Origin of the sequence: Brevibacillus parabrevis (assembly GCF_003710905.1) — a bacterium.
In the GTDB taxonomy this organism is placed as follows: Bacteria; Bacillota; Bacilli; order Brevibacillales; family Brevibacillaceae; genus Brevibacillus; species Brevibacillus parabrevis.
In genome coordinates this window covers 55643-286328 of record NZ_RHHV01000019.1, presented here as the reverse complement: position 1 = coordinate 286328, position 230686 = coordinate 55643, and the positions used below count along the sequence as shown (strand labels likewise).

Annotated in this window: 226 protein-coding genes, 4 pseudogenes and 2 riboswitches (1 of these 232 only partly in view); of the genes and pseudogenes, 155 read left to right on the top strand and 75 right to left on the bottom strand. The window is 51.4% G+C overall.

Features of this window, described 5'->3' with window-relative positions; translation table 11 throughout:
• The 15 genes from nikB (EDM60_RS24985) to EDM60_RS24915 all read left to right on the top strand — a co-directional run.
• Positions 1-571: the 3' portion of a nickel ABC transporter permease gene (gene nikB, locus EDM60_RS24985; RefSeq protein ID WP_122966356.1), read on the top strand. The gene continues 368 nt to the left of window position 1, outside the view; 571 of the gene's 939 nt are visible here — the last part of the coding sequence; its start codon lies beyond the left edge, outside the window; its stop codon occupies positions 569-571.
• Between the two features lie 88 nt (positions 572-659).
• Positions 660-1460: an ABC transporter permease gene (locus EDM60_RS24980; protein WP_371736949.1), complete on the top strand. Its 801-nt coding sequence runs from the start codon at positions 660-662 to the stop codon at positions 1458-1460.
• A 52-nt stretch (positions 1461-1512) separates the two neighbouring features.
• Entirely contained in the window at positions 1513-2502 is a 990-nt protein-coding gene (locus EDM60_RS24975; protein WP_122966354.1) for an ABC transporter ATP-binding protein, read from the top strand.
• Positions 2499-3467, top strand: coding sequence for an ABC transporter ATP-binding protein (locus tag EDM60_RS24970; RefSeq protein WP_122966353.1), 969 nt, complete (start codon positions 2499-2501; stop codon positions 3465-3467). The genes EDM60_RS24975 and EDM60_RS24970 overlap by 4 nt, the downstream gene beginning before the upstream one ends.
• 52 nt (positions 3468-3519) lie before the next feature.
• Complete coding sequence (locus EDM60_RS24965; protein ID WP_122966352.1) at positions 3520-4626, top strand: aminopeptidase; 1107 nt, start codon at positions 3520-3522, stop codon at positions 4624-4626.
• A 45-nt stretch (positions 4627-4671) separates the two neighbouring features.
• Positions 4672-5673, top strand: coding sequence for a dipeptidase (locus EDM60_RS24960; protein WP_122966351.1), 1002 nt, complete (start codon positions 4672-4674; stop codon positions 5671-5673).
• Between the two features lie 21 nt (positions 5674-5694).
• Positions 5695-7014 carry a helix-turn-helix domain-containing protein gene (locus EDM60_RS24955; RefSeq protein WP_122966350.1) on the top strand — a complete coding sequence of 440 codons (1320 nt, stop codon included), beginning with the start codon at positions 5695-5697 and terminating at the stop codon, positions 7012-7014.
• 166 nt (positions 7015-7180) lie between these two features.
• A complete protein-coding gene (locus EDM60_RS24950; protein ID WP_122966349.1) occupies positions 7181-8824 on the top strand; it encodes an ABC transporter substrate-binding protein in 1644 nt (547 codons plus the stop codon).
• 26 nt (positions 8825-8850) lie between these two features.
• Complete coding sequence (locus EDM60_RS24945; protein ID WP_229049819.1) at positions 8851-10491, top strand: ABC transporter substrate-binding protein; 1641 nt, start codon at positions 8851-8853, stop codon at positions 10489-10491.
• A 24-nt stretch (positions 10492-10515) separates the two neighbouring features.
• Positions 10516-11931 carry a serine hydrolase gene (locus tag EDM60_RS24940; RefSeq protein ID WP_122966373.1) on the top strand — a complete coding sequence of 472 codons (1416 nt, stop codon included), beginning with the start codon at positions 10516-10518 and terminating at the stop codon, positions 11929-11931.
• A gap of 3 nt (positions 11932-11934) precedes the next feature.
• Positions 11935-13398, top strand: a complete 1464-nt coding sequence (locus EDM60_RS24935; protein WP_122966348.1) for a serine hydrolase domain-containing protein — start codon at positions 11935-11937, stop codon at positions 13396-13398.
• Between the two features lie 7 nt (positions 13399-13405).
• Positions 13406-14515, top strand: coding sequence for a mandelate racemase/muconate lactonizing enzyme family protein (locus tag EDM60_RS24930; RefSeq protein WP_122966347.1), 1110 nt, complete (start codon positions 13406-13408; stop codon positions 14513-14515).
• A gap of 40 nt (positions 14516-14555) precedes the next feature.
• A complete protein-coding gene (locus EDM60_RS24925; RefSeq protein ID WP_122966346.1) occupies positions 14556-15029 on the top strand; it encodes a GNAT family N-acetyltransferase in 474 nt (157 codons plus the stop codon).
• A 17-nt stretch (positions 15030-15046) separates the two neighbouring features.
• A complete protein-coding gene (locus EDM60_RS24920; RefSeq protein WP_122966345.1) occupies positions 15047-16144 on the top strand; it encodes a C45 family autoproteolytic acyltransferase/hydrolase in 1098 nt (365 codons plus the stop codon).
• Positions 16145-16294: 150 nt separating this feature from the next.
• Entirely contained in the window at positions 16295-17101 is an 807-nt protein-coding gene (locus tag EDM60_RS24915; protein WP_122966344.1) for a leucine-rich repeat domain-containing protein, read from the top strand.
• Positions 17102-17171: 70 nt separating this feature from the next.
• Here the strand turns inward: EDM60_RS24915 and EDM60_RS24910 are convergent, their stop codons facing one another.
• Both EDM60_RS24910 and EDM60_RS24905 read right to left on the bottom strand, forming a co-directional pair.
• Positions 17172-18470 (bottom strand): MFS transporter, encoded by a 1299-nt coding sequence (locus EDM60_RS24910; RefSeq protein ID WP_122966343.1) that lies wholly within the window; start codon positions 18468-18470, stop codon positions 17172-17174.
• Complete coding sequence (locus EDM60_RS24905; RefSeq protein WP_122966342.1) at positions 18467-19090, bottom strand: TetR/AcrR family transcriptional regulator; 624 nt, start codon at positions 19088-19090, stop codon at positions 18467-18469. The genes EDM60_RS24910 and EDM60_RS24905 overlap by 4 nt, the downstream gene beginning before the upstream one ends.
• Positions 19091-19422: 332 nt before the next feature.
• On the opposite strand from EDM60_RS24905, the pseudogene EDM60_RS24900 reads away from it, so the two are divergent.
• The 5 genes and pseudogenes from EDM60_RS24900 to EDM60_RS24880 form a co-directional block, all read left to right on the top strand.
• Positions 19423-19614, top strand: a pseudogene (locus tag EDM60_RS24900) (response regulator transcription factor); the annotation flags it as partial.
• A gap of 14 nt (positions 19615-19628) precedes the next feature.
• Positions 19629-20744 (top strand): sensor histidine kinase, encoded by a 1116-nt coding sequence (locus EDM60_RS24895; protein WP_122966341.1) that lies wholly within the window; start codon positions 19629-19631, stop codon positions 20742-20744.
• Between the two features lie 115 nt (positions 20745-20859).
• Positions 20860-21798: an ABC transporter ATP-binding protein gene (locus EDM60_RS24890; protein WP_122966340.1), complete on the top strand. Its 939-nt coding sequence runs from the start codon at positions 20860-20862 to the stop codon at positions 21796-21798.
• Between the two features lie 17 nt (positions 21799-21815).
• Entirely contained in the window at positions 21816-22943 is a 1128-nt protein-coding gene (locus EDM60_RS24885) for an ABC transporter permease (protein WP_122966339.1), read from the top strand.
• Between the two features lies 1 nt (position 22944).
• Positions 22945-24093: an ABC transporter permease gene (locus EDM60_RS24880; RefSeq protein WP_122966338.1), complete on the top strand. Its 1149-nt coding sequence runs from the start codon at positions 22945-22947 to the stop codon at positions 24091-24093.
• Positions 24094-24158: 65 nt separating this feature from the next.
• Here the strand turns inward: EDM60_RS24880 and EDM60_RS24875 are convergent, their stop codons facing one another.
• Entirely contained in the window at positions 24159-25286 is a 1128-nt protein-coding gene (locus EDM60_RS24875; RefSeq protein ID WP_122966337.1) for an NAD(P)/FAD-dependent oxidoreductase, read from the bottom strand.
• Positions 25287-25476: 190 nt separating this feature from the next.
• On the opposite strand from EDM60_RS24875, the gene EDM60_RS24870 reads away from it, so the two are divergent.
• Together EDM60_RS24870 and EDM60_RS24865 are read left to right on the top strand one after the other, a co-directional pair.
• Complete coding sequence (locus tag EDM60_RS24870) at positions 25477-26118, top strand: prepilin peptidase (RefSeq protein ID WP_122966336.1); 642 nt, start codon at positions 25477-25479, stop codon at positions 26116-26118.
• A gap of 46 nt (positions 26119-26164) precedes the next feature.
• On the top strand, positions 26165-29317 hold the full coding sequence (locus EDM60_RS24865) for a hybrid sensor histidine kinase/response regulator (RefSeq protein WP_167470380.1): 3153 nt from the start codon (positions 26165-26167) through the stop codon (positions 29315-29317).
• Between the two features lie 161 nt (positions 29318-29478).
• On the opposite strand, the gene EDM60_RS24860 is transcribed toward EDM60_RS24865, so the two are convergent.
• From EDM60_RS24860 to psiE, 3 genes are all read right to left on the bottom strand, one after another.
• Entirely contained in the window at positions 29479-31233 is a 1755-nt protein-coding gene (locus tag EDM60_RS24860; RefSeq protein ID WP_122966334.1) for a DUF4179 domain-containing protein, read from the bottom strand.
• The gene (locus tag EDM60_RS24855; RefSeq protein ID WP_122966333.1) at positions 31230-31787 is read right to left on the bottom strand and encodes an RNA polymerase sigma factor; all 558 of its coding nucleotides are present in this window, start codon (positions 31785-31787) and stop codon (positions 31230-31232) included. Before EDM60_RS24855 ends, EDM60_RS24860 begins: the two co-directional genes overlap by 4 nt.
• Positions 31788-31973: 186 nt before the next feature.
• Positions 31974-32390, bottom strand: a complete 417-nt coding sequence (gene psiE / locus EDM60_RS24850; protein WP_122966332.1) for a phosphate-starvation-inducible protein PsiE — start codon at positions 32388-32390, stop codon at positions 31974-31976.
• A 221-nt stretch (positions 32391-32611) separates the two neighbouring features.
• Between psiE and EDM60_RS24845 the strand changes: the two genes are divergently transcribed.
• Positions 32612-33358 carry a metallophosphoesterase family protein gene (locus EDM60_RS24845; protein WP_122966331.1) on the top strand — a complete coding sequence of 249 codons (747 nt, stop codon included), beginning with the start codon at positions 32612-32614 and terminating at the stop codon, positions 33356-33358.
• Between the two features lie 376 nt (positions 33359-33734).
• Here EDM60_RS24845 and EDM60_RS24840 read toward each other — a convergent pair whose 3' ends face one another.
• Both EDM60_RS24840 and EDM60_RS24835 read right to left on the bottom strand, forming a co-directional pair.
• Positions 33735-35381, bottom strand: coding sequence for an MDR family MFS transporter (locus EDM60_RS24840; protein WP_122966330.1), 1647 nt, complete (start codon positions 35379-35381; stop codon positions 33735-33737).
• Positions 35378-35827 carry a MarR family winged helix-turn-helix transcriptional regulator gene (locus tag EDM60_RS24835; protein ID WP_122966329.1) on the bottom strand — a complete coding sequence of 150 codons (450 nt, stop codon included), beginning with the start codon at positions 35825-35827 and terminating at the stop codon, positions 35378-35380. The genes EDM60_RS24840 and EDM60_RS24835 overlap by 4 nt, the downstream gene beginning before the upstream one ends.
• Before the next feature lie 271 nt (positions 35828-36098).
• Here EDM60_RS24835 and EDM60_RS24830 point away from each other — a divergent pair, with 271 nt between their 5' ends.
• The 5 genes from EDM60_RS24830 (at position 36099) to EDM60_RS24810 (ending at position 42926) form a co-directional block, all read left to right on the top strand.
• A complete protein-coding gene (locus EDM60_RS24830) occupies positions 36099-37865 on the top strand; it encodes an amidohydrolase (protein ID WP_122966372.1) in 1767 nt (588 codons plus the stop codon).
• A gap of 175 nt (positions 37866-38040) precedes the next feature.
• Positions 38041-38718: an MBL fold metallo-hydrolase gene (locus tag EDM60_RS24825; protein ID WP_122966371.1), complete on the top strand. Its 678-nt coding sequence runs from the start codon at positions 38041-38043 to the stop codon at positions 38716-38718.
• A gap of 257 nt (positions 38719-38975) precedes the next feature.
• Positions 38976-39974 (top strand): ABC transporter substrate-binding protein, encoded by a 999-nt coding sequence (locus EDM60_RS24820; protein WP_371736948.1) that lies wholly within the window; start codon positions 38976-38978, stop codon positions 39972-39974.
• Between the two features lie 279 nt (positions 39975-40253).
• Positions 40254-41021 (top strand): ABC transporter ATP-binding protein, encoded by a 768-nt coding sequence (locus EDM60_RS24815; protein WP_122966328.1) that lies wholly within the window; start codon positions 40254-40256, stop codon positions 41019-41021.
• 12 nt (positions 41022-41033) lie between these two features.
• Complete coding sequence (locus EDM60_RS24810) at positions 41034-42926, top strand: ABC transporter permease (RefSeq protein ID WP_122966327.1); 1893 nt, start codon at positions 41034-41036, stop codon at positions 42924-42926.
• Between the two features lie 211 nt (positions 42927-43137).
• Here the strand turns inward: EDM60_RS24810 and EDM60_RS24805 are convergent, their stop codons facing one another.
• The gene (locus tag EDM60_RS24805) at positions 43138-43605 is read right to left on the bottom strand and encodes a hypothetical protein (RefSeq protein WP_122966326.1); all 468 of its coding nucleotides are present in this window, start codon (positions 43603-43605) and stop codon (positions 43138-43140) included.
• 87 nt (positions 43606-43692) lie between these two features.
• Here EDM60_RS24805 and EDM60_RS24800 point away from each other — a divergent pair, with 87 nt between their 5' ends.
• From EDM60_RS24800 to EDM60_RS24700, 21 genes are all read left to right on the top strand, one after another.
• Entirely contained in the window at positions 43693-44085 is a 393-nt protein-coding gene (locus tag EDM60_RS24800; RefSeq protein WP_122966325.1) for a hypothetical protein, read from the top strand.
• 261 nt (positions 44086-44346) lie between these two features.
• A complete protein-coding gene (locus EDM60_RS24795; protein ID WP_122966324.1) occupies positions 44347-45384 on the top strand; it encodes an ABC transporter substrate-binding protein in 1038 nt (345 codons plus the stop codon).
• Entirely contained in the window at positions 45381-47471 is a 2091-nt protein-coding gene (fhuB, locus tag EDM60_RS24790) for a Fe(3+)-hydroxamate ABC transporter permease FhuB (RefSeq protein ID WP_122966323.1), read from the top strand. Before EDM60_RS24795 ends, fhuB begins: the two co-directional genes overlap by 4 nt.
• A gap of 119 nt (positions 47472-47590) precedes the next feature.
• Positions 47591-49240, top strand: coding sequence for an AraC family transcriptional regulator (locus tag EDM60_RS24785; protein WP_122966322.1), 1650 nt, complete (start codon positions 47591-47593; stop codon positions 49238-49240).
• 104 nt (positions 49241-49344) lie between these two features.
• Positions 49345-50379 (top strand): ABC transporter substrate-binding protein, encoded by a 1035-nt coding sequence (locus tag EDM60_RS24780; protein WP_122966321.1) that lies wholly within the window; start codon positions 49345-49347, stop codon positions 50377-50379.
• A 183-nt stretch (positions 50380-50562) separates the two neighbouring features.
• Entirely contained in the window at positions 50563-51387 is an 825-nt protein-coding gene (locus EDM60_RS24775) for a hypothetical protein (protein WP_122966320.1), read from the top strand.
• A gap of 42 nt (positions 51388-51429) precedes the next feature.
• Positions 51430-52164, top strand: a complete 735-nt coding sequence (locus EDM60_RS24770; protein WP_122966319.1) for a hypothetical protein — start codon at positions 51430-51432, stop codon at positions 52162-52164.
• Positions 52165-52335: 171 nt separating this feature from the next.
• Positions 52336-53391, top strand: a complete 1056-nt coding sequence (desA, locus tag EDM60_RS24765; RefSeq protein ID WP_122966318.1) for a Delta(5) desaturase DesA — start codon at positions 52336-52338, stop codon at positions 53389-53391.
• A 65-nt stretch (positions 53392-53456) separates the two neighbouring features.
• Positions 53457-54587, top strand: a complete 1131-nt coding sequence (locus EDM60_RS24760; RefSeq protein WP_122966317.1) for a sensor histidine kinase — start codon at positions 53457-53459, stop codon at positions 54585-54587.
• Positions 54588-54589: 2 nt separating this feature from the next.
• Entirely contained in the window at positions 54590-55189 is a 600-nt protein-coding gene (locus EDM60_RS24755; protein ID WP_063230618.1) for a response regulator transcription factor, read from the top strand.
• A 206-nt stretch (positions 55190-55395) separates the two neighbouring features.
• Positions 55396-56385 (top strand): ROK family protein, encoded by a 990-nt coding sequence (locus tag EDM60_RS24750; protein ID WP_122966316.1) that lies wholly within the window; start codon positions 55396-55398, stop codon positions 56383-56385.
• 105 nt (positions 56386-56490) lie between these two features.
• The gene (locus EDM60_RS24745; protein WP_122966315.1) at positions 56491-57555 is read left to right on the top strand and encodes a Gfo/Idh/MocA family protein; all 1065 of its coding nucleotides are present in this window, start codon (positions 56491-56493) and stop codon (positions 57553-57555) included.
• An 84-nt stretch (positions 57556-57639) separates the two neighbouring features.
• Positions 57640-59226 carry a glutathione ABC transporter substrate-binding protein gene (locus EDM60_RS24740; RefSeq protein ID WP_122966314.1) on the top strand — a complete coding sequence of 529 codons (1587 nt, stop codon included), beginning with the start codon at positions 57640-57642 and terminating at the stop codon, positions 59224-59226.
• 144 nt (positions 59227-59370) lie between these two features.
• On the top strand, positions 59371-60294 hold the full coding sequence (nikB, locus tag EDM60_RS24735) for a nickel ABC transporter permease (RefSeq protein ID WP_122966313.1): 924 nt from the start codon (positions 59371-59373) through the stop codon (positions 60292-60294).
• Positions 60295-60312: 18 nt separating this feature from the next.
• A complete protein-coding gene (locus EDM60_RS24730) occupies positions 60313-61206 on the top strand; it encodes an ABC transporter permease subunit (RefSeq protein WP_063230612.1) in 894 nt (297 codons plus the stop codon).
• Between the two features lie 18 nt (positions 61207-61224).
• Positions 61225-62217: an ABC transporter ATP-binding protein gene (locus tag EDM60_RS24725; protein ID WP_122966312.1), complete on the top strand. Its 993-nt coding sequence runs from the start codon at positions 61225-61227 to the stop codon at positions 62215-62217.
• Positions 62210-63172 carry an ABC transporter ATP-binding protein gene (locus EDM60_RS24720; protein WP_122966311.1) on the top strand — a complete coding sequence of 321 codons (963 nt, stop codon included), beginning with the start codon at positions 62210-62212 and terminating at the stop codon, positions 63170-63172. The genes EDM60_RS24725 and EDM60_RS24720 overlap by 8 nt, the downstream gene beginning before the upstream one ends.
• A 27-nt stretch (positions 63173-63199) precedes the next feature.
• Positions 63200-64423 carry an ROK family transcriptional regulator gene (locus tag EDM60_RS24715; RefSeq protein ID WP_122966310.1) on the top strand — a complete coding sequence of 408 codons (1224 nt, stop codon included), beginning with the start codon at positions 63200-63202 and terminating at the stop codon, positions 64421-64423.
• 29 nt (positions 64424-64452) lie between these two features.
• The gene (locus EDM60_RS24710) at positions 64453-65379 is read left to right on the top strand and encodes a Gfo/Idh/MocA family protein (protein WP_122966309.1); all 927 of its coding nucleotides are present in this window, start codon (positions 64453-64455) and stop codon (positions 65377-65379) included.
• Positions 65376-66368 carry a Gfo/Idh/MocA family protein gene (locus EDM60_RS24705; RefSeq protein WP_122966308.1) on the top strand — a complete coding sequence of 331 codons (993 nt, stop codon included), beginning with the start codon at positions 65376-65378 and terminating at the stop codon, positions 66366-66368. Before EDM60_RS24710 ends, EDM60_RS24705 begins: the two co-directional genes overlap by 4 nt.
• A gap of 55 nt (positions 66369-66423) precedes the next feature.
• Positions 66424-67296, top strand: coding sequence for a sugar phosphate isomerase/epimerase family protein (locus EDM60_RS24700; protein WP_122966307.1), 873 nt, complete (start codon positions 66424-66426; stop codon positions 67294-67296).
• 55 nt (positions 67297-67351) lie between these two features.
• Here the strand turns inward: EDM60_RS24700 and EDM60_RS24695 are convergent, their stop codons facing one another.
• On the bottom strand, positions 67352-67711 hold the full coding sequence (locus EDM60_RS24695; RefSeq protein WP_122966369.1) for a DUF805 domain-containing protein: 360 nt from the start codon (positions 67709-67711) through the stop codon (positions 67352-67354).
• A gap of 257 nt (positions 67712-67968) precedes the next feature.
• Here EDM60_RS24695 and speD point away from each other — a divergent pair, with 257 nt between their 5' ends.
• From speD to EDM60_RS24675, 4 genes are all read left to right on the top strand, one after another.
• Entirely contained in the window at positions 67969-68781 is an 813-nt protein-coding gene (speD, locus tag EDM60_RS24690; RefSeq protein WP_122966306.1) for an adenosylmethionine decarboxylase, read from the top strand.
• A gap of 132 nt (positions 68782-68913) precedes the next feature.
• Positions 68914-70563, top strand: a complete 1650-nt coding sequence (locus EDM60_RS24685) for an AraC family transcriptional regulator (RefSeq protein WP_122966305.1) — start codon at positions 68914-68916, stop codon at positions 70561-70563.
• A gap of 94 nt (positions 70564-70657) precedes the next feature.
• On the top strand, positions 70658-71605 hold the full coding sequence (locus EDM60_RS24680) for an ABC transporter substrate-binding protein (protein ID WP_122966304.1): 948 nt from the start codon (positions 70658-70660) through the stop codon (positions 71603-71605).
• Positions 71602-72423 (top strand): alpha/beta hydrolase, encoded by an 822-nt coding sequence (locus tag EDM60_RS24675; protein WP_122966303.1) that lies wholly within the window; start codon positions 71602-71604, stop codon positions 72421-72423. The genes EDM60_RS24680 and EDM60_RS24675 overlap by 4 nt, the downstream gene beginning before the upstream one ends.
• Before the next feature lie 93 nt (positions 72424-72516).
• Here EDM60_RS24675 and EDM60_RS24670 read toward each other — a convergent pair whose 3' ends face one another.
• From EDM60_RS24670 to EDM60_RS24650, 5 genes are all read right to left on the bottom strand, one after another.
• Complete coding sequence (locus tag EDM60_RS24670; protein WP_122966302.1) at positions 72517-74265, bottom strand: hypothetical protein; 1749 nt, start codon at positions 74263-74265, stop codon at positions 72517-72519.
• A 223-nt stretch (positions 74266-74488) separates the two neighbouring features.
• Entirely contained in the window at positions 74489-75205 is a 717-nt protein-coding gene (locus EDM60_RS24665; protein ID WP_409362248.1) for an ankyrin repeat domain-containing protein, read from the bottom strand.
• 49 nt (positions 75206-75254) lie between these two features.
• On the bottom strand, positions 75255-76736 hold the full coding sequence (locus EDM60_RS24660) for an S-layer homology domain-containing protein (protein WP_122966301.1): 1482 nt from the start codon (positions 76734-76736) through the stop codon (positions 75255-75257).
• 147 nt (positions 76737-76883) lie between these two features.
• Positions 76884-77579 carry a response regulator transcription factor gene (locus EDM60_RS24655; RefSeq protein ID WP_122966300.1) on the bottom strand — a complete coding sequence of 232 codons (696 nt, stop codon included), beginning with the start codon at positions 77577-77579 and terminating at the stop codon, positions 76884-76886.
• Positions 77554-79056, bottom strand: coding sequence for a sensor histidine kinase (locus EDM60_RS24650; RefSeq protein WP_122966299.1), 1503 nt, complete (start codon positions 79054-79056; stop codon positions 77554-77556). The genes EDM60_RS24655 and EDM60_RS24650 overlap by 26 nt, the downstream gene beginning before the upstream one ends.
• 155 nt (positions 79057-79211) lie before the next feature.
• Between EDM60_RS24650 and EDM60_RS24645 the strand changes: the two genes are divergently transcribed.
• From EDM60_RS24645 to EDM60_RS24635, 3 genes are all read left to right on the top strand, one after another.
• On the top strand, positions 79212-80009 hold the full coding sequence (locus EDM60_RS24645) for a carbon-nitrogen hydrolase family protein (protein WP_122966298.1): 798 nt from the start codon (positions 79212-79214) through the stop codon (positions 80007-80009).
• A 192-nt stretch (positions 80010-80201) separates the two neighbouring features.
• Positions 80202-80450 carry a hypothetical protein gene (locus EDM60_RS24640; RefSeq protein WP_122966297.1) on the top strand — a complete coding sequence of 83 codons (249 nt, stop codon included), beginning with the start codon at positions 80202-80204 and terminating at the stop codon, positions 80448-80450.
• Positions 80451-80651: 201 nt separating this feature from the next.
• Positions 80652-82043 (top strand): L-cystine transporter, encoded by a 1392-nt coding sequence (locus EDM60_RS24635; protein ID WP_122966296.1) that lies wholly within the window; start codon positions 80652-80654, stop codon positions 82041-82043.
• A 66-nt stretch (positions 82044-82109) separates the two neighbouring features.
• On the opposite strand, the gene EDM60_RS24630 is transcribed toward EDM60_RS24635, so the two are convergent.
• Positions 82110-82697: a TetR/AcrR family transcriptional regulator gene (locus EDM60_RS24630; protein ID WP_122966295.1), complete on the bottom strand. Its 588-nt coding sequence runs from the start codon at positions 82695-82697 to the stop codon at positions 82110-82112.
• Between the two features lie 145 nt (positions 82698-82842).
• Here EDM60_RS24630 and EDM60_RS24625 point away from each other — a divergent pair.
• Positions 82843-82977: pseudogene (locus tag EDM60_RS24625) on the top strand (alpha/beta hydrolase); the annotation flags it as partial.
• Positions 82978-83125: 148 nt separating this feature from the next.
• Here EDM60_RS24625 and EDM60_RS24620 read toward each other — a convergent pair.
• On the bottom strand, positions 83126-84772 hold the full coding sequence (locus EDM60_RS24620; protein WP_122966294.1) for a peptide ABC transporter substrate-binding protein: 1647 nt from the start codon (positions 84770-84772) through the stop codon (positions 83126-83128).
• A 289-nt stretch (positions 84773-85061) separates the two neighbouring features.
• Between EDM60_RS24620 and EDM60_RS24615 the strand changes: the two genes are divergently transcribed.
• The 11 genes from EDM60_RS24615 to EDM60_RS29280 all read left to right on the top strand — a co-directional run bounded on the left by EDM60_RS24615 (position 85062) and on the right by EDM60_RS29280 (position 97641).
• Positions 85062-86366: a hypothetical protein gene (locus tag EDM60_RS24615; protein ID WP_122966293.1), complete on the top strand. Its 1305-nt coding sequence runs from the start codon at positions 85062-85064 to the stop codon at positions 86364-86366.
• Positions 86367-86605: 239 nt separating this feature from the next.
• Entirely contained in the window at positions 86606-88192 is a 1587-nt protein-coding gene (locus EDM60_RS24610; RefSeq protein WP_122966292.1) for a M4 family metallopeptidase, read from the top strand.
• A gap of 503 nt (positions 88193-88695) precedes the next feature.
• A complete protein-coding gene (locus EDM60_RS24605; protein WP_122966291.1) occupies positions 88696-90243 on the top strand; it encodes an AbgT family transporter in 1548 nt (515 codons plus the stop codon).
• A gap of 32 nt (positions 90244-90275) precedes the next feature.
• Entirely contained in the window at positions 90276-91535 is a 1260-nt protein-coding gene (locus EDM60_RS24600) for an amidohydrolase (protein ID WP_122966290.1), read from the top strand.
• A gap of 60 nt (positions 91536-91595) precedes the next feature.
• The gene (locus tag EDM60_RS24595; RefSeq protein WP_122966289.1) at positions 91596-92999 is read left to right on the top strand and encodes a M20 family metallopeptidase; all 1404 of its coding nucleotides are present in this window, start codon (positions 91596-91598) and stop codon (positions 92997-92999) included.
• 290 nt (positions 93000-93289) lie between these two features.
• On the top strand, positions 93290-93676 hold the full coding sequence (locus tag EDM60_RS24590) for a hypothetical protein (RefSeq protein WP_026558213.1): 387 nt from the start codon (positions 93290-93292) through the stop codon (positions 93674-93676).
• Positions 93677-93798: 122 nt separating this feature from the next.
• Positions 93799-94917, top strand: a complete 1119-nt coding sequence (locus tag EDM60_RS24585) for an ABC transporter permease (RefSeq protein WP_122966288.1) — start codon at positions 93799-93801, stop codon at positions 94915-94917.
• Between the two features lie 11 nt (positions 94918-94928).
• Positions 94929-96212: an ABC transporter permease gene (locus tag EDM60_RS24580; RefSeq protein ID WP_122966287.1), complete on the top strand. Its 1284-nt coding sequence runs from the start codon at positions 94929-94931 to the stop codon at positions 96210-96212.
• Positions 96213-96899, top strand: coding sequence for an ABC transporter ATP-binding protein (locus tag EDM60_RS24575; protein ID WP_122966286.1), 687 nt, complete (start codon positions 96213-96215; stop codon positions 96897-96899).
• 4 nt (positions 96900-96903) lie between these two features.
• A complete protein-coding gene (locus EDM60_RS24570) occupies positions 96904-97314 on the top strand; it encodes a hypothetical protein (RefSeq protein WP_122966285.1) in 411 nt (136 codons plus the stop codon).
• 168 nt (positions 97315-97482) lie between these two features.
• On the top strand, positions 97483-97641 hold the full coding sequence (locus EDM60_RS29280) for a hypothetical protein (protein WP_244226811.1): 159 nt from the start codon (positions 97483-97485) through the stop codon (positions 97639-97641).
• Positions 97642-97854: 213 nt separating this feature from the next.
• Here the strand turns inward: EDM60_RS29280 and EDM60_RS24560 are convergent, their stop codons facing one another.
• Positions 97855-98499: a YczE/YyaS/YitT family protein gene (locus EDM60_RS24560; RefSeq protein ID WP_122966283.1), complete on the bottom strand. Its 645-nt coding sequence runs from the start codon at positions 98497-98499 to the stop codon at positions 97855-97857.
• Between the two features lie 196 nt (positions 98500-98695).
• Between EDM60_RS24560 and EDM60_RS24555 the strand changes: the two genes are divergently transcribed.
• The 4 genes from EDM60_RS24555 to EDM60_RS24540 all read left to right on the top strand — a co-directional run bounded on the left by EDM60_RS24555 (position 98696) and on the right by EDM60_RS24540 (position 101276).
• Positions 98696-99673 (top strand): LacI family DNA-binding transcriptional regulator, encoded by a 978-nt coding sequence (locus EDM60_RS24555; RefSeq protein ID WP_122966282.1) that lies wholly within the window; start codon positions 98696-98698, stop codon positions 99671-99673.
• Positions 99674-99813: 140 nt separating this feature from the next.
• Positions 99814-100320 (top strand): GNAT family N-acetyltransferase, encoded by a 507-nt coding sequence (locus EDM60_RS24550; protein ID WP_122966281.1) that lies wholly within the window; start codon positions 99814-99816, stop codon positions 100318-100320.
• A 169-nt stretch (positions 100321-100489) separates the two neighbouring features.
• A complete protein-coding gene (locus tag EDM60_RS24545) occupies positions 100490-100948 on the top strand; it encodes a DUF6884 domain-containing protein (RefSeq protein ID WP_122966280.1) in 459 nt (152 codons plus the stop codon).
• Between the two features lie 4 nt (positions 100949-100952).
• Positions 100953-101276 (top strand): YciI family protein, encoded by a 324-nt coding sequence (locus tag EDM60_RS24540; RefSeq protein WP_122966279.1) that lies wholly within the window; start codon positions 100953-100955, stop codon positions 101274-101276.
• A gap of 66 nt (positions 101277-101342) precedes the next feature.
• Here EDM60_RS24540 and EDM60_RS24535 read toward each other — a convergent pair whose 3' ends face one another.
• Positions 101343-102701 (bottom strand): TrkH family potassium uptake protein, encoded by a 1359-nt coding sequence (locus tag EDM60_RS24535; RefSeq protein WP_122966278.1) that lies wholly within the window; start codon positions 102699-102701, stop codon positions 101343-101345.
• Between the two features lie 454 nt (positions 102702-103155).
• Between EDM60_RS24535 and EDM60_RS24530 the strand changes: the two genes are divergently transcribed.
• The gene (locus EDM60_RS24530) at positions 103156-104907 is read left to right on the top strand and encodes an ABC transporter ATP-binding protein (RefSeq protein WP_122966277.1); all 1752 of its coding nucleotides are present in this window, start codon (positions 103156-103158) and stop codon (positions 104905-104907) included.
• Positions 104908-104911: 4 nt separating this feature from the next.
• The gene (locus EDM60_RS24525) at positions 104912-106966 is read left to right on the top strand and encodes an ABC transporter ATP-binding protein (RefSeq protein ID WP_122966276.1); all 2055 of its coding nucleotides are present in this window, start codon (positions 104912-104914) and stop codon (positions 106964-106966) included.
• A gap of 101 nt (positions 106967-107067) precedes the next feature.
• Here the strand turns inward: EDM60_RS24525 and EDM60_RS24520 are convergent, their stop codons facing one another.
• Positions 107068-107898, bottom strand: a complete 831-nt coding sequence (locus EDM60_RS24520; protein WP_122966275.1) for an undecaprenyl-diphosphate phosphatase — start codon at positions 107896-107898, stop codon at positions 107068-107070.
• Positions 107899-108181: 283 nt separating this feature from the next.
• Between EDM60_RS24520 and EDM60_RS24515 the strand changes: the two genes are divergently transcribed.
• From EDM60_RS24515 to EDM60_RS29275, 3 genes are all read left to right on the top strand, one after another.
• A complete protein-coding gene (locus tag EDM60_RS24515) occupies positions 108182-108508 on the top strand; it encodes a DUF1904 family protein (protein WP_122966274.1) in 327 nt (108 codons plus the stop codon).
• A gap of 193 nt (positions 108509-108701) precedes the next feature.
• Positions 108702-109274 carry an RNA polymerase sigma factor gene (locus EDM60_RS24510; RefSeq protein ID WP_122966273.1) on the top strand — a complete coding sequence of 191 codons (573 nt, stop codon included), beginning with the start codon at positions 108702-108704 and terminating at the stop codon, positions 109272-109274.
• Positions 109252-110241, top strand: coding sequence for a DUF4367 domain-containing protein (locus tag EDM60_RS29275; protein ID WP_233454078.1), 990 nt, complete (start codon positions 109252-109254; stop codon positions 110239-110241). The genes EDM60_RS24510 and EDM60_RS29275 overlap by 23 nt, the downstream gene beginning before the upstream one ends.
• Before the next feature lie 26 nt (positions 110242-110267).
• Here the strand turns inward: EDM60_RS29275 and EDM60_RS24500 are convergent, their stop codons facing one another.
• Positions 110268-111197: a DMT family transporter gene (locus EDM60_RS24500; protein ID WP_122966272.1), complete on the bottom strand. Its 930-nt coding sequence runs from the start codon at positions 111195-111197 to the stop codon at positions 110268-110270.
• Positions 111198-111310: 113 nt separating this feature from the next.
• On the opposite strand from EDM60_RS24500, the gene EDM60_RS24495 reads away from it, so the two are divergent.
• On the top strand, positions 111311-112744 hold the full coding sequence (locus tag EDM60_RS24495; protein WP_122966271.1) for an aminotransferase-like domain-containing protein: 1434 nt from the start codon (positions 111311-111313) through the stop codon (positions 112742-112744).
• 69 nt (positions 112745-112813) lie between these two features.
• On the opposite strand, the gene rluF is transcribed toward EDM60_RS24495, so the two are convergent.
• Together rluF and EDM60_RS24485 are read right to left on the bottom strand one after the other, a co-directional pair.
• Positions 112814-113503, bottom strand: a complete 690-nt coding sequence (gene rluF, locus EDM60_RS24490; RefSeq protein WP_122966270.1) for a 23S rRNA pseudouridine(2604) synthase RluF — start codon at positions 113501-113503, stop codon at positions 112814-112816.
• Entirely contained in the window at positions 113493-114164 is a 672-nt protein-coding gene (locus tag EDM60_RS24485) for an MOSC domain-containing protein (protein ID WP_122966269.1), read from the bottom strand. The genes rluF and EDM60_RS24485 overlap by 11 nt, the downstream gene beginning before the upstream one ends.
• Before the next feature lie 144 nt (positions 114165-114308).
• On the opposite strand from EDM60_RS24485, the gene EDM60_RS24480 reads away from it, so the two are divergent.
• From EDM60_RS24480 to EDM60_RS24430, 11 genes are all read left to right on the top strand, one after another.
• A complete protein-coding gene (locus EDM60_RS24480; protein WP_122966268.1) occupies positions 114309-115757 on the top strand; it encodes a nicotinate phosphoribosyltransferase in 1449 nt (482 codons plus the stop codon).
• Positions 115758-115938: 181 nt separating this feature from the next.
• Positions 115939-117198: a Glu/Leu/Phe/Val family dehydrogenase gene (locus EDM60_RS24475; protein ID WP_122966267.1), complete on the top strand. Its 1260-nt coding sequence runs from the start codon at positions 115939-115941 to the stop codon at positions 117196-117198.
• 302 nt (positions 117199-117500) lie between these two features.
• Entirely contained in the window at positions 117501-118415 is a 915-nt protein-coding gene (gene metA, locus EDM60_RS24470; RefSeq protein WP_063230562.1) for a homoserine O-acetyltransferase MetA, read from the top strand.
• A gap of 134 nt (positions 118416-118549) precedes the next feature.
• On the top strand, positions 118550-119734 hold the full coding sequence (locus tag EDM60_RS24465; RefSeq protein ID WP_122966266.1) for an ROK family transcriptional regulator: 1185 nt from the start codon (positions 118550-118552) through the stop codon (positions 119732-119734).
• 93 nt (positions 119735-119827) lie between these two features.
• Positions 119828-120964 carry an Ig-like domain-containing protein gene (locus tag EDM60_RS24460; protein WP_233454079.1) on the top strand — a complete coding sequence of 379 codons (1137 nt, stop codon included), beginning with the start codon at positions 119828-119830 and terminating at the stop codon, positions 120962-120964.
• A 116-nt stretch (positions 120965-121080) separates the two neighbouring features.
• Complete coding sequence (locus tag EDM60_RS24455) at positions 121081-121965, top strand: LysR family transcriptional regulator (protein ID WP_122966265.1); 885 nt, start codon at positions 121081-121083, stop codon at positions 121963-121965.
• A 98-nt stretch (positions 121966-122063) separates the two neighbouring features.
• Entirely contained in the window at positions 122064-122453 is a 390-nt protein-coding gene (locus tag EDM60_RS24450; RefSeq protein ID WP_122966264.1) for a CidA/LrgA family protein, read from the top strand.
• Positions 122431-123129 carry an LrgB family protein gene (locus EDM60_RS24445; RefSeq protein ID WP_122966263.1) on the top strand — a complete coding sequence of 233 codons (699 nt, stop codon included), beginning with the start codon at positions 122431-122433 and terminating at the stop codon, positions 123127-123129. Before EDM60_RS24450 ends, EDM60_RS24445 begins: the two co-directional genes overlap by 23 nt.
• Before the next feature lie 100 nt (positions 123130-123229).
• Positions 123230-123670: a GNAT family acetyltransferase gene (locus EDM60_RS24440; RefSeq protein WP_122966262.1), complete on the top strand. Its 441-nt coding sequence runs from the start codon at positions 123230-123232 to the stop codon at positions 123668-123670.
• Positions 123671-123713: 43 nt separating this feature from the next.
• Complete coding sequence (locus EDM60_RS24435) at positions 123714-124625, top strand: DMT family transporter (protein WP_122966261.1); 912 nt, start codon at positions 123714-123716, stop codon at positions 124623-124625.
• Positions 124626-124686: 61 nt separating this feature from the next.
• Positions 124687-125517, top strand: a complete 831-nt coding sequence (locus EDM60_RS24430) for a protein-glutamine gamma-glutamyltransferase (RefSeq protein WP_122966260.1) — start codon at positions 124687-124689, stop codon at positions 125515-125517.
• A gap of 49 nt (positions 125518-125566) precedes the next feature.
• Here the strand turns inward: EDM60_RS24430 and solA are convergent, their stop codons facing one another.
• Positions 125567-126703 (bottom strand): N-methyl-L-tryptophan oxidase, encoded by a 1137-nt coding sequence (gene solA / locus EDM60_RS24425; RefSeq protein WP_122966259.1) that lies wholly within the window; start codon positions 126701-126703, stop codon positions 125567-125569.
• 238 nt (positions 126704-126941) lie between these two features.
• Here solA and EDM60_RS24420 point away from each other — a divergent pair, with 238 nt between their 5' ends.
• The 5 genes from EDM60_RS24420 to motB all read left to right on the top strand — a co-directional run bounded on the left by EDM60_RS24420 (position 126942) and on the right by motB (position 132044).
• Positions 126942-128669 carry a methyl-accepting chemotaxis protein gene (locus EDM60_RS24420; RefSeq protein ID WP_122966258.1) on the top strand — a complete coding sequence of 576 codons (1728 nt, stop codon included), beginning with the start codon at positions 126942-126944 and terminating at the stop codon, positions 128667-128669.
• A gap of 94 nt (positions 128670-128763) precedes the next feature.
• Complete coding sequence (locus EDM60_RS24415; RefSeq protein ID WP_122966257.1) at positions 128764-129366, top strand: flavin reductase family protein; 603 nt, start codon at positions 128764-128766, stop codon at positions 129364-129366.
• Between the two features lie 173 nt (positions 129367-129539).
• A complete protein-coding gene (locus tag EDM60_RS24410; RefSeq protein WP_063230543.1) occupies positions 129540-130271 on the top strand; it encodes a ZIP family metal transporter in 732 nt (243 codons plus the stop codon).
• Positions 130272-130426: 155 nt separating this feature from the next.
• A complete protein-coding gene (motA, locus tag EDM60_RS24405) occupies positions 130427-131242 on the top strand; it encodes a flagellar motor stator protein MotA (RefSeq protein WP_122966256.1) in 816 nt (271 codons plus the stop codon).
• On the top strand, positions 131235-132044 hold the full coding sequence (gene motB, locus EDM60_RS24400; protein WP_063230540.1) for a flagellar motor protein MotB: 810 nt from the start codon (positions 131235-131237) through the stop codon (positions 132042-132044). The genes motA and motB overlap by 8 nt, the downstream gene beginning before the upstream one ends.
• A gap of 28 nt (positions 132045-132072) precedes the next feature.
• On the opposite strand, the gene EDM60_RS24395 is transcribed toward motB, so the two are convergent.
• Positions 132073-132495: a winged helix-turn-helix transcriptional regulator gene (locus EDM60_RS24395; RefSeq protein ID WP_122966255.1), complete on the bottom strand. Its 423-nt coding sequence runs from the start codon at positions 132493-132495 to the stop codon at positions 132073-132075.
• 158 nt (positions 132496-132653) lie between these two features.
• On the opposite strand from EDM60_RS24395, the gene EDM60_RS24390 reads away from it, so the two are divergent.
• The 3 genes from EDM60_RS24390 to EDM60_RS24380 all read left to right on the top strand — a co-directional run bounded on the left by EDM60_RS24390 (position 132654) and on the right by EDM60_RS24380 (position 135283).
• Entirely contained in the window at positions 132654-133208 is a 555-nt protein-coding gene (locus EDM60_RS24390; protein WP_122966254.1) for a DJ-1/PfpI family protein, read from the top strand.
• A 184-nt stretch (positions 133209-133392) separates the two neighbouring features.
• Entirely contained in the window at positions 133393-134355 is a 963-nt protein-coding gene (locus EDM60_RS24385) for a hypothetical protein (RefSeq protein ID WP_122966253.1), read from the top strand.
• A gap of 118 nt (positions 134356-134473) precedes the next feature.
• Positions 134474-135283 (top strand): alpha/beta hydrolase family protein, encoded by an 810-nt coding sequence (locus EDM60_RS24380; protein ID WP_122966252.1) that lies wholly within the window; start codon positions 134474-134476, stop codon positions 135281-135283.
• 29 nt (positions 135284-135312) lie between these two features.
• On the opposite strand, the gene EDM60_RS24375 is transcribed toward EDM60_RS24380, so the two are convergent.
• Positions 135313-135774, bottom strand: a complete 462-nt coding sequence (locus EDM60_RS24375; protein ID WP_122966251.1) for a low molecular weight protein-tyrosine-phosphatase — start codon at positions 135772-135774, stop codon at positions 135313-135315.
• Positions 135775-135925: 151 nt separating this feature from the next.
• Positions 135926-136029, top strand: a riboswitch (guanidine-I (ykkC/yxkD leader).
• Between the two features lie 103 nt (positions 136030-136132).
• On the opposite strand from EDM60_RS24375, the gene EDM60_RS24370 reads away from it, so the two are divergent.
• The 3 genes from EDM60_RS24370 (at position 136133) to EDM60_RS24360 (ending at position 137894) form a co-directional block, all read left to right on the top strand.
• Complete coding sequence (locus EDM60_RS24370) at positions 136133-136486, top strand: DMT family transporter (RefSeq protein WP_122966250.1); 354 nt, start codon at positions 136133-136135, stop codon at positions 136484-136486.
• A complete protein-coding gene (locus tag EDM60_RS24365) occupies positions 136483-136797 on the top strand; it encodes a DMT family transporter (protein WP_122966249.1) in 315 nt (104 codons plus the stop codon). Before EDM60_RS24370 ends, EDM60_RS24365 begins: the two co-directional genes overlap by 4 nt.
• Before the next feature lie 119 nt (positions 136798-136916).
• Positions 136917-137894, top strand: a complete 978-nt coding sequence (locus tag EDM60_RS24360) for a cation diffusion facilitator family transporter (RefSeq protein ID WP_122966248.1) — start codon at positions 136917-136919, stop codon at positions 137892-137894.
• Between the two features lie 158 nt (positions 137895-138052).
• Here EDM60_RS24360 and EDM60_RS24355 read toward each other — a convergent pair whose 3' ends face one another.
• From EDM60_RS24355 to EDM60_RS24340, 4 genes are all read right to left on the bottom strand, one after another.
• Positions 138053-139393 (bottom strand): hemolysin family protein, encoded by a 1341-nt coding sequence (locus tag EDM60_RS24355; RefSeq protein WP_122966365.1) that lies wholly within the window; start codon positions 139391-139393, stop codon positions 138053-138055.
• Between the two features lie 224 nt (positions 139394-139617).
• Positions 139618-140733 carry a site-2 protease family protein gene (locus EDM60_RS24350; protein WP_122966247.1) on the bottom strand — a complete coding sequence of 372 codons (1116 nt, stop codon included), beginning with the start codon at positions 140731-140733 and terminating at the stop codon, positions 139618-139620.
• A gap of 66 nt (positions 140734-140799) precedes the next feature.
• Complete coding sequence (locus EDM60_RS24345; protein ID WP_063230523.1) at positions 140800-141099, bottom strand: iron-sulfur cluster biosynthesis family protein; 300 nt, start codon at positions 141097-141099, stop codon at positions 140800-140802.
• 110 nt (positions 141100-141209) lie between these two features.
• Entirely contained in the window at positions 141210-141563 is a 354-nt protein-coding gene (locus tag EDM60_RS24340; protein WP_122966246.1) for a DUF3905 domain-containing protein, read from the bottom strand.
• Positions 141564-141793: 230 nt separating this feature from the next.
• On the opposite strand from EDM60_RS24340, the gene EDM60_RS24335 reads away from it, so the two are divergent.
• Positions 141794-142630: a glycosyltransferase family A protein gene (locus EDM60_RS24335; protein ID WP_122966245.1), complete on the top strand. Its 837-nt coding sequence runs from the start codon at positions 141794-141796 to the stop codon at positions 142628-142630.
• Between the two features lie 28 nt (positions 142631-142658).
• On the opposite strand, the gene sspK is transcribed toward EDM60_RS24335, so the two are convergent.
• Positions 142659-142790, bottom strand: coding sequence for a small acid-soluble spore protein K (gene sspK / locus EDM60_RS24330; RefSeq protein ID WP_063230518.1), 132 nt, complete (start codon positions 142788-142790; stop codon positions 142659-142661).
• Positions 142791-142889: 99 nt separating this feature from the next.
• On the opposite strand from sspK, the gene EDM60_RS24325 reads away from it, so the two are divergent.
• The 3 genes from EDM60_RS24325 to EDM60_RS28855 are packed head-to-tail and all read left to right on the top strand — an operon-like array spanning position 142890 to position 143542.
• Positions 142890-143168, top strand: coding sequence for a YqkE family protein (locus EDM60_RS24325; RefSeq protein ID WP_122966244.1), 279 nt, complete (start codon positions 142890-142892; stop codon positions 143166-143168).
• On the top strand, positions 143168-143314 hold the full coding sequence (locus EDM60_RS28860; protein ID WP_167470376.1) for a hypothetical protein: 147 nt from the start codon (positions 143168-143170) through the stop codon (positions 143312-143314). The genes EDM60_RS24325 and EDM60_RS28860 overlap by 1 nt, the downstream gene beginning before the upstream one ends.
• Before the next feature lie 51 nt (positions 143315-143365).
• A complete protein-coding gene (locus tag EDM60_RS28855; RefSeq protein WP_167470375.1) occupies positions 143366-143542 on the top strand; it encodes a hypothetical protein in 177 nt (58 codons plus the stop codon).
• 49 nt (positions 143543-143591) lie between these two features.
• On the opposite strand, the gene EDM60_RS24320 is transcribed toward EDM60_RS28855, so the two are convergent.
• The 3 genes from EDM60_RS24320 to EDM60_RS24310 are packed head-to-tail and all read right to left on the bottom strand — an operon-like array spanning position 143592 to position 146816.
• The gene (locus EDM60_RS24320; RefSeq protein ID WP_122966243.1) at positions 143592-144782 is read right to left on the bottom strand and encodes an ABC transporter permease; all 1191 of its coding nucleotides are present in this window, start codon (positions 144780-144782) and stop codon (positions 143592-143594) included.
• On the bottom strand, positions 144779-145498 hold the full coding sequence (locus EDM60_RS24315; RefSeq protein WP_122966242.1) for an ABC transporter ATP-binding protein: 720 nt from the start codon (positions 145496-145498) through the stop codon (positions 144779-144781). Before EDM60_RS24315 ends, EDM60_RS24320 begins: the two co-directional genes overlap by 4 nt.
• A gap of 40 nt (positions 145499-145538) precedes the next feature.
• Positions 145539-146816, bottom strand: a complete 1278-nt coding sequence (locus EDM60_RS24310; RefSeq protein WP_122966241.1) for an efflux RND transporter periplasmic adaptor subunit — start codon at positions 146814-146816, stop codon at positions 145539-145541.
• Between the two features lie 201 nt (positions 146817-147017).
• On the opposite strand from EDM60_RS24310, the pseudogene EDM60_RS24305 reads away from it, so the two are divergent.
• From EDM60_RS24305 to EDM60_RS24275, 8 genes and pseudogenes are all read left to right on the top strand, one after another.
• Positions 147018-148367: pseudogene (locus tag EDM60_RS24305) on the top strand (glucose-6-phosphate isomerase); the annotation flags it as partial.
• A gap of 21 nt (positions 148368-148388) precedes the next feature.
• Positions 148389-148607, top strand: coding sequence for an excisionase family DNA-binding protein (locus EDM60_RS29535; protein ID WP_307723370.1), 219 nt, complete (start codon positions 148389-148391; stop codon positions 148605-148607).
• Positions 148608-148671: 64 nt separating this feature from the next.
• Positions 148672-148788, top strand: a riboswitch (TPP riboswitch).
• A 127-nt stretch (positions 148789-148915) separates the two neighbouring features.
• Positions 148916-150052 (top strand): glycine oxidase ThiO, encoded by a 1137-nt coding sequence (gene thiO, locus EDM60_RS24300; protein WP_122966240.1) that lies wholly within the window; start codon positions 148916-148918, stop codon positions 150050-150052.
• A 78-nt stretch (positions 150053-150130) separates the two neighbouring features.
• Entirely contained in the window at positions 150131-151075 is a 945-nt protein-coding gene (locus tag EDM60_RS24295) for an LSm family protein (RefSeq protein WP_122966239.1), read from the top strand.
• 144 nt (positions 151076-151219) lie between these two features.
• Positions 151220-151618 carry a YugN family protein gene (locus EDM60_RS24290; RefSeq protein ID WP_122966238.1) on the top strand — a complete coding sequence of 133 codons (399 nt, stop codon included), beginning with the start codon at positions 151220-151222 and terminating at the stop codon, positions 151616-151618.
• A 185-nt stretch (positions 151619-151803) separates the two neighbouring features.
• Entirely contained in the window at positions 151804-152601 is a 798-nt protein-coding gene (locus EDM60_RS24285; RefSeq protein WP_122966237.1) for an NAD kinase, read from the top strand.
• A gap of 20 nt (positions 152602-152621) precedes the next feature.
• Positions 152622-153344: an MOSC domain-containing protein gene (locus EDM60_RS24280; RefSeq protein ID WP_122966236.1), complete on the top strand. Its 723-nt coding sequence runs from the start codon at positions 152622-152624 to the stop codon at positions 153342-153344.
• Between the two features lie 21 nt (positions 153345-153365).
• Positions 153366-153854, top strand: a complete 489-nt coding sequence (locus tag EDM60_RS24275) for a YbaK/EbsC family protein (protein WP_122966235.1) — start codon at positions 153366-153368, stop codon at positions 153852-153854.
• Positions 153855-153921: 67 nt separating this feature from the next.
• On the opposite strand, the gene EDM60_RS24270 is transcribed toward EDM60_RS24275, so the two are convergent.
• The 6 genes from EDM60_RS24270 to EDM60_RS28850 all read right to left on the bottom strand — a co-directional run bounded on the left by EDM60_RS24270 (position 153922) and on the right by EDM60_RS28850 (position 159292).
• Entirely contained in the window at positions 153922-154437 is a 516-nt protein-coding gene (locus tag EDM60_RS24270; RefSeq protein ID WP_122966234.1) for a GNAT family N-acetyltransferase, read from the bottom strand.
• Between the two features lie 42 nt (positions 154438-154479).
• A complete protein-coding gene (locus EDM60_RS24265; RefSeq protein ID WP_122966233.1) occupies positions 154480-155214 on the bottom strand; it encodes an exonuclease domain-containing protein in 735 nt (244 codons plus the stop codon).
• A gap of 13 nt (positions 155215-155227) precedes the next feature.
• Positions 155228-156211, bottom strand: coding sequence for a DUF294 nucleotidyltransferase-like domain-containing protein (locus EDM60_RS24260; protein WP_409362249.1), 984 nt, complete (start codon positions 156209-156211; stop codon positions 155228-155230).
• A gap of 79 nt (positions 156212-156290) precedes the next feature.
• Entirely contained in the window at positions 156291-157625 is a 1335-nt protein-coding gene (locus EDM60_RS24255; protein WP_122966231.1) for an ammonium transporter, read from the bottom strand.
• A gap of 119 nt (positions 157626-157744) precedes the next feature.
• Entirely contained in the window at positions 157745-158989 is a 1245-nt protein-coding gene (locus tag EDM60_RS24250; RefSeq protein ID WP_122966230.1) for an MFS transporter, read from the bottom strand.
• A gap of 141 nt (positions 158990-159130) precedes the next feature.
• Positions 159131-159292 (bottom strand): hypothetical protein, encoded by a 162-nt coding sequence (locus tag EDM60_RS28850; RefSeq protein ID WP_167470374.1) that lies wholly within the window; start codon positions 159290-159292, stop codon positions 159131-159133.
• A gap of 157 nt (positions 159293-159449) precedes the next feature.
• Here EDM60_RS28850 and EDM60_RS24245 point away from each other — a divergent pair, with 157 nt between their 5' ends.
• Positions 159450-159788 carry a toprim domain-containing protein gene (locus tag EDM60_RS24245; RefSeq protein WP_122966229.1) on the top strand — a complete coding sequence of 113 codons (339 nt, stop codon included), beginning with the start codon at positions 159450-159452 and terminating at the stop codon, positions 159786-159788.
• 81 nt (positions 159789-159869) lie between these two features.
• Positions 159870-160076 (top strand): hypothetical protein, encoded by a 207-nt coding sequence (locus EDM60_RS24240; protein WP_122966228.1) that lies wholly within the window; start codon positions 159870-159872, stop codon positions 160074-160076.
• Between the two features lie 40 nt (positions 160077-160116).
• Here EDM60_RS24240 and EDM60_RS24235 read toward each other — a convergent pair whose 3' ends face one another.
• Entirely contained in the window at positions 160117-160896 is a 780-nt protein-coding gene (locus tag EDM60_RS24235; protein ID WP_063230485.1) for an undecaprenyl-diphosphate phosphatase, read from the bottom strand.
• Between the two features lie 202 nt (positions 160897-161098).
• On the opposite strand from EDM60_RS24235, the gene EDM60_RS24230 reads away from it, so the two are divergent.
• Together EDM60_RS24230 and EDM60_RS24225 are read left to right on the top strand one after the other, a co-directional pair.
• Complete coding sequence (locus EDM60_RS24230; RefSeq protein WP_122966227.1) at positions 161099-162016, top strand: CvfB family protein; 918 nt, start codon at positions 161099-161101, stop codon at positions 162014-162016.
• Positions 162017-162453: 437 nt separating this feature from the next.
• Positions 162454-163509, top strand: coding sequence for a tetraprenyl-beta-curcumene synthase family protein (locus EDM60_RS24225; protein WP_122966226.1), 1056 nt, complete (start codon positions 162454-162456; stop codon positions 163507-163509).
• A gap of 11 nt (positions 163510-163520) precedes the next feature.
• On the opposite strand, the gene EDM60_RS28845 is transcribed toward EDM60_RS24225, so the two are convergent.
• Positions 163521-163694, bottom strand: a complete 174-nt coding sequence (locus EDM60_RS28845; protein ID WP_005830013.1) for a DUF5325 family protein — start codon at positions 163692-163694, stop codon at positions 163521-163523.
• Between the two features lie 118 nt (positions 163695-163812).
• On the opposite strand from EDM60_RS28845, the gene EDM60_RS24220 reads away from it, so the two are divergent.
• Together EDM60_RS24220 and EDM60_RS24215 are read left to right on the top strand one after the other, a co-directional pair.
• On the top strand, positions 163813-164433 hold the full coding sequence (locus EDM60_RS24220) for a PilZ domain-containing protein (protein WP_063230480.1): 621 nt from the start codon (positions 163813-163815) through the stop codon (positions 164431-164433).
• 260 nt (positions 164434-164693) lie between these two features.
• A complete protein-coding gene (locus EDM60_RS24215; protein WP_122966225.1) occupies positions 164694-164903 on the top strand; it encodes a hypothetical protein in 210 nt (69 codons plus the stop codon).
• Between the two features lie 6 nt (positions 164904-164909).
• Here EDM60_RS24215 and EDM60_RS24210 read toward each other — a convergent pair whose 3' ends face one another.
• The 3 genes from EDM60_RS24210 to EDM60_RS24200 are packed head-to-tail and all read right to left on the bottom strand — an operon-like array spanning position 164910 to position 169092.
• Positions 164910-166160, bottom strand: coding sequence for an MFS transporter (locus tag EDM60_RS24210; RefSeq protein ID WP_122966224.1), 1251 nt, complete (start codon positions 166158-166160; stop codon positions 164910-164912).
• 59 nt (positions 166161-166219) lie between these two features.
• On the bottom strand, positions 166220-167365 hold the full coding sequence (locus EDM60_RS24205) for a winged helix-turn-helix domain-containing protein (RefSeq protein ID WP_122966223.1): 1146 nt from the start codon (positions 167363-167365) through the stop codon (positions 166220-166222).
• The gene (locus tag EDM60_RS24200; protein WP_122966222.1) at positions 167356-169092 is read right to left on the bottom strand and encodes a sigma-54 interaction domain-containing protein; all 1737 of its coding nucleotides are present in this window, start codon (positions 169090-169092) and stop codon (positions 167356-167358) included. The genes EDM60_RS24205 and EDM60_RS24200 overlap by 10 nt, the downstream gene beginning before the upstream one ends.
• 250 nt (positions 169093-169342) lie before the next feature.
• Here EDM60_RS24200 and EDM60_RS24195 point away from each other — a divergent pair, with 250 nt between their 5' ends.
• From EDM60_RS24195 to EDM60_RS24165, 7 genes are all read left to right on the top strand, one after another.
• Positions 169343-170263, top strand: coding sequence for a proline dehydrogenase family protein (locus EDM60_RS24195; protein ID WP_063230470.1), 921 nt, complete (start codon positions 169343-169345; stop codon positions 170261-170263).
• Positions 170264-170363: 100 nt separating this feature from the next.
• A complete protein-coding gene (locus EDM60_RS24190) occupies positions 170364-171293 on the top strand; it encodes a DNA-3-methyladenine glycosylase family protein (protein ID WP_122966221.1) in 930 nt (309 codons plus the stop codon).
• Between the two features lie 117 nt (positions 171294-171410).
• Complete coding sequence (gene brnQ, locus EDM60_RS24185; protein WP_122966220.1) at positions 171411-172766, top strand: branched-chain amino acid transport system II carrier protein; 1356 nt, start codon at positions 171411-171413, stop codon at positions 172764-172766.
• Between the two features lie 221 nt (positions 172767-172987).
• Positions 172988-173683: a response regulator transcription factor gene (locus tag EDM60_RS24180; protein WP_063230467.1), complete on the top strand. Its 696-nt coding sequence runs from the start codon at positions 172988-172990 to the stop codon at positions 173681-173683.
• Positions 173683-175143 (top strand): sensor histidine kinase, encoded by a 1461-nt coding sequence (locus EDM60_RS24175; RefSeq protein WP_122966219.1) that lies wholly within the window; start codon positions 173683-173685, stop codon positions 175141-175143. Before EDM60_RS24180 ends, EDM60_RS24175 begins: the two co-directional genes overlap by 1 nt.
• 145 nt (positions 175144-175288) lie before the next feature.
• Positions 175289-175663 carry a hypothetical protein gene (locus EDM60_RS24170; RefSeq protein ID WP_122966218.1) on the top strand — a complete coding sequence of 125 codons (375 nt, stop codon included), beginning with the start codon at positions 175289-175291 and terminating at the stop codon, positions 175661-175663.
• A 456-nt stretch (positions 175664-176119) separates the two neighbouring features.
• Positions 176120-177136 (top strand): S66 family peptidase, encoded by a 1017-nt coding sequence (locus tag EDM60_RS24165; protein WP_122966217.1) that lies wholly within the window; start codon positions 176120-176122, stop codon positions 177134-177136.
• Positions 177137-177191: 55 nt separating this feature from the next.
• On the opposite strand, the gene EDM60_RS24160 is transcribed toward EDM60_RS24165, so the two are convergent.
• The 3 genes from EDM60_RS24160 to EDM60_RS24150 all read right to left on the bottom strand — a co-directional run bounded on the left by EDM60_RS24160 (position 177192) and on the right by EDM60_RS24150 (position 179249).
• Positions 177192-178118 (bottom strand): DMT family transporter, encoded by a 927-nt coding sequence (locus EDM60_RS24160; RefSeq protein WP_122966216.1) that lies wholly within the window; start codon positions 178116-178118, stop codon positions 177192-177194.
• A gap of 163 nt (positions 178119-178281) precedes the next feature.
• Positions 178282-178794, bottom strand: a complete 513-nt coding sequence (locus tag EDM60_RS24155; RefSeq protein WP_122966215.1) for a GNAT family N-acetyltransferase — start codon at positions 178792-178794, stop codon at positions 178282-178284.
• Complete coding sequence (locus EDM60_RS24150) at positions 178791-179249, bottom strand: DinB family protein (protein WP_122966214.1); 459 nt, start codon at positions 179247-179249, stop codon at positions 178791-178793. Before EDM60_RS24150 ends, EDM60_RS24155 begins: the two co-directional genes overlap by 4 nt.
• 165 nt (positions 179250-179414) lie before the next feature.
• On the opposite strand from EDM60_RS24150, the gene EDM60_RS24145 reads away from it, so the two are divergent.
• Positions 179415-179825: an acyl-CoA thioesterase gene (locus tag EDM60_RS24145; protein WP_063230461.1), complete on the top strand. Its 411-nt coding sequence runs from the start codon at positions 179415-179417 to the stop codon at positions 179823-179825.
• 72 nt (positions 179826-179897) lie between these two features.
• Here EDM60_RS24145 and EDM60_RS24140 read toward each other — a convergent pair whose 3' ends face one another.
• Positions 179898-180050: a hypothetical protein gene (locus EDM60_RS24140; RefSeq protein WP_233454081.1), complete on the bottom strand. Its 153-nt coding sequence runs from the start codon at positions 180048-180050 to the stop codon at positions 179898-179900.
• A gap of 138 nt (positions 180051-180188) precedes the next feature.
• Here EDM60_RS24140 and EDM60_RS24135 point away from each other — a divergent pair, with 138 nt between their 5' ends.
• On the top strand, positions 180189-180902 hold the full coding sequence (locus tag EDM60_RS24135; protein WP_122966213.1) for an HAD family hydrolase: 714 nt from the start codon (positions 180189-180191) through the stop codon (positions 180900-180902).
• A 65-nt stretch (positions 180903-180967) separates the two neighbouring features.
• On the opposite strand, the gene EDM60_RS28840 is transcribed toward EDM60_RS24135, so the two are convergent.
• The 3 genes from EDM60_RS28840 to EDM60_RS24125 are packed head-to-tail and all read right to left on the bottom strand — an operon-like array spanning position 180968 to position 182734.
• Positions 180968-181138, bottom strand: a complete 171-nt coding sequence (locus EDM60_RS28840; RefSeq protein ID WP_167470373.1) for a hypothetical protein — start codon at positions 181136-181138, stop codon at positions 180968-180970.
• Complete coding sequence (locus tag EDM60_RS24130) at positions 181131-182051, bottom strand: ABC transporter ATP-binding protein (RefSeq protein ID WP_122966212.1); 921 nt, start codon at positions 182049-182051, stop codon at positions 181131-181133. Before EDM60_RS24130 ends, EDM60_RS28840 begins: the two co-directional genes overlap by 8 nt.
• Positions 182051-182734: an ABC transporter permease gene (locus tag EDM60_RS24125; protein WP_122966211.1), complete on the bottom strand. Its 684-nt coding sequence runs from the start codon at positions 182732-182734 to the stop codon at positions 182051-182053. Before EDM60_RS24125 ends, EDM60_RS24130 begins: the two co-directional genes overlap by 1 nt.
• A 136-nt stretch (positions 182735-182870) precedes the next feature.
• Here EDM60_RS24125 and EDM60_RS24120 point away from each other — a divergent pair, with 136 nt between their 5' ends.
• Positions 182871-183587, top strand: a complete 717-nt coding sequence (locus tag EDM60_RS24120) for a response regulator transcription factor (RefSeq protein ID WP_122966210.1) — start codon at positions 182871-182873, stop codon at positions 183585-183587.
• Positions 183584-185362: a sensor histidine kinase gene (locus EDM60_RS24115; RefSeq protein ID WP_122966209.1), complete on the top strand. Its 1779-nt coding sequence runs from the start codon at positions 183584-183586 to the stop codon at positions 185360-185362. The genes EDM60_RS24120 and EDM60_RS24115 overlap by 4 nt, the downstream gene beginning before the upstream one ends.
• Before the next feature lie 46 nt (positions 185363-185408).
• Here the strand turns inward: EDM60_RS24115 and EDM60_RS24110 are convergent, their stop codons facing one another.
• The 5 genes from EDM60_RS24110 to EDM60_RS24085 all read right to left on the bottom strand — a co-directional run bounded on the left by EDM60_RS24110 (position 185409) and on the right by EDM60_RS24085 (position 190206).
• Positions 185409-186290: a YitT family protein gene (locus EDM60_RS24110; RefSeq protein ID WP_122966208.1), complete on the bottom strand. Its 882-nt coding sequence runs from the start codon at positions 186288-186290 to the stop codon at positions 185409-185411.
• A 133-nt stretch (positions 186291-186423) separates the two neighbouring features.
• On the bottom strand, positions 186424-187212 hold the full coding sequence (locus EDM60_RS24105; protein ID WP_122966207.1) for an FkbM family methyltransferase: 789 nt from the start codon (positions 187210-187212) through the stop codon (positions 186424-186426).
• A gap of 248 nt (positions 187213-187460) precedes the next feature.
• Complete coding sequence (gene eutH, locus EDM60_RS24095; protein WP_063230453.1) at positions 187461-188741, bottom strand: ethanolamine utilization protein EutH; 1281 nt, start codon at positions 188739-188741, stop codon at positions 187461-187463.
• Positions 188742-189137: 396 nt separating this feature from the next.
• A complete protein-coding gene (locus EDM60_RS24090; RefSeq protein WP_063230452.1) occupies positions 189138-189338 on the bottom strand; it encodes a cold-shock protein in 201 nt (66 codons plus the stop codon).
• 268 nt (positions 189339-189606) lie between these two features.
• Positions 189607-190206 (bottom strand): nitroreductase family protein, encoded by a 600-nt coding sequence (locus EDM60_RS24085; RefSeq protein ID WP_122966205.1) that lies wholly within the window; start codon positions 190204-190206, stop codon positions 189607-189609.
• Positions 190207-190518: 312 nt separating this feature from the next.
• On the opposite strand from EDM60_RS24085, the gene EDM60_RS24080 reads away from it, so the two are divergent.
• Both EDM60_RS24080 and EDM60_RS24075 read left to right on the top strand, forming a co-directional pair.
• Entirely contained in the window at positions 190519-191178 is a 660-nt protein-coding gene (locus EDM60_RS24080; protein WP_122966204.1) for a futalosine hydrolase, read from the top strand.
• Complete coding sequence (locus EDM60_RS24075; protein WP_122966203.1) at positions 191179-192024, top strand: 1,4-dihydroxy-6-naphtoate synthase; 846 nt, start codon at positions 191179-191181, stop codon at positions 192022-192024.
• Between the two features lie 132 nt (positions 192025-192156).
• Here EDM60_RS24075 and EDM60_RS24070 read toward each other — a convergent pair whose 3' ends face one another.
• Positions 192157-192681, bottom strand: coding sequence for a superoxide dismutase family protein (locus EDM60_RS24070; RefSeq protein ID WP_122966202.1), 525 nt, complete (start codon positions 192679-192681; stop codon positions 192157-192159).
• 159 nt (positions 192682-192840) lie between these two features.
• On the opposite strand from EDM60_RS24070, the gene EDM60_RS24065 reads away from it, so the two are divergent.
• The 8 genes from EDM60_RS24065 (at position 192841) to EDM60_RS24030 (ending at position 200400) form a co-directional block, all read left to right on the top strand.
• The gene (locus EDM60_RS24065; protein WP_122966201.1) at positions 192841-193518 is read left to right on the top strand and encodes a response regulator transcription factor; all 678 of its coding nucleotides are present in this window, start codon (positions 192841-192843) and stop codon (positions 193516-193518) included.
• A complete protein-coding gene (locus tag EDM60_RS24060; protein ID WP_122966200.1) occupies positions 193515-194942 on the top strand; it encodes a HAMP domain-containing sensor histidine kinase in 1428 nt (475 codons plus the stop codon). The genes EDM60_RS24065 and EDM60_RS24060 overlap by 4 nt, the downstream gene beginning before the upstream one ends.
• 121 nt (positions 194943-195063) lie before the next feature.
• On the top strand, positions 195064-196173 hold the full coding sequence (locus EDM60_RS24055) for a Fe(3+) ABC transporter substrate-binding protein (protein ID WP_122966199.1): 1110 nt from the start codon (positions 195064-195066) through the stop codon (positions 196171-196173).
• A gap of 3 nt (positions 196174-196176) precedes the next feature.
• Entirely contained in the window at positions 196177-197832 is a 1656-nt protein-coding gene (locus tag EDM60_RS24050) for an ABC transporter permease (protein WP_122966198.1), read from the top strand.
• Positions 197829-198470: an ABC transporter ATP-binding protein gene (locus EDM60_RS24045; RefSeq protein ID WP_122966197.1), complete on the top strand. Its 642-nt coding sequence runs from the start codon at positions 197829-197831 to the stop codon at positions 198468-198470. Before EDM60_RS24050 ends, EDM60_RS24045 begins: the two co-directional genes overlap by 4 nt.
• A gap of 129 nt (positions 198471-198599) precedes the next feature.
• Complete coding sequence (locus EDM60_RS24040) at positions 198600-199322, top strand: DsbA family oxidoreductase (RefSeq protein WP_063230443.1); 723 nt, start codon at positions 198600-198602, stop codon at positions 199320-199322.
• Positions 199323-199340: 18 nt separating this feature from the next.
• Positions 199341-199826 carry an Rrf2 family transcriptional regulator gene (locus EDM60_RS24035; protein WP_122966196.1) on the top strand — a complete coding sequence of 162 codons (486 nt, stop codon included), beginning with the start codon at positions 199341-199343 and terminating at the stop codon, positions 199824-199826.
• A 94-nt stretch (positions 199827-199920) separates the two neighbouring features.
• The gene (locus EDM60_RS24030) at positions 199921-200400 is read left to right on the top strand and encodes an ankyrin repeat domain-containing protein (RefSeq protein WP_122966195.1); all 480 of its coding nucleotides are present in this window, start codon (positions 199921-199923) and stop codon (positions 200398-200400) included.
• A gap of 79 nt (positions 200401-200479) precedes the next feature.
• On the opposite strand, the gene EDM60_RS24025 is transcribed toward EDM60_RS24030, so the two are convergent.
• The 5 genes and pseudogenes from EDM60_RS24025 to EDM60_RS24005 form a co-directional block, all read right to left on the bottom strand.
• Positions 200480-200926: an NUDIX domain-containing protein gene (locus EDM60_RS24025; protein WP_122966194.1), complete on the bottom strand. Its 447-nt coding sequence runs from the start codon at positions 200924-200926 to the stop codon at positions 200480-200482.
• 79 nt (positions 200927-201005) lie between these two features.
• Positions 201006-201587 (bottom strand): GNAT family N-acetyltransferase, encoded by a 582-nt coding sequence (locus tag EDM60_RS24020; RefSeq protein ID WP_122966193.1) that lies wholly within the window; start codon positions 201585-201587, stop codon positions 201006-201008.
• A 193-nt stretch (positions 201588-201780) separates the two neighbouring features.
• On the bottom strand, positions 201781-202308 hold the full coding sequence (locus tag EDM60_RS24015) for a DinB family protein (protein ID WP_122966192.1): 528 nt from the start codon (positions 202306-202308) through the stop codon (positions 201781-201783).
• Positions 202309-202344: 36 nt separating this feature from the next.
• Positions 202345-203220: a radical SAM/SPASM domain-containing protein gene (locus EDM60_RS24010; protein WP_122966191.1), complete on the bottom strand. Its 876-nt coding sequence runs from the start codon at positions 203218-203220 to the stop codon at positions 202345-202347.
• A gap of 276 nt (positions 203221-203496) precedes the next feature.
• Positions 203497-204162, bottom strand: a pseudogene (locus EDM60_RS24005) (ABC transporter substrate-binding protein); the annotation flags it as partial.
• Positions 204163-204214: 52 nt separating this feature from the next.
• On the opposite strand from EDM60_RS24005, the gene EDM60_RS29270 reads away from it, so the two are divergent.
• Both EDM60_RS29270 and EDM60_RS23995 read left to right on the top strand, forming a co-directional pair.
• Positions 204215-204451: a hypothetical protein gene (locus tag EDM60_RS29270; RefSeq protein WP_229049829.1), complete on the top strand. Its 237-nt coding sequence runs from the start codon at positions 204215-204217 to the stop codon at positions 204449-204451.
• A 96-nt stretch (positions 204452-204547) separates the two neighbouring features.
• Positions 204548-205312, top strand: a complete 765-nt coding sequence (locus tag EDM60_RS23995) for a GNAT family N-acetyltransferase (RefSeq protein WP_122966190.1) — start codon at positions 204548-204550, stop codon at positions 205310-205312.
• A 129-nt stretch (positions 205313-205441) separates the two neighbouring features.
• Here EDM60_RS23995 and EDM60_RS23990 read toward each other — a convergent pair whose 3' ends face one another.
• Complete coding sequence (locus EDM60_RS23990; RefSeq protein WP_122966189.1) at positions 205442-205987, bottom strand: TetR/AcrR family transcriptional regulator; 546 nt, start codon at positions 205985-205987, stop codon at positions 205442-205444.
• A gap of 253 nt (positions 205988-206240) precedes the next feature.
• Between EDM60_RS23990 and EDM60_RS23985 the strand changes: the two genes are divergently transcribed.
• Complete coding sequence (locus EDM60_RS23985) at positions 206241-207140, top strand: alpha/beta hydrolase (protein ID WP_122966188.1); 900 nt, start codon at positions 206241-206243, stop codon at positions 207138-207140.
• A gap of 190 nt (positions 207141-207330) precedes the next feature.
• The gene (locus EDM60_RS23980; RefSeq protein ID WP_122966187.1) at positions 207331-209280 is read left to right on the top strand and encodes an AraC family transcriptional regulator; all 1950 of its coding nucleotides are present in this window, start codon (positions 207331-207333) and stop codon (positions 209278-209280) included.
• A gap of 68 nt (positions 209281-209348) precedes the next feature.
• On the opposite strand, the gene EDM60_RS23975 is transcribed toward EDM60_RS23980, so the two are convergent.
• From EDM60_RS23975 to EDM60_RS23965, 3 genes are all read right to left on the bottom strand, one after another.
• Positions 209349-209981 (bottom strand): restriction endonuclease, encoded by a 633-nt coding sequence (locus tag EDM60_RS23975; protein WP_174769203.1) that lies wholly within the window; start codon positions 209979-209981, stop codon positions 209349-209351.
• Positions 209982-210119: 138 nt separating this feature from the next.
• Positions 210120-212447 (bottom strand): ABC transporter permease, encoded by a 2328-nt coding sequence (locus EDM60_RS23970; protein ID WP_409362247.1) that lies wholly within the window; start codon positions 212445-212447, stop codon positions 210120-210122.
• On the bottom strand, positions 212447-213151 hold the full coding sequence (locus EDM60_RS23965; RefSeq protein WP_122966186.1) for an ABC transporter ATP-binding protein: 705 nt from the start codon (positions 213149-213151) through the stop codon (positions 212447-212449). The genes EDM60_RS23970 and EDM60_RS23965 overlap by 1 nt, the downstream gene beginning before the upstream one ends.
• 266 nt (positions 213152-213417) lie before the next feature.
• Here EDM60_RS23965 and EDM60_RS23960 point away from each other — a divergent pair, with 266 nt between their 5' ends.
• Complete coding sequence (locus EDM60_RS23960; protein ID WP_122966185.1) at positions 213418-213990, top strand: MOSC domain-containing protein; 573 nt, start codon at positions 213418-213420, stop codon at positions 213988-213990.
• Positions 213991-214163: 173 nt separating this feature from the next.
• Here EDM60_RS23960 and EDM60_RS23955 read toward each other — a convergent pair whose 3' ends face one another.
• The 5 genes from EDM60_RS23955 to EDM60_RS28425 all read right to left on the bottom strand — a co-directional run bounded on the left by EDM60_RS23955 (position 214164) and on the right by EDM60_RS28425 (position 216825).
• Positions 214164-214529: a DUF6713 family protein gene (locus EDM60_RS23955; protein ID WP_122966184.1), complete on the bottom strand. Its 366-nt coding sequence runs from the start codon at positions 214527-214529 to the stop codon at positions 214164-214166.
• A gap of 304 nt (positions 214530-214833) precedes the next feature.
• Positions 214834-215145: a hypothetical protein gene (locus EDM60_RS23950; protein WP_141254130.1), complete on the bottom strand. Its 312-nt coding sequence runs from the start codon at positions 215143-215145 to the stop codon at positions 214834-214836.
• Positions 215146-215158: 13 nt separating this feature from the next.
• Positions 215159-215494 (bottom strand): hypothetical protein, encoded by a 336-nt coding sequence (locus tag EDM60_RS23945; protein ID WP_122966182.1) that lies wholly within the window; start codon positions 215492-215494, stop codon positions 215159-215161.
• A 201-nt stretch (positions 215495-215695) separates the two neighbouring features.
• Positions 215696-216646 (bottom strand): phage/plasmid replication domain-containing protein, encoded by a 951-nt coding sequence (locus tag EDM60_RS23940; RefSeq protein ID WP_141254132.1) that lies wholly within the window; start codon positions 216644-216646, stop codon positions 215696-215698.
• The gene (locus EDM60_RS28425; RefSeq protein ID WP_141254134.1) at positions 216643-216825 is read right to left on the bottom strand and encodes a hypothetical protein; all 183 of its coding nucleotides are present in this window, start codon (positions 216823-216825) and stop codon (positions 216643-216645) included. The genes EDM60_RS23940 and EDM60_RS28425 overlap by 4 nt, the downstream gene beginning before the upstream one ends.
• 239 nt (positions 216826-217064) lie before the next feature.
• Here EDM60_RS28425 and EDM60_RS23935 point away from each other — a divergent pair, with 239 nt between their 5' ends.
• Entirely contained in the window at positions 217065-218603 is a 1539-nt protein-coding gene (locus EDM60_RS23935) for a recombinase family protein (RefSeq protein ID WP_122966180.1), read from the top strand.
• Positions 218604-219031: 428 nt separating this feature from the next.
• Here EDM60_RS23935 and EDM60_RS23930 read toward each other — a convergent pair whose 3' ends face one another.
• Complete coding sequence (locus EDM60_RS23930; protein WP_122966179.1) at positions 219032-219772, bottom strand: S24 family peptidase; 741 nt, start codon at positions 219770-219772, stop codon at positions 219032-219034.
• Positions 219773-220321: 549 nt separating this feature from the next.
• Here EDM60_RS23930 and EDM60_RS23925 point away from each other — a divergent pair.
• The 7 genes from EDM60_RS23925 to EDM60_RS23895 all read left to right on the top strand — a co-directional run bounded on the left by EDM60_RS23925 (position 220322) and on the right by EDM60_RS23895 (position 224332).
• Positions 220322-221389 (top strand): replication initiation factor, encoded by a 1068-nt coding sequence (locus tag EDM60_RS23925; RefSeq protein ID WP_122966178.1) that lies wholly within the window; start codon positions 220322-220324, stop codon positions 221387-221389.
• A 26-nt stretch (positions 221390-221415) separates the two neighbouring features.
• Positions 221416-221613: a helix-turn-helix domain-containing protein gene (locus tag EDM60_RS23920; RefSeq protein ID WP_122966177.1), complete on the top strand. Its 198-nt coding sequence runs from the start codon at positions 221416-221418 to the stop codon at positions 221611-221613.
• A 12-nt stretch (positions 221614-221625) separates the two neighbouring features.
• Positions 221626-222768 (top strand): site-specific integrase, encoded by a 1143-nt coding sequence (locus EDM60_RS23915; RefSeq protein WP_122966176.1) that lies wholly within the window; start codon positions 221626-221628, stop codon positions 222766-222768.
• Complete coding sequence (locus EDM60_RS23910; protein WP_122966175.1) at positions 222758-223033, top strand: hypothetical protein; 276 nt, start codon at positions 222758-222760, stop codon at positions 223031-223033. The genes EDM60_RS23915 and EDM60_RS23910 overlap by 11 nt, the downstream gene beginning before the upstream one ends.
• A 196-nt stretch (positions 223034-223229) precedes the next feature.
• Positions 223230-223631 (top strand): hypothetical protein, encoded by a 402-nt coding sequence (locus EDM60_RS23905; protein ID WP_122966174.1) that lies wholly within the window; start codon positions 223230-223232, stop codon positions 223629-223631.
• Between the two features lie 22 nt (positions 223632-223653).
• Entirely contained in the window at positions 223654-224022 is a 369-nt protein-coding gene (locus tag EDM60_RS23900) for a hypothetical protein (protein WP_122966173.1), read from the top strand.
• A 52-nt stretch (positions 224023-224074) separates the two neighbouring features.
• Positions 224075-224332 carry a hypothetical protein gene (locus tag EDM60_RS23895; RefSeq protein ID WP_122966172.1) on the top strand — a complete coding sequence of 86 codons (258 nt, stop codon included), beginning with the start codon at positions 224075-224077 and terminating at the stop codon, positions 224330-224332.
• Between the two features lie 67 nt (positions 224333-224399).
• Here the strand turns inward: EDM60_RS23895 and EDM60_RS23890 are convergent, their stop codons facing one another.
• Positions 224400-226145, bottom strand: coding sequence for a trypsin-like peptidase domain-containing protein (locus EDM60_RS23890; RefSeq protein ID WP_122966171.1), 1746 nt, complete (start codon positions 226143-226145; stop codon positions 224400-224402).
• Positions 226146-226622: 477 nt separating this feature from the next.
• A complete protein-coding gene (gene rlmD, locus EDM60_RS23885) occupies positions 226623-228005 on the bottom strand; it encodes a 23S rRNA (uracil(1939)-C(5))-methyltransferase RlmD (RefSeq protein ID WP_122966170.1) in 1383 nt (460 codons plus the stop codon).
• Positions 228006-228179: 174 nt separating this feature from the next.
• Here rlmD and EDM60_RS23880 point away from each other — a divergent pair, with 174 nt between their 5' ends.
• From EDM60_RS23880 to yhfH, 3 genes are all read left to right on the top strand, one after another.
• Complete coding sequence (locus EDM60_RS23880) at positions 228180-228521, top strand: hypothetical protein (protein ID WP_063228784.1); 342 nt, start codon at positions 228180-228182, stop codon at positions 228519-228521.
• A 519-nt stretch (positions 228522-229040) separates the two neighbouring features.
• Positions 229041-230288: a threonine ammonia-lyase IlvA gene (gene ilvA / locus EDM60_RS23875; RefSeq protein WP_122966169.1), complete on the top strand. Its 1248-nt coding sequence runs from the start codon at positions 229041-229043 to the stop codon at positions 230286-230288.
• A gap of 183 nt (positions 230289-230471) precedes the next feature.
• Positions 230472-230633 carry a protein YhfH gene (gene yhfH, locus EDM60_RS29500; protein WP_083955695.1) on the top strand — a complete coding sequence of 54 codons (162 nt, stop codon included), beginning with the start codon at positions 230472-230474 and terminating at the stop codon, positions 230631-230633.
• Positions 230634-230686 lie beyond the last annotated feature (53 nt).

Genomic DNA, 230686 nt, shown 5'->3' with positions numbered 1-230686 from the left:
TAAGGACACGTTTATCGACGGGATGATCATGATGTTTTCCACCTTGGGCATGGCGTTGCCCGGTTTTTGGCTGGGGTTGCTCGTCATCCTCGTCTTCTCGGTGCATTTGGGCTGGTTTCCGATTGCGGGCGGAACCGGATTGCTGGATATCGTGCTGCCTGCCCTCACGCTCGGCACCTTGATGGCGACAGCACTCAGCAGGCTTACTCGCGCGGGGATGGTAGAAATTTTGTCCAACGACTACATCCGAACCGCCCGGGCAAAAGGCATGGGGGAACGAATCATTTTGCTCCGCCACGCTTTTCGCAATGTGATGATCCCGATTGTCGCCGTCATTGGCCTGGAGTTTGCGGGCCTGTTGGGTGGAGCCGTCATCGTGGAGCAAGTTTTCAATTGGCCGGGAATCGGCACTCTGGCCATCCAGGCGATCAGCTCCCGGGACTTTCCGATGATCCAGGGAACGACATTGTTCATCGGAGCGATTTACGTCGTTGTCGTGATTGTAATTGACGTCTTGTACGCTCTGCTCGATCCCCGGATCAATTTTTCCGCCAAAAGGGAGGGTGCATGACATGAGCGAGATCAACAAGGCCGTAACCGTTCGCTCCATGTGGCGCAAAGAACGCCAGCTTCCCCGCTTCGAATTGCTCGGCAAAATCATGCAAAGAAAAAAGGCGAAATACAGCTTTTTGATGATGCTCGGCATTATCGTGATCGGGATTATCGGCCCGTGGATTGCCCCGCACGATCCGACCAAAACGTATTACGAAGCTTTCATGCAAGGCCCGTCGAAACAGTTTTGGCTCGGGACGGATGCGATCGGCAGAGACATCTTATCGCGGCTTTTGTACGGCACGCGGGTGACGCTGACGGCAGCAGTCATGGCGTCGGCGATGACCTTTGTGGTCGGGACGCTCATCGGAGTGACCAGCGCCTACATCGGAGGATTTTTTGACAATCTGATCATGCGAATCATGGACGTGCTGCTGGCTTTGCCGGGGATTGTGCTCGCTCTGGCAATCGTCGCAGCCTTGGGGCCAAGCCAGGAAAATGCCATGATTGCGATCGGAATCGCCTCCATTCCCGGGTTTTCGATTTTGGTCCGCGGAGCAGCGCTGTCCATCAAAGAGTCCGGGTACGTGGAAGCGAGCAGATCCATCGGCAGCTCGAACTGGTGGATCATCATCAACCAATTGATTCCGAATATCGCCAACGTGCTGATTGTGTATACGACCATGTTCATCGGCGGAGCGATTCTGTCCACATCTGCGCTCGGGTTTATCGGACTTGGGGCACAGCCACCTACCCCGGAGTGGGGAACGATGCTGAACGAAGGCAAAGATTACTTGCGGGAAGCCTGGTGGCTGGCGACTTTTCCGGGGATCGCGATTACCGTCGTTGTTTTTACCGTCTACATGCTCGGAGATGCTTTGCGCGACATTTTTGACCCGAAAGCATGAGTCGGAGCAATCAAGGCAGCGAGTGCTGTAGCTGGAAAGGAGTGCAGACAAAATGACCCATGTGCTGGAGGTATCCGGCCTGACAACTACTTTTACGAAAAATGAAAAGGCTTTCAAAGTCGTAGACGATCTTTCGCTGTACGTCAGAAAAGGCGAGGCTTTGGGCATCGTCGGAGAATCGGGGTGCGGCAAAAGCGTAGCGTCCCTGTCCCTGATGCGCCTTTTGGGCAAGAACGGCAAGACGGAAGGAAGCATTTTGCTGAACGGGCAAAAAATATTGTCGTGCAGCGAACACGAGATGCAAAACATTCGCGGCAAAGAAATGGCGATGATTTTCCAGGAGCCGATGACATCGCTGAACCCTGTCCTGACCATCGGCAGACAAATGAGCGAGGGGCTGGAAAAGCACGAGGGGATGAAGCGGGCCCAGTCCAAGGAAAAAGTGATCGAGCTGCTGACACAGGTAGGCATTGCGCGCGCCAATGAAATTTACCACGAATACCCGCATCGCTTGTCCGGCGGAATGCGGCAGCGCGTCATGATCGCGATGGCGATTGCTTGTAACCCCAAGCTGCTGATCGCGGATGAGCCGACGACAGCGTTGGATGTGACGATTCAGGCGCAAATTTTGCAGTTGATCCAAAACGTCCGTACCGAGCGGGGCACGTCCTTGATCATGATCACGCACGACTTGGGAGTGGTGGCAGAGACGTGTGACCGGGTGATGGTCATGTACGCGGGACAAGTCATCGAATCAGCTGACGTCCGTACGTTGCTGCGCAACCCGAAGCATCCGTACACGATCGGGCTGATCCAGTCGACCCCGCATCGGTCCAAAGGGCAAAAGCGCCTGTACAGCATCGCGGGCAGCGTGCCGACCCCGGAGGAGTACCCGCAAGGCTGCCGCTTCGCTCCCAGGTGCGACAAAGCCATGCCAGTTTGTCTGGAGCAAAATCCGCAACTTTTGGCTGTCGACCAAGCATCTGATTGTCGCTGCTGGCTGTATCAGGAGCATACCAAGGGAACGGCGGTGAATGCATGAAAACACCGCTGTTGGAAGTGAGAAATTTGCAAAAGCGGTTTCTCACCGGAAAAGGGTGGCTGCAACAGCCGACCTGCGTACACGCCGTAAACGGTGTGAACTTGACGGTGACGGAAGGGGAGACGCTGGGAATCGTCGGGGAATCGGGCTGCGGCAAATCGACGCTGGGCAGATGCATTTTGCGCTTGATTGAACCAACCGAAGGCGAAATCGTGTTTCAAGGCAGAGACATTCGCCCCTTCAAAAAAGCGGACATGCACCAGGTCAGACGCAATATGCAGATGGTGTTTCAAAATCCGTTTGATACGCTCAATCCCAAGCTGACGATCAAGAGCATCCTGACCGAGCCGCTGATCGCCCACGGCATTCCGAAAGAACTGCGACAAGCATTGATCGAAGACACGATGGAACTCGTCGGTTTGAGCAAAAAGCAGCTGGCGCGGTATGCGCATGAATTTTCCGGCGGACAGCGCCAGCGGATCGGAATTGCCCGCGCACTGATGCTCAGACCGAAGCTGATCATCGCCGACGAGCCGGTTTCCGCCCTCGATGTGTCGATTCAATCCCAGATTCTCAATTTGCTGCAAGACTTGCAGGAGCAGCTTTCACTCACTTATTTGTTCATCTCGCACGATTTGAGCGTGGTCGAGCATATCGCGGACAGAGTGGCCGTCATGTATTTGGGCGAGGTGATCGAACTGGCGAACAAGGAAGACCTGTTTGCCAAACCGTTGCATCCGTATGCGCAATCGCTGCTGTCGGCCGTTCCGGTATCTGATCCCGATGAAAAAAGGGAACGGATTCTCCTAAAGGGAGATTTGCCTTCGCCGTCCAACCCGCCGAGCGGCTGCAAGTTTCATCCGCGTTGCTGGGCGTGCATGGATATATGCAAGACGACCGCCCCTGCTTTACAAGAGGTAGAGGGGCGACTGGTTGCTTGTCATCTTTATGAAAGGAACGGGTGATGAGGCAGGCAAAAGAAAAAAATTTTACAGATGACGGAGGTGTCAGGAAACGATGCTGGACTCACGACTGACCAGACTGGCGAATGTGCTGGTCAACTACTCTACCCGCGTACAGCCGGAAGACCGCGTACTGATTGAAGCGATTGAAGTGGATATGTCCATGGTCAAAGAACTGGTGAAAGCGGTACAGCAAGCGGGCGGGCATCCTTTTGTAAACTTGCGGGATCGCACGGTGCAACGCCAACTTTTGCTAGGCGGGACTGCCGAGCAGTTCAGGGACGAGGCGGAAATTGATCGGTATCAGATGGAAAAGATAGACGCGGTGATCATCATCGAAGGCGGTCACAACATCAATGAGCTGGCGGATGTGCCTGAGGAACAGATGAAGCTGGCGGCGACTTTTGCCAGCCAAGTACGGCAAGTGCGGCTCCATAAAAAATGGGTGTATCTCCGCTATCCGCATCCTGCCATGGCGCAGTTGGCGAATACGAGCACGGAAGCTTTTGAACAGTTTTACTTCGACGTTTGCACGATGGACTACGCCCGGATGGCGAAGGCGATGCAGCCGCTAAAGGAATTGATGGAACAAACAGACCGTGTCAAAATAATAGGACCAGGCACGGAGCTTGCCTTTTCTATCAAAGGCATACCTGCTGTCCTGTGTGCTGGCGACAAAAACGTTCCGGACGGGGAAGTATTCACAGCCCCGGTTCGAGATTCGGTGAACGGCGTCATTACTTTCAATGCGCCTTCTCCTTATCAAGGCTTTACGTTTGAGCATGTTCGCCTGGAGTTTGCGCAAGGCAAGATCGTGCAAGCGACAGCCAATGATACGAAGCGGCTGACAGACATTTTGAATACGGATGAAGGCGCGAGATACATCGGAGAATTTGCGCTAGGGGTCAATCCTTACATCCGGGAGCCGATGCGCGACATCTTGTTTGATGAAAAAATAGACGGAAGCTTTCACTTTACCCCGGGCCAATGCTACGACGCTGCCTCCAACGGGAACAACTCGACGATTCATTGGGATATGGTTTCGATTCAGCGTCCCGAGTACGGTGGCGGCGAGATTTGGTTCGACGATCGGCTGATTCGCAAAGATGGACGGTTTGTCTTGGCTGAGCTGGAAGCGCTCAATCCTGAGGCATTGAAATAGTAGAGATATGAGAGAGCCTTTGGGAAAAGGAGAGAGACACGGCGTATGACACATGTGATCGATGCTCATTTTGATCTGCTGATGGATGTGGCGATTCAGCGTGAGCTAGGCAGAAAACAAGTCATTGCAGCGGATTATTGGCCGGATTTTATCGCAGGCGGGGTACAGACGGTTGTTTCCGCGATTTATATCGACAGCAAGTTTTTGCCTGAGCTGGGCTTGCGCAAAGCGCTTCAGCAAATCAGCGCCCTGCATGCAGAAGCGGACGAGTCTGCGGACAAAGTGATGGTATGCAAAAGCGTGGCGGATATCGAGACGGCGAAAAAAGCGGGGAAAGTCGGCTTCGTCCTCTCGCTGGAAGGGGCGGAGCCGCTGTACAATGATTTGAGTATGCTGCGCGTCTTTTACGAGCTGGGGGTCCGGTTTCTGGGACTCGTCTGGAGCAGGCGCAATTTCGTGGGCGACGGCAGTCATTTTACACCTGTGCGTGAAGGGCGAAAAGGCGGGATTACCGAGTTCGGCGTGCGGCTGATTGAAGCAGCGGAAGCGATGGGGATGATTATAGATGTGAGCCATCTGAACGACGAAGGCTTTTGGGATGTCGTGGAAATCGCGAAAAAGCCGATCATCGCTTCCCATTCCAACTGTCGGGCACTCGCCAGCTCCATGCGCAATCTGACCGATGAGCAAATCAAGGCGATTGCTGCCACGAACGGAGTCATCGGGATGAATGGGGTCAACATTTTTGTCGCGGATCGGGATGAACAGTCTGATCTCGAACATTTGCTGAACCACGTGGACCACATTACCAAGCTTGTCGGGGTCGAGCACGTCGGAATCGGCCTTGATATTATCGAGCCTTTTATGAAATACGAGTCGCCGGATGCACTCACTTCGCTGACGCGCAAAGATTTTGACGTCGTGAAAGGACATATCCAGGTGCCGGAAATCGTGCGCGGTCTTGCCAGCAGAGGGTATACGGACGAGGCAATCGAGCTGATCATGGCGAAAAACTTCCTCAGAGTCTATCGGGAAGTCTGGAAATAAGACAGAAAAGGGAATGGACTTATGCTCATTAAAATAGCGGCAATCTCTTCGGAAGAATTTCTGCCAAGAATCTTGAAAAACGTCAACGCAGACGCGAATATCCAGATGAAATCGTATACGTACCAGAATCCAAAAGAGAGTGCAGCTATACTCGATCTTGTTGACGATTGCGATGTGCTGCTGTTTGCCGGGCCGCTGCCGTATTTTTTCGCCAGAGACAAGATCGAGCAAAAAAAATGGCCAGCGGTGTACATTCCTTTTGATGAATACACGATCTCACTGTCGTTGTTTCATACCATGCTCAATGTCGAGGGGGGATTGGAGCATATTTCCATCGACATGCCCAAAGCTGCGTATATCGCAAAAGTGGCAGAAGAGCTGGACTTGCAGCCGACTTCCTGGCATGTGACGGATTACAGCGAGATTGTGGAAGACGGAGGCACGAAGTTCGACGTCGAGGAAGTGATCCGGTTTCACCGGGAGCATTGGGAGAAACAAGAGAGCAAGTTCGCGTTGACTGGCGTTGACTATGTGCACCTTCGGCTGCGCGAGCTGGGCATACCGTGTGCGCCGCTGATCGTTCCGGACAAGAACATCCGGGACGCGATCAATCAGGCCGTCGCATTCGGTCAGCTGAAAATCAGCAAAAACTCGCAAATTGCCGTCGGGATCGCGACTTTTCATCAGCAGGAGCGGGCAAGCTACGAGACGGAAAGCCAGATGCAGGACGCAGCGATCATTTTGCTGCAAGAGCTGCTCGAACTGGTCAAGGAGACAGATGCTTCGATCCAAAAGCTGGGGATGGATCAGTTCATCATATATGGCACGCGCGGCAGCATCGAGCAAATGATCGAGTACGGCAAGATCGTGCAAGTGTTGGAAAACGTCGAACAACTGAGCAAAGTAACAGTGACGATGGGCTTCGGGTTTGGCCTGACGGCGAAGGAAGCGGAGGCGAATGCGCGAATTGCGATTTACCACGCCCGGAAGCAGAATGAGAACAGCGCCTATTTGGTCACGGATGAAAAAGAAGTGATCGGCCCGGTCAACGCCCAGGCGAAGACGTTCCAGCTCAAAAGCGAGAACAAGACCATTTTGGAAATCGCCGAGAAAACAGGGTCGAGCGTGGCGACGATCAACAAGCTCGTCCAGTATGTCAGGCTGCGCCGCGACAATCGCTTTACAGCTACCGACCTGGCGGATTATTTGCAGATCAGCCGCCGCAGCTCGGAGCGCACCTTGAAAAAGCTGATCGACCACCAGGTAGTGGAAGTCATCGGCGAAGAACAGCCGTATCAACAAGGACGTCCTCGCGCTGTCTATCGGTTGAATTACCAGTAAGCGTACACCCGACAGGCTCCGGTTTTCCTATGCGAAATGTGCGAAAGCCGGAGCGATTGTCAGGCTGCTAGTTTCCTGTCCGCCAGCTCAACAGGGAAATCTCAGCGGCAATTAGCGACTATATAGCGACAATGAAAAATGACCAAGACCATAAAAGGGGGCACCCATGCTACAGAAGCTTTTGGATCGCCGCATGTCGTATTTGTTGCTTGTCTGTTTACTCGCTTTGTCGGCAGTCGGATGCAGTTCTGCCACAGCTCCAGTTGAACAAGGCAGTGCGGAACAGCCAAAACCGACCGCCAGCCTAACTCCGAAAACGGGCGGCACCATCACGATCGGTTATCAGGTGGAGCCAGACACGCTCGACCCGCAAAAGACCGCGCTCTCCGCAGGCAATTTTGTCGGCGGTTTGCTCGGCGGAGCCTTGATGGTGCTCGATCCGTACACGTTTGAACTGAAGCCGCATTTGGCCGAGTCGTATGCGATCTCGGAGGACGGGAAAACATGGACGTTCAAGCTGCGAAAAGGCGTGAAGTTTCACGACGGGACGCCGCTGACCGCTGCCATTTTCAAAGAAAGCATGGAACGGGCCATTGATCCAAAAACCGCGTCTCCGGTAACCGGACAGGAGCTGACCACGATTCGTTCAATTTCTGCTCCCGACGAGTCAACTTTGGTTCTGCAATTGGATCAGCCGACCTCGCCACTGCTTGGTTCCTTGTCGTACGCAGGCTATCAGCAGCCGATTTTGCCTGCGGCGCTGCAAAAATTCGGCAGCGACTTCGGACGAAATCCTGTAGGGGTTGGGCCGTGGAAGTTTGAGAGCTGGAAGACCGGAGAATCGATCACGCTTGTCCGCAACGATGACTACCAATGGGCAGCCCCGTTCGTCAAAAACCAGGGACCAGTTCGCCCTGACAAGCTCGTCATCAAATTTATCAAGGACAACCAGACGCTGATCGCTGCACTGGACAGCGGCACGATTGATATTGCCGGCGTTCCTGCCAAAGACGTGAAGAAGTACAAGGACGACAAAGACTTCACCGTGCTGGAAGGAATGCAGCCTGTGGAGAGCTTCATCGGCATGAACATGGAGAATGAGATTTTACGGGAATTGGAGGTGCGCAAAGCACTCAATCTGGCGATCAACAAGGAAGCGCTCGTCATTGCCGATTTGCAGGGAGAAGGCGTGCCTGTTTACGGGCCGATTCCGCCCACGATGTTTGGCTACGATCAGGCGGTGGAGCAGTACGGCTACAAGTACAACAAGAAAGAGGCGATCCGGCTTTTGGAGGAAGCGGGCTGGAAGCCGAACGGACAAGGTATCCGCGAAAAGAACGGCAAAACACTCAGCCTCACGATGATCGTCGATGATCCCAAGCCTGGTCATCAGCTCATCCAGAGCATGTTCAAAGAGATCGGAATAGAACTGAATATTCAAAATTACGAATCCGCGACAGCGCATGCCCAAGCGGTGAAAGGCTCTTTTGACTTGATGGCAACTGATCATGGCAGCATCGATCCGAACATTTTGGACTTGTTCATGAACTCGAACCAGATCGGCGGATTGAACTTTTTCCGCATCAAAAACAAGGAGCTGGACTATTTCCTGGAAAAAGGCTCCACGGCAACGGACGCGGGTGAGCGAAAGAAAGCGTACGCCGCCATTCAAAAACTGGTCGTTGATCAGGCGTACTGGATTCCGCTGTATTCGGCAAAAACGTTCCAGGTCGTAAGCAACCGCATTCAAGGCGTGGAAGCCAATCCGCTGGGAACGTTGACGATCCAGGATATGTGGGTAAACGAATAGCCATTGTTCATGAGGGAGGGATCATTGTGGGGAAAAGAAAAGCAGTTGCCAGGTGCATCGGGTGCCTGTTCACCTTTTGCATGCTAATCAGCTTTGTCATCGGTTGCAGCCAGTCAGCGACTCCGTCGAAGCCGCCGGAAGCAACCGGGCCAAAGGCGGAGGGCGCGCCGCAGGCAGGGGGAACGATCACGCTGGGGCTATCCGCAGAACCGGATACGCTCGACGTGCACAAAACAAACATGGACGTGAGCGGAGTCGTGTCGAGGCTGATTGGCGGTTCCCTGCTGTCGCTCGATCCGCAAACAAATGAAATCAAGCCGTATTTGGCGGAGTCGTACAACATCTCCGCCGATCAAAAAACATGGACATTCAAAATTCGTCCGGGGGTGAAATTCCACGATGGCACGGCGCTGACGGCTGCTTCTTTCAAAGAGACGTTCGAGCGGGCGATGGCGCCAGAGACCGCATCGCCAGGAGTGGGACCGCTGCTCAGTGTGATTGCCTCCATCACTACCCCGGATGAGCTGACACTCGTCATCCAGCTCAAAGAACCGTCTGCTCCGCTGCTGTCCTACTTCGTGCAAGCGAACGTGACGCAGCCGCTGTCCATGGAGGCGGTGCAAAAATACGGCAACGAGTATGGACGGCACCCGGTCGGGGTAGGGCCGTGGAAATTCGAGAGCTGGAAGACCGGGGAGTCGATCACGCTCGTGCGCAATGAAGCGTACCAGTGGGCAGAGCCTTTTGTCCAAACACAAGGGCCGCCGATGCCGGACAAAATCGTGTTCAAATTCATCAAAGACGCCCAGACGACGATTGCCGCGCTGGAAAGCGGCTCGATCGACATCGCTTCCATCTCGCCGCGGGAAGCAGCCGGGTACAAGCAAAGCGACAAATTCGCAGTGCTGGAAGCGACGAAGCTGGGGGTGAATTTTATTCAAATGAACCTGGAAAACCCGATTCTCGGCGACCTGCGTGTGCGTCAGGCGCTGAACATGGCCTTGAACAAAAAAGCGATCATCCAGGCTGACCTGCAAGGCGAGGGAGAGAGTGCTTTCGGGCCATTGCCGCGGAAAATGTTCGGCTACGATCCCGCTGTGGAAACATACGGCTACCCGTTCAACATCGAGGAAGCCAAAAAGCTGCTGGAAGAGGCTGGATGGAAGGAAAGCGGACAAGGCATCCGGGAAAAGGACGGGCAGCCTTTGAGCCTGCAATTGCTCACAGCAATGAGCTCGCAAAGCATTCCGCTGATGCAAAGCATGTTCAAGGAAATCGGCGTCGAGATCAAGGTGCAAAACGCGGAGCTGGGCAGCGTACTGGATTTGTCGGCAAAAGGGCAGTTTGACTTGAATGTGCTCGGCTACACCGACTTTGATCCCGACATTTTGTATTTGTTCATGCATTCCAGCCAGATCGGCGGATTGAATCACGCCCAGATCAAAAACGAGCAACTGGATACGCTGCTCGAACAGAGCCGCACTGTCGGCGATCAGGAGAAGCGGAAGCAAATTTTTGCCGAGATCCAAAAAATCGCGGTGGAACAAGCCTACTGGATTCCTTACTCGGAAGAAAAGACATTCCTTGCCGTAAACAAGCGGGTGCATGGCGTCAAGCTCGATTCGCTATACGGAATCATGCTGGGAGACAGTTGGGTGCAGCCGTAAACAGAAGGGAACGGGGTGGAGAAAATGGATTGGCAAGAGCAATTTGAACAGGCAGCGCAGCCGATTATCGACCAGTGCCAGGTACCGGGCGTGTGCGTGGGCTTGAACCAGGACGGGAAGAGCATGTATCGCCGCGGATTCGGTTATCGGGACAAAGAGCGCCACTGGGAGATTACGCCTGACACGGTAATGGGTGTCGCCTCGATTACCAAGTCGTTTACATGCGTGGCGATCATGCAGTTGCAAGAGGCTGGAAAACTGGAGGTGCACGATCCGGTTTTGGCCTACTTGCCGGAGCTTGTTACACCAGATCAGGCGTGCACCGAGCGGATGACGATTCATCATTTCATGACCCATACAGCCGGATTTCCGCTGCTGCCCACCGATTATTTGGCGATCAAGGGGCTGCCGGACGGCGACATTGCAGACGAGAATCATCCGATTCACAAGCAAATCAAAAAAGAACAGCAAAAATGGGTGAACACCCCCGAAGACTTCATGGAGGTCATGAGCCACATCGACTACCAGCTGTTGGGGCCGCCCGGAGCGCAATTCAGTTACTCCAACGACGCTTATACCCTTTTGGGCGCGATCATTGAGCGAGTCAGCGGGAAAACGTACGAGCAGTACATCATCGACCACATTTTGCTGCCTGCGGGCATGGCGAATAGCTCCTTTGCTTTGCAGGAGCTGTCCAAGTACAAAGAAGTGACGACGATTTACCGTTTGGCGGAAAAAGAGGGAGGGCCGGAAGTGTACCCTGATCCGCAGTGGGAGGAAGGGCCAGTCGTGCTCGCATCCGGCCATTTGAATACGACGGTCAACGACATGCTGCGCTACATGGACATATACCGGACTGGTGGATTGGTCGGCGAGGAGCGGATTCTGTCCAAAGCGAGCGTGGAGCAGATGACTTACCCGCATGTTCGCATGGGATACGGTCAGTATTACGGCTACGGCTTGTTCGTCACGCCGGACTACTACGGAACGACCAAGCTGGAGCACAGCGGCGGGTTGAAAGGAGTCGCATCGCAGATGGTCATCTTGCCAGAGCGCGGCATTACAGCGATTGCGATCGCCAATTTGGCGGAGACACCGATTGTCGAGCTGCTGAATTTTGCCATCAACACGCAGGAAGGTCGCCCTGCTGACGCACCGTCTGTTCCTTTTGGCGCGGAGCAACCAGTCGCTGCGGCTGATTTGCAGGCGTACACCGGGACGTATCGAGTCACAGTCGACCGCAAGCTGCCAGTGACGGTTGACAGCGATGTGCTGACGCTCGGTCTGGGTGGCAAGCAGCTTGCCTTGCGCCCAATCGGGGACGATTATTTCGTCATGAAACAAGATATCGAGGAGCAGGCGATCCGGTTCCACCGCGATCAGAGCGGCCAGGTAACGAGTCTGTCCGTAGGCGTCGTCCGCTTGCCGAAGGAGGTGTGAACCATGCATCAACCAGCTTGGGTAAGCGCATACGAGGCGCTTGCCGAACAGACGGTCCAAGAGAGCCAGGCTCCGGGGGTGATCATCGGCATCAATCAACACGGCGACAGTCTGTACCGAAAAGCATACGGCTATCGGGATGCGGAGCGCAAATGGGCGATAACGCCAGACACGGTCATGGGGCTGGCTTCGGTCACCAAGTCGTTTACGTGCATGGCGATCATGCAGCTGCAAGAAGCGGGCAAGCTGTCCGTTCACGACCCGGTTGTCGCTTATTTGCCCGAGTTTCGGACACCGGATCAGGCGTGTACCGAACGGATGACAATTCATCATTTCATGACGCATTCAGCGGGAATCCCGCCGCTGCCTGTCGATATGCTTGCCGTCAAAAACTCTTTGTTTGATACGATCCCGGAGGAAGACAACCCGATTCACCGTTTTATCAAAAAGGAGCAGCAAAAGCCGATCCGCACGCATGCCGATTTGCTGGAGGTGTTAGCCCACGTGCAATATGAGCTTTTGGGCGAGCCGGGCCAGCATTTCAGCTACTCGAATGAGTGCTATGCCCTGCTCGGGGCGATTGTCGAGCGAGTGAGCGGAAAACCGTATGACGTCTACGTCAAGGAGCACATCCTCGCACCTGCCGATATGCGAAGCAGTACCTTTTTGCTCGGCGATCTGCCGCGGTTCCCGGAGGTCACCACGATCTATCACAAAAGGGACAATCACGGGAAGCTGGAAGTGTACCCCGACTTTGATTGGGAAGAAGGGCCAGCGGTGATGGCTGCGGGACATTTGAACTCGACCGTCCGCGACATGTTGAATTACGCGGAAATTTTCCGCACGGGAGGATGCGTGGGCAAGGAACGGATTTTGTCGGCCGAAAGCGTAAGGCAAATGACGCTTCCGCATGTGGTCTGCAACTATAAAAAGCATTATGGCTACGGCTTGATGGTGGAGCCGAATTATTACGGGGGCACGCTGTTGAAGCACGGCGGGGCGATCAAAGGAGTGGCGGCGCATTTGGCGATTGTCCCGGAAAGAGGGCTGACAGCAGTCGTGTTGGCTAATCTAATCGGCACGCCTGTCGAAAAGCTGGCATTGACTGCGCTGAACCTGATCGAGGGAAGAGCAGCCGCAGAGCCTTTGACCAAGTACGAGGATTATTGTGTATCCCCGGAGCGTTTCCAGGCGTATGTCGGCGACTATGCTTCCGGCGAAGGGATGAACGTGAGTGTGACCGTCGAGGAGGGCGCGCTTGTGTTGACGAATCATACCGCTCTTTTCCCGAATGAAAAAGGCTTAAAGTACCCGCTGCTGCCGATTGCCGAGAATTATTTCCTGGCACAGATGGATGGCAGCGAGCTGACCGTTGGATTTGCGAACCAGGCAGATGGACAGGCAAAAGCCGTCTCCGTCGGTTACCGGCAAATCCCGAGAGTTTCCTTAACCAAGCCGGAGGTGTAAGAAGAACATGAAAATTACGTCTGTCCATATACATGCCATTACGTTGCCGCTGGTGCGCCCGTTTATTGTGGCGTACGCTTCTTACAACGAGATGCCTTCCATTATTGTAAAAGTAGAGACTGATCAAGGCTTGGTCGGCTATGGCGAATCGGTGCCGGATCAGCACGTGACGGGGGAGACATGGGAAAGCACGTACGCCATGCTCGTTCACAGCCTGGCTCCGGCGATCATCGGAGAAAATCCGTTTGCTCTGGAACGCATTCACCATTTGCTCGATCAATGCGTGTACAAAGCGCCAGCAGCGAAAGCAGCGATTGACCTGGCGTGCTATGACTTGATGGGAAAAGCGACAGGTCAGCCTGTTTATCAGTTGCTCGGGGGCAAGTACCACAGCGTGCTCACTCTTCCGTACGTGCTCAGCATTTTGCAGCCTGAAACGATGGCGGCAGAAGCGAAGCAGGCTGTGGCGGATGGCTTTGATTCGATCAAAATAAAAGTAGGCTCCGACTTGGCGACGGACATCGAGCGCATTCGTGCCGTTCGTGAAGCCGTCGGCCCTGATATAAGGCTGCGGGTAGACGCCAATCAGGGCTGGGAAAATCGGACGAATACATTGACGGCTCTCAAGCAAGTAGAAGATTGCCGGATTGACTGGATGGAGCAGCCTGTCGTCGCCCACGATCTGGACGCATTGGCCGACATTCGCAGACAGACATCCATCCCGATCATGGTCGACGAAGGATTGCTGGGAGCGAGCGAAATGCGCGAGGTGATCGCGAAAAAAGCAGCCGATAAAGTGAACATCAAGCTGATGAAGTGCGGCGGGATTTACCCTGCGGCCAAGCTGGTTCATCAGGCGGAGATGGCCGGGATGGAATGCCAAATCGGGTCGATGCCGGAATCGTCTATCGGGAGCGCGGCGGGGGCGCACTTGTCGATCGCGAAGAAAAATATTGTTTCCAACGAGCTGGCCGGACCGTTCATTTTTGCCAAAGACGTCGCTAACTTGACCTGCCAAGGAAATCAAATTTTGCTGTCCGACAAGCCAGGATTCGGGGTGGAGCTTGACGAAGCGGTATTGACACAATTGACAGTCCGCCAAGAAACGCTTTCCTAAAATCGCCCCTCATGTCCAGGGAAAAGGAGAGATCGGCGCTATGCATACAACAAGAGCGACAACGCTTGCGATTGTAGAGACACTGACAGAGCAGCAGCTGACCATGCTGAAGGAGCTGGAGCAGGAAGCGTTTGGCGTGCACGGAGCGATCGACGAATGGGTGCTGGTCCCACTGGCGAGACACGGCTGCCTCATTCTGTTTCAGGAAGAAGGAGATGCGAAGCCTGTCGGTGTCTGCGAGCTGATGCGTGATTTTCGCAACCCGGATCATGTTTACATGTACGGATATTTGATTCGCTCGGATAAAAAAGGCTTGGGGTACGGCTTTGCTTTCTTGGAGCAAATACTGGATCGGCTGCGCAAGGATGGATTTGCCAAAGTGTGCCTGACGGTCAGCCCGGACAACAAAGGCGCGGTTGCGCTGTATCAAAAGGCGGGTTTTCAAATTGTGGAGACACGCATTGCCGAATATGGCAGCGGAAACGATCGCTACTATATGGAAAAGAGCTTGTAAAAGGGGGAGCACTGTCCATGAACAGATTTCCTGTCTTTCGGATCAGCGGTACGCCGCGCGAGCGCGGGCGGCAATTCGGCCAACTGGCGAGTGAGCAAATCAGGAGCAACGTTCGGGCGTACGAGCGTGCTTTTCGCGAGGGAGCCGCGATCCAATGGAAAGACGCCACAGCGTATGCGGCGCAGTTCATCCCCTGGATCGAGCAGTACGATCAGGAAATCATGGAGGAGATCAGGGGCATCAGCGAAGGGGCCGAGCTTGATTTGCTCGACGTGCTGGCGTTGAACGTGCGCAGCGAGATCATAACGAATCTGGGAGATACCTCAACCTCACACAAGGCGGACGGTTGTACGTGCATCGCGGCTGTTGCGCCAGCTACGCAGAACCGGGAGACGCTGCTCGGACAAAACTGGGATTGGATCAATCTCGTGGGCGCCGGGCTTGTCGTGGTAGAGATCGAGCAGCCGCCGCGCCCAACCATTTTGATGATCACCGAAGCGGGAATAGTCGGGAAAATCGGCATGAACGCAGACGGGATCGGCGTGTGCCTGAATTTTTTGCGAGCGAATGAAAAAGCGCTCGGAGTGCCGATCCACATCGTTTTGCGGGGCATTTTAAACAGTCGCACGCTGCCGCAGGCCATTCGCCAAGTGACAAGGCTGCCGCGAGGGACAGCAGCCAACTATTTGATCGCCCATCGGGAGGGCGAGACGGTCGGAGTCGAGACTGCCCCGGTTCGTTACGAGGTGTTTTATCCGCCAGACGGCTATATCGTCCACACCAATCATTTTGTCGCAGCGCGCATGCAAGCAGAGGATTGCGTCCGCATGGGGGCGGCTGACACGTATTTGCGGTTGGGCCGCGCCTCCAAGCTGCTGGCAGCCAGACAAGGAAGCATAGATGCCGACTGCTTCAAACATATTTTTCAAGATCATGCCGGAACCCCCGAAGGAATATGCCGTCACGGGGAAGCAACAACAAGCGAGTCAGACGAGATGGTAGATTGCACGCTATTCTCGATTGTGATGAATTTGACGGCGGGCACGATGGAATTGACGCCGGGCAAGCCCTGCGAAAACGTGTACGAAACATATGGATTTAGCCAAAACGAATAGGATGAAGCCAGCTCCACAGTCGTCGCACAGAGCGTTTGTTGCGGCGGCTGTTTTTTTCTCAAAAAGGAGTGAAGAAAACGGGGATGGCAACGTCAGACCGAGATTGATCTGCAAGGATTTCAAGCTCTCGATCTGAAGCCGCTTGCCAAATTGCCGAAGCTGAAAAAGGCATCGTTCAGTGTTGTGGCGATTGCCGATGTCAGTCCACTCCAGCGTATTGAGGATTTGAGCATGCACTACGCGGAGGTAAAAAATATTGATTCACTCAAACAATTGAAGCAACTGCAAAAGCTGTTCATATACAGATATAGCGGAGCGACCGATGTCAGCCAACTGCTGGAACGCCTGCAAAACAGCACACGAATGAAGGAAATCCACGTAATTGACAACGAAGTGACGAACCTGCAGCCGCTTGGTCAGATGAAAAATCTGGAGGTGCTGCAACTCGTCATAGACAATCCGCTACATGATCAAACAGTAAAGCCGCTGGCAGGGCTGCGCAATTTGAAGGCGCTCATGCTATCCGCTCGTGAAAAGTCGCTCACCAGTCTGGAATTTTTGCGGCAGCAGAAAAAACTGGAGTACCTCATCGTCCGTCAGCAAAACATCAGCGACCTGGAGCCATTGAAAGGAGTAACCCAATTGCGCTATCTCGACGTGGGCGAGAATAACATTGCGGAGACGGCACCGCTGCAATCCATGACGAAGCTGATCTGGCTGAATCTGAAACAGAATCAGGTCAAAAACTTGGATGGACTGCTGCTCAATGTACAGAAAGGCGGCTTTGCCCCCAAAGGTTATATATGCTTGTCGATGAATCCACTGCTGGAAAAAGCCAGTGCCAAAACGAAGCAGGAGCTGGCCACTTTGGCCAAAAAAGGCATCCAGGTGGAGATAGACGAGAGCGATAGTCCACAATTCGACGAAGTTTTGCCAGAGGAATTGTATTTTTGGTAGTCAGCCGTAAAAAGAAACGAGCCGGAAACCGCCTCAAGTGGGGGTCCGGCTTTTTGCGTTCGATTGTCTGCTACGCTTTTTCTTCCACCGTTCCCAGCTTCAGCTCCCGGATTTTTTGCACCCGCCCGATCACGATAGCGAGTACAAAAACCATCACACCGGAAAGCATGAACAAAAAGCCGATCCCTCTGCCTGCTCCTGTTCCGATGAGCTGTCCAACCGTGTCAGCAAGTGCGCCATTTTGCGCGAGCAGGGGAGAGAAAAAATGGTCGGCGAGAAAGCCTGCCGAACCGAAAGCGAGCAGCAAGCCTACTTGGGATATGGCTGACACCATCGACCAGACGCGCCCTTGCTTCTCATTGTCGATATTCGTTCGGATCAACACTTCCAGACTGGTGTTGACGAAAGGCAGCGCGGCGAAAAAGAGGAAGCCGAACACGACGATCGGAACGACTGCCGGAAACGTACCCATCAGTGCATAAAACAGCCCGGCAAGCGCCAGTGAAAAGGAAAGAATCTTCGGCTTGTTGTTGCCAAGTCCTTTCACCCCGATGAACAGACTGCTGGCGAGCATCCCGGACGCCGCCAAGGAAAGCGAGATTCCCAGCACTTTGGAGTCGGTCAGCGTCAGCATCATCGGACTGAACAGCGATTGCAGAAGCCCGATGTAAAAGCAAACGACAGACATGAGCAGGACGAGCAAAAACACGCCTTTTTGCGAGAGCAGATATCGGAACGACTCGGACAGCTCGCCGAAAAAATCGCGGCTTTCATCCGCGGGCTGTGGTTTGCTGCCCTTGTTCATGACCAGCAGCACAGCCACAACCGCCAGCAAAAACGTAAGCATATCGATCAGCAGCACGATCTGGATGTCAAAGAAGCCAAGCAAAAAGCCTGCGAGGATCGGCGACAGGAGATACTGCGCAGAACCTGCAAGTTGAATCAGGCCGCTCGCCTGCGAGTATTGCTCTTCCGAAACCATGTCCGTCACCGCCGCTTTATAGGCGGGCGTCTGGAGCGCAGTCGAGATCGAACTGATGCCGACGCCTGCGTATATATGCCACAGCTCCATTTGTCCGGTCCAGATGACAAACCAGATGAACATAATGCCGATAATCGAGCCGATATCACCGATGATCATCATCCGGGTGCGATCGAAGCGGTCTGCCAGCCCCCCGCCAAAGGGCAAAAGCAGAAAGCTCGGCAAAAAGGAAAAGAGGATGACCAGCGAGAAGCTCGTGCTGGAATGGGTCGTCTGAAAGACGTAGACACCCAGGGCAAAAGCGGTCAGCCCGCTTCCGACCGCCGACAAAAACTGCCCGGACCAGACGACGAGAAATTGCCGAAATGCTTTGGTTTGGGCGCTCAAGTGGCACCTCCCAAAAAAGCAAACGCGCCCGGCTCGGCACCCAATGCTCGCTCAATGATCGTCTGCATGGCCCGGCTGCGCGCGAGCTGTTCTTCCCGATCCCAGCCGAAAATATTCGATTCCAGGAGAAACTGCGAGCCTGCGAGCAAAAACTGGATCGTTTCCAGAGGGGCTGCTACATCAAACACGGACTCCTTGTTGCCCTGTTCAATGACCTGCGCGAAGACAGGGGCGATTTTTTGCACGATCGCCACATTCAGCCGCTCGTGCAGTTCTCTGTTTTCCGGACGATGCAAGCTGTCCATCCATTCCTGTTCGTGCTGCGCGATCCGGCTTTGCCCCCGCAGCATCTGCCGCAGCTTTTCCAGGGCAGCCTGCTTTGGATCGTCTGCCAGTGTCTGATATGCGGCAGCGAGCCGATCGACCATTCCTTGGACGAAAGCTTCCAAAATCTCTTCTTTCGACTTGAAGTAGTAGTAGAACGTTCCTTTCGCTACGCCAGCTTTCAGGATGATGGCGTTCACGGTTGTATGGACATAGCCTTGCTGCCGAAAAAGCTCTCCGGCTGCTTCGAGTATCTCGGCGCGACGAGTAACGGGGTCTTTGACGATGCGTCTCATGATTTCCTCCTTTTGGAAAACGGACGGTGGTTGGTTGTAAATTACCATATGACTGACCGTCAGTCTATAAGCAATTGTTTTTTTCGTTCGAACCGTCATACATTTCCAATGCATGGCATCTGCATTTACTTTTTTTGTTATAATAGTTTTGCTAAAAATGCGGCTTCATCCAATCATACAGACGCCGGAATCGGCAGCCAGTGCGGTGAGGGGCTTGAAGGACAGGGGGCAGCCCACGATGAAGATCAAGGTGTTGATCGCGGACGACCACTCTTTTATACGAGAAGGCATGAAAATCATTTTGACGAGCTTTTCCGATTTTGAAGTGGTGGGAGCGGGAGCTGGGAGTCATCGAGCAGATTGCCAAGGGATTGTCGAACAAGGCAATCGCCAAAAAGCTGTTCATTTCGGAAGGGACAGTCGCGAATTACATTACTTCCATCCTGAGTAAAACAGGCCTGGAGCACAGGACACAGATCGCCATTTACTATCTGACAGGCGAGACGAGAATGTCTGGAGAATAGGAGAAGATTCATCGATGGATCGTTGGACGATTGGAAATAAGGCAACGGTGCTTGGCTATATCATGATCGCTTCGTTTCTCGCCCATCTTGCTTCCGAAGTGAACCCGTGGCTCATCCTGATCTATTTGCTGTACGTTGCGCTCAACATTTCCTTGCTGATTTTCAAAAAGCCGCAATTCAAGCGCTTGCTGTCCGCTTTGTCCCTGGTGCTCGTGGCGGCAGGTGCGGTTTTTTGGGAGCCTTTACTCTGGCTGCTTTTGCCGATGAACATATGTGAACTGCTTCCTTCGTCAACCATTGGCAAGGGATTGGGCATTGTCCTGATCGGAGCAGGCGGATTTTTGCTCCCGCTGGAACTGGTTCCTGTATACCTTTTAAGCGGCTTGCTCAGCTATTTGTTGTTCACATGCAGCAGCATGCTGTCGGAAAAAATTCGTTCCCTGGAGGGCGAGCGGGAGCGGCTGCGGGCGGATTTGCAGCGGCTGTCGCGTTCATTGAGCGAAAACAACGAATACATCAGGCAATCCGAATATACGATCAAGCTGGAGGAGCGTAATCGGCTTTCCCAGCAAATTCACGACGATGTCGGACATGCGGTGGCTGGCGCTTTGATCCAGATGGGGGCGGCGCGCATGATGCTTGCTACCGACCAGGAAAAGGCCAATGAGCTGTTGGGCAATGCGATTGCGATTTCCAAAGAAGGGCTGGAGCGCATCAGGCTGACGCTCAAGGAAGTGAAGCCGAGGCCGGAGGAGCTTGGGATCAATCGGCTCAGACTGTTCGTGGACGAACTGTCGGCAAAAGGAACGGTGGCAGCTACGCTCACGTTTGAAGGAGATATTGACGCTGTCACTCCGATTCAGTGGAAAATCATCCAGCAAAACGCGACCGAGGCTGTAACCAACTCGCTCAAATACGCCAAGGCGACAGCCATCTCCATCGAGGTGCGGGTGCTGAACAAGTTCATCAAGGCTGTTGTCGAGGACAACGGAGTCGGCACGGCAAAGGTCGTCAAGGGACTGGGCATCTTGGGGATGGAGGAGCGGGCGGCTTCTGCGGGAGGCACGGTCATCGTTGACGGGACGAAAGGCTTTCGCGTCACGACCCTTTTGCCGCACAGAAACGAATGATGTTTCTCATGAAAACAAGTGAAAAATCTCACGGCGAGGGGATGAACTTATGCACTGACATAGGGGCATCCTCTTTGATTACAATACAGGCATAACCACGAAGGGACTGAGTCGGATGAGCCATGTACTCGAAATCCGCAACTTGACCAAAAAATTCGGCGATTTTATCGCTGTGGACAATATGACATTGAACATCGGGGAAGGAGAGATTTTTGGCTTTTTGGGGGCGAATGGAGCGGGCAAAAGCACGACGATTAACATGATTGCGTCCTTGTTGCGGCCGACAAAAGGAGAAATCGTTCTGCTCGGCAAAAACATCGTGAAGGACAGCAAGTTCGCCAAAATGAATACGGGCATCGTCCCCCAGGAGTTGGCGATTTACGAAGACATGACCGCGTATGAAAACGTCAGCTTTTTTGCCGGCTTGTACGGTCTGCGGGGAGCGATGCTGCGGGAGCGGACGGAAGAAGCGCTCGCGTTCGTCGGATTGGGCGACAAGCACCAGAGCTTCCCGAAAAATTTTTCCGGCGGGATGAAGCGGCGGCTCAACATCGCTTGTGCCATCGCTCACCTTCCCAAGCTGATCATTATGGATGAGCCGACAGTCGGGATCGATCCGCAGTCGCGCAACTACATTTTACAGTCGGTTCGCAAGCTCAACGAGATGGGCTGCACGATCATTTACACGAGTCACTACATGGAAGAAGTCGAAGAGATTTGTACCCGCATTGCCATCGTGGATCACGGCAAAATCATTGCGGAAGGCACAAAAGAGCAACTGACATCGATCATTACAGACACGAAAGAAATCTGGATTGGCTTTCGCGCGGATGGAGCGATCTCCATCGAATCGCTGCAAGGAATCGCTGGGGTCACTGCCGTGCGCCAGGAAGAAAACACGCTCAAGATCGTGTCGAAGTCGGAAGTCAACAATTTGAACCGGATTATCCAGCAGTTGATTAAAGACCAGGTAGAGATTCGCTCTGTCGAAGAGCAAGCCCCTAATCTGGAATCGGTGTTTCTGACATTGACAGGCAGAAACTTGCGGGACTAGAGAAAGGGAGATGCCAGATGGCTATTTGGAGAATTGCGTTAAAAGAGATTCTTTCCAGCGTGAGAAATCGGCAAACGTTTCTCTTCATGCTCGCCCTGCCGATCATCCTGATGCTGATTTTGGGTGCGGGCTTGTCCAATGCTTTTTCGTCAAAGCATTCGGTCGGGGAGGTTCGCCTGCTGTACCAAGCGACTTTTTCGGAAAACGACATGTCTGCGTACTGGGACAGCTTTACGAAAGCGATCGGAAAAGAAGGAGTGGAAGTCGTCCCGATCAGGCCGGGGATGGATTGGCGCCAGGAAGTCAGCTCCGGGCGCTATACGGCTTATGCGACGATTGACAAGGAGGGCATTGCGTTTTTCGGCAGCAGCAAAAACACAGTGGAAAGCGGCATTTTGCAAGGGATGCTGGTCGCCTTTGCCGATCGTTATGCACTCGGCACGGCCGCCTTTCAGGCGAGTCCGGGTGTCGGCACAAACATTTTGAAACATGCAGCGGAAAGCAAAGATTTTATTCAGGAAACAACGCTGGCAGCAGTCAGAAAACCAGGCTCCATCGATTACTACGCCGTGTCGATGACAACGATGATCGCCCTGTTCTCGATCATTTCCGCCAACTATTTGTTCGGTGCGGAACGGGCGCGGAAGACGGCAATCCGCCTGATGGCAGCGCCGATCAGCAAGGGAGAAATTCTGGTTGGCAAAATGATCGGCAATGTGTTCATCAATACGCTCTGTGTGCTGGTCGTCGTGCTGTTTAGCAAATTTGTCTATCATGCTTACTGGGGCAATCATTTTTGGCTGGTTCTGCTTGCTTTGTTGACAGAGGTACTCTTGGCGGTGAGCCTGGGACTTGGCATCGGGTTTCTGCTGACCAAACAGGAAGGCTCGTACATGGTAGTGATGATTTTCTTGCAGTGCGCTTCGTTTTTTGGCGGCGCGTATTTTCCGATTGAGAACACGGAGGGCATCTTGACGCTTCTGACCAACTTGTCTCCCTTGCGTTGGATCAATACGGCTTTGTTGGAGCTGATCTACATGGACAATATCGCCGCCGTCTGGAAAGTGATCGGACTGAATCTTGGAATCGCAGCTGTGTTTCTGGTCTTGACGGTCATCTCCATTCGCAGACGGGAGGCATTTTAACATGGATGAAATGGTGTGGCTCATTCGCAAAACGCTGAAAGATACGTTCCGCAAGAAAAAGAACTGGTTCTTGTACTTTGGTCTGCCGATTGTCGGGATTTTGATCTCGCTGTTTTTTTACAGCAATGCAAGTACAGGAACGATCCGGGCCGGGGTAGTCAATCAAGATGGCAGTCAGGTGGTTACGAGCGGAGTCATCCGTTACTTGGAGGGGCTTGGTCAAGTTCAGGTAACTCCATTGGATGAGGAGACGCTGCGTGCACGCATCGCTTCGGGCGATCTGGACTGCGGCATCATTTTCGAGCAAGGCTTTGCGGATCGTGTGAAGACAGGCGAGCCAGGGCACATCCGCATCATGTCCGTCAAAGGCGAGTCAGTCACGGCATACATCAAAGCGATGCTGCAAAGCTATATTGGCAACGTAGCTGCGATCGGCAAGGAGACAAAAGGCGATGAAGCGGCTTTTGCCCGCATTTACGACAGCTACAGCCAACATCCTTTCAAGCTTAAAGCGACGGCGCAGCCTGACACCTCGAATGAGAAAATGATGTCGTACCAAACGATTGGCTACTTGATCACGTTCATGATGTTTTCTGCGGCCAACTTGTCCGAGATCATCCTCAAGGAAAAAGAGAACCGGACGTTCTTGCGCCTGCTTTCCTCGCCGATGTCAGCGAGAGCGTACGTGCTGTCCAATGTCGTCGTCAGTTTGCTGCTGATCTTTTTGCAGATTGTTGTCACGCTGGTGGCGATGAAGCTGATTTTTCATATCGATGCGGGGATGCCGACCTTCCCGTTGATTGTTGTCCTGCTGCTGTTTGCTCTCACGGCAATCGGACTTGCGCTGACGATTGTCGCATTTGCCAAAAGCACATCGGCAGCAGGAGCCATGCGCAATATGATCATTACCCCGAGCTGCCTGCTCGCAGGTTGTTATTTCCCGGTGAACATCATGCCTGAGACCGTGCGCAAAATATCGAGCTTTTTGCCGCAGCATTGGCTTTTGGACAGCATCGATCAGCTACAGCAAGGCCAGAGCTTGGGAAGCTTGTATGTGAATTTGCTCATTCTCGGAGGATTTGCCCTCGTGTTTGCCCTGATCGCGGTTTATCGGTTCGGGAAAAACAATGACAGCAGGCAGTTTGTATAAAGCTGAGCGGTATGAAATGAAGCGAGGTCTTATCCCTTTACAGGATAAGACCTCGTTGCTGTTAGCTAGGATTGTGCCGCAATGGCACCTGACACGTCGTAATGCTCTAACGGTATGTCCACTTCCAGATCGAGAGCGAGCTTCGCCATCTGATAGCCGATATAAGGACCCATCGTCAGGCCGGATGCGCCGAGGCCGTTGGCAACAAAAATGCCTTCCCAGCCGGGCAGCGGGCCGATGACAGGCAGAAACCCTGGCGTGAACGGACGGAATCCCACTCTCGCTTCGACGAATGTACTGTTGGCAAGCTCGGGAGCGATGTCCAGTGCTTTGGCAAAAACTTCGTGCAAGCCGCCTGGCGTAAGGCGTGTATCGAAGCTTGGCACATCGTTCTCGTGTGTGGCGCCGATCACCATTTTATGTTCATCGAATGCCAGCAAATATTGGTCGTTTGGAGGAATGACAACAGGCCAGTTGTCTGTCTGCCTGTCTGCGTATTCCAGATGAACAATTTGCCCTTTTTGGAAGGTGACCTGGAAGTTTACGCCCAGCGGCTGCAAAATGTGATTGGCCCACGCTCCGGCGCAGATCACGACAGAGTCGGCTGTGATGCTCTCCGTTCCAGCCTTTACCCCTGTGATCCGGTTCCCGTCGTAAACGAGTTCAGCGCTTTCGTACAAAAGGGACGCTCCGTGTTTTTGCGCGGCGCGCAGCAAAGCATCCCGCAAGGCGCGGCCATCCACGCGAGCGGCTCCTGTGACATGGACAGAAGCATAGCTTTCGTCCAGGGGCGGGAACAGCGCTTTTGTGTCGTCAGCTGAAAGCGTGGAGACATCCCCCAGCTCCGGTGCATCATCTTTGCGCGTGAGTGCCCGTTTTTCCAAAGTCAGCAGCTTGTCTTTGTCTGTATGGATGCTGAGTGCTCCCACCCGGGCATACCCGGTGTTCGTTTCTCCGCTTTGTTCCAGCTCGGCAATCAGCGAGGGATAGAAACGCGCCCCCTCCTTGGCCAACCTGTACCAGGCTTGATTGCGTCTTTGCGACAGCCACGGGCAAATGATCCCGGCTGCGGCATCGGTTGCCTGTCCTTTATCTTTTCGATCGACAATCATTACTTCTGCGCCTCTTTTTGCCAACTGATACGCCGTCGAAGCGCCAACAATTCCGGCACCTACAACAATGATTTTTCGCATGGTTCGCATCCTTTTTCATGAAGGGTGTACAGTGCATTTCCTTCCTTACTATAAACTACGGGAGAAAGAAAAGGTATCACCGCTATCAGCTTGCGCATGGAAGAGAGGGGAGCGAGCGGCTTTTTTTGTCTCAACTTGCAAAGCTAAAATGAGGGAAATAATTCCGGATTCCGTGGAGTGAGGTGATGAGATGTCTGCAATCTTGCTTGCGCTTGGCTTGGGCTGGAGCGGTCTGCTGATTGGTTCTGCTTGCATAGCGCTCGGGATGCGGGCGGTTGGCATGCGTGACCAAAAAGATCGCGAGCGATTCAAGAGAGGCGCTTGGTTTATGAAAGCAGTGACAGGGCTGTGTTTTCCCCTTACGTACTGGAAATACGGCTGGACAGCGGAATTGCTGCTGGGCCTATCGCTTGTTTCTTTCCTCGTGCTCGTCACGGTGGCAGACTTGGCTGACCGCCGCATTCCCAATAGCGTGCTGCTTCCTTTTTGCCTGTCCGTTCTTTTGCTGCGCGGCTTGTTTCCTTATCAGGGCAGCGATTTTAGCGCTCAGCTGATCGGAGCGGCAGGCGTGTTTCTGCTGTTGTTGCTGATCGCAGTCGTGACGGATGGCGCAATCGGAGGAGGAGACGTCAAGCTGTACGGGGCGATCGGCCTGTTTCTTCCGCCGGATTTGCTTGTGTGGGCGATGATCTACTCGTCTGTTTCGGGGGGATTGTACGGTTTGGCGCTGCTCATAGCCGGGCGGGCGAGCTGTCAGTCAAAGCTGCCTTTTGCACCGTGGATCGCTTTTGGGACGCTTGTCGCCTATTTTTCGGGGGAGCGGTTTGCGTAGGCGGATAAAGGGATAAACATGTTGATGTCGAAAATATGCAACTATGATGAAACGACATAGCCGAACCATACCTCATTACGCAGCAGCGCCTCTCTGGAAGTATGCAATCATCCTGACTTTTTTTCTTGCGCTGCTTTTGGGACTGCGCTGGATGTGGTACTCGCTCAATGCAGACCCAAAGCATCCTGATGTAGAGCAAGGTGTCCTGGACATGCGTGGATGGGACTTTGAGCGTTCTCCTTCCATTTCGTTAAAAGGGCAGTGGGAGTTTTACCCGAATGCTTTTCTGAGCCAAAAAGATTTGAAGCAAGTGCCGGAAAGGGAGCGGCAATACGTTCAAGTACCCGGTGACTGGAGCAGCGCTTTTCCGAATGCTGCTGATTCGTACGGCTATGGAACGTATCGGCTGCGGATTTTGGTCGATCAGCAGTTGGAGCAACCGTATACGTTCTGGATTCAGGAAATCGAGGCAGCTTCCCGTATTGAGATTAACGGAGAGCATATCGGTGGACTTGGCGTGCCTGCAACAACAGCAGAGACGACCAAGCCGTGGAAGGCTTCCTACACAGCCACGTATACGGCAGGAGACGCCAAGGTCATTGAACTGCTGATCCAGAGCGCCAATTTTCAGCGGCCGCACAACGGAGGAATCATCAAAGACATTTACTTCGGCTCGCAGGCGGCGGTTGATACGGAACGGTGGTATTCGATTGGCCTGCAAATGGCGACCTTTTTGATTTTGCTGCTGCACGGGTTGTACGCGGGTATCCTGTTTGTCTTCAAGCCGCGCCAAAAGGAATTTTTATTCTTCTTACTATTGTTGTTTTGCGTCGCGATCAAGACAGTGATTGACTACGACAACCTGATGCTGCTCTGGTTCCCGATTCCGTACGCGTGGGCGCTCAAAATCGAACTGCTGTCTTACATCTGGCAGCCTTTGCTCATGATCTTGCTGGTGAGAAGACTGTCCAATGCGGGAGGAGAGACAACCTCCAGGCTGTTCCGGGTTTACCTGTTCTTGCTCAGCCTGTACTCGCTGTTCCTTTTGCTGGCATCGTCCGAGTGGGTGTACCTTTCTTCCAAGCTGCTTTCCTTGTATTATTTAGGGCCGTTGCTGCTTTTTGCTTTTATCATTGTCCGCATGCTGATGCGCAGTCAGCAGGATGCGATGTTTTTGCTCATCGCCGCTGTCAGTGTGTATTCCAACGTGATTTGGGGCGTGTTGCAGCAGTATCAGCTGATCGACATGAAAAACGTCTATTATCCTGTTGACCTGATCGCCGCTCTCGTCAGCTTCTCGGCGTACTGGTTCAGAGGGTATTTCCGCCATGCCGAAGAGCGGGCGATGCTGACCGAGCAATTGAAGAAAGCCGACAAGCAAAAAGACCAGTTTCTCGCGCATACATCTCACGAGCTGCGAACGCCTTTGCACGGCATCATGAATATTGCGGAGACGGTCGTCATGAGCGAAAGACACGTCATGGGCAGCCGCAGCACACAAGACATGGAGCTGCTCATCACGATCAGCCGCAGAATGTCCCACCTGCTGGACGATTTGCTGGATGTTGTCCGCTTGCAGGACAAGCATATTGTGCTGGACAAAAAGCCGCTGCGCATTCAGGCGGTCACTTCCGGTGTGATCAGCATGCTTGCCTATATGGCCGAGGGCAGGCCAATCCAGTTGCAGATGGAAGTTCCCGATTCGACGCCGCCGATTCTCGCAGATGAAAAGCGTCTCGTGCAAATCTTGTTCAACCTGATTCACAACGCCTTGAAGTTTACGGAACAAGGAGCGATCACCGTTTTTGCCGAGGCAGTAGGCAATCAGGTGGAAATTCGCGTGTCGGACACGGGAATCGGAATGGATGAGGAGACGCAGGCGCGAATATTCAAGCCGTATGAGCAAGGTGGCCAAAGAGTGAACAACGGCGGAGGAATTGGCCTGGGGCTTGCCATTTGCGCACAGCTAGTAGAATTGCACGACAGCAAGCTGCATGTGCATTCCGAGCCGGGCAAAGGCTCGCATTTCAGCTTTCTACTTCCGGTGGTGGCAGAGCCGGAAAGCATGGCAAGCGTGGAGAACAACCGGGAGCGGGAGCGTTCGGGCGAAAAGGCGTACCAGGTGCCTGTATTAACCAAGTCCGTGCGCAACGAGTTTCACCCTTCCTGGTCTTCCCTGCACACGGCGGCCTGTTCATTTGCCGAACGAGGTGCCAACATTTTGGCTGTGGATGACGATCCGGTCAATCTCAAAGTGCTGGAGCGAATTTTGTCGCCGTATCAGATTACGACGTGCACGTCAGCGAGAGACGCGCTTGATCTGCTTTTCGCAAAGCAGTGGGACTTGATCATTATGGATGTCATGATGCCGCATATGTCAGGCTATGAGCTGACACAGAAAATCCGGGAGCACTTCACGCTGTCTGAACTGCCGATCTTGCTTTTGACCGCGCGAAGCCAGCCGGAAGACATATACACCGGATATTTGGCCGGGGCCAACGATTATATTTGCAAACCTGTCGACGGCATGGAGCTGAAATACCGGGTCTGGTCGCTGACGACGCTGAAACAAACTGTCGATGAGCGCTTGCGCATGGAGGCAGCGTATTTGCAGGCGCAAATCCACCCTCATTTTTTGTTTAACACACTCAGCTCCATTTTGGCTTTGAGTGACATCGATACAGAAAAGATGCGCAATCTCGGAGACGCGTTTACTTCGTTTTTGCGGATCAGCTTCGACTTCTTGAACACAGGCGAACGGGTGCCGCTCTCCCACGAGCTGGAACTGGTCGAGTCGTACTTGTACATCGAAAAGGAGCGGTTCGGCGAGCGCTTGTCCATCGAGTGGGAGGTCGACTCTGGCTGCGAAACCGTGCTCATCCCGCCGCTCACCATCCAGCCGTTGGTCGAAAACGCCGTCAACCACGGCCTTTTGAGCCAGATCGAGGGCGGAACCTTGCGGATACGGATCGTGCGGCAGGAAGACGCTACCCGGTTTGAAGTGCAGGACGACGGTGTCGGAATGAACAAGGAAATCGTGGAGCGAATCCTGGACCTCGCCACGAAGGAAAAAGGCGGAATCGGCGTGTCCAATACGCACCGCAGACTGACGCAAATGTACGGCAAAGGCTTGTCCATCCAGAGCAAGCCGGGGGAAGGGACGACGGTGTCGTTTGTGATCCGCGATCAAGTCAAATAGGCATAAAAAGAAGGCATTCTGCATCGCTTTTCATCGCAAATTTCTTTCAATCAAAAGACCGTAAGTGCCCGCAGCCACTTTCATGAACAACGCCGGGACACTTCCATAGAAAAAGGCTGACAGTCCGCTGAACTGCCAGCCTTTTTCGTATGAATGTTTACTTACTTGCCATTCAAAATCCGCACTTGCCATTCAGCATCGTCATGTTTGACCATGCGCTTCGTTGAAGTAATGATCAGCTCTTTCGGAAGTGGTTCGCTGTCCTTCACCAGCATCGTTCCAGCAAAATGCGCCAGGCCGTTTACGAGTTCGGATTTGTCGGTGTAGAAGTCTGTGTCATGCTCTTTTCCGGTTTCATCTGTGATTGTCCAATACGCAGGAGCTGTTAAGAGCGGCGCGGTATTTTTGCCTAGCGTGATGTCATAGGCGATATGGTGCCCTTCTATTTTCGTTGTAGTGCCATCCGGGTTTACCTTGTATGCGCCATCGTCGTATCCTTCCACATCAACGGCTCGATCAGGGTCCTTCACAAATTTTTTGAAGGTGAAGCGGTCTTCGTGATCCGCGGCGAGCACAGGCTGTTGTTCGAGTTGTCCCAGGTCGATTTTGACGCGAAAATCAGTCGGTTCCTCCGTGTAGACGGAGCCTAGCTTGAAAGACAGCTTCGTTTTGGGATCGATTGGCTGGAAGTAGTGGAAGTTTCGGTAACCCCCCTCAATCGACTGGAACGGGACGTCTGACATGGAACGAATGTCGTTTTGTGACTGGTTCACTCTCGCGGTAAACATCTGGGGATCGCGAGCGGCAATAACAGTGCCGCGATCATCCACAAGCTCGTAGCTGTAGCTGGCCGATTTGTCGGTGTTTGCGCTCCGGTCAATGACCAGCTCGATCCCTGTTGGGGCAAACGTCATCTCTTGCAACGTAAAAGTAATTCCTTGCGGCGTCGTGTAGCTTTTGTGAATCGCCTGTGAGCGCGTCGCCGCTTTTGCCTTTTGCATATTCACGGGAATGGACAGCTTCCAGTTTCCTTTTGTCACGTCCATTTGCTGGATGGAGAACTCGACAACAAGTTCGTCAGGAATCTTGCTTGCATCCGGGAAATACGTTTTCAGCTCGCGCTCCAGGAAAAGTTGTCCAGCCATGTTTCGCTGGCTTTTCCACTCGTCGTTCGGGTTTTCCCAGCGTCCTGCCTCAGCGAGATCAGCAGGCTGCAAAATGTTTCCTTGTTTGTCTTTCAACGTCACGACGGGTTTTTTTGCTCCTTGCTGATACATATCCTGCCAGAATACTTCCAGCGGTTTTCCCGCTTGATCGGTGATGGAGGCTGCCAGTTGAATGCGAAGCGGGTCTGCGATTACCTCTTGAACGGCAAAAGTGATTCCTTGATCAGTCACTTGTGCCTGCGGGAATTGCGTGAATCCGTTTTGGACTGCCTGGCGTATTCCGTCGTCGCCAAATTGACCCAGGATGGTTTTGGAGACAGCAAGCGCGGGAGCTTGATTGTTTAGCGGCTTGCTTGCAAAGGCAGCATTGACATAGCTGGAAAAAGTAGGAGAAACGAGCATTCCTCCTGAAACGACAAGCGCTAATGCCGCAGCGGCAATGGATACATTTTTCATGATAGTCATACTCCTTTTTTTCTGGCGAGCGGGTGTAGCTGCACGGGCATCGGCAGTGCGGCTTAAAATGCTCACAGGATGCGGCGAGAGTGACTGGATGACTTTTTGCTCCAGGTCCGCACTGATTGTTTCAGCCCATGGTTCATTCGCTTGGGCGAGACAGTCGATGTACGCTTCAAGCTGTTGCTGGCAGCGGGGGCAATGATCGAGATGCTGCTCCCACTTTTGTCTGTCTGTTTGCGCTAAACGGTCGTCCAGATAAGCTTCCAGTTCTTGCGGCGAAAGGCAATTCACAGCGGGGCACCCCCTTTTTTCTCCTGCTTTTCAAGCTGTTCCCGCAGCTTTTTGCGGGCGTAGGACAAGCGCATTCGTACGGCATCTGGCGATAACGACAGCTTGCTGCCGATTTCCTTGTAGCTGAGGTGCTGGAGATAGTGCAAATCAAGGATCGTCCTGTACGACTGATCCAGTCTCTTCAGTTGCTGCCATAAAGTGTGGCGTTCTTCTTTTGCCAAATACTCTTCCAGCGGGACAGGGCATTCGTCCTGTAGCTCCATGTTCATTTCCGTTACGGCAGGCGTGCGCTTTCGTTTGCGCAACTCGTCAATTCCCCGGTTGATGGCAATCCGGTACAACCAGGCCGGGAACGAGTGGCCCGGGCGATAGTCGGGCAAGCTGTAGTACGCCTTGATAAATACTTCCTGGACAATATCTTCAACTTCAAGGGAAGGGCTCAAGTTTCGCCGGAGTATCGATGCGATTTTTCCTTTGTATTTGTTGACGATCAGAGCATAAGCTTCTTTATTGCCTGCAAGAACCTCCGCAATGACCTCCCGATCGTCCTGCATGATGCAATCCTCCTTGCAAAAAGGTGCTGCGCAGCACTTGGCAAAACGTTCATGACCGTTTTGCTTGCTTACATTACTATAGACGATCAGCAGCAGTGCCCCCTCTCAAACTTTTTTTGAAAAAGAAAAAAGAGGATGCCTTTTCCGTGAAAAAGACATCCCCGATTTGCAGGCATGATGCGTTATTTACTTCCCTGGCCGCTCGACCGGAGTTTTGTTGATGATGTAATAGCTGACAATCAAAATCAGAATCACGCCGGAGTAAATCAGTGTGTTGAGCGGATTGTGGTGATCGACGATGATCAGGCGAACCATCGCCGTGATGCCGATGTACAAAAAGTAGCGCAGGGGAAAATGATAGTTTTCGCGAAAATACTTCACGATCATGGCGATAAATTCGAAGTAGAGAAAAAAGGCGATGATGGCTTCCAGAAATTCATTCAAGGTCGAATCGGCAGAAAGCATCATTTTGCCAAAGTGGATCAATTCCTTGACGAGCAGGACGCAGAGGATGACGGCCAAAACAATCAGAGAGATGTTCAAAATCAACTGAAGCAAAGACGGAATCGAGAATTGCTTGAGTACCGATTTGACATAGTTCATGACAGCAGCCTCCTGTTGCAAAAGGTTCGTCCGAGCCAGGTTCTTTAAATGTGTTATACTAATATTAGCTAATTTCGGAATTTAATCAATCTATTTAACGAAAGTGACATACTATTTACAGAAAGTTTGAATACCCGGCTGTTCTCTTCATTTTGCTGGAGCATCCAGGTGTGGAGCGGTATGATGGATGATAAGCACTATGTGAGAAGGAGCGATCTGTCTTGAAGCACAATCATTCCATAGCCGTTATCTCTGACATACATAGCAACGTTTATGCGCTCGAAGCTGTACTCCAGGACATCGATTCACGGGGGATTCAAGCTATCGTGAATCTGGGGGACACGCTGTTCGGCCCGATTGCTCCGGTCGAAACGGCACAGCTTTTGATGAACCGCCCTTCAATCGTTTCCATCATGGGCAATTGCGATCGGTATTTGTTGCAGGATCATTTCGAATCTCCCACCTATGAGTATGTGAAGCCGCTGCTTGGTCAGGAGGTGCTGGATTGGCTGCGGACCTTCCAAAAGTCATATGTGTACGAGGATGCACTGTTTTGCCACGGAACGCCTTTTGCCGACGATGCCTACTTGATGGAAAGGGTGGCGCCGTACGGGACTGACGACAAAAGCGTGACTGAGTTAATGATTGAGCTTGCTGCTGTGCCGCAAAAGATCATCGTTTGCGGGCATACGCATGTGCAGCGGTCCATGTGGCTGCCGGATGGAAAGTGGATCGTCAATCCGGGAAGCGTGGGGCTGCCAGCTTATTTTGAGGAGACGCCCTATCCCCACTCGATGGAATCGATGACGCCGCATGCCAAATACGCCGTTTTGCAGCAGCAGGATGAGGGGTGGAAGTTGGAGCAGGTGTTGCTTCCGTACGACTGTGAACAGGCGGCCCAAAAAGCGGAAGCGGCGGGCCGGATGGATTACGCTCATGCCATTCGTACCGGGCGAGCCGAGTTGTAAGGGAGCAAGCGGTGCGACGAGAGGTTGTTGCTTGTGGTTGAGGAGCGCGATGCAGCAAGCGGAGGGCTGGATGGATTACGCCCATGCCATTCGTACCGGGCGAGCCGAGTTGTAAGGGAGCAAGCGGTGCGACGAGGGGTTGGCTGCTTGTGGTTGAGGAGCGCGATGCAGCAAGCGGAGGGCTGGATGGATTACGCCCATGCCATTCGTACCGGGCGAGCCGAGTTGTAAGGGAGCAAGCGGTGCGACGAGGGGTTGGCTGCTTGTGGTTGAGGAGCGCGATGCAACGCAAAAAGACGCCAGCACGATACTGGCGTCTTTTTGGCGTCTCCGTTTCCGAAAAACGCGGCGAATGATCCATGTTTATGATCAATGATCAAGCTTTTCCAGGCTGAACGCCGTCCCACTCACTGCTGTTGTCAGCTGCGCGTTTTTCCGGTTGCTTCTGGCTTTGGCCGCGCAGCGGGATTTCTTTCAGGAACAGAGCGATCACGACAGCGAAGCCAGCCACGATTGCTCCTGTCAAAAAGGTCGTGGTAATGCCGTAGCTCATGGCATCGCGGATCATATCCAGCACGTGAACAAAGGCGGCTTGCGATTCCGGCGACAAGCTGTGCAGAGCTGCTTCGATCTTCGGCTGATCGAGCAGATTTTGCGGATTGCTAAACAGCGCCAGCTTCTCGGCCAAGGCCGGATCGTTCGGCATCGCGCCTGTTTGCCCCATTCCAGCGGAGAGCTGGGTCATTTTCGTGGTCATGCTGGCGCTCATGACGCTGCCCATGACTGCAATCCCGATCGTACCGCCGAGGTTGCGGAACAGTTGGGAAGTGGCGGTCGCGACCCCAAGCTCTTTCGGAGCGACGGCATTTTGCACCGTCAGGGAGAATACTGGCATGGCGATCCCCATGCCCAGTCCGAGAATGATCATGTACAGGACGAGCAAATAAATCGGGGTGCTTGGCACCATGAAGTACATCAGCACCATCCCGGCTGTCATGACGAGCAGTCCGCTGATCGCCATTTTTTTGTACTTGCCTGTCTTCGTCATCAATTGACCGGCGAGTGCCGAGGTCACGAGCATGGCAATCGACATCGGCATGGCGACGTAGCCGGCCATGGTTGGCGAGATGCCTTTTACCCCTTGGACGAAGAACGGCACGTAAATGATCGCACCCATCATCCCGGCGTTCAGGAAGAAGCCGACCAGGTTGGAAACGGTAAACACGCTGTTTTTAAACAAGCCAAGCGGCAGGACGGGCGTTTTTACTTTTGTCTCTGTCCACAGGAAGATGCCCAAAGAGACGACGGTGACAGCGAGCAGACTGATGATTTGCCAGGAGCCCCAGGCGTATTTGTTCGGGCCGTCTCCTGCCCAGGAAAAAGCAAGCAGCATCGGCACGATGGTCGTCGTCAAAAACAGGGAGCCGAAGTAGTCCACCGATTCACCCTGACGTTTTTCCACGCGCGGGAAGTGAAGCAGGATCAAAGTAAAAGCGATCACGCCAATCGGCAAGAAAATCCAGAACACCCAATGCCAGTCCAGATGATCGACGATATACCCGCCCAAGAGCGGGCCAGCCACACTGGAGACGCCGAACACAGCGCTCATGACCCCTGTCCATTTGGCTCTTTCCCGTGGTTCGTACAAATCGCCCATGGCGGTAAAAGCGGTCGACATAATAATCCCGGCACCAGCGCCTTGAATCGCCCGATAGGTGATCAATTGAAAAATCGTTCCCGAGAAGCCAGACAGCAAGGCCCCGATGCTAAACAGTCCAATCCCGGCCAATAAAAACGGCTTTCGTCCATAAATGTCCGACAGCTTTCCGACCAGTACGGAGGCGACTGTTGACGTCAGCAAGTAAATCGTGATCGCCCACGAGTAGTAATCCATCCCGCCCAGCTTGGCGATGATGCGCGGCATGGCGACACCGATAATCGTTTGGTTGATAGCTGAAAAAAACATGGCGGTAATGATCGCAATCATGATCGTAATTTTCTTCTTGTCCGTTAACTCACTCATGCTTGATTCTCCTCTCTTGCGCTTTCGATGTTATGCAAAACTTGGCGGTAGATACGGTTCAGATGCGCCAGATCTTCGTCTGACAATCCAGCAAACAAATCTGCCACTGTCCGCTTCAGCTCGATTTTGTACTGCTGCAAAACCTCGCTGCCTCGCTCGGTTATTTCCAGATAGACCACCCGACGGTCATGGCTGACACGACTTCGGCTGGCATAGCCACAGGCGATCAATTTATCGGAAAGACTGGTGACGGCTCCGGGAGTAATGCGCAGCTGCTCTGCCAGAGTGGAAGCTTTTTGCGGGCCGTTTTTGTCGAGCATGCGCAAAATCATGGCTTGGGAAGCGGATACGAGCGGGTCCAGGCGCTTGTGCCAATTGGCGGATACACTTCGCTGCACCTGGATGTAGAGCTGTTCGAAATCGGTAAGGGAAGACTGACTGGACATGTTTATCGCTCCTGCTTTCCATGGTTAATAGTATCGTTAGTTAATAATTAATCACATGAAACATTAATTAGTGTAAATGTTCCTTCGTGCGATGTCAAAGCAACCTTTTTCCAATTGGCGAGCGATTTCGATGAAAGTCGAGCAATTTCGGCAAAAATCGGGGAAAAATACGAGTTTTCACAAGGGATTTCATGGAATTTTCTGAGTTGCGATGCTACAATCAGGTTTGTCGTGTTTTTTACCAAAGATAAAGAGATAGGTGGGGATTGTGTTGTTTGCAAAAAAATGGACCAGCGCATTGCTGGCAACGGCATTGATGTTGCCACTGCCTGCTTTTGCTGCCCAAGGGACAAGCCAGGGAGCCGGACAAGCGGGTGCTCCTGTGCAAAAAGCGGCGGTACAGCCAGCGGATGTCGTCCTGTCGGGCGGTGCCGTATATACGGTAGACAGAAACAGAAACTGGGCAGAGGCTGTCGCCATTCGTGGAAACGAGATCGTCTATGTCGGCACGAACGAAGGCGCCAAGGCGTACATCGGAAAAACGACGAAAGTGACCGATTTGAAAGGGCAAATGGTGCTGCCAGGCTTCATCGATAGCCATACCCATGCGAGCAAGACAACAGGACTGATCTATTCCATCGACCTGTTTGACGCAGGCACGATGGAGGAATACACCCAAGTGATTTCCGAGTTTGCCAAAGCGCATCCGAAAGAAGTCGCTTTCCAGGGCCGTGGCTGGAGCAATCCGGTAGCACCTGGCATCGGGCCGCGCAAAGAAGTGCTGGATGCGATCGTCCCTGCGATTCCGATTGCCTTGACTTCCGATGACGGACACTCGTTGTGGGTCAATACGGCTGCGCTGAAGCTTGCTGGCATTACAAAAGAAACGAAAAATCCGGAAGGCGGCATCATCGAGCGCGACCCGAAAACGGGCGAGCCATCCGGGACACTGCGCGAAAAAGCAATGGATTTGGTCCTGTCCAAAATCGGCGGCTACACCGTGCAGCAGTACAAAGCAGGGATCGAGGAATATCAGCACAAAGCGGTTGAACGCGGAGTTACAACGGTTCGCGACCCGGACATGCTGCGCTATCCAAACGTGCTGGAAGCATACGAGGAACTGTCCCGCGAAAACAAGCTGACCATCCGTTTCCGCAATGCGATCACGGCTAACCCGGACAAAGGGCCGGAGCAGATTGCCGAGTTTGTCAAAATCCGTGAACGCAATCAAAACTCGTTGTTCCAGGTGAACGCGGTCAAAATCTTTATGGACGGCGTTGTCGAAGGTGCTACGGCCTATCTGGAAAAGCCGTATGAGCATAAACATACAAACGGCGAACTGATCTGGAAGCCGGACGTCTACAACAAAACGGCAGCGGCTGTCGACAAGGCAGGCTTCCAATTGCATGTGCACTCGATTGGTGATGCTTCCACACGGGTCGCGCTCGATGGCATGGAATATGCCGAAAAACAAAACGGCAAGCACGATGCTCGCCACTCTCTCGTTCATTTGCAGCTCGTCAACAGCGATGATATCGCCCGCTTTAAAAAGCTCGGTGCTGTCGGCATCGTTCAACCGTTCTGGTTCATGCAAGAGGAAGGCTACTACGATGAGATCGAAGTGCCATACCTCGGTCATGAGCGCGCAGAGCAAGAATACCCGATGAAAAGCTTCCTGAATCAAGGCGTGCATATCGCTTCTTCTTCCGACTATATCGTGACGCCGGAGTTCAACCCGCTTCACGGCATCCAGCAAGGCATCACCCGGATCGAAGACGGCGTGACAGACCCGGCGAAAATCGCCAACCCGAATGAACGCGCCACTTTGCCTGACATGATCGCCAGCTTTACGATTGACGGGGCTTACGCCAACCACGTAGACGACATTACAGGCTCGCTCGAAGTGGGCAAAAAAGCCGACCTCATCGTTCTGGACAAAAACTTGTTCGAAATTCCGGCCACTGAAATCAAGAATGCGAAGGTCATTTTGACGTTAGTAGAAGGAAAAGAAGTGTACAGCCAAAAGGCAGGGAAATAATAAGGAAAAGAAATGGCCGTCCATGAAGCGACGGTCATTTTTCTTTTAGTCAGTTGACGCCCGATGCAAGTAGCATGTCCGTCCCGACTCTCGCGGCCAAAAGGATTCTTGCTGGCGGTCAGGGAACATAAAAGAGGAGATTTTTCCATTTGACTAGATGCGGGAGGTGTTTGATGTGGCTGCACGCGAAGGAATACAAACAATCAAACTGGAGATGGATGCAGGAGGAAGCCCATTCGTCGTCCACACGGCTGTGTTGTGGGATGAGCAAGAAGTGGTGCTCATAGATACAGGGCTTGCAGGTCAGCTGCCGCTCATTCGGGACACGCTCGCCAAGGCAGATATCCCTCTGGAAAAGCTGACGAAGATCATCATTACCCACCAGGATCGCGACCATATCGGCAGTCTGTCCGAGCTTGTCTCATACGGCGAGGGAAGAATCCAGGTGCTTGCCCATGAAGTGGCGATTCCTTATCTGGCAGGGGAAACTGCTCTGTTGAAAAGCGGTGCTTTTGCTACTCCGGTAAAAGTGGATCAAGCTCTTCATGATGGAGATATTCTTCCGTATGCAGGCGGGATTCAAGTGATTTACACACCTGGCCACTCCCCGGACCACATTTCTTTGTACCACATCCCGAGCAAAACGCTGATTTCAGGCGATGCTTTGACAGCAGAGGATGGCGTCCTCCTGTCATTCAATCCGGATTTTACCCCGGACCGGGCAGCCGCGGTGCAATCAATCGCGAAGCTTGCCAAGCTGGATATCGGGAGCGTAATTGCCTATCATGGCGGCGTCTGTACGAAAGATATAAAAGGAAGGCTTGCCGAGCTGGCCGAAACGACTTCGGCATGAATGGAACTGGCAGGCCCCGTCCCTGCTTGTGACGGCTGGTTTTTGAAGGAGTTGTTTGTCGGTTCTGATTCTGATTCTATTGGAAAGCTGCTGAGCAAAGCTTAACAAACAACGCATGGGGCGAACCTGTGCGTTGTTGTTTTGTGTTGGGCGTACGCAACGATTGACAGTCAAAGTTACACTTGCTATGATTTTTGGTGATAATGAGAATCAATACCAGAATATCGAGCTTATTCTTACATAATGGAGGTTTCATCGTGAGAAAAAACAACATGGTCATTGCCGTCCTCTCCATGGTTTTCATGCTCTCGCTGCTGCTGACAGCATGCGGAGGAACTGGCAGCTCGAACAACAGCGGGGCTGCCAATCAACCCGCAGGAGAGCAAGCTGCGGACAAAGCGGCAGAGAAAAAAACGCGCAGCTTTGGTACATCCAAAGGAGCTATCCAGATTCCTGAAAAGCCGCAACGAATCGTAACGGACTACTATGCAGGCGAACTGCTGGCAGTAGGCGGAAACGTCATCGGAGCGGAAACGATGGCGTTCAAGAACCCGTTCATCATCGAGCAGTTGAAAAGTGCCCAGGATGTAGGCGAGCGGGTCAACCCGGAAAAAGCTTTGGAACTGCAACCTGACCTGATCGTCGTCATGTATGACGACAACTACGAAGCCCTGTCCAAAATCGCGCCGACCGTTTTTCTCCCTTACGGCACGACGACGAACATTTACGACACAGTGAAGCTGTTTGGCGACCTCGTGGGTGAAAAGGAAAAGGCAGAGGCGTTCATTGCCGACTTTGACAAAAAGGCTGCCGAAGGCCGTGAGAAGATCAAGGGCATCGTGGATGAGAACGCCACTGTCGGTCTGTACGAGCTGACCAACAAAGGCGACTTGTGGGTATTTGGCGACAACGCCGGACGTGGCGGACAAGCGGTCTATAACGCATTGAAGCTGAAAATGCCGCACCCGGACACCACTAAAAACCAGACTCTCCAGTTGTCCATGGAGACACTGCCAGAGTACGCGGCTGATTACATGTTCCTGACTTTCTACGACCCGGAGAAAAATAGCGAGGCGCTGAAAAACTTGCAAAACTCGGCTGTCTGGAAAGCCGTTCCGGCAGCGAAAAACAACCGGATTTTCTACAACGATTTCGATACTTTCTATCGCTACGACCCAATCGCGATCAAGGCGCAAATCGACCTGTTCGTCGACATGATCGTGAAAAGGGAGCAGGAGAACAAAAGCAAGAAATAAGAGCCAAAAAAGCCATTCCACTACGGATGGCTTTTTGTGCTTTCAAGCGTCCAGTGCAGCCGCTCGACAGGCACTCCAAAAGCGGTGGCGTTTTTCCCGCGCCATCTCCCGCGGCATTTTTGTCTGTGCAATCTTTCAGTTGCCTCCCCCCACCTTACAAAAACGAAAGCAAACTGTAAGGTAGTTCAATAGCTCTCAAACTGGAAACTGGTTACAGTTAATAGGGAAGAGCAACACGGAAGACCGCTTGGCGCGGAAAAACGAATGGAGGAACAACGCGTGAGTACAGCTGTATTGGAAGTCAAAGACGTTGAAAAAGTATACGGATCAAAAGGCGAGAGTCAATCGCATGCGCTAAAAGGAGTATCGCTGACGATAGAAAAGGGAGAATTTGTAGGAATCATGGGGCCGTCCGGATCGGGAAAAACGACGCTCTTGAACGTGATCTCCACGCTTGATCGGCCATCGTCAGGTTTTATCCAGATCGCCGGAACCAACATTACACAAATGAAACAAAACCAGCTTGCCGATTTTCGCTCGCAGAAGCTCGGGTTCATTTTTCAGGATTTTAACCTGCTGGAAAATTTGAGTGTATACGAAAATATTGCGTTGCCGCTATCGCTGCAAGGAGTGGCATCCAAAGAAATCCGCGCAAAAGTAGACAAAGTGGCTCAAACGTTGGGCATCAGCGAAATTTTGCAAAAGTACCCAGTACAAATCTCTGGAGGCCAAAAACAGCGTGCTGCCGCTGCTCGCGCGCTCGTGCATGAGCCTGCGATTTTGCTTGCCGACGAGCCGACAGGTGCCCTTGACTCCAAAAACGCCAAAAGCCTGCTGGAGACGATGACCGATCTGAATGAAAAACACCAAGTCTCGATCATGATGGTCACACACGATGCTTTCAGTGCCAGCTACTGCAAACGCATCCTCTTCATCCAGGATGGCAGCTTGTACACCGAGATTCATCGCACAGGGGACCGTCAGCAATTTTTCAAACAAATTTTGGATGTACTGGCCGAGCTGGGTGCATCTCATGATGTGCGCTAGGAGGGAACATCCATGTTGTTGAAGTTATCGTTATCCAGTATGCGGAAAATGATGAAAGACTACCTGGTGCTCCTGGTAGGTCTGGTCGTTTCCATCTCGATTTTTTACATGTTTCAGACGCTAGCCATGAACTCCGATTATGTGAAAGCGAACTCGATGATCCGCTCTATCGGCATCGTTTTCAATGTAGGGGCCTTTCTGTTGGCGTTCATTACGATCTTCTACATCTTTTACGCGAACTCGTTTTTGCTTGCGCTAAGGCGTAAAGAACTCGGGATGTACATGGTGCTCGGGGCGAAAAAAGCCAAGATCAGCCAGATGTTGTTTGGGGAAACATTGCTGATGGGCATAGTCTCCCTGCTGATCGGTAGCCTCGTCGGCATCGCGCTGTCCAGCGGAATCGGGCAATTGCTGATGAGCTTGCTCGATATTTCCACAGAAGGGTACTTTCCATTTTACGTACCGTCTTTGCTGATGACATGGGGCTTTTTCCTCGTGCTGTTTCTGCTCACCTCGACGATCAACGCCATTCGGCTGGCGCGGGCGACCGAGCTGGACTTGATTCGCGCCGATCAGCAAAACGACCAGGTCAAGGCAAAAGGCATCGGGACGATTGTAGTTGCGATCCTCGGCATTTTGCTGGTCACTTTCGGCTACTATTTGCTGACGCATCTCAGAGATTATGTCGCTCCAGGCTTCATTGTCGGGGCGGTCGTGACGACGATTGGAACTTATCTCGTCTTCATCTCGTTGCTTCCGGTATTCGTGCAAATTTTGAAAAACAACAAAAAGCTGAACGATCGTCAGCTGAATGCTTTCACGTTTGCCCAACTGCGTTTTCGCGTGAACAATTTGACGAAAATTTTGGGTACGGTCGCCATGCTGATCGCACTCGGGGTCGGAGCGATGGCGGGCGGTATGGCTTTCCAGCAAAACGTAGAGCTGGTTGCCAGCATCGGACGCGGCTACGACGTTACACTGCAAGACCCGGGCCATGAAGATTTTCAGGCGCTTGCTACCATGCAAGTCCTGGAGCAAAACGAGTACCGCTACAAAAAAGACGGAAAAACCATCTATTACCTCAAGGATGATTTGCTGGCGCACCCTCCGCTGATTTCTGCCAACACGATGGAGAGCTACTCGCCGGAAAATAGCTTGAAACGGGCAAGTCAGCCTTTGACGGAAAAAGCATATATCATGTACCGCGATGAGGACGACAAGCAACAGCCTAAAGAGCTTCCAGAAGAGTGGAGCCAGGCAATCTCGCGAGAATTTATGAGCAGCTACAAAATGGAAAGGTCGCACGCTGTGCAAGTTGTAGACCCTTCGATTTATAACCAAGTCAAGGGCAGCGAGCACAAAGTTGTTTTGGTGAAGCTGGACGAATTTGTCAAGTACAAAGAACAACTGAAGGCCATGGATGCCCGGCAAAAGGAACTGCTCAAGCCTGAGTATATGGACAAGGATGCAGACAACGACGAGGAATTTTCGCTTGAGACTAAATACAGCGTCTATGAGCAAGCGTATGCATTCACAAGCGGAACGCTGTTCATGGGCTTCTTCCTCGGCGTAGCCTTCTTGGCGATGATGGCAAGCTGCCTGATGTTCAAGATTTTGTCCGGGGCGACTCGTGACAAAGACCGCTACAGCATGCTGCGGAAGATCGGCGTTCGCAAGGAAATGCTCGTCGGCTCCATTTACAAAGAGCTGTTCATCGTGTTCATCTTCCCGGCTGTCATCGGTTTGTTGCATGTGCTGATCGGGATGGAGATGTTTTCGATCATTTTGCTTGAGCCGTATAAAAACATCTGGATTCCGACATCTATCTTCGTTGTGATCTACGCGTTGTACTATTTGATTACGGTTCGCCTTTACCGGGGAATTGTGTTGCCGAAAGAAGCGTAAAATCCGGAAAAATCCTCCCTCCTTGCTTGGAGACAGTAACAATGGACGTTACTTTTATTGCCTAGATACTTTCGTGATACACCAAAGAAGGTACTGCTCCCCATCTCATTTTGGGTGTCAGTACCTTCTTTGGTTAAATGACTTTTTTAGTGGTCTCAAGTTTAACGAAGCGCTTTATCATAGTCTACCTCTCCCTGACAAGGTAGGATTATTAAAACGCGTATGTAAACAACGTACCTGAGACATTTCCCACAACCCTCAATCGATAAGTATGACCTTGCCCAGCGTCATAATAGGTTTTAGTTGAAGTACCTGATTTGAACGTATTTGTTTCAACTTCGGCCCAACCATCTGCCCACGCCTGTTCTTCTTCAAGAACAATGTCATAGCTAGAGCCTAGACCTCTGGTTTTTGCGGTAGATGCGATCTTAAGTCCATACTTACCTGTGGGAATACTGAAACTTTTTTTAATTTGATAGTGCGTGGTCACATCGAAATCAGCACTAAATAATAGTTTTTCCTCCATCAGTGGGGTAATCGTTGACTCATGGACTTTAGCATTTCCTGACTCGGGTGTTTTGATAACATCCCCAGGCTTGGCTAAAGCCATAGGAGTTGCAAGTGTAAGTATAGCTAAAGATGTTAAAAGTAAAGTTTTTAGTTTAGGACTAAACTGCATAATATCAAAAACATCGTAATTTTATGAACTCATGCTACAATCTATTTACAACACATTTAAGGGTAAAAATGGAAGGTGGTTTTTGTGTTGAAACAAAAAATTCTTAAATATGTAACACTCATTGTTGCAATCATTTTCGCAGCATTTATTTATTTTCAATACTTTGGATGGCATGCTACAGCAGAAGGAACACTTGATAAGTACCTGGAAATGGTTCGAACAGGACAAGCAGAAAGTGCGTATGATTTAATTGATCAAAGCAATCCTGGACAATATCCTGACAGGGAGAAGTTTATCGATTCAGTAAAAAGCGGGGGCTTAATTGACTATCACATAAAGGAAGTAAATTATAAAAATAAGGATCTAGCAGAAATTCAATTCGTTATGAACTATAAAAATGTTGAGCAAAAGAAAACCATGAAAGTCAAAAAAATTAATGGCGAATGGAAGGTACTTATTAGAAAAGTTGTCGAAGAATAAAAGGTCTTACAAAGTAATCAGGATCAACTTACCTTCATGCAGGCATTAAAAAAGTGTCTTCAATTCTAAGAAAAAGGGCATTTGTCTCTTGACTGAGCAGGTGTCTTTTTTTCATGTAGTAAATGACTCAGGCTATTGATTTATTTGCATATTCTAATATTGACAAGGAAAATGATAATCATTATCATGCATAGTGGAAGACATGACCATCACCAGTAATCATCTTTAGAATGCTTGCAAAGAAAAAGGGGGAGTCATTACATGCGTTTCATGAAATTGCCGATCCTGCTCGTCTTTTTGTCGGCTATGCTTTTGCTGGCAGCGTGCGGGAACGGAGGAGCCGCTAACCAAAATACGCAATCCGGTTCCGGACAGGCACAGCCAAACGCGGCAACGCCGCAGCCGGAAGCAGACAAATCTGCCGAGCAAGTACGTACGGTAAAGCACTTGATGGGAGAAACAACAATCAAAGGTGTTCCTAAACGCGTTGTCGCACTGGAATGGAGCAGCGCTGAGCACGTGCTGGCTCTCGGCGTACAACCTGTAGGGATTGCAGATATTCCGAATATGAAAAAATGGGTGAAACTCCCTGTGGAAATTGCCCCAGAGGTAGTAGATGTCGGCAGCCGCGTCGCACCAAACCTGGAATCGATCATGCTGGCGAAGCCTGACCTGATCATCGGGATGAAACGAAATGTGGAAGCCAACTACGACGAATTGAGCAAAATCGCTCCGACGATCGCGTTTGATTCCAATCCGGCTGAAGGCCAGGGCGATCAGTATACCCGCATGATCGACACTTTCAAAGAAATCGCGGATATTTTGGGCAAAAACGCCGAAGCAGAAAAAGTATTGCAAGACCTCGACAAGACGTATGCCGAAGCAAAAGAGCGCATCGTCAAAGCAGGCATGGACAAAACGCCAATCGTACTGGCGATGGGCTACAGCAACCAGAATGCCGTAGAATTTCGTCTGTCCACAGACAACTCCACAGCGATTCAAATCTTGAACCGCGTCGGTCTGACTAACGCTTACAAGGCTAAGAAATTCGAAATGAACGGAATGACCACGACGGATGTCGAGGCTCTGCCTGCGCTCCAGGATGCGAACTTCCTGCACATCATTCAAGATGATGATAACGTCATCGAGAACCAGCTGAAAAACAATCCGGTCTGGAACGGTCTCAAATTTGTAAAAGAAAACCGCATTTACGCATTGGGCGGAGACATGTGGCCATACGGCGGTCCGTTGTCCGCACAGATCATGGCGAAAAAAGCTGCTGATTTGCTGGCGAAATGAGTCTCGCCAAGCGTGAAAGCTATGCCCAAAGCGGCGTCCATCAAGCCCCTTCTTCTTCAAGAGGAGGCTTGAGGCCGTTATGGATGCTGCTTGGCGGCCTCGTTCTGTTGGTGCTGCTCACGTTTGTCAGCCTGACGCAAGGCTTGGCGGATATTTCGGTGCGCACCGTCATTGAGGCGATCACTGCTCCCAAGGATATTGCGGACCATCAGATGATTCAGGGCGTACGACTGCCCAGAACGGTGATGGGGCTTTTGTCAGGCGCAGCTTTGGCGGTCGCCGGAGCGATGATGCAAACCGTGACGCGAAACCCGCTTGCTTCGGAAACGACTTTGGGCGTCAATGCGGGTGCCTACATGTTTGTCGTTTGCGGACTGGTTTTCTGGCCCGCGATTTTGCACCAGTATCCGTTGCCTTTTGCCATGGCAGGGGGAATACTGGCTGCCGCCGCTGTGTACTACATGGCGGGCGGGCGAAAAGGAACACCGATACGCGTGGCGTTATCCGGGATGATCGTGACTCTCGTGTTTTCATCGTTGACCAGCGCCATCATTTTATTTAATGAAGAAACGACACAAGGCATCTTCATCTGGGGATCAGGCTCTTTGAAGCAAAACGACTGGTCAGGGGTACAGTTCAGCTGGCCGCTGATTATGCTTGGAATTATGTTAAGCTGTCTGATGGCAAGACAACTCGACGTCCTCAGCTTCAACGAAGAAACGGCTCAATCGCTTGGGCAAAAAGTAGGCAAAACGCGTCTTTTTGCCATGCTCATCGCGATCTTGATTACGTGTGTCAGCGTCAGCGTGGTCGGGCCGATCGGCTTTATCGGTCTGGTAGCTCCGCATTTGGTGCGGCTTAGCGGACTGACACGGCACATTTGGCTGTTGCCGATCAGCGCGATTTGGGGGGCCGCGCTTCTCGTTGCTTCCGATACGATCTCGCGTACTTTTATCAACGCCTATGGGGAATTGCCAGCTGGCGCTGTGACGGCAGCGATTGGCGGGCCGTGGCTGATTTGGCTGGCTATGCGAGTATCTCGCAAGCTGAGCGGTAGCACTGGCTCCGGGGCGCAGACATCCATGAGCGTAGGTGGCTGGCAGCGCTCTGTTCCATATCCGCTAATTGTAATTTTGCTCTGTGTGCTGCTTGCTATCGTCTGGATGTCCGGTTTGGCGATCGGCAATCTGTATTTGCCGTGGTCCGAGATTATCGCCGTGTTCATGGGGCAAGGCAACGAGATGTACAGCCAGCTGTTGTTTGAGTTGAGAATGCCGCGGTTATTGACAGCGATGCTTGCGGGCGTAGCCTTGGCGATCAGCGGCAGTCTCATGCAGAGCGCTGTGCGCAACCCGCTGGCAGACCCGCAAATCGTCGGGGTGACGAGCGGTGCGGGCGTAGGGGCGATTTTGCTGCTACTTGTGTTCCCGCAGTTTTCTTCCTGGATGCCGCTTGGAGCCATGCTCGGCGGGATCGCCGCCGCTGCGATTGTGTACGCGGTATCGTGGCGCAGAGGGTTAAACCCGGTTATTCTTACATTGGTAGGTATCGCGGTAGCCGCTGCTGGCGCGGCCTTCATTAATATTTTGATTGTCAAAGCGCAGCTTTTGGCGGCTCCGGCGCTCGCCTGGATGGCAGGCAGTACATACGGCCGCGGCTGGACAGAAATCAGTCGGCTGCTCCCCGCAATCGTCATCCTGACGCCGCTCGCGTGGTGGCTGGGACGACGTGTCGATTTGCTCGCTTTTAACGACGAGAGTTCAGTCGGCTTGGGGCTGAAAGTGCGCCAGACGAGGCTGGCCGTAGCAACGATTGCGGTATTGCTCGCTTCTGCGGCAGTCGCCAGCGTGGGGGCCGTCGGCTTTATCGGCCTGCTCGCCCCTCATGCGGCGCGGCTTTTGGTTGGTGCCCACCATCGCAAAGCCGTCGTCGTTTCCGCATTATTGGGTGCGGTATTGCTGGCTGCATCTGATCTGTTGGGGAGAGTCGTGATGATCCCCAAAGACATCCCTTCCGGCATCGTCGTTGCGCTGCTGGGAGCGCCGTATTTGTTCATCTTGATGTTTCGTGCAGCAAAAATACGCTAATAGAAACCCAACATGATCCAACGGGAAAAAGTAGTACAGGCAAAAGATTTTCAATCATGCTTGTCTACTTTTTTCTTGTATAGGACCGATGTTGGGACGAAAGCAGGGATGTGAGTCTGATGAGGAATGGCCGGAATTGTCATGCATATGTATGGACAGCTTTTCGCAAGCATCGGTTGAAAAAAGGGTTTCGTCTGGAGCAGCTGCGAGTGAGTGATTACGTCCTGTGCTACGTGGCGGAGGGAAGCGGGGAAATTACCGTCAACGCGAAAAAGCATGTGCTGGAAGCAGGCAAGCTCATCATGCTGACTCCTGCGATGCACGTAGACGAGCTGGTTTTCCACGCAGGGCCGGTTCACATATACCGATTGCAGTACGCACGGACGGGAGCGCTGGGAGCTGTCACGAGCACTGGCAGGGATGAGGAAGTGGCGCTGCACACAGAGCAGCCGCATCCAGCCGAACAGTGGACAGGAGCGGAAGTATTCCCTGTCTCTTCGGCGGTGTCGTTCGCGGCGAAGCTGGAGGAGCTGTTCCGGCTGGGACAGGAAGCGGAAGAAGATTGCGTCTCGTATTTGCGTGCGCAGGCGCTGTTCTGCGATTTGCTTGCAACCGCCTGCGAGGAGCAAAAAGCTCGCCAGCAGGGAGGCGACACCTCTGTTGCCGCGACGATTGACTATATGAAAAAGCATTTTCGCGAAGCACTGGATCTTGGCGCTTTGCCAAAGCTGGCTGGTCTTACGCCAAGCTCGTACTGCCGCGCGTTCAAGCGGGCGGTGGGAATGACGCCCGGAGAGTATTTGACGCAGCTGAGAATGGACGAGGCGAAAGCGATGCTCTGCGAATCTTCCTCCGCCAATCGGGTCAAGGATGTAGCGCGCAGCGTCGGCTTCTCGGATGAGCTGTATTTCAGCCGCCTGTTCAAAAAGCGCGAAGGCTTGTCGCCGCAAATCTACATGAAGCAGGCAGGACAGCGAGTGGCTGTGGCAAGCAAGCTGTTTTTGCAGGATCATTTTCTGGCGATTGGCATCCAGCCGATTGCGGCTCCTTCTTTTCCGAATTATTTTTCGACGAGAACCGGATTCCCGATTTATTTGCAGCAGCGTCTGCGCGGCACGAAGGCGCTCAATGCCGAGCAGAGCATTACGCCGCAAGATATTTTGTCCTTGTCGCCGGATGTAATCGTGCAGATTGACACGGGCGCGGAGAAGGAGCAGCGGCAGTGGGCGAAGCTGGGCGAGGCAGTCATTTTCAACGGCTATTTGAAATGGTACGAGTACCAGCTTCAGCTTGCGACCGTCTTCAACAAGGAGAGCCAGGCCGAACGGGTGATCCACCATGTAGACAAAGTGGAAAAACAGGCAAAAGACGCGCTGCTCCCGGTTACGCGAAAAGGTCATTGGACGATCGTGAGAGTGCTGGAAGACGAGGTGCGGCTGTACGGAACGGAAGGCCATGCGTTGACTGACCTGTTTTACTACAAGCTCGGTTTCCAGCCCGATCCTCGCGTGACGCACGCTTCGTACAAACCCGATGCCCTGCTGACGCTGCTTGAGCTGGACCCGGAGAGAATCATCCTGTTCTGGAGCGAAAAAGAGCATGTGGAGCGTCTCTGGCACAATCCGTTGTGGAGAAGCTTGCGCGCCGTGCGCGAGAAACAGGTCTACTATCCGGAAACAAGAGATTGGGACCCGTGGGGACCGCTCGGCAGGGAGTACATGATCCACAATTGCATGTCGTATTTTTTGAAGGCAATCCCGTCCATATAAAACGGACAATGGCGTGCATGGAAAAGCGCGAGCAGTCTCTATATACTATCAATTGATAATTGTTATCAATCAAGTGAACGATAGAAGTGGGGGCATATCTCGTTATGAAAAGACAGACTAGCGCACGTTCCATGCGCCATATTATGACCAGCTTGTTCGCGTTTTGCATGTTGGTTGTTCTGGCAGGTTGCGGAGGCGGAGCCAACCAGGCGCAACAAACGCAAACCCAGCCAGCGGCGACGACAGAAACAAGCACAGCGCCAGCTCAAACCGCTCCGGCAGCAGATGCCAACGCTGAGCGCGAAGTCAAGCACGCCATGGGTACTACCAAAATCAAAGGGACACCGCAACGCGTTGTCATCCTGACCAACGAAGGTACAGAAGCTTTGCTGGCGCTGGGAGTGAAACCAGTTGCTGCTGTGCAATCGTGGGATGGCGAGCCTTGGTACGATCACATCAAGGATGAGATGGCAGGAGTAGAGGCTTTGGGCTTTGAAAATGAACCGAACCTCGAAGCCATCGTCGGACTGAACCCTGATCTGATCATCGGTAACAAAGTTCGTCACGAGAAAGTGTACGATCAACTGTCCAAAATTGCGCCAACCGTGTTCTCCGAAGAGCTGTCCGGCAGATGGAAAACCAACTTCAAGCTGTACGCAGAAGCGTTGAACAAGCAAGCAGAAGGCGAGAAAGTGCTCAAAGAGTTCGACGATCGCGTAGCAGCTGCGAAAGAGAAGCTCGGTTCCAAGATCGGAACGAAAGTATCTGTAGTGAAATACTCGAAAAAAGGCGTGCAAATTTATCAAAAAGATACGTTCAGCGGCGTTTTGCTCGACCAGTTGGGTGTAGCGCGTCCAGACTCGCAAAATGTAGACAACTTCGCGGAATTTGTTTCCGAAGAAGGCATGTCTGTAATGGACGGGGATGTCCTGTTCTACTGGGTATCGGAAGCGAAAGGCGACACAGCGATCACCGAAATGTCGAAAAAATGGATGGACAGCCCGGTATTCAAATCGTTGAACGTGGCGAAAAACAATCAAGTATTCCAAGTAAGCGAAACGATCTGGAACACAGCAGGCGGCGTCAAAGCAGCCAACTTGTTGCTCGACGACATCATGAAGCGCCTCGACGTAAAATAATAGCGGCTTAAAGCCAAAACAAAAACACAAGACCTCATCCGTCAGCTGGATGGGGTCTTGTTGTTATTTGGGAATGGCAGTCCCAGACGATAAATTTTGGAAAATGAGGCTTATAGTCTGATAGTCAGGAACAAATTATGCGCTAAAATATGGAAGGGAAAAACAAATCGGAGGAAACCTTCTATGGATAAAAAAGCGAAGCAAATTTTGCTGAAGACATTCTGGAGCAGCCAAGGCTGGAAAGACCGTCCTTATGTATACGAGGGGGAAGATTTTGTTTATGCAAAAAGCAAAGGGATGATGTTCGATCCGCTCACGATTCATCACGATGAGGCGGTGCGGCAAATCGTGGAATTGCACGAACAAGTGACGAAGGAGAAGGTGGCGAAAGCCTTTTTGCACAGCTTGTCCACCCGAAAAATTCACTTGCGCAGCGCACTCGCAAGCTGGGTATTGACCCGTCAGTTTGTGCAGCATTCGTTTGAAAGCAATGCAGGCCGCTACACCGCTCCAGCAAACGGGGTTGCCTACGCCATGTACGGAGATTGCTATGTATGCGACAGCTATCATATCGCAGGTCTGGAATCGTACACGGAGGAAGATATGAACGTGCTGAATTTTGAAAGACACAAGTGGGGCGGCGTTCGTTTGAATTACCTTCCGTATGTGTTGCAAGATTTGCAGCTCATGAGCAAGGAGCCGGAGCTGGAGCTGGAAGTCACAGTGGCAGACGTGGCGATCTGGCGCCAGGTGCTTGCCGCGATTGAAAGCTGCGAGCCTACAGATGCTGCACGTCAACTGGAGAAGCGGCTTGCCGGGCTTTTTCCGTCCAGCAAAAATGAGCGGGACGCATTCATGGAAATTCTCGCGTCGGCAGGCATTTTGGCGACGACCAAAGACAGGCCGGGCCGCGGCGGAAAAAACGACTTTTTCGCGGTAGTCAACTGGCGGGGCGAGGATGGCTATTCCAGGCAGGCAGTACAAGACCTTTTCGGTACGTGGATGTAGATAGAGACAAAAATGCCAAAGAGAGAAGTGGAGGAGAGAAACATGGAGAAAAATCAGCAGGAACAAAAAGTGATCATGTATCCGAAAGCGAGCGAGGTTTTTGTGGATGAGCGGCTCGCTTGCTATTTCCGGCCGTTGCTCACGTTTTCTCATCTGCACGAGGGAAGTGTCTACCAGCTTCATCTGCTCGGCACAGATGGCCTTTACTGCGAGAAAGAGTACAAACACGCCGAGAACAACTTTTTCGGCTTCCGTTACGTGGCGGGCAAGTACGAATTTCTCGGCAACCTGGACGTCTTCGGCGGAGGAAATGTGGAGGAAGTCCACGCCTATTTGCAGGCTGATTTTGCCCAAAACAAGCAGGAATATTTGAAGGATAAAGTAACGCTCAAGGCGTATAAGGAACGAATCATGGACGGGCTGGCCGAGCTGGCTGATTTTGACGTGGACTATTATGTCGAAGGCTTCTACAGCTATGAGTTTACGAAGTACCATTACGAGCTGACTGGCGAGTTTCGGCACATCACGGAGCTGACGGAGGACTGGGGGCACGACGATTCCGACGTCCTGATCGATCAGGAGACAGCCCGGGAGATGAGCGGAGAGTTTTTCATGAACTTGCAGTGGAATGTCACCCACGATTACGGGATCGAGGAGAGCATGGTATGCGGCGCGACAGAGCGCTTCCGCTTCATGTCGGTCATCGGCGGCGGAACGGTGTTTGCTTTGCTCAAGCCGGAAGAGCAGACGGTTTACTTGTTGGAGTATTTTTCGTGAGTGTTCACATATCCTAAAATTTCCAGTTGATTTGTTCAACCATGACATTTGTCATACCCTCGACTTGACGTTTATGACTACAGCGAACCGAGCGCATTTTCTACAATAAAGATAGAAAATTGCGTCTGGTCATCCAGTCATACGCGCTTCATATCGAGGAGGAACCAATTGATGCATCAATCGAACATCGCCCAGTTGAAAAAGAATGTGGCTCCCTTTGAAAAAACGGATACGAAATCGAGTATTCGCCAAATGATCAACACGATTGTTCCCTTGCTTTTTCTTTGGTACGGTGCCTATCTCAGCCTGTCCGTCTCGTACTGGCTGACGTTGCCGCTGGTCATCATCACAGCTGGTTTTGTCATTCGCACCTTCATCATTTTTCACGATTGCTGCCATCAGTCTTTTTTCAAAAGCCGGCGGGCCAATGACATTCTCGGCACGATTACGGGCGTGATTACTTGCGTGCCGTACGAACAGTGGAAGCAAAGCCATTCGATTCACCACGCCACGAGCAGCAACCTCGACAAGCGCGGTGTCGGCGACATCTGGATTTTGACCGTGGACGAATACCTCGCGGCTCCGCTCTGGCGCAAAATCGCTTACCGCATCTACCGCAATCCGCTCGTCATGTTCGGGATCGGCCCGTTCTTTGTCTTCGCGCTGCAATATCGCTTCAATCGCAAAGGGGCACGCCGCAAAGAGCGGCTGAACACGTACTTGACCAACGTGCTCTTGGTCGGCTTGTATGCGCTTCTCGCTTGGGCGATCGGTTGGCAAGCGTTTTTGCTCATACAGGTTCCTGTCTTTTTTATCTCGGGGTTGCTCGGAATCTGGCTGTTCTATGTGCAGCACCAGTTCGAGGATTCGTATTTTGAAAACGAAGAAGAGTGGAGCTACGTCAAAGCTGCTGTGGAAGGCAGCTCGTACTACAAACTGCCGCGCGTCTTGCAGTGGATCACGGGGAACATCGGCTTTCACCATGTGCATCACTTGAGTCCAAAGGTGCCAAACTACAATTTGGAAAAGGCACATAACGGGACGCCGCCGCTGCAAATGGCGACGACGATTACATTGTCTTCCAGCCTGAAATCGTTGAGCTTCCGCCTGTGGGACGAAGAGAGAAAGCAGTTTGTGAGCTTCAAGGAAATCAAGCAGATTCAAGCTTCGACCGGGGCGATTATGGACGCGTTGCACAGCCAAAAAACGAGTCTGGAAGGAAAATAAGCCTGCCCGAAACTCCTTCATTCCGATACACTGATAAGTAGTGGCGAAGAAAAAGGTGGGCATACATGCAAAAGTGGTATCACATTCTGCAAAAAAACACGGGCCTTAGCCCTTATGTGTGGGTTGTCTTCTACATCCTGCCGTTTTACTTCATTTTCCGCTCGTCGTCTACGTACGAGGTCGCAAGCGGAATCGTGATGATTCTTTTGTTTTTCGTCTGCTACGTCCTGTCGTTTCTCTCCAAAGGGTGGCTGATCTACTTTTGGACCAGTTTGCAGATCGTGATCTCGATCGCGATGACCGTCATGTTCGGCTACGTCTACTTCGCGCTGTTCCTGGCCTTTTTCATCGGGAACATCCAGAACAAGATCGGGTTCATCACGCTGTATACGATCCATCTGATCAGCACCTTTGCGACGATCAACATGGGCTTCCTTTCGAAAAATGCGCAGCTTTTCAACCAGCTTCCGTTTGTGCTCGTCAGCCTGATCGCTGTCATTTTGCTGCCAGTGACCACGTACAACTGGAACAAGCGGGAGAAGCTGCAAGGTGAGCTGAATCACGCCAACAAGCGGATTTCCGAACTGGTCAAGCTGGAGGAACGCCAGCGGATTGCCCGCGACTTGCACGATACGCTGGGACAAAAGCTGTCTTTGATCGGGCTGAAAAGCGATCTCGCCAGCAAGCTGATCTACAAAAATCCGGCTCGGGCACAGACTGAGCTGGAGGAAATCAGGCAGACGGCGCGAATTGCGTTGAAAGAAGTGCGGGAAATGGTTACGCAAATGCGCGGGACGCGGCTGACCGAGGAAATGTTTCGGATCAGGCAAATTCTCAAGGCGGCTGAAATCGAGTTTGCGCTGGAAGGCGACCCGGATTTGAACAATACGTCCTTGATGACGGAAACGGTGCTCAGCATGTGTTTGAAGGAAGCTGTGACAAATGTTATCAAGCACAGCAACGCCAGCCGGTGTTCCATCACCATCGAGCCGTCTCGTACGGATCTGATTGTGCGCGTGGCGGACAACGGCAGCGGGATGGTGGAGCAAGCGGCTTGCCGCGGAAATGGACTGCGCGGGATGCGTGAGCGGCTGGAATTTGTGAACGGCAGCATGGACATTTTATCATCGGAGGCCGGGACACAAGTCGTACTGCGGGTGCCCAACAGCTTCAAACAACCGGAAAAGGAGGCGTGAGCATGATTCGCATCGTCATTGCAGAGGATCAGCGCATGCTGCTTGGTGCTCTGGCTTCTCTGCTCGATCTGGAAGAGGATATGCAGGTCGTCGGCAGGGCGAGCAACGGTGAGGATGCCGTCAAGCTCGTCCACCTGCATAAGCCGGATATTTGCATCATGGATATCGAAATGCCTGTGAAAAGCGGTTTGGACGCTGCTGAGGAGCTGAAGGGCAGCGGCTGCAAAGTGATGATTTTGACGACCTTTGCCCGTCCGGGATACTTCGAGCGCGCCTTGAAGGCCGGAGCGAACGGCTATTTGCTCAAGGACAGCCCCAGCGAAGAGCTGGCAAGCTCGATCCGCAGCGTCATGGCGGGCAGACGAATTTATGCCCCGGAATTGGTCGATGAAGCGTATGGGCAGGAAAACCCGCTGACAGAGCGGGAAAAGGAAGTGCTTTTGCTGATTGCGGACGGCAAAAACACGAAGGAAATCGCCAGCCAGCTGTTCATTACGACGGGAACGGTGCGCAACTACATTTCCGTGATTCTCGACAAGCTCGGCGTGAGCAACCGGATTGAAGCGATCATGCACTTCAAGGAAAAAGGCTGGTTCAAGTAAACAGCAACGAAGGAAGCCCTTTCTGCGGTCTGGCAGGAAGGGTTTTTTTGCGCACAAAAAATATTTTAAAAAGTGCGAATCCTTTATTTTCTTTTTCGCTTGTGATACAACTAGAGGTGAGTAACTTTATAAAGCCAATGGAGAAAATAATAAAGTGCCAGCAATCATCTTGCAACAGACGCAGCAACAAAAAGGAGTGGACTCGCGTGGAACAGGACGAGTATGCGGTTGGGCTTGATTTGGGCGGGACGAAAATATTGGCGGGCTTGGTGCACAAGAGCGGGCAAATGATCAACAGCACAGTGCTGCCCACTTCCTCGCAAGACGGCGAGCGGGCCGTGATCGACAGAGTGTTGGCGGCGATTGAAGGCGTGCTTGGGACAGCGAATGCCGATCGGCAAAAGGTGCGCGGAGTCGGCGTAGCTTCCGCGGGAGTCATCGACAGCAAGGCTGCGGAGGTCATTTTCGCCGGCAATCTCGGTTGGGAGCACGTTCCGATCGGCAAGCTGATCGAAGACAAATTCGCTCTTCCGGCGCAGCTCATCAATGACGCCAACGCCGCGGCAGTAGCGGAGTGGATGTGGGGAGCGGGCCGGGGCGCGCAAAACATGATTTACGTCACAGTCAGCACAGGCGTTGGTGCAGGGATCATCAGTGACGGCCAACTGGTGCAGGGGAAAGACGGCAGCGCCGGGGAGTTCGGACACATCTCGATCGATTGGAACGGTCCGTTGTGCAGCTGCGGCAATCGGGGCTGTCTCGAACTGTATGCCTCCGGTACGGCGCTCGAACATCTGGTCAAACACCAACTGGAGCAGGAGCAACGCGAGTGGACAGGCGGTTCACTTGCGGCGGGCGCTTTTCCGACGGCAAAAGAAATCGGGGAAGCGGCGCTGGCGGGAGATCGCTACAGCGTGGAGATTATCGAGCGTGCCGGGTATTGTCTGGGGATCGGCACGACCAGTCTGATTCATTTGTTCAATCCGGAAGTGGTTGTTTTTGGCGGCGGCGTGATGAACGCTTCGGATATTTTGCTCCGGGAGGTCAAGCGCAGCGTCAGGGAGCGGAGCATCCAGTCCATGGCGCGGCAGGTGCGAATCGAGCGGCAGCAAGTCGGGATTCAGGCTGGAGCAATCGGGGCAGCAGGTCTGTTGTTTGCAGCGAAGCAGTCCGCGGGAAAACTTCCTGCTTACTAGCAGAATATGTATTGCCAAAATTAAGATTATTTCGTATCATTCAATTAATAACTCCACTGAAAAAATAAATTAGCAATTTGCTAACGCAAGGAGGCATACATCCGCATGGAAAAAGTAAAGGTTGCGGTGATCGGGGCAGGCTCCATTTCGGACATGCATTTGCAATCGTATCAGCAAAATGAATGCGTGCAGCTTCACGCTGTTGTCGACTTCAACGAAGCGCGCGCCAAGGAAAAAGCGGAAAAGTACCAGGCAGCGACTTACTACAGCAACATCGAGGCAGCGCTCGCCGATCCGCAAATCGACGCAGTAAGCATCTGCACCTGGAACAACACACACGCAGACCTCGCCATCTCTGCGCTGGACGCTGGCAAGCACGTACTGCTGGAAAAGCCGCTTAGCACCTCGGTAGAATCTGCTTTGCGAATTGAAGAAGCGGTCAAACGAAGCGGCAAGCTGCTCCAGGTGGGCTTCGTCAGAAGATACGATACGAACGCTCAACTGCTCAAACAGTTCATCGATGCAGGAGATTTGGGCGAGATTTATTACGCCAAAGCGTCTTGCCTGCGCCGATTGGGCAATCCCGGCGGCTGGTTCGCGGACAAGGAAAGATCGGGCGGCGGGCCGCTGATTGACCTCGGTGTCCACGTAATTGATCTGTGCTGGTACATGATGGGCTGTCCCAAAGTTGCGACGGTGAGCGGCAATACATACAACAAGCTCGGCAACCGGGCCAACGTCAAGCATTTGTCTTTTTACAAGGCGGCCGACTACGATCCCGGCAAAAACACGGTGGAAGACATGGCGAACGCCTTGATCCGCTTTGAAAACGGCGCGTCCCTGTTCGTCGATGTGAGCTACACGCTGCACGCCAAAAAAGAAGAGCTGTCCGTCAAGCTGTACGGCGACAAGGGCGGAGCAGAGGTAGAGCCGGAGCTGTCCATCATTGCGGAAAAACACAACACCATCCTCAATGTCACTCCGCAAATGGATAAGCTGTCTTTTGACTTCAAGCAAGGCTTTCAAAATGAAATCGATCATTTTATCGCATACATTTTGGGCGAAAAAGAGACGCTCAGCCCAGTCGCAGACGGCGTAGAGATGATGAAAATTCTCTGCGGCATTTACGAGTCGGCACAGACCGGCCGCGAAGTCGTTTTCACGCCGTAAATCGTGAAACCGCATCCATGCTGTACCCAATGACGGACATCCAGATTGCTACCATAAGGAGAACCTTGTAAGGGGGAAAAGGAAATGAAAAAAGCAGCGTATTTGCGAGCAGCATCTGTCTTACTTTTTTCAGTGGCATTACTTTTTGGATGTTCCAGTTCAGGAGGGGGAGGGACTCCGGCAGCATCGTCGCCCGACTCAGGGGCGAGTACGGGAGCACCGCAGAAAGATCAGATGGTGATCGCCGTAAACGAAAACTTCATCACGATGGACCCGCAAAACACCGGAGACGCCTTGTCCAGCGGTGTGCAGTCGGCCATGTTTGAAGGACTCCTGATTTACGACAAAGACTTGAAGCTTATACCGGGTTTGTCGACTGAATATTCGGTGAACGAAGATTCCACCGAGTATACGTTCAAGCTTCGTCAAAACGTCAAGTTCCATGACGGCACGCCGTTCAATGCGCAAGCTGTCAAAATCAACTTTGACCGCATGAGCAACCAAGACAACAACCTGCGGGCTTACCGCAACTACAAATACATCAAGAGCACAGAAGTGGTGGACGACTACACGGTAAAAGTGACGCTGAACCAGCCATTTTCCGCGATGATCAACAAGTTCACGACAGGGATCATCAGCCCGGCAGCGTTGGAGAAGTACGGCAAGGAAATTTCCAAAAATCCGGTCGGGACCGGCCCTTACAAATTTGTGGAATGGGTGCAGGGCGACCATCTGACCGTCGAACTGAACCAGGATCACTGGAACAAAGGTGCAGCCAAAGTAGGAAAAATCGTCTACAAGCCCGTACCGGAAAACGGCTCGCGCGTAGCGATGCTGAAAACGGGCGAAGCAGACGTCATCTATCCGTTGCCTGAACAGCAAGCGGAGACGCTGGGCGGAGCAGAGGGCGTCAAGGTAGAGCGCACGCCTTCCACGATCACCCGTTACGTTTCGATCAACATGCTGAAAAAGCCGTTCGATGATTTGCGTGTACGTCAAGCCATCAACTACGCCGTCGACAAGGACGCGTTCATCAAAGTCGTCAAAGCCGGGTATGGCACGCAGCTCGAATCGATCATGTCGCCGACGATTGCACATTACGCCAAGCAGGGTGTTTATGAGTACAACATCGAAAAGGCGAAGCAACTGCTCAAGGAAGCAGGCTACGAAAATGGCTTCACCACGGAAATCTGGGGCAACACGAACTCCGATACGATGAAAGGCATGCAATTCATTCAGCAACAGCTGCAAAAAATCGGCGTAACCGTCGAGGTGAAGTCGATGGAGGAAGCGACGCTCTCGGATGAAATCTACGGCATCAAGTCTCCGGAAGAGGCGAAGATGAACATGTGGTACGTAAGCTGGTCTTCCGCTGATCCGGACAACGCGATGCGCTCTCTGTTCAGCAGCGAAAACTTCCCGCCAGCAGGAGCGAACACCGCTTTTTACAAGAGTGACATCGTAGACAAGAGCATCAAGGAAGCGACCCAATCGTCTGACCAGAACAAGCAAAAAGAGCTGTACGGAGCCGTTCAGGAAAATGTATTCAAAGATGCGCCATGGATCTTCCTGGCTGTCGACGAGATTTTGTACGGCAAACGCGCCAACGTAAACGGCGTCTACATCACGCCAAGCGGCGGCATCTATGTGAGGGAAGCGGCATTCCAATAAGGTTTTTCTGGCAGCGTTGGGTCGCTGCTCACAGCCCAACGCTGCTTTCCTATTACGTCTTGGTTGCAAGAAAAGTCTTGGGGAGAAGGAAAGCATGACGCTGCATGCCGTGTGGCTTTCCCATCCATTAGGAGGAACCGCTCAATGTTCCGTTACATCGTAAAAAGGCTCATCGAGATCATCCCGATCATTTTCGTCGTGTCTCTCTTGATTTTCTTCTTCATCCATCTCGTTCCGGGCGACCCTGTGCGTCTGGCGGCTGGAAAAGACGCTACGCTGGAGGAGATCACCCGCGTCCGTCAGGAGCTTGGGCTGGACAAGCCGCTCCTTTCCCAGTACGCCACCTATATGCAGAACTTGCTCACGGGCAATCTGGGCCACTCCTTGAAAACAGGTCTGCCGATCAGCGACATGTTCGCCAACCGTTTTTCCATCACGATGAATTTGACATTTATGAGCCTGGGCTGGGCGCTCGTTCTGGGGCTGCTCATCGGAACCGTCTCCGCAGTCTTTCGCAACAAATGGCCGGACTACGTCGGAATGCTGACCGCGATTTCCGGCATTTCCTTGCCCGGCTTCTGGCTGGGGCTCATTCTCATACAAATTTTTTCCGTCACGCTCGGCTGGTTTCCGACCGGGGGAGTGGATGGCTGGAAAAGCTACGTTCTCCCTTCGCTGACGCTGGGGGCGGGAATCATGTCGATGCTGGCCCGGTTTACCCGCTCGTCTCTCCTTGAAACATTGAAAGAAGATTTTATCCGTACAGGTCGGGCGAAAGGCTTGAAGGAGTCGGTCGTCGTTCGCAAGCATGCGCTGAAAAACTCGATGATTCCCGTCGTGACGATTGCTGGCTTGCAATTCGGATTTTTGTTGGGCGGTTCGGTCGTGGTCGAGACGGTGTTCAGCATTCCGGGCATGGGGCGGCTACTGGTCGATTCCATCGCTTTTCGCGACTATCCGGTCGTGCAGGCTGTCATCTTGCTGTTCTCGCTGGAGTTTATCCTCGTGAACTTGCTGGTAGACATCCTGTACAAGGCGCTCAATCCGAAAATCCGTTATGAAAGCTAAGCGAAGGGAGCGAAGGAAATGGAGGTAGTAAATGAAGTCGGCCAGACGACTGTTGTCACGCTGGACAAGCAAAGCTCCAGGGCGCGCGAGTTTTGGAAAAAGTGGAAAAAGCAAAAGACGGCGTTCTGGGCCGGATTTTTTATCCTGTTTTTAGTGCTGGTCGCGATTTTCGGACCAGTGATCGCTCCTTACGATCCGTACGAGCCAAACTACGATGCAACGCTCCAGACGCCTTCCCTGGCGCACTGGGCGGGAACGGATGAGTACGGGCGCGATATTTTGAGCCGGATTATTGTCGGGGCGGGCCTTTCACTCGGCGTCAGCTTTACCTCTGTGTTTGTCGGGGCTGTCATCGGGACGATTTTGGGCTTGTGCAGCGGCTACTACGGCGGCTGGATCGATCGGCTGATCATGCGCGGCAGCGATGTCATGTTCGCTTTTCCTGACTTGCTCCTGGCTATTGCCATCGTCGCGATTCTCGGCCCCGGTTTGACAAACGTCGTGGTGGCCGTGGCTGTGTTCAGCATTCCGTCTTTTGCCCGGCTGATTCGCGGCAATACGCTGGCAGCCAAAGAAGCCGTCTTTGTGGAAGCGGCGCGCTCCATGGGGGCCAAAAGCAGCCGGATCATTTTCCGCCACATTTTTCCGGAGACGGTATCCAGCATGATCGTCTTCTTTTCGCTCAGGATCGGCACGTCTATCCTGGCTGCTTCCAGTCTCAGCTTTCTCGGTCTGGGCGCAAAGCCGGAAAGTCCCGACTGGGGAGCGATGCTCAGCATGGGCCGCGATTACCTCGCGACTTCTCCCCACGTGGTGATGATTCCCGGTCTGGCGATTTTCCTGTCTGTACTGGCTTTCAACCTGGTAGGGGATGGCCTGCGCGACATTCTGGACCCGAAAACGAAGAACTAAACGAGGGAGTTGGGGCAGATGAGTGAAAACATCATCGAGGTTAAGCATCTGCAAACACAGTTCACGAGGGATGACCGCAAGACGGTCGTACTCGACAACGTCAGCTTTCATATAAAAAAGGGCGAAGTGCTCGGTCTGGTCGGAGAATCGGGCTGCGGCAAAAGCGTGACTTCGCTTTCGATCATGCGTTTGTTCAAGGATACGACGGGCGAGATCACACAAGGCGAGATTGTTTATAACGGCACCAACCTGTTGTCCATGTCAGAGAACGACATGCGGCAGATTCGCGGAAAAGAAATCTCGATGATTTTTCAGGAGCCGATGACTTCGCTCAATCCGGTGATGAAAATCGGCGAGCAGCTGGCAGAAGCGATCCGGCTGCACCTCGGCTATTCGGATAAGCTGGCGCGGGAGCACGCGGTCAGCATGTTGACCAAAGTAGGGATTCCCCGCCCCCAAGAAATTTTGGCAGAGTATCCGCACCAGTTGTCAGGGGGGATGCGGCAGCGCATCATGATCGCGATGGCGATGTCCTGCCGCCCCAACCTGCTGATTGCCGACGAGCCGACGACGGCGCTCGACGTGACGATCCAGGCGCAGATTTTGGACGTCATGAAGCAGCTCCAGGCCGATGAGCATATGTCGATGCTGTTGATTACCCACGATCTGGGCGTGGTGGCGGAGATGTGCAATCGTGTCGTCGTCATGTACGCCGGGCGGGTAGTGGAGGAAGCGTCCGTTTACGACCTGTTTGACGAGCCGAAGCATCCATACACAAAAGGTTTGATTGGCTCTGTGCCGAAAATCGGACAAAAACGCGACAGGCTGGATTCCGTTCCAGGCAATGTACCGACTCCGAACAACATGCCCAAAGGCTGCAAATTTGCCCCGCGCTGCAAGGAGGCGATGTCGATCTGCTGGGAGCAGGAGCCTGCGATTGCCGGCGTGGGCGAGAACCGCTTTTGCCGCTGCTGGCTCTACGGCGAGGAAGGGAGGGGGGCGAATGCGTAAGCCACTGGTTGTGGTAGACGGGATCAAAAAGACGTTTCCGATTGACAGCGGCCTGTTCTCCAGCAAGAAAAGCGTGAAGGCGGTCAACCGCGTTTCTTTTGAAATCAAGGAGGGCGAGACGTTCAGTCTCGTCGGCGAAAGCGGCTGCGGCAAGTCGACGACAGGGCGGCTGGTTACGCGGCTGTTGACCCCGGATGAGGGCAAAATTTGGATCAATGGCGAAGAGATTTCGCAAATGAACGAGACGAAGCTGCGCGAGGTGCGCAAGCAAGTGCAGATGGTGTTTCAAGACCCGTATGCGTCACTGAACCCACGGATGAAAATCCGCGATGTCGTGGCGGAGCCGCTGATCATCCATTCGAAGCTGTCTGTCAAGGAACGGGAGCGGACTGTCGCCGAGATGCTAGAAGTCGTCGGTTTGAACAGCTACCACGCGGAAAAGTTCGCCCATGAGTTCAGCGGGGGGCAGCGCCAGCGCATCGGGATTGCCCGCGCCCTCATCCTGAAACCGAAGCTGATCGTGGCGGATGAGCCTGTATCCGCGCTGGACGTGTCCATTCAGTCGCAAATCCTCAATCTGCTGAAAGACTTGCAGGAAGAGTTCCAACTGACGTATTTGTTCATTTCGCACGACCTGAGTGTCGTGGAGCATATTAGCGACAAAATCGGCGTGATGTATTTGGGCAGCCTCGTGGAGTCCGCGCCCAAAGAAACGCTTTTTGCCAACCCGCAGCACCCGTACACGAAAGCGTTGCTGTCTTCCGTTCCGATCCCCGATCCGCGTGCCAAGCGGGAGCGCATCATTTTGCAAGGGGATGTGCCAAGCCCGGTCAATCCGCCGTCCGGCTGTCTGTTTCATACGCGCTGTCCATACGCGATGGAGATTTGCCGGACAACTCCGCCAGATTTGCGAAAGGCGGCCGAAGACGATCATCTGGTCGCGTGCCATCTGTGAGCGGCATGCGCGGCAGGGGAGATAGCGATGAATAAAAGGGATGGAGTCAAGCGAAGGACGGGCGACTTGAAGCTGATCCAGGAGTTGAATCGATCGATTATTTTGGACACCATCCGTCAATACGGCCCCATTTCCCGAAGTGAAATCGCGAAGCGGAACAAGCTAAGCCCGACAACGGTCACTTCGGCTGTCAGCGAGCTGATCCGCGACGCTTTGGTGAGCGAGGTTGGAGTCGGTGAATCGAACGGGGGAAGAAAGCCGATTTTGGTTCAGTTTTCGCCGGACAGCCGCTTTTTGATCGGAATCTCGATTTCCGGCTCCAAGCTGACGATTGCCCAGATGAATTTGGAGGCGCGGATCAGGAAAAAGGAAGCTTATCCGATCAAGCTGAATCAAGGCGACAGCGTGCTGGCATTTTTAATGGACGTCATAGAGCGGTTTTTGTCCCGGGCAGGCAGCCTGGACAACTGCATGGGCATCTCGATTGTGACGCAAGGAATCGTGGACTCGGCAAAGGGCGTGATTCGCTACAATCCAAAGCTGCGATTGCGGGACGCTCCTGTGAAGGAAATGGTTGAGCAGCGGTTCGGGGTAGACACGTGGGTGGACAATGATACGAATGCTTATTTGCTCGCGGAAAAGACTCTCGGACATTTCCGGCACTATCAAAACATGCTGTACGTGACGATTGGCGACGGGCTGGGCGCGAGCTTGTTGATGGACGGAGCGATTTATCGCGGCTACAAAGGCGGCGCCGGAGAGTTTGGGCATACGACGATTGATCGGGCAGGCATGCGCTGCGATTGCGGCAACATCGGTTGCCTGGAAAATTACGTCAGCTGGCCCGCGATCTACTCGAAGCTGCTTTCCGCTCTCGCCAAAGGGAAAGCGAGCAGCATCATGGCGCTGGCCCACGATGATCTCAACGAAATCAACGCGAAAATGTTCCGGCAAGCATTGGCTGAAAAAGACGCGCTCGCTGTCAGCATCCTGGAGGAAACCGCATCTTATTTGGCTGCTGGCATGGTGAACCTGATTCATTTGTTCAATCCGGAGGTCATCATTTTGGGCGGCGAGATCGCTTTTGAAAACGGGCTGTTGATCGAAAAGGTGCGCGAATACGTGTGCGAGTACGCCCACGGCATATTGACAGAAGAGTTGGAAATCCGGCCAAATTCGCTTGGAGAGGATGTCGAGGTCGTAGGGGCAGCCGCCATTTTGTTGCAGGATGTGTTCCAATTTTCGCTTTAGCGGATCAGGGGAAAAGGAGGTCTGGCGTCATGGTGAAGGTAGCAGTGGCCGGGGCCGATGACTCTGCGAAAGAGCGGCAGGCAAGCTGGTCGCAAATTCACGGAGTAGAGGTGGCTGGCCATGCGCAAAGCTTGCAGGAGCTGCGTTGTTTATTGGCGGAGGAAAAAGTGGAGCTTGTGGAATTTGCCGGAACAGTGGAAGGAACATGGGTCACGCATGCCGCTCGGTCAGGCGTAAACATACTCCTGGACGAGCACGCCGGGATGTCCGATCAGCAGCTTGTGGCGGCAGCAGACTTGTGCGAGCAAAATGGCTGCGTGATGTACTTGACGGACTCTTTGCGTTTTTCGCCGGAGTACGCGCAGGCGCGTGAACAGGTTGTAAGCGGGGCAATTGGCAAGCCAGGCGTATTGCGGCTGCGGCGAGGAACCCATGCAAGCGTGGATGGCTGCATCTTTTCCCGTTTGGGCATGCGCGAGTTTGACTGGCTGCGCTGGACGTTCGGCGAGGTGGAGCGCGTGCAGGCAAACAAGGTGGCGCGCGAGGTGGCAACAGGGCAGCTGCTCCAGTATGCGCTAATCATCCTGAGGATGCGTGATGGTGCGATCGCACAGGTGGAGCTGTCTCAGGCTGACTCGTCCGAGCACACGTTTTTCGAGCTGACGGGTGACGCAGGGATGCTGCTGCACGACAGCCGCGACAGTTTGCCGATCCGCTGGAGCAGGGGTGGCGCGGACGGACAGGCGGTTGCAGGTCAGACGGAACAAGGAAGTCACGCCGGGATTGATCCTTTACAGAAGCAGCGGGAGCAGCTCGTCCGACACCTTTTAGGCGAAGCGGCTGCTGGCATGACCGTACGCGATTGGTTGCTGGCAAAAGAAATCGCCCAGGCAGCCAGCGAGTCAGCGAAGGCCGGAAAGCCTGTCAGTCTGGCAAAAGGAGAGGTTGCCCAATGAAGGTAGGAATATTGAGCTTTGCTCATATGCACGCGCAAAGCTATGCCGCACACCTGCGAAATCATCCAGATGCGGAGCTGCACGCGATTTGGGACGACGATCCCGTTCGCGGTGAAGCGATGGCCGCTGCTTATGGAGCAAAATATTACCGCGATCTGGCCGCGTTTTTGCAGTCTCCGATCGAAGCAGTCGTAGTCTGCTCGGAAAACGCGAGACACAAAGCGCACGTGCTCGCCTGCGCCAAAGCCAAAAAGCATGTGTTATGCGAGAAGCCGATCGCAACGACCGTCCCGGATGCCGAGGAAATGATTCGGGTGTGCGCAGCGGAAGCGGTGATTCTGCAAGTGGCGTATCCGGTTCGCTTTGCGCCCGCGATCGAGCGTGTAAAAGAGCTGGTGCAATTGGGAGCGCTCGGGGAAATTCTCGCTATCAACAGCACGAATCACGGGCAGATGCCGGGCGGCTGGTTTGTGGAAGAAGAGCAGTCAGGCGGCGGGGCGGCAACCGACCATATCGTCCACCTGATGGATCTCGTACGCTGGATGCTTGCGGATGAGGTGAAAAGCGTCTACGCCGAGCTGGATACGCGGTTCCATCAGTTGGCGGTAGAAGACTGCGGCATGGTTTCACTGGTATTGGAATCCGGCGTGATCGTCGGGATCGATCCAAGCTGGTCGCGTCCCAAAACATTCCCCACGTGGGGCGATGTGACGATGCGGATCGTGGGCACGCAAGGAACGGTCGAAGTAGACGTCTTCCGTCAGCACTTGCTCCACTACAACGACCAGGCAGGAAAGCTGAATCAGCTTCCGTGGGCTGCGGATATGGACGCGCGGCTGATTGCCGATTTTGTACAAGCGGTCAAGGAAAAACGGGCGCCGTCCATTTCAGGGCTGGATGGGCTGCGGACTTTGGAAGTGGTCAAAGCCGCTTACGAATCCAACCGATTGCAGCAAACCGTTTTCATCGACCGAGCATTGCTTGCCTAGCTTACTTTTCAAAAATGAGAGCGCATACCAAAAACGATGATGAGGTGGAGAACAAATGAAAATCGGATTGAGCACGTACAGTTTGTTGACTGCGATTCGCGCTGGGGAAATGGATGTGCTGGATGTTGTGCAATGGATTGCCGACAACGGCGGCGAGCATATGGAGATCGTGCCGTACGGATTTACGCTGGTGGACAATTACGAGCTGGCGGATGCCGTACGAGACAAGGCGAAAGCACTGGGGATCGAGCTGTCCAACTATTCGATGCCAGCCAACTTCATTCACGACAGCCAGGAAGCGTTTGAAGCAGAGGTCGCGCGTTTGAAAACGCACGTAGATTTGCTGGATCGCATGGGGATTCGCCACATGCGCCACGATGTCTCCACGTTTACCGTACCTGTTGAGCAGACGACGATTGCTTATTTTGAAAGCCATCTGGACGCGATGGTTGAAGGCAGCCGGCAAATCGCTGATTATGCGGCGCAATTCGGAATTACGACGACGATTGAAAATCACGGGTGGCTCGTACAGGCAAGCGATCGCGTACAACGCGTCGTGCAGGCGGTCAACCGTCCGAATTTCAAGACGACACTCGATGTCGGCAACTTCATGTGCGCCGACGAAGCTTCATTGGTGGGCGTGAAGAAAAATCTTCCGTATGCGTCACTGGTGCATTTCAAAGACTTTTACTTCCGTCCGTACTACCAGGACCCGGGAGCAGGCAAGTGGTTCAAGACGGTCAACGGCAATTTCTTGCGCGGTGCCATCGTCGGTCAAGGGGATATCAATATTCGCGAGGTGGTCAAGCTGGTGAAGCAGTCTGGCTACGACGGTTACATCACAGTGGAGTTCGAGGGTATGGAGGATTGTCGCGAAGGCTCGCGGATTGGCATGGACAATCTGCGGCGGTTCTGGGAAGAAGCGTGATCAGCAGAGGAAAAAAGAAGGGCCTCTCCCGCAAGTTGAGGAGAGGCTTTTTGCATTAAACCAATGCTCTTCCTTCTGCTTTCGGGTTTGGACCGTAATTGTTGTCGGATTCACTGTCTTGGCAGAAGAATACGAGCAAAATAATGGCTCCGATAAGCGGAATCAACCCGAGCAGGAGCCACCAGCCACTTTTGCCAACATCGTGCAGGCGACGAACGCTTACTCCCAAACTAGGGAGCAAAACAGCCAGTGAGTACAGCGAAGACAAAGATTGCGGCAAGCCGACGAGGTATTCGATGAGCATGAGTACCAAAGAAATGATTACACTGAACAAGGTAAACATCCAATACTCTGTGCGTCTTGCGCGCCCACTGAAGCCTACATAATTCTTTAAAACTTTAAGATACCAATCCATGGCCTTTTTCTCCATTTCTTTGAAAATTTTTACACACATCATTATTTTAGCATCATTTTCCAAGCGAAAGATAGGGAGTTAGTCAAAATTTTTCCAATTGGTTCGATGGTATCAGGTGAGGTTAGGCAGAAAGTAACGTTCCTTATTTATGAACAGCATATCGTGCTGCATCCGATGATTTTTATGGGAAGGAATGGGCAAGCTGAAAAAAGGAAATCATGGCGGAAATTCGCTCATCGCAGGGGAGGACACGACACTTGGAACAAACGAACGATCAGCATATTACGCTGCACGGCTTCAACAATTTGACGAAATCGCTCAGCTTCAACATGTACGACATCTGCTACACGAAAACGAAGGCGGAGCGGGAAGCGTATATCGAGTACATAGATGAACAGTACAATGCCGAGCGACTGACCAGCATCTTGAAAAATGTTTCGGAAATCATTGGCGCGCACGTCTTGAACGTGGCGCAGCAAGATTATGTGCCGCAAGGGGCGAGCGTGACGTTTTTGGTTTCCGAAGGCCCTGTGGTGGAGGTGCCGACGGAATCGTACGAGGAATCGCCAGGCCCGTTGCCTGAGAACGTTGTGTTGCAGCTGGATAAAAGCCATATCACCGTCCATACTTATCCGGAATACCATCCAGATGAAGAAATCAGCACATTTCGCGCAGACATCGACGTCTCCACCTGTGGCGAGATTTCACCATTGAAGGCGCTCAATTACTTGATTCGTTCTTTTGATACGGATTTGATGACGATCGATTATCGGGTGCGCGGCTTTACTCGGGACATTCACGGCTACAAGCTGTTCATCGATCACGACATCAGCTCGATTCAAAATTATATTCCCGAGGAAATCAAAGAACTGTTCCACATGATCGATGTCAACGTTTATCAGGACAATATTTTCCATACAAAATGCAAACGCAGGCAGTTCGATCTCAACAACTACTTGTTCGGCTATACGAAAGACAAGCTGACGCCAGCAGAACAGCTGGAAATAACCGAGCGGCTGCAATTGGAGATGGACGAGATTTACTACGGAAAAAATATTATTCGCCACTAAGGCTGTATTTTTTAGCAAGTCTTTTGCAGGAAGCCCGCGCTGAGCAGTGAGGGCTTTTTTCTTGCATTGACGGTGATAATCATTATCAAACATAATGGGAGCATAAGAGCTAAAGGACGGTGGCAGCCAGCTATGCAGAGCAAGCGAAGCAACGGGAACAGCAGGGGCGAGTCATTTCAAGGCTTGTGGATGAAGCTGCGGCATTGTGAAGAGATCAGAATCAAACAGGATATCCCTCACGCGGGTCAAGAACTGGACAACAAGCACCGACTGATCGTCGTCCTGGACGGCAAAGGCTCGATGGAGACAGACGACGAATGTCAGCCCGTCAAGGAAGGAGACGTGTGGGTGCTTCTCCCGGGGCAGCGGTGTTCTTTCTATATAGAATCTTTCCGGCAGTTAAGCCTGCATGTGTTCGCTTTTGATGCGTATCGCGAGCAGGAGGGCGAAGACGATGAGACGATCACGCTGCGGCGTGCGATCTGGCCGTTGGCTGGTCGCATGGCATGCACAGCTCCGTCATCCATGTTCACCCGCTGTCGTGCGATGGAGGATGTGTGGCAGCAGGCGGACGAGCGGAGTCGCTTTCGGGCGCAGGCGTGGTTTCAGGAGCTTATGTACGAGCTGGCAGTCCATGCAGACAGCGCACCCGTAGAGGATTCGCTGGAGACATTGGAGCAGACGCGGCTGTATTTGGACAACCACTACCAGGAAAGCTGGACGATTGAGAAATTGGCCGCCATGGCTGGTTTAAGCCCTTACTATTACATGCATCTTTTTAAAAAGACTTACGGAAAAAGCGCGATGGATTACGTGAACCAGTTGCGGATCAACAAGGCAAAGCAGTTGATGGGCGAAGGCAGGGAGCGGGTACGGGAAATCGCCAGACAGGTCGGCTTCAGCGACGAGTATTATTTCAGCCGGAAATTCAAGCAGCAGCAAGGCGTGGCGCCCACTGTCTACATGAAAAGCAGGCGGCACAGAGTCGCGACGTACCATACGGCGATTACCGGACAGCTTTTGGCTTTGCAGACGATTCCCGGCGCCGCGCCGCTTGATCCCAAGTGGTCCGCGTACTATCGGCAAAAGTACGCCATCGATATCCCCGTTCATTTGCGCGATCCGTTTGTGGCAGAAAACTGGGCGGTCAATCGCGAGGCGATTCGCGACTTCAGCCCTGACCTGATCATTACGAGCGATTATCTCGATCAGACTGTGAAGCAAGAGCTGGGACATATGGCGAATGCCCTGTTTATCCCGTGGAAAGAAAAAGACTGGCGCGTGCACTTGCAAATGATCGGCGAGTATCTCGGCAGGGACAAGGAGGCCGAGCAGTGGCTTTTGGCTTACGACAAAAAATCGGCAGCCGCACGGGAGACGCTCCGGCGGGCGATTGGCGACGACTCCCTGCTTATGCTCTACGTGAACCAGTCTACGCTGTATGTATGCGGCAGCCAGCGCACCGGGTCGGTACTGTACAGCGATTTGCAGCTCCGGCCTGTTGCCCAAGTGGAGTCGCTTTTTGCCTACGAGCAAATCACCTTGGATGAATTATGTCACTATCATGCCGACCGCTTGATCGTGATCGTGAAAAAGGATCAGCCATCGCGGGATTTTTGGAGCGAGCTGCAAAAAACAGAGCAATGGTTTTCCTTGAAAGCCGTACAAAACAGGCACGTATACGAGGTGACGCCTGATCCGTGGCTGGAATATTCCGCGATCGGCCATGAACGGATCATGGAGGAGAGCTTGCGGCTGTTCGCGCAGTATCATCCAAATTAGATGGCAGGATTGTCTATGGTCGGGCGTGGAGCAAACCGTTTATAATCCTCCTAGTGAAAATCATTATCAACGATGAATTGCAGGGAGGATACAAATGAAACGGGCACTTATGCATACATTTATGCTCATCTTGCTCGCCACGACAGTTGTCGGATGCGGCCAGGCAGCAGCGCCAAAAGAGGAGCCTGTGCAAGCGGAAGCGAGCCAGACCAGAAAAGTCCAGGATGCAAAAGGGGAAGTGGAGATTCCGGCTCATCCCAAACGGATTGCGGATATTTCCGGCGCTTCCGAGGAATTGCTGATTTTGGGGCATACGCCTGTCGCTACTGCCAACACGGATTCATACGACCATGAGAAGCCGTCGCTCTATGTGCGGGACAAGCTGAAAGATTCCAAGATCGTCGGTTTTTACATGATGGACACGATCAATATCGAGGCAGTGATGTCGGCTGAGCCTGATTTGATCATCATGAATGCCAGACAGGAAAAAATTTACGAGCAGTTGAAAAAAATCGCGCCTGTCGTCGTGCTGAAAAACAGCCTGGAGCAGTGGCGGGAGCGGTTTACAGAAGTCGGCACGATTCTCGGACAAGAACAGGACGTCCAAAAATGGCTGGCTGACTACGATGCCAAAGCGAAAAAAATCGGCGAGCAAATCAAGGCGAAATCAGGTAATGAGTCGTTCTCCATCTTCCTGGCGCACAAAAAAGGGCCGTATTTGTTGGGGAGCGAAGGGGCAGGCTCGGTGCTTTACGATGATCTGGGACTGCCGAAGCCAGCGACGTCGCCTGACACGAAGGAAAAGACGATGGTGCTCCTGACGCTGGAAGGCATCACGACGATCAACCCGGACCGCATCGTGCTCCTGCACCCGGAAGGCGGCGAGCAAGCTTACAAAGATTCCGCTGTATGGCAAGGGCTGAAAGCATACAAAAACGGGAAAATTTACTACCTGCCAGCAAATCCGTACTACAACCAGGCTTACATGCCGATCGGCAAGGAGCTTCTGCTCGATACGCTTGAGCAGACGTTGAACCAATGAGTGAGCTGGAGTGGAAAACAGCGGGCATTCCCTGGACGAAGCAGTTGACGATGACAGCGACTGGCAGCGGGCAGGCATATCGCATCTATTTGGCAGTGCCGCCAGGAGAGGCGCCAGAAGCAGGGTTTCCGGTCATGTATGTGCTGGATGCCAATTCGGTGATCGGAACGGTAGTGGAGGCGGTTCGTCTGCAAGGCAGAAGCCGGAATGGCCAAGGCAGTCCAGCCGTCGTCGTAGGGCTCGGTTACGACGAGGAGATTCCTTTTGCCACTGCACGGTTTACCGATTACTCCTTGCCTATGCCGATTGACGAGCTTCCGCCTTTTTCCCGAGGGGGAGAGTGGCCGCGGCAGGGCGGAGCGGACGACTTTTTGCGCTTCGTATTGGAAGAGGTTCGGCCCGTGGTGGAGAGCATGGTCGCAATCAATCGCGAGCGCCAGGCCATATTCGGTCATTCGCTGGGAGGATTGTTCGCCCTGCATACTTTGTACACGCGCCCGGATGCATTTTTCGCCTACATAGCCGGAAGTCCATCGATTGATTGGTACAAGCGGCTGATTTTGGCGGAGGAGCAGGAGTTTGTCTCCCGTTTGCAGCGCGGCGGCCAGCCAAAACAATTGTTCATCGGAGTTGGCGAAGAGGAAGAGACTCACCCGACGCGAATCAACGAGCATGCGCGAGGTGTGGCCGAGCGACTGGGAGTGTTTGGCGATTGCGGGCTGAACGTGTCTTTTGAACAGTTTGCCCGGGAAAACCATATCTCTGTTTTGCCTGTACTGATCAGTCGTGCTGTGCGCTGGTTTTTGCAAAGCGTGTAACAAGCATGGGCAATAAGAAAAGATGAGCGTGACAACAGGTGCTGCACCGCCTGTATGTCTGCTCATCTTTTTTGTTTTGCTGCCCACTCCGTTTCAGGAGGTAGCCAACACTTGCTGGGCTTGCACGTATGCCGTGGAGCTTCGCACATGCTCCAGTTGGAAATGACCGAGATAATGCGCCCGGATCTCGTCCAGCGTCTTCTGGGCGGGCTGGATAAATTCCCGATCCCAGTCTTCGGGAGGGGATTCGAGCGATATGCCTTTTTCGTTGAGGATGTGGAACAAGTCTCTGTCTGCCTGAGTAGGAATCCACCACGTATAGACAGGATTGGTCTGGCCTTTGAGCAACGATTCCAGCATGAACTTCAAATACTCCGCTGTCGAAAGCTGGCCGTAGTTCACATCAAATTCCGGCCCGGGAGCCGGATATTGCTCTGGGTAACGGAACGGCCCGTAATGAATGGAGATGCCGAGAAAGCCGACAGGCGGAATGTTGTTCCCGTACCCGGTGAGCGAGAACGGCAAATCGGCTGCGAAATGCAGGCGCACGATGACGGAATTGATGAACTGCTGTTCAAAAAAGTCTTCTTTTTGCCAGATTCCCAAGTCGCGGGCAATCGTATCCCAGTAAATGATCGACGTGTTGTGCGCCAACCAGAACGAGGACGACATTTCCTCGAACGTCTTGAAAAAATCCTGATCGTGCTCGCTGAACGGGTCGATCAAGTCGTACCATTTGAAATAGCCGTGCTTTTGTCGCCAGCTTTGGGCAAGCAGCAAGAAGTCGATCAGCCGCTGGATGCGCGGCTCCGAGCTTTGCTGGTTGTTGGAAAAAAGATGTGTCGCTTCCAGCAGGTCAGCCGTAAAGTTGCCATTGACGAAGTCCCAGTAATTCACGTCTCCGGCCTGGGAGCGGTGCTCGTTGACCCGCTTCGTCTCCGTTTCCCAGTGGGCAAAAGTCGTGACGTCAATCCCGAAGTACAGCTCGAAAGGCAGCAGATCGCCAAGCAAATGGAAGCGGTAAGGGCTGGACTGCTGAAACCAGGTTTTGATGAAAGCGAGCCGGGAGGACGGGGGAACGACGATGGCTCTTTCCAGGTAGCTGGTTTTGGCGATGTCTGCCTGAAACTGCTCGATCGAGGTGGAACGGGCGACAAACGGCGAAGAGGAGGCGAGAAAATCGACGCCGTCTTCATCGTTGTCGTACTGCACAAGAATGTGCGTGAAGCTGCTCTTGGCTTGGGAAGACAAGACGAGCTGGCCCCAGTGATGAGCCGTGCCGTTGTCGATGGCTCCGATGATGACGACAGGCGTATCTTTTTGTCCGTTGAACGCGATGGAGCCGTAATCCTCGACGATGATTTTGTGCTGGCAGCGGACATTGATGGAGGCGCCAGCTTCGAAGCTGACGCAGACGCCTGCGGGAATCGTTACGTCTGTCGGACCAATCATGTACGGCCCGCCAGCGGCAGTAAATTCGCGATCATCTTCCATAGTTCCGCACAGGCGGACGTACTTGTCCACGTGAAGCTGGCAGGAATGCTGCGGGTCAGGGTCTGGCCCAATGGTCAGCTTAATGTAATAAAAGCCGTCTTCCGGAGGAAAAAAAGGCAGGATGAGGCTGCCTCCCGGCGTGTAGCGGACTTCGCACAGTTTCGTTCCGTGCATATCGTACACTTCAATACCGGAGGACGGGTGCGTCACATTGCTGATATGGATTTCGATGGCCTCTTTGGAAGTGAGGAAAAGCTTGTACATTTCGATGTGAGGATCGATGTCTGGTGACGCTTTGCGAATGGGCTTGTCTGTTTCCAGCATGGATACGTTTGCGAGAGTATTCATGTTACGCCGACTCCTATTCGAAAGATTCAATCATATGTAGGGAATGCAAGACCAGGGGCACTTGAATATTGGATATTATTAGTATAAGACGCGCGAGTGGGGAAAAAGTTTTGGGAGAAAGCAAGTCTTTTGGACTAGGGAAGCAGCAAGAAAAAAGGACGGGAGCGCCAGCGTGACTGACGTTCCTGTCCTTTTTGGCTGGATGAAGCGCAGAGGAGGTCGCTTACTTTCCGCCCGCTTTTGCGAGCATGTCGACCATCTCGCGGAAGCCGCGTTTTTTCGCGTGCGACAGAGGGGTGACCCCGTCGGAATCCGCCAGATTCACGTTCGCGCCGTGCTCGATCAAAAGCTGGACGATTTCCTGATGCTTTTTGCCGCCATCTCCGAGGATGACTGCTTCCAGCAAGGCTGTCCATCCGAGATTGTTGACGTGGTCGATGTTGACATCAGAGGTGGTTAAAAGCTCGCGGACGATTTCTACATGACCGCGATCAGCCGCAGGGATGAGGGCGGTGCCGCCAAAGCGGTTGGTGATCGTCGTATCGGCCCCTGCGGCAATGCTTGCCCGGACGAAGTCCAGCTTGCCTTCTGCCCCGGCGTACAGCAGCGGATTGTCGGAGCGGTCATCGCGAATGTTGATGTTGGCGCCATGTTCCACCAGCAGGTTGAATACTTCCAGTTGATCCGTGTGCACGGCGATCATGGCTGAAGTGCGGCCGCGCTCATCTGTTGCATTGATGTCAGCTCCGTCAGCAAGCAGCTTTTGGATCGTTTCCTTGTCTCCTTGCTTGACTGCTGCAAGCAGTGCCTGGTTTCGCTTGTCCATTTCTTCTTTCACCACCTGGGTCGCTTGCTGCTCGCCGCTCGCAAGCAGGGTGTCCATGTTGGCCGCACAGCCTGACAGGAACAGGGCGACAGTCAAAAAGCTTGCTTGCAGCATGGCGAACCCGCCCCTTTCTTTCGTTTTCATTGCCAGCATATCCAGCGGCTTATTCGACTGTCAGCTTGGCCTGGGATTTGCCAGCCCAATCGCCGACAGGTGTTACCGTATAGGTTGTGTCTGCTTTCAGTTTACCATCTTGCTGAAGGTCAAACACGCCTGTTGCCCCTTTGCGGCTGGAATATTTGTAGGTGGCGAGCAGCTTTTCGCCATCTGCCGAAGTCAGTTCTACACTGCGGCCGGAGAACAGCTCGTCTTTTGGATCGGCAGTCAAGGTAACGGAAATCGATGTGTCACTGAGCGCTTCTGCTTCGCTCAACGCAAGCGGAGCGACTTCCTGGGCGACAAAAGTCGGGTTGGCGATATTGGCCCAGTCAGATGTGACGGTGTACGTGACGCCCGGTTTCAATACTTGACCTTCCGGCAGACGGAATTTTGGCTCCTGGACTCCGTCAGTCGATTGTGTGAATGGCACGTATTTCGCGATAATCGGCTCGCCGCCAGCAGGGGTAATCGTCACTTGTCTTGCCTGCATGGACGAAATGACTTGATACGTTTTGCCGTCTGCGCTGTTGCTGTCGTCAAGCACAAAGGCGTTTGCGCCACGTCCTGCACTGTAAGCGGAGATGATGTATCCGTAGTCGACGACCCCGTTTGCTTTCAGTGCTTCGACTTCAAATGTGTCGTTTGTCACCTGTCTTGCCTGGGTCATGTCAAGCTTCGTTGCGTTGCCAGCAAAAGTTCCTGCCTTGTTCCCTTTGTAGGTCAACGTGTAAACTGTCCCAGGCTTTTGTACGGAAGTCGGCACGATATAGGTTGCGACAGAGCCAGTTTTCAGACGCGGCATGTTGGTCAAGGTCAGACCGTCGTTGAAAGCAAAGTCTTCCTTGGCTTTTGCGAATACTTCATCCTGCGCCGTCAGTGGCGCGTCAAAGGTGACGATCAGGGTGATGGCATTCAGCGCGCGTACGCTGGTCACTTTCGCATTGGCGGAAGGGATCGCTTTGTGAGCGGTTTGCAAAAGGAAGGCAACTTCGCCGCGGGTGACGCTTCCGTTGGTGGAGGAGAGGCGTTCTGCCCAATGTTGAACGGATTTCGTATCGCGTCCGAGCGCCTTGGAGACGATCTCGACCAGTTCGGCGCTTGTCACCGTTCCTTGTGGGTCAAAACGTCCGTCTTTCGCCTGCATGATTTCTTTGCCAACCAGTGCGGCAGCGTAGTTGTAATACCATGCGCCCGGGTTCACATCGGAAAAGCTGACGGTTTGCTCTGCCTTGCCTTGCAAGCCGAATGTGAGTGCGATCATTTTCGCCAGCTCGGCGCGGGTGACTTGCTGGTGGATGCCCATCGAGCGGTCTTGATAGCCTTGCATGACGCGAAGCTGGGTCATTTTGCTGACGGCTTGCTGGATTTCCCCGGCGCTGAGCGGAGCGGCTGCTGCCTGTGCATGCAAAGCGGCGAAGGGAAGGGATGTCGCTCCGAGAGTAGTAGCGAGCAGCACAGCTGCCAGTTTATTGGATACCTTTTTCATGTATAGTCCTCCTCGGTCAAGATCAGGTTAGGTGTTTCTGTTTGGCTTACCTGTATGATAGACGAGGGGTCTAAACTCCCGAGAAACGCGAGATTAACAGTTTCTAAAAAGGTTCTTAAAAAAAGATAAAAAAACCGCCTGAAATGCTCAGACGGTAAAACGGTACCCGGCACCCCAGACGGTTTCGATATATTGCGGATTGGACGGATCGACCTCGATTTTTTCCCGCAGCTTGCGAATATGCACGGTGACGGTTGCGATATCTCCGCTGGAATCCATCCCCCATATGCGTTCAAACAGCTCGTTTTTGCTGAACACCCGGTTCGGATGCGTAGTCAAAAATTCAAGCAAATTAAACTCTCGTGTAGTAAAAATGACTTCTTCGTTGCGCACGAACACCCGGCGCGAAGCTTTGTCGATGACCAGCCCGCGGATGTGAATCTCGGACTTGGCTGCAGGCTCCTTGTGGGATGTCAGCCGTTCGTAGCGCGTCAGGTGAGCTTTGGCGCGGGCCACCAGCTCGCTTGGACTGAATGGCTTGGTGATGTAATCGTCGGCTCCGAGGTTGAAAGCGCGGATTTTATCGATTTCTTCTTTTTTGGCAGAGACGATCAAAATCGGCACTTCTTTCGCCTGTCTGATTCGGCTGCACAGTTCGAAGCCGTCCATGCCGGGCAACTGCAAATCGACGATAATCAGGCTGTAGTCGTCGTGCAAGGCGAGCTGCAAGCCTTCGTTTCCGGTGTGGCACAAGTCGACCTGAAACCCGTTCAGTTCAAAATAATCGCGTTCCAACTGGGCGATTGTCGTCTCATCTTCAATGATGAGGATGCGCGTCGTCATATGTGTCGGCTCCTCCTTGCTGATTCATTCGCGGCAAGCTGAAAAACAGGCTCGTGCCGCTGCCTTGCTTGCTTTTCACCCAAATCTCGCCGCCGTGTCCTTCGATGATCTGGCGCGCGATGGAAAGACCGAGGCCGCTGCCGCCCGTCGAGGAATTGCGCGATTGCTCGGCTCGGTAAAACCGTTCGAAAAGGTGAGGAATGGCTTCTTCGGGAATGCCGATTCCGTTGTCTTTGATTTCAACGGTCGCCCACTTTGGGTCAGCCATTACCGAGACGAGAATGTGTTTATCCGGTTTGTCCATGAACTTCTGGGCGTTTTCGATGATGTTGAGCACGGTTCGCTTGATTTTTTCCAGATCGGCGATAACCGCGACGCTTTCCTGCGGGCGCTGTTCCCATTGCAGGCGGATGCCTTTCTCCTCCAGGTCGTAGTGCAGCTCGTCGATGCAGTCGTCCAGGAAGCTGGTAATATCAACAGGCTCAAACGTAAACGGCACCTGTTTCAGATCGAGCTTGGAGTAGAGGAACAGCTCGTCTACGAGCTTGTCGAGATCGACTGCTTTGGCGTAAATGATGTTGACGTACTTATCCATTTTTTCCGGCGTATCTGCGACGCCGTCCCGAATGCCCTCGATGTAGCCTTTGATGTTTGTAATCGGCGTTCGCAGGTCGTGCGAGATGTTGGAGATCAGCTCTTTGCGGCTCTCCTCATCCTGCAAGCGAAGCTGTACGGACTCTTGCAACCGTCTGCGCATGTTCTCGAACGCTTCGTTCAACTGACCGATTTCGTCCTTGCTGCTCTCCGGGAGGGCGAAGTCGAGATTGCCTTCCTTGATGTTCTCCGCAGAGTGGCGAAGTCTGTCCAGCGGCTTGACGACGCTGCGGGTAATCCAGCGGTACAGCAGCACGTTGGCGACGATGAGCACTCCGAGCAGCAGACAGACGAGAATCGGCAGCAGCCTGCGGGTTACTTCGCTGAACGGGCTGCGCTCGCGAATGACGAACACGCTGCCTTTTGCCCCGTCCGAGTAGAGAAAATCGAACTTGGCGTAGGCGTAAAAGCGCTCCCCGATGTTGAACGTGTTGCGAATCTGGCTGTTGTTCAGGTCGTAGGGAGGCAGGCTTTTTTCCAGCTCCGGCTGGTTGAACGTGAGCGATTCGAACACTTGGTTGCTCTCCCTGCGCACATACAGGCCAGCGCGTACCGTTTTGAGCTTGAAGTCGTAGTCTTGCAGCAACGACTTGTCGAGCAGCTTATCCGGCTCGTTTTTGGCGAAGTATTTCAGTTCGAGAAAAATCGACTCCTCTTGTTCGGTGAGCGGGTTGAGCTGATAGTGCACTTTATAAAAATCGCGAAAGCTGTGAATGTCGCCTGTCGCTGCAATCGTAAACAGGCTGGCTGCGAGAAAAAACATGAGCAAACTGATGACCAGCATCCCCGTGTAGGAGAGCAGCAGCTTGACGCGGATGGACATAAGACTCACCTCTCCTGGTGGCTGGGGTGTACAAAAGATGACAAGTCCATTATATACAAGGAAGACAGTCGGTAAAGCATTATTGCTTGGAACTGGGCGAATATCCGTTATACTAGCAGTAGAAGAACGGGATGAGACAGGGGGATACGATACCGATGAAAGTAGCCATAGCACAGCTTACCGCGACGATGGACAAAGCGGCCAATCTGCAAAAAGCACAAGAGTATATCGAGAAGGCCAAAAAAGCGGGGGCTGACTTTGTCATTTTGCCTGAGATGTACAGCGCTCCAGCGACGCCCAAGTCGGGTGTGACGCCAGCCGAGGTGGCGGAGAAGCTGGACGGACCGTTCGTTTCTGGACTTTCAGCAGCAGCGAGACAGCACGGGATTTACGTCGTGTGCGGTGTGTTCGAATCGATCGAGGGCGACGAAAATCGCGCTTACAACACGACAGTCTTCCTCAATCGCGAGGGCGAGCTGATTCACGCGTATCGCAAGACGCATCTGTACGACGCATTTTCCTATATCGAATCCGATTTTATCGCGCCGGGCGACAATCCGTATCAGGTGGTGGAGACGGAGTTTGGCAAAATCGGGCTGATGGTATGCTACGAGGTGCGCTTTCCGGAGATCGCCCGCCAGTTTGCCTTGCAGGGAGCCGATATTTTGTTTGTGCCGGCTGGCTGGGTAGCGGGTGCGATGAAGGAGGATCATTGGGAGACGCTGGTGCGTGCGCGGGCGATCGAAAACACGATGTTCATATGCGCAGCCGACCAGGTAGGCAACATCTTCGCGGGACGCAGCATGTTCGTCGATCCGATGGGAGTGGTCATCGCCAGCGCCGGAGAAGAAGAAACTTTGTTGATCACAGAATTGGATCTGGATCGGATTCAACGCGTGCGAGGGAAGCTGCCGAGTGTAGCAAACCGCCGCGCAGAGCTGTACACCAATTAAATACATGGGATTTCTGTAAAAGAACAGTCAGTCGCACCACAGGGCAACGTGGGGGCTGATTGTTTTTTTGTTTGGGAAAAGAAAAGTGGTCAGGCACATTTTCGTTTTTCCTTCATAGGATTATAGTAGATATTCTTCATTTTTAGAGCCCTTATGCAAGCGTTACCATCATGCGAAAGGAAGTGTGTGCGAATGTTCTGGTTCGTATGGGCTGTCGTCGGTGTCGTTGTCTGGTGGGCAATGAACAGTATCATGACAGGTAAAGCGGCAGGAACAAGCTGGTGGGCTTCGCTCATCGCTGCGCTTCTGGGCAGCTGGCTTGGGGATTTGGTGTTGGGAGATTGGCTGTGGCTGTGGGCTGGCTTCAACGTCATTGCCGGGGTCATCGGGGCGGTCGTCCTCACCTGGCTGTGGAACTTGCTCAGCAAACAGGCGAAGTAGCATAAAAGCAGGAAGGAATCGTCCCTGTGGCGGTTCCTTTTTTTCGTGGGCACAATCAAAATCAGCGGCACGAACGAAAGTGTACATTTGGGCAGTTTTTGCGAAAATCTTACTTGACCAGTAGGGATTGTTGGTAATATAACTATATCTAGGCCGATACTTATGACAGAGAGAGTATTTGATGCAACAGGAGGGGAAAACATGTCAACGATACTTACGATTGTCAACATTGTCCTTATGCTTTTATTCATTGGCGGTTTGTACGCTTTGCAAAAGAAACATATTTCTTTTTCCAAAAGGGTATTTGTCGGTCTGGGGCTCGGGATTGTCTTCGGTCTTGTGCTGCAATTTGCTTACGGAGTCAAATCGGACATTTTGAAAGACTCGATTGACTGGTTCAATATCGTAGGAAAAGGCTACGTGAAGCTGCTGCAAATGATCGTCATGCCGCTGGTGTTCATCTCGATCCTGGCTGCGTTTACGAAAATGAAATTGTCCAACAACATCGGCAAAATCAGCTCGCTGATCATCGGGCTGCTGGTAGGCACTACCGCGATTGCCGCAGCGATCGGGATTGCCTCCACTTTTGCCTTCAATCTGGACGGAGCGCAGTTCCAGCAAGGAGATGCGGAATCCGCCCGCATCGAGCAAGTAGAGCAACGCCTTGGCGACATCCAGAACATGACGTTGCCCGCGAAAATTTTGGAGCTGCTCCCGGCCAATCCGTTTCTGGACTTGACAGGTGACAGAGCGACTTCGACGATTGCCGTCGTTATTTTCGCCGCGATTATCGGCATCGCCTATTTGGGTGTGAAAAAGAAAAATCCGGAGCAGGCCGAACTGTTCTCCAAAATCGTCGATGCGATTCACGCGATCATCATGCGCGTCGTGACGCTGATTTTGCGCCTGACCCCATACGGTGTGCTGGCGATCATGACGCGGGTGACTGCGACGAGCGACTACAATGCCATCTGGCAGCTTGGAAAATTCGTCATCGCTTCGTACGCGGCGCTGATTCTCATGTTTATCGTGCACTTGCTGATGCTGGCGTTCGCCGGGCTGAATCCGGTCACTTACGTGAAAAAAGCGTTCCCTGTCCTGACCTTTGCCTTTACGTCCCGCACGAGTGCAGGGGCATTGCCGCTGAACGTGAAAACGCAAACGCAAGACCTGGGCGTACCTGAAGGAATCGCCAACTTTGCCGGCTCGTTCGGTCTGTCGATCGGGCAAAACGGCTGCGCAGGAACATACCCAGCCATGCTGGCGATCATGGTTGCGCCTATCGCGGGTATCGATCCGCTGACGCCTTCTTTCATCCTGACCTTGATCGTGGTCGTGGCTCTCAGCTCCTTCGGGGTTGCCGGAGTAGGGGGCGGAGCTACTTTTGCCGCACTGCTTGTTCTGTCTACGCTGAACCTGCCTGTAGCGATTGTGGGCTTGCTCATTTCTGTCGAGCCTTTGATCGACATGGGACGCACAGCGCTCAACGTGAGCGGAAGCATGACAGCAGGTCTTTTGACGAGCAGGGCGACCAAAGAGCTGGATACAAAAGTATACAACGGCACAGAGCAACAATCGTCTGTGACTGTATAAAAAAGAAACCCGGTTGCACTGCCTCTGCGGCAGATTGCATCCGGGTTTTTCTGAATGCACAATGTCTCATGAATGTGTCCCGACACTCGGATGACCGTTTTGCACCCATTCAAAAATGTACTGTTGCATGGTACTGGCCAATTGAATCGCGCCCATGTCTTTTTCATTTTGCAGCGTCCAGTTTAAAAGCACCATGGCATTTGCCACGTAGAGCTTGGCCAGATAGTCAACCGAGACAGTTGGTGAAGACAGTGCCTTGTCCAAGTAAGCATAGCAGGCGTTGTACAAGATCAGCTCAACTTCTTTGCTCAAATCAGCGGAGGGAACATGCACGTTTAACAGCGTGGCCATTTCCGTTTTATTCGCCGCGGTCAGATCGATGATCAGTTCAATCACTTTTGCCATGTTGCCATGCTGGATGGACACGAAGCGCTGCGCCATTTCTTTTTGAAAAAAGTCGGCCTGGTGCTTGACCATTTTTTCCAGCAGGTCGTACTTATCCGTGTAGTGGCTGTAAAAAGTGGACTGGCTGCTGAGGGAGCGGGTACAAATATCCTTGATCGTAATTTGACTGAAATCTTTTTCCTGCAGCAGACTGACGAGCGCTCTTGCCATGCTTTTTTTGGTTTTATAGACGCGAACATCTTCCTTCATCCAGTCAATCTCCTTTCAAAAGTCGCTTTTTGAACCATCAGGGGGCAGATCGTCCGATTTCGTACGAATGAAGTATTGTTGCTTATGGTTCGTTCAAGGCAATCCCGATACGCTGGGCTTTGTAACCGATCAGAGGAGGGATACCATGTTTAACATGTACTTGGACAACGAACAGTTCAATTTGCAAATCAATCGTTTTATCCAGGACTACTATGAGGAAGATGAACGGGCCAGCAGCGATTTGCAAACGATCGTGCCAAGACTGACAGATGCAGAAACGGGCGGCGAGCAGCATTGTCAGGCTGGTGCTTGTCACCTGGCATTTGATGAAATGAAAAAGTTTTTGTAAGGAAGAGTGCCGAAAAAAAGCAACAGGCTGTACCGTCTGCGAAGGACTGATACAGCCTGTTGCTCATGTTGCGTCATGCTTACTTAATGACGGATGTGTACTTGAAGTACGCCCCGCCGAGCGGGAAGATGATGAAATCTTTCACCTTGTCGTTCTTCACATACGGGCTTCCCCGGAAGTTGAGCGGAGCGAGCGGCATTTCGTCCATCAAAATCGTTTCGGCGTCCAGCAAAATTCGCTTGCGCTTGTCGAGGTCAGGCTCGTTGTAGCTCTTGTCGATCAGCTCCTTGAACTTGGCGTTTTCCCAGTCTGGATGGTTGTTGCCGCCTGTTTTGTCGCGGAACATCTCCAGGAAGTTGATCGGATCGTTGAAATCGGCGCCCCATTGGAAGCGGATCAGGTCGAAGTTGGCTTGCGAGCGCATGTCCCGGTATACTTTCAACTCTGCGTTGTACAGCTTGACGTTTACGCCGAGCACTTTTTTCCACTGGTCTTGCAAAGCTTCTGCCACTTTCTTGTTCGTGTCGGTAGTGTCGTACGTGTAAGTCACGGTCGGGAAGGCTGTCAGGCCAAGCTCTTTCATTCCTTCGGCCAGAAGCTGCTTCGCTTTTTCGTTGTCTTCTTTGAAGTAGCCGTCCGGTTTCAGGCCCATCGAGGTCGGCACCCATCCGTAGGCGGCAGGAACGCCGGTTTGCAGGATGTTGTCGATGATTTCCTGACGGTTGATGGCGTAAGCGAAGGCTTGTCTGATTTTTTTGTTGTTGAAAGGCGGCTTGGTCGTATTGAAGACGACAGACTGTGTGCCAGGGTTGTCAGCGACCATCAGCTTGCCCGCGTCCTTCAGGGAAGGGATCGCGTCTGTCGGCAGCGTGGAAGCAGGATAGCCGCCCCAGTCGATATCGCCATTTTCAAACATGGAGAAAGCTGTATTGTTGTCTTCGATCATGGAGATTTCCAGGCGATCCAGCTTCACGTTTGATTTGTCCCAGTAGTTCGGGTTTTTGGTGAAGACGATTTTGCTTTTGTGTTCCCATGTATCCATGATGAATGGGCCGTTGCCCACGATCGTCTTCGCTTCTGCCGCCCAGTTCGGGCTGCTCTCGACTGTTTTTTGATGGAGCGGGAAGAGCGTCGGGAAGAAGGTCAACTCACGGAAAAATGGAGTAGGCGATTTCAGGTTGAACTCAACGGTGTAATCGTCGATCGCTTTTACACCTACGTCGTCGGCTTTTCCTTTACCCGTATTGTATTCCTCTCCTCCTTTAATGTAGTAAAGCTGATAGGCGTACTCGGATGCCGTCTTGGGATCGAGATTGCGTTTGATCGCGTACACGAAATCGTGGGCAGTGACCGGATCGCCGTTGCTCCATTTGGCGTCCTTGCGAATCTTGAAGGTGTAGTTCATATAGTCCGGTGTATTGGTAAAGCTCTCCGCCGTAGCATTGGTCAGCTGTCCGTTCAGGTCGTAGCTGGTCAAGCCTTCAAAAGCGGCGTAAATCATGTCGAAAGAGTCGGCGTCGACGGCGATGCCAGGGTCCATGGAAGGCGGCTCGCTGTTGATGCTCCACCGCAGCACCATCGGCTCTGTCTTTGTAGCCTCAGTCGGTGTGGCGGAGGGTTGCGAGGTTTGGCCCGCAGGCTGGGAAGGCGTCGAAGAGTTGGAACAGCCTGTGATTACCCCGAAAAGCAAGGTAAGACAGGTTGCAAGCGCAATGCCCTTTTTCATGTAAATCCCCCTTGAAAATGATAGAAACATATATTCAGAATATTTGTTGGCGTTTTTTTTAGCAAAGGTAATTTTTATATTTCCCGGTAAAAAATTTTTTCGTTTAGCTGATTAACAAAGTATTTGCTGCTAATAGTAGAAGACACTCATGTTCGTGCAAGCAATGAGGCAGTTAACTAATTTAGCGGGCAGAATGATGACAGCAGTAGACAAAGCACACGGCAAATGATAAGAATGAGGTAATTAATCATTTTAGCAGCTATCAAACCAGGTAGGAGTAAACGCCCTTATGTATAAAATCGGTGTGGTGGGTCCGCCCCCTTCAGTAGAGCGGATACTGGCTGTTGCCAATGAGTTTGAGCATGAAATCGAGTTTGTTCCTTTTACCTATGAAGATGCGAGAGAAGTTAGCCAGATTGTGCAGGAGCATAATCCGGAGTTTAACGGATGGTTTTTCTCTGGCCCGATTCCTTTTACGATCGCCAAAAATGTGCTGAGCCCGGATGCGAATATCGTCTACTGCCCGCCAACCGGCTCCAATCTGTACCGTTGCTTCATTCAGATGTCGATCGACCATGACGAGGTTGTGAAGCGTGTCTCCGTCGATATGATCGATTCGGAAGGGACGTATTTGCGCGAGGCCATGTCGGAGCTGGATATTCCCGCGGAAGAAATGCACGTCATGACCTACGACGAGCATTACGACCCGGAGGCCATTACGCAGTTCCACCTCTCGCTGTGGCGGGAAGGGAAGACGCAGGGAGCTTTCACGACCTTGTTTTCCGTCGAACGGGCTTTGCGCGATGCAGGCATCCCGGTCTATCGCGTGTTGATGACGAAGATGGAAATTCGCCAGGCGATGAAGATCGTCATCGAAAAAGCGAAAAGTTCGTATTTCAAGCATACCCAAATCGGCGTGGAAATCATTGAGCTGGAGCAGTTTGACAAAATTGCCGAGCGGGCGAAGACGCGGTTCCATCTCCAGCATCTGGAGCTGAAAATCAGGGAAATCTTGCTGTTGCTTTGCGAACGGCTCGATGGCTCCCTGATGGCAAACGGCAACGGGCGCTATCAAATTTTCAGTTCGCGCGGCGCGATCCAGCGGGAAATTGAGATGCTTCGGCATACGGTAGAGCAGCTCTCGCTGGAAGCGGACGTGCCCGTGGCAGTCGGCGTAGGCTTCGGAGACACGGCCTTTTCAGCGGAGAACAATGCGCGAAAAGCGGTCCAGCATGCCAAAGAACGGCCGCAGTTTGGGATTGTGGTCGTGCAGGATAACGGCGTGATGATGGAATCGGTGGGCGAAGCGGAGGAGCTGGAGTACGCCTACCGTTCGAACGACCGCGAGCTTTTGGAAAAACTGAACAAGGCCAACGTCAGCGTCAAAACGTATTACAAGCTGAGGGCGCTTGTCCAGCGCATGGGCTGGAAATCATTCACGACAACAGACATCGCGGCGTATTTGTCCATGACGGTGCGAAATGCCCAGCGAATCATGGGCAGTCTGTGCGAAGTAGATCTCGCGGAATACAAAGGCGAGGAGCAACAGGCTATGCGCGGCAGGCCGAAGAAAATATATACGCTGAAAAAGTAGACAACACCCGACATTTCGGGTGTTTTTTTTTGTCGATGGGAAGCGACTTTCGTGTCATTTCGTGGCGAGAGTTCGGAGGGCAGCGTTTTTGGCTGCGAGGTTTCGTCAAATCATGTAGAAGCAAGTAAGAAGTTGTCGAGAAAAAAGAAAAGAGAAAAAAAGGGATTTTTTCCAGAAAAAGCAAATAAGATAAAATGTTTCATACATTCATAATATTTTGATTGGGGGAGTTTTTTAGAATGAAAAAGTCTTATGTTGCAACCAGCTTGACTCTTAGTATTGCCGTGGGCGTGTCTGGCTTCGCATCGGTTCCGGCGCTGGCCAAATCCAAAGACATCGACTACAGCAAGGAGTGGGAAACACCGCAGTACATCGGGGAGAAGTGGGAACCGGATGGAGAAAAAGGCGACGATATCGTCTGGTCCTACCTCGAAAATTACAAAGATCAATTCCAGATTCAAGGAGATGTCGCCGATCATTTTCAAATTGTGAATGAGGTTCGCAACAAGGAAACGGACACAAAGCACTACCGTTTGCAGGAGGTCTATAACGGGATTCCGATTTACGGTTTCCAGCAAACCGTTCACATAGACGCTGATGGCTCTGTCACGTCTTACCTGGGGCAGTTCATTCCCAATCTCGATAACAATGATGATCTGACAAAGAAACCGAAGCTTAACGCACAAAAAGCGTTGAAGAAAGCGATCAGTGATGTGGAAGACGAAGTGGGCGAAAAGCCGGACTTCGTAAATGATCCGGAGGCAGAGCTGTATATTTACGTACATGAAAACGAAGCTTACCTGGCGTATGCGGTTGAGCTGAGCTTCCTGGACCCGGAACCAGGTCGTTGGATGTATTTCATCGATGCGCATAGCGGAGACGTGATCAACAAGTACAATACGATCGACCACGCAACAGGAATCGGAACAGGCGTGCTCGGCGACAGCAAGCAGTTCGAGACTTCGCTGCAAAGCGGCAAATATGTGATGAAAGACACGACGCGCGGAAAAGGTATCGAGACGTATACTGCCAAAAACCGCTCCACGCTTCCTGGCACGCTTATGTCAGACAGCGACAACAATTGGACGGACGGAGCGGCAGTCGATGCGCACGCCTATGCGCAGCAAGTGTACGACTACTACAAAGACGTCCACAATCGCAACAGCTATGACAACAAAGGCGCCTTGATCCGCTCTACTGTCCACTACGGCAACAATTACAACAATGCATTCTGGAATGGCTCGCAAATGGTGTATGGAGATGGCGACGGCAGCACATTCATATCGTTGTCCGGAGGTCTGGATGTAGTCGCTCACGAATTGACCCACGCTGTAACCGAAAAGACAGCGGGGCTGGTGTACCAATACGAATCGGGAGCTTTGAACGAGTCCCTCTCCGATATTTTCGGTGCGATGATCGACGACGACGATTGGCTGATGGGAGAAGACATCTACACCCCAGGAACAAATGGAGATGCGCTGCGTTCCCTGGAAGACCCAACAGAGTATGGCGACCCGGATCACTACAGCAACCGCTATACCGGCTCCCAGGATAACGGCGGCGTTCACATCAACAGCGGAATCAACAACAAAGCTGCGTATTTGCTGGCAGAAGGGGGCACGCATCACGGGGTAACCGTGAACGGGATCGGTCGCCAAGACACAGCGAAAATCTACTACCACGCGCTGACTCATTACCTGACGCCGTACTCCAACTTCTCTGCGATGCGCCAAGCTGCTGTTCATTCGGCCACTGACTTGTTCGGTGCAAATTCTCCGCAAGTAGCTGCTGTGAATGCAGCGTATAGCGCGGTAGGCGTGAACTAAACAATAAAGCATGGCAAAGAGGCAACCACTCAACGGGTGGTTGCTTTTTTGTATGTAAAAAAGCAGACGAAATCATTTTCTTATGGCAAAAAACCAGTGGGAAGTGCCGTTGGAAGGAAAAATAACTTAGGTCTAAAGCACTGATGTAGTCAGGTCTGGAGTCCCGGATAAATCATGGAAGCTTTTCTATTTTTCAAGAAGTCAAACAACTCTATTGAAAAAAAGTTACTCAGGTTATATAATTCAATTAAACGAAATTGTCTTTTTGTATTCGTATATTGTGAATGGTGACTGAAACAAAGAACAGGAAAGGAGTATCGGCACGACGACAAGCTTTACTGCGTTTTTGAATGAATGGATTGCGTTGAGATTAAAATGAAAGGGCTTTCACTTTAATGCCAGCATCCAGACTGATCACTCATTCAGAACGTCGTTGTTTCGCCAACGAAACAAACGAGAATGATGGTTACCAACAGAAAGAAACGGCCTAGGGGGAATGCTCAATGAGTGCAAACAACGTACAAATCGATCGGAATGAGCAATATTCGCAAGGAATCGGCCTGGTGAAATGGGTAGAGCGAGTGGGAAACAAGCTGCCGAACCCGTTCATGCTGTTCCTTTATTTGATTGCTGCTTTGATGATCATCACTGCTGTTTTGTCTATTTTCCACGTCACAGCAATCGACCCGATCAAAAATGAGCAAGTCCAGGTAAAAAATCTGCTCAGCCAGGAAGGCTTGCAGTGGCTTTTGCCCAACATCATTAAAAACTTCTCCGGGTTCTTGCCGCTCGGTTCGATCTTGACGCTGATGCTTGGCGTAGGGCTGGCAGAGAAGGTCGGTCTGCTGGAAGCAGTCATTCGCAAAATGTCGCTGCGCGTCAGTGCGCGCTATGCCAGCTATCTCGTTGCTTTCATCGCGTTTTTCAGCCACGTGTCTTCTGACGCTGCGTTCGTGATTATGCCGCCGCTTGGCGCGTTGATCTTTTTGGCTGTCGGACGTCATCCGGTGGCAGGGTTGCTCGCCGCGATTGCAGGTGTTGGATCAGGCTTTTCCGCCAATATCCTGATCGTGACGACAGACGTGTTGTTGTCCGGGATCAGCTCGGAAATTTCCAAGTCGGTCGATCCGAACATCACTGTGAGCGTGCTCGACAACTGGTTCTTCATGTCCGCGTCCGTCCTGCTGCTTTCCGCGGCGATTGGTTTTATCACGGACAAATTTGTGGAGCCGCGTCTGGGTGTTTACAAAAGCGAAGGCAAAAACGAAAGAAAACTGGAAGATTTGTCCGATATCCAAAAGAAAGGCTTGCGTGCCGCTGGTATTGCAGCGCTGGCGTTCATTGCCGTCATGGTTGTGCTGGTCGTGCCGGAAAATGCGCTCTTGCGTGATCCGAAGCTGGGAACAGTCGTACCTTCTCCATTCATTTCAGGGATTGTTCCGATCATTTTGCTCTTTTTCTTCACCGTAGCGATTACGTACGGAATTAAAGTCGGAGTGATCAAAAAGCAAAATGACATCCCGGCTCTCTTGACTGACCCAATCAAAGGCATGGCAGGATTCATCATCATGATTTTCCCGCTGTCCCAATTCGTGGCGATGTTCAACTGGAGCAACATGGGCAGCTTCCTGGCGCTCTCGATTACCGATTTGCTGGAGCAAATGAACATGAGCGGAGCACCTGTGTTTATCGGCTTGATGTTTTTGTCCGCGTTTCTCTGCATGTTTATCGCCAGCGGTTCCGCCATCTGGTCGTTGCTTGCCCCGGTGTTTGTACCGATGTTCATGGCGCTTGGCTTCCATCCGGCATTCGCGCAGGTGGCGTTCCGGGTTGCCGACTCTTCGGTCATTCCGTTTGCGATCGTTTCACCGTTTATCCCGCTGTTCCTCGGCTTTTTGCAGGAATATAAAAAGGATGCGAAGCTGGGCACCTATTACGCCTTGATCATGCCGTATCCGATCGCGATCTTTATTTTGTGGACATTGCTCTTAGTTGTTTGGTATTTCTTGGGTCTGCCAATCGGTCCTGGAGTTTATCCGATCATGAAGTAGAGATGACTCCAGAATGAACAGGAGGAATTGATATGTTGGATCTGGTTTCCCTTCGAAGAGATTTTCATATGCATCCGGAAGTGGGCTTCACAGAGTTTCGCACCGCTTCCAAAGTGGTAGAGTTGTTGACTTCCATGGGTTATGACGTCATTTACGGACAAGACGCGATGGATGGCGATTCCCGCAGGGGATTGCCGTCCGAGGAAGTGCTGGAAGCCGCATACGAAAGAGCGTTGCGGGACGGCGCCAACCCGGAGATCGTTGCGAAAATGCGCGGCGGCTACACGGCGGTGATCGGCGTCAAAAAAGGCAGCAAGCCCGGACCTACGGTGGCTTTTCGCTTCGACATGGATGCTTTGCCAGTTTTGGAGAGTACCGATGCAGACCATTTTCCGCAAGCGCACGATTTCCGCTCCCGCTATGAAGGCAACATGCACGCATGTGCCCATGACGGGCATACGACGATTGGGCTTGGCGTAGCATCCGCGCTGGCAGCAGGGGATTTCGCCGGGACGTTGAAGCTGATTTTCCAACCTGCGGAGGAAGGCGTTCGTGGCGCGTACTCTATCGTGCAAAAAGGGATGCTGGACGACGTGGACTACATTTTCTGCCACCATCTGGGGGTTAACGTCCCGCTTGGCGAAGTGCATGGCGGCTCTTACGGGTTTTTGGCTACGACCAAAATGCTCGCTCATTTTTACGGCGTTTCTTCCCATGCGGGCGCATCGCCGGAGCAGGGGAAAAATGCGCTGCTCGGCGCGGCTACAGCTTTGCTCAACATTCATGCGATTCCGCGTTTTAGCACAGGGGCGACTCGCGTGAATGTGGGCGTGCTGGAAGGGGGAACAGCGGCAAATATCATTCCGGCTTACGCGAAGATGATTGTCGAAACCCGTTCGGTGTCAGAGGAGGTCAACGCCGAGGTGGAACAGCGCGTTCGCACGATTATCGCGCACAGTGCAGCCATGCATGAGCTGGAGCACAAAATCGAAGTAGTGGGGGGAGCGATCCCGATCAACTACGACGAGGAAATGGCTGTGTTGGCTTTGGAGGAAGCCAAGCAAGTCGAGGGCTTTACTTCTTTTAAAATGGGCGAGTACAACTCGATGGGCAGCGAGGACGCGAGCTTCATGATCAAGCGCGTTCAGGATCGCGGCGGAAAAGGAACGTACATGGCGATCGGAACCGACATTCCGGCTCCGCACCATCATCCGAAATTCGATATTCAGGAAGAAATTTTGCCGCGCAGCGTCGAGCTGCTGAATCGGATTGCAAGACGGCTTCTTACGTAAAAGAAACCCTCTATCGCTCTCATGCTTTGATCAACTACGACCTGGAGAGGATGTTTCTTGATGGATACCAAACGCATTGCAGAAATGATCGAAAGTAAACGGGATTCTTTTATCAAAGTGAGCGACCGCATCTGGGAGTTCGCGGAGACGCGCTTTCAGGAGTACCAATCGGCTGAGCTGTTGGCGCAGACGCTTGAGTCAGAAGGCTTCCAGGTGGAGCGCGGAGTAGGCGGGATTCAGACGGCCTTCATCGGCAGCTTCGGCAGCGGAACTCCGGTTGTGGCGATCCTGGGCGAGTTTGACGCGCTGTCGGGAATGAGCCAGAAAAAAGGCCAGGCCAAGGAAGAGCCGGAGGTGCCGGGGGCAAACGGACACGGCTGCGGACACAATCTGCTGGGAACCGCTTCGCTTGCGGCAGCAGTAGCCGTGAAGCAGTATATGGAAGAAAACAATTTGCCAGGTACGGTTCGTTACTACGGGTGCCCAGGGGAAGAGGGCGGATCCGGGAAGTCGTTCATGGCGAGAGCCGGGCTGTTTGACGACGTGGACTTCGCCCTTTGCTGGCATCCGATGGGCTACAACAGCATCATGGCAGTCGAGTCGCTGGCGAACTACCAGGTGTATTTCAAGTTCAAAGGCAAAAGCGCTCACGCGGCAGCGAGTCCGCATCTGGGCCGCAGCGCGCTGGACGCAGTCGAGCTGATGAACGTCGGCGTAAACTACTTGCGCGAACACATCATCACGGATGCGCGTGTGCACTATGCGATCACCAATTCTGGCGGGTTGTCGCCAAACGTCGTGCAGCCATACGCAGAGGTGCTCTACCTCGTTCGTGCGCCAAAAGTCGATCAGGTGCAAGAAATTTACGAGCGCGTGTGCAAAATCGCCAAAGGCGCGGCGATGATGACCGAAACGGAAGTCGAGATCGTGTTTGACAAGGCTTGCTCCAATCTGGTGCAAAACCGGACGCTGGAAGAGGTCATGTACAAAAACTACCAGGAGCTGGGTGTTCCCGTGCATGACGAGGCGGAGTTGCAACTGGCCAAAGCGATGCGTGCCACGCTGTCTGAACAGGAAAAGGCAACAGCGGAGAGACAGTCGCCGGGTACGCCTGACCCGGACATGGTGACATGGCTGAACCCGTACAACGGCGGGACGATTCCGCTGAACGGCTCGACAGACGTTGGCGATGTAAGCTGGATCACTCCGACCGCCCAGTGTACGACTGCTTGCTTTATCAACGGTTCGACTTTGCACTCGTGGCAATGGGTGGCGCTGGGAGCTACTTCGATGGCACACAAAGGCATGCTGCACGCCGGAAAGGTCATGGCTGCTACGGCGGTGGACATGCTGCAAAACCCTGAGCTGATCGCGAAGGCAAAAGCGGAGCTGAAGGAGCGTCTGGGCGGCAAAGAGTATGTGTGCCCGATTCCTGACGGGGTTATGCCTTCGGTGAAAAAGTAAAGGTTTTACGTGACAAGACCGACGATAGACCGCTTGAATGCGGCTGTCGTCGGTTTTTTTCATGGAACAAGGCAAGAAGATGGAAGCGTGCCTCATGCATGCGATTTACAAAAAAATACAAAAATTAATAAAGTATAAATTTCTATATTTTACATATTTCTACAAACAATGACAAAAATGATAAGTATAATAAAAGTCGATAAGGAAAAACCCACTAAATTTGTTGTTGTTTTCTCCTTATTACCCTTGGCCAAGGTATATAGACAAAGTAAGTTTGGGAGGAAAGGAACTTGGGAAAAAAATTTCTTGGTATTGCTGCAACACTCGCTTTGTTGACGGCAGCTAATTCTGCTTATGCGGAGACACAAACCGACACTCTTCAATATAAAGATTTGCGGGCTGATATCAAACTGGATGTCGATTGGAATCTTTTAGATGAAGATAAGGCAGAAGCCGAAACAGACTTCATTAATCCAAACAATAGTAACTATGTTGCAGTCAGACTTGAAATGTGGAAAGACGACTCTGGAGTTTCTGGCAGCAAATATGATCGAGATAAAAGCCTTGCTGAATGCCGCTATACTTATGCGGGAGCTGAGTATTTCAAAAGTAGACACTCGATTGACAGCTCTGATCGGAAAAAAGAACTTGTCGTTGATACTTTCTCCGATGACTAGGATCCCGTAACATTCAAACAGAAAATAAACCGGTTGAATAGCCGGTTTATTTTCTGTTTGGCTACGACGGTAGCTTGCCGCAAACCATATTCAATGCTGAAAAACTCAGGAGACGGTTATACATGACAATAAGCTCGATAAAAAATCAGTTTAAAGCCCATCCTGTCACAACCGCTTTGATTATCTTGGGTCTGACCATATCCATTGTACTCATTTCAATAGGTATATCGAGTGTGAGGAATACGCATTTACTCATCCAGCAACAGGTTCATTACGCACCCCAGAATGCTACTAAAATAGAATTGGAGCTTTCGGACAAACAAGATGTACACGCTTTGTTCAAGGTTTTTGACGGGATATCAGATCAAACTGGAGTTATTCTGGACCGAGCAAAAATGTTTCACAATGGTCTCATGGCTCCAGTAACGCCTGAATATTGGACAAAACAGGTTGTTCAGAGATTTCCATTAGAAACAGGAAGATATCTGAATATAACGGATATCATCCATGGAGAAAAAGTAGCCCTAGTTGGCAAAGCGAGAGGGAAAGGTGTACGCACCAAGAACGGAAAACCGTACATTTTGCTGGATAACGAAGAATACGAAGTGATCGGAATAATCGGCGTGAAAGGAAAAACAACAAAAGCGATTGATTACAAAATTGTTATTCCGGCCACGTCGCTTTCCTCAACGCTTTTGAGCAAATTGCAAAGCACGAAAACGATTCCTTTCTTGATCCACAATATTTATACAAATACATACGCAGACGAAAAACAGATTAAACAAAATGCCAAGCGTCTATTTCCGGAAGTGACATGTACAGCCTCCCCGTACGGAGAAACAGAGGGGATTATTGCACCCAACAGGGGAGGCGAAATCTACATATCCATAATGGTCTACGCTCTGGCGATCATCAACGCGATTAACCTTACAGCCTTTTGGATTCATGAAAGAAAGTACGAAATTGGTATCAGGAAAGCTTTTGGCTACAGCAATGCGGATATCGTCTCCATGCTTTTTTGGGAGATGTGCGTCATCAACCTGATAGCGGTTGTCATAGGTTTTTCTATTCAATGGATGATAAGAAGCTTGCTCTCCAAATGGCTCGATTATCCGGTTGAGATTACCTCCACCACTATCTTTGCCGCGATTTTGTTTGTTTTTGCAACAGCATTTTTCACTACTGCCATCCCTTCCGGCAAGGCGGTAAAAATACAGCCAGTTGAGGCTATCAGGGGATAAGGAGAAGAGAAATGGAGCACCTTTCCATTGCTATTTCATCCATGTGGAAAAGAAAGCTGTCTGTTTTTCTGATGATGACACAGCTTGTGCTTTCCTTTTGGGTGATGAACCATGCGTTTATTTCCATGGACGTCGTGCACTATCAAGAGAAAAAGCTATTTGCGGTAATGCAGATGGATAAAGATACAACGTTGCGGTTGTCTTTTGCGGATGTGGATGACACAGAATGGTTTGCAGAACGATTTAGTCACTTGGAGAATTTTATCAAACAAACGCCTGGAGTGCAGAGGTACGGCTCCTTTGATACGACCTCCATCACACCGGAAAATTTGCCGAACCAACGTGCTTTTCTTGAACAAAACAAAAAACAGTATGCCGGAACAAGGTTGGAGAATGCGATTGAAAATAGCAAGATCGTTTTTTTAGATAAAGGCATCTATTCATATGCAAAATTCAAGATCATTAACGGAAGGCCACTGGGTGAAGCGGATTTCACCAAAAAGGACGGTGACGTTATCCCGGTTTTGATCGGATATAACTACCGGGATGTCATCAATCTTGGTGATCGGTTTGAGACCATCATCCATGAAAAGAAAATCGTGTACGAAGTTGTTGGAGTTCTTGAGCAGAGGAGTGAATGGTTATCTGGAAATGATTACATTGCTGATCCGGTCGATAACCTGGACAACTTTTTTCTTGCTCCGTTTTTTCCGATTGTCAGGGAAAGCGAGCCGATGGATGTAGCGGTGAGAATGCATAACACCTTCATCCAACTGGATTCCGCAGAAATGTTCAATCAAGTCTCGGCGGCCATTTTAGAAAAGGGGAGAGAATTAGGCATAAATCCAACGCTGGCAACAGTTGGTGACGAGTTGCAGGCTTACAGGGAAAACAGGAAGCAAGTCAGCAATTTCTCCCTGTTCATGGGGATGTTCTTTTTAGTGATCTCCATCATTGGAATCGTTTCGGTGACGCTTTCGTCGATTCACGCCCGAAAGCATGAACTGGGAGTCAGGATGGTGGCAGGTGCAACCAAAAGGGATATTTCCATGATTATTCTCATGGAACTTGTATGGATAGTAACGGTTTCAGCAGTTTCCGGGGTTATGCTGAATTACGTGACGGAAGCTTTCGAAGATTCATCGGTAGCGAATATAAAGCTGGAGATGTTTGCTTTCCCTTTATACGGTAAAGTCATGCTTGTATCCATCCTGGTTATTCTTTCTTCCGTGTTCATCCCGTTGCTTCGGATAAAAAAACTCCAACTTCGAGAGTTAGTAGGGGGGAGAGACTGAATGGCATTCATCGAACTTGATAATGTTTCGAAAGTATTCGGGCAAGCAGAGTATGCAACTGTAGCCTTAAAACAAGTGACTATTCGCATGGATAAAGGCGAATTTGTCTCTATCATGGGTCCATCTGGCTCAGGTAAATCGACCCTTTTGAACATTATGGGTTGCATGGATATACCGAGTGAAGGAGAATACAGGCTAAATGGCACTTTGATCCAAAAATTAAACGATAGAGAATTAAGCCAGATCAGAAACAAAACGGTCAGCTTTGTCTTTCAAAACTTCGCCTTAATGCACAATTTTAGCGTATATGAAAATGTGGCACTGCCCTTGTTTAAACGAAAAATGAGCCTCAAGGAAAAGAAGGAAAAAGTAGACTATTATTTGCACAAACTCGGGATTGCTGACTTGAGCGATAAAAATGTATCCAAGCTGTCGGGAGGCCAAAAACAAAGAGTTGCCATTGCACGTGCTATGACTGCTGAAGCAGAGCTGATCCTGGCTGATGAACCAACAGGTGCGTTGGACCAAAAAAATGGAGCGCAGTTAATGGAGCTTCTTTGTCAAATGAATGAAGAAGGCAAAAGTATTGTTGTCATTACCCATGATGAAAAAATCGCCGGATATACAAAACGAATCATCAACATTGTAGATGGAGTCATTACAGAAGATCGAAAGAAGGAGAGATAACGGTATGAAAAGGAAATGGAGGATCGTTTTAATTGCCGTCTTTATCGCTTTGGCGGTGGGAATCAGCTACTACTCCTTTTTTTATCAAGAACATTTTATGCGGTCAGCAGAAGGTGTCTTTTTGTCCAATGAATATGAGGAAAAATATAAACAGGTGATTAGGGAAATTACCGTTAACAAAACTAAATACGATACACTGCTTGTCAAACATGAGATTAATTTGGATGGTGGAAGCCTTACTTTTGAACTGTTCGATCCAAACAACAGATTGGTTCAGTCTGGAGAGGTGACCAAAGACCAGATTTATGCTGAAAAACTCGAGGTAACGCCTATAAAGGGAAAATGGCGAGTGCAATATCATACCAACAAGGATACAAATGGAAAATATATAATATCATTGGAAAGTGCAGAGTAGCTTTTTCAGAATAAGCGTGTACAAACACGGAGACAGGAGGGACAACATGACTGGGAGAGCCTGCCCGGATGGTTTTGGGCGATCTATTACCTATTTTTCCTCATACCAGCAGGGACAGCCGTCTTTTGCCTCGCGCGCAAGAAAAACAAGCGGATGTCCGTTGCCGCGATGCTCTTGGCGTTGTTGCTTCCGGTCGTCAGTCTGTGGAAAAGCATCGGCAGGGCAGAAGAAATGGACGAGTTCGAGCATTTTGTCATGGAACTGCTGCAAGGCTCCCTCTGGGCTGTTTTCGTACTCGCTAGCTACGTGTTTTTATTTGCATGGTAGGGCATGTTTTTGAAGAAAAAAGCGTTCGGTGGGCAGGGATAGATTGATGACAAGCCTGATAGTACGAGGTCGTTGCCTGAGCAGTGCAAGTAGGTAGCGAGCGGCACAAATAAAAAATCACGCCGGCGCGATTGATAGTTTTGCGCAGGCGCGAGAAAGCCGTCATTTGGCTGACGGCTTTTTTGGATGTCTTTCTATCATTCACTTGTTCACTCACTCCATTCCTTGCTGCACTTGCCCTTCTTTCCCGCGATTGACGAAAGACAGAAGCTTGTTTCCGGCATTGATCGCTGCCTGGATGATGTAGCCGGTGGTAAACGACAGCACGATCGTTCCGTAATAAATCGGTCCATCCAGCAAAAAGCTGAGCGTCAAAAACAGGCAGGCGAGCGAGATTTCTGTCCGTCTGAACGTCCACTTCATTCGCTGCGAGACGACGAGCACGAAAGCTTCTTGCGGTGCGGTGCATACTTGTGTGCACACATACAGTCCGATGCCGCTGCCGATGCACAGGTTGCCCAGGATCAAGGTCAGAAGCGGCGGGAGCGAGCGGATGCCGTCCATCAGCGCATCGATCGAGCCGATCATGTCTACGAAGACAGAAATCAAAACCATGACGACGACGGCCCCGATCGTAATATAACGCCGATCCATAAAAAAGACGATGCATACAAACGTAAAGTTAATCACAAACATCCAGAAGCCAATCGACACTCCGAAGTTTTGGAACAGGGCAATAAACAGGGAATCATAAGGGCTGAGACCGAACGAAGTAATGGTCGTCATCATATTGATGCCGAGGGCAAGAATCAGCAAGCCTGCGACAAACAGCAGATACTCAAATTTGAAGCGAAACACGAGGGCATGGCTCCTTTCAAGATCGTTGGAAGTAGAATACGGTGTGGAACGCTTTTCAGAGCAAGCAAAAAATTTGCCCGGAAAAGTTGGCTGCACTTTCACAGCGATCCGGCAAGCTTTTCAACTGGTGCAAAGGAGGGGATTCTCGTTATGATGGAGAGAAGAACGGTTCGAATGAACAGAGGGGTAATTGGGAGTGGCTAACATTCGAGAAATAGCAAGGCTGGCGGGAGTATCGGTCTCCACGGTGTCGCGCGTCCTGAACAATCATCCGTACGTCAATGAACAAAAACGCGCGGAAATCATGCGGATTATCGCGGAATTGAATTATGTGCAAAACAGCAATGCCGTCCATTTGTCGACCGGAAAAACGAAAGTGATCGGCGTCACGCTGCCGCTCGTCAACAATCAATACTACAGCTCGATCATCGAAGGCATTGCCGCAGAGGCAGCCCGTCATCAGTACAATCTGATGGTTTGCCAAACAAACAATGTACCTGAACAGGAGCACAACATTTTACGCCTGTTGAAAAACAAGAAAATGGACGGGCTGATCATGTGCTCGCGGTCCACTTCTTGCGAGCTGCTTGACGAGTACGCCGAATACGGGCCGATCATCACGTGTGAAGCCAACCAGACAGCCAGCGTGTCCAGCGTCCACATCGACCACTATTTGACCTTCCAAATCGGCATGGAGTATTTGATCAGCAAAGGACATCGGAAAATCGGCTACTGCATCGGCAGAAAAAACAGCTTCAACAGCGCTCATCGCAAGCGCGCTTACCACGACATGCTTCGCTCAGTAGATGTGAAGCCATCGGCTGACTGGGCTTTTGAAGATTGTCTGATCGTGCAGGACGGAAAAGACGTCGCTCGCCATATCCAGCAAATGAAAGAGCCGCCGTCTGCCCTGCTGGTGTCTTGCAACCATATTGCCGCAGGGATTGTGAAAGAGGCTGGCAGTCTTGGGATCAGCATCCCGTCTGACCTCGCCATCGTAGGCTGCGACGACCAGCCTGTCGGCGAGCTGTTGGAAATCACGACGGTTTCCAGTCCGAGTACCTTGATGGGAAACTACGCTTTTGAAATGCTGTACGAAAGAATTTTGCATCCGTCGAGCAAAAAAGAGTCAAGAGAGCTGGCCCCGATTCTCGTGGAGAGAAGAACGACCTAATGCCCTCTCCTTTTAAAAAAACAGCACAGACGATCAACTTACACGAATTTACATTTCATTCACACGCTATCCATCCCTGCTTTATATCCGCTTGCTAGAGTGGAATAGACGAAGGCAACTGGACAGGGGGCGAAGAATGGATGGAAGTACGGATTGAATGCGCCAAAAAAGAAGATTTTGCCGAGATGATTACGCTGGCCGACCTGACATTGCCAGATCGCATGAATTTGCATGAGCTGAAAAAATATATGGAGCTGTTTCCCGAGCTGATCTTCAAAGCGACAAGCGGTGGCGAGCTGATCGGTTTCAGCTGTGCAGGCATCGACATGTACCAGACGACAGGCTGGCTGTTGTTCAGCAATGTTCGCAAAGATTTTCAAGGACAAGGCATCGGCAAACGTCTGATTGAAGCCAGATTGCAAGCATTGCGGCGCTTCCCGACGCTGCGGACGGTGCTGGTTACGGTGAGCGAGACGAACCATTCTTCCGTTCGCGCTTTGTCTGCCCACGGTTTTCGCCTGGCGCGCGCCGAACAAGATTACTATGGTCCGGGCAAGCATCGTCACGTACTGGAACTGCCTGTTTGGCCCATGGCGCATCCGGCAACGGAAAGCCCGCGCTGGGAAGATGACGTTCAAGCCATTTAAAAAAGTTCATAGACAGACGGCTTCGCCAGCATGTTTTGGCAAAGCTTTTTTTTATTTGGATACAATAGCCAACAGCCGCAGCATGGGCGGTTTCTTGCTATACTAAGTAAAGAAAGCACGCTGCACGGCGGACGAGCGCCAGGCGGGAGGAAAGGACAGAACATCAACAGTGAGACGGTTGTGCATCATCGCCTGTGGAGCGAAAAAAATCTGGGATGTGCTGCCCGAGGCGAAAGCGACAGAGGCGCAGCACGTCTACCAAAGCGCGTTTCACAAAGCAAGCCAGGCATACGCCCGGACGTTTTTTCAGGAATGGGCCATCCTGTCGGCCAAGCACGGTTTTTTATTGCCGAGCGATATCGTCCCGGAAAACTACGACCTGGCTTTCGGAACGAAGAGCGAGGAGATCGTGACGATTGACGAGCTGATCCGGCAAGCGCAGGACAAGCAGCTAGACGATGTGGACGAGGTCGTCATGCTCGGCGGGAAAAAGTTCACCGGGATTATGCATGCCGTGTTTGGCGAAGAGCGGAGCCATTTTCCGCTTGCGGATTGCAAAGGCATCGGCTTCATGCTGCAAAAGCTGAACAAGGCCGTAGCTGACAAAGAAGAAATAGGAAAGGGATGAGAGGATGGATTCACTGCAACAGTTTTTGTACAAGCTAAAGCTCGTGCCCCGGCTGCTGGAGCCTGCGAACTGGACGGACAGAGAGCATGAAATTGTCGGAGAGCATTTCCGCTATTTGCAACAGTTGCTCGCAGAAAATCGGCTGATCCTCGCCGGGCGCACGCAAAACATGGACGAGACGACATTTGGCATCGCGATTTTTCTGGCTGAATCGGAGGAAGCGGCTGCTTCTGTCATGGCAAACGATCCCGCTGTCAAACAGGAAGTGATGACAGCCGAGCTGTATCCGTATCGGGTTGCCCTGTACAACAGCCAGTGGGAAAAGTAGAAAAAAGCCGAAGAGCCTGTGCGCCAAAAAACGCGCCAGGCTCTTGCTGGTTGAAGCGAGAGTTGCTTACTGCCCGATGATGATCCGTTCTTTTGGATGGTGATAGCGTGCGATGCGGTCATCGCGCTTTAAGAACAGCAGCAGGTTGATAATGCCGACCCGCCCGATCATCATGATGATAATCAGAATCAGCTTGCCCGGCGCTCCCAGTTGGGTCGTGATTCCGGTAGACAGCCCGGTCGTACCAAACGCCGAGCAGACCTCGAACAAAATGTGCTGGAACGGCAAGTCTTCCAGCCAGACAAGCATGATGACGGCCATAAACACCAGGACGATGGCGATGAAAAAGACGACGAACGACCGCATGATGTCTTCATCGACCAGTTCCCGTCCGAATACTTTCACGTCCTTGTAGCCGCGCATGTTTGCGAAAACGGTTGCGATCAGCACGAAAAACGTCGTCGTCCGAATCCCGCCGCCCACGCTGCTCGGCGAGGCACCGATGAACATCATCGCAGACAGCATGATGAGCGTCGGCGTGGAAAACAGGCTGATTTCCGTAGTAGACAAGCCGCCGCTTCGCGAGGAAACCGAGTGGAACAAGGAGTAGAACAACGATTCATCCCACGATTTGTCGGCGAGAAAATGCTGCCGTTCAAAAACGTAGATGAGCACAGCGCCGATGACAATCAAGGAAAAGAAGGTCAGCGTAGTAATTTTCGTAAACAGGGAAAAGGTGAAGCGTGCTTTGGCACGGCGATAAGAAAAATACGTGCGCAGCTCGACGAGTACCGGGAAGCCGATCGCCCCGCAAATAATCAGCAGCATGACGATGGTCTGAACGATGTAGTCGTGCGTAAAGCCGAGCAGGGAATTGCCGTGCAGATCGAAGCCCGCGTTGGTAAAAGCGCTGACGGAGGCAAAGTAGCCGTGGTAAAACGCGTCGTACCAATCGGTGTAATAACCGGCGATCATAAAGTGGCTCCCCAAAAGGATCGTGCCGATCAACTCGATGATCAGTGCCATGACGAGAATGTTGCGCATCAGGTCGACAAGCCCGGACAACGTGGAGCGGTTGTGGTCCGTCGCGATCCAGATACGCTGCTCCAGACCGATTTGCTTGCCCAGCAGCATCCAGAAAAACGTGCCCAACGTCATGATCCCGATCCCGCCGACCTGAAACAGCAAGGTCAAAAACAAAATGCCCCACTGGTTGAACACCTCGTGAATCGTGATCACGGTCAACCCGGTCACGCTGATGGCGCTCGCAGCCGTAAACAGCGAATCGATGTACGAGAGCGAGATTCCGGGGTTATGGAAAAACGGCAAGCAGAGCAGCAACGACGAGACCAGAATCAGCGCGACATAGGAAAACACGATGATTTGTACGGAAGTCAAGCGACGTTTTTGATTGGAAGATAACAAAATAAATGGCCTCCTGAATAAACTTCATGAAGGTAATCATACCAAAAAAAGATTGCGAGCAAAAATGCCCGTTTTTGACATTTTCATGATTTTTGCGGAGGAGACGGTTTTATCCATCCAAAAATATTTGTTGACAATTCAGGCAAATCGGTGATAAAGTTCAGAATGTATTAATTGGAAATCGAAAAATGTTAAGAAAGGTGGGTCTGTCATGAAACGCAGTGTAATGAAGCAAATGAACAACTGCATACATGACGTAACCCCTCCTTTGATGCAAGCTATGTAGTTTTTCCCTAACTCCATCAAATGGCGCAGGTTACTGTCTTTGTAGCCTGCGCTTTTTTATTTGATTCTTTTTGGTCGGATAAAAAGGCATGTTGCCCCTTGTGGCGATATGCCTTTTTTCGCCTCCAAAAGGAGAAAACCCGGTTGAGACGAGAGGAGAGAGCGGCAGATGTTTTCGGTTTTAACAAAGCTGGACTGGTTTTTCAAGGAGCATTGGAAACGCTACACAACAGCGATTCTGCTGCTGATTTTGGGTGGCATCATGGAAATTATTCCGCCAAAAATTATCGGAGTGGCGATCGACGAAATGCAGCTGGGCACGTTGACGGGGGAGCGGCTGTGGAGCATCCTGCTGTTTTATATCGTTCTTGCTATCGTGACGTACCTCATCAACTTCGTGTGGATTTGCAAGCTGTTCGGCGGGGCTTTTCTGGCCGAGCGAACGCTTCGTTCCAAGCTGATGACCCATTTTTTGCGCATGACCCCGACTTTTTATCAGCGCAATCGCACAGGCGACCTGATGGCACGGGCGACGAACGATCTGAAGGCCGTCTCGATGACGACGGGCTTCGGCATTCTCACCTTGGTTGATTCGGCCAGCTTCACGGGTGTAATTATTTTGACGATGGGCATTTTTATTAGCTGGAAGCTGACGCTGGCTGCCATTTTGCCCTTGCCGATCATGGCGTATGCGATCAATCAGTACGGCAAAAAAATTCACGAGCGCTTTTCCAAGGCGCAAGACTCTTTTGGCGAGCTGAATGACCGGGTGCTGGAATCCGTCGCGGGCGTCAGGGTCGTTCGGGCCTATGTGCAGGAGACGGCGGATCAGGAGCGCTTTTCGAACAAAACGCGGGAAGTGTTTCAAAAAAATATGGAGGTCGCCAAAGTCGACTCGCTGATTGAGCCGACTGTGAAAATACTGGTTGGCATCAGCTACATGATCGGGCTGATCTACGGCGGCTATCTCGTTTTCCGGCAGGAGCTGACACTGGGAGAACTGGTTTCGTTCAACGTGTACCTGGGGATGCTGATTTGGCCGATGTTTGCGATTGGCGAGCTGATCAACGTCTTGCAGCGGGGAAGCGCCTCGCTGGATCGCGTGAACGAGACATTGGCGTACGAAGCCGATGTGACCGATCACGAACAGCCGGCAAGGCTTGCCAAACCGGAGGCGATTCGTTTTGAGCAAGTGAGCTTTCGCTATCCGGGAACGGTACAAGATCAGTTGAAGAACATTTCGTTTACTCTGAACCGTTCCCAGACACTCGGCATTGTCGGGCGAACCGGAAGCGGCAAATCGACGCTGCTTCGGCAACTGCTCCGGGAATTTCCGCTGGGGCAAGGCGCAATCACCATCAACCAAATTCCGCTGGCGCAGATTGAGCTGGACAATATCAAAAGCTGGATCGGCTACGTGCCGCAGGAGCAAATCTTGTTTTCCAGATCCGTGCGGGAAAATGTGATGTTCGGCAAGCAGGACGGCACCGAAGAGCAGCTGCAAGAAGCACTGAAGCTGGCAGCGTTCGCGAAAGACGTTCAGTTTTTGCCGGAGGGACTCGACACGCTGGTAGGCGAAAAAGGCGTGGCACTGTCCGGCGGTCAAAAGCAGCGGGTGTCCATCGCGCGAGCGTTGATGACCGACCCGGAGATTTTGATTCTCGATGATGCGATGTCAGCCGTAGACGGCAAGACAGAAGCCGAGATGATCGCCAACATTCGCCGCGAGAGGGCAGGCAAGACCACCTTGATTGCCACGCATCGCCTGTCCGCTGTTGCCCATGCCGACTGGATTCTCGTCATGGATGAGGGAAAAGTCGTCGAAGAAGGGACGCATGAGCAGCTTTTGGCCCGGGGCGGTTGGTATAAAGAGCAGTTTGAGAAGCAGCAAATCGAAGCGCAGTTGACAGAAGGCGGGTGAGTGGATGAGCACGGGAAAAAGGTTGTTGCACTATGCATTGCTGTTTAAAAAGACGATTTTGCTTGCACTTTTGATGCTGTCAGTTGCCGTAGGCGCAGAGCTGACTGGGCCGTTTTTGGCGAAAAAAATGATCGACACGCATATTTTGGGGATCGAGTTTCCTTGGTATGAGACAGAGCAGCGCTCCGATTCCGTTTTGTACCGGGAGAAATGGTATACACGGCAAGATCACCTGGCAGAAGGAGAGCGCACAGGGCAGGAAGTGCGGGTGTTGCAAGTAGGGCGAGACTATTACTTTCTCGAACAGCCGCTTGCCTTTGACGGCCAGCGCACGATAGCGGATGGAAAGCTGACGATTCAGAGCGGTTCCCGGCAAGCGGTCTATCCGGTGTTGCCGCTCAGCAATCAGGAGCTGTTCGGATTCTTTCGACCGGAGACGAGCGGTCTGCTCGTTTTGGCTGCTGCTTATCTCGGTTTGCTGGTGGTCGCGGGTCTGTTCCATTACGGGCAAAAAATCTTGCTGCAAAAATCGGCCAATCTGGTCATCCGCAAGCTGCGAGTTGATGTATTTGCCCATATCCAGCGGCTGCCGATTACGTATTTTGACAATTTGCCTGCGGGAAAAATCGTGGCGCGTGTGACGAATGACACGGAAGCGATTCGCGAGCTGTTTGCCAACGTGCTCGCGTCCTTTTTCACCAGCGGCATTTACTTGATCGGAATATTCGTGGCGCTGTTTTTGCTCGATGTCAGGCTCGCCCTCGTCTGTTTGCTGATTTTGCCGATTATGGCCGTATGGATTGTGTATTATCGCAAACGAGCCTCTGCCTTCAACCATGTGATCCGGGCGAGGATCAGCGACATTAACGGCATGATCAACGAAGCGATTCAAGGGATGCCGATCATTCAGGCGTTTCGCAGAGAAAAAAAGACGATGCAAGAATTTGGCGAATTGAACGAAGAGCTGTTTTCGTATCAAAACAAAATGTTGCGCCTCAACGCTACGGCTTCCTTTAACCTGGTGCAACTGGTGCGCAATGCGGCGTTTGTGCTGTTTATCTGGTACTTCGGCGGAGCGTCTCTTGGCGTGGGCACGCTGTTTTCGCTCGGCGTCCTCTACGCATTCGTCGATTACCTCAATCGCCTGTTCCAGCCGATTACTCAAATCGTGAATCAGCTGGCGAACTTCGAGCAATCGCTGGTTGCGGCACAGCGGGTTTTCGAGCTGCTGGATGAGAAAGGGATCGAGGTCGATACAGGCACAATCCCGTGCTATGAGGGCAGCGTCCGGTTCGACGACGTCTCCTTTGCCTACCAGGATGACCAGTACGTGCTGAAAAACATCTCGTTCGAGGCATGGCCGGGCGAAACGGTGGCACTGGTCGGCCACACAGGCTCGGGGAAAAGCTCGATCATCAACTTGCTGTTCCGCTTCTACGATGCCAGCCGCGGAACGATCTCGATCGACGGGCGCAACGTCCTCGATTTGCCCAAGCAGCAAATTCGCCAGCATATGGCGATCGTGTTGCAGGACCCGTTTTTGTTTACCGGGACAATCCGCTCCAACGTAAGTCTCGATGATCCGGACATTACTGCGGAAAAAGTGGAGAAAGCGCTCCGGGACGTCGGAGCAGATCAACTGCTGCGCACATTGCCGCGCGGTTTTGATGAGCCGGTCATTGAAAAAGGGAGCACGCTCTCGCTGGGGCAGCGTCAGCTGATTTCTTTTGCCAGAGCGTTGGCGTTCGACCCGGCGATTCTCGTCCTGGATGAAGCGACGGCGAGCATTGACACGGAGACAGAAGGCATCATTCAAAACGCCCTGGAAGTGCTGAAAAAAGGACGCACGACCTTTATCATCGCGCACCGATTGTCCACGATCAAAAACGCCGATCAGATTCTTGTGCTGGATCGGGGCAGAATTGTCGAGCGGGGCAGGCACGATGAATTGATGGAGAAACGCGGCAAGTATTATCAGATGTATCAATTGCAGCACGGTCAAAAGGAAACGCAGCCGCTGGTTGCCAACGCTGCGCGTTTGGACAGTTCGCCAGCTTGAGGAAAAGAAAAAGCTGCCTTGCCGGAAGCCCCCCTGTTGTGTCCAGCTTTCAGGGGGCGCTTCAACGGCCAAAGGCAGCTTTTTTATTTGGATGGCGACCTCTACATGATAAAGAAGTAGATGACAGCAGCCAGTGCGATGCGATACAGGGCAAACGGCACGAGTTTGATCCGGTTGATCAGCTTCAGGAAGAAGCGGATCGCAAGCAAGGCAAACAAGAAGGCGCTGATGAATCCGACGATGAAAAATGGCAAGGAGTCGGCAGTGATGTATTGCCAGTGCTTCAACAGCGACAAAAAGCTGGCGCCAGCCATGACGGGAACCGCCATGATGAAAGTAAAGTCGGATGCGGCTCTGTGGCTGAGACCGAGAAGCACGCCGCCGGAAATCGTCGATCCGGAGCGGGAGAAGCCGGGCCAGAGCGCGATGCATTGAAACAGTCCGATGAAGAACGCTTGCTTGTACGTCATTTGGTCAACAGTGGTTACTTTCGGACGTCCCGGTCTGAACCAGTCGGCTGCGATCATCAAGAGGGCACCTGCGACAAGCCCGATCAGCACGGTATTGATCGAAAAGAGGTATTCGTCGATATAGTCTTCAAAAATCAGTCCGAGTACAGCTGCCGGCAGCAGTCCCACAATGACTTGCGAGAGACGGAGCTTGTGCCCGGGGCCGTTGCCATCTGGCGACATTTTTTTCAATCCGAGCAAACTGAGAAAACGGTCTTTGAACACGATCACAGCCGCCAAAATCGAGCCGAGCTGGATGACGACTTTAAAGGTATTCGCTACTTCCGAAGAAAACAGTTCTTTGGAGTGAAGCAACGTATCGTCCACAATAATCATATGCCCGGTAGAAGACACGGGAGCAAATTCAGTCAAGCCTTCGACAAGCCCGAGCACGAAGGCTACGAAAATATTCCAAAAATCCATATGTACTGTACTCACCTTTCTGATTGGCGTGCTTTATGTTTATGCTCTTATAGACATGGTCAAGATGCCTATCTTATTGTGGCGATAATGTAACAGCGATGTCAATAGCAACATTCTTTGTGCAAAGAGCCTTGATTAACATTTTGGGACAAATCGTAAACGTTTCATTTCGTTTTTGAAAAGGTTTGTTGCCGCTTTGTAAAAACTCGGGACAGACTACTCATTTTCCTTGCCGAACGGTATGATAGAAGAAATCGCTTTTTGACCAACAGGAGGTTCAAGCATGCCACATCTCATCGTTCGCGGCATACAAGCCGAGCAAATGGCGACGATCAGCGAGCTGCTGACAGAGGAGCTTGCCGCTTTATGCCAATGCGGTACCGACAATTTTACAATCGAATGCTTGCAGACGACAGGCGTTTTTGGCGGGAAAGTAGTAGAGTCTTTTCCGTTTATCGAGATTGGCTGGTTTGAGCGCGGACAAGAAACGCGCGACCAGTTTGCTAGGATTGTGACCCGGCATGTTCTCTCGCTCGGCATTCCGGAAGTCGAGATGGCTTTTGTCCCTTATCAAAAAGAAAGCTACTATGCCAACGGCGAGCATTTTTAGGAAGCTGACAGCCGCTGTCGATTTCCCGGGAAAGAAATGACAGATTCGACAAGAGAAGAGCAAACACAGTTGCAAAAGGGCGCTTCATCCGAGAGTACGAGACGGATGAAGCGCCCTTTTTTTCTACTCTCAAAAAATTCATGTCACAAACAAGAGATCCCGATTGTTATTCATAGGGAAGGGAGGCAGGAGTGTGGAGAAAGCGCAAATCGAATATTTGCTCCAGGAGATCAAAGCGGGTGCGATGGAGCAATTCGAAGTTATTATCGATCATTATCAACAGCCGATCTTTGCCTACTGCTATCACATGCTAGGCCATCGGCAGGATGCGGAAGATGCTGTACAAGAAATTTTGTTTCGCGCCTATGAGCGGCTGGAGCAATACACTTACTCGCTGTCTTTTTCAGCGTGGATTTATAAAATCTCATTTAACCATTGCGCCAATGTCCTCAAGCGCAGAAAGCTGGCTCGCGTGCTGCCCTTTTTGTACAGCGGCGAGCAGCAGGGGCGAAATTTTGTCGAGGAAAAAATCGACCACGACTATTTGGGAGAGCCGTTGGAGCGTATTTGGTCGAAGCTGACGGCGGAAGAGCGGACACTTCTGTATTTGCGGGTGCTGGAGGAAAAAGATTACGAGGAAATAGCTGTCTTGCTGGACAAAAAGCCGGCAGCTTTGCGCAAGCAATTCGAACGTCTGCTGAAAAAATGCAAGCGCTATTTTCCGGCGATGGGAGGGGTGGCAAATGATGGGCGACAATCCGTATAAACAACTGCACGAGCTTTTAGCCGCCAAGCCAGTCCCGAAAGTCGATGTGAAACAGAAAGTGATGGCTGCCATCGCAGCGAAAAAAATCGAGGAGGACAAAAAGGTGAAGAAAAAAATCGGGGTGTTGCTGACGATTGGCTTGTTGGCGGGAGCCTCGTCTGTATGGGCGGGCATGGAAGTCATCCAGTTGAAGAACGAAAAAGGCGAAGTCGTGATGGAAATGGATACGGGGAAAGGAACAGAGATTACATCGAAGACAGAAGGACTTCCTGTGGAGATGCAAAATGAATTGGCACAAGCAGAAGCGGATGCCGAGCGCAGGAGCAACATCATCAACGAGATTCTTGACCAGCTCAAGCCGGGAACATCAGCCGCGATTTACTGGCTGCCGAAACAGGAGAAAAAGGACAAAAGCGTAGAAGAGATTTCCTTGCGCGATCCGAACGTAGATGTCTTTTACAAGGCGATCACCTACACATCGCTTGCGGAGCTGGAACAAAAACTCGCGGATAAACGGTTCGCACTCCCGACCGAGCTGAACGGCGCTTTCCGCTTCGAATCAGGGGAAATCGAGTACAAGCCGAGCGACAAGTACGATGTGGCGGCGATGAAGGCAGAAGCGATCAAGAACAAGAAAGAATACGTCGTCAAGGAAATTCCGACCTCTGACAAGTTTGACTATGTGCATGTCGCCTACAGAGGCGCAAAGGGCGGGATCACCGTCGAAGTCCGCCAGGCAGAGCTTGGAGCAAAGACTGGCTCCAATGCGACTGGGGTAGAAAAAGTGATGCTTGGCAAAAACGAAGCTGCTCTGATGACGTACAAAGAGGACAACCAGCCCGATTTTCACTGGATCGTATGGATAAAAAACGGGAGCGATCTGGAGTACAGCGTTCGCGCCAAGGCCACGACGGTTTCCAAGGAAGAGCTGATCAAGCTTGCCAAACAATTGAACGAGCATAAGTAAAAAAAAGCCCAACAAAGGCCGTGAAGCTACTTTGTTGGGCTTTCTGCGTGTTCCAGCGGCGCTTTTTTGCTGACAAGCTGCTTTAGCGCGTTCAAATTAATCATGACGATTCCGGCGATGATCGCCAAGCCTCCAGCCAGGGAAGACAGGTGAAGCGGCTCCTGGTAAAGAACGGCACCAAGCGTCAGTGCAATCAGCGGCGATATATACAGCCAAGTGGATGGGAAGAGCGGATTGGTTTTTGCCACGAGCCAGTAAAAGATCGAATGTCCCATCATCGAGCCGACGAAGATCAGGTAAAGCAGCGAGAACACAGCCTGGGACGAAAACAGAAACTCTGTGTGCACTTGCTCGGTAAAAGCAGAGATCACAAGCAGCAGAACACCTCCGTACATCATCTGGGCGGCATTTAACGTAATGGGCGAGACGTCCTTGAACTGTTGGGAGACGCGCCGGGAGTAGACCGCACCTGCGGAATAAAACAGCTGTCCAACCAGGACGGCGACGCAGCCCGCGATCCAGAGCACGCTGAAAGAAAAAGTCAGACCGGGCAACAGCAGCAGCGTGACCCCTGCCAAGCCTGCCAGACAGCCAGCCCAGGAGATGGCGGACAGCTTTTGACGCGAAAGCCGGGTTTGCAAAAGCATGACCAGCAATGGGGCGGTAGCGGATAAGACTGCCGCGATGCCAGAGCTTATATGCTGTTCTGCCCAGTATAAGGTGGCAAACGTGCCGAAGGTCAGGCACAATCCCGTGAGCAGCATTTCTTTTCGCAACAAAAGGGAGACGCGGGCCTGCTTTTTCCAGACCATGAAGGCAAACAAGATCAGTCCCGCGAGAAAAAAGCGGATGCCTGCCGAGAAAAAGGGTGGCGCTCCGGCATCTACCCCTACTTTGATGGCTAAAAATGTCGTCCCGAAGATCAAGCACATCACGATATAATTGACGAGTACCATATGGTGATTCCTCCTTTTCCCCATCATAAAGGGAGAGGAATAGAACAGATGAAATCGAATAGAACAGTTGAAGAAAAGTGACGTTACAATTGCAGGGGAGGGGGCTGGCTGGGATGAAAAGAGAAGGTTTGTCAAGCGTGCACGCCGACAAGCTGTTTGAACAAGTGTACGATTACGTGCTGGACGGAATCAGACGCAAAGACTGGAAGGAACACGAAAAGCTCCCTTCTGTGCGGGCATTGGCCCTGAAGCTGGATGTGCACCGCCTGACGGTTTTCAAGGCGTATCAGCTGCTCAAGCAAAAAGGCTATGTCTACGTCAAAGATAAATCCGGCTATTTCGTTCAGCCGGGCGGCATGCTGGCGACGGCCTCGCTGCATGACCCGATTGTGTCTGCTTATGTGCAGAGGAGCCACCTTTCGGAAATTCACCAGGTCCAGGCGACCTATCAGTTTTCCAAAGCGCTGATTGACCCGAATCTCCTGCCCAATCTGTACTTCTCGGAATACGTGAAAAAAGTGTTCGACCTGTATCCGAAAGTGCTCGGCACGTATTCCACTACCCAAGGAGACGAGGAACTGCGGGAGGCTTTGTGCCGCTATTACACAGAACGGTTTCGCTTTTACTTGACCCCGCAAGAGCTGATGGTCACGTCCGGGTCGCAGGAAGCGATTGATTTGATTGCGCGTGTGCTGGTCAAGCCAAGAGACGTAGTTTTGCTGGAGCGGCCCACGTACAGTCCGGCCATCGACGTCTTTTTGCGCCAGGGAGCGAACATTCTGGCGGTGGAGATCACTCAGCACGGCTACGATCTGGAGCAGGTCGAACAACTGATGCGGACGCACAAGCCGCGTCTGTTCTATCTCAATCCGACTTTCCACAATCCTACGGGGTTTACGGTTCCACTTGCACAGCGCAAGCGGCTGGTAGAGCTGGCGGAGATGTATCAGTGTCTCTTGATCGAGGATGATCCGTGCCGCGATCTTTACTTTGGGAAAGAGCCGCCTTTGCCGATGTTTGCCTACGACACGTCCGGGTATGTCATCTATTTGCGCAGCTTTAGCAAATATGTCGCTCCTGGACTCGGCATCGGGACGATCGCCTGCCGTCCTTCGCTGATGGCGTATTTGCTCAGCGCCAAAGCGTTGTCGGACAGCGGGACGCCGCTCTTGAACCAAAAAATATTTTTGCACTATTTCTTCTCGGAGCGGATGCAGCAGCATTTGCTGAAGCTGCGCACGGCATTGGCAGTGCGCAAAGACATTATGGAGGAGGAGCTGGCCGCAACAGACTGGGAATGGAGCAGTCCGACAGGCGGCTTCAACTTGTGGATCAGGCTGCCGGATTCCACGCCGATGGAAAAGCTGCTCGGCCAATGCATCGAGCAATCGATTACGTTTGTGCCCGGCATCATTTGCGATCCGCAAAGGGAGCTTGCCTCGTGGATTCGCCTCAGCTTTTCCTATCTGAATGAACAGCAGCTGCGCGAGGGGATCAGGCGGTTTGTCAGCGAGGTTCGTTCTCTGACGGCGCAGGCTGAGGAATAGAGCGTGAAAAAAACAGACCCCTGCAACGGAGTCTGTTTTTGGTTTTTTTCGCCGTTCGGCAAACAGCAATCAGGAAAGATTTTTGTTCAGTTCCTTCAGCTCTTCGCTGGTCAAGTTGCGCCATTGCCCGATCTTCAAATTGCCCAGTCTGATGTTCATGATGCGGACGCGTTGCAGCTGCCGCACCTGATAGCCGAATGCCTGGCACATGCGCCTGATTTGTCGGTTCAAGCCTTGGGTGAGAACGATATTGAAGACGCGCTCGTTTACTTTGGTGACTTTGCAAGGCTTGGTTACCGTGCCGAGTATGCGCACGCCGTTTGCCATTCCTTGCAAAAATGTGGCGGTCACAGGCTTGTCGACAGTGACGATGTATTCTTTTTCGTGGTTGTTTTCCGCACGCAAAATTTTGTTGACGATGTCGCCGTCATTGGTAAGCAGGATGAGTCCCTGCGAGTCTTTGTCCAGTCTGCCAATGGGAAAAATGCGCTCCGGGTGGTTGACGAAATCGACGATGTTTCCTTTGACGTGCAGCTCTGTAGTGCACGTGATGCCGACAGGCTTGTTCAGGGCGATATAGACGTGCTTTTTCTTCGCGCCGAGCGGATTGCCATCGATGCGCACATCGTCGCCAGGCGAGACGGTGCTCCCCAGCTCGGCAACGAGGCCGTTGATTGTCACTCGTTTGGCATCGATCAGCTTGTCGGCCTCCCGCCGCGAACAGATGCCCGTTTCACTGATGAACTTGTTAATTCGCATGGACAGTTCCTTTCGCTAATTGCTGTTGTTTTTCTATGAGCTTCTTTTTCCACGGCAAAGACAGCTCCTCGATTTCCAGCATGGTAGAAATCGTTTCTTCCGAGAGCGACTGGTTGTGGAAGTACAAATGGTGAATGGAGGCGACAGTCACTTGCTTGGGATGGGGAGTCAATAGAGTGATGGCTGAGTCCGGTTTGATCGTGCCTTCCTGCAAAACGCGGAAGAAGTAGCCCGTGTAGCCCGTCTCCACGACTGCCTTGAGCAAAAGATTGTTGTTGTTGCGCTTGTTGATGGTGGCACAAGGGTATCTGCCCTGCGACACTTGCAGGATGGTGTCTCCGATTTGATAAATATCTCCGATGCACACCTGTTCTTCTGTCATGTTGGACATAGTCAAATTCTCGCCGAAGGCCGATTGCGTCAAGCGTTGGCCGAATTTCTTTTCCCAATGGGCATAATGTTCAAAAGGATACGCGCACACGACGCGATCAGGCCCGCCGTGATAGGCGTGATTCGCTACGTCGTCTTCGTCGATTTTTGCAAAGCGGACAACCAGCTCGCTGGCTTCGTCTTTCCCGATTCCGGAGAGAAAGTCCTTGCCGTTGTAGCTCAAATTTTTCGGTAGCCCTTTACACAATGAAACGATTTTTTGGTCTGACATGCTCTTTTCCACTCCCGGTCGCACGTTTGGTTCTTTTCATTATTCCATACTATATCATATTTTTTCTAGGCTCCAAGGCAGATGGGCACCATGGGAAGGTTCTGGTATGATGTTGGAAAGGAATTGACAGGAGGCTTACGCGATATGCAATCATTTGGTGTGGCATTGCACACAGATAAATATCAGATCAACATGATGTACGCGCACTGGGTAAACGGAACGCACAATCAGAAGGTGGTCTTTGAAGCTTTTTTCCGCAAGCTGCCTTTTGGAAATGGCTACGCTGTTTCCGCTGGTCTGGAGCGAATCGTACACTATATAAAAAACTTGCGCTTTGAAGAAAGCGACCTGGACTATTTGCGTGAACAGGAAGAAAACTACAACCCGGCCTTTTTGGAGGAATTGCGCAACTTGCGTTTCCAAGGCTCGCTGTACTCCGTCAAAGAAGGGACGATGGTTTTCCCGAACGAGCCGCTGATCCGCGTGGAAGGACGCGTCATGGAGGCGCAGCTGGTTGAAACCGCCCTGTTGAACTACATGAACTACCAGACACTGATCGCGACGAAAGCTTCCCGGATCAAAAACGTGGCGGGCGACGACGTGCTGATGGAATTTGGTACGAGACGGGCACAGGAAGCAGACGCTGCCCTGTGGGGAACGAGAGCGGCGTATTTGGCCGGATTTGACGCTACCTCCAATATGCTCGCGGGAAAAATGTTCGGCATCCCGACAAAAGGAACACACGCTCACTCCTGGGTGCAAAGCTTCGAGGATGAAGAAGAAGCATTCCAGCGCTTTGCCGACGCTCTGCCGAACCAAGTGACGCTGTTGGTGGATACATACGATACGCTGAAAAGCGGCGTCCCGCACGCGATATCGGTCGGGAAAAAGCTGGCGCAGGAAGGCAAAAAGCTGACAGCCGTGCGTCTGGACAGCGGAGACCTCGCTTACCTGTCCACCAAGACGCGGGAAATGCTGGACAAAGCCGGGCTGACCGATGTAAAAATCGTCGCCTCCAACGATCTGGATGAACATACGATCATGAACCTGAAAGTGCAAGGAGCCAAAGTCGACAGCTGGGGCGTAGGTACACAGCTGATCACGGCGGCAGATCAGCCGACGCTCGGCGGTGTGTACAAGCTGGTGGCGCGCGAGGACGCCAATGGCGTGTTCCAGCCGACGATCAAGATTTCCGGCAATCCGGAGAAAGTGACGACCCCTGGCATCAAGGATATGTACAGACTGATCGACCCCGACACGGGCAAGGCGATTGCCGATTACGTGTGCTTCCCGGAGGAAACGACGATTGCGCAAGGCGCACCTGTCCAGTTGTTGAATCCAAGCCATCCGTATTTGAACAAGCAATTGACCCGTTACCGGGCAGAAGCTTTGCTCATCCCGGTGTTTGTCGCCGGGGAGCTGGTGTATCAACTGCCGACGCTTGCAGAAATCCGCGAGTACCATCGTGAACAGCTCAAGCTGTTCTGGCCGGAATATTTGCGGATGCTCAACCCGGAGCATTACCGTTTGCATATTAGCGAAGACATGTGGGAAACAAAAACGAGGTTGATGAAAGCGTATTTGAAAAAATAGGAGCAGCCGCCCGGTGCAGCAAAACATGCATCGGGCTTTTTTTATTTTTGACGAAAATAACACAATAATGTGAAAACACAAAAAAATAAATTGTCTGAATTTGGTCCTTTCGTATATAATGACTCCATTCATCCTTTAGCTCTGTGCCAGGGTGATGCACGATAGGTGGGGAGGATCAAGCATGCAAAAGACAGTAGAAAAAGAGAGTCTGAATCCATACGAGATTGTCCAGAAGCAAATCGATGCAGCCGCGGCGTTGCTTCGTTTGCCGCGCGAAGCCGTCGAAATCTTGAAAAGACCCAAGCGAGTGCTTGCCGTCCATTTTCCCGTCAAAATGGACGATGGCAGCGTCCGCGTTTTTGAAGGGTACCGTTCCCAGCACAACGATGCGGTGGGGCCAACCAAAGGGGGCATCCGTTTTCATCCTGACGTCACGATGGATGAAGTAAAAGCGCTCTCCATGTGGATGTCGTTCAAATGTGGAGTGGTCGGTCTGCCTTATGGAGGCGGAAAAGGCGGCGTCATCTGCGATCCGCACGAGCTGAGCCGAGGCGAGCTGGAGAGAGTGAGCCGCGGTTTCATGGAAGCAATCGCAGACATCGTCGGACCGGATACAGATATCCCTGCGCCGGATGTGTATACGACACCGCAAATCATGGGCTGGATGATGGATACATACAGCCGATTGAAGGGCGCCTATTCGCCGGGCGTCATTACAGGCAAGCCGCTTGCAGTGGGCGGGTCCAAAGGCAGAAACGAAGCGACGGCTCGCGGTTGCGTCTTCACGATTTTGGAGGCGTTGAAAGACTCTGGCCGCAAGCCGCAGGAGACGACCGTAGCCATTCAAGGGTACGGAAACGCAGGCAGGATCGCGGCAAGGCTGTTGACTGAGCTTGGCTTCCGAATCGTCGCCGTGAGCGATTCGCGCGGCGGCATCTACCACGAAAAAGGACTGGATATCCCGAAAGTCGGACAATGCAAAGATGCGTCCACGATTTTGGATTATCCGGGCGCTACCGTGATCAGCAATGAACAGCTGCTGGAGCTGGAAGTGGACATTTTGATCCCTGCCGCCCTGGAAAATGTGATTACAGCGGCAAATGCGAGTCAGATTCGGGCCAAGTGGATTGCAGAAGCAGCCAACGGCCCAACGACCCCTGATGCCGATGCGATTTTGCGCGAAAAAGGAGTCGTGGTCATTCCCGATATTTTGGCGAATGCAGGCGGTGTGACGGTTTCCTACTTCGAGTGGGTGCAAAACTTGATGAATTACTACTGGTCCGAGCAGGAAGTGAACGACAAGCTGCAAACGGCCATGGTCAACGCTTATCGCGCGGTGGCGGAGCTGGCGGACCAGTACAAAGTCGACCTGCGCACAGGAGCGTACATGATCTCGCTTTTGCGCATTACGGAAGCGATGGAGGCACGCGGCTGGATTTGACAAGTGGGCATACGGAACCGAAGCAGCCTCTCGCATGTTTTTTGGCGGGAGGTTTTTTCGTTCCATCCCGTTGCAGAAAAAGACCTGCTATTTTTCCTGGAATAAAGGTATAATGATTTGACGAAAAAGTTGCGCAATATTAAAACATATATAAGCTCGTTACATGTGCCGCTTTCCTGTGTTTCCCACGCGCGATTTTTCCATGTCGCTTCTGGTTCAAGCAGGAAGCCAAGTATTTTTGGCGAATTAGTCGGATTATTGTTTTTCTACCTGTTTTGCAAAGAATGGAAAGGGGGATCTTTATGCCAATCAAACTGCCCGACGAGCTTCCAGCGGTGGAAGTGCTGGCCCGCGAAAATATTTTTGTGATGAAGGAGAGCCGTGCGTTTACACAAGACATTCGGCCGCTGCGAATCGTCATCCTGAACCTGATGCCCGTGAAGGAAACAACGGAAACACAGTTGCTTCGCCTCCTGGGGAATACTCCCCTACAGGTGGAAATCGTTCTGCTGCACATGTCCAGCCATACATCCAAAAACACATCGGAAGAGCATCTGTCGATGTTTTATAAAACGTTTGAGGAGATCAAGGACCAATACTTTGACGGCATGGTGATTACAGGCGCGCCTGTCGAGCAGCTCGACTTTACGGAAGTGACGTATTGGGAGGAAATGAAGACCATCCTCGACTGGAAGCTGACAAACGTGACTTCGACCTTGCATATTTGTTGGGGAGCGCAGGCTGGACTTTATCACCACTTTGGCGTACCGAAGCATCCTTTGCCGGAAAAAATGTTCGGGATTTTCCCTCATACCTTGAACAAGAAAAATGTGAAGCTGTTCCGCGGCTTTGACAATTACTTTTACATTCCCCATTCGCGTCATACGGAAAACCGCCGGGAGGACATCGAGAAGGTGGCCGAGCTGGAGATTTTGTCCGAGTCCAGGGAAGCGGGAGTGTATGCTGTCGCGACGAAGGACGGCAAACAAATTTTCGTGACGGGTCATTCCGAGTACGATCCTACCACGTTGCAGGACGAGTACCAGCGGGATGTGAACAAGGGGCTGGACATCACTGTTCCGCGCAATTACTATCCCGGAGATGATCCGAGTCAGGAGCCGATCGTCACCTGGCGTGCCCATGCCAATCTGATGTTCTCCAACTGGCTGAACTATTACGTCTACCAGGAGACTCCGTACGACCTGAACAACAAGTGACACACGCACAACCATCCGAGAAATCGGGTGGTTTTTTATCAGTTGACGTAGTAGTGACTGACAGGTAGTGTGAGGGTAATAATCAAGGAAAAGCCAGCGGCATCTCATATACAAGCAAGGTGGGAGTTTCTGTGATGAAAAAAATCGTGAAACAGGACCAGGATGTTATCAAGCAGCACAACAAGCTGATGATTCTCGATATTATCAAAAAGCAGCGGCCGATCTCCCGGGCCGAGATCGCGAAAATTACGAGAATGAGCGCGACCTCGATCGGCCGTTTTGTCAGCGAGCTGTGCGAGGAGGGCGTAATTCGGGAGACGGAGCTGACATCGTCCGGCGTCGGCAGGAAGGCGATCATGCTCGACATTGAGCCAGGCGCGATCTATACGATTGGGGTCGACATCGAGAAAAAGCGGATCAGCTTCGGCATGATGGACTTCAGCGAGACGATCATCGCCCATCACCGCGTAGAACACAAGGCGTTGGCAGGGACGCCCGAAGAGACGGCAGCCCTGATTTGCCAGGAAATTCGCGGGATGATTGAGCAGCAAGGCGTACCAGCGGAAAAAGTAATCGGAGTAGGCATCGGCGTGCCTGGCGTGATCAACTACGAGCGGGGAGTCGTCGAGCTTTCCTCTACGTTGGGCTGGAAGGACGTAGCTTTTGCTGGCTTGATCGAAAAAGAGCTGGGCATCAAGACGGTAATTGACAATGACTTGAAGGTCAAAATCCTCGCCGAATATTTGTACGGATCGGCAAAAGGCTCGAACAAGACAGCCCTGATCGGCATCGGGACAGGCATCGGTTCTTCTTTGATCATCAACGGCGAAGTGTTTCGCGGCGGCTCGAACAGTGCGGGCGAACTGGGACATACAACGCTCGATCCGAACGGCAACTTGTGCGAGTGCGGCAAGCGAGGCTGCCTGCAAACGTATATCGATGAAAACGCGCTGATTCTCGAAGCGCGGCGGGTCAAGGAAGTGGCAGACGTCCGCGAGGTATTTGCCGCTGCGAGAGACGGGGAGCGCTGGGCGAAGGAGATCGTTTCCCGCACAGCGCTGTACATCGGGATCACGATCAACAATATCGTCTGCATGTACAATCCCGATACGGTCATTCTCAGCGGCGACCTGGTGGAAAATTACCGCGAGATTGTCGAGCTGGTCGAGGAGCATAGCGACCAAGTCATCTGGGAGCCATTTCGCGGGAAATTCCGGGTGATTCCATCCGAACTGAGAGGAACGGCGATCGTCATGGGAGCAGGTGCTCTGGCGATGCAGCACTTTGCGCCACTCGCAGGAACGTGGAGCGAAGACTAGAGCACATTTGGCAAAAAACATTTATCAACCCTCTCTAATATGCCGATATAGTAAATAGTGGAAAATAGATATAGAGAAGAAGGAGAGAAAACCGTGGCGAAGAAAAGCACGTACATGCGCGGCTGGCAAAAGGTTTTGCTGACGTTTGCCCTGACAGTCGGAACGATTCTTTCCGGCATCAGTCCTGTAACTGAGATGGCAAAAGCAGAGACAACAGCCAATCAGACCAAGAAACTGTCGAAGCTGACGATCAAGGACAAGACGGTCCGGTTGAAAAAAGACGGTATACAGCAGTTGAGCGTGATCGCGCAGTATGCGGACAAGACGACGGAAGATGTGACGCACAAAGCGGAGTGGTCCACGTCCAATAGCAGCATCGTGGCGGTAGAAGCGGGACTTTTGCGAGCGACAGGCAGCGGAACGGCAAAAGTAAAAGCCAGCTACGGCGGCAAATTCGTAACTGTGACGACAGAAGTAGAAGTGATCACGAAGCTCGTTGCCGACCAGAAAAAGCTTGTGTTAAAATCGGGAGCTGCCAAGCAAATCGCGGCAACCGCTACGTATTCGGACAAGTCGACAGCGAATATAACGACAGGGGCAGAATGGACGAGCGCCGATCCACAGATCGCGACAGTGGCCAACGGACTGGTGACGGCTATCTCCTCCGGCAAAACGAAAATCAAAGTAGTATACGGCGGCAAAAACGTGGTCATTCCGGTAGAGGTAGACATCGTTTCCACGCTGGAAGCCGATCAGAAAAAGCTGTATACACGCCCTGGCTTCTCGCAGGCGGTCAAACTCACGGCTGTAATGAGCAACAAAGAAAAGACAGACGTCACAAGCAAAGCGAAGTGGGCGTCTGACAACGTGAAGGTAGCAACGGTCGAAAACGGTGTGGTCACTGTTACCGGATCAGGCAAAGCCAAAATTACCGCTACTTACGGCGGGAAGACCATCGCGATTCCGGTCGAGGCTGCGGTTATCTCCCGACTGGAGCTTAGCGCAAAACAGCTTCAACTGAAAGTCAACGAATCCAAGGATGTGCAAGTGGCTGCCATCTACTCGGACAAGACGAAGGCCAATGTAACGGCTGAAGCGGAATGGATGAGCGCAGACAAGCGCGTGGTAACTGTGGCAGGAGGCAAGCTTACAGCTCTTGCAGCAGGCCGCACGACGATTGTCGCTACATACGGCGGCAAGATGCTGACGGTTCAGGTCACTGTAAAATAAAGCAGGCAAAGCAGCCAGGGCGCCAAGCGCGTCCTGGTTTTTTTTCATGGATTCGCCACCTGTGGTAAGCTGTACATAAACAAGGATCGAACGAACGGATCGCGTGGAGGCAGCGGATGGATATTCGACAACTGCAATACTTTGTGGAAGTAGCCAAACAAAGAAATTTTACAAAAGCAGCCAATGCCCTTCACGTCTCTCAGCCATCTATCAGCAAGATGATGAAGGCGCTGGAGGAGGAGCTTGGCGTCGTTTTGCTGGATCGCTCGGAGCGGAAAATGGAGCTGACCGAGGCGGGAGAGCTGGTGTACGGCTATGCGACAAAAGTGCTTCAACTGATGGAAGGAATGTCCTCGTCCATAGCCGAGATTCGCAATGTCGAGCGTGGGCGGGTAAAAATGGGCATGATGCCGACGGTAGGCTCCTTTTTGCTGCCAAATGTCATCGCCCTGTTCAAAAAACAATATCCGGGCATCGATATCGAAATGAAGGAGTACAGTGCGAAGCTGCTGGAAGTTCAGGTGGAGCAGGGAAGTGTCGATCTCGGACTGACCGTTTTGCCGACAGATGCGGAGAAATTTGCCGCTGTCCCATTAGTGTCCGAAGACGTCGTCGCGATTGCTCATCAAAAGCATTGGCTGGCGGGGATGGATGAGGTAAATTTGGCGCAGTTGAAAGACGAGGACTTTATTTTGTTCACCGAGGAGTACGCCATTCATGATGTGGTTCGCCAGGCGTGCATGAAGAGCGGCTTTGAACCGAAAGTGGCGTATATGAGTTCCCTGTGGGATTTTGTCGGGGAAATGGTAGCGACACAGCTGGGGATTTCCTTGCTGCCGCGTTCGATTGTGAGACGCCTGAACAATAGCCAGCTGCATACAGTGAACATCGCGTCGCCCGTGATTGATTGGCAATACGCCTTAATCTATCGGAAAGACAGCTATTTGTCCCATGCGACACGGGCTTTTATCGACTTCGTGAAGCAGCATTTATCACCATAACCAAATGGAATAGAAATCATGATATATATGTATTGTACGAATGGAATCGGGACGCTTTAGAATGAAGGTACCAACATGAAGGAACCGGAGTGGTCTCGATGAAAAAATGGTTCTTGCTCTTTGGGCAAGTTTTGCTGTTGTTTGGATTTACCTGGGTGGGAAAAGGAATCGCTTCGTTTTTGCCTATTCCTGTGCCCGGCAGCTTGATCGGGCTTTTGCTTTTGTTCATTTGTCTGCATAATGGCTGGGTGCGTCTGAAGTGGGTCGAGGCGGGAGCCACCCTTTTGTTTTCGCAAATGATCTTGTTTTTCGTTCCTTCGCTCGTCGGCATGATGCAGTATCCTTGGCTGCTCGGAGGAAAAGGATTGCTCGTGTTGATCGTCGTCGTCAGCGGATGCGCGCTGGTGATGGTTTCGACAGGCGTTGTTGCTGAGCGGTTGTTCAAACGTGGTGAGGTGAAGCAGCTTGATCCTGTTGAAAACGTGTAGCGTCCTGCTGACCATCCTGTTCTTTTACGCAGCGAAGCGGCTGAACAAAAAGCGGCCGAGCTTGCTGTTTTCACCAGCCGTGCTCGCTCCGGCGGCGATGATTGTGTTTCTGCTCGTGGCAGGCGTGCCTTACGTCGAGTACAGCCAGGCGACTTCCTGGATTAGCGAGATGATGGGCGTGGTGACAGTCGCTTTCGCAGTGCCGCTCTACCGGAACTGGGCGATTTTGATGGCTCACAGAAGAATGATCTTGCTGAGCTTGGCGACTGGCTCGCTGATTGCGATTCTCGCGGGCGTGTCTACCGCCATGCTGGTCGGATTGGGCCAATCGGCGGCGATCAGCGTCATTCCCCGCTCGATTACGTTGCCGATTGCGCTCAGTGTATCGGAAGCGATTGGCGGCATGCCGACGATGACAGCCGTGTTCGGGATGCTGACGAGCTTTGCCGGAGTGTTTCTGGCACCGTGGGTCATTAAAAGAATGAAGCTGCGCCATCCCGTCTCGATTGGCTTGATGTACGGCATGGGAGCGCACATGCTGGGGATGGTCAAAGCGTTCGAACGCGGCGACACGGAAGGCAGCAGCGCTACTTTGGCCGTCATAGCCGGGGCGATGATTACCGTCGTGTGGGCATTTACATTGATGCCTTTGATCATGTCGTGGTTTGCGGTATAACGGCATGGAGAATGAGGAGCTTCTTGGCAAGCTCCTTTTTCACGCGTATAATCGTATAAATATTAATATAAATTTATAAAAATACAAAAGGTGACGCGCTATGAAACTACAGTCATTTTCATTGGAGCAGTATGAAGAGGTCGTCGAGCTTTGGCAGCGGGCAGGGCTGGCGCTGTCCCGCTCGGATTCGCTGGAGGGATTGCGGCACAAGCTGGAGCGCGACCCGGAGCTGTTTCTGGTAGCCATCAACGAGGCAGGACAGCTCGCGGGGGCGGTAATGGGCAGCTACGACGGGCGGCGCGGCTGGGTCAATCACCTGGCAGTCGATCCGGCTTATCAGGGACAGGCACTGGGCAGCCGTCTCATGCAAGAGCTGGAACGGCGGCTGGCGAACGTAGGCTGTGAGAAAATCAACCTGTTGATCGAGCCGGAAAACAGCGGTGTGCAAGCTTTTTACAGACAGCTGGGCTTTACCGCTGACGAGCTGATTTTCATGGAAAAATGGATCGATGCCCCCAAATCTGACGAGAAAGGTGTATGATAGAGGGCGGGTTTAGACAGCTAGGCAGGAGGCAGCATGAATCATGAGACCTTTATACGTCGGATTGTTACTTTGTACCAGCTTCCTTTGGGGAGGCAATTTTGTCGTCGGTAAATTTTTGGTGGGACATGCGTCATCCTTGACCTTGACCAACTTGCGCTGGCTGATCGCCGTAGCCTGTTTGCTGCCAGTGGTCTGGATTCGCGAAAAGCGGATTCTGCCCTCGCGTCAGTCGCTTATCCCCTTGATTTTGATGGGCGTTACGGGTGTAGCTCTGTTCAACTTGTTCATGTTCTGGGCACTGGAGCGGACGGATGCGACCAACGTCGGGCTTTTGTCCACGCTCAATCCGGTTTCGATCGCCATTTTTTCTTTTTTGCTGGTGAAAGAAAAAATTCGTCTGTTGCAAATCGTCGCCATGCTGATTTCTTTCGCGGGGGTGCTCGTCGTCCTGTGCAAAGGCGACTTTGCCCATTTGTCGCAACTGCATTTCAACACAGGCGATTTGTGGATGCTCGCTGCCGTTGCGATGTGGGGGATTTACTCCGTCTGCGGACGCTGGGCGATGAAAACCGTTTCGCCGATGATGTCTACCCTGTATTCGGGGCTATTTGGCGTTATGCTGATGCTGCCCTTTAACGCAACGACATTCACTGTCGAGCGTACGGACTGGACCTTTTGGCTGTCGCTGTTTTACGTCGGGGTACTGGCGACAGTCGTCAGCATGGTCATGTGGAATGTCGGGGTGCAAAAAGTCGGGGCGACCTCGGCAGGCATGTTCCTCAACTTTAATCCGGTGTTCACCGCGATCCTCGCTTTTCTGTTGCTGGGCGAGACGATGAGCTTGCTCCAGCTTCTGGGCAGCGTCATTGTCATCGTCGGGTGCTACCTGTTTTCCAAGCTCAAGCATGTCCCGGCCAAAGCGGCAGGAGTGCTGGAGCAGGCAAGAGGCTGACACATGGACATGGGCGACTGCATACACATACGAAGGACAGTGTGTGTAGAGGAGGTTGCCCATGTTAATCATCAGCGGCAGACAGGCCAACCCTGCCGTTTTGGCAGACGAATGGGGATTGAACCGGGTACAGAGAGAAGTCGTGCAGCGGATGGCTGCGAGCGGGGAGGAATTTGTCTACCCGTCGCCGGAATTGCTTCAGTTCGAGCTGAAGATGAGAGATCATTTGGTGCGGTCAGCCATCGCGCTGTACGAGAGCGGAATTGCCTTTTCCACGTTTGAAAATTCACGGGCGAATCCCGTCTACTGGGATCGAACCGAGCTTGGCGGATTCCGTCTGCGGACGGGCGTCCCGCCATCGCAAGGGATTATCAACATTTTTCAGGAAGGGCGAAAATACGCGACAGAGTGCGCGACGGCGATGGTCATCATTTTGTATCACGCCGTGCTCCAGTCGATCCGGCGGGAAGACTTCGAGCGAATGTTTGCAGACATCCTGCTCTATGACTGGCGCTATGACCAGGATTTGGACTTGCGAACGACGAGGACGACCACCTTTTTGCCCGGCGATATTTTGTATTTTGCCAATCCCGACCACAATCCCGATAAGCCGCAGTGGCAGGGAGAAAACGCCGTTGATCTCGGCCGAGGGATGTACTATGGACACGGTGCGGGAATCCGCGACGCGGAATCGATGATCGAGTTTTTGAATGAACAGCGCAGGTATGGCGCTACCAGGTCGGCTTATTTGGTGCCGCAAGCGACGCGCCCGGGCTTTGCCTATTTGTTCCCGTATGACAACAAGCGCCCGCAGGTTCGCTTCGAACAGCAAGCCATGGAGATGAGCAGTCGGATCACAGCTCGCATCGGTTCGCTCTTTTGGGAATGGTGAACGAAAAAGCCTCCGGCCGCTAACATGGCGAGAGGCTTTTTGTTGATCGTCAGGAAGAAAAGCGGCTGAGCGAAAAGATGGACAGATCGAGCGTGGAAGTTCCGTCGAGGAGCAGCTGGCTCGTCGCCTCCCCTACAGCGCTGGCGAATTTGAATCCGTGACCGGAAAAGCCTGCGGCAAAGACGATGCCTGGATGCTCTGGATGACGATCGATGACAAAATGCTCGTCCGGCGTCATCGTGTAGATGCAGACCCTGCCTTGGCGCAGCGCCCCCGCCGCTTGCGGCATGTACGTCTCCAGAAACCCCCGGACATCCCCTTCATCAGACAAAAAGCTGCCGAATGTCCGCTCCAGTGTGTCAGGGTCGATAGCTTGTCCGCCGTCATGGCGGCCAATTTTGACGCCGCTGCCATCGATGCTGGGGAAGCCGTAGTAGATAGAATCACTGAGCTGAAAAACAAAGGCAGGAAAGCGATCGGAGCTGTACAAGCTCTCTTCCGCTCCGAACCAGGCCACGGTTTTGCGCGTGGGCACAAGCGGAACAGACAAGCCGAGCGAGTGCAGCAAGGGTGAGTTCCAGGCTCCGGCGGAAACGAGCAACTTTTTCCCGCGGTAGCTCTGCGAGTCTGTATGCACGATCACGTCTTCTTGATCCGTCTGCAAGCTGGTCACTTTGGTGTGGACAAGCAGTTCGGCGCCGGAAGCTACGGCGAGATCGCGGTAGGCGCGAATGCAATTTTCCGAGTACAAATATCCGGAAGCAGGTTCCAAACAGGCGTAAAAATCGTCAGGCAGGTTGATCCCGGCCCACCGTTCCCGGACTTCCCGGGCAGAGAGCACTTCGAGCGGCAAGGAGTAGCGCTCCGCACTTTCCCGCACTTCCTGTAAAAAAGCGCAGTCTTTCGCGCCAGCACTAAGCACACCTGTCTGGGAAAACAGCTTCATCCCGGAAGCTTCCTCAAGCTCTCTCCAAAGCTCCTGTGCCCGCAAGGCGAAAGGGACATACTGCTTGCCTTCTCCATAAGCGTGGCGAATGATGCGGGTATCTCCATGGTGGCTGCCCATCGTGTGCGGCGGGTCAAAAGCGTCAATCATCAGCGTGCTGACCCCGCGTTTGGCCAAATAGTACCCGGCCGCCATTCCCATTGAGCCAGCTCCGACGATAATCACCTCGTATGTTTGCATAAAGTTCTCCTCCTCTGTGAATCTGACCGACGAGCTTTTGCTTTTCATCCATTATAATATAGAGCTTGTGTTTTCATAGCGGCAATAAAAAGACGATTCAGACAATATTCTTTTCCAAATTTCGCGTTCCGTTTTTGTGTCAGAGCGGGTACAATTTGAACGGACATGTTTACCCCGAAATTCAAACGGGAATAGGGTCATAACGAGATCATACAACGTCAAGAAAAGTGGTGTTTTTATGAGATGGACGATCGGAAAAAAGCTCGGCAGCGCGTTTGCACTAATTCTCATTGTAATCGCATACATGGGAGCGATGAGTACATACAAGACGAGCCAAATGAACAGCAAAGTGGAAGAGATGAAAGCGGTCTGGCAGCCGGGCATGGAAGAGATTTTGAAAATCAATTCCACGCTGGAAACGATCTACGGCTTGGATCAGACGATTCTCAACGCGGAGACGATTGCAGAAAAAAACAAATACGCTGGGCAAATTGATGAACACTTCGTATACATCGACGGGCTTTTGACCAGTTACGAAAAAACGATTTACAACGAGGAAGACCGGAAAAATTTCGATGGTTTGAAAGAAACCATGAAGAAGTACGAGATTTTCAACAAGGAATACGTGGAGATCGGAAAGAAGATGGACGTCAAGCGCGGGGCGACGCCGGAGGAGCTGGCCGAGCTGGGCAATGTGCGCAAAAAGGCGAGCGAGCTGTTCGGCGAGCGCAAGAAGTACATCGATGCGATGATCGAGTTCAACAGAATGGGGACGGAGCGCGCGGGAAGAGAAAGCGCCGAACTGTACGAGGCGCTCAAACGGGATAATCTCATTACGCTTGCCATCTCGGTCGCAGGGTGTCTGCTTCTCGCCCTCTGGCTGACGCGAAGCATTCGTGGCCCGATTTTGCGTCTGGTTGCGGAAATGAAGGAAGTAGCAGGAGGAAATCTGCTGGTGAAGCCAATGGTTGTCAAAAGCCGCGACGAAATCCTCGATCTGGCCAATTCCTTCAACGAGATGACCGACAGCCTCAAAGGCGTAATCCGTCAGGTTAGCGTCACATCGGAGCAGGTAGCCGCATCGGCGGAGGAGCTGACGGCAAGCTCTGAGCAAACAAGCCGGGCGACAGAGCAGATTGCAGTGACGGTGCAGGAAGTCGCTGCCGGTACGGATCGCCAGGTGAAAAGCGTGGAGCAGGGAGCGCGGGCGATCGACGATATGTCCCGGGGCATTCGTCATATCGCGGGGAACGCCCAACAGGCATCCAACATGGTTATTCAGGTTGCGACAATGGCGGGAGAAGGAAATCAGTCCATTCAGGCCGCCGTCTTGCAAATGAACGCCATTCACGATTCGATTCGCGAATTGGCAGGTGTAGTCGATGGACTGGGCAGCCATTCGCAAGCCATCGGTCAAATTATCGAAGTGATTACAGGCATCGCGGAGCAAACCAACTTGCTTGCGCTCAATGCCGCTATCGAGGCTGCCAGGGCAGGAGAGCATGGGCGCGGCTTTGCGGTCGTTGCCGATGAAGTGCGGAAGCTGGCAGAGCAGTCGTCCCAATCGGCGCAGCAGATCGCGCAACTGATCAAAACGATCCAGACAGATACAAAGCTGGCAGTAGAATCGATGGAATCAGGAACGAAGGAAGTGCAGCAAGGGATTCTCGTCGTGCACCACGCAGGCGAGACTTTCGGGCAAATCCAGATGTCGATCACGTCTGTAGCGGATCAGATGCAGGATGTGTCCGCAGCAGCGCAGGAAGTATCCGCGCACTCCGAACAAGTCATCAAGGCAATCGAGCTGGTCAGCGAAGTGTCCGAGATTGCGGCAGACGGTACGCAAAACGTCTCGGCGGCTACAGAAGAGCAGCTCGCCGCGATGGAGGAAATTACGTCTTCCGCGACTGCGCTCTCGAACATGGCAGAAGAGTTGCAACATATGATCAGCCGATTCAAAGTATAAGAGACTTGCAAGCATACTTCGAGAACCATCGAAATGTTCTTCTACTAAAATGAATGCATAAAGCGTTTATTTTCGTATGAAGGAGGTTTCGTCGATGACGAGCCATGTTGCGATCCAGCCAAAAATTTTGTACTACGGTACACCTGTTGTTTTGTTAACTACCGAAAACGAGGACGGGACGACGAATATCAGTCCCATCTCCTCCTCGTGGGCGCTCGGCTATCATGTGATTCTCGGGCTTGGATACGGGTCGCAAGGACTGGAAAATTTGCGCCGCACGAAAGAGTGCGTGATCAATTTGCCGGAAGCGTCCATGTGGCGGCAAGTAGAAGCGTTAGCCCCGCTGACGGGCCGCAATCCGGTGCCAGCGTACAAACAGGAGCTGGGCTTTCGCCACGAAGCGGACAAGTTCCAGGCTGCCGACCTGTTCGCTCTGGAGTCGGAGCTTGTGCGGCCAAAGCGGGTCGGCAATTGCCCGCTCCAGCTGGAAGCAGTCGTGAAAAACATCCGCATTCCCGACTACGCCGACTTTTTTGCCATCGTGGAAACAGAGGTCAAGCGCGTGCATGCGGACAGACGAATTGTGCTCGGTACGAATCATATCGATCCTGCGGCGTGGAATCCGTTGATCTACAATTTCCGTCACTACTTCGGGCTGGGAGACGAGCTGGGCAAAACGTACCGCTCGGAAACATAAGGTTCTTTTTTGAGAAAAACGCCAGTGCTCCTGGCGTTTTTTTGCAGCGACAAAGTGAAATTTTTAACATGTTTCCCCTGATTTTATTATAAGCTAACAAAAGGGATACTCACGCCCCTTCGAAACGTGGACAAGAACAGATGACAAACAAACGACTCGTGGAGGAACCTTGCATGGAGCAGCTTTTAATGGGGAGCTTTCTGTCCGCGATGGCAACGGGAGTCGGGGCTTTGCCGATTCTCTTTTTCCGTACGGTCACACACCGTTGGCGGGATATTCTCCTGGCCTTTACCGCTGGCATCATGGTGGCGGCAGCGACGTTCAGCCTGATTCCCCAGGCGATGTCCAACGCCCCGTTCATTATCGTCTGTCTGGGCGTGCTTACCGGGACGCTTTTTCTTACTGTCCTGGAAAGCGTAATCCCGCATATTGATCTGGAGCATACGAGGGTCAACATTTCGATGGACTCCCAGGCGCTGCTGATTTTGATGGCGATTACTTTGCACAATATACCCGAGGGACTGTCCGTCGGGGTTAGTTATTCCAGCGAGCAGTCGGAGCTTGGCGGCTTGATCGCGTTTGCGATTGGCCTGCAAAACGCGCCCGAAGGCTTTTTGGTGGCGCTGTTTCTCATCAATCAAAAAGTGAGCCGGTTCAAAGCTTTTTTGCTTGCGACGATGACCGGAGCCGTCGAAATCGTTTCCGCGATTTGCGGCCATTATCTCACGGCGGTGGTCAAAGGGCTGGTGCCGTACGGGCTGGCTTTTGCCGCTGGCGCCATGCTGTTTATCGTGTACAAGGAGCTGATTCCGGAAAGCCACGGAGACGGCCATGCCCGTTCCGCGACTTTTTCGTTTATCGTAGGATTGCTGGTCATGATCGGCCTGGTGCAGCACTTCGGTTAAACGGGTCAAAGCCCACATCTACGATCATTTTGTCCTCTCTATTAGTTTCTTGCGAAAAGATGCGGATTTTATGTAACTACCCCTCACAAAAGTGGCGAAAAATACCGAAACCATAATATAGATAAATTTCGATTATGGTAATAGGGAGTGTCACGATGGAAAAGTCTACCTTGATAGGTATAGTCCTAGGTATTGTCGCAGTAGTGGTCGGGATGATCTTGAAGCACGCGAGTCCCTCGGCCCTGCTGAATCCAGCAGCGTTCATGATTATCATCGTAGGTACGATTGCCGCCCTTTTCAATGCATTTCCCATGTCGGAAATCAAAAGGATTCCTGCCCTTTTCAAGGTGATTTTTAGCGAGCAAAAACTCCCTGCCAAAAGGGAACTGATCGGTCAATTCATGAACTGGGCATCTATCGCCCGTCGTGAAGGCTTGCTTGCTCTGGAAAACACGTCTGATGAGATCGAAGACCCGTTCCTGCGCAATGGCATGAAGATGATCATCGACGGTGGCGAGCCGGATTTCGTCCGCGATGTTCTCAACGAGGAAATTCACGCGATTGAAGAACGCCACCAGGCTGGCGCCCTCGTCTTCAGCCAGGCGGGCAGCTACGCTCCGACCCTCGGGGTATTGGGAGCGGTAGTTGGTCTGATTGCGGCACTGGGTAACCTGAGCGATATCGACGCCCTCGGTATATCGATCGCGGCTGCGTTCGTAGCGACTCTGCTCGGTATTTTTACCGGTTACGTGCTGTGGCACCCATTCGCCACCAAGCTGAAAAGAAAATCCAAGCAAGAAATCGAAATCAAGAAAATCATGGTGGAAGGACTTCTGTCCATTCAGGCAGGTGTTTCTCCGGCTGCCATCGAGCAGAAGCTTCTGGTGTACATCCCGTACAACGAGCGCAGCGAGATGAAAGAAGAAATGAAGGAAGAGAAGAGGGAGGAAGGAGCTGCGGTAAATGGCTAAGCGACCAAAGAGACATGCTCAGCACGAAGAGCATATGGACGAGTCTTGGCTGATTCCGTACGCGGACTTGCTCACCCTCCTGCTCGCTTTGTTTATCGTATTGTTTGCCTCCAGCGAAATGGATGCCAAGAAGTTCGACCAGATGGTTCGCTCCTTTAACGTTGCGTTGAACGGCGGCGTGGGCGTTTTGGATCAGCCTAGCCCGATTCCACTCGACCCGAACATGATGCAGCAAACCGTACATAAAGGCGCACAGGAAGCGGAAAAGCAGAAGACGGAAGAAGAGAAAAAGCTGGAAGAAGCAGTCCGCAAAGAAACAGAGGACTTGAAAAAGCTGCAAACGCAGCTGGAAGGCTACATTCAGCAAAACAAACTCCAGGACAAGCTCCAGACGAAGCTGACCGAGGAAGGACTTCTCATCACGATCCTGGACAACGCCTTGTTTGATTCGGGAAGCGCTGTCCTGAAGCCGGAAGCGAGAACGCTTGCTACCGAAATGGCAGCGATGCTCGTTCCTCACCCGAAAAAAGTAACCGTGACCGGACATACGGACAACGTGCCGATTCATCGTGCGGAGTTCCCGTCCAACTGGGATCTTTCTGCCAAGCGTTCCGTCAACTTTTTGAAGGTGCTTCTGGAAAACCAAAACCTGAACCCGACGAAATTCAGCGCGACTGGCATGGGCGAATACCATCCGGTAGCTCCGAACACGACGGCGGAAGGCCGGGCAAAAAACAGACGGGTAGAGGTCGCCATTTTGCGAGATTTGGCTTCCCCGCCAAAAAACAGTGTCAATCCGTAAACAAAAAGGATAGCGCCTCAGTCGGGTGCTATCCTTCTTTATTTTGGGGCGATACCGGGCATTCGCAGGCAGGAGTGGTTTGCTCGCCCAATTCCAGTTTCAGCTGCTCCATCCGTTTTTCGCCCCACTCGTACATTAGCTCGATGATCGGCAACAGCGTCATTCCCAGCTCGGTCATGGAATACTCCACTCGTGGCGGAACTTCCGGATAAACCTCGCGATGGACGATCCCGTCCTCGATCAGCTCCTTGAGCTGGCTCGTCAGCATTTTATGCGTAATTTTCGGAAACAGGCGTTGCAGCTCGCTGAAGCGATGCGGGCCTTCTACGCCCAAGTGCCATAAAATGACGACTTTCCACTTCCCGCTGAACATGGACAGCGTCAGTTCCTTGGAGCAAGTGAAATCGCCGTTGCGGATTTTTTCCATCGTTTCTTTTCTCAGATCAAGCATGGTTTTTCTCCCTTTGCTACAGCATTGTCCATAAGTATCCTTTTGGTAACTACCGCACAAAAAAGTGCATTCTTATGTTGGCTGGCGCACGCCTGTATAATAAGCCTTGTTGATACGCAACAACCTCATTGCTTATAAATAAAGGAGTGGAAGCCGCCATGGCTAAAAAAGTATTGATTCTGACAGGCGACGCAGTGGAAGCGCTGGAAGCCTACTATCCGTATTATCGCTGCCTGGAGGAAGGCTTGGAAGTGACGATTGCCTCGCCAACTGATAAGAAGGTGCTTCATACCGTTGTGCACGATTTTGAAGACTGGCAAACTTTCACGGAAAAACGCGGCTACCAGATCGAAGCACATGCGTCGTTCGAAGAGATTGATCCGCAGGAGTACGCTGCCCTGATTATTCCCGGCGGACGCGCCCCTGAGCATATCCGGCTGCACAAAGATTTTGCCCGGATCGCCCGTCATTTCTTCCAACATGATAAACCAATTATGATTTTGTGTCATGCGAGTGTGGCACTTACGGTAATTGCAGACGAAATCAAAGGACGCGAGATGACCGCATATTTTGCCTGCCGTCCAGAGGTTGAAGCGGCTGGAGCGAAGTACATCGAGACGCGCCTCCACGTAGATCGCAACTTGATTTCCGGGCACGCCTGGAACGATCTGCCTGCTTTGATGAAAGAGTTTATCAAACAGGTCAACGCGTAACCATACAGCGAAGAGAAAAGCCGATTCCCGTTAGCTGACGGGTCTTGGCTTTTTCATTTTTAGTGAACACAAATATTTTCCAGGCAATTGCGTTACAAAACGGCAGTTGTTGCGTCCTAATAGGTGCAAGTCAATTTTTCGCCTGTACGATACAGGCATGGGATCAACTGGGAGGCGTTCAGAAATGTTGAAAAAAATCATCGTGTTAGGTTCGGCACTGGCAATCGGGGTTACGGCTTATTCCGTCGTGACGATTGTGCAGCAGCCATCCAGCGCCGCAGCAGTGGAAAAACCGGCAGTTGTTCAAAGTTCAGTGAGCGAGCAATTGAAAATGCTGGAGAGCGGGATTATTCCTACTTCTGCATACGATACGGCCCAGACTTGGGCAAAGGCTGTCAAACTGAGAAACGGTGCGCTGCAATACGCGCTCTTGACAGAGCAGGCGCGTTCTGGGCTGAAAGCTCCTCTGGAGAACGCCCATTGGGTGACAGGCGCATCCAGTCCGTGGGTGGAAGGCTTTACGGTCGCAAGCATAACGGATGATTCTGTTGGCAGCGGGCAAAATCAAAAGCTGAAATACCAGATCGATTTTGACCTGGTGACTTCCACAGGCAAATTCGGCACGGATCGGGCGATTCTCGTCGTGAGCCAGCAGGGTGACCAATGGTTTGTCGAGAGTGTTGCACCTGCATCGGACAAATCGGTAGGCATCTGGAATACGCCTGAGTCGTTGAACGATCAAAACATCGAGAAGACTTTCGAAGCGATGAAGGCTTACGACAGCAAGCTCGGCTACCGGATTTTGTTGCCGGAAAAAGTGATGAGCAAGCTGAAAATCGTGGAAGCGACATTGCCGAACGAAGAAGGCAACCCGTCTAGCGTGCAGTTTTACTACAAGGACACAGCAGCCAAAAAAGACGTTCCGTTGGCGACGGTTGTCCGCTTGACGAAGGAGCAGGCGAAGCTGCCTTATTATCAAGAGCATCCTTTCCTGACGAAAATCGGGGAGAACAAAGAGGGCGTTTTCTACTCGCTCTATCCAAGCGAGCATCAGTATGCTGGCAACGAAGAATCCGAGCAAGGACGGGAATGGATGCAGCTGCTTGAAGTGCTGCAAGCAAGAATCGGCAAAGCGCTTCAGCCATAAAAAGAGTCGCCTGTGCCAAAACGCAGGCGACTCTTGACATTTTCGCCAGGACAGGAGATAATATAGTCGATAACAAAGTAAACTACTCGGAATACTATAAATAAAAGAGGTGAGTTCTTTGGAACGGACATTACATATTCCAAGCGAGACAGTTATGTTGACGGCAACGTTGCATGAGCCAGAGCAGCAAAACGGCAGGACGGTTGCGAAATACCCATTGGTTGTCATCTGCCATGGCTTTATCGGCAGTCGAGTCGGCGTCAACCGCTTGTTTGTAAAAGCCGCCAGAGAGCTTGCCGCTCACGGGTTTGGCGTCTTGCGCTTTGATTATGGCGGATGCGGAGAAAGCGACGGGGATTACGGAGCAGGCGGGCTGGACGTTTTGCTCAAGCAGACACGCGATGTGCTCGATTACGCTGCTGCGCTGGAACGGGTAGACCAGGAACGGATTATTTTGCTCGGGCACAGCCTTGGCGGGGCTGTCTCGGCCTTGACGGCAAGTCAGGACAGACGGATTCATTCCATGGTGCTGTGGGCTGCGGTAGCCCAGCCGTTTGAAGACATCGTGCGGATCGTCGGGGAAAAAGAGTATCAGGAAGCACTCTCTTTGGGGAGCACCGACCATAATGGCTACTTGCTTTCCAGACGCTACTTCCAGTCGTTGAACGGTGCTCAGCCATTGCGCCACGTCAAGCAGTTTGAAGGAGATGTGCTGATCCTGCACGGCAATCGCGATGACGTCATTGCAGTCGATGCGATGTTTCATTACGAGCGGGAGCTGCACTTGCGCAGAAGGGGAACGTGCGAAAAAGAAGTGATTGTCGGCGGCGATCATACATTTTCTTCCGCAGACAGCTACAGCAAGTTGATCGGCAGCACGGTAAGCTGGCTGGGCAGGCTGTGGGAGGAAAAGACCGTAGCTGTGTAAAAAAAGAAGGGATGCCCCCAGACGGAGGGCTATCCCTTTTTGCTTTTGATCTCTGCCAAAAGGCCGCGGCAGCCAGCTTCCACCAAGTCGTATACGTAGGAGAAACGCCCGGTGTAGTAAGGGTCCTCCACGTTTTGCTCCTGTACGGATTGGGCGAAGTCCAGCAGGCGGTGCACATTTTTGCCTGACGGAGCCATTTGGGTGAGCGCCGCCAAATTTTCTTCGTCCATGCAGACGACATAGTCGTACTCGGAAAAATCGTGGTGCTTGATTTGCCGGGCGCGCAACGTGTCGTGAGCGATCCCTTTTTCGTCGAGAACCTGTTGGGTGCCTTTGTGCGGACGCTCTCCGGCATGCCAGCCGCCGATCCCGGCAGAGTCGATGCTGATTTCTGTGCTCAGCCCTTCCTGTTCGACAAGATGGCGAAAAACGGCTTCTGCCATCGGGGAGCGGCAAATATTTCCCAGGCACACAAACAATACATTCGTCATCGGCTTATTCTCCTTGCTTGTTTTCGTTTGGGACGAGCTTTTGCTTTACGTAAGTTAGAATAGCACAAGTAGCTGCCCTTGCGAAAATCTTGCAAAAATCGTTTGGCTTTTGCTACAATAGGAGCCAGTTGCCCATGAGTCAAATTGCATATGTTGAGTTTTCTAGGGTTCCGCGAGCCAGATAGTGGCCGGACTGGACCGAGAGAAAACCCACGGCGTTTGCCGTGTACACGGAGGGATAAAAGCCCGGGAGAATATCTGTAACGGTATTCGCCCGTGGCTTTTTTTGCATGTGGGAAAAAGCCCGGGTGAGCCTGCGAGTTGCACTTGGGGAACGATATAAAAAGGAGGGGTTACGATGCAAAAAAACTGGCTGCTGGTCGTGCTTGCCGCCGTGTTTGAGGTGATGTGGGTAGCAGGGCTGAAATACGCGGACCAATTGTGGGAGTGGGCACTGACGGCGATTGCCATTATGATCAGCTTCGCTGTGTTGATCTACTCAGGCAAAAGGCTGCCGACGAGCACGGTGTACGCTGTCTTTGTCGGGTTGGGCACGGCGGGCACAGTGATTGTTGAGATGGCTTTTTTCGGGGAGCCGTTCAGTTGGATGAAGGTCGGACTGATTGCTCTTTTGCTGGCGGGCATCATCGGCTTGAAGGTGGTCACGCATGAACATGGAGGAGATTCGCACAAGGAGGGGGAAGTTGCATGACATGGGTATCGTTGATTTTTGCCGGGTTGTTTGAAGTGGTAGGCGTCATGGGGATTTCGCAGGTGAACCAGCGGCCGTCGCTGCGTTCATGGGCTGTCCTGCTCGGCGGATTTTCGCTCAGCTTCATTTTGCTGTCGATCGCGATGAACGGGATTCCGATGGGCACCGCCTACGCCGTATGGACGGGAATCGGCACGGTAGGAAGCGCCTTGGTCGGAATGCTGTTTTACGGGGAGCCAAAAGATGCGCTGCGGCTTGTTTTCATTGGGCTGGTCATCGTGTCCGTGGCGGGGCTGAAATTGTTGGCGTAAAGGCTGCCAACGCGGTCGGCGGCGCTGCCTTTTTCCTTTTATTGAAAAAGGAACGACGTGCTTTCACGGGGAATAATAAACGAAGAAACAGGATTTTTCCCGAGGAGGATACGGGCAGGATGAGTTCTTTTTGGACAACGTTAAAAAAGGGAAACACATCTTCAGCGACAGCAGCTTTGGGCAATCTCGGCCTGGCGATTGTCAAGGGCTTTGCCGCAGCCTACAGCGGCAGCGGGGCGATGTTCGCTTCGGCTATGCACTCGATTGCGGACGCGGTCAACCAGGGCTTTGTGTTTTTCGGCAGCGTACTGGCGGAAAAGAAGCCGACGCCGCGCTTTCCGACCGGATTTGGTCGGGTCATCAACCTGTTTTGCATGATCGCAGTCATTGTCGTAACGATCATGGCGTACGAGACGGTCATGGAAGGCATTCATCTGCTCAAAGAGCCTGCGCACGCCAGCCACTTCTGGCTTAATTTTATCATCTTGTTTCTGGCGATTGTCGTAGATGGCTTGGTGTTGGTCAAGGCGATGAAAGAAATCGTGCACGAGACTCGCGTCGAGGCAAAAGGCTGGGGGATTGTGCCTGCTGCGTTTCGCCATGTGGGACGTGCGGCGCCGCCGACACGGCTTGTCTTTTACGAAGATATCGTAGCGACGACGGGAGCGCTCCTGGCTCTGATCGCGGTAGTGGTGACACAGTTTACGACGTTTGCCTTGCTCGACGGTATCGCTACGATCATGATCGGCATTTTGATGGTCGGAGTGGCGTTCAAGGTAGGATACGACAACATGGTCGGCTTGATTGGGGTCGCCGCTCCAAAAGAAGTCGAAGACCGGGTGGCAGCGATTATTTTTGCTGATCCGGATGTGACGGATATCAATCGCCTGCGAATTGTCCAGGAAGGCCGCTTTTACCACGTAGAATGCTATGTCGAGCTGCGAGCGGGTCTGACTCTTGCGGTAGCGGACGACATTAAATACCGCATTCGCGACAGTCTGCTGACTGATCCTGATATTAGTGACGTAACGATGGGCATACTGGAGGACAACGGCGTGCAAGACTGGAAGCAGTCGGATGGCTTGGAAACGACTTGACTCAGCCGAAACCAAAACGGAGATGCACATAACAATACAGCTGTGACCGTTTTGTTGACCGCAAACAGAATCATCCAATATCTAGAAAAACATCGAGGCGTTTTTCACACAAAAAAAGCCACTCACCCTAGTTGCTAAGGGGAGTGGCTTTTCGTTGATCAGGAAACGGTCAAAAGCTCTTCTTGCTGCGGCGATTCGTCGTTTTTAATCGGCGTAATCAACACGCGGGTGACACGGTGATTATCCATTTGCTTGACGGTGAACAAGTAGTTTTCCCACTCGACTGTAGCGCCTACCGCGATATCTTCTTCCAGCTGACTGTACAGCCAGCCGCCAATCGTGTCTACATCCTCGGATTCCAGCTCGAACGGGATATGATCGTTCAAATCGGCGAGCGTCAGCATGCCGGAAACGGAGAGGCCGTTATCCAGCTTTTCGATCTCCGGTCTTTCCTCGTCGAACTCGTCCTGGATATCTCCGACGATTTCTTCCAGAATGTCCTCCATCGTTACCAGACCAGCTGTACCGCCGTACTCGTCGATGACGATTGCGAGCTGCGAGCGCTTTTTCTGCATCAGGCGCAGGACTGTACTGATCTCCATGGTTTCCGGAACCGTCAGAACAGGGCGGAGCAACGAATCCAGCTTGACACGTCCGTCTTGCAGGGCCGCCAGGTAAAAATCGGTGGCGTGGACAAAACCGATGATGTTGTCTTTGTCCTCAGCCGCTACAGGGAAACGGGTGTGTCGCTGCGTGCGGATGATCTCCAAGTTTTCTTCAAATGTATTCGTGCTATATAAGCAAACCATGTCAATTCGCGGGATCATCGTTTCCCGGGCCAAGGTTTCGGAAAAGTCGAAAACGTGTTCCACCAGCGACAATTCAGTCTGGTCAATATGACCGCTTTGGTGGCTTTGGTTGACGAGGATGCGGATTTCTTCTTCGGTATGAGCTGCTTCATGTTCCGAGATCGCTTCGAATCCAAGTCGTTTCATCAGGGCGTTGGCGGTTCCGTTCAAAAACCAGATCGCCGGGTAAAGCATTTTATAGAAAAACATCAATGGCGCGGCAACCCACAGCGAAGTTTCTTCTGCTTTTTGAATAGCCAATGATTTCGGAGCCAGTTCACCCAAGACGATGTGCAGGAAGGTAATAATCGCGAACGCTATACCAAAAGATATCGCAGAAATCGCATAGGCAGGCAATCCTGTTGAACCAAGCAGCGGTTCGACGATCATATGGGCGATAGCCGGTTCCCCGACCCAACCCAGTCCGAGCGAGGCGAGAGTAATCCCGACCTGGCAGGCAGACAGATAGCCATCCAGTTTTTGCGTTACTTTTTGAGCGTATACAGCGCGTTTGTTTCCTTCATTCACTAATTGTGTCAAGCGCGTTTGCCGCACTTTGACGAGAGCGAACTCTGCGGCGACGAAGAAGCCGTTCAGAAAAACAAGAAATATCACAAGCAGCAGGTTGAGCACTATCGGGACGTTGTCCAAGTAAAAAGTCATCCTCTCTGGAATTTTATGAAAGTACACTCCTATTTTACTCTGTTTGGCGCCAACTCTCAAAAGCGATAAATCACCATGGCGGGCGTTTCTGACCTCTTGCTGGGGAAGAGCGACTCTCAGGTATGCGTAGCGCACGTTTTTGCGCCCACAGAAGGTCACAGAAGGTCAAACGTCCGGTCCAAACGAACCGGACGGTCGGAGCAAAGCCTGGATTAGCGGTGCAAAAGCTGCTGTCCGTAGACGAAGAACGCCGACAAAACAGCGGCCAGCCCGAGGTAAGCAGCCAGCACTTTCCACTTGGTCGAGGCCGGAGCGACATAATACGTTGTCAGCCGATGCATTTGCTCATCGACTTCCGCCAGCCGCTGGCGAGCTGCCTGCTCGGCTTCTTGCAGTGCCTGGGACGGAGCGGGACGCAGCGGGTCCGACTCGATGAACATGATCGGCTCGCGCTCCCATTGCTTGAACAGTTCCCATTTTCTGTTCATATACACTTTATCCAGCCGCTTCTGGTCGCGTGCCAGCCGCTTTTCGTCATGCAGGAACGGGACGAGGAAGCGTTTGTCCGGCTCAGCCTGATTCAGTGCGCTTACCTCTTCGTTCATGCTGACGCGCATGTCCCATGTCGTTTCCAGTTCAGGCCATTTGGCGATATCGTGCATGAACTTTTCGATTTGTTCCCGTTCGTATTGCAGCACCTGATGCTGGTAGTTTTCACGCAGGCGGTTCCACCAAGTAATCAGACCGAGGATGAAGATGAGTCCCATAATCGGGCCTGGATTGGTAAACAGCATGATCCCCAGACCGATCAGTCCAACGAACCAGATTTTTGTGGAAAGCACAGAGACAATCCGTCCGCCATCCAGCGGGGAGACGGGCAACAGATTGAACAGGTTGAGTACGGCACCGAGGTAGATAACCAATGCCCAGAACGGGTCCTGCGTCCACCAGTAAAGCGGCAGGGCAGGCAAAAAGGCAATCATCCCGGCAAGCGGTCCGCCATAAGCGAGATACGCTTCTGTTTTCGCATCGCGCGGCATGTCTTTCATCGATATAAAAGCACCCGCAAACGGGATGAAGACGGCTGGCGAAGTCGCAATGCCCTTGCGCTTGGCAGCGATGACATGCCCCATCTCATGGACGAAAATCAGGTAGACGATCGCCACGGCAAACTTCCAGCCGTAAATCATGGCGTACGCCCCGAGGCTGACGATCATCGACAAAAGGGTTGCGCCGAATTTGGAGAACTTCAAAATACCGATTAACCATTTGAAATTGGCCAGCAAAAAAGCGCCGACGGCCAAAAGAATCGAACCGCTCTTTTTCATGAAACGCTCCTCCCATACGTCATGGCAGTCTCTCTTTCATACGGATGACGCCCAGAAAAGTTTCTGCTAGTCCGCCAGACGCGGGTTGAAGAAGCGAAAGCCGTATTCGCCGTATGTAGGGTCAAAGTCAAGCTGACCGCCATCGAAGTACCAGAAATCGGCAGGGCGGATGACAAAGCGCAAGCCCTCCACTTCGAAAATGGCGTCGTCAGGCATGGCTTCATCTTTTTCAATCGCGTAGAAAAGCCCGCCCGTTCCAGGACCGCTTGTCCGCACGTACAGGCGAAGCGTGTCACCTGGACGAAATTCGGAATATCGTTGATAGGCGAGCGAAAATGCAGGCGCTATCGCAAGTGTGATGCTCATGGGCCAGCTCCTTTCTGTCTCTTCAAGCCCCATTGTAACATACAAACCAAAAACACCCATTCGGTCAGTGTGTCTTTTCCGAATGGGCGATTTTTTTCAAGACAGCTCAATCAATCCTTGCCTTTGCTGACATCTTTCGTCGGATGCATAAAGCGGGCATTGCCTATGGGCTTGTCTTCCAGCAGCTCCTTGTTTTCGTAGGAGTTCCAGCCGATATCGTTGGTTGGATGCACCCATTGGTCGCCCGCCATGATGGAAGGGTCCGTGTCCGTGCTCCAGTTGTTCAACGGGGATTCTTTGGACTCGTACAAGCTGTCTCCGATCACGACGCCAAATTCGTTGACAAAAGGTCGCTGGATGGAGCGGGACGATTTTTTGAAATCAGGGGCGCTGATCTGATGCGGCAAGGTTCCGTCGAGGGAAATATCCTTTGTTTTTTCACGATGCTTCTGGTCGTTGTCCATTCGTTGAACCTCCTTTATCCACTTATCCATACAGCCGAAAGGTTCGCCAAGAGAGGCAGCCATCATTTTTAGCATGCATCACACTTTCGTTGCTTATACGGTGGCGGTCGGGTCGTGAGCCAAGCCCAGCCCAAATGATGGTCTGCCGCATATGCTACAAAACAAAACGGTAACATCCACTTTCATGAAAAGCGGCTTGACGTTTTTCACAGAAAAAGGGGGGAGATTCGATGCTGACAAGTGTCGTCATTCCTGCCAAAGATGCAGACGATCAGCTCTTGTATACCCTGTTCGGCTTCAACCTGCAATTTTGCGCGTTTGAACAGTTTGAGGTGATCGTCCTTGACAACGCTTCAACGGACGAGACGGCGGAAAAACTGTCCCGATTTACCGCCCATTTTTCGTTGAACTATGTGCGGCTTCGCAAACAAAAGCCGCTCGCCTATTTGCTCAATTCGGGGATCAAGCTTGCGCGAGGCGAACTGATTGTGTTTCTGGCCAGCCACATGCTTGTTCCGCGTTCATTCATCGGCGTCCATCAGCAGGCGCATGAGAAAGCCAGTCAGCTTGTCTTGCTCGGACAGGATCGTAAGCGGATATATTCCGTGTATGAGCCAGGGTTTACAGAGATCCAGCACGCGGAGTGCCAGCTTTGGCTGGAGCAATACCCGCACATCAAACGGCCGCATACGCTTGTCAAACCGATCCCGCTGCTGGAAGAAAGCCAGATCGTAAACGAATTGCCTTTTCATATCGGCTTGCCTTGTCCGATGGCGCAGAAGCGGCTGGCAATCCGGGAAAAATACGGGCCGCACCTTACCCGTTATCGCTCGCCATGGGCGCTGTTTGATACCCACCACGTCTCGCTGCGCAAGGAACACTTGCTTCGGGCCGGGTTGTTCAAGGAGCTGCCGCGCATCGCCATGGAGCGGGATTTGGCCAAAAGGCTGGTCAAAAACGGTTGCCGCTTTCAACTGGATGACAAGCTGACCGTCCTGAGGCAAGAGTCGGTGCAAAAAAGAGCCAGTCCGAAGAGCATGTCTCCCAATAAAAACCGCCGGGCGTGATACCAAGCCCGGCGGTTAAACTTTTGGCCTAACGGTTTTCTTTTAACCTTTCTTGTGGTTCACTATTAATGGAACCGTTGGAACGGATGGCCTCGGATTGAGCTTTCGGGCCGCGGATTTCTGCGGTTTTTCCAAAGTCTTTTGCTTTGTTGCGCACCATGTTTCGTCCTCCTCTCAATGCGAAGCTTACAAGTAGTATGACCCAAAACGGGACGGAGAATGAGGGCGTTAGTTCGATAGGGAAAGGATGGCAGTTCAAATGGCAAAGAAAAAACAAAAACAGCAACCAAACCAGCGTCACACGCAGGAAGCAGCAACAGAAGCGAAGGCTTCGCTTGGCAGCTTGAAGGACATGCTGAACGCAGATGCGGTATCGAAGCTGAAGCAGCTGGAAAAAGACATGAAGTCAGAAAACGAGCGGAAGGCAAAGGAAGCTGAGGAACAAAAACGCCACGAACAGGAAGCACGCGAGCGCAACAAAAGCTTTGCCGAGCTGCTGGATGACTATGAGAAAAAAGGCGGAGGCAAGTTCAACTGATGCGCGACGACAAACAACCGGATCGTCCGGATACTTCGAAAAACGGCCTGATGAAAAAGCGGCAGCTTGCGCTTAAAGACGAGGCGCTCAAGCAGCGCGGTCGCCAGGTGCTCGGCCGGTTGGGGAAAAAGCAGCCCAAGGAGTGATTTTTTTCCCTCCATCCCCATATAGCTAGGAGAGGGGAAAGGAGGGAGATCATGGGGACAATCCTGCTCCTGATCAGTCTCCTCTGTGTAGCTGTAGGCACCTGGAAGCTGAGCGGTATCTACAAGGCAGACAAGACTGACAGCAAAACGCTCTGGTGGACAGTCGCGAGCGTCGGGATTGCGCTTTTTTTTCTTTTGAAGCTGATGACAGATACGTTTCCAACATAAACATGCACCTGTGGCGAAAGTTGCACAGGTGCATGTTTTTTGTATCGGTCTATTCGTAACGCAGCGCTTCGATCGGGTCGAGCTTGGCAGCTTTGTTGGCTGGATAAAGCCCGAAAAAGATGCCGATAGCGCTGGAGAAGCCAAACGCGATAAATACGCTGTTCCACGATAGCAGCGGTGGAAGGTTGGCAAAATGCGAGATCAAGGCGGCGATGCCAAGTCCGCACAGGACGCCGACCAATCCGCCGATCAGGCAGACGATGATGGATTCAATGAGAAACTGAATCAAAATATCGCTTCGCCGCGCCCCCAGCGCTTTGCGAATCCCGATTTCCCGCGTGCGCTCGGTGACGGAGACGAGCATGATGTTCATGACGCCGACCCCGCCGACTACGAGCGAGATCCCGGCGATGATGCTGAAAATCAAGGTGAGCGTGCCTGTCAGCTGATTGAACTGGTCAACCGATTCTTGCATGCTGCGAACCATGTAATGGTCGTTCTTTTGGTGTTTGCGCGTCAAATATTGCTTGGCCTGCTGCATGGCCGAGTTGACGGAAGCTTTGTCGACAGCCGTCCCCATAAACGAATGGATCGACGGTTCTTCCAACAGGGAGTTGTAATACTGGATGGGAACTACGGCGCCGAATGTTTCCTGGCCCATGTCAAACTTGAATTTTTCCTCTGAGTACGTGCCGATGACGACGAGGGAATTGTTTCCCCAGCGAACGCGCTGACCGATCGGATTCATTTGTCCGAACAGCTTCTCGCCAAGCTTGTCCTCCAGCACGACGACAGCGCGCTGTTCCTTGTCATCGGTATCGCTGAACAGGCGGCCTTTTGTTACTTTCATTCTTTTCTGGATGTTGAAATAATCCGCCGTGGTGGCGGTCAGGTTGGCCCGCTCTTCTTTTTTCGGCCCCTTCAACTCGATTGTCGTTCCGCTGTAAGGGACGATGTACTCGATTGCCGGACTGATTCTGCCCAGGACAGCAGCGTCATCGATAGTCAGGTCGTCGGATTCGATTTTTTCTTTTGTCTCCCAGTTAATGAAGACGTTGAAGGTGTTTTGCCCGAATTTTTCCATCTCGTCGTTGATTGCTTTTTGTCCGCCTTCTCCAAGCGCGGTAACAGCGATGACAGAAGTAATCCCGATGATGATGCCGAGCATGGTCAGGGCCGAGCGCATTTTGTTGGCCCAGATGCCCTCCAGTGCGGTGTAAAAGCTTTCCATAAAATTCACGTGACAATCACCTCGTCATTCGGGGTAGAGAAAACGCGTTCCTCTACCCGCTCATCGCGGATGATGATGCCGTCTTTGAACGTGACGATTCGCTCGGCATGCTGGGCGATGTCCATCTCGTGCGTGACGAGAATAATCGTGACGCCTTGAGCGTGCAGTTCCTGAAAAATCGACATGATCTCGACACCGGAGCGACTATCGAGGTTTCCTGTCGGTTCGTCTGCCAAAAGGATGGCGGGACGGTTGACCAGCGCTCTGGCGATGGCGACGCGCTGCTTTTGACCCCCGGACAGTTGAGTAGGCTTGTGGTGCATGCGTTCGCCCAGCCCTACTCGTTTCAGCGCTTCTGTAGCCCTGTTGCGCCTTTCCGAACGGCTGACGTTGGCGTACATCATCGGCAGCTCTACGTTGTGCAGGGAAGTGGAGCGGGCGAGCAGATTGAACGACTGAAACACAAAGCCGATTTTTTGATTGCGTACGTAGGCGAGCTGCTTGTCATTGAGGCTGCTTACCTCAATCCCGTCGAGAATGTAGCTTCCCGTGTCCGGGCGATCCAGACAGCCCAGCATGTTCATGAACGTCGATTTCCCTGATCCTGATGGTCCCATGATGGCGACGAACTCGCCTTGTTCCACCAGCAAGGATACACCTTTCAAAATAGGGAGGGTGCTATCGCCAGTCTTGTATGATTTCGTCAAGCCTTCTACCTGAAGCATTGTCGGCTGACCTCCTTTTTACGTGGAACACATCCAGTCGTTACATGCCCATTGGTGCGGGACCGCCGCTCATCGGCATGACAGGCGCTCCTTCACTCAGCGCTTCAACAGGTCCCAAAATGATTTGCTCGTCTCCGTTCAGACCTTGCTTGATGTGGGAGAACAGTTCATTTTCGGTGCCTGTGGCGACTTTCTGTTTCTTGGCGATTCCGTTCTCGGATATCCAGACGAAAGTGCTGCCGTCCGCTTCCTGCTGGATAGCTTCGATCGGAACTTGCAGAGCGTTATCGATTTTTTCCGCCAAGATGTTGATGTCCACGTGGAAGCCTGGCTTGAGCGCGCTCAAATCTCCTTGCGGCTTGAGGATGACTTTGACGCGGGTCTTTTCACTTTGGCCCGAACTGCTTTGGCTGGTGGTTGCGATCGGGGCGATTCGGGTGATCTGGGCATTCAGCATTTGTTTGCCCAGCGTAATGCCTTCGATGGTCGCCGTCTGTCCGAGTTTCAGCTTGCCGACATCCGATTCGTTGATGTCAGCCTGAATGAGCAGGTTGTCGAGATTAGCCAGTGTCAAAATTTCCGTGCCTTTGTTGACGTATTGGCCGTTGTCCGCCGCGACGCCAATAACGGTTCCGTTCGCAGGTGCGACGACAACGCTCTGGACGCGTTCTTTTTCCAGTTGAGTCCGTTCGACGGCCAGTTTGTTGATTTGTGCCTGCTGAGCGGCGATGTCTTCTTTGCGCGGCCCTTTTTGTTTCAGGGCGGACTGCTGTTTCGCCACATTGAGGGCGGACAGCGCGTTGTCCAAGATAGACTTCGCCTTGTCGACTTCCTGCTGAGTCGAAGCGCCTGAGGAGAACAATTGATTCATCCGGTCGTATTCTCGCTTGGCCGCATCGTACTCGCGCTGTGCCTGCGTGACCCGCTCGCGCTCCTGTGCTACTTCTTCCGGTTCTACGCCGATCTGGGCTTTGGCAAGATTGGCTTTTGCGACTTCCATCTGCGCTTCGAGATCAAGCAGTCTGCTGTCCACATCGGTCGTATCAATTTTGGCGATGATCTGGCCTTTTTTGACCTTGTCGCCTTCTTTGACGACGAACTCGCGCAACGTGCCGTTCACATTGGCGTACTGCTTCTGCTTGTCCTCCACGATGACGATTCCGGAGGTCAAGATTTTGCTTTCCAGAGCTGATTTGGTCGGTGTTCCGATGTTGACGGGCATGCCCATGGCTTGCTGAGAACCCATCATGTTGAGTCCAACGAACCCTGCCCCTAACAGGACGACAACGGAACCGATGATCCACCACCGTTTTTTCATTTTCATTTCCCCTTGTTGTTCTAAAAAGAAACCATTATTTCATTGCTCGAAGTAGTTTTACGGAAGGCATGGAAAAAGGTAACACTTTTGCCGAATCGTTCACGATTTGCTCACATTTTGCGATGTTTTGACGGAAAGTAACTTTCTCGCTTTTTGCGTGATAAGATAAGAAAATAGATGACGTTCCTTGGGAGGGGAGCCATGAACCAAGCGATTCGATTTGATTATTCCAATGCACGCGGCTTTGTGAGACAGCATGAATGGGAGCAGCTTGCGCCAGCAATCGGGCAGGCGCATGAAATGTTGCACAAAAGAACGGGTCCAGGCAGAGACTATCTTGGCTGGGTAGATTGGCCGAACAAATACGACCGCGTCGAGTATGAGCGGATTCGCCAGGCGGCGGCACGTATCCAGGCTGACTCAGATGTGCTTTTGGTAATTGGAATCGGGGGTTCATATTTAGGAGCGAAAGCTGTACTGGACGTATTGGGCCACAGCTTTTACAACTTGCTGCCGAAGTCGAAGCGGCGATCGCCGGAAATTTATTTTGTCGGCAACAATATCAGTCCGGTGTATATCTCTCATCTGATGGACGTGTTGGAAGGAAAAGACGTCTCCATCAACGTCATCTCCAAATCGGGCACGACGACAGAGCCTGCTATAGCTTTTCGGCTGTTGCGCAATTGGCTGGAAAACAAGTACGGCCGCGAGCAGGCGAAGAAGCGAATTTACATTACGACGGACAAAGCGCGGGGGGCCTTGAAAAAGCTTGCGGAAGATGAGGGCTACGAGAGCTTTGTCATTCCCGATGACATCGGCGGGCGTTTTTCTGTCCTGACAGCAGTCGGACTATTGCCGATCGCCGTGAGCGGCGCCGACATGGATGCCCTGATGAAAGGAGCGCAAGATGCGAGCGAGCGGTACATGGTCATGGATTTGGCCGAAAATCCGTGCTACCAGTATGCGGCGATTCGCAACGCCCTGTACCGCAAAGGCAAAACGGTGGAGCTTCTGGTCAGCTACGAGCCGCAGTTCCGGTTTTTCGCCGAATGGTGGAAACAGCTTTTCGGCGAGTCGGAAGGCAAGGATGGCAAAGGAATTTTTCCCGCCGCTGCCGAATTTTCCACAGACTTGCATTCCTTGGGGCAGTACATACAGGACGGCATGCGACACTTGTTCGAGACAGTGGTAACCGTAAACAAGCCAGCCATCGATGTCACGGTAGAAGAAGACCCGCTTGATGTGGACGGACTGAACTTTTTGTCCGGCAAGCGGATGGGATTTGTCAATAAAAAGGCTTTCGAAGGGACGGTGCTCGCCCACGTGGATGGCGGCGTGCCGAACCTGCTTGTCGAGATGCCAGAGGCGACGGCGTATCACCTCGGTGCCTTGATCTACTTTTTTGAAAAGGCGTGCGGAATCAGCGGCTATTTATTGGGCGTCAATCCGTTTGACCAGCCCGGGGTGGAGGCGTACAAGGCCAACATGTTCGCCCTTTTGGGCAAACCTGGATTCGAGCAGCAGAAAGCGGAATTGGAGGCAAGATTGCGCGATAACAAGACATATTTGACCGTGGAAGAGACAGCAGCGTACTTGGAGCTTCCGGAAACGTTTATTTTGGAAAAGATTCACCAGGGCAAGATTCGCGCTCTGCACGACGGCTACGAGTACGTCATCAACAAGGAACAGTTCAACCATCATATGGAAGAAATGCGCAAGCTCCGCGAGTTCGAGGAGGCAGCGCGGCATGAGACGGTTCCGGAGAGCTACGATGTAAAAGACGAGGATTGAGCGTATAGCATCTTGTCACTGGCGGCCAGGAGGACTATACTTGGTTGGTGAAATGAATATGTAAAGAAGCAACTTGGGGAGTCCTTCACGCGGGGCTGAGAGGATGGAAGCATACGACCGTCGACCCATTGCACCTGATCCGGATCATGCCGGCGCAGGGATACGGTTGCCGGCGAACAGCGCTTTTTTCTTTGGCTATACGGCGTATGAAGCCCACCTTTTCCTGCTTGGGAACGGGTGGGCTTTTTGTATGTTGCCCTGTTCAACTTGGATCAGGAGAGAGATCACAACAGCGAGGAGAGAAAAACGTGGGCGATTGTCTCATAGTGGGTGGAGGAGTTATCGGTTTAAGTCTGGCGTATGAATTGTCACGCAGAGGGATGGGCGTCACGTTGGTTGAGCAAGGAGAATGGGGCGGACAGGCGTCCTCGGCAGCAGCGGGCATGCTCGCGCCGTTGAAGGAGTTTACAGCGCCCGGTCCCATGCTCGATTTCGGCATGACGTCGCTGGCTTATTATCCGCAGTGGGCGCAAGAGTTGGAGGAGTTTACCGGGGGCGATGTACAGCTCAGCCTGGAGGGGCTGCTCACAGTCGCGCTCGACGATGGTGAGCAAGCACAGTTGGCAGAGAAATTTCGCTGGCAAAAGGACGCGGGGCATAGCGTGCACTTTTTGACGGAAAGGCAGCAATTGGCGGAGGTGGAGCCGCTGTTGACAGACAAAGCGCAGGCAGCGATTTACTCCCCGTACGAGGGGCACATCAACAATCGCATGTTGCTTCGCGCTTTGGTGACAGCGTGCAAGCTGCAAGGAGTTGTGCTGCATTCCGGCTGTGTCGTGAGCGGCATCGCGGTAAAAGGCGGGAAAGTAGTTGGCGTGGACAGCTCGCTCGGGCCGTTGCGCGCCGCGCATACGGTGATCACTTCGGGAGCGTGGGCAGGTGTCATGCTGGACTTGCTGGGTGTGTCGGTTCCGGTGCGTCCGGTTCGCGGTCAGATTGCCGCTGTTTCCTCTGTCGGCATTCCGCTGCGCACCGTCATTTTTGGCACGACGGGATATGTGACCCCGAAAAAAGACGGCAAAATCGTGCTTGGCGCAACAGAAGACGAGAGCGGCTTTCAGCGCGAAGTGACGATGGCGGGGTTAGCCAGCATCCTGAACGGGGTCATGCCGTACGTTCCGGCCTTGCATTCAGCCGCTTTTCTGGAGGCGTGGGGCGGATTGCGGCCAGCTACGGCGGATGGCAAGCCATTGCTTGGGCCTGTACCTGGATGGGAAGGGCTGTCGATTGCCGGAGGGCACTTCCGCAACGGCATTTTGCTCTCGCCCGCCACAGCGAAGTGGATGGCGGACTATCTGGAAAAAGGAGAGCGGGAGCAGCTCGCCCCGTTTTTGCCTGCGCGCTTCGTAACAGAAGAAAACGTCAGCGCACATAAAATGGGCTAGTCTTGCCTGCAAACCGGAACACCTCCCCATGGGCACATGTATATGGTAATAAAGAGCACCAGAAGGGGAGGAGTTTCCATGCAGGATGAAAAAAACCTGTACCAGGCTGACGTCCAGACGGTCAGTCTGATCAAGGATATGCGCGAAAATGTGCACAACATATGCAAAGAACACGTCGAGAAAAAAGTGCGCATTGAAGCGATAGACGGCCAGATTTTTGAAGGCGTGATCGTGGATTTTGACGATCAGAATGTATACGTTGAAGTGGACGACCCGGATGCGGAAGAAAACGACTATGAATATGAAATCGAAGAGGTAGCCAGCCGGAAATCGCCCGGCGACTGGGGAATGCATCAAGATTGGAATCCTTACGGAGGGTATCTCCCCTACGGCGGCTATCAGCCGTACGGCGATGTCAGTCCGTTTAGCAGCAGCAGCCAGCCAAATCGGCGACCTCCAGGGGGGCAAGTCAGTCCGTACGCCGATGACTGCTATCCTTACGCTCCGATGACTCCGTTTGGCAGTCCAGGTCAACCGTTTGGTCAGGTGAGTCCGTTTGGCAGCCCGGGTCAACCGTACGGTCAAATGGTTCCGTTTGGCAGTCCGGGTCAACCGTTTGGCCAAGTGAGTCCGTTCGGCAGCCCGAGTCAACCGTACGGCCAGATGAGACCATTTGGCAGTCCGAGCCAACCGTACGGCCAAGTGAGTCCGTTTGGCAGTCCGAGTCAGCCGTTTGGTCAAGTCAGCCCGTTCGGCAGCCCGAGTTTTCCGTACGGCCAGATGCAGCCGTTCCCGGACGGCAATCCATTTTTTAGTCCGTACGGCGGATTCAACCCGTACATGAGCCCTTATCCGCCTTTCCCGCCGCAGCCATGGTATCCGTTTCCGCCGCCACCACCGCCACCGCCAGTTCCTCCGGCTGCGGTTGTCGTGCCGAAAAGAAGGCGCCGTCGTCCTTGCCGCAGAGGCAAAAGAATCATTCCACTCGCTTTGTTTACATTGCTTACGATCGCCCTGCTCTAAAATCGGGAGCATGCAAGCCTCTTTGCCAGCGGATGATTGGCAGCGGGGCTTGTTGTGTGTTTGAAGAGCACGGCTGTGCGAGTACAACCTGCCCTTTTGTCGCACACTATCCATAAAATGTGACGAAGGCAGGAGGATTACCAGATGAAAAAAATACAGAGCAGTCTCCCCGGAACGAAGGCGACGTTCGGCTACTTTCGCGAGTCGCTTGAGCCGCATTTTACGCTGGCTAACTGGGACTATGAGCAAGGCTTTTTTGACCGGACGCTGGATGATCAAAACAGGGTCTACCTTCGCTTGCCTGTAAAAGTTTTGCAAGGGGAGCTGGACAGCCCGGATGCGTGGCTGGAGCTTGGCGAGCCGTTTGTTTTGCGTCATGTGTACAACACAGGAGTGGAAGAAGATATCGGCTACTACGCGCCTGTCGCTTCGGCAGTGATGAACCAGTTTCAGGAGCCGATCGACAAGGATGCCGACATTGACCCGAGATGGATTCGCAAGGCGGAGGCAATCGTGAAAGAGCTGGAAAATCGCCTTGGATGACGGGTGGGCCTTGCATGAGGCCCGCTTTTTCTTTTCCGGGGGAATTTCGCGCGGGATCGTTCCAGGAAGAACGCTGGTAAAATCCATTTCGGTTTCCATGCATCTCCTTTTTTCATGTGGTATAGTGAGATCAACAAACAAGCGTACTTGACCGCTTCGAAGGATAAAAGTGAGGGCAGACCAGCATGAAGATTGCGACTGTACTGCGAAATGACGATTATACACGGGAAGTAGAGAATTTGCTCAAGGAAAAGCTGAAGGAGGCTGGCAGCTCGTATACTTTTGTGAATGGAACCGATGAAGAGCCGGATATGGTGCTCTCGATTGGCGGAGATGGAACACTGCTGGAAGCCGTTCACCAATACGGGATGGAGCCGGCTTACGTCGGGATTCATACAGGCCACCTCGGATTTTATGCAGACTGGCGGCCGGAGGAGCTGGACGAATTTGTCGACAGGTTGCTGCACGCCCAGCCGGCGATTTCGGAGTATCCGACCGTCCAATGCCGGATTGAAACCGCTGATGGCAAGCAATACGATAAATGGGCGCTGAATGAAGTTGTCTTGCGCAATGCGTCTTTGTCGACGCTGGTTGCTTGCGTCTACATTAACGGCGATGAGCTGGAGACGTTTCGCGGAGACGGCTTGATCGTCTCTTCGCCGTCAGGCAGCACGGCATACAACAAGGCTGTAGACGGGGCGATTGTGCATCCGTCGATTGAGGCCATTCAGCTTTCGGAGATCGCCTCGATCAACAACCAGGCATACCGGACGATCAACAGCTCGCTTGTTTTGCCCAAGCATCATGAAGTAGAGCTGATTGTCATGAACCCGGAGATCATGATCGGGCTGGACCGCGAACAAGGCGTGTGGACAGGCGTTCGTTCCATTACTTGCCGCGTGGGCCAGGGCAAAGTGAAATTCGCGCGCTACAAGCGCCTGACCTTTTGGGGCAGGGTACGCAACTCGTTTATCAAAGGCTAGATAGAGAGGGAGAGGGTTGCATGAAAAAGGTAGGAGCATTGCAAAGCATCTATCGCCATCCTGTGAAGGCAATGCGCGGGGAACTACTTACATCAACCGAGATCGATGCTTTTGGGCTGTACGGGGATCGCGTGTATCGCTTTTGGGATGATACACGGCCCGGAAAATTTTTGGGCGCAGACAAAGTTCCAGCTCTTATTGGCTATTCTGCAACCATGGAGGCAAAACAGAGCGAGGAAGAGTATCCGCAGGTGCGAGTCGTAGCGAGCGACGGCAGCGTTCACGAGTGGGGGGAATCGCTTTTTTCCCATGTAGCGGACACCGCCAAGCGACCTGTTACGCCTTTGCGCAGCATTCCTTCGGAGGGCAAGCAGGACTGGGAAGAACATATTTTGCTGGTGACAGACGCTTCCTTGCGCGAGATTGCCCGCCAGATCGGCAGCGAATGGGTTGACCCGAGACGCTTTCGCGGCAATCTGATCGTTGTGCTGGATGACGACGAGCCGTTTGCAGAAGATAAATGGATAGGAAAAAAATTGAAAATCAACGATGTTACGCTGCAAGTAACGATGCATTGCGTGCGTTGTGTGTACGTAAACATTGACCCGGATACGCTGCAGAGGACCCCGGAAGTATTGAAGGCATGCGTGAAGCGCCACGACAATCACTTCGGAGTATACGCTTCCGTGGTGGAGACAGGCACGGTATCCTGCGGTGACGATGTGTACGTGCTGGAAGAGTAGTGTGCAAGGAGGAGAGCAGCTATGCAAGAGACAAGCCCCTTGGAGAGAGTTCGCGCATTTGTCAAACGGTACGATCCGCAGCTGGAGCCGATTGTGTATGAACAGCCTCTTCCTACATCGGAAGCGGCCGCAGCAGCGTTGGGCAGCGAGGTAGGACAAATCGCCAAGTCGATCCTGTTTCGCTCCGGCGACCAGTTTGCGCTTTTTGTCGCGGCAGGCGATGTCAAGATACACCCGAAGCAGGTGAAAGCTGCGCTCGGTTCGGGAAAAGCGAAAATGGCTTCCATGGAGGAAGTCGAAAAGGTGACGGGCTATCGTGTCGGGGCTGTCTGTCCCTTTGCGTTGGAGCAAGAAGTGCCTGTAATCGTGGACACTTCGCTGCGGCGCTTCCCTGTCGTCTATACCGCCGCTGGCATTGCCGAGTCGCTTTTGCCAGTCACGTATGAGGCGTTGCTAGCGATGACCAATGCCGTCGAAGTAGATGTGGCGCAGGCCCCGCAAGCTCCGTAGCCAGTAGCGTAGATAAGCGTGAAAAAAGGAAGCTCTCGCAAGCTTCCTTTTTCTTGTTTCGAGCCTGTTAACGACTGAGCGAGGAATGTTCTTGCCCAAGCAGCAGCTGGTAAAAATAAACGTCGTGCCACTCGCCGAATTTGAAGCCTACTTCTTGAAACCTTCCGGCAAGCGTGAAGCCGAATTTTTCATGCAGTTTGACGCTCGCTTCATTGCCGCCGACAATTCCGCTAATGACGGTATGGTAGCCCAGTTGTTCTGCCCGCTGCAAGATTTCGCTCAGCAGGGCCGTTCCGATGCCGCGTCCTCGCTGTTCTGCATCGATGTAGACGGACAGCTCGACCGTTTGGTTGTAAGCGGGTTTTTCGCGAAAAGTGGAAAGGCAGCAGTAGCCGACGACTTCTTGCTCCCATTCGGCGACGATCAAAGGATGGTTTTTGTTGTGCTTGTGAAACCAGACTTCGCGCTGGGCAATGGTCTGTGGCTCCAAGTCGAATGTCGCGACCAGGTGAGTGATCGCATGATTGTAGATGCGTAGCATGGAAGGCAAATCGCCCAAAACAGCGTCTCTGATGTGCAACATGGGAACCGTCTCCTTTGAGATCCAAACGATAAAAGTCACATTCTAGCGCAAAGCTTCATATACCTCCCGGAGACTCGTGTATCCGGCTTTTTGTGCTTTTGTCAAATACGTCGCCCAGAGCGTCCCGCAAGCTACGGCGTCACAATAGGCATGGTGCCTGCGGGAGATCGGGATGTCGTGCAGGGCGCAGAGGGCATCCAGCGATCCGTTGCCGATCGGGTTGCTCAACAGGCGAATGAGCAGCATCGTGTCCAGCATCCGGTGTGTCAACGGACGCCGACTCGTTTTCCACAGGGCCGACCGGAAAAATTCGCGTTCGTGGCGGGAGTGATGGGCGACGAGCGGACGATCTCCGACGAAGCGGAAAAACCGCGACAACGCCTCCAGAAGCTCCGGGGCGTCTGCGGTCATTTCGTCGGAGATTCCGGTCAGCGAGCTGACGTGTGGCGGGATCGTCCGCCCGGGATTGACGAGCGTGTAAAACGAATCTCCAAGCAGCAGCTTCTCGCCGCGCATGGCGACCGCGCCAATCGAGATGATCGCGTCTCCGTGGTCCGGGTAAAAGCCCGTCGTTTCCAGATCGACCACCACTACCTCCAAATCGGCAAGCGGTATGTTTTCGCTGGAATCGACACGCCTGGCTTCTTTGGAGATGGAGCGCAAGTACGCTTGATGCTGCTTGTCGTCCTCGCCAAGCCCCCACTTCCAGTCGCCCGGTACGCCTGTCATGCCGCGATTCATGTTCCACAGGCGGCCGATGAAATCCCATTTTGCCAAGCGCGTCTCCCCCCTATCCTTTGAAGCTGGACGGGAGTTTGGCCGTCATTTTTTGCAGGCGGATAGCCAGCTTCATCGCCTCGCGCATCGATACGGCTGAATCGGGGGAAAGCTTGCTCAGCTTGATGTAGCTGTTGCTCGTATACAGACCGTCCTCCCAATGGAGAAAGGCGATCAGGCGCAGTCCCTGGATCAGCCGAAAATGTGCCGCTACTTCGTCGCAAAAGCTTTTGCTCCACACGCCTTTTTCCGCCAGTTGGCCCAGCCTCTCCAGCGTCGAGCTGGCGAAGATGCCGTGCGCCAGGGCGAAATGCCGCACGCAGTTGACGATCGGCAAATAGATGCCGTATTTGATGTTGACGGCTCCGCGAAAACGGCCAGTGACTTCAGGCAGGACGCGCCCGAACAGACCAAGCGGCACCCGGTAGTGCAACGTGTTGCTGACCAGCCGATCCAACAAAAACGTATTGCCAGCCAAAAGCTGCCTGAATCGATCCAATACCGGGGTGAAAATAGCGGATTCCCCGTACAGCACGCGCACGTCGCTTGCCAGAAGCAGATAGCGAGCATTTTCCCAGACGGGATGCGAGATCCAGCGGTCCAACTGGTCGACCCATTGAGCGACACTGCCGCGCCATCTGGGGGAAAGGCATGTTACGTTGCCCTGGCAAGGCGGATAGCCCGCTTCCTCCAAACCGGAGACGACAGCGGCTGCCAGCAGTTGAAAATAGCCGTGAACGGCCTCAATCTCTTGTTCGTTGAGGTGATCAGGAAGATCGTAGACAAGCCCGTTGTCCTGATCGCTGATGATGGCTTGCTCGAACCGCCCGCCGCTGCCGAATTGCAAAAAGGCAAACGGCACAGGCGGGGTGCCAAGCCCCCTTTTCGCCAAGGAATCGACAGCGAGCAGAACGCCTTGGCGAATCAGGTTGTCGTGAATCAAATTGACGACAATGGAAAAGGGAGCCATCTCGCCAGCCCGGTTCAAGTCGCGCATAGGAGACGGGTCCAACAATTCATGCCGAATCAGCGCAAGCTCAGCAAATGAATTAACCTGTCTAATCCGCTCGATTTGCTCAGGTGAGAGTGTGAGAGGTGCTGCTTTGGTGGGATGCTGCCGGGCGCATGCGCTCAGGTTGCAGTAGTTCGGGATAACCATATCCCCCGTGTTCGCTAAGGTCAAGACCAACCACCTCTTCTTCTTCTGTGACTCGAAGCCCGATTGTCGCTTTCAAAACAGACAAAATCACATAAGCTACCACAAAGACGTAAGCCATGGAACCGGCGAGGCCGAGCGCCTGTACGCCCAATTGGTGCAAGCCTCCGCCGTAAAACAGTCCGGCACCGCCGACGCCGACTTTTTCAGCAAGCTCCGGCGTCGCAAACAAACCAGTGGACAAAGTTCCCCAAATTCCTGCCACACCGTGAACGGAGAAGGCAAAGACCGGATCGTCAACGCCCAGGCGATCAAACCAGATGGATGTATAAAATGTAAGAATACCTGACACAGCTCCGATGACAACAGCAGCCCAAGGATCGACGAAGGCGCAAGAAGCTGTAATGGCGACGAGAGCAGCCAGCACGCCGTTCAGCATGCTCGGGATGTCGGCTTTGCCCATGACGATCCACGAGATGGCGAGCGCGGCTACTGCACCTGCGGCGGTAGCGAGATTGGTAGTGACGGCGATGTAACCGAAAAATCCGGAAGTGCTGCCCAGCGTGGAGCCGGCATTGAAGCCGAACCAGCCGATCCACAGAAACAGGACGCCGAGCACGGAGTAAACCTGGTTATGGCCGGGGATCAGATTGGAGCTGCCGTCGCGATTGTACTTGCCGATGCGCGGCTTCAACAGCACGGTAGCGACGAGCGCGACGATGGCTCCTTGCAGATGGACAACCGTCGAGCCAGCGAAGTCTTGCATCCCGAGCTGTGCGAGCCAGCCTCCGCCCCATACCCAGTGACCGACGACCGGATAGATGAGGACGGTAAACAAGACGCTGAAAATAAAGTAAACGGACAGCTTGGCTCGTTCGGCGAAACCGCCCCAGGCGATTGCCAGCGAAACCGCGGCGAAGGCTAGTTGAAACAGAAAGAGAATGGAAATGGGAACCGAAGCGGCGGAAAAAGCGGAGAAGGCGTCTTTTTGCAAGCCGTCGAAGAAGAAGCCCGTTAGACCGATAAAAGAATTGCCGTCTCCAAAAGTCAGGCCAAAGCCGAATGCCCAAAAAGCAAGGGAGCAAATGCCGAAGGTGAGGACGGTTTTGCCTGCCACATGGCCTGCGTTTTTCATCCGGGTCGAGCCAGCCTCAAGCAGGGCGAAACCTACCTGCATGAGAATGACGAGGATGGCTGAGATCATGACCCATGTGGCATCAATGGCGGACGAGAGTTCAGTGAGAGTCGGTTCCATTCATTCCACTCCTTTTTTGTGTTAGATAATCTAACATCATTTTTATTTATGTCAGATTATATGACGTGAAAATTGGAAATGCAATTGTTTTTTCACAAAGAAAAACACCAATCGCGCATTCATAGCGAAGCGGATTGGTGTTGCTCACGGGATGTTCGTTTGATGATGGCAAAGCCTGCAGCAGACATGACGACGAGGAACAGGCTGCTCGCGAAAAACAGTTGCTCAACGGGCCAGCTGCCAAGCCATATGGCCCCAAGACTGCTGGACAGCATGGAGAAAAAGGTAAAGAAAAGCATGTTGATCGAGAAAATTTTCCCTGTACTCGCTCCGGCCTTGACCTGAATGGCCGTGACGGTCGGGATGCCGATAAACGGTCCGCCGACCCCGGCTACTGCGGCTCCGAGAAAAGCGACCCAGTGCATCGCCCCGCCAGCGGCGAGCAGCATGAACCCGCCAGCTTGCAACGTCCAGCCGATCATGATGACAAGCAGGTACTTCGTGTAGTACGCACGGGACATGTAGAGGCTGCCGAGCAGATTGCCCACCCCGTAAAAGCCCATCAGCATCGCGAGCGTACTGCCGTTGCCTTGTTGCATGCGCTCGGCCAGAAAAGGAAAGCCGACGCTGTAGCAAACTTGCCAGACGAGAAAGCCCATGTTGCTAAACAGCAAAATCAGGAACAACATCCGGCTTTTTTTTAACTCTCGCACGCCTGTGGCAATATCGCGCACATACTGTCCGGGAGTCATTTTGGCAGCCGGACCGTTCCGCGTATCGGTCAAAGAGACGCGAATCGCATACAAGAAAACGACAGACAGCAAGTAGCTCGTAGCGTTGACAAAAAACAGAGCGGAAAGCGGAACGATGGAAGCGATAAGTCCGATTGTCATCGGCGCTGCGATCCGAACGGTGCGAAAAGTCGTGTCCAGGATGGCATTCGCGCGTCCAAGCTGTTCGAGTGACACGACGGTTTTCAGCGCGACAGTGCGGGCTGGTTGAAACAGGCTGGAGAACAAGCCGAGTAAAAATTGCGCGACCAGAAAAAAGGAAAACTGCTCGATGCCCATGGCGGCCATGATGCCAACTCCGATCGCCACAAAAATACGGGCGACGTCGGCTCCGACCATCAGCAGGCGCGGATTGTACCGATCAGCCAGCACGCCGCCGATCAGGTAAAAAAGCAGTCCGGCCACCATTTCCGGTATGGCCAGCAAGCTGAGCGCCGTCCCTGACTTGGTCGCTTGCAGCAAGTACCAGAGCAAAGCAAAACTGTAGCATTGGTCGCCGATGTTCGCAGTCAATTGCGCCAGCCACAGCTTCAAAAAAGACGGATTCTTCCATAATGATGCCGATGGGTCCACAAGTAATCGCTCCGTAATCAGAAAGTTTTGATCTTAGCGTAGCAAGGCGGAGGAGGAAAGTAAAGGAGCCAGCGGGTGTGCTTTTTTTGGCAAACGTGGACGCATGGAAAAACGGCTTCTGTGGAAGAAGCCGTTACACCGTTACCCTTGTGTGGTGTTGTCTTCGCGATTGTGCTGATTGTGTTGCTGGGAAGAGCCTTGGTTGCTTTCGGTATGCGTATCATCCGCCACCGTGCTGCTGGTCAGTCCGCTGACAGCCAATCCTTTTTGGTTCAAGTTTTTCGCGCTTTTGAATTTGGACATCGCGTGTTCCCCCTTCATAACGTGGCTTCTTTATTTACGATGTCTAGCTTGCGGCATAACTACTCGCCCCACATTTTCCCGCAGGGCGACTGTCTTTCCTAAAGGCGCAAGGTATACTATAGAAAGAAAATGCTTGAGTGATAAAGGAGGGGATGGCATGGGGAAGTGTGTCATCATCGTGGAGGGGAAGACAGACAAGGAGCGATTGCTTCGCGTACTGGCCGAGCCTGTGACCATCTTTTGCACGTTTGGCTCCTACAGTCAGGAGAAAGGCGAACAGCTTCTGGCCCAGGCAGAATCGGCGGAAGAAGTGTATTTGTTTACAGATGAAGATGACAGCGGAAAAAAATTGCGGGCGAGCTTATCCGAAGACTTCCCGCACGCCGGACATCTGCACACTCCGAAAATGTACCGGGAAGTGGCAGACACGCCACTTCCTGTTCTGGCGGAAATATTGGAACGGGCCGGATTTGCCGTGATCGTGCCGGCTCCTTGATCTGGTACAGAGATCAGGGGATAAAACCTCCCTCGATCGGCTATAACAGTAGTAAATGGATTGGTGGAGGTGCAAAGACACTTGCGCGGCTTGATGACGTTTTTGAACAGGATGAACATCCTGGTATGGCTTGTGGGTATTTTTATCGCTCATGCGCTGCTTTATCTCGCCTTGGGAACAGCTACGTGGCTGGCAACTTCCCTTTTGGCGACCGCTTTTTACGGGATTATTCTTTTGGTAGGCAAACTGATCGCCAGTCGTTATCCTGACAAGGAAGAGAGCAGATAAAAAGCCGGCTATGGCGCAGCCGGCTTTTTTCCTTTTGGCTTCACCAGCCGAGATATTGCATCGCCAAAATCAGTGCCCCCAGTACCCAGACGTAAACGGCAAAGCCTTTCATCGAGCCTGTGCTGATGATTTTCAGCATCCAGCGAATGGCGACGTACCCGGCTAGTCCGGCGCAAATTGTTCCGACGAGCATCGGGATCAGGAGGGCGGTATGGAGTGGCGCCGCCGCCAGCTTGGCTGTTTGCAGCACACATGCCCCGAGGATGGCTGGCAAGGAAATCAAAAAGGAAAAGCGGGCAGCGTCAGCCCGATCAATCCCGCGCATGAGCGCTCCGGCTATCGTCAGTCCGGAACGGGAGATGGCGGGAAGAATCGCCGCTCCTTGCAGAGTGCCGATGATCAAGGCATCCGCATAGCTGATGTCGTCAAACTTTCGCTGACCGCGCCGCATGGACTCTACAGCCCAAAGAATCGCCCCTGTCGCGAGAAACTCCCAGCCGATGGTGATTCCGCTGCGGGAAATTTCTTCAAAATAGTCCTCGAACAACAGGCCAATCGCCGCAGTCGGGATCGTTCCGACCACGAGCAGCTTGGTCAGCTTGGACAACGGGTTCAAGACGATATAGCGGATTTGCGGCCAAAACACGATGACGACAGCGATCAGCGTGCCGAAATGGAGCATCGTGTCAAAAAGCAGCCCGACCTCCTGCATGCCAAACAGCTTTCGGAACAAGACGAGGTGGCCTGTGCTGGAGATCGGCAAAAATTCAGTCAAGCCTTGAACAATCCCGAGAAAAATATGTTCAAGAAGTACGAGCATGGATAGCGGTCACTCCTGTCTGTTGGCAAAATGAAACCGGGGTACAAGCCGGGTCTTACTGTCATATGTATGTTCGCGAAGACGAGACTTGCCTTTTTTTAGGCGGAAGCTTTGTTCTCGCGAGAAAAAAGTAGTGGTATTTTCCTGGCCGGGATGGGTATAGTTAGTGTGCATATAGGAAGAGAGTGAGGAAGAAAGAAGCATGTACAAAAAGACAAAACGCGAGCCGCAGAAGGTTGCTACTGCTGCTACTGGCAATTTGCAGGCGGGCATGACACTGGAAATGAAGGTGGCGCGAAAGACCGAGATCGGCTATTTCCTTCGCGCGGGCGACGACGAAGTTTTCCTGCACGAAAAGGAAGCGCACGAACGGTTGCATTTGGACGATGAGGTGGAAGTGTTTTTGTACCACGACCACGAGAATCGATTGGCCGCGACGATGGATATGCCGTATGTCGGCATGGGCGAGTATGGCTGGCTGGAAGTTGTGGACATTTCCCCGCGCATGGGAGTTTTCCTCGATAACGGGATCAAAAAAGATTTGCTTCTGTTCGTCGACGACCTGCCCAAGCTGAGCGATGAGTGGCCGCGCCCGCGGGATCAGATTCTCGTTACGTTGAAACAGGACAAGCTCGGACGTCTGCTGGCCAAGCCTGTGACAGAAAATGAAGTAACCAAAATTGCCGCCATGGCAGGAGCAGAGATGCTGAACAAGCAGGTGGAAGGCACGGTCTACAAAGTCATAGCGGCAGGCGCGTTTTTGCTGACGGAGGACGAGCATATTTTGTTCATTCACCGCGATGAGATGGTTGGCCGACTCCGTTTGGGCCAGACTGTGACCAGCCGCATCAGTTATGTGCGCGAAGACGGCAGGCTGAACGGTTCCATGAAGGAACGCAAAGAAGTGCAGTACGGCGAAGATGCCGACAAGCTGCTGCGCTATTTGATCAATCGGGACGGAGCCATGCCTTATACAGACAGTACCGAACCGGATATCATCCGCGAAAAGTTCCAGATGAGCAAATCCAGCTTCAAACGTGCGCTTGGCAAGCTCATGAAAGAGCGTCGGGTGGAACAAGTAGACGGGTGGACGAAAATCGTTCGTCACGAGGAAGACTAATAAAGCGAAACCCTCTCAGGTGCGCACACTGCTTCAAGCCGAAGCCAAGCGCCAGAGAGGGTTTTTTGTTATTGTGGCGAGAGAATGGAAAGAATTGTAACACTTGACTAAAAAAACTGCAAATTCCCATTGAAAAATATAGTAAAATAGGAAAGGCAACGTAGGTGAGTGGAAGAGTAGGCAGGCGGATTGCCTGACGCAATTGTCTATCTATTTAGAAAAAGAGGGTCGCTCAAAGCGCTGTGCTTTTGTGCGTTAAGCTGCTGCATTGTCAGTTCGCGCTGTCATGCTTCCTCCGTTTGCTTTCAGACAAAAAAAGTTCATCCATTCCCTTCATAGAAAAGCAAAAAGAAGACGAGGATATGGCAAGGGTGACTTTTGGAGTGAGGATGCAAATGTGGTAAGATATTTCTATTGTTGTTTGGGGAGGGAAGCATGTGAGCGAACTACGCAATCCATGGCAGTTACTATACCGGGTCTATCGTCACGTTCAACCTGTTCTGGAGCGGGAGTTTGCGGCTTGGTACCGAAAAGCGCAGGCCATTCCGAATCCTGAGCTGGGAAAACAGGCGCAAGACAGCATGAACTCCAAAAAGTTTCACTGTCAGGGTGGATGTGTGTACGCCGCACAGGTCATTCCTTACGTGGAGACGATTGTGCCGTTGATCGTAGCTTATCAGACGATCAGCGACTACTTGGACAATTTGTGTGATCGAAGCACGTCACTAGACCCCGAGGACTTTCGCCAGCTGCATTATTCCATGCAGGATGCATTGACGCCTGGCGCGCCTCTGCGGGACTACTATTTATATCGGGAAGACAAGAATGATGGCGGCTTTTTGGCGGATTTGGTGCAAACCTGTCAACGTTATGCGGCCAAACTGCCTGCTTACAGCAAAATTCAATCCAAGGTACTGACCTTCTCCTGTCTGTACAGCGATTTGCAGGTGCACAAACATATCGCGCAGCATTTGCGTGAGAAAGCGTTGCTCGATTGGTGGGACGATCACAAGGAACGCTTCAGCTATTTGCAATGGCAAGAATTTGCGGCGGTCACTGGCTCGACGATCGGGATTTTCGCTTTGTTTTGCCTGGCGACAGATGAAAAGGTAAACGAGGAAACAATCGAAGCAGTCAGCGAAGCGTATTTTCCTTGGCTCTGCGGATTACATATTTTGCTTGATTACTTGATCGATCTGGAAGAAGACAGACTGGGCGGAGATTTGAATTTTGTCAGCTATTACGAATCCGAGCAGGTAGCGACGGAGCGCTTGCAGTTTTTCATAAAACAAGCAAAGGCAAGCGTTAAACGCTTGCCAAATCCTGCATTTCACCGTATGATCGTGGACGGGTTGGTCGCATTTTATCTGGCAGATCGCAAAGTAAACCGCAGCCAGCCACACATATATACCATCGCTAGACAGCTGCTGAAACAGGCAAAAGGACTGCCTTCTGTCCTGTTTTACGTGAACAGCCTGCTTGTACGGCGATAACGGAGAAGAGGTTAGCGCATATGCTTGCGCTTGTACGAAAAGCCAAATCCCATCAATGAGAAGGCAACAACGATACAACCAAGGATACCGAGGGGGCTTTTTTCCCCGATGGAAATGCCAACTCCGATGAGACAGGCGGTTACGCAAAATGCCAAAGCCAGTGTTACCATTTGATAACGATTCATCGGTTTGTAACCTCCTATCTGTCAATGTTCCCATTATACCTTATTTTCCGCGAAAAGCATCCAGGGAAAGATTCCGGAAAACCTAGTAAATTTTTGTACGAAGTGGTGGAGAACGTAGATGGAAAGCATTATACAAATTAGAAAAGGGAATCAATTGGTGGAAGGCCACGTGACATACGAAGAAGGAGATTTAATCGAAGCGGTCTTCCCCCAACACTTGGATGTGACGGTCGGTGATCAGATTCCATGTCTGTTGACCGCTGATTATGAAACCATCAGCAACTTTGAAGCAGTCGTCGTGGCGCGGGACAAAAATCGGCTGTTTTTGTTCCATTCGCCAACGGCCAGCGAGTTTCGCGAGCAACGCAGGCGCTATCCCCGCTTCGATATGGAAGTGAAGGGCTGGATTCAATATCCGACCCAAGAGCCGGATTCGTTTTTTTCCGTATACAGCCAAATGGTGTATTTGGTGAACCTGAGCCTGGGCGGACTGGCATTTCGGGCGGACAAACCTGTTCCCGTCGAGCAGGCGCTTGTCTTTTCCTTTGAGTTGTACGGGCGCAACAGACCGGATGGGGTCGTAATCTCCGAGTTGCAAATTATTCATGAGCGGATTGAAGCGCCGCATTATTTTTACGGCTGCACGATCAAAGGGATCAACGCGCGACATTTCCACAATTTGCGCAAATACATTTTGCACAGGCAGATTGAGGAGCGCCGAAAAGTGAAAATCGAATAACTCATTTCGTGAATTGGTCAGCGGGACCAATTTTTTTTTTGCAATTGACAACGGCTTTCCATTCGTTACTACCTCATTCCGATCCCTGATCTTTCAGTCATTTGTTCACTCGGAAGTGTCAGTGCAATCGCTGGCTGTCATTGTTCTGCATTTTTTCTTGACAACGCTGCTCGTATACGGGCTGTTGAGGCTGGTGGCCGGACGACTGGGCTGGCGGGATGACGCGTTAAAATGGAATGTGCTCGCTGCTACTTTGGCGAATGTCGGTTACTTCGGTTTGGCTGGTCTTGCCTGTCCTGATCGCCTGGCCGCTCGCCATGTGGATGAGCGAGAATCCAGTAGAGAGAGCGGTGATGATCCTGATGTTCGGGATGCCGACCTCTTTGAACCTGTTGTTGCTGGCAAAGGATCAACGGCAAGATACGAACGGGTTTGCGATGATTATTTTGCTGACGACGGTCAGGGCCTAAACGAAGTTATCCCGCTTGTCGAGAAGAGGCAGGAGAAGAATTTGCTGCCCGATTTCCCCAAATCCAGCGTTGCAGCACAATGGCAATTCCCCCGACAGCTGCGACGAGCAAGCCTATCCATAAAAAGCTTTTCGCCGGACCGAGCCAGGTCATCAAACCGCCGCCCATGAGCGGTGCGACGATAAATGTCACGCTGGAAAGCGAATCAATAATGCCCCGTACGCGTCCGAGTGCGTGTATGGGCGTTTCTTTTTGAATGAGGTAGTTCAGCCCTACGGAAGTCAACCCTGTCCCGATGCCGGCGAGCAACGAAGCCAGCAGCAGCCAGTAGATGGCCGACCCTGGCTGGAAGAGGCCGATCCAGGAAAAGCAGATGCCAATCAGCAGAACGCCGCCGCCAAGCACCCAGCCGTACGAGCGAATCTGGCCCCGCCGATGCAGCCATGTGATCGTCAAAAGCGCACCGAGTCCGATGACACTGACCGAGTAGCCGACGATCTCCGGACGATTCGGCACCTTTTCGCGGAAGATGACAGGAAGCTGCGCGTCTGCCAATTGAATCGCCATCATGGCGAGCAGCGAAAAAAGCGCGCTTACGAGCAAGACCCGATTTTGCAAAAAGACAGCCCAGCCTTCCTGCCAGGCGACGCGAAGCGAAACGGCTTTTTCTCCCGAGTCCGAGGCGGATTTGGGAAGGCGTCTCTCCACATTGCGAATCGTCAGCATGAGCAAAGTAGAGACGACATAGCTCGCGGCGTTGATCATGAGACAAATCGCGGGTGTCAGGATCGCGGCGATCGTCCCGCCGATCAACGGCCCGATCAGCTTGGCGGTTTGATAAATGCCTCCGTTCAAGGAAGCTGCCCGCAGCAGATGTTCAGGAGAAACAATTTGCCGCGTCAATGTCTGGTGGGCAGGATCGTTGAAGACGGAAGCGCAGGAGCGCAGGGCGATGACGAGCAGAAACGACAGCGGGTCAGGCATGGCGAGCAAAAGCAAGGTGAGGCTGGCCTGAACCATGTTGGCCGTCATGATCATCCGGACTTTGTGCACCCGATCAGCCAGCACTCCAGCAAATTGTCCGAGCACAATACCGGGAGCAGCATACGCAATCGGCAAGAGAGCCATCGTCATCGGATCGGCCTCCCAGACGTAGCCCAAAAAAATGGCGACAGCAATAAAATCGAACCAGTCTCCCAGCGTGGAAAGACCGTACGCAGTAAGCAGTGTCCGAAACGCCTTGTTTTTCTGTAACAAAAAAATCCCTCCATCGCATCGTGCTGATTTGATGATAAAAGGGATTTGTCAGAGGATTATCAAAAGCGGACGGACAGTTTGTGGATGATCGACTTTTTCAACTGCTCGAATTGGTATTGCGAGGATAAATCGTCCCACATTTTCTGATAGCGGCTCTCCCATTTGGCATCGCAGGGGAAGCGGCGGAAAAACAGCAGAATGTTGTGTACGGCGTAAATCAGGTGCGGGACAAATTGGGTGGACCGGATGACTTCGACACCTTCATCGACCAGCCGCCTCGCTTGAGCTGTCTCTTGACGGTGATATTGGCAGAAGCCTTGCAGCACTTTGAAGCTGCCCAGCTCCCGTTGCATCGGAACCTTTTGCAAAATGACAGAAGCTCTCGCCAGCTTGCTCTCGGCTATCTCAACTGAATCGGACAAAAGCTCCAGCCACGCTTCCTCTGCCAACAAAAAAACCGTGAAGCTTTCCGAATCCATTTGTTCCACGATTTTTCGCGCGCGGACCGCCTGCTCTCTGGCAAGCTGTTCTTCACCCGCCTGGATGTAGAGGGCGACGGCGTTGATTTGTATTTCGTCGCGAAATATTTCCGGCATCTCCGCTTGTCTTTTCACTACCTCCTGAAACACATGGATCGTTTTGCGCCCATCCATTTCCGTCATGTGGTAGAGGTGGAACAAATAAAACAGCTTTTCGCTCATCGGTGAATCCGTGTCCTCGATAAACCAGGCAAAATCCCCGACGACAAAGCGGATGTACATGGCGTAAAAAGGGTCCAGCTGAAATCCGAGAATTTCTTGATTGGCTGCGAGAGTCTGTAGGGCTGCGCCCATCCCCATTCCATGGTAGGTGGACAGCATTTGCCGGATGTGATCGGAAAAATTTTCGTTCAAAGCATGGAGCTGGGGCGGCGGCTGATGCTGCTTCCATGTCAGGCGGTAGCCTACCCCTCGCACTGTGTCGATGGTGAATAGATGGGACCATTTTTGCAGCTTTTTGCGCAGCCGATAAATGTGGTCGTCAATCGTCCGGTCTGTCGGATTTTCCAGCGGCCATACGGCGTCGAGCAAATTTTCCCGGCTGAAGGTCCGGTTTTTCCAGCTGTACATGTATTTCAGCAAGGTGTATTCTTTTGGCAAAAGAACAACGTTTTCCCCGCCGTAACGAACTGCAAGCTGGTCATCCTGCCATGAGATCAATTCCATCTGAACGACTCCTCATCAAGACCGTATTTCTTCATCTTATTGTAAAGGGTGCCCCGTGAGATGCCGAGCAGCTCGGCTGCCGCCTTTTTGTTTCCGTACGTGCGTTCCAGAGCTGCGATCACGCGCTCTTTTTCCGTCTGTCCGGGGGGATGATGCATCGCCAACGGATTTGCCGGGACGTGCACAGGACGCGTTGCTGCCGGGGCGCTGTACGTACTGTTTATGGACGCAAAAGCAGCGGGAGGAATCTCTTCATGCTGGGAGCGAATCGCGCTTGGCAAATGCTCCGGGGAGATGACGCCGTTTTCTTGCAGGATCGACAGGCGTTCAATGACATTCCGCAACTGCCGAATATTGCCTGGCCAGCTATAGTCGAACAAAGCCTGCATCACCTCTGACGCGATGCGCGGCACGGCTTGCTCATGCACGACAGAATACTCGTGGATGAAGATTTGGACAAGCTCCGGCAAATCTTCGCGTCTGGCGCGCAGCGGGGGAATTTCCAGCGAAAAGACGTTGAGCCGATAATACAAGTCTTCGCGAAAACGGCCGTCTGACACCATCTGTTCCAGTTGGCGGTTGGTTGCTGCTACGATGCGGGTGTTGACGGTGATCGGCTCGGTTCCCCCTACGCGGTAAAATTGCCGCTCTTGCAGGGCGCGGAGCAGCTTGACTTGCAGCTCCAGCGGAAGCTCCCCGATTTCGTCGAGGAAAAGCGTGCCGCCATGGGCCAGCTCCAGCTTGCCTGGCTTGCCTTTTTTCTCCGCTCCGGTAAAAGCGCCCCCCTGGTAGCCGAACAGCTCGCTTTCAAACAGCGCTGCCGGAATCGCTCCGCAGTTGATGGCGACAAAAGGCTTCTCCCGCCGTCTGCTGGCTTGGTGAATCGCTTTGGCAAACAGCTCTTTGCCCACGCCGCTTTCGCCGTAAATCAGCACGGTGGCGTCGGTTTGGGCGACCTTTTTCGCAGAGCTGATGGCGGCCTGAATGGAAGCGGAATGCCCTTTAATCACGTAAAAAGGATCATCCGCCGCCTGAAATCGGCTCATTTCCTGCTGCAAGTTGTGCAGGTGGGCGGTCGTGTGCGCCAGCTCCTCATTCAGCCGGACAAGCTCGGTAATATCCTGTTCAATCGAGATCGCCCCGATGATCTGCCCATCCTGGCGAATCGGTGCGGCATTGATCAGGACGTGGCTGTCCGGGCGGGGAATATGGTACACCCGTTGAACAGACGTGCCCTGGCGCAAGGCGTCCAAAAGGCGGATGGACTCGCTGGCAAAGTGCTCGTCAAGCGAGGTGCCAAGCACTTGATCCCGGTCGATCTCGTAAATGGTTTCAGCGGCCCGGTTCCAATACTGGACGATATTGTTGGAGTCGACGATCGTAATGGCTTCGCTCATCGTGTCCATCAAGGTGCTGAGCAGGACAGACTGGTTTTGCGTCAAATTGACAAAGGCGGCCAGCAATTGATTCGGCAAAACAATGCCTGTTGCCCGTCGTTCCCTATCGACCGTGACCAATGTGGGCGTGGGAGTAGTGGCGAGTGCCAGGCGGATATGTTCCAGACACTGGGCAAGCGTCGCGGTCGCGGGAACACAAATCACCGCTACATCACGCTCGCCGTTGCGCCATACACCCTCCTTTTCGCCGTCGCGTAATTTAATATCAAGAGGATTGACTGGAATTGCCAAGTCCGAGACAACACTATCCAGTGAGAATAGAGGTTTCAAATCGTCACTTCCTATCCACACTAACAGGTAAAAGGGACTGGTCATCTGCTTAGCCCTTACCCGTCAGTAATTGTAACTAATCAGAAGTGTACAAGAATAGACACGAAATGTACATATGTGTTGAAGCGTATGTACAGCAGTCGTGCTCCATCATGATTGGCAAAGTCAAGATATCACGAACCAGGCTGTGTTGGCACGGTTTATGCTAGTACAAATGATGCAGAGTACGTTGAGGAGGAGACAGTCAACGATGGAACAAGCTATGAAGGATTTTTTCTTATTCTTATCCAAAAATAAAGCGATGAATGCGGCTGCGAAAAAATGGGGGCTGCGCTTCGGGGCCAGCCGTTTTGTATCCGGTGTCACGATTGCAGAAGCAATCGCTGCCGTACGCAAGTTGAACCAGCAAGGTCTTGTTTGCACACTCGACCACTTGGGTGAATTTGTTTTCAGCCTGGAAGAAGCAAACGAGTCAGCTGACTACTGCATCAAAACATTGGAAGCGATTCACCAATCCGGTGTCGATTGCAACCTGTCGCTGAAAATGACTTCGCTCGGTCTGGATATCAGCCGCGAGCTGTGCATGACAAACATGAGACGCATCCTCGATGCAGCGAAGAAAAACGGCAACTTGTTCGTGCGGATCGACATGGAAGATTACGCACACAACCATGTGACGATGGAAATCCTGAATGAGCTGCTGGAAGAATACGACAATGTCGGAACGGTTATTCAAGCTTACCTGTACAAGGCTTCCGATGATATCGACAGCCTGAAAGACAAAAAGGTGAACTTCCGTCTGGTAAAAGGCGCTTACAAAGAGTCCGCGGAAGTCGCTTACCCGAACAAGCCGGATGTAGATGAGAACTACAAAAAAATCATCAAGCAACACCTGCTGAATGGCGGATATGCTGCCGTAGCCACACATGACGACAACATTATCGCTTATGTCAAACAACTGGAAAAAGAATACAACATTCCGCGTACACAGTTTGAGTTCCAAATGCTGTACGGTATCCGCACGCAATCCCAGATCGATCTGGCTCGCGAAGGCTACAAAATGCGCGTATACGTGCCATACGGAAATGACTGGTACGGCTACTTCATGCGTCGTCTGGCAGAAAGCCCGGCAAACGTGAAGTTCGTGCTCAAAGGAATGTTCTCGAAGTAAACCGCATACAACGCGTGAACCACACCCCTGGAGCTTTTCAGGGGTGTTTTGTGTTAGGATGGAGCCAAGAATCTGCCTTTGAGTGAAAGGGGTTATTTTCGTGCACGCATTCCAGATCCCGCTTATGCCTCCGTACTCCTTCGAACGACTTTTTCAACGGCTGCAAACTCATCCTGATCCCCAACTGGAAGTACAAGCAGAAAACAATCTGCTCAGGCGCGTTTTTCGGGTCGGGTCACGCCCGGTTTTGACCAGCTTGCAATTTGTGGGAAGTATCGATCAGCCGGTCTTGCAGGTCGGGACGACTTCGGCTTTGTCAGCAGAGGAACGAGACGAGCTGGTGCGCACGATCCGTCACGTTTTTTGCGCTGACCTCGACCTTTTGCCGATTTATGAACAAATGCAGGAAGAAGCTGAACTGGCTGTTTTGGTCAAACGGTTTCGCGGCCTGCGCTTGATGCACGACTCCGATCTGTTCCAGTCGATGGTCAAAACGATTATCGGTCAACAAATCAATCTGACCTTCGCGGCGAATTTGACGCAACGGTTGCTGGCATTGGCAGGCGATGAGGTCGTGGACGAGCGCGGGGTGAAGTTTCTCGCTTTTCCTACCGCGGAAGCAGTCGCCAGGCTCGCTGTGGAAGATTTGCGTCCCTTGCAGTTCAGCCAGCGCAAAGCGGAGTATATCATCGACTACGCGCGTGCGATTGTCGATGGAACCGTGGAGCTGGAGCGGCTGTGGGCGATGGAAGACGAGGAAGTTGTGGCTCATCTGACTGCCTTGCGCGGAATTGGCCGCTGGACAGTGGAGTGTCTCTTGATGTTCGGAATGGGCCGTCCCAATTTGCTGCCCGCCGCCGATATCGGACTGCGCAACGGGATTTCGCTTGTATATAAACTAGATACAAAGCCGGATGAGAAAGAAATTCGCCGCATGGGAGAACGCTGGGAACCGTGGCGAAGCATATATTCTCTATACATTTGGGAAGCGGTAGGCGCCGTCAAGCGCAAAGAGGTCTGGGAGGAATAGTTGTCACCTTTGACGAAAAATTCTTTACTTTTCAACAAATTACAGTTGATAAATGAAGAAAAATTAAGTTATACTAATAAAAATTTTATAAAAACCAACAATATGGTGGGGAGTAACATGAGAGATTTAACAAAGAGAGAAACCATTACTGTAGGACTTATGCTGTTTGCTTTGTTTTTTGGAGCCGGAAACATGATTTTCCCGCCAGCGCTTGGACAGGCTGCTGGTGAAAATGTATGGATTGCCATGCTCGGCTTTATTGTGACCGGGGTGGGCTTGCCGCTCCTCGGGGTGATCGCCGTAGGATTGGGCGGCGGCAATCTGCAAGCGTTGGCAGGGAGAGTTCATCCTCTGTTTGCAACCATCTTTACGTTTATTGTGTATTTGTCGATCGGGCCATTCATGGCAATCCCGCGAACAGGTACGGTTACTTACGAAATGGGCGTTCTGCCGTTTTTGTCTGAATCGGCAAAAGGAAGCCCGCTTCCGCTGCTTGTGACCACGATTGTTTATTTTGCGATCACGTTTTGGCTGGCATTGAATCCGAGCAAGCTTGTAGACCGAATTGGGAAAGTTCTGACTCCTGCTTTGCTGATCATTATTGGCATCATGTTTTTCAAATCGCTCCTTCAACCGATGGGCGAGGTAGGAGTGGCGATGGGAGATTACCAGCATACCGCCTTTTTCAAAGGGTTTGTCGAAGGTTATCTTACGCTGGATGCGTTGGCCGCGATGGTATTCGGTATCGTCGTCACTGCTGCGGTAAGGGAAAAGGGCATCACTGACCCGAAAAAGCTGACATGGTCGACGATCAAGGCGGCTGTCATTGCAGCGATCGGCTTGGGGCTTGTCTACCTGGCGCTGGGATACATGGGGGCGACCAGCTATTCATTGGGACAGTCCGATAATGGCGGACAAATTTTGACGGGCGCTGTCCAGCATCTGTTTGGTCCGCTCGGCAATCTGTTGCTCGGCGGCGCGGTATCACTCGCTTGCCTGACGACTTCTGTCGGGCTGGTGACGGCATGCAGCCGCTTTTTCTCCCAGCATATCCCGGGTGTTTCCTACAAGACAATGGCAATCATTTTGAGTGTGTTCAGCGCGGCTGTTGCCAATGTAGGGCTGACGCAGCTGATCGCGATATCCGTTCCGGTGCTCATGGCGATTTATCCGCTGGCGATTGTCTTGATGCTCGTATCGTTTTTCCACAAATCATTCAAAGGCTACGCCGCTGTTTACCAGGGGGCGATTATTGCCACAACGGTGGTCAGTTTGTTGGATGGATTTGCGCAGGCTGGCATCAAGATCGCGGCGCTCGCGCCGATTTTGGAGCATTTGCCGCTGCACAAGGAAGGGATCGGCTGGCTGCTTCCTGCCATCGCCGGAGGGCTGATCGGCTATCTATGGGGCAGCTTGCGTCCCGGCCGCAAAGACGGACAAAAAGTGTTGGAGCAAAAACTGGGCAAGGTGTAGGCTTTGCTTTGCCGATCGATCAGATGAAGAAAAGACGACGCGCCGCCTTGCAAAAGGGTCTGGCGCGTTTTTTGTCGCTTGTTCACTTCCTGCTATTCCCGGACAGTTAGGACTTCTATCCGTCCACAACGAGGATGATCTGTGTTACCATGGGAAAAAGCTGTAGCGTCTGCAACGGCACTTTTTTCCTATGCCGTTCAAAGGAAAGGAGGTTGTTAGCCATGGCCCAAATGAAGGTCCTCGTAGCTGATGACGATCCAAATGTACGCGAAATCATTCGCCTTTATTTTGAAAAACAACAGTTCGAGCTTGTCGTCGCCAAGGATGGACGGGAAGCTCTTGCCCTTGTAGAGACGGAACAACCCGATGTTTTGATTCTGGATGTCATGATGCCGCAAATGGACGGTTTTGAGGCGTGTCGGGAAATTCGCAAAAAATGGGATACGCCGATTATTATGCTGACGGCAAAAGATGAGGAATTTGACCGTGTGCTCGGTCTGGAGCTGGGAGCGGACGACTATGTGACCAAGCCGTTCAGCCCGCGCGAACTGGTGGCGCGAATCAGGGCGATCATGCGCCGCCTGCAGCCAAAGCCGAAGGTCGAGGAGGATGCGCCGCGCATTTTCAGCTTTGAGCAGTTGACGATTGACCTGGACAAGCGGGAGGTCATCGTCGCGGGAGAAAAGGTCAGCTTTCGCCCGAAAGAATTTGATTTACTCGTGCAGCTGGTCAAATCGCCAGGCAGCGTATGGTCGCGCGAGCAACTTCTCGAACAAGTGTGGGGCTTCGATTATTTCGGAGACGTCCGCACCATCGACGTTCATATCAAAAAGATCAGACAACGGCTGGAAAATCTCCCGTATGAGTGCATCCACACAGTCTGGGGGATCGGCTACAAGTTTGGGGTGGAGAGCTGATGCTGGGCACTTCCAAAAGCATTTTCCGCCGTCTGCTGTTCAGCTTTTTGGCTACTGTGCTTGTCGGACTGGGCATTTCCGGCATCCTGCTCTCCTTTTTTGCGAGGGAGTACATTTACAATTCCAAGGAAGAAGAATTGCTGCGGATGGCGAAAAAGGTCAACGTCGCGATTCACGACAGCAATCGGGTGAACAAGGAGTTGCTGGACAAGCTGGCGATGCTCGACGAATCGTTTGACACCCGGATATGGCTGTTCAACAAAGAGGGGAAAATTGTCGCGACTTCGATGAAGGACGAAGTTTTCACCGGAAAGTCGGTCGCTGTCTCGATCGCAGATAACGTGCTGAAAGGCAAAAATGCGGTCACGGAATTGAAAATCGAAGGACTGGAGGACCCGATGCTCTCAGTCTCTGTGCCGTGGGGCGAGGGGGAGCAGGTGTACGGGGGAATCATCCTGCATGCTCCAATCGAAGGGATCGAGAAAACGTTCGGGCAAATGCGCGAGTCGATTTTATGGGCTACGCTGTTCGGCGTTGTGCTGTCTACGGCGATGGTTTCCTACTTGTCCTGGTCGATCTCCCGCCCGTTGCGCACGATTGAGCGGACGGCTGCGGAGATCGGCAGGGGCAATTACGCAGAGCGCGTCCAGGTCGATACGCACGATGAAATCGGCGATTTGGCTCACACGATCAACACGATGGCGGAAAAGCTGGAAAAGGTCGAACAGGAGCGGCACCATCTGGAACAGGTGCGCAACGACTTTCTCGCCAATGTGTCGCATGAGCTGCGCACGCCGCTGACGGCGATGCAAGGATTTTTGGAGGCATTGCAGGACGGGCTGGTAGAAGATGAGGAAGCGCGGCAAAAGTATTACGCCGTCATGTACTCGGAGACGATGCAGGTGAATCGTCTGGTCGACGACTTGATGGATTTGATGAAGCTGGAGAACAACGAGGTCAATCTCGCCAAGTTCCCGGTCGACGTGGCAGAGGTCATGAACCGCGTAGCTTTTTCATTCCGGCAAGAGGCGGAAGAAAAAGGGCTTCAACTGGTAGTCGAGGCCGAAGCGGAACTGCCGCGCATTTACGCGGACAAGGATCGGGTCGCGCAAATTTTGAAGAACCTCTTGAAAAATGCGCTGAAATTCACTACGGCTGGCGAAATCCGGATGACCGCCGGGCTGCAGGAGCAATGGATGCGCATCCAGGTGCAGGATACGGGGATGGGGATTGCTGCGGACGATCTCGACCGGATTTGGGAGCGATTTTTCAAGGTGGATCGCGGTCGCTCCAAAAACAATAAAGGTACAGGGCTTGGACTTGCCATCGTCAAAGAGCTGGTAGAACTGCACGATGGCGTGTGTCGCGTGGAAAGTGTGCCGGGGGAAGGCAGCACCTTTACTATTTTGTTGCCGATCATGCCGGTATCGCCCGTATCGCTCGTCAAACAGGGACCATGACGCTGCTTGCGGTCATGGTCATACTTTTTTCATAATTAGATCATGGTTTTTTCCTATTCTCCTTACAGAATGGTTATCTTTGCCCGTTACGATGTTCTTGTGACGGCGAGAAGGTCACGAAGCCAAGGATGAAAGGAGAATGAGCATGAATAAAAAATGGATTTCCATTGCAGCTGTCGCATTACTCCTGTCTGGAAGCCTGGTTGCCTGCTCCAGCACAACAGGGACGCCTGAACCAGCGACACAACAAGAAGGCACCAGTCAAACGACACCAGCTACAGGTGATGGACAATCGAGTGACAACTCGGTTTCGGAGGACAAATCGACGTCTGATGCATCGAGCAACAGCTCTGATGCGACAACAGGCGGCTCGGATAGCACAAGCACGTCATCTGACGCACCAGCGGCTGACAGCAACAGCTCAGACAGCAAGTCTGACGCAGGCGCTGCTGGAACGACAGGAACGGAAAACAGCGGATCAGCCGATCAGTCTACATCAACTGATACGAGCAAGCAGTAACGATTCGATTCGCCAACTGGAATCACGTTTGTAATGTTTGTTGAAACTCCTCTACTTCCCTCCCGTTTTATATAAATGGTTGACGGCTCCGTGCTGTCCCGGCTGTCGAGAAAGTCTCGGCAGCTATTTTTTTTGCTGTGGCATCTGATCTGGCTGAACGGGAATCATCCGGCGGAGAAAGAGCGTCCAGCATGGGTCACTATAGCGCACGCGTAAAGGGCTACTCCATCAAAAGTGGAGTAACCCTTTTTTCTGCACAGCCTAGCTGGTTTCGATACACGCATATGTATTGGAGAAAATCCGTTTTTCGAGATCGTTTTTCTTTCACTGGGTGTTGTTCCAACATGGATAGCAGTCGGCTTTTCAAATGGTCAGGGAGCAAAGCGCGTCATCCATATCCATCTGCTTTTTGTCTGATTTTACGATAAAATGGAAAAAAGGCGAGGGGGGAACATTGTGATTACATATCCGGTCTTGAAAAAAGGCAGCACAATCGGCGTAACGGCTCCATCGTCCGGGGTGCCGGCTGAATTGCATGAACTGCTTACACTTGCCTGCAAACGAGCGGAGGAACGGGGCTATTCAACCGTTTGCAAAGACACAGCATGGACGCAGCAAAAAGCAAGGTCTGCTGATGCAGCCATCCGCGCAGCAGAATTTAATGCCATGCTTCGCGACGAAAACATCGATCTGATCATCCCTCCATGGGGTGGCGAACTGTTGATTGAAATTCTCGATCAGCTCGATTTTGAAGCATTTCCGGCCAAATGGGTGCTTGGCTATTCCGATATCAGTCTGTTGTTGCTTGCGATTACATTGAAAACGGGTGTAGCCACGGCTCATGGCACCAATCTGATCGACTTGCGCGGGGAGAACATGGATGCGACGACAGCCCAATGGGAGGCTGTACTTTCGACCAAAACAGGCGAGCAGGTTGTACAAGAGGCGTCCGAATACTACCAGGCAGAGTGGCAGCACGACAACCCATCACCTTATGTGTTTCACCTTACTGAGCCGACTCGTTGGAAAACGACCGAATCAGAGCCAGTACATATAACGGGACGGCTGCTTGGCGGTTGCATAGACACGATCCGGCATGTGATCGGAACACCCTACGGGGATGTAGCGCGGTTTCAACAAACGATGATTCAAAATGAACAACTGCTGTGGTATTTGGAAAACTGTGAATTGTCGGCTGCCGACTTGCGCAGATCGCTTGTCCAGATGAAGCTGGCAGGCTGGTTCGCTCACTGTGCCGGGATCATGTTTGGACGCAGTGCAGCGAATCACGCTGTTCAGGGCTATACAGCAGAGGACGTGTACCAGGAGCTGGCGGATGAGCTGCGAATCCCGATTTTGTACGATATTGATTGCGGACATATGCCTCCGCAAATGACGTTTGTCAATGGAGCGAGAGCCACGGTCGATATGGCTGAGGGAAGAGCGAAGGTTACGCAACATTTTTGTCCGTAGCGGCATGGAAAAAAGGACAGCGAGCGAGTTGCCAGCTGTCCTTTTTCGCGTTTGTTTATGATCTTTTCGCTGAATCGGCGGTTTCAGTGGCAGTGCGCTTGCGCAGATTGGACAAGGCTACGCCGAGAAAAATGAAGGCAGCTCCAACGAAAAAGCTGGTGCCCAGGTGTTCGTGGAGCAACAGCCAGCCGAGAAAAGCTCCGACAATCGGCTGGACGAAAAAGAAGCCTGCGCCACTGCCAGCTTGCATAAGCTCAAAGCCCTTGTTCCACAAATAAAACGCTCCGGCAGTCGAGATTAGCCCGATATACAGGACGCCCGCCCAAATCTCCCAGCCAAATTGCCACGATATCGGGGTGACAGATAGCTCCCAGAGCATGACAGGACTTGTGAAGACGAGCCCGAACAAAGCGACATACGTTGTGACAAGCAGCGAGGAATAACGCTGCGTCGCTTTTTTGCTAAGGACGGTGTACAGCCCCCAGCTTACTGCTGCGACCAACAGAATCAGGTTTCCCGTCAATGACGATTGGGCATCCGCCTGATCTGGCACACCGATTACGATGATCACGCCAACCGTTGCAAGCACGATTCCGGCGGCTTGCTTGAAGTGAATGCTTTCTTTCAGCAGCCAGACGGCAAAAATCGCAATAAAAGCTGGAGACGCGGAAGTAATCAGGGCGCCCATATGCGCCGTAGAGAGCTTGGTGCCGAGAAATTGGGCTGCAATCGAGATCGTGACCCCGACAAAAGCAATGCCCATGAGCAACGGATAATCTCTTTTCTGAACGACTTCCTTGCGGGCCAAAGCGAATGCCCCCAACACGAGCAAAGCGATGCCGAATCGCAGGATCAACAAAGTAAACGGCGGAATGACTTCCAGTACGACTTTGCTCACGACATACACGCCGCCCCAAATCGCTGCCGCAAGTGTCAGGCAGATGGCGCCAAGCAATGACTGTTTCCATGGTGAATACGACATAACAACAATCCCTCCCGGAATGATCTGATCCGTACAAATAGGCTTGTATAGCCGGGAGGCAGGAAAAAAGACGCTTCCTCACCGACTAGGCGAGGACAGGCACATCACATTCATACAGGTGGCGCTTCATTGTGATTCACCTCCTTGTTATCGGGATGAGAGTTCAAGCTTCAAGCCATTTGGCGACCAGCAGGACAGGCTGTGTCAACTGCCCGACAGGTGCTTCTACTTGACGATACTGCTCGTAGCCAAGCTTGCCCCAAAAAAGCAGCGCTGGTTCATTGTACGCGATAATACCATGGTGAATGTGTTTGGTGCCGCGCAATAGGCAAAAGTCTTCAAACAGCTTCACCGCTTCTGTTCCCAGCCCTTTTCGTTGCCAGGACGCATGCAGAACGAGCAAACTGACCCAGCTTTTCGCATCGTGCTCGCTGGAGAGGACGACGTGCATCACACCGACGGGAGCTTCCTTTACCGTCAGCAGGAGCCAATAGCCATGGGGGATCGCCAGCGCAGAATGGTACTCCGCTTCCAACTCGGAAAGGTTCATGGTGTCGGTACGGGAGCGCAGCAAGTTGTACTGTGGATTGCTGTTGTACATATCGAGCACGTACGGCAGCTCAGCACGCTGCATCTCGCGGATGACGAGTTGTTTTCCGGAAAAGGACAAGGTCATCTTGCGCCGCCGTATTTGCGAATCAGGCCGATTTGTCCGCCATGATACCCCATATGATAAATCAGGCGACCGAGAGCCTGACGGGGAGTCAGCGTGCCGATGGGAGCTTCGCATGCCACATCCCAGGCATCCTGTGGCAGAGTGGTCAAAGCATCGACGAGATAATCGTAAGACGCCTCGCAAATAGCTAAAAGCTCATTCATATCAGTAAAATTGCCTTCGTCCTTGACTGGACCAATCGTGGCCAGAGAGGAGATATAATCAGGAAGCGGACGCGCAAAAAACATGGTACAGAAGCGAAATTCGACCTCGGCGATATGGCGAATCAAAAAGCCAATGGAGTTTGATTCGGGAGCGAGCTTCAATGGCAGCTCGTCAGCCTTAAGGTTCGAAAGTGTGTTCAAATAGCGGGAACGGGCTGTTTGCAGAGAAGGCAGCAATTCTTGCTCGAACATGGAACCATCCTTTCACGTACCGTAATAGGCGCTTGTCCTTTCTTTTATTATAGGAGAATCAACGGGAAAGAACAGCGTGATCATTCGGAAAATTTTGAATGAATATTCACTCAGTTGCCGATTTTCGTTATACTAAAGAAAACAACAGCCAAGGAGTGAGAGAAAATGGCCCATCGCTTTGCGTTTACCGTGCAGTCTACGGATATTGATGTAATCGGTCATGTGAATAATGCCAAGTATTTGGAGTATATGGAGTGGGCGCGTTTTGACTGGATCTGGCAGCTCGGATTTACACTCGATGAATTGAAGCGGCGGGCCATTATGCCTGTAGTCGTGAATATTAATATCAACTATCGCAAAGAGCTGCGGATGAGAGAAGAGGTTTATGCGATTACGACAGCGCTGCGGGTGAAAGAAAAAAGCTTCGTGATTCGCCATGAGCTGTTCAACATACATGACGAGCTGGTGGCCGATGCGGATGTCACGATGGTGATGATCGATGCCAACACGAGGCGGTCGATATTACTGCCGGAGGAACTGAGAGAAGCTCTGGAAAAAGAGTTAGCTGCGAAGTAAACCGTACGGCAATCGGCGATGAAAAAGCTGATCGGCCAGGCTAATCCTGCTTGAGCACAGGGATATCTTGTTTCAATTCCGAAACAGTGCCCTTAGCTCCAGCACTTCCTTTATCAAAGCATCCAGTTTGGCGTTTGTTTTATCCTTTCGATCCAAAAGAGCGCGAGTAACCAAACGAAGCTCATTCATTCCTTCCAGCAGCTGGTCAAGCTTCTCTTCTGACATGTCAATCCTCCTCCTTTTTCGCAAATGATGCCAAAAACGTGATGGCGGCTCTCATAATCCGTTACAATGATCTTAGCAAAAGACAGAGCCTTGCGCAGGTATTATTTAGAGGAAAAATGGAAGAGGAAGTGACCTACATTGTCTCGATTCAGTACGATCCTGTTTGATCTCGACGATACGCTGTTTGACTTTTCCGCTTGCTGGGAGCAGGGGATGCAGCAAACGATTGCCACTCATGCATTAACAGCAGGCATGGATGCTGCCGGACTGCTCTCGGCGCTGCGTCGCCACGGTGACGATCTGTGGATCGACGTCATTGCGAAAAAATACGATTTCACGCAGTATCGCCAACTGCGGATGCAAAGGGCAATGGCTGATTTCAACCGGATCATCGAAGCCCGGGACGTGGACGATTTTCAGCGTGCGTACCAGGCGGCGTGTCTCGATGCCGTACAGCCTGATCCATCCGTGCAACAAATCGTTGCGCAGCTGGCGGAGCAGCACAAGCTTGGCATCGTCACCAACGGCCCGGTTGATATGGCGTTTATCAAACTCGAACGTTTAGGGTTGTCCTCCTATTTTCCGCAAGATCGGGTGATTATTTCCGAGCTTTTGGGCTATCACAAGCCAGACCCGCGCATTTATGCCACGGCACGGGAACGGCTGGAAGCAGCGAGCGGCGAAGTTTTGTTTGTCGGCGATACGTGGGAAGCAGATGTCGCCGGAGCCATCGATGCCGGCTTTAGCGCGATCTGGCTCAACCCGAAAGGAAAGACGGCGATCACAGACCACAAGCCGCTGGCCGTGATCGAACGCCTTGATCAACTGCCGTCTTACTTATCATTCATGTGATCTGTTGCGCCGAAAAAGACAGCTTCGTCCCGGAAAAATGTCGGGATAAAAGCTGTCTTTTTCGTTTACTCGCCTGTACCGCGTTCTGTCCATTTCTTCCGGACGATGATGATCAAGTTCACGGTAATCACTCCGATCAGGAGCCATGTGGAGGGAGTCCACAAGTCGTCATTTTTGAAGATAATCCGATAGACAAAGACAGTGGACAAAATCAGTAAAATCATTTTGCTAGACATAGGTATCAGCATCCTGCATAAAGATTTTTTCCAGAGAGGGAACTTCCACATTCACGCCGTAAATATCCACGCGTTCCTGTACGAGCGCGCGTACCAGGGCGGCGACTTTTTGTTCCTCATCCACTTGAAGCGAAAAGCGACCATCCCCCCAACTGAGGTTGCGACCGAGCGATGCGATAAATGCGTGCAATGCAGGGTGCTCGTCAGTGGCAAAAGCGGAGTGGCGAACTTGTACCTGCCGCCATGTCTGCTGCGCTGCCTGCAACTCGTCGAGGCTGCCGAGCGAAGCGATTTTTCCGCTTTTCATGATGGCGATGCGGGTGCAAATCTTTTCTACCTCATGCAAGTTGTGCGAGGTCATAAAAATCGTTTTGCCCTTCTCGTGCAGACGGCGCAGCAGCTCCTGAATGTGCAGGGCGGATTCGACGTCAACGCCAGAGGTAGGTTCATCGAGGAACAAAATTTCTGGATCGCCGATCATTGCCTGGGCAATTCCGAGTTTCTTTTTCATCCCGAAAGAAAAAGTTTTCGCTTTGCGCGAAGCATGTTCAGCAAGCTCTACCGCTCCGAGGATGCGCATGCACTCCTCATTCGTCAAGGCAACCCCTTTGACACGGGCAAAATAGCGCAGATGATCGGCAGCCGACAGAGAGTCGTAAAAAGTGGAATAGTCCGGCAAGACGCCAATGCGCCGTTTCCATTGTTCATTGCGGACGTCCTGGCCAAACATCTCGATTTGTCCGGAAGTCGGGCGAATAATCCCTGTCAGCATGTTGATAAAAGTAGACTTCCCGGCTCCGTTTCGCCCGAGAAACCCGAAGATTTCCCCGCCTTGTACAGACAGGCTTACTTGATCGACGACGGTGCGGTCACCGAAACGTTTGCTCAATTCCATCGTTTGAAAGACGGCCATTAACAATCCCTCCTTTGGAACAAGTACATGGAAGCGCCGAGAAACAGGACGACATAGCCCCAGATGACTCCGACCCACGCGCCGCCTTTTTCCAGGTAAGTAAACGGAGTCAAGTAAGCGATCCATTGTGCAGCAGGCTGCTCGGAAAACGTGCTCCACAATCCCAGTCCCGGGAGCAGCATCGCCACGACAATTCCGAGAAACATCGTGTAGCTCGGGCGCGGAACTACGAGAGACAGCAAGAGAGCCAGCGAAATGCAGTAGACGAGCAGAGACAAGCAGTGCAAAAAGGTTTTGGCGTCAAACGTATGCACAGTAGCGAGTACGACGCCAAAAGTAATCACGAGACAGCTCAGCCAGAAGCAGAGGATTCCGAGAAATTTCCCCAGGATGATCTTGTTCCGGGAAGTGCGGGTGACGAGAAAGCGAATCGTCCGGCCTGCCAGCTCACGGTTGATGACGTCATGCGACAGACTAAAGACGAAGAGCGGTCCCAAAAGCATAATCAATACAAAAACGCCCAAGGCGTGTCCCTTCGCCAGTTCTTGTTGGGGGATCAAAGTTGCCGCTTGATTGACCAGATCGGAAACCCAATACGACACGCCGACGATAAAGGCGATCGTAATCAGTGACTTGATACTTTTGAACAAACGAAAATATTCATGCCTGCAAATAGCCCACATAGTGTTATTCGCTCCTTTCTTCTACAGCATAGAGGATGAATCTTTCCTCTACGAAAACGCAACCTTACCATTACCTTATCTTTTATAATGGCCGCCCCCGCTCGTGATATGATGAGGGAGAAAAGGGAGTGAGAATGTGGAACAAGAAGCGAGAATTTTGCTGGTAGATGACGAGGAAGCGATTTTGCACATGCTAAAAACCGTTTTGCAAAAAGAAGGCTTCGTACATATAGATACATGCACAAGAGCCGAACAGGCGCTGCGGATGGTCGAGGAACGCCAATATGACTTGCTGATTCTCGACGTCATGCTGCCGGACAAAAACGGCTTTGAGCTTTGCTCCGCTGTTCGCCAGCGCACGAAAGCGCCGATTTTTTTCCTGACGGCGAAAGGAACCGACTTTGACAAATTGAGCGGCTTTGCTCACGGGGCAGACGATTATATCACCAAGCCTTTTCATCCATTGGAAGTCGTCGCCCGGATGAAGGCGCACTTGCGCCGAACGCTGGGAGGGCCAGCACCTGCGCCGGAAGCGAAAATTTACGACTTCGGCCGTTTTCAGGTCAATGCGGAGGCAGCCGAGTTAACCGTGAACAACGAGCAGGTTGACTGTCCGGCGCAAGTCTTTTCTTTGCTGGTGTTTTTTTGCCAGAATCCGAATCGCGTGTTCACCAAAGAACAAATTTACGATCACGTCTGGAAGGACGAGTACGGGCTGTTCGATGAAAATACGGTGATGGTGCACATCCACAAGCTGCGCCAGCGAATCGAGGAAAATCCGGGACAACCGAAGTATTTGCTTACCGTCAGAGGATTGGGGTACAAGCTGGTGACGCCAGGGAGACAGGCATGAATCTGCGCAAAAAGCTGATCATCCAATACGTTCGCCAGTTTTTCGGCTTTTTGCTGGTTTTGCTTCTGTGCCTGATCGGCTCGCTCATCGTTTTGGGCTATCGCCTCATGAACGAGGAGCTGGAAACGGATCTGTCCCGCCTGGTCGCTTCCGATTTGCGCATGCAGCTCGAATGGGAGCAAGACAAGATAAGTGTCAACGACCGAGTGAAAAAAAGCGTCGATAGCCACAACGGCTGGCTGCAGATTATCGATCCGAAAGGGACGCTTTTGTATGCGTATCGCACCCCGGCGACTATCCCGCAAGCGTATGAGCCGGGAGAGTGGATCACGCAGACGCAAAACGACCAGGCTTCGGCTTACTACGTGAAGCATTGGGTGGTAGAACAGGAGCTGTCGGAGCAAAAAGTAATCGTGCTGTACGGGACGCCAGCTCCGGAAAACGCCTTGATGGCGCAGCTTTTGGCAGCAAAACCGACAGCTGGCTCCCCGGTTCCTGCCGAGCTTGCGAACAGCTTCTCCCTAGAAAAGGGCTGGTACGCCATTTATGATCGGCAAGGCAAGCTCGTCGCGGAGTACAACGCAGCAGATGCAGCTAAGCAGCTCGACCTGATCCCGATTTTGCAGAACGGCAAAGAAAGCCGAAACGTCCCTGTCATCACCACTAGCCGCTACGACAAGGCGAGCGGTTTTACGTATATCGTGGGTGTTGCCAACCCGTGGTATCGCCCGGGAGCTGCGGCAGAGTCCGTCGACAACATGATTGCCTATTCGTTTTTGCAGGTGGGCGCCGTCCTGATTGTGTCTGTGCTGCTGGCGGGCAGCTGGTATGCGCTGCGGGTCGGGAAACCGCTTTTGCACATGGTGAACTGGCTGGGCAACCTGGCGCAAGGACGCTATGCAGAGCCGATTGGCAAAAACGGTCGGCGCATCGGAACGACGCGAAAAGGCAAGCGGAAAAAGTCGTTCGCCGTCTTTCAGGACATTTTTGACGCGTTGGCGAAGCTGAGCCATACTTTACAGACCAATGAAGAACGGCAAAAAGACATCGAGAAAACGCGCGAAGAATGGATATCCGGGCTTTCCCATGATTTGAAGACGCCGCTCAGCTCGATTTTTGGCTATGCGACCATGCTGGAGTCGGAGCAGTACGAGTGGGGCAGGGCGGAAGTAAACCAGTTTGGCCGAACGATCCGGGAGAAAGCCGATTACATGAATGGCTTGATCGAAGACTTGAATTTGACGTACCGTTTAAAAAATCACGCGCTGCCGCTGATGAAAGAGCCAGTGTCTGTCGTGGAGGCGATCCGCAGAATGACAGCTGACCTGGTAAACGAGCCGAGCGCGTCTGGGCACGAGATCGAGTTTGAGGCTCAAGAGGAAAAAATCGTGGCGCTGCTCGATCCGAAATGGTTTTCGCGGATCGTCATCAACATTTTGACCAATGCGATCCGGCATACGCCAAAAGGGACGCTTGTGCGCGTAGAGGTCAGTCTTGCTGCCCCTGACAGCTTTGCAGTTCGCATCGCGGACAATGGTCCGGGGATGGACGAAAAAACAAAAGCGAGCTTGTTTGAACGCTATTATCGCGGGGGGCACACCAAAGAGGATACGAGCGGAACCGGACTGGGGATGGCTATCGCCAAACAGCTTGTTCTCGCCCACGCCGGGAACATCGAGGTCAAAAGCGAGCCGGGGAAGGGAACAGAGGTAGTGATGATGTTTCCTTGCCAGACGCAGACAGCAAGTCATGGCAGCCTGCCGACAAAGACATAAAAAAGGTGCCGCTGATAGTCAGGCGGCACTTTTTTTGCAGAGCTTCTTAGTGAATGGCGTTTTTCTTGAACTGCCCGCCGCGTACATCGTGGATGTTGCCGACTGCCAGGAAGGCATTCGGATCAAGCTCCTCGACGATCAGCTTCAGCTTGGCTTCTTCCAGACGGGTGATGATGCAGAAAATGACTTTCTTGTCATCTCCGGTATAACCACCCTCCCCTTTCAAGTAGGTGACACCGCGTCCCAAACGGGCAACGATGGCGTCTCCCAACAACTTGTGGTTTTCGCTAATGATCCAAACGGATTTGGATTCCTGGAAGCCTTCGATGGTCAGATCGATCATTTTGAAAGCAATGTAATAGGCAATCAGCGAGTACATCGCGCGATCCCAACCGAATACGAATCCGGCACTGCTCAAAATGAATAGGTTGATAAACATGACGATCTCACCAACGGAGAACGGAGACTTTTTGTTAAACAGTACCGCGATAATTTCCGTACCATCCAGAGAGCCGCCGTAGCGCAGAACAAGTCCCACTCCAATCCCCATGATAATACCGCCGAACACCGCAGCAAGCAGCGGATCATCCGTCAGTCCGGGAACGGGATGCAGCAGAGTGGTTCCGAGGGACATGATACTTACCCCGAAAAGCGTAGAGATTGCAAAGGTCTTTCCGATTTGCTTATAGCCGATTATGAGAAAAGGCAAGTTAAGCAAGAATAGGAAGATGCCAAGAGACAGAGATGTGAGATGCGAGGCAATGATGGAGATACCTACGATTCCTCCGTCGATGATCTTGTTCGGCACCAGAAAAATCTCCAGAGCCACAGATACAAGGGAAGCACCGACGAGAATAAAGAAGATTCTCTTCAGCAACTTTCCAATGGGTAATTTTTGATGAGTCGATTGTGCATTGAGTTGTTCCATCGTTTCTCTCCCCATTGTGAAATTTTGTACCTTTTTATTATAACATTCATTTTTGCTTGACTACTGCTCAATTGCACATTACACAAAAAAAATAAGCAAATTCTGATATGTATAATTGAATTTTGGCCGCAGATCAATCGGTCATAATCAAATAAGGGCACTCTCCGGTCGCCAGCACGATATCGAGGTCGATTTCTACCGTTGAGCCTTCGCTATTGAGGACGAAGAAGCGCTTGGAGAACGTCTGGCGATAGTGGCAAAGCAGTTGGGCGAACGGCTCCCAATCCGCTTGCAGCATGTTGCGGTTCAGCTCAAAGACGACGTTTTTCGCCTGGGTGGAGAGTACCCGTTCCATGCCGAGAAAAGCTTGGTATTCGCCGCCTTCAATATCGACTTTGACGAAATCAATGCTCTGGTCTGGCGGAAGCAGATCGTCGACGGCGACAGCGTCCACTTCGAGCTGGTCAAATTCATCCAGATAGTGCTTGTGGTAAGCTTCATTGTGTTGTTGCAGCGAGCTGTTGCCGAGGAAGCGACGGGAGGCGTAGAACGAAATGCGCGACTTCCGGGAAAAGGCCGCCAGCCGATAGCTCTGTACGCGGTCGTGAAAATAGTTGATGGAGAGATTGTCCAGCAGAAAGGCATGGCAGCGCGGGTGCGGCTCTAGCGCAAACAGCTTTCCGGTCGGTCCGATCAATTGACCGAGCAAAATGGTAAAATAGCCGATGTGGGCACCCAGCTCTACAACGACCTGACGAGGCTTCACCTGCTGGCAAAAATAGCGGGTCAGCGGGCTCTCATGGGTTCCGTTTGCCGCAAGCTCGACGCCCACACTCAAGTCTTCCGAGGGACTAAGCAGCTTTTTGCCATAGCAAGTCGTGAGCAAAAGCCGATTGTTTCCCAAATAGACAGGGGAATGCATCCAGAAATCAGCTCCTTGTCGCATTTTTGCCAATACAGTACAGCGTATGTACAGCAGGACGTTCTGAGACGTGTTGCTTTTTTGCGCAAGGCATGGCGCAAAAAAGCAGCGGATTTGTCCGACTGGCTCGGTGTCATGAGGCTGTCTTGGCGGTGTGAGCATCATTTTGCGGGCGCCGTGACGATGACTTGACATATATACTGCATACAAACAGCAAAAAGGCCGCCCTTGATGGACGGCCTTGCTTTTTATTCTTTCGTAGCAGCTACTTCAGAAGCAGCTTTATTGGATGCATGGTGATCCTTGTATTCATCAGGGCCGATGATGCCAGCTGCGCGATCTTGTTTCTCCAGCTCCAGTGCTTTTGGCACAGACAGCCAGTAAGAGAGCGCGATTGCAATGACACCTGCGCCGAGCTTGCCGAGCATGACAGGCAAGATGATGTTAGGCTGGAAGTTCGCAGAGAAGGACAAGTGGTCACCCAGCAAGAACGCTGCACATACGGCAAACGAGATGTTTACCACTTTGTCTTTTGGCGGCATGGAACGCACGAGACGGAACATCGCCAAAATGTTTGCGACAGTTGCCAGAAGCCCCGCACTGCCTGTTGGGCTAAGCCCCAGTTTGTTACCGAGTGCTTCCAGTGGCTTCGCCGCGTATTTACGCAGCAAGTATACCATCGGGAACGCACCGCAAAGCATGATACCGATATAACCGGCTGTTTCCAGGGCGCGGTACTGGTCTTTCGGGTCGGCGATGATCGGATCGAAGCCCCAAGCGCCAAAGAGGGTAGTAAAGATGCCAGTAAAGTATTGCACGATCGAGAACACGAGTACGAGTTTGATACCAGCGTCCATTGTTTTACCGAAGATCATGAATCCGCGAATCATCAGGTCAGGCATGAAGCGCAGACCAGCGGCAATCGCTATTACGAAAATGAGGATAGGAGACAAGTTCAGCAAAACCTGGCCGATTCCGATTGCAAAAGCGTAGGTGGAGTCAGCATTCGTAGAGATTTCAGCACGCACTTGCGCATTTGTCAAAGAGAGAATGGCACTGGTGATAAAAGCGCCGATCGGAACAGTCAAAATCCCGGACATGACGCCAAGCGCCATGTATTTGTGGTCGCGCTTGTCCAGCATGGCAAGTCCCATCGGAATGGAGAATACGATCGTGGCACCAGCCATCAGACCGACTACCATTGCCATTACCCAACCCTCGGTCGAGCTTTTCAAAATGTTCGCCAATTGGTATCCACCCATGTCAGAGGCCAAAATCGCGGTCGCTGCCAGGGCAGGGTCGGCACCAATCTTGTGGAAAATCGGCGATACGGCTTTTTCTACAAACCAGGAAATATAAGGGAGAGAGGCCATGATACCGGCAGCAGGTACGAAGATGTAACCGGTTGAGTGAATCCCTTCCATGAACTCCTTGCCAAGCCCTTCATCGCTGTTGCGGATTGCTGCGATCGCACCGATGACTGCGCATAGCATGATGATGTAAATAATGACACTTCCAATGTGCTCCATGGACAACCCCACCTTTTTGAAAGATGTAAACAATAAAAGCGCTTAGGAATCCCTGAAAACAGGATGTACCTAAGCGCCTTTGCTTATTTTGTATGGACTTGTTTAAACAGCTTTATGATTGCTAACCATCTGGAACCGCTTTCAAACAAAGTTAGAAAATAAGCGAAGGAACCACTATCATTGCGTAAAATTTTGAAAACTTCATGCTGGAAAGCGCCATTGCTTTTCGCTGCATTATAACGTGATTATATGGGGAGCGTTGACTATTGTCAACAGCTCTTTAGGGACAAAGTCCGAATTTTATAACGCTGATCGACAAAAACCGACTTTTTCCGCCTGAAAAAGGCAATAAAAAAAGCCGCCCCGCTATGCAGCAAGGGCAGCTTCGTGAGTCAATTACAGTTTTACAACGTTCTCAGCTTGTGGGCCGCGGTTGCCTTCTACTACGTTGAACTCAACGCGTTGGCCTTCTTCAAGAGTTTTGAAGCCGTCGCCAGTGATTGCGCTGAAGTGAACGAATACGTCGTTTCCGCCTTCAACTGCGATGAAACCATAACCTTTTTCAGCGTTGAACCATTTTACTGTACCTGTTTGCATGGGTGTTACCTCCAACAATATTAAAATGAATATGCAACTTTTATTTGTGGATAAAATAAAATTCACACATTGTGAAAGGTTCAAACATAACTGTAAACCCTTTACAATATGTGAACGCTTTTTTGAAACATCTTTTGTTTAAGTTAATACTACCACAGACAAATGCGGAAATCAATCGCTTACTTTAATATCTTCCCGGTAAAATATAGACAAAGACGGCGAAAAGCTGAAATGGCTTCGCGCCGTCTTGTCATGAGCCGTGAAAAAATTAGGCGAAGAACTTCACGCGCTCTTCGATTGGCTGGAACTGTTTCTCGCCAGGCTGCGCGGTTGGCTTGCCGAACGGCATTTGCGCGATCAGCTTCCACTCGCTTGGGAGGTTCCATGTTTGTTGGACTTCTTCATTGATCAGCGGGTTGTAGTGTTGCAGGGATGCACCGAATCCTTCTGTTTCCAGGGCAGTCCACACGACGAATTGCAGCATGCCGGAGGATTGCTCGGACCAAACCGGGAAGTTGTCTTTGTAGGCTGCGAATTTTTCTTGCAGACCTTTCACTACGCTTTGGTCTTCGAAGAACAGAACCGTGCCGTAGCCATTGCCAAATGCGTTCATTTTTTCTTCCGTAGGAGCGAAGTTTTCGGCTGGAACGATTTTGCGCAATGTTTCTTTTGTGAGGTTCCACAGTTTATCGTGTTGTTCGCCCAAAAGCACAACAACGCGGGCGCTTTGCGAGTTAAAGGAAGATGGAGTATGCTTTACGGCTTCTTCAACAAGCTCGCGGATGCGCTCGTCAGAAGCAACGGCTTCCTTGCTGATTCCATAATAAGTTCTTCTGTCTTTAACGGCTGTAAAAAAGTCTTTGCTCATGATCATTTACCTCCAGGAGATTGTGTTTTATTTACATAGTGGATGAAAAAAGTTGAACTTATTCAACATAATTAACTTACGTTTCGTAACCTAATATATTTTATTAGAAGCACATTGTCAATACCTTTCCGGCAAGGAAGTTGCAGTTTCACTATCAGTATTCCCAATCTCAGTGTAAGTAATTTCCTTTCGCTATACAAACAAGTCAAACACTTTACAGCAAAGAAAAGTAGCGATAACGTGGAGGAGGAAAAAGTTTTTTCAAACAGGATGAAAACAAGCAGGGAGAGCGGAAGGAGGGCAGGCGAAAAGATGCTTGATCAGCAAAAAAAGCAGCGCATCCTGATCGTTACATCGGTAGCGGTTGAACGGGATGCGGTCATCGCAGGTATTGGTGAAGATGAGCGGTTCACCTTTTTGATCGGAGGCGTGGGGCCAGCAGCTGCGGCTGCCAGCACAGCACGGGCTTTGACCGAAGCTCGCTACGATCTGGTCGTATGTGCCGGAATATGCGGCGGATTCGTCGGACGCGCAGATGTCGGTTCGCTCGTGGTTGCCAGCGAGATTGTGTGCGCCGATTTGGGGGCCGAGACACCGGATGGTTTTCACAGTGTGGACGAGCTAGGGTTTGGTTCTGCGCGCGTACCAGTCCCGGATGAGCTGGCAGAGCAGGTGGAGCAAGCCATGTTGCAGGCGGGCTTGCCTATTTATCGCGGGCAAATTTTGACGCTGTCCACGGTGACGGGAACGGCGCAAACGGCGCAGGCACTGGCAGAAAGAATGCCGGGGGCGCTCGCGGAGGCAATGGAAGGCTACGGCGTTGCCATCGCCGCGCAAGCAAGCGGAGTGCCTGTACTGGAGATCAGAACAGTTTCCAATGCGATTGGTCCGCGCGACAAGTCGGCTTGGCGGATCAAAGACGCTCTGGAAGCTTTGCAAAAAGGAAGCGCAGTATTGCGGGAGGTGCTGTAGATGAAGATTGCATTTTCACCGTGTCCGAACGATACATTTGTCTTTCACGCCTGGGCGCATGGCTTGATCCCTGGCGCACCGGAACTGGACATCATGTACGCAGACATTGACATTACGAATACGCTTGCGACGCGGGCGGAAGGCCCGGAAGTGATGAAAATTTCTTACGCCGCCTTGCCGTGGGTGCTGGACAAGTATGCGCTGCTTCCGTGCGGAGGGGCTTTGGGCAGAGGGTGCGGCCCGCTTGTCCTGACGCAAGGCGATTCCGGCGCGAGTGCCAACGATCCGGCCCGGCTGTCCGGCAAACGGGTGGCGGTACCGAGCGAGCGTTCCACAGCTTACTTGTTGTTCCGCTTATGGGCAGCGCAAAACGTCCCGGGAGGCGTCGGAGAAATCGTCGTGATGCCGTTCCATGAAATCATGCCAGCTGTACGAGACGGCAAAATCGACGCGGGGCTGGTCATCCACGAAGCGCGCTTTACTTATCAAAACTACGGTCTTTCACTCATGACCGATCTCGGCAACTGGTGGGAGGCGGATACGAATCTGCCTATTCCTTTGGGAGCGATCATCGCGCGCAGATCGATGGATTTGGAGTCGCTGGCGAACTGGACGCGGGCATCGGTGGAGTACGCTTGGGCGAACCCGACAGCATCCGAGGAGTATGTCATGTGCCATGCGCAAGAGTTGTCTGTTGAGGTTGCCAAGGCACATATTGACTTGTACGTAAACGAATTTACCCGAGACTTGGGCGAAGATGGCTATGCGGCGATTACTGCCTTGCTCGGTCGTGCAGCGGAGGAAGGGCTTGTCCCACGCTTCGATCTGTCGCTGCTGCGCGGATAGACAGGCAAGGAAAAAAGAAAACGAAAAGCACAGGGGCTGCGTCTCTGTGCTTTTTGGCGTCCATGGCAGGAAGAGCGGGGGAGAGATTGCGGAGAAGCGCTGCATTTGTCATGGAGTTGAGCTGTGATGGGGCTAGGCGGGCATGATGATGCCGCAGGCGAGTCTTTTTCCGCTATTCCCGGATGGCTGTGTCCGGTAGTCGTCGGGATTTTGGTGAATGATCACTGATCTTCCGACGACATCTGCTGCCCTGAACTTGTTGGTAAAAAAGCTCATTCGCGTGTACCCGTCATTGGAAAAGAGTACGGGGAAGTCGCCGGCATGGTTGCCGTGCGGCTGGTTGGTCGGGTTCCAGTGGCTTCCCGCTGCGGTAAAAGGATCGTCGGCATTGCCGACTGTGCACACGCCGTGGTCGTGCAGGTGAAAGCCAAAAGGACCGATCGGCTGTTGATTGCCGGATGCAGGCTTGTAGGGCGGTAAACCGATCGCTTCCACATACACCTCTGTCCCGTACGGAACGTCCGTGAAGACGACATAGCCGTTCAGGTTCGGAGCCAGCGGCCCGCCCTGAATTTGCGCATAGGCTTGTGTCGGCGCAGCCGGGTATGAGGAAGAAATCATTCTCGCGTCGTAAAAATAAGGCGAATACCCGTTCATTTTCACATCCCCCTCACGATGGAATGGTTACGATGATCATCCTATGTAGCAAATGGGCGGATGGTTCATCGACGAACGAGTCGCTTATGTTGACGCTGATAATTATTATCATCTACAATCAGATGGACTTCCCCATGAGGGACAAAAGGTGAGTAAACGATGAAAAGAGTGCTTTTGATTGAAGATGAAAAAAACATGGCAAGATTTATCGAGCTTGAATTGCGCCACGAATCGTTTTCCGTCGTTGTCGCTGATGACGGAAAAACAGGACTGGAGCTTGCGCTAAAGGAAGAGTGGGATCTCGTACTGCTCGACTTGATGCTGCCGGAAATCGATGGGATCGAAGTGTGCCGCGCCATTCGCGAACGCAAAAAAACGCCGATCATCATGCTGACGGCCAGGGACAGTATCGATGATCGCGTCTCGGGTCTGGACAGCGGCGCAGACGACTACATCCCGAAGCCGTTTGCCATTGAGGAGCTGCTTGCGCGAATGCGGGTCGTGTTCCGCAGACAGGAGGAACAGACCGACCTGGCGCGGACGAAGCTTGCTTTTCGCGAGCTTGTCGCAGATTTGGAAGCCCGCACGGTAGCAAAAGCCGGCCAAACCATCGAGCTGACCAAAAGAGAGTATGATCTGCTGGTGGTGTTCATGAAAAACATCAACCGCGTATTGCCCCGCGATGTGCTGCTGGACACGGTATGGGGATACGAGTCGGCGGTGGAAACGAACGTGGTCGACGTGTACGTGCGCTACTTGCGCAACAAAATCGACTCGGCACAGGAAGGCAGCTACATTCAGTCCGTTCGCGGAATCGGATACGTGATGCGCAAATGAAAAAATACACCCCGTCGCGACTGTCCAGACTTCCGATCAAATGGAAGCTGACCCTTTGGTCGTCCGTGCTGCTGTTTTGTGTGTTCATCGTCTACAATACCGTCCAATACTTTTTTGTGGAAAAATGGATGATCCATCAGGAGGAACAAGCCACCGAAAAAACGATGCGCGAGATTCTCAATTTTGCTCTGGAAAGGGAGATTTCCTTTGAGGGGGCCGATCTCGACGAAATGCGCGGCTTCCTGCAAAAAATCAACCAGCAAGACCAGCGAATCCGCATCCTCGACGAACAAGGAAACCCGGTCGCTGCCGTGTCCAATGGCATCGAGGACAGCCTGGCAGCCACAATCACAGGCTCCCCGCACGAACAGTGGCGGAGCATGCACGTCAAAGGCAATCTGCTGTTGATGGAGCGGCCGATCACGATTTTTCAGTTTGACGGCACGGTGGAGATTGTAAAAAACATCAACGAATTTGAGCAGCTGAGCGGAGCGCTGTTTCAATTTATGGCGATCGGCTGTCTCGTTGCGGTTATCATCAGCGGCCTCGGGGGGCGGATGCTGGCTCGCCAGCTGGTGAAGCCGCTGCAGGCGATGAATCAGACGATGAAAAATGTGAAGCAAAAAGGGCTGGCTGAGCGGATCGCCTTTTACGACAACCACGATGAGATTGCTACGACGATGAACATGTTTAACGTCATGATGGACAAGGTCGAACGTTCTTTTCAACAGCAGCGGCAATTCGTCGAGGATGCCTCGCATGAATTGCGGACGCCAATCGCGATCGTCGAAGGGCATTTGGGCATGCTGCATCGCTGGGGCAAGCATGACCCTGCCGTTCTGGAGGAATCTTTGCAAATCTCGATTCAGGAGCTGGCGAGGTTAAAAGCGCTGGTAGAAGAACTGCTGGCACTGACGCGGGCGGAAAACTTGCAAATGGATGAAGCAACGGCTGTGTGCGAGCCGGAGCAAGTCATTTTGCAGACGATCAAAAAAGTGAATGTGCTGCATCCGGCTTTCATCATGGAGCGTGACTTGCGAGAGTTGTCAGGAGTGAGGCTTGCGATATCGGTGGAGCACCTGGAGCAGATTTTGCTGATCCTGCTCGACAACGCCGTCAAGTATTCGCGGGAACGAAAACGGATCGCTGTGCAGGCGACGGTGCAAAAAGAAAGAGTGTGTCTGGCCATCAAGGATGCAGGGATTGGCATTCCGGCAAAAGACTTGCCTTTTGTCACAGATCGCCTGTATCGGGTAGACAAGGCACGAAACCGCAAAAGCGGCAGCGCAGAAGGGAACGGGCTTGGTTTGTCGATCGCGAAGCGGCTGGTCGAGCGGTACAACGGGGCTTTGTCCATCGAGAGCATCGAGCAGGAAGGGACGACTGTAAACGTCTTCTTGCCGATTCGCGCGGGCGTGCAATGAGGACGAAAAATGTTTTTTTGATTTTCTCATCGTTTTCTCATTTTGTTTCGCTAGAATAAGCCTTGTCGATTGGAAATGATATTCATTATCAAAACAACCGGAGTAAAGGGGACGAATCAAGATGAGAAAAACAAGCATGCTCGGTCTCATGCTTTTTACGATGCTGACCGTGCCGTTCATGGCAGGCTGCGGTGCCGGACAAGGGCAAGGCGAAGGCAGCGCGAATCAGCCGCAAGCCAGCACGGAAGCGCCAAAAGCGGACGAGAAGGCAAGCAAGGATCAGGTTGTCAACGTATTTACGGCCAGACACTACGAGATCGACAGCAAGTTGTTCAGCGAGTTTACCAAGCAAACCGGGATCAAGGTCAACGAAGTAAAAGGAACTGCCGAGGAGCTGGTTGAACGCCTGAAGCGCGAAGGGGAAAGCTCGGAAGCGGATTTGTTCATCACCGTGGATGGCGGCGTGCTGAACTATGCCAAACAAAATGGCGTTCTTCAACCAATCACTTCCGCCGAGGTAGATAAAAACGTGCCGAGCAAATGGCGCGATTCCGACAATGAGTGGATCGGCATGGCGACCCGCGCTCGCGTCATCGTGTATGCAAAAGACCGCGTGAAGCCGGAGCAGCTGTCTACTTATGAAGATTTGGCGAGCGACAAATGGAAGGGCAAAGTGCTGGTGCGTTCTTCTTCCAACTTGTACAACCAATCGCTGGTCGCTTCTTTCATTGAGCTGAACGGCGAACAGGCTGCCCAGGACTGGTCAACTGGCCTCGTCAACAACCTGGCTCGCAAGCCAGAGGGCGGCGACCGTGATCAGGCAAAAGCCATCGCTGCCAAGATCGGCGATGTTGCGATCATGAACACCTACTACGTCGGGCAAATGCTGAACTCCAAAGACGCCGAAGAAGTGAAGGTCGCAGAAAATATCGGCGTATTTTTCCCGAACCAAACTACGACTGGCACACATATGAACATCAGCGGCATCGGCCTGACCAAGCACGCCAAAAACAAAGACAATGCCATCAAGCTGGTGGAATACATCACGGGCAAAGAAGGCCAAACGATGTTGACACAAGGCAGCTTTGAATTTCCTGTCAACGCCGAGGCAGAGCAGCCAGCGCTGTTGAAAGAGTGGGGAGAGTTTAAAACACAAGAACTGAACTTTGCCAAGCTCGGCGAGAACAACAAAAAAGCCGTTGAACTGATGAACAAGGCAGGGTGGAAATAAAAGATGACGGGAGCTGCGTTGCGAAGAAGCCTGAAACGAAAGTGGAACGGGTGGGTAGCGCTGAGCGTGACAGGGGCCGTTTTGGCCCTTCTCCCGTCTCTTTATATTTTGCTCGGACTGTTTGCTCGAACAACCGAGAACTGGCAGCATATTCAGGAATACATGCTGCTGGACTACGCGCTGCAATCGCTCTTGCTTGTGCTGGGAACCGTGTCCTGTACGATCGTCGTAGGCGTTTCGCTGGCTTGGCTGGTAGCTGCCTACGACTTTCCGCTGCGGCGTTTTTTTTCGTTCGCTTTCGTACTGCCGCTGGCGATCCCGCCGTATATTGCCGCGTATACGTACGGCAACATGCTGAGCTATACGGGGAGTATTCAAACTTTTTTGCGAAATGAATGGGGGCTGGCTCCCGATCAGCGCTATTTTGACATCATGTCCATGAAGGGCGCTATTTTTATTTTCACGCTGTTTTTGTTCCCGTACGTGTATTTGATTGCGAAAACATTCATGGAGAAGCAGAGCGCGGCTTTCATCGAGAACGCCCTCTTGCTGGGGAAAAATTCGTTGCACATCTTTTGGCGCATCGTGCTGCCACTCTCGCAGGCTGCGATTGCCGGCGGGGCAAGTCTCGTTGCGTTTGAAGTGCTGAACGATTTTGGCGTCACGAAGCATTTTGGCATTCAATCGTTTACGGCTGCCATTTTCAAGACGTGGTTCGGCATGTATGACGTCGATTCTGCAATTCGTCTGGCGGCCTGGCTCATGAGCTTGATTATCGGGATTTTTGTGGTCGAACGGCTGGTGCGCAGACGCAAAAAGTTCAGTTCCCCGACCAACCGCATGACGCCATTGCGCAGGAGAAAGCTGAAGGGACTGTCCAAGTACGCGGTGCTGTGCTTTTGTGTCGCAGTCGCAGCTTTGTCTTTTTTCATTCCGGTCGCGCAATTGGCAGTTTGGGCGACGTGGACGTACAAGGAAGTGCTGAACGACGTATTTGTGCAGCTTTTGACCAATACATTGCTGATTTCCTGTATTTCCATCACGCTCTTGATGATTTTGGCGGTCACAGTGGCAAACGTCATTCGCTACTCGCGAACCTCCGTATTTTCGCTGGTCATGACCAGGCTGATCTCCATGGGCTATTCGATCCCGGGAGCGGTATTGTCCATCGGCGTGCTTGCCGTCGTGATTTCACTCGACAAAGAGCTTGCGCCGTTGTACGCCTGGCTGGGCTTCGCGGAAGGCAAGCTGGTCATCAGCATGTCGCTGTTCATGCTCATTTTCGCGTACATCATCCGCTTTCTCGCGGTCGGCTACAACGCAGTGGAAGCGGGGTTTGAAAAGACGGGAAACCGTTATGCGGAGGCGTCCCGCTTGCTCGGCATGGGGATGACGCGCACTTTTTTCAAAGTGGATTTGCCGTTGATCAAGGGCGCAGTAATTACCGGGTTCATCCTCGTGTTCATGGAGATCGTCAAGGAGCTGCCGCTTACTTTGCTGCTTCGTCCTTACAACTTCGAAACTTTGGCGACGAAAGCGTACCAATACGCCAGCGATGAGCAGATTCATCAGGCGTCGATTCCTTCGCTGCTCATCATCGGTGTCGGCATCGTTTCGGTTTACTTTTATCACTGGCTGGGGGAGAGGCAGGCAAAATGAGCTTTTTTCAATTGGAGAACGTCACATTTGGCTATGATACGGGGAGCGGGCCTGTCGTGCGCGATTTTTCGCTGCGCATGGAGCAAGGGGAGATCGTCGGGATACTGGGAAGCAGCGGCTGTGGAAAAAGCACGTTGCTGCGCTTGATCGCCGGGCTGGAAGCTCCTGCGGGAGGGCGGATTTTGATCGCTGGAAAAGTGCTGGTCGATCCGCGGCAGTTTGTCGAGCCTGAGCATCGTGGGGTCGGGATGATTTTTCAAGATTACGCTCTGTTCCCTCATCTGACCGTCGAACAAAATATTTTGTTTGGACTGCATCGGCTGACCAAAAGGGAACGGGAACAACGTCTGGGGGAAATGCTGTCTCTCGTACAGATGGAGGGCTACGGAAAGCGGTATCCGCACGAGTTGAGCGGCGGACAGCAGCAGCGGGTAGCTTTTGCCCGGGCTTTGGCGCCGCGTCCCGCGATTTTATTGATGGATGAGCCATTCAGCAACCTGGACGCGGATTTGAAAAAGAAAATACGGGAAGATTTGAAGCAGCTGCTTCGCCACGCGCACATCACGACGATATTGGTGACCCATGACAAGGAGGATGCGGAAACGATTTGTGACCGGATCATCCGACTGGCTCGGTGACGGGCAAAGTGTCGCTTTCTCCTCAAAAGTGCAGCATACAGCAAATAGATGGTGTATAATGTGCTTGTAACGATTGCAGTTTACGGTTGGCCTGTCGGCAAGAGCCGTTGAATAAGAGGAGGATGTACGATGAAAGTAGAAGTTTGGTCTGATTTTGCCTGCCCGTTTTGCTATATTGGCAAGCGTCAACTGGAAGGAGCTTTGTCGCAGTTCCCGAACAAGGATCAAGTCGAGGTTGTTTACCGCAGCTTCCAGCTCGATCCAACCATGGAGCGCGATACGAACATGGACATGCATCAGGTGCTGGCGTCCAAATACGGCATGTCGCTTGAGCAAGCAAAAGGCATGAATGACCGTGTAGCTCAACAGGCAAAAGGTGTCGGTCTGGACTATTACTTTGACACGATGATTCCGACGAATACGTTTGATGCGCACCGTCTCGCCCACTATGCGGCTACTCACGGCAAAATGACGGAGATGAAGGAAAGACTGCTGAAAGCGTACTTCACGGAATCGCTGCACTTGGGAGATCACGAAGTATTGGCGCAGCTCGCTTCCGAGGTTGGACTGGACAAGGCGGAGACGCTCGCCATGCTGGCCGGAGACGAGTACAAAGACAAGGTGCAGGAAGACAAGCAAAGAGGTGCCGATCTTGGCATCAACGGCGTGCCGTTCTTCGTTTTCAACAACAAATACGCGGTATCCGGCGCGCAGCCTGGAGAAGTGTTCCTGGGAGCGCTGAACAAAGTATGGGAGGAAGAACAGGCTGCTGCCCCTCTCCAGTTTGTCGGCCAGGATGAAAAAGAAAAGACAGCCGGGGACAATTGCGCGGACGGTTCCTGCAAGCTGTAAACGACAGGTTGTGTGAGCATGAAGCTGAATCGAATTGATCAGATAGCCAAGCCGCGCTTTCGGATTGCTGTTCACGTACTGGTCTGGCTCGCCCAGAGTGGCGGAGTGCTGTCGAGCGCGACGATTGCGGCCCAAGTCAAGACACATGCAACTTTTTTGCGGCGTGTCATGGCCCAGTTGACCCGTGCCGGTATTGTGGAGGCAAAAGAGGGGCGCGTTGGTGGCTACTATATGACGAAGTGCCCGAAAGAGTTGACGCTGGCCGATATTTACCGTTCTCTCCCGGAAGAACGCGAGGAAGACAGCCAGGAAGAGCTGGATTGCGGCGAGGTTGGCGTGCAGCTCGATCGGCATTTGGAGTCATTGATGAATCAGGCTGAGCAGCAGCTAATCTTGTTCCTCGGGCGGTATACGCTGGCAGATGTCATGGACAGCATCGGCTTTGGCCAGGTAGAACCGAGCGAAGAATTGCTGGAAATCAAAAAGGAAGGCCGACTCTTGTAATGGGAGTTGGTTTTTTTGTGGAAAAAACAGGATATTGCATTTTTTTGCCGAAGCGTTTTGCAGAAGAAGTCCAAAGGAAAAGGAAGAGAGCGCAATGGCATATACATTCGAAGATTTGTACGAAGCAACAGAAATAGACGATTTCGATGAGGTCAAACGGATCTTGCAAAAGCAGCCCGATTTGATTCATGGCAAGGATGAGTATGAGTTTTCCATCTTGCATGCGGCGGTGATGACTGAAGACGAAGAGCTGCTTGAATGGTTGATCGCAAAAGGTGCCGACGTTCACGCCAAAAACGATGAAGGCATCACGCCGCTGCACATCGTCTTGTACCCGGAGATTGCCGCCCTGCTGATTCGGCATGGGGCGAATGTCAACGCTGCGGCGCATGACGGAAGTGCCCCGCTGCACACACAAGTGTCTGACGGGGAGGAACGGCTGGATGTCATCGAGGTGCTGCTTGCGCACGGAGCGGATAAAACGCAAAAGGACGATCGTGGTCAGACTCCACTCGATATTGCCCTTGAACGCGAGGAAAAAGAGATCGCTCAATTGCTTGGACAAGCGGAGTAAGGCTCGGATTGGTTTGGGAAAAGCTGCGCTGATTTACTGGCGCAGCTTTTTGCTTTGCCTTGTTTTGCTTGGCAATCGATTACATATGGCTTGGCGCTGCCGCTCTTTTTTGCAGCGCTTCAATGGCAGGCAGCGTAAAGCAAGCGAGATTTGCGGGGAGGTTGTCCAGAGCGAACCATTTGACTGCCCCGATGGCCCCGCCTTCCTCCATGTTGCGAGCGACCCCGTCCTTGACCACGACTTCGTAGATGGCGGACACCCAATGCTCTCCTGCGTCAGCCTGAATCGTTTCCGCCATGCAGAGCAGGCCGACGATTTCCACATCGAGGTCGACTTCTTCTTTTACTTCCCGAATAACACAGGCTTCCAACTGCTCGTACGGATCGATTTTTCCGCCGGGGATGCTCCAGGTGTCCTTTTGCGGATTCCGATTGCGCCATACAAGCAAAATTTCGTTGCGCTCATTGCGGATGACCGCGCCTACTCCCAGTCGGGGCAGGGTTTCATTGGTTGTGTTCATTGTCATAACTGTGCTCCTTTTGTGCGTAAAAATTCAGCGACGGCATCGTGATCTTGCCGGATCACCAAGGAATGGCAGCCGTTTTTTACCGAAGACGGGTTTCCGTCAACGGATAGTGGCTAAGCACATGTTGCTTGAAGGTCGCATAACTGCACTCGTATACATGGGAATCGTGGTCGCTTTCGCACAGAAGAGTCATCCCGAGACGGCGGGCAAACCGATTGCCGGCAGCTGTCAACGTATCAATGATGATCGAGTGGACGCGAGTGCCGCTTCGTTCGACCTCATCCAGCACGTCGAGATAATGGCGGAGCATGATAGGCAGGGCGCCACTTTTCCGATAAGCATCGGCGACAACGACGCAGGACAAATAGTAATGGGCTGACTCGCCAGGCAGCTTCGGATCGTCGATATCTGCTGTGGTCATGAGGCTGTCGTTGAAACGCCCCGCTGCGATCTGCTCGTAGATGTGTTTCTTGACTGGAAGCAGATTCATGAAAGCGACAATCCGTCCGTCATCCTCCATGGCGACGATGCTGTCAGGCCGATAGCGATACCAGTTATAGCTTTCCTCGTACGGCGTGATGAACTCGGCGTCATAGTAGGCAAGCTCCAACTGCTCCATCTGCCGAAAATGCTCCAATTGCAGCTGCTCTTGTTTTTTCATGGTTGTGCTCTCCTTGATCAGACTCGATGATGCGTGCATGGTGCAAGGCTGTCTGAAGCCATCGGGTGTTGGAAACTAACTAGCATTTTAACATAGAGCGGAAGCCGTTGTGAAAGAATGGAAAACATTCCGATCAGAGAGTGAGTCATGAAAAAAGAGGGGGAACGGCTCCCCCTCACGAAAAAGTTTTCCGTTATTTGTCCTGCAAAATACCGAGGTACTCTTTCCACGGGCCTACGTCTGTCGTGTATCGTTTTGCCATCACGCGAACGATTTGGGCGATGTGCGTCAAGTCGTGGACGACCCAGGTGGAGATCAGCTCCCGCGCTTTTACCGGACCGAATGCCGGGTGCAAGCCGGTCAGCTCCAGATGCTGGTCGGGATCAATCAGCTCGGTCAGTCTGGCGATATTTTGCAGGCGAATCGTCTTGAAGTCCTGCAATTTTTCTTCCAAAGATGTCTCGGCCTGATTGTTCAGATGGGCAAAACGGTCAAACGGAGGGAACGGCTCGCTCTCGCCCGCGAGCAAAAGATGTTCCAGTCTCGGTATCCAATTCGTTCGTTCCGCTTCGATCAGGTGCTCCAGAACTTGTAGCGGGCTCCACGTATTTTCGCCTTCCGTGCAGTTGAGCCATTCGCTCGAAAGTCCTCCGAGAGTATGCTGCAACGTCTGCGGTGTGCGCTCCAGCATTCGGGTAGCCTCACGCATTGTGAAATTCATCGAATCGCCCCTTCTGATCCGTATCCGGATAAGTGTTTATGCGCCAAAACGCTGGCGATACCCACAGCGTTTGCACAATTCCTCGACAGCTTCCCTCCGTGAAAACCCTTCGACGATGGCATTGGCCCGCTCGCCTTCCACAATATCGGTAAACGTTGTCTGCTGAATGTTGCCCAGCTTGATGACTCCTTCGCCGTCTAGACAGCAAGGAACGACTGTCCCGTCGACAAGAATGGCAGCCTGACTGCGCAGCGCGTGGCAAAAGCCGCGGCCCTCGTCGCTTGGAGCTGTCATGCTTGGCCACTGAAACTCGTGATCCTGATTCAAATATACGCGCTCGGCGATTTTTACGCCGCTGCCGGGCACGACTTTTTCTTCAATCTGGTAGTCCAGGCCAAACTCTTTTTCAATCATCTCCAGCGTCTGGCGGTTTCTGCTCTTTTGAATGTTCGTGATGTTGTCCTGGGTCAAATTCCAGAGGCGAAAGGAAAAGATGACGTTGTGTTCCGCAGCATCGCGGACAAAAGAGAGAATTTCCCGCAAGTAGCCTTCGCGGTCGGTGGAACCGATATGGCCGTCAAAGCTGTGCAGGGAGAAGTTCATTTGCCGCAGGGCAGGCTTCCCCAACAGCTTATGCCGATTTTTCGCGATCAATGTGCCGTTGGTCGTGATGTTGACCTTGAAGCCTTTTTCGTGGCTCACGTCGAGCATCTCGTCGATTTTGGGATGCAGGAGCGGCTCTCCTTTTACATGCAAGTAAATATGCCGGGTATGCGGCTTGATCTCATCCAGCCGTTTTGCGAAGTTTTCCACCGAGATAAACGTAGCCTTGCGCTCGGTCGGCGGACAGAACGTACAGGCGAGATTGCAAATACTCGTGATCTCTATATAAACTTTTTTAAATGTTTTCAAGATCGTGTCTCCATTCCAGTTGTCCTTTGTTAGTAGGCAGGTATACCTCACATAGTAACATAGGAGGGGAAAGAGGGGGAGCGGTGTATTATGGCGGGAAGTGCTGCCACTGGTTGAAAATGCCTGGCTGCCGGGAAGCGGATGTTTCCTCTGCAATGAGGGCGCGGCATTCCATGTGTCTCAAAAAAACAAGAAGTAACCGTCCGCCAAAGTCCAGCGAGTCGGTTACTTCTATATATAAAGGTATAAAGGGAAACGATCAGCCTATCGCGCCGTTTATTTTTTCACGCTTTCAATATACTTGGTCAGGTACTCCTTCACTTTTGTCGGATCGGCTTTCAGCTCATTGCCTGTTTTCACGAGCGGGCTGACGGTCGAGAAAGCTTTGAGTTTGTTGTTTTTATAGAACTGTAAGATTTCATCCTGATTGATCGAATAAAGCACAGCTTTTCGCAAATCCTCGCTTTTGGCGACTTCCCGGTTTTTCGTGTTGAACAGCAAATACGTCACGCCGTTGCTTGGCAGAGTTTGCAGCTTCAGCTTGCTTTCGCCTTTGACAATATCGTACTTCGTTTCCGGCACGCCGTAGTACACATGAATTTCGCCGCTGCGCAGGGCGGAAAGCGAGCTGTCTGCATCCTTGATAAAGCGGACGGTAATTTGCGAGACTCGCGGTTCATGCTCGGTGCCCTTCATGTAGCCAGGGTTTTTGTAGAAGACGCCTTCGTAGTCGTTTTTGTAAGCCAAAATATACGGGCCGCTTGCATACAGCGTGTTGTTGTACTTGTCGCCTTCCGTTACCGTATTTTGATCGCCATACGGGATGTCTTTGTTTTTATCAAAAGTGGCCACGTCGTACGTGTTGATTTTCTCGACTTGCTGCTTGGATACGATGCCTCCCGACTGGTGAGCCAAATAGTTCAATACTTGAGGGAAAGGCTCGACCCTTTGGACGTAATCACGTCGTCATCGGCATGAATATACGAAGACTTTGTTGGCGGTGATTCCGATTCCCGATCCGCAGGTTGAGGCGAAGAAGAAGAGAGTGTTGGTGGAAGAGCAGGCGGGAGTGGACAAGTACAACCTGGAGCATTCTGAGCTTGTCGAAGTATCGAAAGGGCATTGGGGGAATGCGGGCAGATGGTTCCCCTCCAGCATACATGGATGGATTGATTTCGCGGTGCCCCGTGTCTTTGCGCAGCAGATTTCAGATGGCTTCGCTCTATGTTAAAATATCCCTGTATTTCCATATCGCTTTTCGTTCTAGTCTTTCATTTCGTGACTAGCCACTCATGGATGAGGAGCGAAACAAGGGAGGCGGATTACGGTGGAGTTTCTGTCATTGACGAAACATAACATAGAGTCTGAACACATCTGCTGTGCATTGGGTGCCAAACAATACGAGCAGGCAGTTGCGGAAAAAAAGGACTGGCTGACCGCGCGCATGGAAGAAGGGCTCGTTTTTTACCGCCTGAACGAACGGGCGAAGGTTTTTATTGAATACTTGCCTGCGGAAATGGCCTGGGCACCGATTGAAGCGCCCAATTACATGTATATCAACTGTTTGTGGGTTTCAGGCAGGTATAAAGGCAAAGGATACGCCAAGCAGTTGCTGGATCATTGCAGAGCGGATGCCGTCAGCCGAGGGATGGACGGCATCGTGCATGTCGCGGGGCGGAAAAATTACCCGTATTTAAGCGAGAAGCGTTTCTTTACACATATGGGATTCGCGGTCGTCGACGAAGCGGAGCCGTATTTTCAATTGTTGGCTTGGAAGTGGAACGAGCAGGCTGCCGCTCCAGCTTTTGCGAAGCGGGAACCGCTTTTTTTACAGCAGAAAGGCGTGGTCATTTTCTACACGGCGCAATGTCCGTTTGCTGTGGGCGTATTGGATGAGCTTGCGAAAGTGGCGAGCCGAAAAAATGTTCCTTTCCGTGCTGAGCGGATTACCACCAGGGCAGAGGCGCAACAAGCCCCTACGATATGGACGACCTTCGGCTTGTTCTACAACGGAGAGTTTGTTACGCACGAGATATGGAGCGGAAATAAATTTGAGAAATGGCTGGATGAGCTTCACGCCAGCCGCAATTGAGTTTGGCAGAGAAAAAGGGAAAGGCAGGAGGACGGCTTCTGCTTTTCCCTTTTTCTTATAGCTGCAAGGGCAAGAGTGGATACGGGCGACCTGCGCAGGAGCCAGCAGCAACATTTTCAAGTCGCTTCCTCACAAATTCCGCTCCAACAATCTCCCCATTTGTTCAGCCAAAACCTTTTGCGAGACAGGCCGATTATTTGCAAACCACCATTCCACCAGCCCGACCAGGGCGGAAGCTACAAACTGAATGATCACTCCTTGATCAAACCCCTGATTTTTCCCCTCGGTTACATTCACTTCTTTTTTTACTTCATCAATGAGATAGTCCAGAAATCGCGTGCGGAAATAAGGTGCTCCTTTACTGGTGAGCATCAGCGAAAAGAAAGCGTAGTGTTCTTCAAAGTATCTGCTCCAGATTTCGGTGGCTTCGATAAACTCCAGTTCGGAAGAAGATTCGCACAGTGTCCGGAGCTGTTCGATGTGGGCCTCGATCAGCTTGTCCAGCAAGTCGTACTTGTCCATGTAGTGCAGGTAGATCGTGCCCCGGCTTACGTTGGCTTTGTCGGAAATGTCCTGAATGGTAATGGCATCGAAACTTTTTTCCGCCATCAGCTCAATGACCGCTTTTTTTACGGCTTCTTGTGTTTTGAGGATGCGTCTATCCACCTTCGCCATGAGTTGTCACCCATCTTTCTATCGATCATGTACAAATGATATCGATTTGTTCAGTACTAAACAAACGGCAGGAATCTAACAATTGTAGATTTGCTAGACATATTTATAATAATAGACATATGTTTAATAATATATCAACGTTTATTATCTTTTGCCGCACGAAAGTTACTGACGGAAGGAAGGGCGCTGGAAGAGCTTGACTGTATTCAAATAAAAACCTTCTATAATAGACGAACGATAAGGAGACTTCGACATGAAAACATCGATCACTTTTAAAAATGGTCTTTTGCATATGGCAGGCGATCTGTACTTGCCAACCGATTTTGACGAAGCGAAAAAGTATGCTGCGGTCGTGACTGTGCATCCAGGCGGAGGCGTCAAGGAACAAACGGCTGGCCTGTATGCACAAAAGCTTGCCGAGCAAGGATATGTTGCACTGGCATTTGATGCGTCTTATCAAGGGGAAAGCGGTGGCGAGCCGCGCCTGTTGGAAGATCCTTTTGCCAGAGTGGAGGATGTTCGCAGCGCGGTAGATTATTTGACCACGCTTCCGTTTGTCGATGCGGAAAAAATCGGGGCGCTTGGCATCTGCGCAGGCGGCGGTTATGCCGTAGCGGCGGCGCAAACAGAACGCCGGATCAAAGCGGTGACGACGGTCAGTGCGGTCGATATCGGTGCGATGTTCCGCGGGGAAGACAGTGCCGCGGCATTGCAAACACTCGAAGCAGTAGGGAAACAGCGCACGGCAGAAGCAACAGGCACCGAAGCGATGTTTTTGCACTGGGCGCCGAACTCGCTTGAAGAAAGAGCGCAAGCAACTTCCGTGCTCATGCAGGAAGCTTACGACTACTACCGGACTCCTCGTGCGCAACACCCAAATTCTACAAACCGCTTCCTGTTCAGCAGTCTCGACAAGCTCATGGCGTTCTCGGCAACGACCAATATCGGCACCTTTTTGACGCAGCCGCTCCTGTTGATTGCAGGAAGCGAAGCAGATACGCGCAGCTACAGCGAGCAATTTTTCGCTTTGTCGAATGGGCCGAAAGAACTCTTTTGGGTAGACGGCGCAACACATATCGCGATGTACGACATTCCTGAGTATGTCGCGCAAGCGGTAACGAAATTGACGGCGTTCTTTGGTGAAAATCTGTAAGGCTATAAGTATGCATGCAGAAAAAGGCTAAGCCCCCGCTTCCAACGGTGCTTGGCCTGTTCTTTGTGTTGGGCGATGCAAGCAGCCAATCAGCTGCTGCTACAATCAATTGGACAGCGCTGGCTAAGGTCTAGTAGACTAAGAAGCAAAACAGACAGAAACACGAGTGGACTTGAGGGGAGGGGCCTTGGTGGATATAGACGAGCATTTGCGGCTTTGGGATCACGCTACTGTCAAAATACTGGATGTCCGGCAGGTGATGCTGGACCCGCACGAGAAGCGATCTGCCTACAGGCTGCCCGCCAGCTTTTTTCTCCTGGTCACTCGTGGACGCGCCTATGCAGCCGTGGACGGGGTTTTGCAAATGTTTGCACCGTTCAAGGTTGTGCACGGTGGCAAAGGGACACAACTGGAGATCGTCCAGACGCTTGAGGCACTGGAATACTATCTGATTTGCTACAAGGCGACAATGCCGCTCTCCTGCAAAAGCGAGCTGCTTCAGGCATTGGAACAACATCGGCCTTTTCATGCCCCATTTGCCATGGAGCCGCGTTCCCCTCTCGCGTTGCTTGATATCGTTCAAAATATGCAGGGACTTGTCGGGCAAGAGGGCCAATGGGAAAAATTGCGGATCAAGTCGTTGTTCTATCAATTTCTGTTGGAAGTATACGGACAACTGCGGGACGATCACAACCGAGTCACGACAACCGATCCCGTCACACAAGCCATGACGTATATGAAAACGCATTTTGCCCAACCGATCACAGTCGAGTTTCTGGCAGACATGTTCGGTTTGAGTCCTGGATACATGGCAAGACGCTTCAAAAGTCGCACAGGAACAAGCGTCATCGAATACGTGATTCAGATTCGCATTCAGCAAGCGAAAACATGGCTTTCGCAAACAGACGCTTCCTTGCAAGAAATTTCCTCGCGGATCGGGTACGAGGATGTGTATTATTTCAGCCGGTTGTTCAAAAAACGCACAGGACTGTCGCCAATCGAATTTAAAATGTCCCAACGTCAGCATAATCCATCTGCAAGGTCAGAATCGTCTATTGTCCCACTTTCGGCTCACTGGTATATTGATGATGTTAATAACGAGAATCATTATCATTATCTTGTGAAAAGAAAGGACCCTTCTTCCATGTACAAAATGACGAGATCTTCCTTGCCTTTAACCGGACTGTTGAGCCTGCTGCTGTTCCTGTCCGCGTGCTCGGGCGGGGCAAGCCTGAATGCCCAGCCTGTCAGCAGTCAAAACGCGAGCAGTGCAGAGGCGCAGACAAAATCGGCAGAGCAGGCGGTGGCGCAAACGAAAACGGTCAGCACGATTTTCGGAGACGTAGTGATTCCCGCCAAGGCGAACCGAATTGTCACGAACAATTTGTTGTCGTCGATTTTAGCTGTGGGAGTAACACCAGTCGGCGCACTAAAGCCTTACATTGACAACCCGTTCATCTCCCAGGATGTGGCTGGTGTCGAAAGCATCGGTGAGGAATGGACGGTATCGCTGGAAAAAGTCGTTGCTTTGTCTCCCGACCTGATTATTATTGATACGAACGACAAGAGCGAATACGAGAAGTACGCGAAAATTGCCCCTACCGTTGCCGTTCCGTTCGGGACGTTCAAAAACGATCATGAGGAAGTCCGCTATTACGGCAAGCTGTTGGGGCGTGAAGCCGAGGCGGAAGCGTGGCTGGCCGAATACGACCGCCGGGCAGAAGCAGCGAAAAAGAAAGTCGAGGGGCTGTTCCCCGCCGGAGAGACTTTTGCGCTCATGCGCTGGGAATCCGACTTCCGCATTCTCGGCAACAGATGGGGCAGGGGTGGACAGGCGATCTACGATATTTTGCAGTTGAACCCGCCACCGATCGTGAAGCAGGAGCTGTGGGGCGACACCCAGCAACTGTCCATCTCCGAGGAAGTGCTGGACAAATACGCTGGCGACCACATTTTTATCGTCAGTGGCAAAGACAACCGCCAGTTTGAATCGAACCCGATGTGGAAGCAGTTGAAAGCGGTCAAAGAAGGCAAGGTCTACTGGTTCGAATCGGAGCGCTACTCCTATTGGGACCCGATCACGACGATTGCCCAAGCCGAAGAAATCGCGGATATGCTGGTGGCGAAGTATCGGAAGTGATGGGGTGTTTGCCGGGAGGAAAGAAAAGCTGTGTGCGAAAGCCCAAGCAGGGGATCGTGCTTGGGCTTTTAACGATTTAACACCATTTTTTCGGCTTTTTTATCTTTCTTCATTTCGGTAGCATCGTTTGTATATTCTGACCACGACTCTAAAATAACGCGCGGTTCAGCTTCAATTATATCTTTTACCTTTTCGATCTCTCCTGCTTTGAATAATTGAATCATTTTAATGAGATCATGGCGATCAATTAATTTAACATAGTTAACTCCTGCAAGCGTTTCACTTGGACCTGTGAAGCTTGAAGAAGTAATTACAATCGATTTTTTTGCTTTGTAGTACCGCATAGAAGTGTAAATTTGCTGTACAGCGTCGAGCCCTACGTGGTTATCGATGCTGTACCTTTTGGCTTGAATGACATTTCGAATGCCTGAGCGATCAGTGAAAACTAGATCGGCGCCAAAGTCGCCTTTTCCAATCGTCTTATAAACGCCTTTGTAGTTCAAAGCTAGGAACAATCGATATAAATACATCTCAAATTCCGAACCATCTTCCATTTGATCAATGTGATTGATATCGATAAGTAAAGGATCGATTTCCTTTTTAAAAGGCTGCGTGATTGGGCTTTGTGTCCGTTTCCTGCTTATGAAAAACACGATTAAAATTAGAGCAATAACAATAATACTGATTAAAATGTAAATCATAGTTGTCTCCTCTATAAGATATGGTCTAATTTACCTTATTTCGCCAAAAATCTTCCATACCCTCTGTAAAATGACAAAAAAGAAACCTGAGTAGTCTAGGCTTCTAATTTGCCCTACCTATTGCAGTGCGTTCTCAAGCTACTCCACACTCTTCAACGACCCGATCATATCAATCCTGCCAACCTTCCGTTTCAGCAGCAAGTTAGACAAAAGCGTAAGCAAAAACGCAAGCGCAACAGAAGCGACTAGCACAAATACATTCAATTGATCAGGAATCTGTTGATGGCTGCTGGACAGTGCTTTCACGATCATCCGATAAACATAGCCGCTGAGCGGCAGAGCGACAATGACCGCAAAGGCGGTCAGGATCATGTTTTCCCAAAAGATCAGCCGGTTGATTTTATGTTTCGGATAGCCCAATACTTTCAAGGTCGCAAGCTCGCGGTTCCGTTCGTAAATGTTGATGGAGGATATGGTGTAGATCGCGCCAAAAGACAGGATGATCGCGCAAACGATAAACAGGATAAAGACAAAACTGTTTTGCTGCAAAATATATTGTGCCGATTTCTTCAGATCGTTTTTATCCGCAATCGCATCTACCCGATGATCCTGCTCAAAAAAGGTGCGAACCGTTGCCAGGTTTGTCGGGCTGGCTCCTTCCACCAAAAGCGTGTTCGGGCTGTAGTCTATGCCAAAGCTCTGCAAATAGGCTGGCGTGCTATAAAACGCCGGATTCGAATACTGTGTTGATACATGTAAAACCTTCATATCTACCCACATTTTTTTCAACTCGGGTGCGGTGAATTGCACTTGGATGGTATCGCCTTCGGAAATACGGTATTTGTCCGCGTACGATTTGGGTACGAGAACGCCGTGATCTTCCAGAGAAATTTTATTCCCGTTTTCGTCGAAGAAATGAAGCAGGCTGTTGCTCTTTTCCGTAACAACGAAAGTGGCATTTTCTGTTTCAGTGCCTTTTCTAAACGCAACAGGAAAAGTTGCCAAAAAATAGCCGCTTTTGCTGCCAGGAGGCAACTTTAGCTGTTCTAGAGACGTGCCTTTTGCAAAATCGACGCGCAAATCGTACGTGTAAACCTCTTCGATTTGGCTTGCTACTTGCAGCAAAGCTGTCTGCGTGCCGAAAGCAGCGATCAGTAACACCGTGCTGATCACAACGCCAATCGAGCTTGCCAAAGCCTTTTGCTTGTTTAAAAATATATTACGCAAAATGAGCTTGTAGCTGTAGGACAGCCGATTCCAAACACCCGGGAACCTTTCTATCCACAGTTGTTGCATCGTTTTGGGCGGTTTGGGACGCATGGCTTCGGCTACGCGTTCTTTTAAAATGCTTCTGCCACTCAAATAACAGGACAACATGCCAAAAACACTGGAAAAGAGGAGGGGCGGGAGGACAGAAAAAACAGACATGGAGTAGGTGATACCAGGCAGAGAGTAGGCTCGCGCGCTCGAAGCAGTTACTAAGGGAACGAAAACAATAGCGGCAACGACGCAACCGATGATGGAACCTGCGATAGCGACCAGGACGGGATACCCCATGTAATGAAGCATGATCGTTCTTGTCGGGACACCCAAGGCTTTCATAATGCCAACTTGATTTCTTTGCGAATCAATCAGTCTCGACATGGTCAGAAAAAGAATAATAGCTTCAATCAAAAACAGTACAAAAGGGATAACTTTGCTCATTAATTTGTTGTTGTGAATCGTCTGATTAATTTTTGAGTAGCTGAAAGTCCGCTCTTTACTGATTTGATCCACATAAGCAAGGTGGCTGGACTGCGCTTCGATAGATTTGCCCAAGCTGTCGATATCGTAGCCATCCTGCGCATCGATCATCACCTCATTGTAAGAAAAGCCGCCTGCGATTTCGGGTATCGTCGCTTCGGCAATATAGCCGATTCCGTACGCTTGATGATCTTGAATGTCGTTCTTTTTCGCATGCTCGACGTTCTCGCCCAAGCCGCTGATGGTAAAGCTCACACTTTTTTCGTTCGCACGCAAATGGATTTGCTCACCGATCTGCAGCTGATTTTCTTTGGCGTAATGGGAGTCTAGCATGATTTCATTCTTTTTGTCCGGGATACGCCCTGCAATCAAAGTGGGCGTGTTTATTTCATTTCGCACAGGGATGGAGTGAATTTTTAGCGAGGTGTTATGACCTGCAATCACTTGTGTGGCGTCAAAGGTGTAGCGTCCTTCGATTTTCTTGATTCCGGCAATGCTGCTTAAATCGGCCAACTCGTCTTTGGAGATTTGTTTGTACGACACATATAAATCGCTTACATGATGTTCTTTGAAATAGCTGTTCACAAAAGCGCTCAGATTATCGCTGTACGTGGTCAGCCCCGCATAGAAAAAAGCTCCAACCGCTACTACCAAGACCAAGGCGATAAATTGACCGATGGATTGCCTGATATCCCTTGTTAGCTTCCAAAATAATTTCATCATCACCACTCGATCCCTTCAACGCTTTGTTTGCGATGATTAACGGTCACGCTCTCGATCATTCCGCTTTTTACCTTGATGATTTTATCGGCCATCGGCGCGATTGCAGAATTATGCGTGACCAGCACGACGCACTTTTTGGTTTCCTGGTTCAAATTTTGCAGGAGTTTCAGGACGGATTTGCCCGTCTCATAGTCCAAAGCCCCAGTCGGTTCATCGCAGAGCAGCAGCAGCGGGTTTTTCGCAACAGCCCTGGCAATGGCAACTCTTTGCTGTTCGCCGCCAGAGAGCTGGGAAGGGAAGTTTTTGAGCCGATGGCCTAATCCGACCAGTTGCAAAATGTCTTTGGCCTTCAGATGGTTTTTGCATACTTCCGTGGCAAATTCAACGTTTTCCAACGCAGTTAAGTTGGGGATCAGGTTGTAAAATTGAAACACAAAGCCAACTTTTTCAGCCCGGTACTGCGTTAGTTTTGTCTCGTCGAATCTCGTAATTTCTTGGTTGCCGACAAACACCTGGCCAGAAGTAGCGGTATCCATGCCGCCAAGTATGTTCAAAATCGTGCTTTTTCCCGCGCCACTTGCCCCTAGAACCACGACAAATTCGCCTTCCGCGATGGAAAAATCAACCCCGTTTAGCGCCTTGATCGGGACTTCGCCGATTTTGTATTCTTTTGTGACGGCTTTGAATTGGATTAGCTGTTTCATTGAGTGCCCTCCATGAATAATGCATATGAATCCATAATATACCAATTTGTTGGAGGGACATCCTGCACCCGATGTAATTTTGTATCAGTCTTAGGGAGGAGTATCGTTTCACGATTATGCTTTTTCTTCCTAAAAAAGGAGCCATTCATGATACACTGTGAGGAATGGGGCGAAACAGGGGTTAGCCAGAAGACTGTGGGGGAAATATTCAAACATTTGCGGCAAGCATTCGGAGCATAATCGCCGATCACTGAGAGGAGAATTGTATGAAAACATACGCAGCATCAGTTGAAGCTATACTTATCGCTGACAATCCCGAGACTTTCGTCACACGCCGTATCCCCGAGACAAAGCTGGAGTTCGGAGGCATACCGGGTGACCGACATTTTGGCGTGACTTTCGGAGCAGACTCCCGTCAGACGATGTATCCGCGTGGAACCGAAATCTTGAACCGTCGCCAAATCACGGTGGTGTCCCAAGAGGATTGCGCCATCATCGCCGAAAACTTGAAAGTTCCGTTTGTTTTGCCCGAGTGGCTGGGGGCTAATCTTTTGATAAGCGGATTTCCTGATTTGACAAGCCTGACGATGGGCTCGCGAATCCTGCTGCCGAGTGGAGCGGGTCTTATTTGTATGGGAGAAAATCTTCCCTGTGTCCATCCCGGAGAAGAAATTCAAAAAAATTACGATGCAGAGGCACACCCAAAATTGGCCGGACGCTTTGTAAAAGCGGCATTCAAGCGCAGAGGGATTGTTTGTGCCGTCGAATGTCCCGGCACGATCAAGCTGGGGGACCAGGCTCAGATTCTCGTGAATAACCTTGCCAATCCGATGCAATAAATCATGTTGCTGCGCTGGCGAATGTTCATGAAGTAACGAAAAAGGTGGTTAAACCCGAGAAGCTTCAAGAGGTTTAGCCACCTTTCTGGTTTGTATTTTTCACCGCAAACTGACAGACTCTGCAGGTGTTGAGGGCGTATGCGCGACTTGACGTGACGGATGGCGCGGTAAGGTCAAAACAGCATTAACCCGAGCAGATGCAAGACTCCCAATACGCCCATTGGATAAATGAGCAATCTTGAATACGTGTTCGTAAAGTTATTGTTCGGATGCTTCTCAAAGAAATAGTGGATGATCGAGTGAAAAATGAGAAACACATCTATGATGATGAAGGAAACGATTTGTTGACTGATAAACGAATACAATAAGATGGCATACAGGGGAAGATGGAGGATGGTAAATACTTTGAAGGCGCGGCCATCGTCCATATCTTTCAGGATGGCGAACATTTTCCATTCTTTGGCCCTGATTGCGTCCATCTCGTGCAAGAGCAGGAGAGAGAAATTGATGGAGAAGATTACGAGCAAGACCGATGACAAAATGGCCACCCTCTTTCATTGCTGATTACCTACATTAAATCATGTTGAAATCTGCCAAACAAATGAAAGAATGGTGAATGTTGTGTTGGAGGAAACTCGGGGTCAGCGCCAATCTGCTTCTCGCAATGGTCTGATCCACCAGCAAAAAGAAAAAGGCTAAACTCCCATTGCCGATTGAATCAAGGGAGTTAGCCTTTTAGCTTATTTCAAAGTCTACAACGTCACCGACTCCACATGACTAAAGTGTGCAATTAGAACACCGAGATGCACTACCAACTATATAATCACTATCAAGTGGTGGAAATTAAATATTTTTTTCTTGATCTTTTTTCGCCATAAACATTCCCATTATTATCATAAAGACTACCTGAAATCCTTCAACTATTGCATTTGCAATTACCGCTCCATGCCACCATGGAGTTGTAAAAAAGGCACCAAATACTCCAAAAATAATATATGTAATCAAGCCATTCGTTAGTTGGCCCGACGACACTCCTAACAAAAGTATAATCAACAATAATATTGCAGTTACATAGAGAGCCCACTCTGTCTTACCTAACCATCCGTATAATCCAAAGCCAAAACATGCAGCTTGCAATAGAATTCCCATTCCCATATTCCCCACCCAATTAAGCATTGTATCCATTTATGTTTTTTCGAGCTTGTTTAACACCAAGCAACAAGCCGACAAATGGGATTAAATATAGCAAGGAAAAGGGAGCAAGTACACAATATAATATAGTTAGCCACCAGGATTGCTTCAGGAAGCGAGACAGTCGAAATACAAAATAGATAAATAATATCTTTCCAGCCAGTGTAGCGATAATTGCAAAACTTTGAATAGTTAAGATCATTTCCTCAGTAGCAGTCATTTGCATAATTCTGAAGGATACCCCAATAACTAACAATAAAAAGAAGCCAAATAAGAAAATATTCCTTTCGTTTGTAATTTTATCATTTGTCATGTAACTGCCTCCATTCTATAAGTTCTCCCAAAATATAGTTCTACTTCGATTTGTTGATTCCTTCCATTCCATAAACGATTACTATAGCGCACCTTTCCCACTATTTTGGATAGAATGCGTATTGGTGTGGATGCTAATACATGGGAAATGCCCAGAAACCGCACCACGCACCGATTTCTAGGCATTATTGAGAAAGCGAAGCTAGGACAAATTCAAGAAACTAAGATCAAGTGGGGGTAGTTCTTTGTCTGAAAAGAATGGAGCTATCCCTACTTTTTTCAAATCGTCCATCCTTCTCGTCAATGTAGAAGGCGTATAGCTCTTTCTGACAAATTCCTGTCCGTATAGATCATTAAGAAGAATAAACCCCATCAATTGCTCAGCTTTTACTATTCCATAGGCATCAATGAGTTGGTCTGCCTGTTCGAGTTTATTGGAGGTTTGGAATACTTTGTCCACGCCTATCTTCTGTAAATAGGTTGCTAGTATTTGCTTGGCAACCTTCTCACACAGTAGCTCCCCCGCCCATCTGTTCGCGCTGAATTTCTTTAGTAGTCTGCTGTTCCTGATGTTACACTCAAACCGTAACATCCCGTTAGCCGCTTCAACGATCTCTTTAGAGGCATTCCTTGCCAATACCTCCCTTTCCTTATCGTAAAAACTCATTCTAATACTTTTGTTCATCCATTCCACGGTTTCTCTATCCCCGTAAACTCTAGTCGTATATTTTGGAACGTGTATTTGTCCGAATACATCAATGTACTCTCTGACTGCCCCGCCAACTTGAAAATTCCAGCATACGTCCATTCGTGTCACTGTCCAATACGCCGAGTCATGGCGGGGAAGAAGGTAGAAGGCTTCCCAAAGGTGATTGTTCAGCTTACGGAAGAAAATCGGTATGTCACTATCCTTAATCATTCGTACATTGTTCCCATACAAATACTTCGGAATGGAGACCTCAACAAGTAGGCGACGAGTATTAACATTAAATTTAATGTACAGCAGAGAGCCTTTCTTTTTATACTCACGAACTTCACCTAGCATCCCTGTGTCATCAGGATGCTCATAAGTATAGGTGTGAGTCCATGGCAGGGAATCTATCTTGTTGTAATCAATCAGATAGTCTCCATACATTCTTACAGTATCAATCATGGCTTATTTGTCGATTTATTCAAATTTGGTGTAGTTGTTGATGGTGTTACAGCATCCTCATTCTCCCCGCCACAAGAATCGTTTTTCCTTTTCTCCATATTCCAACAGGTTAAGATGGCTGATTCCATCAAATCCTGTATGCTTCCTGTACCACTAAACACTCTCGTTACTTTACTCATCCCTTTTCCTCCTCCATTCCGCATCAAAGTTGGTCAATTTTTCCCTGTCCGTATCACAACGCCCCCGCACCTAATTGCTGGGCAATACAAAGTCCAAGGTATCGGGGGGAGGTACATGTAAGGAAAAACAAAAATTATTCTCGCTTTCTCTATACGACTTCCAGATTGAGGTGTTAAGTGCTACAATCCCTTAACAGTTGGTAGTGCGTCTCGTATAGATCGAAGCAGGAGGGATTTATATGAGATGCGCGGTTTATGCCCGAGTAAGTACGGGTTTGGATAGTCAAAAAGACAGCTTGGAAAATCAGGTATCGTTCTTTGAAAACTTCATAAAGGAAAAAGGTTGGGAACTCGTTCGGATTTATGCCGATGAGGGCAAAAGCGGAACAAGCATCGTGAAGCGGAAGGAACTGCAAAGGCTCATGAGGGATGCAGAGCAGGGAGGATTTGATGTTGTTCTCATTAAATCAATCTCTCGTTGGGCTAGAGATACTGTTGACTCTCTAACCCTTGTCAGGAAACTTAAAAGTTTTGGGGTAACTGTAATATCAGCAAAAGACGGTTACAATTCATCCGAAGATGACGGGGAGTTGAGACTAACCATCTTCTCTATGCTGGCGCAAAGCCAGAGTGAAGATATTTCAACAAATGTTAGCTTTGGTATTGTCGAGAAGTCGCGGAAAGGTGTATTTCACGGTACCCCGCCTTATGGTTACGACAAGATTAGGGGACAACTTGTTCCTAATCCATTACACGCTCCGACAGTGAAGCTAATATTTCGCCTGTATCTCGAAGAAGGATGGGGAATGCAGAAGATCGCAAACTATCTAAATGCCCACAACATTCCAACCCCCCGCTCCGTATTGGGTGCAAAGAATGCGGGAGACAAATGGCATGATACAGCAGTGAAGATCATTCTGAAGAACCCGAATTACACGGGAGACCTTGTTCAAGGGGTGTCAAAGGTGGACATTAAAGACAAGGTATGCAATCAACAGAGAGGCTACAAGAAGCGGATAGTGCTTGAGGAGGATAAATGGATAATTGTTCCTAATGCCCATGAAGCCCTTGTGACCAAGGAAGAGTTTCAAGCCGTCCAAGAGAAGATTAACAAAAAAGCGGAGAAAGTCTTTAGAGGTCGCGGCACCAAATCCCTCTTTGCCCGCCTTGCTTTTTGCCCAGATTGTGGTGCGGGGTTAAACTACATGCATGACAGAAAAGGCTATATCTGTGCAACGTACAAGAAGAACGGAAGCAAGAAGTGCTCGAAGCATTACATCAAGCATGAACTTCTAAAGGAGCGAGTACTCATGGATATTCGCGAACTGGCGTCCAACTCCCTTAATATGAAGTCACTTGTACAGCTTGCATTAAAAAGGGCAGGGAATAAAATGGCTAGTGCGACTGATGAGTTACAACGAATTTTACGCGAGCTTGAATCGCTAAGGCGGGAGAAGAACGAGCTATTGCGACTCCTCACCCGCCAAGTCATCGACCAAGCAACATATGAAGATCAATTCCAGTTCATTGATAAAGACTACAAGGTACTACTTCAAAGAAAAATGGAACTGGAAGACCTGCTCTCCAAGGAAAAAGACACCGAGACGAGTCACAGTGCCTTTCAGAGGGAAATTCAACTATTTACTCAATTGGAGATTCCTGATGAAGAAACACTCCGACAGTTGCTCCACAAGCTCATAGACAAGGTATATGTCTATGAGGATGGGCGCATTGAAATTCATTACAACTTCAGGAATCCGATGTTAAAGGGGGCTTAACTTGAAGCTCCCTTTAACGTCATCAATATTACGCACTCCACATGCGCCGTTTCGGGATGGTTGTAACTCTAGGTGAACATGTTTTATTAAAGTGTTCTATATTGCAGCTAATTGCATCAGCAATTTATCCAAGCTTATCAATGATCACATTAAATAATGCAATTGTGTGGTCAAAAATGTGGTCAATGTCGTCCTGTTGACACATCTAATGTAAGAGTGGTTTTGAGATGATAGTGAATCGGAGCAGGCAATTATAGGGATGCCTTGCGTATTGAAATGGAGTAACGCACTAGATGGCGCGAGGGCTTTGCCCCGCGCCTCTTTCCGTATCGTCTCCTGTAGTATGTTGTAATTGTATGATATTACATACTACACATATACAACTACGTTTGTAATTTCTAACCAGATTGGTGTTTCTTATTGATAAGCTAAACGTCAATAGTCACCGCTTTTACTTTACCTACAATTTGTAATGAGTCTTTATTGGATATGATTATCGGAGGATACTCCAGATTTTCACTCAATAACAGTATCTGGTCATCGACTATAACTAATCTACGTACAACATGAATGTCATCATCCAACTTAACAGCCACAAAGTCACCGCTTTTAACTTTATCAGGATTATCCAAATGTATTTTTGAGCCCATAGGTATACGAGGCTCCATTGAATTATCTAACATCTTAGTATCTAGCAAATGACTTAATAGATACTTTACATCTGTATTGTTCTGGTCCTTAGCAATAAAAAAATCATTATGCCCAACTTGGGGAACCTCTTGTTCTAAGAACTGTTTAATAAAAAATACATCGGGTAATTTATTTAACTGTTCATCTATTAAAGAGAGCATGTTTTCAGGAAGCTGAGTAGATAGAATTGCTTTGCTAACTTGTTTGAAACTCGCTAATGATTTGGTGATATATGATTTTATTAATAAGGGAGCTTCCTCCATGTAAGCTTCGTAAAGTAAAAGGTCTACATCAGCATTACAAGCTTTCGCAATAGCGGTATTAATTTCTTCAGAAGCTGGAGGTAGTTTTCTTGTCTGTAATTTACTGATATATGAAGGATCAATTTTAACCCCTTCTTTTCTACATTCCTCTGATAGCTCCTTAAGGGTTTTACCACTCTCTTTTATGATGTTTGAAAGACTTTCATAATATCCCATAAAACCACTCCAAACAATGATTCGTTTATAAAAAGGACAATGAAATTGTTTCTTTACACAATTTCATATTGCACATTTTGACAATAAGATATACTATGTGCTTGTAGGAAAAATATTCATTAAGCTATTGGTTCGATTATACAACGGAATGTAAGTGAGGTGAATTTTTGATTTTGAATAATAACCATTCACTCGACTCTTGTTTTACCGAAGTTGAAAAGTACTTACAAATGCTTGCAAAATCTAGGGCAATTCAAATTGGCCTTGAGAAAAAGATTTTAGAAAAAATTGCGATAGCCCGGCAAGCGACGAAGTAGCGCAGCCGATACCAGTATGGAGCGAAGCGGAGTACTGGCTTGGCCTTGATATGGAGAAGCGAGATGTGCCAGGCTGGTTTAGCGGACAAGCCCGCACTTGGCTTGACCGCTAAGCCTTGTCCTGCACACTCGCAGAGGCTCCATGTCAGGGCTGAGGCGTTAGCCTATCGCTTAGCCTAGCAACCCATATAACATGCTAGGCTCTAATTACAACCCAAAGGTGGTAGATGCCTTGATAGTAAAGGGTTTTGACACTATCGAATTTGGTTTAAAAATTGAAAACTACGAATCTAGTCTCAGACCTCATCTGGATGTGTTCAAGAAGCTAAAGGAGGAGGCACAAGAATCAGGGATAGAACAGACATTTTTCATAAACAACGTTGCATTGACCGTTCACAGGACTGGAAAGCGTCTATATCCCTATAGATTGTCTTGTGATGACTTTATCATTTTTTTCGCCGATAAGGAATTGAAAACGAATCCTCCTGTATTTGTTCATTTTTTATCTGGTTACATATGGTCATTTGGTTTGGCTGGTGCTTATAAAAACTTTGCAGGATGGTTTGAATCATTAACAGATTCCTACTATCGAAATCAAATCTCTCGTGTGGATATATGCGCCGATAGTGATTCAGTAACGTTTAAACAAATTGATACAAAAGGGGTGATAACTAGAGCGAGAAAAAAGGAAGATTGTTTTGTAAGTGGGGAATACACGAACGGACGAAAGTTCAGTGGTTTCCGAGTTGGTATAGGCGGCCCATTATTAGCGCGAATCTACAACAAAACGATGGAGATACAAAAGTCTGGAAAGGATTGGTTCAAACAGATCTGGCGAGAGCACGGATGGAATGATGATAAAGATGTTTGGAGAGTAGAATTTCAACTGCGAAGGGAGGTGTTAAAGGAATTCGCGATTCACACTATTGATGATTTGCTGGAGAAGGAGAGTGGTTTATGGGCATACCTGACTCGTGAATGGCTGACTATCAGGCAACCGACACAAGACAATGTTTCCCGTTGGAAATTAAAACGGAAGTGGGCTGTTATTCAAAAAGCAGGCATGGAATACATGGCATCACCATTAACTAGAGAGCTTGTTAAACAAGGCAGTATGAAACAGTTATTGGATCAGGGAGCAGGTATACTACTTTCAATTGCTGCTGTAGGGAACCATGATTCAATTGAGGATACAGCAAGGTTATTTCAATCCTGGGCTGAGATCGGTTTAAACAAAAAAAATACGTCTTTCCAAGAAGAGAAAGAACGTAGAAGAAAAAAATACTTATTCAATGACTAGCTTATATGGATTTGGAGGAAAAATCAATGAGCAATAAAGCGACGACTCTTGAAGCATATCCTTTGGTATTAACTGCAACTCATATCGCTGAAATCATCGGTGTTTCCAAAAGAGTGGCTTATGAAATCATGGAGAAATCGGGTTTTCCATTAATTCGTATAGGTCGATGCAAGCGAGTTACAAGAGAAGCTTTGTTCAAATGGTTAAATGAGCAATACACCTAGAAGGAGTAAGTCATGAAAGGTTACTTTCGCAAGCGTGGCAGTTATTGGTCATTCACAGTGGATATTGGGAGAAAGCCGGACGGCACAAGAAACCAGAAGACAAAAGGCGGTTTCAAAACCAAGAGAGAGGCTGAACAAGCGTGTGCTGAATTGATCACGCAACTAACTAAGGGAGATTATCTGGAGCCAAGTAAAAAGACGGTACAGGAAGCTATGGAAACATGGCTTCAGACTATATTACAGTCAACCTTGCGTATCTCAACCTATGAGAATTACTCTAAGGCAATATTGAAACGAATAATCCCTGCATTGGGTAGTTTGAAACTAAAAGACGTTCAAGTAGATCATATTCAATCTTACTATTTGACGTTGGTGAAAGAAGGACTGTCACCAGAATATATTCGGTATCTGCATTCCATATTAAAGAGTTTTTTCACTTATCAAGTCAGACTACAGAATATTACGAAAAATGCAGTCGCACTTGCTGTTCCACCGAGGATCGGACGTAAAGAACAAAGGACGTGGTCAATTAACGAAGCCGTCCGTTTTTTAGAAGTGGCTAAAGAGGATAACCAGACCTACTACATTGTGTATCTATTAGCTTTGTATACGGGGCTTAGAAGGGGAGAGATATTATCACTACGTTGGAAGGATTGCGATCTGAATCAGGGAAAAATTAGTGTCTGTCACACGCTGTATTACTCTAACCAGCAATTTCATTTCTTAGAGCCTAAAACAAGTCGTTCAAACCGTTTGGTGTCCATACCAGATTCAGTGGTCGAGATATTAAAGTTCTATCGTTTTGAACAGGAGAACCACAAAATAGAAATGGGAACTGCATACGAAGATTACGACTTAATTGCAGCTAATGAATTAGGTAGACCAATTAATCCGCGAAGTTTGACAGGACACTTTCGACGAACCATAGAGAAGGCTAATGTGCCAAAGATTCGCTTTCATGATCAACGCCATACACACGCTACGATACTCCTAAAGATAGGGGAACATGTAAAGATTGTTTCAGAACGTTTAGGGCATTCAAACGCAGCGATGACGATGAATGTGTATAGTCATGTGACAAGTGACATGCAAAAAGAGGCAGCAAGAAAGTTTGAAACAGCATTGAAATCGGAGGGAAAATCAAATGATGACTAGAGAGCAAGCAATTTTTTTAGAAACTATGGATGATGTGGGTTTTGAAGGTTACACGGAGTTTCTTATCTTTGCATATCTCGAACTTATGTCAGGAACGGATTTAAATTCTGTTAGTGATGTTGAAGTACATCGTAGAGCGAAGGCAGTTATTTTGAAATATCAGGACTATTGGTATAAGGATGTTAATTTTTTTGATGAAAGGAGTAAGATTTTGGAACAACTCGATTTAGATGATGCAGAATGGGAGTATAGAGATTACGAATGATGAGGTGATAGTGGACAGTAGGTTAATGCTGCTGTAGGGAGTATTCTAATGCTTTAAGTTCTGATATTCGAGCAGGACAGATTAAGGGTTCCTTGTATTTGCTCTCGGGGAATACAGGGCCAAGCCCCAAAGGCGGCGTTAAACGACGCCTTTGGGTGTGACTGATCCAATTAATTTATTTACGTAGGAGGCTAAAATGAGAAATAGATCGAATTTTGTTTCTATGATAACTGAAATGGGTTTTGACATTAACAAACCGTTTGATATAACAGGATCGGGAAATGAGAATGGTTTGACGCTTTCATTGATTATACAGGGGGAACGAGAGAACTATTGGAGATCGGATCTTAGGTTAGCAGCAATAAAGCATTTGATTCGTTCTATAGATTTAAAACATGATACAGACGGAGATCATGAACTATTTGATAGATACATGTTATCTATACTGGATACCATCGGAAGCGTTATAGCTTTGGGGGCACCATTCGAAGAAAAAAGAAACATCGAGGTTGTCCAAAAATTTATTCAGTACTCGTTGAATTCCAGAATAGTCTTAGAGGCAGAAAAGGAAGGTCTTATTGACCAAGAAGAATTTTAGACAGGGATAGGAAGTGAAATTTTTGAAGTCGGATCGCAAAGCAATATATGAACAGAGAGTACAAGAAACGGTAATAAAGCTTGCTGATTTAATGATTGATAGTTCGGTTAATGGTATCTCGACAATGCGAGCAGCGGAACTGCGTAGCGCTCTTAACGTAACCGTACACGAGTTTAACGAAGCGTCAGGAAGGTTACAAGCAATCGGATTCCATAGCGGTGTAAAGAGATTTAAGGTACAAGAGCTTAAAGAGCGTAATGATCCATGCTTGTACTATTATCAGATAAACGTTGAAAAGCATCCACAAAAGTTAAATCCGGATGCTATCGAAGTAGCATTGAACAAAAGGCGAAGATCGTTAGAACGCAAGAAAAGCCTTTGGTTTGTTTGATCGGTGCGATGTGATGCGAAACGAAGCATCAAGATGAAAGGGGAGTTAGGAAATGCAAGAAAAAGTATATGAAACTGTTCAAGGCTATAGACTAATCGGAATTGAAACAGAACCAAATGCTCAATTCTATAAGGAGCGCTTTGGACTACCCATGTCGTTGGCCAAACAAGCATTTGATGGCATCTGGATTCGCCGTACAAGGATTGGTAAGGTAACATTTCTAGGGCATGATGAAATAGCCCGAATCCGTCCCGTCACAATTTTTGATACGGAGTTTGATCCTCCGCAAGGGATAGGTACCGAAAATTAATAAAGCTGTTTGCAACCATTGAGTAAAAAAAGGGAGCTGCCGAAGCAGCTCCTGAGATAATACAGTTTTATATTGCTGATACAGGAGAGGGAACTGACTCCTCCTTTTCCCCTATCATATCGAATACATCTCCGATTTTAACCAGATAACTCGCAGCTGATGAATCGTCATCTTCCTCTTTTTTGCTTACATTACTGAACCCTTTTGTAGCAATTCCGATAACTTGCCCTCTCGTATTTATGACTGGACCGCCACTATTTCCGTAAATAATTCTTGCACTACAAATAATTCGTTCCTGATAAAGCCCTAGTTCCTGTGTTTTTTTATTGTATATGGTTCGCATAAATTCTGATCGATATTGGACAATAGTTCCTTGATCAACAAATAATGAATCCTCGTGACCATAGCGAGGATATCCTATTACTTTTATACTTTGACCGTCATAATTAATTAAATCATAGTCAAATCCAGTTATGTTAAACCCATCTATCTCTAATATTGCAATATCACGTTCCTTACAGTACATCTTGACCTTTGCTTGAAAGCACTTTTTATTATATCTCGATCTGTGCACTCTAATTTCATATATATCAGGATCATCGATATACTCTTTTACGACATGATGATTGGTTACGAAACCAACATCTTTTAAAAAGAAACCAGTACCTTGTTGCTGGGGATCAAAAACCCCAGAATTATCATAACCCACTTCTATAACAAAAACGTTTTGTGACCAATCTTTTAAAAATGCTTCGCCAACTTTCAAAGTTTCTATGCCTGCCAGACGATTGTATCTGCGGGCCAACTTCTCATAAATCGGATCTTGCTTACCTTTCACATACCCGATATGCGAAATCATTCCTTTTACGACGTTCATGATTTCCGCATTCTTTTTCCCCGGCTTTGAATAGTACTTGCTTTCAAATATTTTTTGTGCCTCCGAAAGTGGGTGTGATTCTAAACATTTTAAGATCGCACGAACTTTTTTAATATAGTTTCTTTCCACGTTTGTGATTTTGTTCACTGTAATGCCGGTAACACTTAAATTTTGGTCACGATTGTTTAAACGAGTCTTGCTTTTCTTAACTGCAAAATCATTGTTATCAAGGATTTTTTGAATTTTTGAACCTAAATATACCACCCTTTCCTCATCCAAGTGTGCAATTGCACTAGGAAAGGTCTGGCGAGTTGTAGAAAATGTAAGGTCATCAGCATAACGGGTATAATGACAATTATGTTTTTTTGCTAATTTCCTCATTTCCATATCCATGTTAAAGCAAATCATATTAGAAATAATTGGGGATGTTGGTGCTCCTTGAGGAAGTACATTATTGTAGCAACAGATATTTGCTATCACAGTAGCGGCATCCCAACTCATACCAAAAAATGATTTAAGTACACCTCGAACACGTCCGAAGTTTATTCTGTGAAAGAAGTCCTCAATATCAAAATTTAACACATGACGCTTTCTTAGATGAACTGTGGCATTTGAAACTATACCACGATCTTTTACAAACCCATGTGATGTGATATTTGGTTTGTAAGTCAAACTGAAGATTTTATTCAACTTTTCTTGAAGTATCTTTAACGAGCCCTGGGGAGCCCATATTTTACGAGAACCACCGGATTTTTTGGGAATATCAAAACATTTATAATAGCCAGAAACCTTTTTCTCGAAAAGGATGTAACGAAGATGTTTGGGGGTTACTTCCAGCAAAGAAGCTACGTCATCAAAGTTTTGCAGGGATTTAAGGGAGGATACTAACTTAGCATCACTTGCTTGCAGTGTTGGCTTGGCTCGGAAATATGACATTTATATACACTCCATATTCTATTAACAGAAAGAAAGGGGAGGGTTAATTCTACCTTATTAATTAGCGCGATACAGATAAAACAATTTACGCGATAAAGTTAACTAGTACAACGGAATGTGCTACTGACATTCCTATAGACCACCGCAATTACAACAGTGGAAATCAATTAATACCCCTACCCCAATCTCTTCGTATTATACGCCATAAATCATTTGGCGGAAAGTTAAGATATATTACAGTTCATATTTGGGTTATGAAATATATTTCTGGTAATATATTTCTAGAAACATAGTGCTTGGCGGACGGAAGTCACTATTCAGTTTACCACTGGATAGTGGCTTTTTGCATTATGGTGTTTGCCAATTCTGTTTGATACGAGAGTTATTGTGGTCAATATGTGGTCATGCTGGTATCCTCGACTTTAAAACGAGCATAGAAAAAAGAAAAACCCTTGATTTGACAAGGGTTATAGTAACTCATTTAAGTTGAAGAAGAGCCACACTCTCCACATGCGCCGTATGCGGAAACATATCCACCGGCTGCACGCTTTTCAACTCATACCGCTGCATCAGCTTCGCAATGTCCTTCGCCAGCGTCGATGGGTTGCAGGACACGTACACGATCTTCTTCGGCTGCACGTCCAGCAAAGAGCGGATCAGCGCGTCATCCAGCCCGGTACGGGGCGGGTCGACTACGACGACGTCTGGGCGGGTGCCTTGCTTGGCCCATTTCGGCATGAGCACTTCGGCGCGGCCTACGTGGAAGCTTGCGTTTGTGGCCTGGTTGCGCACGGCGTTGCGGTTGGCGTCTTCTACGGCTTCCGGGATCAGCTCGATGCCGCGCACCTCGCGCGCGTGCGGGGCGAGCCAGAGGCCGATCGTTCCGGTGCCGCAGTACAGATCGAGCACCAGTTCCTTGCCCGTCAAGGCAGCCGCCTTTTTGACCTGATCGTACAGCTTTTGCGTCTGCTCCGGATTCAGTTGGAAAAAGGCGCGGGCGGACAAATCAAACGACAGTTCCCCGAGCTTTTCCGCGATAGAAGGTCTGCCCCATAGGGAGAGCGTCTGGTCGCCGAAGACAAGCGATGTTTTTTGCGCGTTCACGTTTTGCGCGATGCTGACCAGCTCGGGCAGGCGGGTGCGCAGCTCCAGGAGCAGCTCTTTGACGCGGGGAATTTCTTTTGTGGCCGTTACGAGCGTCAACTGCGTCTCGCCTGTGGCAAAAGCGACCCTCGCCACGATCGTGCGGATGACGCCTGTTCGCTTTCTTTCGTCGTACACAGGGATGCCCAGCTCTTCGATGATTTTTTTAGCGGCTTGCACGATCTTCGTCGTCGCCTCATGTTGCACCTGGCAGCCTTCCAGATCGACGAGCTTGTGGCTGCCTGTCTGGTACAGTCCGGCGATGAGCTTCCCGTTTTGCTTGCCGACCTGGAATTGTGCCTTGTTGCGGTACGACCACGGATTGTCCATCCCGATAGTCGGGGCGACAGGCGGTTCAGGCAGGCGGGCGTACTTGCGCAGCGACTCGATGACGATTTCCTGCTTGCTTGCAAGCTGTGCCGCATAGTCCAGATGCTGCAAGCTGCATCCGCCGCATTCCTTGTACACCGGACAGGGGGGAGTGGCGCGATCTTTTGATTTTTCCACCACGCGAAGCAGCCGAGCTGTCGCGAATTTTTCCCGCGCTTCCGTCACTTCTGCGTGCACGACCTCTCCTGGGAGCGCCCCTTCTACGAATACGATCTTTCTTTTGAAATAACCGATTCCTTCGCCGTTGATCCCCAGGCTTTTTATGGTGAGCGTCATTTGCTGGCCGACGCGTATGCTTGTTTCTTGTTCCTTTTTCGATGTAGTCATTTTGTTCTCCTCAGAGCATTTCAGTATCTCCTCATTATAGTCCATTCCCGGACTTGTTGCATGGGGAGGGCGCAGATCGGATCTGCCGATATGTTCACAAATAATGGCAACTTCCTGTGCAGGCTTGTTTTTGTTATAATGGGGCGGAGAATACTGAGGGAGTTGTGACGCTAGATGCAAGAGCTATTCGACAAAATGAAAGAGTATCTCAACATGGATACCGAGATTTCCTTCGATGAGTTTGACGGGTACTACAAACAAGTAGTCGCGTTTTTGAACGACAACTGGAAAGAGTTGAACGAGGAAGATAGCATGCGCATGCTGTTTATCTTGGACAATCTCAAATCGAACGGTGAAGATCGCTCCAAGCGCAAAGTGAAGGAAGCGAAAAAATACGCAAAAATGGCGCAACGCACAGAAATCTGGGCAAATGCACTGATTGGACGCCTGCGTGAAGCTGGCTTGACTGATGAAGAAATCGGCAAGCGCTACGAAGCGATTTACGAAGCGGTATAAATTTGCGACCCACCAAAAAGAAGGAGAGAGCCACTCGCAAGCGGGCTTTCTCCTTCTTTTTGCATGCAACCAGACCAAATGGAATATCGGTTTTGTTTGACAAGAAAACAGACTCGCATTATAATTTGTAACTAATAATTTGAATAGTTTGTTATCAGTTGCGTAGAAAAGGAAGAGTAGGAGCAGAGAGCAGCGTGCAGAGAGCCGTTCCCCGTGCTGAAAGAACGGACGCCCAGCCTGTTTTGAAAATCACCTTGGAGCAGTGCCCTAGAACGCAGTCGCAAAAAGCTGCAAGTAGAGGACAACGGATTCGTCTCCGTTACCCGGACGGGGGTTCCCATCGTGGAACTTCTATTAAGTCTGTTTTTCGTGAGGAAGACAGAGAAGCTGAGTGGTACCGCGATGCCTTCGCCTCAGCCAGCCGTGCGCATTTAAGCGACGCTGGCGAGGTGAAGGCTTTTCTTTTGACTGGGCAAGTGAAAAAAGAGACAACCAACGTTTGGGAGGAGCAAGAGAGATATGTCTATAGTGAGAGTGGAAGAGATTGTGGTTGCCAACCACGGGTTAAAAGATGTTGTCGAGAAGACGCCGCTGCAAAAAAATAATGTCCTGTCTGAGCGCTATGGCTGCAACGTGTATTTGAAGCGGGAAGATTTGCAGGTCGTCCGTTCTTTTAAAATTCGTGGAGCCTACCATTTTATGCGGAGCTTGTCTTTGCAGGAGCGGGAGCGCGGCGTTGTATGCGCGAGTGCGGGCAACCACGCGCAAGGGGTAGCTTACTCTTGCCAGCATCTGCAAATCCTCGGCACGATTTTTATGCCGACGACAACGCCGCGGCAAAAAGTTTCCCAGGTCAAACGGTTCGGCGGCTCCTACGTGGAGGTTGTGCTGATCGGGGATACATTTGACGACTCGTTCGCAGAAGCGATGAAATATTGCATTCAGGAAGACCGGACGTTTGTCCATCCGTTTGACGATCCGCTGGTAGTGGCTGGACAAGGAACGGTGGGGCTGGAGATCATGAACGATTTGGAAGAGCCTGCGGATTTTGTGTTCATGAGCATCGGTGGCGGTGGTCTGGCTGCCGGGGTGGGCACATATGTAAAAGGAATCAGCCCGAATACGCAAATCATCGGAGTGGAGCCTGCGGGAGCGGCGTCGATGAAAGCGGCGTTGGAGCGAGATGACGTCGTGACGCTCGATGAAATCGACAAGTTCGTGGATGGAGCCGCAGTCAAGCAGGTGGGACAACTGACTATGAGCATTTGCCGCGATGTGTTGAATGATGTTGTGCTGGTGCCGGAGGGCAAAGTATGCACGACGATTTTGGAGTTGTATAACAGCAGTGCGATCGTGGTAGAGCCTGCCGGTGCCTTGTCGATTGCCGCCCTTGATTACTACCGGGACCAAATCAGGGGGAAAAATGTGGTCTGTATCATTAGCGGAGGAAACAACGACATCGACCGGATGCAGGAGATCAAAGAGCGTTCTTTGCTGCATGAGGGGCTGAAGCATTATTTCGTCATTAATTTCCCGCAGCGCGCCGGAGCTTTGCGCGAGTTTATGGAAAAGGTGCTCGGCCCGCACGATGACATCACGCGCTTTGAGTACACGAAGAAGAACAACAAGGATAACGGCCCGGCGCTCGTCGGGATTGAAATGAAGTGCCAGGAGGACTACCAGCCTCTGATCAGCCGGATGAAACAACACGGCATCCGCTATGTGGAGATTACCAACGATCCGTATTTGTTCAATCTGTTGATCTAAGGCGATTGTGTTACAACAGAAGGTGAATTTGCAAAAATGTATGAATACAGCGAAAAATGAAGCGAGCGGGAGCATTTGCGCGAGAGATGAAGATAAAACGCCATAATGTATTATAACAAACTTTTATAAAACAGGTGCTGTTGTAATACAATACAGATAACAACACACGGGGGGTTAAAAATTATGACGCCAATCACTTCTTTTTACCGAAATCTCGAAGCAAAATGCTGCGCTGCTTGCGGCCAAACCATCAACGAACAGGCTGAATCGTACGCAAACGAGTGCTTCACTTGCCAAGAAGAGGCATCCTTCGATGCTTACAAGCACTATCACCAAAAACGGTAAGCAGATGAATACAGGATAGAACAGGTATACCACGAGGCGGCAGCCCGGAAGGT

Bases quoted from the DNA above. Each gene is read 5' to 3' on its own strand.
- EDM60_RS24980 (WP_371736949.1), top strand. From the start codon at position 660: ATGCAAAGAAAAAAGGCGAAATACAGCTTTTTGATGATGCTCGGCATT.
- EDM60_RS24975 (WP_122966354.1), top strand. From the start codon at position 1,513: ATGACCCATGTGCTGGAGGTATCCGGCCTGACAACTACTTTTACGAAA.
- EDM60_RS24970 (WP_122966353.1), top strand. From the start codon at position 2,499: ATGAAAACACCGCTGTTGGAAGTGAGAAATTTGCAAAAGCGGTTTCTC.
- EDM60_RS24965 (WP_122966352.1), top strand. From the start codon at position 3,520: ATGCTGGACTCACGACTGACCAGACTGGCGAATGTGCTGGTCAACTAC.
- EDM60_RS24960 (WP_122966351.1), top strand. From the start codon at position 4,672: ATGACACATGTGATCGATGCTCATTTTGATCTGCTGATGGATGTGGCG.
- EDM60_RS24955 (WP_122966350.1), top strand. From the start codon at position 5,695: ATGCTCATTAAAATAGCGGCAATCTCTTCGGAAGAATTTCTGCCAAGA.
- EDM60_RS24950 (WP_122966349.1), top strand. From the start codon at position 7,181: ATGCTACAGAAGCTTTTGGATCGCCGCATGTCGTATTTGTTGCTTGTC.
- EDM60_RS24940 (WP_122966373.1), top strand. From the start codon at position 10,516: ATGGATTGGCAAGAGCAATTTGAACAGGCAGCGCAGCCGATTATCGAC.
- EDM60_RS24935 (WP_122966348.1), top strand. From the start codon at position 11,935: ATGCATCAACCAGCTTGGGTAAGCGCATACGAGGCGCTTGCCGAACAG.
- EDM60_RS24930 (WP_122966347.1), top strand. From the start codon at position 13,406: ATGAAAATTACGTCTGTCCATATACATGCCATTACGTTGCCGCTGGTG.
- EDM60_RS24925 (WP_122966346.1), top strand. From the start codon at position 14,556: ATGCATACAACAAGAGCGACAACGCTTGCGATTGTAGAGACACTGACA.
- EDM60_RS24920 (WP_122966345.1), top strand. From the start codon at position 15,047: ATGAACAGATTTCCTGTCTTTCGGATCAGCGGTACGCCGCGCGAGCGC.
- EDM60_RS24905 (WP_122966342.1), bottom strand. From the start codon at position 19,090: ATGAGACGCATCGTCAAAGACCCCGTTACTCGTCGCGCCGAGATACTC.
- EDM60_RS24895 (WP_122966341.1), top strand. From the start codon at position 19,629: ATGGATCGTTGGACGATTGGAAATAAGGCAACGGTGCTTGGCTATATC.
- EDM60_RS24890 (WP_122966340.1), top strand. From the start codon at position 20,860: ATGAGCCATGTACTCGAAATCCGCAACTTGACCAAAAAATTCGGCGAT.
- EDM60_RS24885 (WP_122966339.1), top strand. From the start codon at position 21,816: ATGGCTATTTGGAGAATTGCGTTAAAAGAGATTCTTTCCAGCGTGAGA.
- EDM60_RS24880 (WP_122966338.1), top strand. From the start codon at position 22,945: ATGGATGAAATGGTGTGGCTCATTCGCAAAACGCTGAAAGATACGTTC.
- EDM60_RS24875 (WP_122966337.1), bottom strand. From the start codon at position 25,286: ATGCGAAAAATCATTGTTGTAGGTGCCGGAATTGTTGGCGCTTCGACG.
- EDM60_RS24870 (WP_122966336.1), top strand. From the start codon at position 25,477: ATGTCTGCAATCTTGCTTGCGCTTGGCTTGGGCTGGAGCGGTCTGCTG.
- EDM60_RS24865 (WP_167470380.1), top strand. From the start codon at position 26,165: ATGAAACGACATAGCCGAACCATACCTCATTACGCAGCAGCGCCTCTC.
- EDM60_RS24855 (WP_122966333.1), bottom strand. From the start codon at position 31,787: ATGCAGGACGATCGGGAGGTCATTGCGGAGGTTCTTGCAGGCAATAAA.
- psiE (WP_122966332.1), bottom strand. From the start codon at position 32,390: ATGAACTATGTCAAATCGGTACTCAAGCAATTCTCGATTCCGTCTTTG.
- EDM60_RS24840 (WP_122966330.1), bottom strand. From the start codon at position 35,381: ATGAGTGAGTTAACGGACAAGAAGAAAATTACGATCATGATTGCGATC.
- EDM60_RS24835 (WP_122966329.1), bottom strand. From the start codon at position 35,827: ATGTCCAGTCAGTCTTCCCTTACCGATTTCGAACAGCTCTACATCCAG.
- EDM60_RS24810 (WP_122966327.1), top strand. From the start codon at position 41,034: ATGTTGTTGAAGTTATCGTTATCCAGTATGCGGAAAATGATGAAAGAC.
- EDM60_RS24805 (WP_122966326.1), bottom strand. From the start codon at position 43,605: ATGCAGTTTAGTCCTAAACTAAAAACTTTACTTTTAACATCTTTAGCT.
- EDM60_RS24795 (WP_122966324.1), top strand. From the start codon at position 44,347: ATGCGTTTCATGAAATTGCCGATCCTGCTCGTCTTTTTGTCGGCTATG.
- fhuB (WP_122966323.1), top strand. From the start codon at position 45,381: ATGAGTCTCGCCAAGCGTGAAAGCTATGCCCAAAGCGGCGTCCATCAA.
- EDM60_RS24785 (WP_122966322.1), top strand. From the start codon at position 47,591: ATGAGGAATGGCCGGAATTGTCATGCATATGTATGGACAGCTTTTCGC.
- EDM60_RS24780 (WP_122966321.1), top strand. From the start codon at position 49,345: ATGAAAAGACAGACTAGCGCACGTTCCATGCGCCATATTATGACCAGC.
- EDM60_RS24775 (WP_122966320.1), top strand. From the start codon at position 50,563: ATGGATAAAAAAGCGAAGCAAATTTTGCTGAAGACATTCTGGAGCAGC.
- EDM60_RS24770 (WP_122966319.1), top strand. From the start codon at position 51,430: ATGGAGAAAAATCAGCAGGAACAAAAAGTGATCATGTATCCGAAAGCG.
- desA (WP_122966318.1), top strand. From the start codon at position 52,336: ATGCATCAATCGAACATCGCCCAGTTGAAAAAGAATGTGGCTCCCTTT.
- EDM60_RS24760 (WP_122966317.1), top strand. From the start codon at position 53,457: ATGCAAAAGTGGTATCACATTCTGCAAAAAAACACGGGCCTTAGCCCT.
- EDM60_RS24755 (WP_063230618.1), top strand. From the start codon at position 54,590: ATGATTCGCATCGTCATTGCAGAGGATCAGCGCATGCTGCTTGGTGCT.
- EDM60_RS24745 (WP_122966315.1), top strand. From the start codon at position 56,491: ATGGAAAAAGTAAAGGTTGCGGTGATCGGGGCAGGCTCCATTTCGGAC.
- EDM60_RS24740 (WP_122966314.1), top strand. From the start codon at position 57,640: ATGAAAAAAGCAGCGTATTTGCGAGCAGCATCTGTCTTACTTTTTTCA.
- nikB (WP_122966313.1), top strand. From the start codon at position 59,371: ATGTTCCGTTACATCGTAAAAAGGCTCATCGAGATCATCCCGATCATT.
- EDM60_RS24730 (WP_063230612.1), top strand. From the start codon at position 60,313: ATGGAGGTAGTAAATGAAGTCGGCCAGACGACTGTTGTCACGCTGGAC.
- EDM60_RS24725 (WP_122966312.1), top strand. From the start codon at position 61,225: ATGAGTGAAAACATCATCGAGGTTAAGCATCTGCAAACACAGTTCACG.
- EDM60_RS24720 (WP_122966311.1), top strand. From the start codon at position 62,210: ATGCGTAAGCCACTGGTTGTGGTAGACGGGATCAAAAAGACGTTTCCG.
- EDM60_RS24715 (WP_122966310.1), top strand. From the start codon at position 63,200: ATGAATAAAAGGGATGGAGTCAAGCGAAGGACGGGCGACTTGAAGCTG.
- EDM60_RS24710 (WP_122966309.1), top strand. From the start codon at position 64,453: ATGGTGAAGGTAGCAGTGGCCGGGGCCGATGACTCTGCGAAAGAGCGG.
- EDM60_RS24705 (WP_122966308.1), top strand. From the start codon at position 65,376: ATGAAGGTAGGAATATTGAGCTTTGCTCATATGCACGCGCAAAGCTAT.
- EDM60_RS24700 (WP_122966307.1), top strand. From the start codon at position 66,424: ATGAAAATCGGATTGAGCACGTACAGTTTGTTGACTGCGATTCGCGCT.
- EDM60_RS24695 (WP_122966369.1), bottom strand. From the start codon at position 67,711: ATGGATTGGTATCTTAAAGTTTTAAAGAATTATGTAGGCTTCAGTGGG.
- EDM60_RS24685 (WP_122966305.1), top strand. From the start codon at position 68,914: ATGCAGAGCAAGCGAAGCAACGGGAACAGCAGGGGCGAGTCATTTCAA.
- EDM60_RS24680 (WP_122966304.1), top strand. From the start codon at position 70,658: ATGAAACGGGCACTTATGCATACATTTATGCTCATCTTGCTCGCCACG.
- EDM60_RS24675 (WP_122966303.1), top strand. From the start codon at position 71,602: ATGAGTGAGCTGGAGTGGAAAACAGCGGGCATTCCCTGGACGAAGCAG.
- EDM60_RS24670 (WP_122966302.1), bottom strand. From the start codon at position 74,265: ATGAATACTCTCGCAAACGTATCCATGCTGGAAACAGACAAGCCCATT.
- EDM60_RS24665 (WP_409362248.1), bottom strand. From the start codon at position 75,205: ATGCTGCAAGCAAGCTTTTTGACTGTCGCCCTGTTCCTGTCAGGCTGT.
- EDM60_RS24660 (WP_122966301.1), bottom strand. From the start codon at position 76,736: ATGAAAAAGGTATCCAATAAACTGGCAGCTGTGCTGCTCGCTACTACT.
- EDM60_RS24655 (WP_122966300.1), bottom strand. From the start codon at position 77,579: ATGACGACGCGCATCCTCATCATTGAAGATGAGACGACAATCGCCCAG.
- EDM60_RS24650 (WP_122966299.1), bottom strand. From the start codon at position 79,056: ATGTCCATCCGCGTCAAGCTGCTGCTCTCCTACACGGGGATGCTGGTC.
- EDM60_RS24645 (WP_122966298.1), top strand. From the start codon at position 79,212: ATGAAAGTAGCCATAGCACAGCTTACCGCGACGATGGACAAAGCGGCC.
- EDM60_RS24640 (WP_122966297.1), top strand. From the start codon at position 80,202: ATGTTCTGGTTCGTATGGGCTGTCGTCGGTGTCGTTGTCTGGTGGGCA.
- EDM60_RS24635 (WP_122966296.1), top strand. From the start codon at position 80,652: ATGTCAACGATACTTACGATTGTCAACATTGTCCTTATGCTTTTATTC.
- EDM60_RS24630 (WP_122966295.1), bottom strand. From the start codon at position 82,697: ATGAAGGAAGATGTTCGCGTCTATAAAACCAAAAAAAGCATGGCAAGA.
- EDM60_RS24620 (WP_122966294.1), bottom strand. From the start codon at position 84,772: ATGAAAAAGGGCATTGCGCTTGCAACCTGTCTTACCTTGCTTTTCGGG.
- EDM60_RS24615 (WP_122966293.1), top strand. From the start codon at position 85,062: ATGTATAAAATCGGTGTGGTGGGTCCGCCCCCTTCAGTAGAGCGGATA.
- EDM60_RS24610 (WP_122966292.1), top strand. From the start codon at position 86,606: ATGAAAAAGTCTTATGTTGCAACCAGCTTGACTCTTAGTATTGCCGTG.
- EDM60_RS24605 (WP_122966291.1), top strand. From the start codon at position 88,696: ATGAGTGCAAACAACGTACAAATCGATCGGAATGAGCAATATTCGCAA.
- EDM60_RS24600 (WP_122966290.1), top strand. From the start codon at position 90,276: ATGTTGGATCTGGTTTCCCTTCGAAGAGATTTTCATATGCATCCGGAA.
- EDM60_RS24595 (WP_122966289.1), top strand. From the start codon at position 91,596: ATGGATACCAAACGCATTGCAGAAATGATCGAAAGTAAACGGGATTCT.
- EDM60_RS24585 (WP_122966288.1), top strand. From the start codon at position 93,799: ATGACAATAAGCTCGATAAAAAATCAGTTTAAAGCCCATCCTGTCACA.
- EDM60_RS24580 (WP_122966287.1), top strand. From the start codon at position 94,929: ATGGAGCACCTTTCCATTGCTATTTCATCCATGTGGAAAAGAAAGCTG.
- EDM60_RS24575 (WP_122966286.1), top strand. From the start codon at position 96,213: ATGGCATTCATCGAACTTGATAATGTTTCGAAAGTATTCGGGCAAGCA.
- EDM60_RS24570 (WP_122966285.1), top strand. From the start codon at position 96,904: ATGAAAAGGAAATGGAGGATCGTTTTAATTGCCGTCTTTATCGCTTTG.
- EDM60_RS29280 (WP_244226811.1), top strand. From the start codon at position 97,483: ATGCTCTTGGCGTTGTTGCTTCCGGTCGTCAGTCTGTGGAAAAGCATC.
- EDM60_RS24550 (WP_122966281.1), top strand. From the start codon at position 99,814: ATGGAAGTACGGATTGAATGCGCCAAAAAAGAAGATTTTGCCGAGATG.
- EDM60_RS24540 (WP_122966279.1), top strand. From the start codon at position 100,953: ATGGATTCACTGCAACAGTTTTTGTACAAGCTAAAGCTCGTGCCCCGG.
- EDM60_RS24530 (WP_122966277.1), top strand. From the start codon at position 103,156: ATGTTTTCGGTTTTAACAAAGCTGGACTGGTTTTTCAAGGAGCATTGG.
- EDM60_RS24525 (WP_122966276.1), top strand. From the start codon at position 104,912: ATGAGCACGGGAAAAAGGTTGTTGCACTATGCATTGCTGTTTAAAAAG.
- EDM60_RS24520 (WP_122966275.1), bottom strand. From the start codon at position 107,898: ATGGATTTTTGGAATATTTTCGTAGCCTTCGTGCTCGGGCTTGTCGAA.
- EDM60_RS24515 (WP_122966274.1), top strand. From the start codon at position 108,182: ATGCCACATCTCATCGTTCGCGGCATACAAGCCGAGCAAATGGCGACG.
- EDM60_RS29275 (WP_233454078.1), top strand. From the start codon at position 109,252: ATGATGGGCGACAATCCGTATAAACAACTGCACGAGCTTTTAGCCGCC.
- EDM60_RS24500 (WP_122966272.1), bottom strand. From the start codon at position 111,197: ATGGTACTCGTCAATTATATCGTGATGTGCTTGATCTTCGGGACGACA.
- EDM60_RS24495 (WP_122966271.1), top strand. From the start codon at position 111,311: ATGAAAAGAGAAGGTTTGTCAAGCGTGCACGCCGACAAGCTGTTTGAA.
- rluF (WP_122966270.1), bottom strand. From the start codon at position 113,503: ATGCGAATTAACAAGTTCATCAGTGAAACGGGCATCTGTTCGCGGCGG.
- EDM60_RS24485 (WP_122966269.1), bottom strand. From the start codon at position 114,164: ATGTCAGACCAAAAAATCGTTTCATTGTGTAAAGGGCTACCGAAAAAT.
- EDM60_RS24480 (WP_122966268.1), top strand. From the start codon at position 114,309: ATGCAATCATTTGGTGTGGCATTGCACACAGATAAATATCAGATCAAC.
- EDM60_RS24475 (WP_122966267.1), top strand. From the start codon at position 115,939: ATGCAAAAGACAGTAGAAAAAGAGAGTCTGAATCCATACGAGATTGTC.
- metA (WP_063230562.1), top strand. From the start codon at position 117,501: ATGCCAATCAAACTGCCCGACGAGCTTCCAGCGGTGGAAGTGCTGGCC.
- EDM60_RS24465 (WP_122966266.1), top strand. From the start codon at position 118,550: ATGAAAAAAATCGTGAAACAGGACCAGGATGTTATCAAGCAGCACAAC.
- EDM60_RS24455 (WP_122966265.1), top strand. From the start codon at position 121,081: ATGGATATTCGACAACTGCAATACTTTGTGGAAGTAGCCAAACAAAGA.
- EDM60_RS24450 (WP_122966264.1), top strand. From the start codon at position 122,064: ATGAAAAAATGGTTCTTGCTCTTTGGGCAAGTTTTGCTGTTGTTTGGA.
- EDM60_RS24440 (WP_122966262.1), top strand. From the start codon at position 123,230: ATGAAACTACAGTCATTTTCATTGGAGCAGTATGAAGAGGTCGTCGAG.
- EDM60_RS24435 (WP_122966261.1), top strand. From the start codon at position 123,714: ATGAGACCTTTATACGTCGGATTGTTACTTTGTACCAGCTTCCTTTGG.
- EDM60_RS24430 (WP_122966260.1), top strand. From the start codon at position 124,687: ATGTTAATCATCAGCGGCAGACAGGCCAACCCTGCCGTTTTGGCAGAC.
- solA (WP_122966259.1), bottom strand. From the start codon at position 126,703: ATGCAAACATACGAGGTGATTATCGTCGGAGCTGGCTCAATGGGAATG.
- EDM60_RS24420 (WP_122966258.1), top strand. From the start codon at position 126,942: ATGAGATGGACGATCGGAAAAAAGCTCGGCAGCGCGTTTGCACTAATT.
- EDM60_RS24415 (WP_122966257.1), top strand. From the start codon at position 128,764: ATGACGAGCCATGTTGCGATCCAGCCAAAAATTTTGTACTACGGTACA.
- EDM60_RS24410 (WP_063230543.1), top strand. From the start codon at position 129,540: ATGGAGCAGCTTTTAATGGGGAGCTTTCTGTCCGCGATGGCAACGGGA.
- motA (WP_122966256.1), top strand. From the start codon at position 130,427: ATGGAAAAGTCTACCTTGATAGGTATAGTCCTAGGTATTGTCGCAGTA.
- motB (WP_063230540.1), top strand. From the start codon at position 131,235: ATGGCTAAGCGACCAAAGAGACATGCTCAGCACGAAGAGCATATGGAC.
- EDM60_RS24395 (WP_122966255.1), bottom strand. From the start codon at position 132,495: ATGCTTGATCTGAGAAAAGAAACGATGGAAAAAATCCGCAACGGCGAT.
- EDM60_RS24390 (WP_122966254.1), top strand. From the start codon at position 132,654: ATGGCTAAAAAAGTATTGATTCTGACAGGCGACGCAGTGGAAGCGCTG.
- EDM60_RS24385 (WP_122966253.1), top strand. From the start codon at position 133,393: ATGTTGAAAAAAATCATCGTGTTAGGTTCGGCACTGGCAATCGGGGTT.
- EDM60_RS24375 (WP_122966251.1), bottom strand. From the start codon at position 135,774: ATGACGAATGTATTGTTTGTGTGCCTGGGAAATATTTGCCGCTCCCCG.
- EDM60_RS24370 (WP_122966250.1), top strand. From the start codon at position 136,133: ATGCAAAAAAACTGGCTGCTGGTCGTGCTTGCCGCCGTGTTTGAGGTG.
- EDM60_RS24365 (WP_122966249.1), top strand. From the start codon at position 136,483: ATGACATGGGTATCGTTGATTTTTGCCGGGTTGTTTGAAGTGGTAGGC.
- EDM60_RS24360 (WP_122966248.1), top strand. From the start codon at position 136,917: ATGAGTTCTTTTTGGACAACGTTAAAAAAGGGAAACACATCTTCAGCG.
- EDM60_RS24350 (WP_122966247.1), bottom strand. From the start codon at position 140,733: ATGAAAAAGAGCGGTTCGATTCTTTTGGCCGTCGGCGCTTTTTTGCTG.
- EDM60_RS24345 (WP_063230523.1), bottom strand. From the start codon at position 141,099: ATGAGCATCACACTTGCGATAGCGCCTGCATTTTCGCTCGCCTATCAA.
- EDM60_RS24340 (WP_122966246.1), bottom strand. From the start codon at position 141,563: ATGGACAACGACCAGAAGCATCGTGAAAAAACAAAGGATATTTCCCTC.
- EDM60_RS24335 (WP_122966245.1), top strand. From the start codon at position 141,794: ATGCTGACAAGTGTCGTCATTCCTGCCAAAGATGCAGACGATCAGCTC.
- sspK (WP_063230518.1), bottom strand. From the start codon at position 142,790: ATGGTGCGCAACAAAGCAAAAGACTTTGGAAAAACCGCAGAAATCCGC.
- EDM60_RS24325 (WP_122966244.1), top strand. From the start codon at position 142,890: ATGGCAAAGAAAAAACAAAAACAGCAACCAAACCAGCGTCACACGCAG.
- EDM60_RS28860 (WP_167470376.1), top strand. From the start codon at position 143,168: ATGCGCGACGACAAACAACCGGATCGTCCGGATACTTCGAAAAACGGC.
- EDM60_RS28855 (WP_167470375.1), top strand. From the start codon at position 143,366: ATGGGGACAATCCTGCTCCTGATCAGTCTCCTCTGTGTAGCTGTAGGC.
- EDM60_RS24315 (WP_122966242.1), bottom strand. From the start codon at position 145,498: ATGCTTCAGGTAGAAGGCTTGACGAAATCATACAAGACTGGCGATAGC.
- EDM60_RS24310 (WP_122966241.1), bottom strand. From the start codon at position 146,816: ATGAAAAAACGGTGGTGGATCATCGGTTCCGTTGTCGTCCTGTTAGGG.
- EDM60_RS24295 (WP_122966239.1), top strand. From the start codon at position 150,131: ATGCAGGATGAAAAAAACCTGTACCAGGCTGACGTCCAGACGGTCAGT.
- EDM60_RS24290 (WP_122966238.1), top strand. From the start codon at position 151,220: ATGAAAAAAATACAGAGCAGTCTCCCCGGAACGAAGGCGACGTTCGGC.
- EDM60_RS24285 (WP_122966237.1), top strand. From the start codon at position 151,804: ATGAAGATTGCGACTGTACTGCGAAATGACGATTATACACGGGAAGTA.
- EDM60_RS24280 (WP_122966236.1), top strand. From the start codon at position 152,622: ATGAAAAAGGTAGGAGCATTGCAAAGCATCTATCGCCATCCTGTGAAG.
- EDM60_RS24275 (WP_122966235.1), top strand. From the start codon at position 153,366: ATGCAAGAGACAAGCCCCTTGGAGAGAGTTCGCGCATTTGTCAAACGG.
- EDM60_RS24270 (WP_122966234.1), bottom strand. From the start codon at position 154,437: ATGTTGCACATCAGAGACGCTGTTTTGGGCGATTTGCCTTCCATGCTA.
- EDM60_RS24260 (WP_409362249.1), bottom strand. From the start codon at position 156,211: ATGCGCGACTTGAACCGGGCTGGCGAGATGGCTCCCTTTTCCATTGTC.
- EDM60_RS24255 (WP_122966231.1), bottom strand. From the start codon at position 157,625: ATGGAACCGACTCTCACTGAACTCTCGTCCGCCATTGATGCCACATGG.
- EDM60_RS28850 (WP_167470374.1), bottom strand. From the start codon at position 159,292: ATGTCCAAATTCAAAAGCGCGAAAAACTTGAACCAAAAAGGATTGGCT.
- EDM60_RS24245 (WP_122966229.1), top strand. From the start codon at position 159,450: ATGGGGAAGTGTGTCATCATCGTGGAGGGGAAGACAGACAAGGAGCGA.
- EDM60_RS24235 (WP_063230485.1), bottom strand. From the start codon at position 160,896: ATGCTCGTACTTCTTGAACATATTTTTCTCGGGATTGTTCAAGGCTTG.
- EDM60_RS24230 (WP_122966227.1), top strand. From the start codon at position 161,099: ATGTACAAAAAGACAAAACGCGAGCCGCAGAAGGTTGCTACTGCTGCT.
- EDM60_RS28845 (WP_005830013.1), bottom strand. From the start codon at position 163,694: ATGAATCGTTATCAAATGGTAACACTGGCTTTGGCATTTTGCGTAACC.
- EDM60_RS24220 (WP_063230480.1), top strand. From the start codon at position 163,813: ATGGAAAGCATTATACAAATTAGAAAAGGGAATCAATTGGTGGAAGGC.
- EDM60_RS24215 (WP_122966225.1), top strand. From the start codon at position 164,694: ATGTCGGTTACTTCGGTTTGGCTGGTCTTGCCTGTCCTGATCGCCTGG.
- EDM60_RS24205 (WP_122966223.1), bottom strand. From the start codon at position 167,365: ATGGAATTGATCTCATGGCAGGATGACCAGCTTGCAGTTCGTTACGGC.
- EDM60_RS24195 (WP_063230470.1), top strand. From the start codon at position 169,343: ATGGAACAAGCTATGAAGGATTTTTTCTTATTCTTATCCAAAAATAAA.
- brnQ (WP_122966220.1), top strand. From the start codon at position 171,411: ATGAGAGATTTAACAAAGAGAGAAACCATTACTGTAGGACTTATGCTG.
- EDM60_RS24180 (WP_063230467.1), top strand. From the start codon at position 172,988: ATGGCCCAAATGAAGGTCCTCGTAGCTGATGACGATCCAAATGTACGC.
- EDM60_RS24175 (WP_122966219.1), top strand. From the start codon at position 173,683: ATGCTGGGCACTTCCAAAAGCATTTTCCGCCGTCTGCTGTTCAGCTTT.
- EDM60_RS24170 (WP_122966218.1), top strand. From the start codon at position 175,289: ATGAATAAAAAATGGATTTCCATTGCAGCTGTCGCATTACTCCTGTCT.
- EDM60_RS24160 (WP_122966216.1), bottom strand. From the start codon at position 178,118: ATGTCGTATTCACCATGGAAACAGTCATTGCTTGGCGCCATCTGCCTG.
- EDM60_RS24155 (WP_122966215.1), bottom strand. From the start codon at position 178,794: ATGACCTTGTCCTTTTCCGGAAAACAACTCGTCATCCGCGAGATGCAG.
- EDM60_RS24150 (WP_122966214.1), bottom strand. From the start codon at position 179,249: ATGTTCGAGCAAGAATTGCTGCCTTCTCTGCAAACAGCCCGTTCCCGC.
- EDM60_RS24145 (WP_063230461.1), top strand. From the start codon at position 179,415: ATGGCCCATCGCTTTGCGTTTACCGTGCAGTCTACGGATATTGATGTA.
- EDM60_RS24140 (WP_233454081.1), bottom strand. From the start codon at position 180,050: ATGTCAGAAGAGAAGCTTGACCAGCTGCTGGAAGGAATGAATGAGCTT.
- EDM60_RS28840 (WP_167470373.1), bottom strand. From the start codon at position 181,138: ATGTCTAGCAAAATGATTTTACTGATTTTGTCCACTGTCTTTGTCTAT.
- EDM60_RS24130 (WP_122966212.1), bottom strand. From the start codon at position 182,051: ATGGCCGTCTTTCAAACGATGGAATTGAGCAAACGTTTCGGTGACCGC.
- EDM60_RS24125 (WP_122966211.1), bottom strand. From the start codon at position 182,734: ATGTGGGCTATTTGCAGGCATGAATATTTTCGTTTGTTCAAAAGTATC.
- EDM60_RS24115 (WP_122966209.1), top strand. From the start codon at position 183,584: ATGAATCTGCGCAAAAAGCTGATCATCCAATACGTTCGCCAGTTTTTC.
- EDM60_RS24110 (WP_122966208.1), bottom strand. From the start codon at position 186,290: ATGGAACAACTCAATGCACAATCGACTCATCAAAAATTACCCATTGGA.
- EDM60_RS24105 (WP_122966207.1), bottom strand. From the start codon at position 187,212: ATGCATTCCCCTGTCTATTTGGGAAACAATCGGCTTTTGCTCACGACT.
- eutH (WP_063230453.1), bottom strand. From the start codon at position 188,741: ATGGAGCACATTGGAAGTGTCATTATTTACATCATCATGCTATGCGCA.
- EDM60_RS24090 (WP_063230452.1), bottom strand. From the start codon at position 189,338: ATGCAAACAGGTACAGTAAAATGGTTCAACGCTGAAAAAGGTTATGGT.
- EDM60_RS24085 (WP_122966205.1), bottom strand. From the start codon at position 190,206: ATGAGCAAAGACTTTTTTACAGCCGTTAAAGACAGAAGAACTTATTAT.
- EDM60_RS24080 (WP_122966204.1), top strand. From the start codon at position 190,519: ATGCTTGATCAGCAAAAAAAGCAGCGCATCCTGATCGTTACATCGGTA.
- EDM60_RS24075 (WP_122966203.1), top strand. From the start codon at position 191,179: ATGAAGATTGCATTTTCACCGTGTCCGAACGATACATTTGTCTTTCAC.
- EDM60_RS24070 (WP_122966202.1), bottom strand. From the start codon at position 192,681: ATGAACGGGTATTCGCCTTATTTTTACGACGCGAGAATGATTTCTTCC.
- EDM60_RS24065 (WP_122966201.1), top strand. From the start codon at position 192,841: ATGAAAAGAGTGCTTTTGATTGAAGATGAAAAAAACATGGCAAGATTT.
- EDM60_RS24060 (WP_122966200.1), top strand. From the start codon at position 193,515: ATGAAAAAATACACCCCGTCGCGACTGTCCAGACTTCCGATCAAATGG.
- EDM60_RS24055 (WP_122966199.1), top strand. From the start codon at position 195,064: ATGAGAAAAACAAGCATGCTCGGTCTCATGCTTTTTACGATGCTGACC.
- EDM60_RS24050 (WP_122966198.1), top strand. From the start codon at position 196,177: ATGACGGGAGCTGCGTTGCGAAGAAGCCTGAAACGAAAGTGGAACGGG.
- EDM60_RS24045 (WP_122966197.1), top strand. From the start codon at position 197,829: ATGAGCTTTTTTCAATTGGAGAACGTCACATTTGGCTATGATACGGGG.
- EDM60_RS24040 (WP_063230443.1), top strand. From the start codon at position 198,600: ATGAAAGTAGAAGTTTGGTCTGATTTTGCCTGCCCGTTTTGCTATATT.
- EDM60_RS24035 (WP_122966196.1), top strand. From the start codon at position 199,341: ATGAAGCTGAATCGAATTGATCAGATAGCCAAGCCGCGCTTTCGGATT.
- EDM60_RS24030 (WP_122966195.1), top strand. From the start codon at position 199,921: ATGGCATATACATTCGAAGATTTGTACGAAGCAACAGAAATAGACGAT.
- EDM60_RS24025 (WP_122966194.1), bottom strand. From the start codon at position 200,926: ATGACAATGAACACAACCAATGAAACCCTGCCCCGACTGGGAGTAGGC.
- EDM60_RS24020 (WP_122966193.1), bottom strand. From the start codon at position 201,587: ATGAAAAAACAAGAGCAGCTGCAATTGGAGCATTTTCGGCAGATGGAG.
- EDM60_RS24015 (WP_122966192.1), bottom strand. From the start codon at position 202,308: ATGAATTTCACAATGCGTGAGGCTACCCGAATGCTGGAGCGCACACCG.
- EDM60_RS23990 (WP_122966189.1), bottom strand. From the start codon at position 205,987: ATGGCGAAGGTGGATAGACGCATCCTCAAAACACAAGAAGCCGTAAAA.
- EDM60_RS23985 (WP_122966188.1), top strand. From the start codon at position 206,241: ATGAAAACATCGATCACTTTTAAAAATGGTCTTTTGCATATGGCAGGC.
- EDM60_RS23975 (WP_174769203.1), bottom strand. From the start codon at position 209,981: ATGATTTACATTTTAATCAGTATTATTGTTATTGCTCTAATTTTAATC.
- EDM60_RS23970 (WP_409362247.1), bottom strand. From the start codon at position 212,447: ATGATGAAATTATTTTGGAAGCTAACAAGGGATATCAGGCAATCCATC.
- EDM60_RS23965 (WP_122966186.1), bottom strand. From the start codon at position 213,151: ATGAAACAGCTAATCCAATTCAAAGCCGTCACAAAAGAATACAAAATC.
- EDM60_RS23960 (WP_122966185.1), top strand. From the start codon at position 213,418: ATGAAAACATACGCAGCATCAGTTGAAGCTATACTTATCGCTGACAAT.
- EDM60_RS23950 (WP_141254130.1), bottom strand. From the start codon at position 215,145: ATGGGAATGGGAATTCTATTGCAAGCTGCATGTTTTGGCTTTGGATTA.
- EDM60_RS23945 (WP_122966182.1), bottom strand. From the start codon at position 215,494: ATGACAAATGATAAAATTACAAACGAAAGGAATATTTTCTTATTTGGC.
- EDM60_RS23940 (WP_141254132.1), bottom strand. From the start codon at position 216,646: ATGATTGATACTGTAAGAATGTATGGAGACTATCTGATTGATTACAAC.
- EDM60_RS28425 (WP_141254134.1), bottom strand. From the start codon at position 216,825: ATGAGTAAAGTAACGAGAGTGTTTAGTGGTACAGGAAGCATACAGGAT.
- EDM60_RS23935 (WP_122966180.1), top strand. From the start codon at position 217,065: ATGAGATGCGCGGTTTATGCCCGAGTAAGTACGGGTTTGGATAGTCAA.
- EDM60_RS23930 (WP_122966179.1), bottom strand. From the start codon at position 219,772: ATGGGATATTATGAAAGTCTTTCAAACATCATAAAAGAGAGTGGTAAA.
- EDM60_RS23920 (WP_122966177.1), top strand. From the start codon at position 221,416: ATGAGCAATAAAGCGACGACTCTTGAAGCATATCCTTTGGTATTAACT.
- EDM60_RS23915 (WP_122966176.1), top strand. From the start codon at position 221,626: ATGAAAGGTTACTTTCGCAAGCGTGGCAGTTATTGGTCATTCACAGTG.
- EDM60_RS23910 (WP_122966175.1), top strand. From the start codon at position 222,758: ATGATGACTAGAGAGCAAGCAATTTTTTTAGAAACTATGGATGATGTG.
- EDM60_RS23905 (WP_122966174.1), top strand. From the start codon at position 223,230: ATGAGAAATAGATCGAATTTTGTTTCTATGATAACTGAAATGGGTTTT.
- EDM60_RS23895 (WP_122966172.1), top strand. From the start codon at position 224,075: ATGCAAGAAAAAGTATATGAAACTGTTCAAGGCTATAGACTAATCGGA.
- EDM60_RS23890 (WP_122966171.1), bottom strand. From the start codon at position 226,145: ATGTCATATTTCCGAGCCAAGCCAACACTGCAAGCAAGTGATGCTAAG.
- rlmD (WP_122966170.1), bottom strand. From the start codon at position 228,005: ATGACTACATCGAAAAAGGAACAAGAAACAAGCATACGCGTCGGCCAG.
- EDM60_RS23880 (WP_063228784.1), top strand. From the start codon at position 228,180: ATGCAAGAGCTATTCGACAAAATGAAAGAGTATCTCAACATGGATACC.
- ilvA (WP_122966169.1), top strand. From the start codon at position 229,041: ATGTCTATAGTGAGAGTGGAAGAGATTGTGGTTGCCAACCACGGGTTA.
- yhfH (WP_083955695.1), top strand. From the start codon at position 230,472: ATGACGCCAATCACTTCTTTTTACCGAAATCTCGAAGCAAAATGCTGC.